At 67.8% G+C, this 230,686-nt stretch carries 204 protein-coding genes and 4 pseudogenes (2 of these 208 running past the window's edge); 120 read left to right on the forward strand and 88 right to left on the reverse strand.

The window, feature by feature from the left end:
* The 3 genes from CJ177_RS21970 to CJ177_RS21980 form a co-directional block, all read left to right on the forward strand.
* Window positions 1–404, forward strand: the 3' portion of a protein-coding gene (locus CJ177_RS21970; protein ID WP_061044775.1) for a DUF5990 family protein. The gene continues 46 nt to the left of window position 1, outside the view; only the last 404 of its 450 coding nucleotides appear in the window; the start codon falls outside the window, past its left edge; its stop codon occupies window positions 402–404.
* A 124-nt stretch (window positions 405–528) separates the two neighbouring features.
* Window positions 529–1,056, forward strand: a complete 528-nt coding sequence (locus CJ177_RS21975) for a DUF5994 family protein (protein WP_231914447.1) — start codon at window positions 529–531, stop codon at window positions 1,054–1,056.
* Window positions 1,053–1,511, forward strand: coding sequence for a DUF5994 family protein (locus CJ177_RS21980; protein ID WP_005249160.1), 459 nt, complete (start codon window positions 1,053–1,055; stop codon window positions 1,509–1,511). Before CJ177_RS21975 ends, CJ177_RS21980 begins: the two co-directional genes overlap by 4 nt.
* A 3-nt stretch (window positions 1,512–1,514) precedes the next feature.
* Here CJ177_RS21980 and CJ177_RS21985 read toward each other — a convergent pair whose 3' ends face one another.
* Together CJ177_RS21985 and CJ177_RS21990 are read right to left on the reverse strand one after the other, a co-directional pair.
* Complete coding sequence (locus tag CJ177_RS21985; RefSeq protein WP_005249162.1) at window positions 1,515–2,450, reverse strand: DMT family transporter; 936 nt, start codon at window positions 2,448–2,450, stop codon at window positions 1,515–1,517.
* A gap of 27 nt (window positions 2,451–2,477) precedes the next feature.
* Entirely contained in the window at window positions 2,478–3,107 is a 630-nt protein-coding gene (locus CJ177_RS21990; protein WP_005249163.1) for a TetR/AcrR family transcriptional regulator, read from the reverse strand.
* A 254-nt stretch (window positions 3,108–3,361) separates the two neighbouring features.
* Here CJ177_RS21990 and CJ177_RS21995 point away from each other — a divergent pair, with 254 nt between their 5' ends.
* The 7 genes from CJ177_RS21995 (at window position 3,362) to CJ177_RS22025 (ending at window position 11,380) form a co-directional block, all read left to right on the forward strand.
* Window positions 3,362–4,195, forward strand: coding sequence for an SDR family NAD(P)-dependent oxidoreductase (locus CJ177_RS21995; protein ID WP_005249164.1), 834 nt, complete (start codon window positions 3,362–3,364; stop codon window positions 4,193–4,195).
* Entirely contained in the window at window positions 4,192–6,264 is a 2,073-nt protein-coding gene (locus CJ177_RS22000; protein WP_095868573.1) for an acetate--CoA ligase family protein, read from the forward strand. Before CJ177_RS21995 ends, CJ177_RS22000 begins: the two co-directional genes overlap by 4 nt.
* A gap of 20 nt (window positions 6,265–6,284) precedes the next feature.
* On the forward strand, window positions 6,285–7,484 hold the full coding sequence (locus CJ177_RS22005; protein ID WP_005249166.1) for an acyl-CoA dehydrogenase family protein: 1,200 nt from the start codon (window positions 6,285–6,287) through the stop codon (window positions 7,482–7,484).
* Between the two features lie 4 nt (window positions 7,485–7,488).
* Window positions 7,489–8,217, forward strand: coding sequence for an enoyl-CoA hydratase/isomerase family protein (locus CJ177_RS22010; protein WP_095868574.1), 729 nt, complete (start codon window positions 7,489–7,491; stop codon window positions 8,215–8,217).
* A gap of 74 nt (window positions 8,218–8,291) precedes the next feature.
* The gene (locus CJ177_RS22015; RefSeq protein WP_095868575.1) at window positions 8,292–9,701 is read left to right on the forward strand and encodes an MFS transporter; all 1,410 of its coding nucleotides are present in this window, start codon (window positions 8,292–8,294) and stop codon (window positions 9,699–9,701) included.
* Window positions 9,702–9,843: 142 nt separating this feature from the next.
* A complete protein-coding gene (locus CJ177_RS22020; protein WP_061044771.1) occupies window positions 9,844–10,218 on the forward strand; it encodes a nuclear transport factor 2 family protein in 375 nt (124 codons plus the stop codon).
* Window positions 10,219–10,285: 67 nt separating this feature from the next.
* Window positions 10,286–11,380 carry a DUF6777 domain-containing protein gene (locus CJ177_RS22025; RefSeq protein ID WP_061044770.1) on the forward strand — a complete coding sequence of 365 codons (1,095 nt, stop codon included), beginning with the start codon at window positions 10,286–10,288 and terminating at the stop codon, window positions 11,378–11,380.
* 15 nt (window positions 11,381–11,395) lie between these two features.
* On the opposite strand, the gene CJ177_RS22030 is transcribed toward CJ177_RS22025, so the two are convergent.
* A complete protein-coding gene (locus tag CJ177_RS22030; protein WP_095868576.1) occupies window positions 11,396–12,205 on the reverse strand; it encodes a CPBP family intramembrane glutamic endopeptidase in 810 nt (269 codons plus the stop codon).
* Window positions 12,206–12,378: 173 nt separating this feature from the next.
* Here CJ177_RS22030 and CJ177_RS22035 point away from each other — a divergent pair, with 173 nt between their 5' ends.
* Together CJ177_RS22035 and CJ177_RS22040 are read left to right on the forward strand one after the other, a co-directional pair.
* Window positions 12,379–13,524, forward strand: a complete 1,146-nt coding sequence (locus tag CJ177_RS22035; protein WP_095868577.1) for a TIGR03364 family FAD-dependent oxidoreductase — start codon at window positions 12,379–12,381, stop codon at window positions 13,522–13,524.
* Between the two features lie 41 nt (window positions 13,525–13,565).
* Window positions 13,566–14,267 carry a phosphonatase-like hydrolase gene (locus CJ177_RS22040; RefSeq protein ID WP_061044767.1) on the forward strand — a complete coding sequence of 234 codons (702 nt, stop codon included), beginning with the start codon at window positions 13,566–13,568 and terminating at the stop codon, window positions 14,265–14,267.
* A gap of 13 nt (window positions 14,268–14,280) precedes the next feature.
* On the opposite strand, the gene CJ177_RS22045 is transcribed toward CJ177_RS22040, so the two are convergent.
* Window positions 14,281–15,036 carry a GntR family transcriptional regulator gene (locus CJ177_RS22045; protein ID WP_061044766.1) on the reverse strand — a complete coding sequence of 252 codons (756 nt, stop codon included), beginning with the start codon at window positions 15,034–15,036 and terminating at the stop codon, window positions 14,281–14,283.
* A gap of 122 nt (window positions 15,037–15,158) precedes the next feature.
* On the opposite strand from CJ177_RS22045, the gene CJ177_RS22050 reads away from it, so the two are divergent.
* On the forward strand, window positions 15,159–16,121 hold the full coding sequence (locus tag CJ177_RS22050; protein WP_095868578.1) for an alpha/beta fold hydrolase: 963 nt from the start codon (window positions 15,159–15,161) through the stop codon (window positions 16,119–16,121).
* Here the strand turns inward: CJ177_RS22050 and CJ177_RS22055 are convergent.
* The 3 genes from CJ177_RS22055 to CJ177_RS22065 are packed head-to-tail and all read right to left on the reverse strand — an operon-like array spanning window position 16,102 to window position 18,139.
* Window positions 16,102–16,434, reverse strand: a complete 333-nt coding sequence (locus tag CJ177_RS22055) for a hypothetical protein (RefSeq protein ID WP_095868579.1) — start codon at window positions 16,432–16,434, stop codon at window positions 16,102–16,104. The two genes, CJ177_RS22050 and CJ177_RS22055, sit on opposite strands and share 20 nt — an antisense overlap.
* Window positions 16,431–17,276 (reverse strand): DUF692 domain-containing protein, encoded by an 846-nt coding sequence (locus CJ177_RS22060; RefSeq protein WP_095868580.1) that lies wholly within the window; start codon window positions 17,274–17,276, stop codon window positions 16,431–16,433. Before CJ177_RS22060 ends, CJ177_RS22055 begins: the two co-directional genes overlap by 4 nt.
* Window positions 17,273–18,139, reverse strand: coding sequence for a TIGR04222 domain-containing membrane protein (locus CJ177_RS22065; protein ID WP_257014625.1), 867 nt, complete (start codon window positions 18,137–18,139; stop codon window positions 17,273–17,275). The genes CJ177_RS22060 and CJ177_RS22065 overlap by 4 nt, the downstream gene beginning before the upstream one ends.
* Window positions 18,140–18,296: 157 nt before the next feature.
* Between CJ177_RS22065 and CJ177_RS22070 the strand changes: the two genes are divergently transcribed.
* A complete protein-coding gene (locus CJ177_RS22070; RefSeq protein WP_095868582.1) occupies window positions 18,297–18,947 on the forward strand; it encodes a maleylpyruvate isomerase family mycothiol-dependent enzyme in 651 nt (216 codons plus the stop codon).
* A 3-nt stretch (window positions 18,948–18,950) separates the two neighbouring features.
* On the opposite strand, the gene CJ177_RS22075 is transcribed toward CJ177_RS22070, so the two are convergent.
* The 5 genes from CJ177_RS22075 to CJ177_RS22095 all read right to left on the reverse strand — a co-directional run bounded on the left by CJ177_RS22075 (window position 18,951) and on the right by CJ177_RS22095 (window position 21,841).
* The gene (locus CJ177_RS22075; RefSeq protein WP_005249180.1) at window positions 18,951–19,292 is read right to left on the reverse strand and encodes a hypothetical protein; all 342 of its coding nucleotides are present in this window, start codon (window positions 19,290–19,292) and stop codon (window positions 18,951–18,953) included.
* A gap of 153 nt (window positions 19,293–19,445) precedes the next feature.
* Complete coding sequence (locus CJ177_RS22080) at window positions 19,446–20,114, reverse strand: SDR family oxidoreductase (RefSeq protein WP_095868583.1); 669 nt, start codon at window positions 20,112–20,114, stop codon at window positions 19,446–19,448.
* Between the two features lie 56 nt (window positions 20,115–20,170).
* Window positions 20,171–20,581, reverse strand: a complete 411-nt coding sequence (locus CJ177_RS22085) for a TIGR03668 family PPOX class F420-dependent oxidoreductase (RefSeq protein ID WP_025433627.1) — start codon at window positions 20,579–20,581, stop codon at window positions 20,171–20,173.
* Window positions 20,581–21,162: a hypothetical protein gene (locus tag CJ177_RS22090; RefSeq protein ID WP_095868584.1), complete on the reverse strand. Its 582-nt coding sequence runs from the start codon at window positions 21,160–21,162 to the stop codon at window positions 20,581–20,583. Before CJ177_RS22090 ends, CJ177_RS22085 begins: the two co-directional genes overlap by 1 nt.
* Before the next feature lie 58 nt (window positions 21,163–21,220).
* The gene (locus CJ177_RS22095; protein ID WP_179443261.1) at window positions 21,221–21,841 is read right to left on the reverse strand and encodes a LysE/ArgO family amino acid transporter; all 621 of its coding nucleotides are present in this window, start codon (window positions 21,839–21,841) and stop codon (window positions 21,221–21,223) included.
* Between the two features lie 72 nt (window positions 21,842–21,913).
* Here CJ177_RS22095 and CJ177_RS22100 point away from each other — a divergent pair, with 72 nt between their 5' ends.
* Together CJ177_RS22100 and CJ177_RS22105 are read left to right on the forward strand one after the other, a co-directional pair.
* Window positions 21,914–22,789: a LysR family transcriptional regulator ArgP gene (locus tag CJ177_RS22100; RefSeq protein ID WP_095868586.1), complete on the forward strand. Its 876-nt coding sequence runs from the start codon at window positions 21,914–21,916 to the stop codon at window positions 22,787–22,789.
* A 45-nt stretch (window positions 22,790–22,834) separates the two neighbouring features.
* Window positions 22,835–23,833 carry a PHP domain-containing protein gene (locus CJ177_RS22105; RefSeq protein ID WP_095868816.1) on the forward strand — a complete coding sequence of 333 codons (999 nt, stop codon included), beginning with the start codon at window positions 22,835–22,837 and terminating at the stop codon, window positions 23,831–23,833.
* A 96-nt stretch (window positions 23,834–23,929) separates the two neighbouring features.
* Here CJ177_RS22105 and CJ177_RS22110 read toward each other — a convergent pair whose 3' ends face one another.
* The 3 genes from CJ177_RS22110 to CJ177_RS22120 form a co-directional block, all read right to left on the reverse strand.
* The gene (locus CJ177_RS22110) at window positions 23,930–25,357 is read right to left on the reverse strand and encodes an IS4 family transposase (RefSeq protein ID WP_218835123.1); all 1,428 of its coding nucleotides are present in this window, start codon (window positions 25,355–25,357) and stop codon (window positions 23,930–23,932) included.
* 70 nt (window positions 25,358–25,427) lie between these two features.
* Entirely contained in the window at window positions 25,428–26,237 is an 810-nt protein-coding gene (locus CJ177_RS22115) for an MBL fold metallo-hydrolase (protein ID WP_095868587.1), read from the reverse strand.
* A gap of 42 nt (window positions 26,238–26,279) precedes the next feature.
* A complete protein-coding gene (locus CJ177_RS22120) occupies window positions 26,280–27,047 on the reverse strand; it encodes a thiazole synthase (RefSeq protein ID WP_005249188.1) in 768 nt (255 codons plus the stop codon).
* Between the two features lie 212 nt (window positions 27,048–27,259).
* On the opposite strand from CJ177_RS22120, the gene CJ177_RS22125 reads away from it, so the two are divergent.
* Window positions 27,260–27,475: a hypothetical protein gene (locus CJ177_RS22125; protein ID WP_025433623.1), complete on the forward strand. Its 216-nt coding sequence runs from the start codon at window positions 27,260–27,262 to the stop codon at window positions 27,473–27,475.
* 14 nt (window positions 27,476–27,489) lie between these two features.
* Here the strand turns inward: CJ177_RS22125 and CJ177_RS22130 are convergent, their stop codons facing one another.
* The 4 genes from CJ177_RS22130 to CJ177_RS22145 all read right to left on the reverse strand — a co-directional run bounded on the left by CJ177_RS22130 (window position 27,490) and on the right by CJ177_RS22145 (window position 33,598).
* Window positions 27,490–29,658 (reverse strand): serine/threonine-protein kinase, encoded by a 2,169-nt coding sequence (locus CJ177_RS22130; protein WP_095868588.1) that lies wholly within the window; start codon window positions 29,656–29,658, stop codon window positions 27,490–27,492.
* Between the two features lie 38 nt (window positions 29,659–29,696).
* Window positions 29,697–30,707 (reverse strand): glutamate ABC transporter substrate-binding protein, encoded by a 1,011-nt coding sequence (locus CJ177_RS22135; protein ID WP_025433622.1) that lies wholly within the window; start codon window positions 30,705–30,707, stop codon window positions 29,697–29,699.
* Window positions 30,707–32,053 (reverse strand): hypothetical protein, encoded by a 1,347-nt coding sequence (locus CJ177_RS22140; RefSeq protein WP_005249192.1) that lies wholly within the window; start codon window positions 32,051–32,053, stop codon window positions 30,707–30,709. The genes CJ177_RS22135 and CJ177_RS22140 overlap by 1 nt, the downstream gene beginning before the upstream one ends.
* A gap of 141 nt (window positions 32,054–32,194) precedes the next feature.
* Window positions 32,195–33,598: an amino acid permease gene (locus CJ177_RS22145; protein ID WP_231914080.1), complete on the reverse strand. Its 1,404-nt coding sequence runs from the start codon at window positions 33,596–33,598 to the stop codon at window positions 32,195–32,197.
* Window positions 33,599–34,246: 648 nt separating this feature from the next.
* On the opposite strand from CJ177_RS22145, the gene CJ177_RS22150 reads away from it, so the two are divergent.
* Both CJ177_RS22150 and pdxS read left to right on the forward strand, forming a co-directional pair.
* On the forward strand, window positions 34,247–35,794 hold the full coding sequence (locus CJ177_RS22150) for an amino acid permease (RefSeq protein ID WP_005249194.1): 1,548 nt from the start codon (window positions 34,247–34,249) through the stop codon (window positions 35,792–35,794).
* On the forward strand, window positions 35,791–36,681 hold the full coding sequence (pdxS, locus tag CJ177_RS22155; protein WP_005249195.1) for a pyridoxal 5'-phosphate synthase lyase subunit PdxS: 891 nt from the start codon (window positions 35,791–35,793) through the stop codon (window positions 36,679–36,681). The genes CJ177_RS22150 and pdxS overlap by 4 nt, the downstream gene beginning before the upstream one ends.
* Before the next feature lie 78 nt (window positions 36,682–36,759).
* Here the strand turns inward: pdxS and CJ177_RS22160 are convergent, their stop codons facing one another.
* From CJ177_RS22160 to CJ177_RS22175, 4 genes are read right to left on the reverse strand one after another with little or no spacing between them, the layout of a single operon-like run.
* On the reverse strand, window positions 36,760–37,443 hold the full coding sequence (locus CJ177_RS22160) for a phosphonatase-like hydrolase (protein WP_005249196.1): 684 nt from the start codon (window positions 37,441–37,443) through the stop codon (window positions 36,760–36,762).
* 42 nt (window positions 37,444–37,485) lie between these two features.
* Window positions 37,486–39,192, reverse strand: coding sequence for a cobalt chelatase (locus CJ177_RS22165; protein WP_095868589.1), 1,707 nt, complete (start codon window positions 39,190–39,192; stop codon window positions 37,486–37,488).
* A 10-nt stretch (window positions 39,193–39,202) separates the two neighbouring features.
* On the reverse strand, window positions 39,203–40,171 hold the full coding sequence (locus CJ177_RS22170; protein ID WP_095868590.1) for an AAA family ATPase: 969 nt from the start codon (window positions 40,169–40,171) through the stop codon (window positions 39,203–39,205).
* A gap of 10 nt (window positions 40,172–40,181) precedes the next feature.
* Complete coding sequence (locus CJ177_RS22175) at window positions 40,182–41,015, reverse strand: IclR family transcriptional regulator (protein ID WP_005265605.1); 834 nt, start codon at window positions 41,013–41,015, stop codon at window positions 40,182–40,184.
* Between the two features lie 199 nt (window positions 41,016–41,214).
* Between CJ177_RS22175 and xsc the strand changes: the two genes are divergently transcribed.
* Both xsc and CJ177_RS22185 read left to right on the forward strand, forming a co-directional pair.
* Complete coding sequence (gene xsc / locus CJ177_RS22180) at window positions 41,215–43,023, forward strand: sulfoacetaldehyde acetyltransferase (RefSeq protein ID WP_005249200.1); 1,809 nt, start codon at window positions 41,215–41,217, stop codon at window positions 43,021–43,023.
* Window positions 43,024–43,173: 150 nt separating this feature from the next.
* Window positions 43,174–43,941: a sulfite exporter TauE/SafE family protein gene (locus CJ177_RS22185; protein ID WP_257014627.1), complete on the forward strand. Its 768-nt coding sequence runs from the start codon at window positions 43,174–43,176 to the stop codon at window positions 43,939–43,941.
* A gap of 51 nt (window positions 43,942–43,992) precedes the next feature.
* Here CJ177_RS22185 and CJ177_RS22190 read toward each other — a convergent pair whose 3' ends face one another.
* The 4 genes from CJ177_RS22190 to CJ177_RS22205 all read right to left on the reverse strand — a co-directional run bounded on the left by CJ177_RS22190 (window position 43,993) and on the right by CJ177_RS22205 (window position 48,876).
* On the reverse strand, window positions 43,993–45,360 hold the full coding sequence (locus tag CJ177_RS22190) for an MFS transporter (protein WP_095868592.1): 1,368 nt from the start codon (window positions 45,358–45,360) through the stop codon (window positions 43,993–43,995).
* Window positions 45,357–46,628 (reverse strand): hydroxyacid-oxoacid transhydrogenase, encoded by a 1,272-nt coding sequence (locus CJ177_RS22195; RefSeq protein WP_095868593.1) that lies wholly within the window; start codon window positions 46,626–46,628, stop codon window positions 45,357–45,359. Before CJ177_RS22195 ends, CJ177_RS22190 begins: the two co-directional genes overlap by 4 nt.
* 183 nt (window positions 46,629–46,811) lie before the next feature.
* On the reverse strand, window positions 46,812–47,594 hold the full coding sequence (locus tag CJ177_RS22200; protein ID WP_143548699.1) for an IclR family transcriptional regulator: 783 nt from the start codon (window positions 47,592–47,594) through the stop codon (window positions 46,812–46,814).
* Between the two features lie 100 nt (window positions 47,595–47,694).
* A complete protein-coding gene (locus CJ177_RS22205; RefSeq protein WP_005249205.1) occupies window positions 47,695–48,876 on the reverse strand; it encodes a CdaR family transcriptional regulator in 1,182 nt (393 codons plus the stop codon).
* 179 nt (window positions 48,877–49,055) lie between these two features.
* Here CJ177_RS22205 and CJ177_RS22210 point away from each other — a divergent pair, with 179 nt between their 5' ends.
* Genes CJ177_RS22210 through CJ177_RS22220 form a run of 3 tightly spaced genes read left to right on the forward strand, consistent with a single transcriptional unit; the run spans window position 49,056 to window position 52,413 of the window.
* A complete protein-coding gene (locus tag CJ177_RS22210; RefSeq protein WP_095868594.1) occupies window positions 49,056–49,313 on the forward strand; it encodes a DUF3311 domain-containing protein in 258 nt (85 codons plus the stop codon).
* Window positions 49,310–50,806, forward strand: coding sequence for a sodium:solute symporter (locus CJ177_RS22215; protein ID WP_005249208.1), 1,497 nt, complete (start codon window positions 49,310–49,312; stop codon window positions 50,804–50,806). Before CJ177_RS22210 ends, CJ177_RS22215 begins: the two co-directional genes overlap by 4 nt.
* A complete protein-coding gene (locus CJ177_RS22220; RefSeq protein ID WP_095868595.1) occupies window positions 50,806–52,413 on the forward strand; it encodes an amidohydrolase in 1,608 nt (535 codons plus the stop codon). The genes CJ177_RS22215 and CJ177_RS22220 overlap by 1 nt, the downstream gene beginning before the upstream one ends.
* A gap of 43 nt (window positions 52,414–52,456) precedes the next feature.
* On the opposite strand, the gene CJ177_RS22225 is transcribed toward CJ177_RS22220, so the two are convergent.
* The 5 genes from CJ177_RS22225 to ald form a co-directional block, all read right to left on the reverse strand.
* A complete protein-coding gene (locus tag CJ177_RS22225) occupies window positions 52,457–52,672 on the reverse strand; it encodes a hypothetical protein (RefSeq protein WP_005249210.1) in 216 nt (71 codons plus the stop codon).
* A 22-nt stretch (window positions 52,673–52,694) separates the two neighbouring features.
* Window positions 52,695–53,285 carry a dihydrofolate reductase family protein gene (locus tag CJ177_RS22230; RefSeq protein WP_061043645.1) on the reverse strand — a complete coding sequence of 197 codons (591 nt, stop codon included), beginning with the start codon at window positions 53,283–53,285 and terminating at the stop codon, window positions 52,695–52,697.
* A 104-nt stretch (window positions 53,286–53,389) separates the two neighbouring features.
* Window positions 53,390–54,493 (reverse strand): hypothetical protein, encoded by a 1,104-nt coding sequence (locus CJ177_RS22235; protein ID WP_231914399.1) that lies wholly within the window; start codon window positions 54,491–54,493, stop codon window positions 53,390–53,392.
* Window positions 54,494–54,645: 152 nt separating this feature from the next.
* Entirely contained in the window at window positions 54,646–56,115 is a 1,470-nt protein-coding gene (locus tag CJ177_RS22240; RefSeq protein ID WP_061043647.1) for a PLP-dependent aminotransferase family protein, read from the reverse strand.
* A 103-nt stretch (window positions 56,116–56,218) separates the two neighbouring features.
* Window positions 56,219–57,340 carry an alanine dehydrogenase gene (gene ald, locus CJ177_RS22245; protein ID WP_005249214.1) on the reverse strand — a complete coding sequence of 374 codons (1,122 nt, stop codon included), beginning with the start codon at window positions 57,338–57,340 and terminating at the stop codon, window positions 56,219–56,221.
* Window positions 57,341–57,565: 225 nt separating this feature from the next.
* Between ald and CJ177_RS22255 the strand changes: the two genes are divergently transcribed.
* The 3 genes from CJ177_RS22255 to CJ177_RS22265 all read left to right on the forward strand — a co-directional run bounded on the left by CJ177_RS22255 (window position 57,566) and on the right by CJ177_RS22265 (window position 60,835).
* The gene (locus CJ177_RS22255) at window positions 57,566–58,936 is read left to right on the forward strand and encodes an aspartate aminotransferase family protein (RefSeq protein WP_179443263.1); all 1,371 of its coding nucleotides are present in this window, start codon (window positions 57,566–57,568) and stop codon (window positions 58,934–58,936) included.
* Between the two features lie 89 nt (window positions 58,937–59,025).
* Window positions 59,026–60,054, forward strand: coding sequence for a phosphotransacetylase (locus tag CJ177_RS22260; protein ID WP_095868596.1), 1,029 nt, complete (start codon window positions 59,026–59,028; stop codon window positions 60,052–60,054).
* A 49-nt stretch (window positions 60,055–60,103) separates the two neighbouring features.
* On the forward strand, window positions 60,104–60,835 hold the full coding sequence (locus CJ177_RS22265) for a sulfite exporter TauE/SafE family protein (protein WP_095868597.1): 732 nt from the start codon (window positions 60,104–60,106) through the stop codon (window positions 60,833–60,835).
* Between the two features lie 7 nt (window positions 60,836–60,842).
* On the opposite strand, the gene CJ177_RS22270 is transcribed toward CJ177_RS22265, so the two are convergent.
* Window positions 60,843–61,748: a LysR family transcriptional regulator gene (locus CJ177_RS22270; RefSeq protein WP_095868598.1), complete on the reverse strand. Its 906-nt coding sequence runs from the start codon at window positions 61,746–61,748 to the stop codon at window positions 60,843–60,845.
* A gap of 101 nt (window positions 61,749–61,849) precedes the next feature.
* Here CJ177_RS22270 and CJ177_RS22275 point away from each other — a divergent pair, with 101 nt between their 5' ends.
* On the forward strand, window positions 61,850–62,902 hold the full coding sequence (locus CJ177_RS22275; protein ID WP_095868818.1) for a YeiH family protein: 1,053 nt from the start codon (window positions 61,850–61,852) through the stop codon (window positions 62,900–62,902).
* Between the two features lie 123 nt (window positions 62,903–63,025).
* Here the strand turns inward: CJ177_RS22275 and map are convergent, their stop codons facing one another.
* Entirely contained in the window at window positions 63,026–63,814 is a 789-nt protein-coding gene (map, locus tag CJ177_RS22280) for a type I methionyl aminopeptidase (RefSeq protein WP_095868599.1), read from the reverse strand.
* A 96-nt stretch (window positions 63,815–63,910) separates the two neighbouring features.
* Between map and CJ177_RS22285 the strand changes: the two genes are divergently transcribed.
* Together CJ177_RS22285 and CJ177_RS22290 are read left to right on the forward strand one after the other, a co-directional pair.
* On the forward strand, window positions 63,911–64,177 hold the full coding sequence (locus tag CJ177_RS22285) for a helix-turn-helix domain-containing protein (protein WP_005249222.1): 267 nt from the start codon (window positions 63,911–63,913) through the stop codon (window positions 64,175–64,177).
* Between the two features lie 111 nt (window positions 64,178–64,288).
* Entirely contained in the window at window positions 64,289–64,804 is a 516-nt protein-coding gene (locus tag CJ177_RS22290) for a putative immunity protein (RefSeq protein WP_005249223.1), read from the forward strand.
* A gap of 34 nt (window positions 64,805–64,838) precedes the next feature.
* Here the strand turns inward: CJ177_RS22290 and CJ177_RS22295 are convergent, their stop codons facing one another.
* Window positions 64,839–67,193 carry an arylsulfatase gene (locus CJ177_RS22295; protein ID WP_095868600.1) on the reverse strand — a complete coding sequence of 785 codons (2,355 nt, stop codon included), beginning with the start codon at window positions 67,191–67,193 and terminating at the stop codon, window positions 64,839–64,841.
* Window positions 67,194–67,408: 215 nt separating this feature from the next.
* Between CJ177_RS22295 and CJ177_RS22300 the strand changes: the two genes are divergently transcribed.
* The 6 genes from CJ177_RS22300 to CJ177_RS22320 all read left to right on the forward strand — a co-directional run bounded on the left by CJ177_RS22300 (window position 67,409) and on the right by CJ177_RS22320 (window position 71,704).
* Complete coding sequence (locus CJ177_RS22300) at window positions 67,409–68,065, forward strand: hypothetical protein (RefSeq protein ID WP_095868601.1); 657 nt, start codon at window positions 67,409–67,411, stop codon at window positions 68,063–68,065.
* A gap of 343 nt (window positions 68,066–68,408) precedes the next feature.
* Window positions 68,409–69,590 carry a DUF2254 family protein gene (locus tag CJ177_RS22305; RefSeq protein ID WP_095868602.1) on the forward strand — a complete coding sequence of 394 codons (1,182 nt, stop codon included), beginning with the start codon at window positions 68,409–68,411 and terminating at the stop codon, window positions 69,588–69,590.
* Between the two features lie 235 nt (window positions 69,591–69,825).
* Window positions 69,826–69,978 carry a hypothetical protein gene (locus CJ177_RS47435; RefSeq protein ID WP_179443264.1) on the forward strand — a complete coding sequence of 51 codons (153 nt, stop codon included), beginning with the start codon at window positions 69,826–69,828 and terminating at the stop codon, window positions 69,976–69,978.
* Window positions 69,979–70,092: 114 nt separating this feature from the next.
* The gene (locus CJ177_RS22310; RefSeq protein ID WP_061043684.1) at window positions 70,093–70,416 is read left to right on the forward strand and encodes a helix-turn-helix transcriptional regulator; all 324 of its coding nucleotides are present in this window, start codon (window positions 70,093–70,095) and stop codon (window positions 70,414–70,416) included.
* Between the two features lie 21 nt (window positions 70,417–70,437).
* Complete coding sequence (locus CJ177_RS22315) at window positions 70,438–70,923, forward strand: SRPBCC domain-containing protein (protein ID WP_005249225.1); 486 nt, start codon at window positions 70,438–70,440, stop codon at window positions 70,921–70,923.
* Window positions 70,924–71,128: 205 nt separating this feature from the next.
* A complete protein-coding gene (locus CJ177_RS22320; protein ID WP_095868819.1) occupies window positions 71,129–71,704 on the forward strand; it encodes a dihydrofolate reductase family protein in 576 nt (191 codons plus the stop codon).
* Window positions 71,705–71,746: 42 nt separating this feature from the next.
* Here CJ177_RS22320 and CJ177_RS22325 read toward each other — a convergent pair whose 3' ends face one another.
* Window positions 71,747–72,241, reverse strand: coding sequence for a pyridoxamine 5'-phosphate oxidase family protein (locus CJ177_RS22325; RefSeq protein WP_095868603.1), 495 nt, complete (start codon window positions 72,239–72,241; stop codon window positions 71,747–71,749).
* Between the two features lie 507 nt (window positions 72,242–72,748).
* Here CJ177_RS22325 and CJ177_RS22330 point away from each other — a divergent pair.
* Window positions 72,749–73,711 carry an MBL fold metallo-hydrolase gene (locus tag CJ177_RS22330; RefSeq protein WP_005249229.1) on the forward strand — a complete coding sequence of 321 codons (963 nt, stop codon included), beginning with the start codon at window positions 72,749–72,751 and terminating at the stop codon, window positions 73,709–73,711.
* Between the two features lie 36 nt (window positions 73,712–73,747).
* Window positions 73,748–75,403: an FAD-dependent monooxygenase gene (locus CJ177_RS22335; protein ID WP_095868604.1), complete on the forward strand. Its 1,656-nt coding sequence runs from the start codon at window positions 73,748–73,750 to the stop codon at window positions 75,401–75,403.
* Here CJ177_RS22335 and CJ177_RS22340 read toward each other — a convergent pair.
* Entirely contained in the window at window positions 75,397–75,978 is a 582-nt protein-coding gene (locus tag CJ177_RS22340) for a helix-turn-helix domain-containing protein (RefSeq protein ID WP_063819623.1), read from the reverse strand. The two genes, CJ177_RS22335 and CJ177_RS22340, sit on opposite strands and share 7 nt — an antisense overlap.
* Before the next feature lie 82 nt (window positions 75,979–76,060).
* On the opposite strand from CJ177_RS22340, the gene CJ177_RS22345 reads away from it, so the two are divergent.
* On the forward strand, window positions 76,061–77,437 hold the full coding sequence (locus CJ177_RS22345; RefSeq protein ID WP_095868605.1) for an FAD-binding oxidoreductase: 1,377 nt from the start codon (window positions 76,061–76,063) through the stop codon (window positions 77,435–77,437).
* Between the two features lie 77 nt (window positions 77,438–77,514).
* Window positions 77,515–78,999, forward strand: coding sequence for a peptide MFS transporter (locus CJ177_RS22350; RefSeq protein ID WP_095868606.1), 1,485 nt, complete (start codon window positions 77,515–77,517; stop codon window positions 78,997–78,999).
* A gap of 33 nt (window positions 79,000–79,032) precedes the next feature.
* On the opposite strand, the gene CJ177_RS22355 is transcribed toward CJ177_RS22350, so the two are convergent.
* From CJ177_RS22355 to CJ177_RS22375, 5 genes are read right to left on the reverse strand one after another with little or no spacing between them, the layout of a single operon-like run.
* Window positions 79,033–81,120 carry a heavy metal translocating P-type ATPase gene (locus CJ177_RS22355; protein WP_061043658.1) on the reverse strand — a complete coding sequence of 696 codons (2,088 nt, stop codon included), beginning with the start codon at window positions 81,118–81,120 and terminating at the stop codon, window positions 79,033–79,035.
* Between the two features lie 36 nt (window positions 81,121–81,156).
* On the reverse strand, window positions 81,157–81,477 hold the full coding sequence (locus CJ177_RS22360; protein ID WP_005249239.1) for a metal-sensitive transcriptional regulator: 321 nt from the start codon (window positions 81,475–81,477) through the stop codon (window positions 81,157–81,159).
* Window positions 81,474–83,744: a cation-translocating P-type ATPase gene (locus CJ177_RS22365; RefSeq protein ID WP_095868607.1), complete on the reverse strand. Its 2,271-nt coding sequence runs from the start codon at window positions 83,742–83,744 to the stop codon at window positions 81,474–81,476. Before CJ177_RS22365 ends, CJ177_RS22360 begins: the two co-directional genes overlap by 4 nt.
* Window positions 83,744–84,649: a hypothetical protein gene (locus tag CJ177_RS22370; protein WP_095868608.1), complete on the reverse strand. Its 906-nt coding sequence runs from the start codon at window positions 84,647–84,649 to the stop codon at window positions 83,744–83,746. The genes CJ177_RS22365 and CJ177_RS22370 overlap by 1 nt, the downstream gene beginning before the upstream one ends.
* A gap of 43 nt (window positions 84,650–84,692) precedes the next feature.
* Window positions 84,693–84,899 carry a heavy-metal-associated domain-containing protein gene (locus CJ177_RS22375; protein WP_061043661.1) on the reverse strand — a complete coding sequence of 69 codons (207 nt, stop codon included), beginning with the start codon at window positions 84,897–84,899 and terminating at the stop codon, window positions 84,693–84,695.
* Between the two features lie 167 nt (window positions 84,900–85,066).
* On the opposite strand from CJ177_RS22375, the gene CJ177_RS22380 reads away from it, so the two are divergent.
* The 3 genes from CJ177_RS22380 to CJ177_RS22390 are packed head-to-tail and all read left to right on the forward strand — an operon-like array spanning window position 85,067 to window position 88,698.
* Window positions 85,067–86,494 (forward strand): amino acid permease, encoded by a 1,428-nt coding sequence (locus CJ177_RS22380; RefSeq protein WP_095868609.1) that lies wholly within the window; start codon window positions 85,067–85,069, stop codon window positions 86,492–86,494.
* Complete coding sequence (locus CJ177_RS22385) at window positions 86,487–87,314, forward strand: class I SAM-dependent methyltransferase (protein ID WP_095868610.1); 828 nt, start codon at window positions 86,487–86,489, stop codon at window positions 87,312–87,314. Before CJ177_RS22380 ends, CJ177_RS22385 begins: the two co-directional genes overlap by 8 nt.
* A gap of 46 nt (window positions 87,315–87,360) precedes the next feature.
* Complete coding sequence (locus CJ177_RS22390) at window positions 87,361–88,698, forward strand: amylo-alpha-1,6-glucosidase (RefSeq protein ID WP_061043687.1); 1,338 nt, start codon at window positions 87,361–87,363, stop codon at window positions 88,696–88,698.
* 53 nt (window positions 88,699–88,751) lie between these two features.
* On the opposite strand, the gene CJ177_RS22395 is transcribed toward CJ177_RS22390, so the two are convergent.
* From CJ177_RS22395 to CJ177_RS22410, 4 genes are all read right to left on the reverse strand, one after another.
* Window positions 88,752–90,440 (reverse strand): NAD(P)/FAD-dependent oxidoreductase, encoded by a 1,689-nt coding sequence (locus tag CJ177_RS22395; protein WP_061043664.1) that lies wholly within the window; start codon window positions 90,438–90,440, stop codon window positions 88,752–88,754.
* Window positions 90,437–91,237 (reverse strand): carbon-nitrogen hydrolase family protein, encoded by an 801-nt coding sequence (locus tag CJ177_RS22400; protein WP_061043665.1) that lies wholly within the window; start codon window positions 91,235–91,237, stop codon window positions 90,437–90,439. The genes CJ177_RS22395 and CJ177_RS22400 overlap by 4 nt, the downstream gene beginning before the upstream one ends.
* Window positions 91,234–92,691, reverse strand: a complete 1,458-nt coding sequence (locus CJ177_RS22405) for an amino acid permease (RefSeq protein ID WP_025433611.1) — start codon at window positions 92,689–92,691, stop codon at window positions 91,234–91,236. The genes CJ177_RS22400 and CJ177_RS22405 overlap by 4 nt, the downstream gene beginning before the upstream one ends.
* 93 nt (window positions 92,692–92,784) lie before the next feature.
* The gene (locus CJ177_RS22410) at window positions 92,785–93,405 is read right to left on the reverse strand and encodes a helix-turn-helix domain-containing protein (protein ID WP_095868611.1); all 621 of its coding nucleotides are present in this window, start codon (window positions 93,403–93,405) and stop codon (window positions 92,785–92,787) included.
* Window positions 93,406–93,513: 108 nt separating this feature from the next.
* Here CJ177_RS22410 and speB point away from each other — a divergent pair, with 108 nt between their 5' ends.
* On the forward strand, window positions 93,514–94,524 hold the full coding sequence (speB, locus tag CJ177_RS22415; RefSeq protein WP_095868612.1) for an agmatinase: 1,011 nt from the start codon (window positions 93,514–93,516) through the stop codon (window positions 94,522–94,524).
* Window positions 94,525–94,571: 47 nt separating this feature from the next.
* Window positions 94,572–95,318 carry a glycoside hydrolase family 25 protein gene (locus CJ177_RS22420; RefSeq protein WP_005249254.1) on the forward strand — a complete coding sequence of 249 codons (747 nt, stop codon included), beginning with the start codon at window positions 94,572–94,574 and terminating at the stop codon, window positions 95,316–95,318.
* 15 nt (window positions 95,319–95,333) lie between these two features.
* On the opposite strand, the gene CJ177_RS22425 is transcribed toward CJ177_RS22420, so the two are convergent.
* Together CJ177_RS22425 and CJ177_RS22430 are read right to left on the reverse strand one after the other, a co-directional pair.
* Window positions 95,334–96,599: a hypothetical protein gene (locus CJ177_RS22425; RefSeq protein ID WP_095868613.1), complete on the reverse strand. Its 1,266-nt coding sequence runs from the start codon at window positions 96,597–96,599 to the stop codon at window positions 95,334–95,336.
* Window positions 96,600–96,706: 107 nt separating this feature from the next.
* Window positions 96,707–97,357, reverse strand: coding sequence for a DUF1345 domain-containing protein (locus CJ177_RS22430; RefSeq protein ID WP_005249256.1), 651 nt, complete (start codon window positions 97,355–97,357; stop codon window positions 96,707–96,709).
* A gap of 463 nt (window positions 97,358–97,820) precedes the next feature.
* Here CJ177_RS22430 and CJ177_RS22440 point away from each other — a divergent pair, with 463 nt between their 5' ends.
* On the forward strand, window positions 97,821–99,050 hold the full coding sequence (locus tag CJ177_RS22440) for a glycosyltransferase (protein ID WP_095868615.1): 1,230 nt from the start codon (window positions 97,821–97,823) through the stop codon (window positions 99,048–99,050).
* 4 nt (window positions 99,051–99,054) lie between these two features.
* Window positions 99,055–101,199 (forward strand): RNA polymerase recycling motor ATPase HelR, encoded by a 2,145-nt coding sequence (gene helR, locus CJ177_RS22445; protein ID WP_095868616.1) that lies wholly within the window; start codon window positions 99,055–99,057, stop codon window positions 101,197–101,199.
* Window positions 101,200–101,227: 28 nt separating this feature from the next.
* Here the strand turns inward: helR and pip are convergent.
* Window positions 101,228–102,183: pseudogene (gene pip / locus CJ177_RS22450) on the reverse strand (prolyl aminopeptidase).
* A 123-nt stretch (window positions 102,184–102,306) separates the two neighbouring features.
* Between pip and CJ177_RS22455 the strand changes: the two are divergent.
* Window positions 102,307–103,086, forward strand: coding sequence for a DUF899 domain-containing protein (locus CJ177_RS22455; protein WP_095868617.1), 780 nt, complete (start codon window positions 102,307–102,309; stop codon window positions 103,084–103,086).
* Between the two features lie 9 nt (window positions 103,087–103,095).
* On the opposite strand, the gene CJ177_RS22460 is transcribed toward CJ177_RS22455, so the two are convergent.
* The 6 genes from CJ177_RS22460 to CJ177_RS22485 form a co-directional block, all read right to left on the reverse strand.
* The gene (locus tag CJ177_RS22460) at window positions 103,096–103,518 is read right to left on the reverse strand and encodes a hypothetical protein (protein ID WP_005249262.1); all 423 of its coding nucleotides are present in this window, start codon (window positions 103,516–103,518) and stop codon (window positions 103,096–103,098) included.
* A gap of 93 nt (window positions 103,519–103,611) precedes the next feature.
* Complete coding sequence (gene gvpJ, locus CJ177_RS22465; RefSeq protein ID WP_005249263.1) at window positions 103,612–103,980, reverse strand: gas vesicle protein GvpJ; 369 nt, start codon at window positions 103,978–103,980, stop codon at window positions 103,612–103,614.
* Entirely contained in the window at window positions 103,977–104,597 is a 621-nt protein-coding gene (locus tag CJ177_RS22470; protein ID WP_005249264.1) for a hypothetical protein, read from the reverse strand. The genes gvpJ and CJ177_RS22470 overlap by 4 nt, the downstream gene beginning before the upstream one ends.
* Window positions 104,598–104,820: 223 nt before the next feature.
* Window positions 104,821–105,900 (reverse strand): MerR family transcriptional regulator, encoded by a 1,080-nt coding sequence (locus CJ177_RS22475; protein ID WP_095868618.1) that lies wholly within the window; start codon window positions 105,898–105,900, stop codon window positions 104,821–104,823.
* A 14-nt stretch (window positions 105,901–105,914) separates the two neighbouring features.
* Window positions 105,915–106,580, reverse strand: coding sequence for a HEAT repeat domain-containing protein (locus tag CJ177_RS22480; protein WP_095868619.1), 666 nt, complete (start codon window positions 106,578–106,580; stop codon window positions 105,915–105,917).
* A 77-nt stretch (window positions 106,581–106,657) separates the two neighbouring features.
* Window positions 106,658–107,143: a carboxymuconolactone decarboxylase family protein gene (locus tag CJ177_RS22485; protein ID WP_005249267.1), complete on the reverse strand. Its 486-nt coding sequence runs from the start codon at window positions 107,141–107,143 to the stop codon at window positions 106,658–106,660.
* Between the two features lie 206 nt (window positions 107,144–107,349).
* Here CJ177_RS22485 and CJ177_RS22490 point away from each other — a divergent pair, with 206 nt between their 5' ends.
* Window positions 107,350–108,285, forward strand: a complete 936-nt coding sequence (locus tag CJ177_RS22490; RefSeq protein WP_061043675.1) for an RNA polymerase sigma-70 factor — start codon at window positions 107,350–107,352, stop codon at window positions 108,283–108,285.
* A gap of 13 nt (window positions 108,286–108,298) precedes the next feature.
* On the opposite strand, the gene CJ177_RS22495 is transcribed toward CJ177_RS22490, so the two are convergent.
* Window positions 108,299–108,898 (reverse strand): DUF2867 domain-containing protein, encoded by a 600-nt coding sequence (locus CJ177_RS22495; RefSeq protein WP_095868620.1) that lies wholly within the window; start codon window positions 108,896–108,898, stop codon window positions 108,299–108,301.
* A 31-nt stretch (window positions 108,899–108,929) separates the two neighbouring features.
* On the opposite strand from CJ177_RS22495, the gene CJ177_RS22500 reads away from it, so the two are divergent.
* Window positions 108,930–109,556 carry a TetR/AcrR family transcriptional regulator gene (locus tag CJ177_RS22500; protein ID WP_005249270.1) on the forward strand — a complete coding sequence of 209 codons (627 nt, stop codon included), beginning with the start codon at window positions 108,930–108,932 and terminating at the stop codon, window positions 109,554–109,556.
* A gap of 18 nt (window positions 109,557–109,574) precedes the next feature.
* Here the strand turns inward: CJ177_RS22500 and CJ177_RS22505 are convergent, their stop codons facing one another.
* A complete protein-coding gene (locus tag CJ177_RS22505; RefSeq protein ID WP_095868621.1) occupies window positions 109,575–110,237 on the reverse strand; it encodes a class I SAM-dependent methyltransferase in 663 nt (220 codons plus the stop codon).
* Between the two features lie 34 nt (window positions 110,238–110,271).
* Here CJ177_RS22505 and CJ177_RS22510 point away from each other — a divergent pair, with 34 nt between their 5' ends.
* Window positions 110,272–110,928 carry a maleylpyruvate isomerase N-terminal domain-containing protein gene (locus CJ177_RS22510; protein WP_095868820.1) on the forward strand — a complete coding sequence of 219 codons (657 nt, stop codon included), beginning with the start codon at window positions 110,272–110,274 and terminating at the stop codon, window positions 110,926–110,928.
* Between the two features lie 135 nt (window positions 110,929–111,063).
* Complete coding sequence (locus CJ177_RS22515; protein ID WP_095868622.1) at window positions 111,064–114,318, forward strand: protein kinase; 3,255 nt, start codon at window positions 111,064–111,066, stop codon at window positions 114,316–114,318.
* A gap of 825 nt (window positions 114,319–115,143) precedes the next feature.
* Here the strand turns inward: CJ177_RS22515 and CJ177_RS22520 are convergent.
* Window positions 115,144–116,202 (reverse strand): annotated as a pseudogene (locus CJ177_RS22520) (IS110 family transposase); the annotation flags it as partial.
* 233 nt (window positions 116,203–116,435) lie between these two features.
* Window positions 116,436–116,720, reverse strand: a pseudogene (locus CJ177_RS22525) (hypothetical protein); the annotation flags it as partial.
* A 167-nt stretch (window positions 116,721–116,887) separates the two neighbouring features.
* Here CJ177_RS22525 and proS point away from each other — a divergent pair.
* Together proS and CJ177_RS22535 are read left to right on the forward strand one after the other, a co-directional pair.
* Window positions 116,888–118,327, forward strand: a complete 1,440-nt coding sequence (gene proS, locus CJ177_RS22530) for a proline--tRNA ligase (RefSeq protein WP_095868624.1) — start codon at window positions 116,888–116,890, stop codon at window positions 118,325–118,327.
* Window positions 118,328–118,464: 137 nt separating this feature from the next.
* The gene (locus CJ177_RS22535; protein WP_095868625.1) at window positions 118,465–119,310 is read left to right on the forward strand and encodes a hypothetical protein; all 846 of its coding nucleotides are present in this window, start codon (window positions 118,465–118,467) and stop codon (window positions 119,308–119,310) included.
* Between the two features lie 48 nt (window positions 119,311–119,358).
* Here CJ177_RS22535 and CJ177_RS22540 read toward each other — a convergent pair whose 3' ends face one another.
* Window positions 119,359–120,534 (reverse strand): MFS transporter, encoded by a 1,176-nt coding sequence (locus CJ177_RS22540; RefSeq protein ID WP_095868626.1) that lies wholly within the window; start codon window positions 120,532–120,534, stop codon window positions 119,359–119,361.
* A gap of 142 nt (window positions 120,535–120,676) precedes the next feature.
* On the opposite strand from CJ177_RS22540, the gene CJ177_RS22545 reads away from it, so the two are divergent.
* Window positions 120,677–122,038, forward strand: coding sequence for an amidase (locus tag CJ177_RS22545; protein ID WP_095868627.1), 1,362 nt, complete (start codon window positions 120,677–120,679; stop codon window positions 122,036–122,038).
* 23 nt (window positions 122,039–122,061) lie between these two features.
* Here the strand turns inward: CJ177_RS22545 and CJ177_RS22550 are convergent, their stop codons facing one another.
* Window positions 122,062–123,249: a CaiB/BaiF CoA-transferase family protein gene (locus tag CJ177_RS22550; protein ID WP_061045446.1), complete on the reverse strand. Its 1,188-nt coding sequence runs from the start codon at window positions 123,247–123,249 to the stop codon at window positions 122,062–122,064.
* 183 nt (window positions 123,250–123,432) lie between these two features.
* Here CJ177_RS22550 and CJ177_RS22555 point away from each other — a divergent pair, with 183 nt between their 5' ends.
* The 10 genes from CJ177_RS22555 to CJ177_RS22600 all read left to right on the forward strand — a co-directional run bounded on the left by CJ177_RS22555 (window position 123,433) and on the right by CJ177_RS22600 (window position 137,753).
* On the forward strand, window positions 123,433–124,536 hold the full coding sequence (locus CJ177_RS22555) for an XdhC family protein (protein WP_005249281.1): 1,104 nt from the start codon (window positions 123,433–123,435) through the stop codon (window positions 124,534–124,536).
* A gap of 91 nt (window positions 124,537–124,627) precedes the next feature.
* On the forward strand, window positions 124,628–126,328 hold the full coding sequence (locus CJ177_RS22560; RefSeq protein WP_095868628.1) for a PucR family transcriptional regulator: 1,701 nt from the start codon (window positions 124,628–124,630) through the stop codon (window positions 126,326–126,328).
* A gap of 164 nt (window positions 126,329–126,492) precedes the next feature.
* Window positions 126,493–127,920: a uracil-xanthine permease family protein gene (locus CJ177_RS22565; RefSeq protein WP_095868821.1), complete on the forward strand. Its 1,428-nt coding sequence runs from the start codon at window positions 126,493–126,495 to the stop codon at window positions 127,918–127,920.
* 76 nt (window positions 127,921–127,996) lie between these two features.
* Window positions 127,997–128,908, forward strand: coding sequence for a xanthine dehydrogenase family protein subunit M (locus CJ177_RS22570; RefSeq protein WP_095868629.1), 912 nt, complete (start codon window positions 127,997–127,999; stop codon window positions 128,906–128,908).
* 2 nt (window positions 128,909–128,910) lie between these two features.
* Window positions 128,911–129,555, forward strand: coding sequence for a (2Fe-2S)-binding protein (locus CJ177_RS22575; RefSeq protein ID WP_095868630.1), 645 nt, complete (start codon window positions 128,911–128,913; stop codon window positions 129,553–129,555).
* Window positions 129,552–132,053, forward strand: coding sequence for an aerobic carbon-monoxide dehydrogenase large subunit (gene cutA / locus CJ177_RS22580; RefSeq protein ID WP_095868631.1), 2,502 nt, complete (start codon window positions 129,552–129,554; stop codon window positions 132,051–132,053). The genes CJ177_RS22575 and cutA overlap by 4 nt, the downstream gene beginning before the upstream one ends.
* Entirely contained in the window at window positions 132,050–132,706 is a 657-nt protein-coding gene (locus CJ177_RS22585) for a carbon monoxide dehydrogenase subunit G (RefSeq protein ID WP_061045442.1), read from the forward strand. The genes cutA and CJ177_RS22585 overlap by 4 nt, the downstream gene beginning before the upstream one ends.
* A gap of 178 nt (window positions 132,707–132,884) precedes the next feature.
* Window positions 132,885–134,987, forward strand: coding sequence for a hydantoinase/oxoprolinase family protein (locus CJ177_RS22590; RefSeq protein WP_095868632.1), 2,103 nt, complete (start codon window positions 132,885–132,887; stop codon window positions 134,985–134,987).
* Entirely contained in the window at window positions 134,984–136,933 is a 1,950-nt protein-coding gene (locus CJ177_RS22595; protein WP_095868633.1) for a hydantoinase B/oxoprolinase family protein, read from the forward strand. The genes CJ177_RS22590 and CJ177_RS22595 overlap by 4 nt, the downstream gene beginning before the upstream one ends.
* 4 nt (window positions 136,934–136,937) lie before the next feature.
* Window positions 136,938–137,753: an NmrA family NAD(P)-binding protein gene (locus tag CJ177_RS22600; protein WP_095868634.1), complete on the forward strand. Its 816-nt coding sequence runs from the start codon at window positions 136,938–136,940 to the stop codon at window positions 137,751–137,753.
* 42 nt (window positions 137,754–137,795) lie between these two features.
* Here CJ177_RS22600 and CJ177_RS22605 read toward each other — a convergent pair whose 3' ends face one another.
* Entirely contained in the window at window positions 137,796–139,865 is a 2,070-nt protein-coding gene (locus CJ177_RS22605; protein WP_095868822.1) for a PhoX family phosphatase, read from the reverse strand.
* Between the two features lie 157 nt (window positions 139,866–140,022).
* Between CJ177_RS22605 and CJ177_RS22610 the strand changes: the two genes are divergently transcribed.
* Window positions 140,023–141,039 carry a PHP domain-containing protein gene (locus CJ177_RS22610; protein ID WP_005249292.1) on the forward strand — a complete coding sequence of 339 codons (1,017 nt, stop codon included), beginning with the start codon at window positions 140,023–140,025 and terminating at the stop codon, window positions 141,037–141,039.
* Window positions 141,036–141,857 carry an alpha/beta hydrolase gene (locus CJ177_RS22615; protein WP_095868635.1) on the forward strand — a complete coding sequence of 274 codons (822 nt, stop codon included), beginning with the start codon at window positions 141,036–141,038 and terminating at the stop codon, window positions 141,855–141,857. Before CJ177_RS22610 ends, CJ177_RS22615 begins: the two co-directional genes overlap by 4 nt.
* A 43-nt stretch (window positions 141,858–141,900) precedes the next feature.
* Here CJ177_RS22615 and CJ177_RS22620 read toward each other — a convergent pair whose 3' ends face one another.
* The 3 genes from CJ177_RS22620 to CJ177_RS22630 are packed head-to-tail and all read right to left on the reverse strand — an operon-like array spanning window position 141,901 to window position 144,742.
* Window positions 141,901–142,512 (reverse strand): lactate utilization protein C, encoded by a 612-nt coding sequence (locus CJ177_RS22620; RefSeq protein WP_061045437.1) that lies wholly within the window; start codon window positions 142,510–142,512, stop codon window positions 141,901–141,903.
* Entirely contained in the window at window positions 142,509–143,990 is a 1,482-nt protein-coding gene (locus tag CJ177_RS22625; RefSeq protein WP_095868636.1) for a LutB/LldF family L-lactate oxidation iron-sulfur protein, read from the reverse strand. Before CJ177_RS22625 ends, CJ177_RS22620 begins: the two co-directional genes overlap by 4 nt.
* Window positions 143,987–144,742, reverse strand: coding sequence for a (Fe-S)-binding protein (locus CJ177_RS22630; RefSeq protein ID WP_025433596.1), 756 nt, complete (start codon window positions 144,740–144,742; stop codon window positions 143,987–143,989). Before CJ177_RS22630 ends, CJ177_RS22625 begins: the two co-directional genes overlap by 4 nt.
* A 79-nt stretch (window positions 144,743–144,821) precedes the next feature.
* Between CJ177_RS22630 and CJ177_RS22635 the strand changes: the two genes are divergently transcribed.
* The 5 genes from CJ177_RS22635 to CJ177_RS22655 all read left to right on the forward strand — a co-directional run bounded on the left by CJ177_RS22635 (window position 144,822) and on the right by CJ177_RS22655 (window position 150,071).
* Window positions 144,822–145,529, forward strand: a complete 708-nt coding sequence (locus CJ177_RS22635; RefSeq protein ID WP_025433595.1) for a FadR/GntR family transcriptional regulator — start codon at window positions 144,822–144,824, stop codon at window positions 145,527–145,529.
* Window positions 145,530–145,701: 172 nt separating this feature from the next.
* Window positions 145,702–146,349 (forward strand): IclR family transcriptional regulator, encoded by a 648-nt coding sequence (locus tag CJ177_RS22640; protein WP_025433594.1) that lies wholly within the window; start codon window positions 145,702–145,704, stop codon window positions 146,347–146,349.
* Window positions 146,350–146,530: 181 nt separating this feature from the next.
* A complete protein-coding gene (locus CJ177_RS22645; protein ID WP_061045452.1) occupies window positions 146,531–147,751 on the forward strand; it encodes a CaiB/BaiF CoA-transferase family protein in 1,221 nt (406 codons plus the stop codon).
* An 81-nt stretch (window positions 147,752–147,832) separates the two neighbouring features.
* Window positions 147,833–149,158 (forward strand): SLC13 family permease, encoded by a 1,326-nt coding sequence (locus CJ177_RS22650; protein WP_061697773.1) that lies wholly within the window; start codon window positions 147,833–147,835, stop codon window positions 149,156–149,158.
* A gap of 28 nt (window positions 149,159–149,186) precedes the next feature.
* Window positions 149,187–150,071, forward strand: coding sequence for a hydroxymethylglutaryl-CoA lyase (locus CJ177_RS22655; RefSeq protein ID WP_095868637.1), 885 nt, complete (start codon window positions 149,187–149,189; stop codon window positions 150,069–150,071).
* A gap of 16 nt (window positions 150,072–150,087) precedes the next feature.
* Here the strand turns inward: CJ177_RS22655 and CJ177_RS22660 are convergent, their stop codons facing one another.
* A complete protein-coding gene (locus CJ177_RS22660; protein WP_005256056.1) occupies window positions 150,088–150,801 on the reverse strand; it encodes a GntR family transcriptional regulator in 714 nt (237 codons plus the stop codon).
* A gap of 169 nt (window positions 150,802–150,970) precedes the next feature.
* Here CJ177_RS22660 and CJ177_RS22665 point away from each other — a divergent pair, with 169 nt between their 5' ends.
* The 6 genes from CJ177_RS22665 to CJ177_RS22690 are packed head-to-tail and all read left to right on the forward strand — an operon-like array spanning window position 150,971 to window position 158,708.
* Entirely contained in the window at window positions 150,971–152,239 is a 1,269-nt protein-coding gene (locus CJ177_RS22665) for an MFS transporter (RefSeq protein WP_005249307.1), read from the forward strand.
* Window positions 152,232–153,020: a putative hydro-lyase gene (locus CJ177_RS22670; RefSeq protein ID WP_061045431.1), complete on the forward strand. Its 789-nt coding sequence runs from the start codon at window positions 152,232–152,234 to the stop codon at window positions 153,018–153,020. Before CJ177_RS22665 ends, CJ177_RS22670 begins: the two co-directional genes overlap by 8 nt.
* Window positions 153,010–153,765 carry a LamB/YcsF family protein gene (locus tag CJ177_RS22675; RefSeq protein WP_061045430.1) on the forward strand — a complete coding sequence of 252 codons (756 nt, stop codon included), beginning with the start codon at window positions 153,010–153,012 and terminating at the stop codon, window positions 153,763–153,765. Before CJ177_RS22670 ends, CJ177_RS22675 begins: the two co-directional genes overlap by 11 nt.
* Complete coding sequence (locus CJ177_RS22680; RefSeq protein ID WP_061045429.1) at window positions 153,762–154,412, forward strand: allophanate hydrolase subunit 1; 651 nt, start codon at window positions 153,762–153,764, stop codon at window positions 154,410–154,412. Before CJ177_RS22675 ends, CJ177_RS22680 begins: the two co-directional genes overlap by 4 nt.
* Window positions 154,409–155,272: a biotin-dependent carboxyltransferase family protein gene (locus CJ177_RS22685; RefSeq protein ID WP_095868638.1), complete on the forward strand. Its 864-nt coding sequence runs from the start codon at window positions 154,409–154,411 to the stop codon at window positions 155,270–155,272. The genes CJ177_RS22680 and CJ177_RS22685 overlap by 4 nt, the downstream gene beginning before the upstream one ends.
* Window positions 155,273–155,315: 43 nt before the next feature.
* The gene (locus tag CJ177_RS22690; protein WP_095868639.1) at window positions 155,316–158,708 is read left to right on the forward strand and encodes an NAD-glutamate dehydrogenase domain-containing protein; all 3,393 of its coding nucleotides are present in this window, start codon (window positions 155,316–155,318) and stop codon (window positions 158,706–158,708) included.
* Between the two features lie 68 nt (window positions 158,709–158,776).
* On the opposite strand, the gene CJ177_RS22695 is transcribed toward CJ177_RS22690, so the two are convergent.
* Both CJ177_RS22695 and CJ177_RS22700 read right to left on the reverse strand, forming a co-directional pair.
* Window positions 158,777–159,502 carry an amino acid ABC transporter ATP-binding protein gene (locus CJ177_RS22695; protein ID WP_005249317.1) on the reverse strand — a complete coding sequence of 242 codons (726 nt, stop codon included), beginning with the start codon at window positions 159,500–159,502 and terminating at the stop codon, window positions 158,777–158,779.
* A gap of 4 nt (window positions 159,503–159,506) precedes the next feature.
* Window positions 159,507–161,318: an ABC transporter substrate-binding protein/permease gene (locus CJ177_RS22700; RefSeq protein ID WP_095868640.1), complete on the reverse strand. Its 1,812-nt coding sequence runs from the start codon at window positions 161,316–161,318 to the stop codon at window positions 159,507–159,509.
* A gap of 134 nt (window positions 161,319–161,452) precedes the next feature.
* On the opposite strand from CJ177_RS22700, the gene CJ177_RS22705 reads away from it, so the two are divergent.
* The 3 genes from CJ177_RS22705 to CJ177_RS22715 are packed head-to-tail and all read left to right on the forward strand — an operon-like array spanning window position 161,453 to window position 165,327.
* Window positions 161,453–162,088, forward strand: coding sequence for a TetR/AcrR family transcriptional regulator C-terminal domain-containing protein (locus CJ177_RS22705; RefSeq protein ID WP_005249319.1), 636 nt, complete (start codon window positions 161,453–161,455; stop codon window positions 162,086–162,088).
* Window positions 162,089–162,111: 23 nt separating this feature from the next.
* On the forward strand, window positions 162,112–163,617 hold the full coding sequence (locus tag CJ177_RS22710; RefSeq protein WP_061045425.1) for a class I adenylate-forming enzyme family protein: 1,506 nt from the start codon (window positions 162,112–162,114) through the stop codon (window positions 163,615–163,617).
* Between the two features lie 18 nt (window positions 163,618–163,635).
* Window positions 163,636–165,327 (forward strand): acyl-CoA dehydrogenase family protein, encoded by a 1,692-nt coding sequence (locus tag CJ177_RS22715; protein WP_095868641.1) that lies wholly within the window; start codon window positions 163,636–163,638, stop codon window positions 165,325–165,327.
* A 43-nt stretch (window positions 165,328–165,370) separates the two neighbouring features.
* Here CJ177_RS22715 and CJ177_RS22720 read toward each other — a convergent pair whose 3' ends face one another.
* Window positions 165,371–166,303, reverse strand: coding sequence for a DMT family transporter (locus tag CJ177_RS22720; RefSeq protein ID WP_095868642.1), 933 nt, complete (start codon window positions 166,301–166,303; stop codon window positions 165,371–165,373).
* On the opposite strand from CJ177_RS22720, the gene CJ177_RS22725 reads away from it, so the two are divergent.
* The gene (locus CJ177_RS22725) at window positions 166,302–167,723 is read left to right on the forward strand and encodes a PLP-dependent aminotransferase family protein (RefSeq protein ID WP_061045422.1); all 1,422 of its coding nucleotides are present in this window, start codon (window positions 166,302–166,304) and stop codon (window positions 167,721–167,723) included. The genes CJ177_RS22720 and CJ177_RS22725 overlap by 2 nt on opposite strands.
* Window positions 167,724–167,764: 41 nt before the next feature.
* Here the strand turns inward: CJ177_RS22725 and CJ177_RS22730 are convergent, their stop codons facing one another.
* The 4 genes from CJ177_RS22730 to CJ177_RS22745 all read right to left on the reverse strand — a co-directional run bounded on the left by CJ177_RS22730 (window position 167,765) and on the right by CJ177_RS22745 (window position 173,861).
* Window positions 167,765–169,078, reverse strand: coding sequence for a PucR family transcriptional regulator (locus CJ177_RS22730; RefSeq protein WP_373560054.1), 1,314 nt, complete (start codon window positions 169,076–169,078; stop codon window positions 167,765–167,767).
* A complete protein-coding gene (locus CJ177_RS22735) occupies window positions 169,075–170,508 on the reverse strand; it encodes an NAD(P)/FAD-dependent oxidoreductase (protein ID WP_095868643.1) in 1,434 nt (477 codons plus the stop codon). Before CJ177_RS22735 ends, CJ177_RS22730 begins: the two co-directional genes overlap by 4 nt.
* Window positions 170,505–172,325 (reverse strand): DUF3556 domain-containing protein, encoded by a 1,821-nt coding sequence (locus CJ177_RS22740; protein ID WP_095868644.1) that lies wholly within the window; start codon window positions 172,323–172,325, stop codon window positions 170,505–170,507. Before CJ177_RS22740 ends, CJ177_RS22735 begins: the two co-directional genes overlap by 4 nt.
* Window positions 172,326–172,394: 69 nt before the next feature.
* Entirely contained in the window at window positions 172,395–173,861 is a 1,467-nt protein-coding gene (locus tag CJ177_RS22745; RefSeq protein ID WP_095868645.1) for a class I adenylate-forming enzyme family protein, read from the reverse strand.
* 255 nt (window positions 173,862–174,116) lie between these two features.
* On the opposite strand from CJ177_RS22745, the gene CJ177_RS22750 reads away from it, so the two are divergent.
* Window positions 174,117–175,331 carry an acetyl-CoA C-acetyltransferase gene (locus CJ177_RS22750; protein WP_095868646.1) on the forward strand — a complete coding sequence of 405 codons (1,215 nt, stop codon included), beginning with the start codon at window positions 174,117–174,119 and terminating at the stop codon, window positions 175,329–175,331.
* A gap of 68 nt (window positions 175,332–175,399) precedes the next feature.
* On the opposite strand, the gene CJ177_RS22755 is transcribed toward CJ177_RS22750, so the two are convergent.
* Window positions 175,400–176,194 carry an LLM class F420-dependent oxidoreductase gene (locus CJ177_RS22755; RefSeq protein WP_005264455.1) on the reverse strand — a complete coding sequence of 265 codons (795 nt, stop codon included), beginning with the start codon at window positions 176,192–176,194 and terminating at the stop codon, window positions 175,400–175,402.
* 687 nt (window positions 176,195–176,881) lie between these two features.
* Here CJ177_RS22755 and CJ177_RS22765 point away from each other — a divergent pair.
* From CJ177_RS22765 to CJ177_RS22795, 7 genes are all read left to right on the forward strand, one after another.
* The gene (locus CJ177_RS22765) at window positions 176,882–177,904 is read left to right on the forward strand and encodes a LacI family DNA-binding transcriptional regulator (protein ID WP_005249330.1); all 1,023 of its coding nucleotides are present in this window, start codon (window positions 176,882–176,884) and stop codon (window positions 177,902–177,904) included.
* A gap of 156 nt (window positions 177,905–178,060) precedes the next feature.
* Window positions 178,061–179,395 carry an MFS transporter gene (locus CJ177_RS22770; RefSeq protein WP_257014633.1) on the forward strand — a complete coding sequence of 445 codons (1,335 nt, stop codon included), beginning with the start codon at window positions 178,061–178,063 and terminating at the stop codon, window positions 179,393–179,395.
* Window positions 179,392–180,405, forward strand: a complete 1,014-nt coding sequence (locus CJ177_RS22775; RefSeq protein ID WP_005249332.1) for a ketopantoate reductase family protein — start codon at window positions 179,392–179,394, stop codon at window positions 180,403–180,405. Before CJ177_RS22770 ends, CJ177_RS22775 begins: the two co-directional genes overlap by 4 nt.
* A 42-nt stretch (window positions 180,406–180,447) precedes the next feature.
* Window positions 180,448–181,374, forward strand: a complete 927-nt coding sequence (locus CJ177_RS22780) for a 3-keto-5-aminohexanoate cleavage protein (RefSeq protein WP_005249333.1) — start codon at window positions 180,448–180,450, stop codon at window positions 181,372–181,374.
* 43 nt (window positions 181,375–181,417) lie between these two features.
* The gene (locus tag CJ177_RS22785; protein ID WP_257014634.1) at window positions 181,418–182,641 is read left to right on the forward strand and encodes a glycerate kinase; all 1,224 of its coding nucleotides are present in this window, start codon (window positions 181,418–181,420) and stop codon (window positions 182,639–182,641) included.
* Between the two features lie 21 nt (window positions 182,642–182,662).
* Window positions 182,663–183,481, forward strand: coding sequence for a pyruvate kinase (locus CJ177_RS22790; protein ID WP_257014635.1), 819 nt, complete (start codon window positions 182,663–182,665; stop codon window positions 183,479–183,481).
* Window positions 183,478–184,035: a gamma carbonic anhydrase family protein gene (locus CJ177_RS22795; RefSeq protein ID WP_373560055.1), complete on the forward strand. Its 558-nt coding sequence runs from the start codon at window positions 183,478–183,480 to the stop codon at window positions 184,033–184,035. Before CJ177_RS22790 ends, CJ177_RS22795 begins: the two co-directional genes overlap by 4 nt.
* Window positions 184,036–184,061: 26 nt before the next feature.
* Here CJ177_RS22795 and CJ177_RS48365 read toward each other — a convergent pair whose 3' ends face one another.
* Window positions 184,062–184,517 carry a LacI family DNA-binding transcriptional regulator gene (locus CJ177_RS48365; protein ID WP_257014636.1) on the reverse strand — a complete coding sequence of 152 codons (456 nt, stop codon included), beginning with the start codon at window positions 184,515–184,517 and terminating at the stop codon, window positions 184,062–184,064.
* A pseudogene (locus CJ177_RS48370) lies at window positions 184,495–185,124 on the reverse strand (LacI family DNA-binding transcriptional regulator); the annotation flags it as partial. The gene CJ177_RS48365 and the pseudogene CJ177_RS48370, both read right to left, overlap by 23 nt.
* A gap of 264 nt (window positions 185,125–185,388) precedes the next feature.
* On the opposite strand from CJ177_RS48370, the gene CJ177_RS22805 reads away from it, so the two are divergent.
* The 5 genes from CJ177_RS22805 to CJ177_RS22825 all read left to right on the forward strand — a co-directional run bounded on the left by CJ177_RS22805 (window position 185,389) and on the right by CJ177_RS22825 (window position 190,256).
* Complete coding sequence (locus CJ177_RS22805) at window positions 185,389–185,925, forward strand: 2,4'-dihydroxyacetophenone dioxygenase family protein (RefSeq protein WP_095868648.1); 537 nt, start codon at window positions 185,389–185,391, stop codon at window positions 185,923–185,925.
* A 133-nt stretch (window positions 185,926–186,058) separates the two neighbouring features.
* Entirely contained in the window at window positions 186,059–187,063 is a 1,005-nt protein-coding gene (locus tag CJ177_RS22810) for an alcohol dehydrogenase catalytic domain-containing protein (protein WP_095868649.1), read from the forward strand.
* Window positions 187,064–187,101: 38 nt separating this feature from the next.
* Complete coding sequence (locus CJ177_RS22815; RefSeq protein ID WP_095868650.1) at window positions 187,102–188,463, forward strand: MFS transporter; 1,362 nt, start codon at window positions 187,102–187,104, stop codon at window positions 188,461–188,463.
* 85 nt (window positions 188,464–188,548) lie between these two features.
* A complete protein-coding gene (locus CJ177_RS22820) occupies window positions 188,549–189,337 on the forward strand; it encodes an SDR family oxidoreductase (protein WP_095868651.1) in 789 nt (262 codons plus the stop codon).
* A gap of 439 nt (window positions 189,338–189,776) precedes the next feature.
* A complete protein-coding gene (locus CJ177_RS22825) occupies window positions 189,777–190,256 on the forward strand; it encodes a nitroreductase family deazaflavin-dependent oxidoreductase (RefSeq protein WP_005249601.1) in 480 nt (159 codons plus the stop codon).
* 6 nt (window positions 190,257–190,262) lie between these two features.
* On the opposite strand, the gene CJ177_RS22830 is transcribed toward CJ177_RS22825, so the two are convergent.
* The 3 genes from CJ177_RS22830 to CJ177_RS22840 all read right to left on the reverse strand — a co-directional run bounded on the left by CJ177_RS22830 (window position 190,263) and on the right by CJ177_RS22840 (window position 192,645).
* Window positions 190,263–190,787, reverse strand: a complete 525-nt coding sequence (locus tag CJ177_RS22830) for a TIGR04338 family metallohydrolase (protein ID WP_025433586.1) — start codon at window positions 190,785–190,787, stop codon at window positions 190,263–190,265.
* Complete coding sequence (locus tag CJ177_RS22835) at window positions 190,784–191,602, reverse strand: DUF2786 domain-containing protein (RefSeq protein WP_005249605.1); 819 nt, start codon at window positions 191,600–191,602, stop codon at window positions 190,784–190,786. Before CJ177_RS22835 ends, CJ177_RS22830 begins: the two co-directional genes overlap by 4 nt.
* 74 nt (window positions 191,603–191,676) lie before the next feature.
* Complete coding sequence (locus CJ177_RS22840) at window positions 191,677–192,645, reverse strand: ABC transporter substrate-binding protein (protein ID WP_095868652.1); 969 nt, start codon at window positions 192,643–192,645, stop codon at window positions 191,677–191,679.
* Between the two features lie 62 nt (window positions 192,646–192,707).
* Between CJ177_RS22840 and CJ177_RS22845 the strand changes: the two genes are divergently transcribed.
* From CJ177_RS22845 to CJ177_RS22935, 19 genes are all read left to right on the forward strand, one after another.
* Window positions 192,708–193,637 (forward strand): sucrase ferredoxin, encoded by a 930-nt coding sequence (locus tag CJ177_RS22845; RefSeq protein ID WP_025433585.1) that lies wholly within the window; start codon window positions 192,708–192,710, stop codon window positions 193,635–193,637.
* 123 nt (window positions 193,638–193,760) lie between these two features.
* Window positions 193,761–194,534 carry a GntR family transcriptional regulator gene (locus CJ177_RS22850; RefSeq protein WP_025433584.1) on the forward strand — a complete coding sequence of 258 codons (774 nt, stop codon included), beginning with the start codon at window positions 193,761–193,763 and terminating at the stop codon, window positions 194,532–194,534.
* Window positions 194,531–194,968 carry a phosphonate C-P lyase system protein PhnG gene (locus CJ177_RS22855; protein ID WP_005249616.1) on the forward strand — a complete coding sequence of 146 codons (438 nt, stop codon included), beginning with the start codon at window positions 194,531–194,533 and terminating at the stop codon, window positions 194,966–194,968. The genes CJ177_RS22850 and CJ177_RS22855 overlap by 4 nt, the downstream gene beginning before the upstream one ends.
* Before the next feature lie 2 nt (window positions 194,969–194,970).
* A complete protein-coding gene (phnH, locus tag CJ177_RS22860; RefSeq protein WP_005249617.1) occupies window positions 194,971–195,558 on the forward strand; it encodes a phosphonate C-P lyase system protein PhnH in 588 nt (195 codons plus the stop codon).
* Window position 195,559: 1 nt separating this feature from the next.
* Window positions 195,560–196,672, forward strand: a complete 1,113-nt coding sequence (locus tag CJ177_RS22865; protein WP_061700976.1) for a carbon-phosphorus lyase complex subunit PhnI — start codon at window positions 195,560–195,562, stop codon at window positions 196,670–196,672.
* Window positions 196,672–198,522, forward strand: coding sequence for an alpha-D-ribose 1-methylphosphonate 5-phosphate C-P-lyase PhnJ (locus CJ177_RS22870; protein ID WP_005249620.1), 1,851 nt, complete (start codon window positions 196,672–196,674; stop codon window positions 198,520–198,522). Before CJ177_RS22865 ends, CJ177_RS22870 begins: the two co-directional genes overlap by 1 nt.
* Window positions 198,523–198,553: 31 nt before the next feature.
* Window positions 198,554–199,291 carry a phosphonate C-P lyase system protein PhnL gene (locus CJ177_RS22875; RefSeq protein ID WP_005249622.1) on the forward strand — a complete coding sequence of 246 codons (738 nt, stop codon included), beginning with the start codon at window positions 198,554–198,556 and terminating at the stop codon, window positions 199,289–199,291.
* Entirely contained in the window at window positions 199,288–200,523 is a 1,236-nt protein-coding gene (locus tag CJ177_RS22880) for an alpha-D-ribose 1-methylphosphonate 5-triphosphate diphosphatase (RefSeq protein ID WP_005249625.1), read from the forward strand. Before CJ177_RS22875 ends, CJ177_RS22880 begins: the two co-directional genes overlap by 4 nt.
* Before the next feature lie 167 nt (window positions 200,524–200,690).
* A complete protein-coding gene (locus CJ177_RS22885; protein WP_179443265.1) occupies window positions 200,691–201,629 on the forward strand; it encodes a phosphate/phosphite/phosphonate ABC transporter substrate-binding protein in 939 nt (312 codons plus the stop codon).
* A 42-nt stretch (window positions 201,630–201,671) separates the two neighbouring features.
* Window positions 201,672–202,493, forward strand: coding sequence for a phosphonate ABC transporter ATP-binding protein (gene phnC, locus CJ177_RS22890; RefSeq protein ID WP_005249629.1), 822 nt, complete (start codon window positions 201,672–201,674; stop codon window positions 202,491–202,493).
* A 59-nt stretch (window positions 202,494–202,552) separates the two neighbouring features.
* Entirely contained in the window at window positions 202,553–204,229 is a 1,677-nt protein-coding gene (phnE, locus tag CJ177_RS22895) for a phosphonate ABC transporter, permease protein PhnE (protein WP_005249631.1), read from the forward strand.
* Window positions 204,230–204,260: 31 nt separating this feature from the next.
* A complete protein-coding gene (locus CJ177_RS22900) occupies window positions 204,261–205,061 on the forward strand; it encodes an inositol monophosphatase family protein (protein WP_095868653.1) in 801 nt (266 codons plus the stop codon).
* A 101-nt stretch (window positions 205,062–205,162) separates the two neighbouring features.
* On the forward strand, window positions 205,163–206,236 hold the full coding sequence (locus CJ177_RS22905) for an ABC transporter ATP-binding protein (RefSeq protein WP_095868654.1): 1,074 nt from the start codon (window positions 205,163–205,165) through the stop codon (window positions 206,234–206,236).
* Between the two features lie 159 nt (window positions 206,237–206,395).
* Window positions 206,396–207,670 (forward strand): ABC transporter substrate-binding protein, encoded by a 1,275-nt coding sequence (locus CJ177_RS22910; protein ID WP_005249637.1) that lies wholly within the window; start codon window positions 206,396–206,398, stop codon window positions 207,668–207,670.
* A gap of 15 nt (window positions 207,671–207,685) precedes the next feature.
* The gene (locus tag CJ177_RS22915) at window positions 207,686–208,735 is read left to right on the forward strand and encodes a carbohydrate ABC transporter permease (RefSeq protein WP_005249639.1); all 1,050 of its coding nucleotides are present in this window, start codon (window positions 207,686–207,688) and stop codon (window positions 208,733–208,735) included.
* Window positions 208,732–209,625: a carbohydrate ABC transporter permease gene (locus CJ177_RS22920; RefSeq protein WP_005249640.1), complete on the forward strand. Its 894-nt coding sequence runs from the start codon at window positions 208,732–208,734 to the stop codon at window positions 209,623–209,625. Before CJ177_RS22915 ends, CJ177_RS22920 begins: the two co-directional genes overlap by 4 nt.
* 61 nt (window positions 209,626–209,686) lie before the next feature.
* Window positions 209,687–209,878 carry a hypothetical protein gene (locus CJ177_RS22925; RefSeq protein ID WP_005249641.1) on the forward strand — a complete coding sequence of 64 codons (192 nt, stop codon included), beginning with the start codon at window positions 209,687–209,689 and terminating at the stop codon, window positions 209,876–209,878.
* Window positions 209,879–210,010: 132 nt separating this feature from the next.
* On the forward strand, window positions 210,011–212,233 hold the full coding sequence (locus CJ177_RS22930) for a transglycosylase domain-containing protein (protein ID WP_095868655.1): 2,223 nt from the start codon (window positions 210,011–210,013) through the stop codon (window positions 212,231–212,233).
* Window positions 212,234–212,303: 70 nt separating this feature from the next.
* The gene (locus CJ177_RS22935; RefSeq protein ID WP_218835123.1) at window positions 212,304–213,731 is read left to right on the forward strand and encodes an IS4 family transposase; all 1,428 of its coding nucleotides are present in this window, start codon (window positions 212,304–212,306) and stop codon (window positions 213,729–213,731) included.
* 108 nt (window positions 213,732–213,839) lie between these two features.
* Here the strand turns inward: CJ177_RS22935 and CJ177_RS22940 are convergent, their stop codons facing one another.
* From CJ177_RS22940 to CJ177_RS22970, 7 genes are all read right to left on the reverse strand, one after another.
* On the reverse strand, window positions 213,840–214,688 hold the full coding sequence (locus CJ177_RS22940) for a DUF4352 domain-containing protein (protein ID WP_257014638.1): 849 nt from the start codon (window positions 214,686–214,688) through the stop codon (window positions 213,840–213,842).
* Window positions 214,689–214,876: 188 nt separating this feature from the next.
* Window positions 214,877–216,172, reverse strand: coding sequence for a hypothetical protein (locus tag CJ177_RS22945; protein ID WP_095868657.1), 1,296 nt, complete (start codon window positions 216,170–216,172; stop codon window positions 214,877–214,879).
* 136 nt (window positions 216,173–216,308) lie between these two features.
* The gene (locus tag CJ177_RS22950) at window positions 216,309–217,391 is read right to left on the reverse strand and encodes an inositol-3-phosphate synthase (RefSeq protein WP_005249652.1); all 1,083 of its coding nucleotides are present in this window, start codon (window positions 217,389–217,391) and stop codon (window positions 216,309–216,311) included.
* Window positions 217,384–217,941 carry a PadR family transcriptional regulator gene (locus CJ177_RS22955; RefSeq protein WP_005264441.1) on the reverse strand — a complete coding sequence of 186 codons (558 nt, stop codon included), beginning with the start codon at window positions 217,939–217,941 and terminating at the stop codon, window positions 217,384–217,386. The genes CJ177_RS22950 and CJ177_RS22955 overlap by 8 nt, the downstream gene beginning before the upstream one ends.
* Before the next feature lie 248 nt (window positions 217,942–218,189).
* Window positions 218,190–218,981: a DUF1707 domain-containing protein gene (locus CJ177_RS22960; protein WP_095868658.1), complete on the reverse strand. Its 792-nt coding sequence runs from the start codon at window positions 218,979–218,981 to the stop codon at window positions 218,190–218,192.
* Window positions 218,982–218,988: 7 nt separating this feature from the next.
* Window positions 218,989–219,813 carry a DUF1707 domain-containing protein gene (locus tag CJ177_RS22965; RefSeq protein WP_095868659.1) on the reverse strand — a complete coding sequence of 275 codons (825 nt, stop codon included), beginning with the start codon at window positions 219,811–219,813 and terminating at the stop codon, window positions 218,989–218,991.
* 15 nt (window positions 219,814–219,828) lie between these two features.
* Complete coding sequence (locus CJ177_RS22970) at window positions 219,829–220,683, reverse strand: DUF1707 domain-containing protein (RefSeq protein WP_095868660.1); 855 nt, start codon at window positions 220,681–220,683, stop codon at window positions 219,829–219,831.
* Between the two features lie 88 nt (window positions 220,684–220,771).
* On the opposite strand from CJ177_RS22970, the gene CJ177_RS22975 reads away from it, so the two are divergent.
* From CJ177_RS22975 to CJ177_RS22985, 4 genes are all read left to right on the forward strand, one after another.
* The gene (locus tag CJ177_RS22975; protein ID WP_029539769.1) at window positions 220,772–221,203 is read left to right on the forward strand and encodes a DUF5318 domain-containing protein; all 432 of its coding nucleotides are present in this window, start codon (window positions 220,772–220,774) and stop codon (window positions 221,201–221,203) included.
* A gap of 145 nt (window positions 221,204–221,348) precedes the next feature.
* The gene (locus CJ177_RS48375) at window positions 221,349–221,711 is read left to right on the forward strand and encodes a hypothetical protein (RefSeq protein WP_257014639.1); all 363 of its coding nucleotides are present in this window, start codon (window positions 221,349–221,351) and stop codon (window positions 221,709–221,711) included.
* The gene (locus tag CJ177_RS22980) at window positions 221,708–223,867 is read left to right on the forward strand and encodes a transglycosylase domain-containing protein (protein ID WP_373560056.1); all 2,160 of its coding nucleotides are present in this window, start codon (window positions 221,708–221,710) and stop codon (window positions 223,865–223,867) included. Before CJ177_RS48375 ends, CJ177_RS22980 begins: the two co-directional genes overlap by 4 nt.
* A gap of 22 nt (window positions 223,868–223,889) precedes the next feature.
* Window positions 223,890–225,509, forward strand: a complete 1,620-nt coding sequence (locus CJ177_RS22985) for a glycosyltransferase family 87 protein (RefSeq protein WP_095868662.1) — start codon at window positions 223,890–223,892, stop codon at window positions 225,507–225,509.
* Here the strand turns inward: CJ177_RS22985 and CJ177_RS22990 are convergent.
* Both CJ177_RS22990 and CJ177_RS22995 read right to left on the reverse strand, forming a co-directional pair.
* On the reverse strand, window positions 225,506–225,793 hold the full coding sequence (locus tag CJ177_RS22990) for a CD225/dispanin family protein (RefSeq protein ID WP_095868663.1): 288 nt from the start codon (window positions 225,791–225,793) through the stop codon (window positions 225,506–225,508). The genes CJ177_RS22985 and CJ177_RS22990 overlap by 4 nt on opposite strands.
* A gap of 111 nt (window positions 225,794–225,904) precedes the next feature.
* Window positions 225,905–228,199: a LuxR C-terminal-related transcriptional regulator gene (locus CJ177_RS22995; RefSeq protein WP_095868664.1), complete on the reverse strand. Its 2,295-nt coding sequence runs from the start codon at window positions 228,197–228,199 to the stop codon at window positions 225,905–225,907.
* A 222-nt stretch (window positions 228,200–228,421) separates the two neighbouring features.
* Between CJ177_RS22995 and CJ177_RS23000 the strand changes: the two genes are divergently transcribed.
* Window positions 228,422–230,068, forward strand: coding sequence for an NAD(P)/FAD-dependent oxidoreductase (locus CJ177_RS23000; RefSeq protein WP_095868665.1), 1,647 nt, complete (start codon window positions 228,422–228,424; stop codon window positions 230,066–230,068).
* 28 nt (window positions 230,069–230,096) lie between these two features.
* Window positions 230,097–230,686, forward strand: the 5' portion of a protein-coding gene (locus CJ177_RS23005; RefSeq protein ID WP_095868666.1) for an alpha/beta hydrolase. It continues 355 nt past the right edge of the window; 590 of the gene's 945 nt are visible here — the first part of the coding sequence; its start codon is at window positions 230,097–230,099; the stop codon falls past the right edge of the window.

The following is a 230,686-nucleotide window of genomic DNA, read 5'->3' on the forward strand; positions in this document are numbered from 1 at the left end:
CGCCGGGAGCCAATTTCCCCGGCTACGACAACATCCACGTGGCGGTGCAACGCCGCGGTGCCCACGCCGGCCTGCTCGGTCTGCATCCGGGAGACGCGACCACCGCCCGCTGGGTTCTCGACTGCAAGGCCACCCCGAAGCCGACGGGTCTCGACATCACCGGACCGTACGTGCAGGGCCGGCCGGGCGCGCGGTTCGTCTACCTGTCGTGGGGAACGGTCGACGCCGACGGCGGATTCGACATGTTCCGCCGGGCGAAGTTGATGTGGGACGCGGTGGATCCGGCGACTGCGGAGGCCGCGTCGGCTGCCGGTCGCATCACGGCGCGGCTCGGGCTCACCGACGCCCGGGGAAATCCGCTGTGCGCTGCGGTCCGTCCGCCGTTGATCGAGTGGTCGGCGTAGCCGATCGCCGTATCCCCTGCGCGTAGGGTGAGGGTATCGGAGGCACTTCGCATGCGAACGCCCAAGATCGCGTCGCCGCCGACAGAGATATCGGCTGCCTTGCGGCCGAGGCGGGAGCGTCGTCATGACGCTACAACAGGATCGCAACTTTCCCGGTCGTCTTCACGGTGCCCATACTCGTGGCGGTCCGGCGCAGTCGCCGCGTCTGCGGTTGAAGCCCGAAGCGCCCAGTGCGGGCACCGTGGACGGCGCCTGGTGGCCCCGGTCCCGCGACCTCACCGTGGAGATTCCGGATCTGGTTGCGCTGGTGGCAATTCGAGTGGGTGTCGTCGATCGGATCGTGTACGACATCAAGGCCTGGCTTCCTGCTCCGCGCCGGATCATGGTGGCGGGGCGATCGGTGCATCTCGACGGCTACGAGTACCAGCCGCTCAACACCCTGTACGTGAGCGGTGTGAAGCGGACGAGGTTGACGCTTCTGGTGGTGCCCCCCGAGGCCGATGCCCGCTACGCCGACTCGACGATGCACACGGCGGCCAACCCCAACAGTGCCCTGACCGCCGACGAGCTGCTGATGTCGGGCATCAAGGGCATCAAGGGCATCAGGGACGGCTTCGACCGCACCTCGAGCGCGAAGGGACGTGAACGATGACGCACGACGACAACATCACGCACTCCGGGCGTGGGCTGGGACTCTCTCGGCCGACGGCCGACGGTGGGCAGCCTTTCGACGCACCCACCCGGACCCCGAGACTGCTGCTGCGCGCTCGCGGCGAGGTCTCGGAGGGTGTCGACGGGGCGTGGTGGCCCCGAACCACCAACCTGACCACCGAACTGCACGACCTGATCAGCGCACTGACGGATCGAGTGGGGACGACCGAACGCGTCGCCTTCGATTGGAACTCGCTGAGCATCTCGCAACGCGGCATCGACCGTCAGGACGGAATCGAGGTGTCCGGCCCGGATCCGGACCAGCCGCCCGACATCATGCACGTCTTCGGTACCGACGGACGTCGGCTCGACATCCTGATCGTCGGACCCAACACGGACGCCGACAACGCTTTCGAGGCGATGCAGAGGGCGGTGGGTCTCGCTCCGGACCGGTAGACGCTATCGGCTCTCGGCCCCGTGCAGGGCCGGCGGCCGATCGACGTGCCGGGGACGCTTCTCCCGCATCCACGGCAGCGCTGCGGACGCGATCAGGACGACGGCCATCCCCGCCCACTGCGGCGGCGACAGTTGCTCGCCCAGCAGAATCTGCGCGGCCAGTACCCCGACCACCGGTTCGAGCAGTCCGAGGAGGCTGACCGACGCCGATCCGAGCGCTCGCACGGCGATGAAGGAGCAGCCGATCCCGATGGGCATCAGCAGGAGCCCCTGGAACAGGATGGACCCCCACCCGCTGGGTGCGAACGTCCAGGACTGTCCGTCGACGACGGCGATGGTGCCGGTGGCGATTCCGGCGCCGAGTGACGCCAGTCCGCCGGCGGCGACGGGGCTGACCTGGTGTACCCATCGTTCCCCGACCACCAGATACAGGGCGTACCCGGCCGCGCTGAGGAGGGCGAGTATCGCCCCGTTCAGGGCGACGGTGGAGCTGCCCGCGCCTGCGACGAGTGCGATGCCGCCGGACATCGCGAGGGCCAGCACCAACTGACCGCGGTGGATCCTGTTCCGGGTGAGCACCCAGACCAGCGCCATCACGAACAGCGGGTAGACGTGGACGATCACGACCGCGATCTGGGCACCGGTAACCCGCACTGCCGCAAAGAAACACAGCAGCTGGATTCCGAACAGTGGGCCGCAGACGACGCACAGCCCGACAGCGGACTTCCAGGTCACGCCCGCCAGTCTTCCGGTGGACCAGGCCAGGAGTAGCAGGAGTGCGGCACCGACGAGGCTGCGGAGGCAGACGAGGACGGCCGGGGACACGCCCCCGGCGTAGCCGATCGCGGCGAACGTCGGGGTGAGTCCGTAGGCGACCGCCGAGGCCGCGCCACATCCCCAGGCGACGGCACTGCGCCCGCGGGTGGTGCTAGCGCCCATGGACTCGAACGCGTCGAGCGGTCCGCTTCACCATGTCCGCGGCGCGACGAGTTCGTCGTGAACGAACTGCACGAGAACCTCTTTCATGGCGGCGACGGTCATGTTCGGTGCGCCGGTGAGAACCTGGATGGCGGTCCCGTCGGTGAGCGCGGTCAACCGCTGCGCGATGGTTTCCGGGTCGACGTCGGTGCGGAAGATCTCCTGGCGTTGTCCGCGCCGGACGATCTTGACGACGGTTTCGTGCCAGCGCGCGTAGTACGTGTTGTGGAACGGGCGGAGTTCGGGTCGAAGCGTGGCCTCGGCCCAGAATTGCAGCCAGATGGACCACTCGTCGCGCAGCGGTCCGACGCGGGGCAACTGCATGTCGATCAGGCGGAGCAGTCGCTCGTGGGCGTTGTCGATTGCCTTGAGTTCGCGACTCTGCCGGTCGAACGCGTTGTCGATGGCGTGGCGGAGGGCCGCCGTCAGGACGTCGCTCTTGCCGGGGAAGTAGTAGTGCACCGCCCCGGTGCTGGTGCCGACGACCTGCGCGATGTCGGAGATGCGGACCGAGTGGTATCCGCGCTCGGCGATCAGCTGAGCCGCGGCATCGAGTATCGCCGTTCGGCGCGCGTCCTCGGTGAGTTGAGCGGTCACTGTCCCTCCTTCGATGGTCATCTGACTGATCCATCAAATCATACGCTTCAAACTGACGCATCAGTCAGACGATGCATCCTCTGAGTGAAAGGCGCCGAATCCGGGCATTCGCCGACATAACAGCAGTTCAATCTGCATGAACGAGCAGGGGAAGCATTCGGGCGGTGAGTCAGTTTCCGAAAAAACCTTGACATCTGTGGGCTGCATCACGGTATAACTGATGCATCAGTCAGACCCTGGTGGTCGGAACGGTAGCGACGAGAGGCGAACGCTCGATGGAATGTGAGAACCCAGGCGGAGGCGCCGGGCAGGTGCTGCGCCCCGATGTCCATCGCGGGCGGGTGGCACTGATCACCGGTGGAGGCACCGGGATCGGACGCGCGATCGCACTGGACATGGCGAGGTGTGGAGCCGACGTCGTCATCAGCGGTCGCCGGTCCGAGCCCCTCGAGAAGACCGCAGCCGAGATCGAGGCGCTGGGTGCCCGGGTGCTCGCAGTGCCCGCCGACATTCGCGAAGAACAGCAGGTGACCGATCTGGTCGACCGCGCCCTCGACACGTTCGGCCGGATCGACATCCTGGTCAACAATGCGGGTGGCCAGTTCGCGGCGCCGGCCGAGGACATCACGAGCAAGGGATGGCGCGCCGTTCACCGCCTCGCCGTCGACGCCACCTGGGCGGTCACCCGGGAGGTCGCCGTTCGCGCGATGATTCCGCAGCGGTCGGGATGCATCTTCTTCATGGCGTTCTCCCCGCGTCGCGGAATCGCATCGATGGTCCATGCCACCTCGGCCCGCGCCGCCCTCGAGAACCTGGCTTCCGGACTGTCGCTGGAGTGGAGCCGGTACGGAATCCGGTCGATCTGCATCGCCCCCGGCACCATCGCGACGGAGGGCATGGAGGGCAACTACACCGAAGAGGCCCGGGCGCAATGGACGTCCGCGGTGCCGCTCGGACGGCTGGGTACGGCCGAGGACGTTTCCGGAGTCGTCACGTTCCTTGCCTCCCCCGCAGGCAGTTACGTCACCGGGACCACTCTGGTGATCGACGGCGGCGCCGACGCCTGGGGTACTGGTCACCCCGCTCCGAAGGTCGAGGAGACGCGATGAGCGCGATCGTCGACCGCGACCTCACGGCGCTGTTCGATCCCCGGTCGGTCGCCGTCCTCGGTGCCAGCAACGACGAGACGAAGTACGGCAACTGGATCAGCGTCCAGGCTCTCCGCATGAAGGGCAGCCGGTCGGTCCACCTCGTCAACCGGCGCGGCGAGCGCATCCTGGGACACCCCTCGCTCCGGAGCCTGTCGGAACTCGACGAACGAGTCGATCTCGTCGTCATCACCGTCCCGGCGCAGGGTTTCGAGGAGGCCGTGGACGACGCCCTCGCGGCAGGCGCCACCGCGATCGTCGGCGTCACCGCCGGTTTCGCCGAACTCGGTGCTGCCGGAAAGGCTGTGCAGGATCGGGTCGTGGAGCGGGTGCGGGCCGCCGGGGCCGTCCTCCTCGGGCCGAACTGCCTGGGTGTGCTGGATTCGAGCACGGCGCTGACGCTGGCCTCGAACCCGCTTCCCGCCGGCCGGGTCGCGCTGCTCTCCCAGAGCGGCAACATGGCACTCGAACTCAGCCAGTTCCTCGAGGCCCGCGGACACGGGTTCTCCCGGTTCGCCTCGCTCGGGAACCAGGCAGACCTCGGCGCCGCCGACCTCATCCGCTCCTGCGTCGAGCACGACGACACCGATCTCATCGCCGTGTACTGCGAGGACTTCGGTGACGGGCGGGCGTTCGTCGACGCGGCCGCCCAGGCGTCCCGGGCGGGGAAGCCGGTCCTGTTGCTGACGGTGGATGGCAGCGAGGCATCCGTCCGCGGGGCGCAGTCGCACACGGGATCGCTGACGTCCGACAGCGCGGTCATCGACGCGGCCTGCCGGGCCGCCGGGGTGTACCGGGTGTCGAGTCCACGGCAGCTCGCGGACGTGGCGGCCACCCTCCTCGGTTACGGACCCGCGGAGGTGCGCCGGGTCGGCGTCGTCGCGGACGGCGGCGGGCACGCAGGTGTCGCGTCCGACGTCGTGGAGGCTGCCGGACTCACGGTGCCCGAGTTCACGGCCGACGTCAGCAGTGCACTGCGCGCCCTGTTGCCACCGTCCGCCGGGGTGACCAACCCGGTCGACCTCGCCGGCGCCGGGGAACAGGACATCACCTCGTTCGTCTCGGTCCTCGACACCATCCTGCAGAGTCCGGCCATCGACTCCGTCCTGCTCACCGGATATTTCGGCGGCTACGGGAGTTACGGTGAGAACCTCGCGCGAGCGGAGGTCGACACCGCCCGTGCGATGGCGGAGACGGCGCGAAACCACGGCAAGCCGGTCGTCGTGCACACGATGCATCCCGACAGCGCCGCGGCCCGGGTCCTGACCGACAGCGGAGTCCCGGTCTTCCGGGCGGTGGAGGATGCCTCCGGTGCGCTCGGAGTCATCGCCGAAACCGCTGCGCCGCAGCATCCTGCGGGCGGGGAGAGCGAGCCGGCCGAGCCGGTCGCCAGCGACGCCTACTGGGACGCCCGCGAACTCTTCCGCGGTGCGGGCGTCGAGTTCCCGGACGCGCAACTGGTGCGGACGTGCGCCGAAGCGGTGGCAGCGGCCGGCAGCGTGGGATACCCCGTGGTTCTGAAGGCGATGGGCCTGCTGCACAAGTCCGACTCCGGCGGGGTCGCACTGGGTTTGGAAACCGCGCAGCAACTCACCGACGCGTTCACGCGTATGGACGGCTCGCTCGCCGCGCCCGCCTACTGCGTGGAGAGCATGGCCGACCTGAGTGAGGGAGTCGAACTCATCGTGGGCGTCCAGACCGACCCGCGATTCGGACCCGTGGCGATGGTGGGTCTCGGCGGCATCTTCACCGAGGTCCTCGCCGACGTCGCCTTCGCACTGGCGCCCGTCGACGCGGAGACCGCCCGTGGTCTGCTCGACAACCTGCGGGCATCCGCTCTGCTCCGAGGGGTTCGCGGCAGGCCCCCGATCAACCTCGACGCGGCCGCGGACGCCATCGCCGCCGTCACGGCCGTGGCCACCGCGCACCCCGAGATCGCGGAACTCGAAATCAACCCGCTGTTCGTCACTCCGAAGCAAGCCCTCGGACTCGACGCACGCATCGTCCTCAACACATCGAACACCAACTGACACAAGGAAGTTCTGACACCATGGAATTCGCATACAGCCCCCGCCTCGCCGACCTCAAGGAGCGCGCACGCGCCCTGACCGACACGATCATGCAGTTCGAGGACGAGTGCGAAAGAAACAACGGAATTTCCGACGAATCCCACGCCACCATCAAAGCGGCCGTCCTCGCATCGGGACTCCAGGCGATCAACACCCCCGTCGAATACGGCGGTGCCGGACTGACGGTGCTCGAGCAGGCCGTCGTGCAGGACGAACTCGGCAAGCTCACCAACGCGCTGTGGGACACGGTGTGGCGGCCCGCGAACCCGCTGACCCACGCGACCCCCGAACAGCGGGAGCGCTACCTGATTCCCGGTGCCCGCGGCGACCGCCGCGACGCCGTCGCGATCTCCGAGGCCAACGCGGGCTCGGACTTCTCCGCGGCGAGCACCACCGCGACACCCGACGGCAACGGCGGGTACATCATTAACGGCGAGAAGTGGTTCGTCACGGTCGGTGACGTCGCCGACTACCTCATCGTGCTGGCCAACGTCGAACCCGAGCACGCCGCAACGATCTTCCTGATCGACGTCGACACCCCGGGTGTGAAGATCAAGCACATCCCCCGCTACACGCACACGTTCGTCTACGAGCACCCCGAGTTCACGTTCGAGAACGTGCGTGTCGGAGCGGACGCCGTGCTCGGTGGCATCGGACAGGGCCACGACCTCACCCGCGACTGGTTCACGGAGGAGCGGCTGATGATCGGTGCACGCACGATCGGTGCCGCCGAGCGGGCGCTGACCCTGGCCGTCGACTGGGCGCGGGAGCGGGTGCAGGGCGGCGAGCCGCTGATCAACCGTCAGCTGATCCAGGGCATGATCGCCGACTCCGTCGTGGACATCACCACCAACCGGGCGCTCACCCACCAGGTGGCGTGGGAGTTCGACCAGGCCGACCCCAACGATGCCGACTTGCGAAAGACGCTGCACGCCAAGGCTGCAACCGTGAAGCTGGCCGCCTCCGAGGCGTCGAACCGGGTGGTGGACCGGGCCGTCCAGATCTTCGGTGGGCGCGGTTACATCCGCGACTACCCCGTCGAGCGGCTGTGGCGCGAACTGCGCGTCGATCGTATCTGGGAGGGCACGTCCGAGATCCAGCGCCTGGTCATCGCGAACGAGGCCAACAAGCGGGGCCTCGACAATCTGCTGTCCTTCCGCTACGAGGCCGGGGAGAAGTAGCACGATGCCGACCGAGAACGCCGGGACCGTCGATGTGCGCCGCGACGGCGACGTCGCCGTCGTCACCCTGAAGCGGGAACAGAAGCGGAACGCGTTGTCCACGCACATGGAAGCCGAACTGCTCGGCGCACTGGGGTCACCCGAGGTGAAGTCCAGTCGTGCGGTGGTCCTCACCGGGGGCGACTCGGTGTTCTCGGCCGGCGCGGACGTCACCGAACTGCGGGAGATGACCCCGGAGGCGATCGCCGAGTACTACCGCACGTCCGGTTCGGTGTACGAGGTGCTCGCGGCTCTCCCGCAACCCACCGTGTCCGCGATCACCGGCTACTGCCTCGGAGGCGGGCTCGAACTGGCTCTCGCCACCGACATTCGCGTCGCCGATCCGGCCGCGGTGTTCGGATTCCCGGAGATCGGAATCGGGATCCTCCCCAGTTCCGGTGGCGTCACGCGCATCACCCGCATCGTCGGGGCCGGACGTGCCCGCGACCTCGTCCTGCGCGGGCGGCGCTTCGATCACTCGGACGCCGAACGCTGGGGCGTCGTCAGTGAGATCGCCCCTCCCGCGGAGCACGTGAAGCAGGCGCTGAGCATCGCGCACGAACTCGCGGCGTATTCGCCGCTGGCGCTGAGCATCACCAAGCAGGTGCTGGACGTCAGCGCCGACTCCCCGCACCATGCCTCGCTGTTGCTCGAGCAGCTCGCCTACTCGGCGCTGAACAAGACAACCCCTTAGCGGTACCGGCCGAGTGCGGCCGACTCGACCGCCACCCCCAGGGTGACGGCACCAATCTACGTAGTGGAGACGACATGAGTTCCTTCGACGTGATGGACAGACCCGCCAAACGCGGGTTCCACACCAAGCTCCTGATCGCGTGCTGTGGCGGACCATTCCTGGACGGGTACGTCATGAGCATCATCGGCGTGGCCCTGCTCGGGGTGACCGAGCAACTTCACCCGACGACAGCCGAGGCAGGGTTGATCGGCGCGGCCTCGCTGATCGGTATCTTCTTCGGCGCCACCGTGTTCGGCTTCCTCACCGACCGGATCGGCCGGGAGAAGATGTACGCCCTCGACCTGGTGGTGCTGGTCGTCGCGTGCGGGCTGTCGGTGTTCGTCCAATTGCCGTGGCAGCTCATCGTCCTGCGCTTCGTCATCGGCGCGGCCATCGGTGCCGACTACCCCATCGCCACCTCGCTGCTCACCGAGTTCACGCCCACCAAGAAGCGCGGCGCCATGGTCGGGATGTCGGCTGTCGCGTGGTCGGCGGGCGCGGTTGCCGCGTACGTGGTCGGCGCGCTCGTCGTCGGCATCTCCGGCGGCAACGACCACTGGCGACTGCTCCTCGCGTCCAGTGCCGTTCTGGGTCTGATCGTGATCCTGGTGCGTCGCGGAATCCCGGAGTCGCCGCGCTGGCTCCTGAAGAACGGCCGGGTGGCCGACGCCGAGGCCGTGGTCGAGAAGATCTACGGGGAGAAACTCGACCTGAGCAAGGTCACGGTCGAGGACACGGCGGACGAGCCGAAGGCCGACATCCGGATCTACTTTCGCGGCCAGTACCTTGCCCGGCTGATCATGTGCAGCGCTTTGTATCTGGCGGTCGTCACCCCGCTCTACGCACTGCTGACCTTCCTGCCCACGATCCTGTCGGGCTTCTCGATCTCCGGTGACGGTTCCGCGGGGCTCATCGTCGAAACCGTCATCATCGGGCTCATCGTCGCCGGATCCATTCCCGCGCTGTTCCTGGTCGAGAAGTGGGGCCGGCGTCCGATCGCCGTGGTCCCGCTGGCACTGATGGTGATTCCGCTGGCAGGGCTGTGGTTGTGGGCGGACGGGCCCCTCTGGTTCATCGTCGCCGCCTTCTGCGCGTACGCGTTCATCTCCGGCGGTCCGAGCATCCTGGTGTGGATCTACCCCAACGAGCTCTTCCCCACCGAGTTCAGGGCGACTGCGGTGGGAATCGCCACCGCGGTGAGCCGGTTCGGCGCCGCGACGGGCACGTACCTGCTGCCGCTGAGTATCTCGTCGCTGGGAACCGGCACCACGATGCTCTTCGGTGCAGTGCTGACGGCGGTCGCGTTCGTGATCTGCTTCTTCATGTCTCCGGAGACGAAGGGGAAGTCGCTGGAAGAAGTGTCCTCCGTAACGGCTGCTCCGGCCAGGGGGGCGAGCGCTCCCCGGCTCGAGAAATTGGAGGAGGCCTCCGCGCCGCGAACCTGACGACCATGTCCTCTCCGCCTCTGCCGACGTCGGCGGGGGCGGAGCCATGTCCCGCTGCCTGGGAGAAGGGGCTCCCCGGCCGGGACGTGCTGCGCTACTCTCCAAGCTAGAACACGTTCTATTCGACTGAGGAGTTCGCATCATGGCACCGTCCGCAGAAGACATCCGCAAGACCGTCGAAAGGTACATCGAGGCGGTGGCCACCGGGACCGTCGACGACGTCGTCGCGCTGTACGCCGAGGGCGCCACCGTGGAGGATCCCGTGGGCACGGAGCCGCGGACGTCGGTGGAATCGCTGCGCGAGTTCTACGGCGTGATCGAACCCCTGAAGCAGACCGGCGAGCTCCTGACCCTGAAGATCGCCGGCAACTCGGCCGCGTTCCACTTCTCCCTCGTCACCGATCTGGGTGAGCAGAAGCTCGAAATCGCCCCGATCGATGTCATGACCTTCGACGACGACGGGAAGATCACGTCGATGCGGGCGTTCTGGTCGCAGGAGGACATGATCACCAGCTGACCGATTGCCGGGCCGGCAACCACACCGCAATACGGCCCGGCTGATCAGCGACTGTGCTTACCATGGCGTGGTGGCCACCGACGTCGCCGGGCAGGCCGCACGGCGTGCCCGACGCACAGCAGTCGTTCGAGCCGGTACGCGCCCCGGGCGCGCACCGCGTAGCTGGCTGGCGGTCGCCGGGGCCCTGACCGCCGCGGTGCTCGTGGCGTGCTCCTCGGGTTCAGGGTCCAACCCCGACCCGGTCGACCTGGACCGGGCCACCGACAACGGGCAACTTCCGTGGACGGAAGTGCTGCTTCCGCCGCAGACGCCGACGACGGTTCCGTTCGGTCCGCCGGGCACCGACCTGCCGAGCGAACCCCGCGCCGCCGGGATCCGGGTGATCGGCGACCGTGCCGGCCTCTACGGCGGAAGCCCCGACCGAGTGCTCTGCGACCGGCAGCGTCTCGTCGACGACCTCGAGCAGGATCCGGCGAGGCTGCAGGCCTGGTCGAGTGTGTTCCAGGTCGACGACGTGCGGAATTACGTCCGTACCCTGACACCGGTGCTGCTCCGTGCAGATACCCGTGTCACCAACCACGGCTTCGACGACGGGCATGCGAGCGCGTTCCAGTCCGTCCTCGAGGCGGGGACCATCGTGCTGATCGACGACCACGGCGTTCCCCGCGTCCGATGTGTGCGCGGAAGCCCACTGCTCTCCCCGGTGGTGAACGAGAACGCGGACGTGCAGGGTGATCCGTGGCCGGGCTTCCAACAGGACAGGTTGTACGTCGTGCAGCCCTCCAACCTGGCGATGACCGAAGTGACCGTGGTGGATCTGATGACCGGTGGACTGTCGCCGGTGCCGATCGGTTCCGGCCCGCAGCAGCCGGCAGAGCGCCCGAATCCGGTGGCACCCGTGGAAGCCCAGGCGCCGGTGGTGGATTCACCACCGCCTGCGGTGGTGCAGCAGGCGGCTCCGCGGCCCGCGCCGGCACCCGAACCGGCAGCGCCGCCGCCCCCACCGCCCGCGCCGCCACCGCCACCGCCTCCCCCACCGCCCGCGCCAGAGCCGCCGGTGAACTATCCCCCGGCCCCCGCTCCGGCGCCGCCCGCACCGCCACAGCAGATTCAGGTGCAGATACCGGGCCTGCCGCCCATCGTCATCCCCATTCCCAACTGACGGTCGGGCTCCCGGCTAGAGGGCGAAAAGGGCCGCGTTGAGGACAATCGCCTGGGTGAAGAGCGTCCAGTCGTTGATGATGTGCGCGCCCGTCGAGACCCACAGGTTCTTGGTGCGGATGTAGGCGAGCGTGAGAACCAGTCGGGCCCCGCCGATCACGATGAATGCCTGAGCGAAGTTCCAGTCGTAGGTTTGCAGGTGGGCAGCGCCGAACCACACGGCACTGAGCAGCCAGGCCACGACGATCGCCGTCTTGCGAGACAGCTTGGCCTTGGCGAACAGGAAGTACATGACCGCGAGAAACGGGATCATGGTGAACACTTCTTCGCCGACCAATTGGATACCGGTGCCCACGTAGAACGCGACGGTGTCGAGCGCACTCGCCTTGCCCGCATCGTCGACGGCCTCGTTGGACGCTACGTCGAACAGGGATTGCACGATCAACGCCAGCCCGGCCGAGACGGCCAGGTTGAGCAGCGCGAAACCCATCATCGTGAGGACGTCGCGGCCGCTCACTCTGCGAAACAGCGCTTTCCAGTGCTCGCGCGTCACCCGCGCCAGCACTCCGAGCGGGATGGCGACGAACAGGATTCGCGGAATCAGCGCCACGAAGTTGTTCGGCTGAGGGATGAGGATCAGGGCGGCGAAGCCGACGGCGACGGACGCCCACACCAGCACCCACTGCCGCACCGACAGCGCCGCGGGAACCCCGTTGTAGAAGGGGAAGTCGACGCCGTCGCGGCGCTCGATCAAGTGGCCGAAACGATCGTTCGCCGACGGCGATTCGTGCACGGGCGCCGGACTCGGATCGGTAGCACCACTCATCGATTGGCCCTTCTGAGGTGGGTGGATACGGAATGTCATCGTCGCAGAGACGGCCGGCCCGTACCACTCGACCCACCCAACGCACGGTTAACGGAAGGAAACTTATATATACCTGCGGTGAATTCCACCAACTTGTATTGACATGTTGGAGTCCTCGGTTCACAGTGGGACCCATGACACATCAACGACGCTACGACGTGGTGGTTGTCGGTGCCGGAATCGTCGGCCTCGCTCACGCGTACCACGCGGCGAATCGGGGTCTGTCGGTGGCGGTGATCGATCATGCCGACCGGGTGGCGGGCGCGTCCGTCCAGAACTTCGGCCACGCCTGCATCACCGCCCAGTCGGGCGTCGCCCGCGACTACGCCCGAGCGGGCCGGGAGCACTGGCTCGACCTGGCACGTAAGGCCGGGTTCTGGTCTGCCGAGTCCGGAACATACTGCGTAGCACGGCATGACGACGAGCTGGCCGTCATGACCGAGTTCGCGGACGTACGCGGACCGGCCGAAGCGGAACTGCTGTCCCGCGACCGGATCCTCGGCGCGCTACCCATCGTCGGCGACCGCGTCGTCGGGGGCATGTACATGGCCGACGACCTCCAGGTGAACCCGCGGGAAGCGGCCCCCGCCATCGCGCAGTGGCTCGAAGCGTCGGGTGTCGACTTCTTCTGGCGAACCGCCGCAACCGGTTTCGAGACCGGAGCCGTCCGCACCTCGCGGGGCGATCTGCGCGCGGGGACGGTGTTCGTCACCGTCAATTACGACATCGACCGCCTGTTCCCGGAGCCGGCCGAGCGCGCGGGACTCCTGCGGTGCCGGCTCCACATGATGCGCGCGAGGATTCCGTTGTCCGCGCCGTTGCCCGCACCCCTGTTCACGGGCTGGTCGCTCGTGCGGTACAGCGGTTTCGAGAATCTTCCCGCGACGGCGGCGCTCGCGGCACGGCTCCGCGACGAGTACCCCGACTACGTCGACCTCGACCTCCACCAAATGTACACACCACAGCCCGATGGTTCGATCCTGATGGGCGACACTCACATCCGCGAGATCTCGGCCGAGCCGTTCCAGTCGGAGAAGGGGTTCGAGGTGCTGATCCGTGAAGCCGCCGCCCTCTTCGGCGTCTCGGACGTCACCGTCACCGAACGCTGGCAGGGCGTGTACAGCTCGGCTCCCGGTTCGGAATTCCTGATCGAGGAGCCGATCGACGGCGTGCACATCGTCACCGTGACCACCGGGATCGGCATGACCACCAGCACGGGACTGGCGAAGGACCGCATCGAGCACGTCTTCGGCCGCGAAACCCTGCCGGTAATGGCGTAGCAGCACAACCACACTCACCGAACTCCGAGAGGAACCAGACAATGGGAACACATCACCGGGACATCAGCCTCGTCGTCTTCGACATGGCAGGCACCACCGTCGAGGACAGCGGGCTGGTCCAGCAGTCCTTCCTCGCCGCGGACGCGCATGCCGGACTGTCGAAGACCGACGAGGAGCGCCGGCGGATGCTCGACTACGTCTCCGACACCATGGGCCAGTCCAAGATCGTCGTCTTCCGCCATCTCAGCGGCGGAAACGAGGAGCAGGCGCAGGCGGCGAACAAAGAATTCGAACGCTGCTACTCGCAACTCGTCGACGACGGCCGGTGCAGCGCCGTCCCCGGCGCCGAGGAACTCTTCGGCTCGCTGCGTGAGCAGGGCATCAAGACGGCGCTCACCACCGGGTTCGCGCGCGAAACGCAGATGTCGATCATCCGCGCGCTCGGCTGGCAGGACGTCGCCGACGTCGTGTTGTGCCCCGGAGACGGCGTCCGCGGCCGCCCCTTCCCGGACCTGGCGCTGACCGCGTTGATGCGCACCGGCGCCCCGTCCGTGCAGTCCATGGTGGTGCTCGGCGACACCACGTCGGACGTCACCACCGGCCTCCGCGCCGGAGCGCTCGCCTCCGTGGGCGTGCTCACCGGTGCCCACGACGCCACCCAGCTGGCCGAGGCCGGGGCCACCCACGTTCTCGACAGTGTCGCGGACCTGCCCGGTCTGCTCGCCGAACTGCGCAACGCCTGATGGCGGCGGCCGGCTAACTTCCGTTGCCGTCGTCCGACGGAAGTCGGGGGTCGATGGTGCGGGCGTTCACGATGCTGAAGGCGACGAGGTCGGGACGGTACCGATCGTCCGCGTACTCGAACGTGTCGCCGTGCTGATCCCGCGACGTCCGACGTTCCCGGAGCAACGGGCTGCCGGGGTCGATCCCGAGATTCTCGGCGTCGACCCCGGTCGCGGCGACGGCGTCGAGCACATGCTCCATCGATTCGAAGCGGACGCCGCGGGAGGTGAGGTAGTCGGTGATCGATCCGGTGTCGATGTCGAACTCGAACAGCAGGGAGCCGACCCGCTCGGTGAACGTGCTCCGCTCGATCATCGTCGGTTCGCCGTCCAGCAGCCGGACGCGGAGCACCTCGACGACGAAGTCGTCCGTGGTCAATCCCAATGCGCCGGCGGCAGGTTCGGACACCCGGCGACGTGAGATCTCGAGCGTGCGGCTCCCCGCGGCGCGGCCGGTGCGACGTGCCCACTGGGAGAACGGGGTGAACGTGTCCAGGGTCTGCGTGATGTCGTGGCTTCGCACCACGGCAGGCTTCCCCTGGGACAGCAGGATCAGCCCCTCGTTCTTCAACGTCGCCAGAGCCTGGCGCACGGGACCGCGAGACACCTCGAACTCCGCGCACAGCATGCTTTCGCTGGGGAGCGACTCACCCACCGCGTACTGCCGCTGCATGATGCGCTGCCGGAGTTGGAGTGCGACGAACTCATGGCGGGAGCGTGCCTCCACCATTGCGCATCACTCCACTTCCCCGGTCGGTCGACGATCGCCACTGTGAGCCAGGTGCATTCTAATGGCGTCGTCGCTACGCTACATTGCGAGAACACGTTCCAGCCGGTGGAGGGATGCGGAGCATGGCGTCGTCGACGGAGCGGATCGTCACGGTCGACGGATTCCGTTGGCAGATTACCGAACTGGGAGACGGCCCACCCGTCGTCCTGTGCCACGGATTCCCGGGCCTCGGCTACAGCTACCGACATCAGATGCGGGCCCTCGCGGCTTCCGGGTACCGCGCAATCGCCCCGGACATGCCCGGCTACGGCGGCACCGACGTGCCCCGCGACATCGACGACTACACGAACGAGCGAGTGGCGGACGCGCTGGTCGGTCTGCTCGACACGCTCGGTCACGAGCGTGCCGTGTTCGTCGGCCACGACTTCGGCGCGCCGGTCGCATGGACCGTCGCACTGCGTCACCGCGCACGCGTGTCCGGGCTGGTGCTACTGGCTGTCCCCTACGCACCCGACCGGTTCCCGCTGCGACCGTCGGAGCTCTATGCGTCGATGGCGCGCAAGCACTTCCTGCACATCCACTACTTCCAGGAACCGGGTGTCGCCGACCGCGAACTCGACGCCGATCCCCGCGGATTCCTGCAGCGGCTGTTCTACGCGTTGTCGGGCGCTTACCGCTATCTGGACATCTGGCAGCACCCCTCGGACGGCAACGGTTACCTGGACGTGTTGCCGGAAGCCCCACCCCTGCCGTGGTCGTGGCTGACGGAGGACGAGTTCGACCACTACGTGAAGGTCTTCACCCGGACGGGGTTCACCGGCGGACTGAACTGGTACCGGGCGTACGACGCCAACTGGGAACGCTCCGGGGGTCTCGCCGGAGCCGACATCGAGGTGCCGACGCTGTTCGTGGCCGGCGTGCACGATCCCGTCCTCGCGATGAGTGGTGCGCAGGCCCTCGACCGGATGCGCGACACCGTCCCCGACCTGCGCGGAATCCATCTCGTCGAGGGCGCCGGCCACTTCGTCCAGCAGGAACGACCCGGAGAGGTGAACGAGCTGCTGCTCAGGTTCGTCGCGGGCTGAACAGGCGACGGCGACGACGGCGACTCTGTTCGGGCAGTTCACCGATCGACTCGAGGTACGCGGTGAACGCCTCGGCGTCCGCGTGAGTGCTCACCTTCGGCCTGCCCTCGGCCCAGGCGGCGAACAGCGCGAAGAATCGGTCGCCGAGGGTTGCGCGGACGTGGGGAAGGTGATCGCCCACTTCCCCGGACCGCTTGCGGAGCAAGGCCTTCGATGCGGTGCCGATCGCGTCGCGGTCGAATCCCTCCGGCAGCTGCCCCGCTGCGACGAGAGCGCGGACCAATGCTGCCTGCCGCTCCGCCAGCCCGGTCACGACAGACTCGACACGGCGCCGCCGGTGACCCGGTCGAACCCGGCCGCATCCGCGATCGCATCCAACTCGTCGAACAACTCCCGGGCGGGCGGGTAGTTACCGTCGCGCTCGAGCATCATCGCGGGGGGACCTTCGGGTGCCCACTGCCGGACCAGGTCCAGCACCCCGTCGGGCACCGGATCGGTGTGGGTGTCGTGATACGCGCCGTCCCGTTCGGATCCCCCGGCGACGTGGCAGTACGCCACGCGTTCGAGGGGAAGCCGCCGGAGTTCCTCACCGGCGTCGCGGCCGCGGTTGCGGGCGTTCGCGTAGACGTTGGCGACGTCCAGCAACAGGTGAACGCCGGTGCGTTCGACGAGCTCGGCCAGGAACTCACCCTCGGAGTATTCGTCGTCCGGCCAGTCGAACAGGGCCGCGATGTTCTCCACTGCCAGGGGCACCGGCAGGCACTCCTGCGTGCGCCGGACGTTGCGCACCAGCACGTCCAGGGCTTCCGCCGAGCGCGGCACCGGCAGCAGGTGCCCGGCCTCGAGACCGCCCGCCCGCACGAACGCGACGTGCTCGCTGACGAGCGGCGCACCGAGCGCGTCGGCGCACCGCGCGAGACGGTCGATCCGGTGCTGCTCGACGCCGTCCGCGCCACCCAGCGACAGCGAGATGCCGTGCGGGACGACGGGAACCCCCAGCGACCGCAGTTCGTCCGGAACGCCGACTCCGCGCCGGCGGACGGGCAGCGATTCGGCGATCACCTCGCAGAACCGCAGCCCGTCGAGCCGGTCGATGATCCCGCAGATCTCCGGCCGCCAGCCGATGCCGACGCCGGGCTCGATCAGGGCGGTCATCCCCCGCACCCCCCACCGCCGCCGCAGCCTCCACCGCCGCCGCAGGAGCTGTCGCCGCCGCTGCTGGGGCCGTCACCGCTGCCGCTGTCGGAGATACCGGCTGCGCTCGCGAAACCGGGAGAGAACAGGCCGACGGCCCCCATCCCGAACAGTGCCGTCGACAGTGCGATCGGCGTCGGACCGTACGCGGTGAGCGACGGGCGCATCCGCGGCGCCAGGTAGGAATGTGTGCGGCGCAGCCGGGTGAGCTCCGCAGTGCCCTGGGGCGTCCTGCGGCCGGTCCGGCGAACGAGCTCCCGCGAGGCCGAGAGCAGAACCACCGCGACCAGCAGGAAGCCGATCGGCTTGCCGCCGGCGAACCCGGCGAGGAGGCGTGCGACGCCGATGGCCACGACGACGAGGATCGGGAGGGTCGCGCGCCGATTCCAGGCCTTCTGCTCGGGTCCGGTGAGCAGCCCCTGCGCGACCAGGGTGGCCCGCAGGTGGTCGAGCGGGGCCTGCAACCGGCCCGGGAGCCGCAGGTTGCCGAGGGCGCTGCGCCCGGAGGAGAGTTCGTCGTAGACGGCCCGCGTGAACGATCCGAGGGCGTTGTCCGCGACTCCCCACTCCCGCAGGATCGTCCCGTCGGCGGAGATGAGGTCAGCTCCCCGCAGCAGCGTCAGGGAGGCGGCGACGGCGCGATCGTCGCTGGTCAGCATCCCGGCCTGCACCGGATCGAGACGAATACCGGCGGTCGGGGCGGGCGCGGTGCCCCGGGACCGGAGGAACACCGCCAGCCCGACCGCGACCAGGGCGGCGGTGACGTAGATCACCAGAAAGGTCTCGCTCGATATCCCCCATGTAGCGGATTCGTTGTATATCACACACCACCTTTCAACCACCTTGTCCGACAGTCGATCTCAGTATCGGTACGATTGTCCGATTTGCACCCGCCGGGTACCGATCGTCACCGTTCCGTTATCGAGATCCTGGGATTCGTCGTGGGGTGGGCTGTGGGTGGCATCGCCTAGCATCGTCTGCATGACATCGCCGCGTGCCGCACTGTCGTATGCCGAACTGCTCGATGCGGTTGCCGAATCGCACAGGACGGTGGAGGCGACGCTGGCGGGGTTGACCGACGAGCAGGCGCGGGAGCCGTCGCTGCTGCCGGGGTGGAGCCGGGGGCACGTCGTCACACACCTCGCGAGGAACGCGGACGCGCTCAACCGGTTCGCCGTCGGGGTGATCACCGGCGAGGCCGCACCCGAGATGTACCCGGGAGGTCCGGCCGCGCGGGCCGCGGCGATCGAGGAGGGGGCCGGACGTCCGGCCGAACTGCTGGTGGCCGATTTCCGCTTCGCGGGACGGCGGGTGATCGAGTCGCTACGCCGGATCACCGAAGATCTGTACGAGACGCCGGTGAACTGGCGTCGGCAGGTGCCGGCGCGGCAGGTGCCGGTGCTGCGGTGGCGCGAGCTCGAAATCCACCACGTCGACCTGGGGCTCGACTACTCGGCGGCCGACTGGCCGGGGACCTTCGTGGAGCACACGCTGGAATCGGAGCTGCCCGCGCTGGCGGCCCGGCATCCGGACGTCGGGGTGCCGGAACTTCCGCGCACCGAACTGCTGGCGTGGGTTATCGGGCGCCCCACGCGGGAGGGGCTGCCGCCCGTGCCCGCGTGGCCGTTCTGATCGTCAGGCGTACTCGACGTTCTCGAACGTGTCGGCGTCGTCGAGCGCGTCCCAGATGATCGCGTACCGCTTGTGGGTCATCTCGTCGGCATCGACGAGCAGAGCGTCGAACAAGGTCTTCGGGTTGTCCTGCCACGTCTGAACCAGGCTCGCGACCGCCTGGGGCGTGAACAGACCCGACCGCGCTGCCGCCTCGATCCACTCGTCGAAGTCGCCGGCGTAAATCCGCTCGACTGCCTCGCGATCGACCTCGCCGTCACCGAGATCGAGAGTGAACATCGTCGCGAAGACGTCGCCGTCGACGGCGACGACGGTGTCGCTGTGCATACGCTGGTCGGTGTTCATCGTGGGGATACCTCCTGGGAGTCAGCTCGTTCATCCTGACTCACGTTTGCGGCCTCTGCTGATGAGAAGAACTGTAGGGCGACTAATTGTGAGCAGCTTAAAGCCTTTCTGTGAGATCAATCTGTGATCTATCTCACGCAGGTTTCTTCGCTGTCAGCGCACCCTCAGCACGACTTCTGTGGGGTGCGCGTCACTCGGTGTCTCCACCGCGTTGCGCACGGCTTTTGCGACCGTCGACGGCTGCAGATACTTCTCCGGCCGGTATTCGTCGCCCTCGCCGGCCACGATGGTGCGCTGCATATCGGTGTCGATCCGCCCGGGGTGAATTGACGTGACGCGCAGTAACGGTTCCTCGAGCCGCAGTGCGTCACCGAACGCCCGCAGGGCGAATTTGCTCGCCGCGTACGACGCCCAGCCGGCGTTCGCGCGGAGCCCGGCGCCCGAGTTGATCAGGACGACGTGCCCACCCGCGGCGCGGAGGGCGGGCAGCAGCAGTCGTGTCAGTTCGGCCACCGCGATGACGTTCGCCTCGAGCGTGTGCCGCCACTGTTCGACGGTCGACTCCCCCACGGTCGCGAGATCGGCGACGCCGGCGTTGTGGACGAGCACGTCGAGCCGTTCGATCGGGGTGCACGCGGCCGCCAGCGCGTCGTAATCGGTCACCTCGACCGGCCAGGGCGTGGCGTCCGGCAGTTCGTCGAGAATGCCGGTCAGCGATCCGGCAGACCGGGCGCCGAGCAGGAGGTCGTGGGTCGGTGCGAGTTCGCGGGCGATGGCGGCTCCGAGGCCACGGCTCGCGCCGGTGATCAGGGCTGTGGGCATGCTGTCGAGGCTAGCGCCCTGTGAGTACTTGTTAACCGCGGGCGGTTAACAAGTACTCACGGGCCGAAGGCACTCCAGTGGTGCCACGACAGGTCGTGGATCGCGATCACCGGTCCGTCCGGGCGGCGGTCGACGTACTGTGGATACTTCGCGGCGAGGACGTCGATCGCGGCGCCGCCCTCCGGGGAGTCGGCTGTGAGGACCTCGGCCCGACCGTCGACCCGCACCCACCACAGGTGGTCCCAGTTCTCGTCGTAGTGGTCCACGAGCAGGGTGACGGCGGGGTTGGCCGCGATGTTCGTCAGGCGCCGTAATGCCGTGGTGCGCTTCGGTTTGTGGTCGACGCAGGAATAGATCGTGTCGGAGTCGAGCGCGAAGACGAGCGGGACGAGGTGCGGCACCCCGTCGGCCCCGACCGTGGCGAGCCGCGCGATGCGGGCGGCCGCGAATCGCGCGACGGCGTCCATCACGGCTCCATCAGGTAGTCGCCGCTCACCGGTTCCGGGAGGGCGGGAATGCCCAACGGGCGCTTGAAGTATGCCCAGGGGAACCACAGCGTCCCGACCTTCTGCCAGCCGTCGGCCTCGAGTTTCTGACGGCTCGCCGGCGCCGACACGCGGGTGTGCTCCCACTGCTCCTCGGACTTGCGGACGGTGTGGAACAGGGTGCCGAACCCGACGGAGTGCCAGCCGTACGTGCCGGCGTGGTTGAGGATGCGCATCTCGTTGAACGCGGTGAGCGGGGTGAGCCGGCGGGTCCGGCCGTCCGGGTCCGCGTCGGGGGCGTCGCCGATCCGCTTGCCGAAGCGTTGTTGCGCCGCCTGCCGCGACATGCCGAGTGCGGCGCCGACCGTGTCCCAGCTGTGCCCGGCGGAGCGCGCGGCGGCGATCGCGGAGACCAGCAGTTCGTCGACCGACTCCCGTGCCTGCGAGGTGAGCCGGACGAGCGCCAGGTAGGCCGCGGGGTCGTGGTCCAGCCCTGGGTCGATCTCGGGGTCCGCCTTGGCGATCGCGTCCGACAGCAGTTGAGTGAGCGCGGCGTCCGGCATGTGTCAAGTATTGGTTGACACGAGTCGCATTGTCAACCAAATGTTGACTAGATGGTGACTAACTGGCGACGAGGGTGATGCCGAGGGTGAGCATCAATGCGGCGATCCCGGCGTCGAGCACGCGCCACGCGCCGGGGCGGGCGAACACGCGGTGCAGGAACTGGGCGCCGTAGCCGAGCGCGAGGAACCAGACGACGCTCGAGGTGACGGCACCGAGGCCGAACAGCCACCGGCCCGAATCGCCCTGGTTGTTGGCCACCGAGCCGAGCATCAGCACCGTGTCGAGGTACACGTGCGGGTTGAGCCACGTGAGTGCGAGGCAGGTGAGGATCGACGTCGCGAGGGTCGCCGATCCGATTTCCTGCGTGGCATCGAGCGTTCCGGGGCGAAGGGCGCGGCGAGCGGCGAGCACCGCGTAGGAGACGAGGAATGCCGCACCCGCCCACCGGATCACGGTGATGGCGGCGGGAGCGTGCGCGAGTACCGCGCCGATCCCGCTGATCCCGACGGCAATGAGCACGGCGTCCGATACCGCGCACAGCACGACCACCGGCAGGACGTGCCTGCGCGCGATCCCCTGTCGCAGGACGAACGCGTTCTGCGCGCCGATCGCGACGATCAGCGACAGGCCGGTACCGAAGCCGGCCGCCGCCGTGAGCAAGGCAGGGGTGAGGTGCATGAGAACCACGCTACGAAGCCCGAGGCCATCAATCCAGCTAATTATCCTTCATTGCCATTAGCATTGCTTCATATGGACCTGGACCTGGCTTCTCTCCGCACGTTCGCGGCCGTGATCGACGAAGGCACGTTCGACGCCGCGGCCCGGGTACTGCACATCACGCCGTCCGCGGTGAGCCAGCGGATCAAGGCACTCGAGCAGCAGGTGGGACGCGTCCTGGTGCAGCGGGCCAAGCCGGTCCGGGCAACCGAGTCCGGTCACGTCGTGCTCACGCTCGCCCGCCAGATGGCACACCTCGAGCGCGAGGCGATGTCGTCCCTCAATCCCGAGGAGGCGACGACGAGCACTTTGTCGCTGGTCGTCAACGCGGATTCGCTGTCCACGTGGATGATTCCGGCACTCGCCCGCTTGGCGCCGGAACATCGGGCGCTGTTCGATCTGCATCGGGAAGACGAATTCCACTCGACCACCCTGCTGAAGGAGGGCACGGTGATGGCCGCGGTGACGTCCGTCCCGGAGGCGGTGCAGGGCTGCACCGTGGAGAAGCTGGGGTCGATGCGGTACCGCGCGCTCTGCAGCCGCGACTACGCCGAACGCTGGCTCCCCGACGGCCCGGCACCGGACGCCCTCGCAGTGGCACCGATGCTCGACTTCGACCGCAAGGACGAACTGCAGGCCCGGTTCCTGCGCGGATTCGCACGGCGCCGACTGCAGCCGCCGCGGCATTTCGTTCCCGGGTCTTCGGCATTCTCCGACGCCGTCCGCCACGGACTGGGCTGGGGACTGCTGCCGGAGTTGCACACCGGCGACGACCACGGGCTCGTCGAACTCGACCCGTCCCGCCCGATCGACGTCCCGTTGTACTGGCAGCGGTGGAAGCTGGACTCGCCGATCCTCGCGGCGCTCACCACCGCGGTCCGGGACGGGGCGCGCGAAGCGTTGCGGTGACGTCCGGGTGGGCGCAACACTGGAGGCATGGACGCCGACAGCCCGATGGACCCGGTGCAGGCCTTGCGAGAGACAGCGTTCTGGCTCGAGCGGTCGCGTGCGGAGACGCATCGTGTGAAGGCGTACCGCCGCGCGGCCGCCGTGGTGGCCGAACTGTCCGAGGAGCAGCGGGACGTCCGACAGCGCACCGACAGCTGGAAGGATCTGCCCGGCATCGGACCCAAGACGGCGACCGTGATCCGGGAGGCGCTCGACGGCGTGCCCGTCTATCTCGCGGAACTACGGGAGAACGCGGAGCCCATCGGCGGCGGTGCGCTTCGGGAGGCGCTGAAAGGCGACCTGCACACGCACTCGGACTGGTCGGACGGCGGCAGCCCCATCGACGAGATGATGCGCAGCGCGGCCGCTCTGGGTCACGAATACTGCGCTCTGACAGACCATTCCCCGCGTCTGACGGTCGCGAACGGGCTGTCGGCGGAGCGGTTGCGTTCTCAGCTGGAGGTGATCGCCGAGCTGAACGAGGAACTGGCACCGTTCCGCATCCTCACCGGCATCGAGGTCGACATCCTCGACGACGGTTCACTCGACCAGGATCCGGATCTGCTCGACGAACTCGACATCGTCGTCGCCAGCGTGCACTCCAAGTTGCGGGCGGAGCGCGGGGCGATGACCCGCCGGATGGTCCGGGCGGTGGAGAATCCGCTGGTGGACGTGCTGGGGCATTGCACCGGCCGCCTCGTCGAAGGCGGGCGCGGAACCAGGCCGGAGTCGACGTTCGACGCGGAGCAGGTGTTCACCGCCTGCCGCGACAACGGCACCGCCGTCGAGATCAACAGCCGTCCCGAACGCCGCGACCCGCCGAGCCGTCTCATCGATCTGGCCATCGACGTGGGGTGCCTGTTCTCGATCGACACCGACGCGCACGCCCCCGGGCAACTCGCCTGGCAGGGGTACGGATGCGAGCGGGCGATGCGGTGCGGTGTCGAGGCCGACCGCGTCGTGAACACGTGGTCCGCCGACGATCTGCTGGAATGGGCCAAGTAACGCCCGTGCATGGCTGACTAGTGCAGGGACTCGTCAACCACGCACGGGCCGAAGGCCTAGCCCCAAAGCCGTGTAGTTAAGTCGTGGGTTGTGTTGTCAAGGGTCGATGTCGGTGAGGATGTTGATGGCGATGGTGGCCTTGAGACTTGGCCCTCGGGTGCGGCCGCGGGCAGTGCTGGCGACGAACTTGGAGATCGCTCGTTTGACCACGCGGGGGTTGGTTCGTGATCGTCGGGCGGGCATCAGGTGGTCGAGGACGCGTTCGCCGATGATGCCGACGAGGTCGACGACGGTGGTTTCGATGACACCCGCGGCGTGAATGAGTTGGTCGCGGGCCGCGTTGAGGGCGATGGTGAAGCTGGCACGGTCGGGATCGACGTCGGGGCACCCGAGGGTGGCGTCGGTGATCGCGACGCGCAACGCCTGGTAGGTGACGAGCAGCGCGTAGATCTCCTGCTCGACCCCGCGTGGGGTGCGGGCGCGCAGCACCCGGCCACCGAGGATCGTCGATTTCAGCTCCAGGAACGCGGTCTCGATCTCCCACCGATCGTGGTAGAGGCGGACGATTTCGGTTGCGGGACAGTCGGGATCGAGGAGGGTGGTCACCAGCTTGTAGGTCTCGCTGCGAGCTCCCGCGCTGGTTGTGATGGTGATCTCGCAGCACAGGACACGGACCTCGACCGGGCCCATCCGGGACAGGTAGGAGCCGTCGGGCAGGCGGGCGCAGACCGGGAGGTTGCGGCTGTTCTTGACCCGGACCAGCAGGTGCGCACCGGTGTCGCGGACCGCGGCGAGCAACGCCTGCGAGGCGAAGTTGCGGTCGGCCAGCACGATCATCCCGCGGCGCATCCCCCGGAGTAGGTCGAGGGTGTAGGTGGTCTCCCCGACGCTGCTGGCACCGAACGTCGCGTCGATCACGGTGCGGGTGCCGCACGCCACCAGAGCGAGAAGGCGCACCATCGGATACCCGGTGCCGCCGTGAAACCCGCCGCCCCGGTGGTAGACCTGCAAATTCGCCACGGTGTCCGGGCAGCACATCATGGTGCCGTCGATGGCCGTAACCAGTAGCCCCCGCCAGTACACGCCCTTCGTGGCCAGGCCGGCGGCCGGGCCGCGGAGCAGGTCGAACAGGGCACGCAACGGTGCCGGGCCGATCCGGCGTCGGGCCTGGGCCAGCGCTCCGGCGGACGGGGTGGCCACCGCGAGCCCGTCGAGTCCGGCGATCATCCGCTGCCACACCTGCCCGAACCCCACCTCGGCGAACAGCCCGGCGGCCAGCAGCAGGTAGACCACCACCCGCGAGGGCAAATCACGCACCCGGGCCTGGACCTTGCCGGTCTCGGCCAATGCGGCGTCGACCATGTCGAAGCCCACGATTCGGGTCAGCTCCCCGAGATGACCCGGGGCGAACCGGCCTCCCGCGACGGTGACGACACGGGTGATGACAGAATCAGTAGTCAGCGGAGCTCCTGGGTCGAGGATGTCTTGGAGGACGCCCTCTTCTACCGGAGCTCCGCTACCCATTCGCGCACGACACGCCCAAGACCCGCATTCTTGACCGCCAGCCGTCCCCGTTAACTACACGGCTTTGGGCCTAGCCCCGCTCTCCGGCCAGTTCCTCGAACAGTGTCGGGTCGTGGGCGGATAAGACGCGCACCCGCGGCGCCACCTGATTGTTCAGTTGCCGGAGCCGGCGATGATTGCCGCGGATCTTCGAACGATCCACCGCGATCAGCTCTTCCATCACCCGCAGGGCGCGACCCTCGGTTCCCGGCGACACCTGTCCGGGGGCGGCGACGGTGCTGCGGTGGTAGAACGCGTCGCCCGCGTGTAGCAGCCAGCCCTTCTCGCCGGTGTCGACGGCCACCGCCGCGTGACCGCGGGTGTGGCCGGGCATCGGGACGAGCACGATGCGGTCGCCGACACCGGCGATCGGGTAGGTGTCGGAGAACCCGAGCACGGATTCGCCCGGCCCCGAGTAGGTGTGCAGCGTGGGTTGGGGGGTGAGCTGGGCGGGACGGTACCGGACCTTCTCCCGGAACGACGAACGTCCTTCCGACGCCACCCGTTCCGCGGCGGTGGTGTGCAGGGTGGCGTTCGGGAAGTCGGCGACGCCACCGATGTGGTCGAAGTCGAGATGGGTCGCGACGATGTGGGTCACGTCCGCAGGATTCAGGCCCAGCTTCTCGAGCCGGCGGACCGCCGTCTCCGACTCCCGGAACCGGGCGCCCATCCGGTTCGCGTACCGGCCGACGCGTCCGGTGGGATCGGCGACGTCCGCCAACCCGAAGCCGGAGTCGACCAGCACGATGCCCGCGTCGGTTTCGCACGCCAGCACATGGCACACCAACCGCCCGATGAGCGCCGAGGAGAACGAGCCGCAATTGAGGTGGTGTACCCGCATGGGGGCTCACGCTAGCCGAGTCGGCGTTCGTGGGACGGCCGATTACACCGCGACCGGTGACGACGCCTGCGCCCAGAACCGTTTCGGTATTCGTCCGGCATTCCGGGCGCGGCGCCCGGCCGCGACTGCTCCGGCCATCGCCGCGGCCATCAGCGGAGGGTCCGACGCTCTCGTCACCGCCGTGGCGAGCAGTACGGCGTCGCAGCCGAGTTCCATCGCCAGTGCTGCGTCGCTCGCGGTGCCGATCCCGGCGTCGAGAATGACCGGGATGTCGGTGCGCGCGACGATCATCTCGATGTTGCGGGGGTTCGAGATGCCGAGCCCGGTGCCGATCGGCGACCCGAGTGGCATCACGGCGGCGCACCCGGCATCGACCAGGCGCTGCGCGAGGACAGGGTCGTCGTTGGTGTAGGGCAGCACGACGAATCCGTCGTCCACGAGTTGTTCGGCCGCCGCGACGAGCTCGATTCCGTCGGGCAGGAGCGTGCGCTCGTCGGCGATCACTTCGAGCTTGACCCAGTTGGTGCCCAGGGCCTCGCGGGCCAGGCGCGCGGTCAGCACGGCCTCCGTGGCACCTCGGCAGCCGGCTGTGTTCGGCAACAACGCGATACCCAGTCGATCCAGCAGTTCGAGCAGCCCGGTCCTCCCTGCGGCGTCCACTCGGCGCATCGCCACCGTCGTCAGTTCGGTGCCCGAGGCGACGAGTGCGTCTTCCAGCACCGAGAGGTTGGCCGCACCGCCTGTGCCCATGACGAGACGGGACGAGAAGTCCCGGCCCGCGATCGTGAGTGCGTCGGTGTCAAAGCTCATGGGTACCTCTCCGGTCGAGATTTCAGCGAGCACTCGAACCCTACGATCGAATCGCCTCCGACGTCAGAACCACTTGTGCGCTACGTCATAGGTCCAGATTGGACCCCTGTCTCACCGTCTTTCTGGATCTTCTGGACCCGTACCAGATGCCCCAGAGTTGTCAGTGCGATGAGCCCCGTGGACAACGCCACGGCGTCACGATCGGAGTAGAGATGAACACCATGGTCGCGAGCAGGAACCGCACCGCGAGGTCGAGGGAGGAGGAGCGCCTGGCAACGGAACTGGAAGACGCTCGGCGCCGCATCATCGAACTCATGGGCCAGCTGGCCGAAACGGTCCGCAGCCGTGACGCTTTGAGCGACCGTATGCAGGTGATGGCGTGGAATGCCCGGTGGGGCCGCGAGCACATCGGATTCGGGGTGCTGTGACTCGAGTTCGGGTGTCACAGCCACGTGGTCGGGCGGATCAGGTTTGCGAGATCCACCAGCGTGTACCGATGCCGGCGCTCGGGTGCCTTGCGGGCGAGGGCCCGGAGCGCCGACTCCGCCCCGGTGCGCAGACCGCGCTCGGTGAACGGCACGCTGAGGATCCTCGTCGTCTCGGGGATGCCGCCGGCGTGCAGCCAGTCCACGGCCACGCCGAGGACGAGCACCCGGGTCTGGAGTGCGCGACGCTCGTCGTGGGCGAGCAGTTCGACCCGCCGGGCCGCCTCCTGCAGATCCCGTTCACTCACCTCGGCGAGGGGCCGATCGTGGACGAGCATCAGCACACTCGTCAACCGGGCCTCGGCATAGTGCCGCGACGTCGGTGGCACCTCGTCGAGCGCCTGCACCGCAGCCGCCCGGTCGTCGCGGTGCTCGAGTTGCCGCGACAGTCCGAACGCCGCACTGACCGCGCCGTGATCCGTGCGCCACACTGTGCAGTAATACTTTTCGGCGGTCCGGCGCCACCGCCCGATGTCCTCGCCGGAGCGGTATTCGCACCACATCTCGGCCGTCGCGGCGAGGGCGAGCTTCGGAGCTTCCTCGCCCGGTAGCGCGGTCAGGACGGAATCGAATCGGGTGAACGCCGCCTCGAAGTCGCCGCCCACCAGCGCGCACAGTCCCGTGTGCCAGTCGACGCGCCACGTGTCCTCGCGTTGGTGGTCGAGGGATTCGAGAATGGTGGCGGCATCACGGGGCTGCCCGAGGTCGAGGTGTGCGCGCACTTCGGCGAGCGGGATCTCGATGCTCGTGGACGCCACGCCGTCGTCCGCCGCCTCCTTCGCCCTGTGCAATGAATCGAGGAGTTCCCTCGGTCGGCTGTGGACGACGGAGAGCAGCGGAGCGGCAGGGTCATCCGGGTCCACCAACGGAATCGGCAGCGCCCGAACGATACTCATCGCGCTGATCCGCTCGTCCCGGCGATGCCCGTCGACGTAGACGTCGGTGCGGCTGATCGTGAGGTCGGTCCCGAACGTCGTGCGCTGCGGGCTGAACCGGTGGGACAGTCCCGGCTGCGGGTGTCCGGTCTGCTGGGCCCGCACCTCGCGTAGAACACCCTCGAGTTGCGTCGACATCTCCTCGGCCGACGCGAAGCGCCGGGCCGGATCGGGGTGGATGGCCCGGAGCAGCAGCCGGTGGTAGAACTCGTACTCCGCCAGCAGCGGCGCCTCCTCGGGTGTCGGCAGGCCGTCGACGTAACAGCCCCCGGCGGTGGGCATGTCGAGGGTCAGCACGGCGAGTGTGCGCCCGACGGTGTAGATGTCGGAGGCGACGGTGGGACCGGTGGTGGCGATCTCGGGGGCTTGGTAACCCTGTGTGCCGTAGATGTATCCGTGGTCCCCGATCCTGGCGACCGCGCCCATGTCGATGAGCTTGAGCTGGTCGTAGTCGTCGCCGATCATGATGTTCTCGGGTTTGAGGTCGTTGTACACCAACCCCATCGAGTGCAGATATCCGAGCGCGGGCGTGACCTCGAGGAGGTAGCGGATGGCGTGCTCCACGGGCAGCATCGGCTTCGGGTCGTCGGGTCCGGCGTCCACCTTCAGTTCGGTGAGCACGTCGCGCAGGGTTCTGCCCCGGACGTACTCCATCACGATGTAGCCGATGGGATTGCCGTCCATCCCGGGGTGTTCGACGAAGTTGTAGATCTTGACGATGCTCGGATGCGTCACCTCGGCGAGGAACCGGCGCTCGGCGAGAGCCACCTCCTGGGCCACGGGATCGCCCGAGTGCAGCAGGCCTTTGAGCACCACCCAGCGGTCGCTGACGTTGTGGTCGAGCGCGAGGTAGATCCAGCCGACACCGCCGTGGGCGAGGCACCCCAGGACCTCGTACTGGCCCGCGACCAGTTCACCCGCCTCGAGTTGCGGGGCGAACGAGAAGACGGTGCCGCAGTGGGTGCACACCCCCTCCGTGTCGCCCGGCCGCGCGGCGGTGGATCGTCCGACGGGACGCTTGCATCGGTCGCAGTAACGTTTGTGCTCCGCCAGAACGGGATTGGTCAGGAGCATCGACAGGTCGGAGGTGTGGGCGGCGTCCGGCACCGTGCGTGACGAGGGGACGTCGTCGTCCTCGTCGTCCGCGAACGGATCGAACCGCACACCCCTGGTGGATTGCGGGTCGTCCATCGGTGTTCGCCTGGTTTCGTCGCTCACTCGGTGTCACCTCAGTCCCGGTACGTGGGGGCGGGTGGTCCGGCGGAAGGACCGAGAACCGTCAGCCAGTTGTCGTAGAGCCTCGTCCAGGTTCCGTCCGCCCGCATCCGATCCAGCGTGCCGTTCACGAAACGCACCAGATCGTCGTGGTTCTTGTTGATCCCGATGCCGTACGGCTCCGATTCGAGCGGCGGGCCGACGATCTCCAGGTTCGGGTCCTGCGCGGCGAGCCCGGCGAGGATGGAGTCGTCGGTGCTCGCGGCGTCGGCCTGCCGCTGCTGGAGGACCACGAGGCAGTCGTCCCAGTCGGGTACCGCCACGATCGTGGCCTCGGGCTGCACTCGGCGAACGGTGTCCAGCGAGGTGGTGTCGCCGGCGGTGCAGACGCGCTTGCCCGCCAGATCCTCCGGGCCGGAGATACCGGAGCCCTTCGGCACCAGCAGACGCTGATAGGCCTGGAAGTACACGGTGGAGAAGGCGACACGCTCGGACCGTTCACACGTGATCGACGTGCTCTTGACCACGAGATCCACGTCCTCGTTCTCGAGGGCGTCGAAACGGTCGCCGGACGTGAGCAGGCGGAATTCGACCCGGGAGGGGTCGCCGAACAGGTCCCGTGCCATCTCTCCCGCGACATCGACGTCGAATCCCATCAGCATGCCGGTGGTCGGATCCCGGAAACTGAAGAGGTTGGTGTTCTGATCGATTCCGACGATCAGCCGGCCGCGGGCGGTGATCTCGGCCAGCGAGCTTCCCGGCGCCCGGACGTCCGGGGTGGCGGCGGGGCGGAGACTCGCGAGCGCGCCGCAGGAGTCGGGTGCGGGTGGCTCCTCGGGCACGTCGCCGGTGGGCAGAAGGATCTCGGACCCACTCGTCAGCGGCACTTCCGAGTAGTCACCCTGGACGGTGGGAGTGAGGGGCTGCGGGGTTGCGCATCCGGCCGCGAGGACGGCGACCACGGCAGCGGAGAGAAGGAGGGCGCGCGGGCGCGTCCGCCGTCTCGGTCGACTCACCCGCGTCATCAGTGGTACTCGTTCAGTCTGGGCCAGATCCCCCCACCGACGGCGAACCCGCAGAGCACGCCGATCACCATGCTACCCACCGCGAGCAGCGACAACGAGCGATATGCGTCGGCCATCCCGTCGAGTTCCTCGCTGCGGAATCGGTCGATGCCGTCCTGCAACGACTCGTCGAGCGCCGCGAAGGTGGCGGGGGACGCCGAGTCCGCGGGGCCGATCGCGATGGCCTTCGCCCCCGGGTAGTCCCCCACGTCGAGCTTCTCCTGCAGCATGGTGTGTGCGCGCCGCCAGTCGGCGAGTGCGGTCACGGCGGCGTCGATCGGCGGTGTCGTCGCCGGACCGTGATCGCCGTCCTGCAGCCCCCCGAGGATGTCGGCGAGTTCGGCCGACCGCCGGGTGTAGTCGACCTCGGATTGTTCGTCGGAGCCGCGCTGCAGCAGCGCGAGGGTCTCGTCCGCCCGAGCCTGCTGTGCGAGGATCCGCGCCTGCGTGATCGTGCCGAGTGGTTGCGCCCCTTCGGTTCTCGCCCGGTCCGTGGCCGCGGTGGAGACCAGGGTGGCGGCGGCCAGCCAGATCAGGAGGGTGGCGGCGAGGAGCGACGCGAGGACGAGGCCGGGATTGACGCGTCGTTTGCTCTTGCGCGCCAGATACACCTGCGCGACGACGAGCGCGACGAGCAGGGCGACGGCGACGGCGAACGCGGCTCTCGGGAGCCGCCCGGTGAGGACCTGGGTGTCGGCGACGGACCTCGACTGCTCCGAGTAGAGACTCTCGGCCGCGGGCAGGATCGTGTCCTGCATCATCGCGGAGGCGTCGCTGAGATAGGCGACGCCGACCGGGTTGCCCGACCGATTGTTGGCGCGGGCCGTGGCGATCAGGCTGGTGTAGTCGGCGAGGTTCCGCGACACCTCGGACAGCAGCGCGAGGGCCGCGGCGTCTGTCGAGGCGACGCCGTTCGACGCGGTGACCAGCGCGTTCGACGCGTCCCCGATCGCCTGGTTGTACCGATTGCGGACGGCGATCGGCTCGACACCGCCCGAGATGAAGGATGTGGCGGCCGCGGCGTCGGCGATGGACAGGGAACTGTAGAGCCGTTCGGCTGCGTAGGTGAGGGGTTCGGTGTGCGTCCGCAGGGTCTCGATGCGCTGTTGCCGGGCACCGATCGCCGCCGACGTGATCGCCCCGGTCACGAGCGCAGCGGTCACGAGGGCGATCCCCAGCACGGATAGTCGTCCCGGGGTCGAGACGAGGAATTCCCGCCACGGCCGGCGCCGGGATTCGGGCTCGACGAGCAGGGACTCGTCCAGCGAGTGTTCTTCGGTGACGGCGTCGTCTCCGCGGTGGAACACGGTGTCCTCCTCCGCCGAGGTCTTCTGCAAGTGTGCCCCGATTCCCGGCGGGTCGTGCCGGAAAAGCCGATGTCGCATCGGACGCACAGAGAAGGACAGGGACCGCTGGTGCGGTCCCTGTCCTTCGGTACTGCGGGTGCGTCAGGGTTGCTCGTGGGTGACGACTCCGACGAGTTGCTCCGCGTCGGAACCGTCGGCAGGCGATTCCGCGGGCGGCGTGACGGTGTCGAGGCGTTCGGCGCTGGTGCGACTGCGCCGGCGGAACTCGTACCCGATCAGGATGAAGGCGAGAGTCACCACACTCAGCCAGAACTGCGAACGGGTGGTGGGGAGCACGGCCATGGCGGCGATCACGGCTCCCATCAGGGCGATGGTCGCGTAGCTGAGCCAGGGGAACAGCCACATCTTCAGGCTGAGGGCCTCGGGATCTCGAGCCTCCAGTTTCCTGCGGAGCGCGACCTGGGAGATCGCGATCATGAGGTAGACGAAGAGCGCTACGGCGCCGTACGAGTTGACCAGGAACGAGAACACGAGGTCCGGGGAGACGAACGCCGCGATCACCGACGCGTAGCCGATCACCGTTCCGGCGAGGATCGCGCGCCTCGGCACGCCACCGCCGGACAGGCGGGTGAACATGTGCGGGGCGTCGCCGTTGCGGGTGAGGGCGAAGAGCATCCGCGAGGAGGTGTACAGCGCCGAGTTCAGGCAGGACAGCACCGCGGTGAGGATGACGACGTTCATGATCGTGGCGACACCGGGAATGTGCAGGGCGGAGAGCGCTGCCGCGTAGGGGCTGACTCCGACGGCCTCCGTGCTCCACGGCACAACCGCGACGACGACGAAGATGGAACCGACGTAGAAGGTGATGATCCGGACCACGATGGAGCGCATCGCCCGGGCGACCGCTTTCTTGGGTTCTGCGGACTCGGCGGCCGCGATGGTCACGATCTCGGCACCGGTGAAGAAGGCCACGCAGGGGACGACCGCGGCGAGCACCGCGCCCCAGCCGAGCGGAGCGAATCCGCCGTGGCTGACGAGATTCGCCACTCCGGGGGTCGAGTCCGGCCACAGTCCGGTGATCCACAGTGCGCCCAACCCGAGGAAGAGGACGATCGCGATCACCTTGATCGACGAGAACCAGTACTCGAATTCGCCGAACGAACGCGCTGACACGAGATTGGTGCAGGTCAGGATCACGAGAAGGCCGAGGCTGAGGATCCACAGCGGCGCGGACGGGAGGTAGAGCTGGAGTATTCGGCCGCCGGCGATGGCTTCGACCGCGACGACGATGACGAAGAAGTACCAGTACATCCAGCCGACCGAGAAGCCGGCGCGATTGCCGAGCGCTTCCCTGGCGTACACGTAGAACGATCCGACCACCGGCCGGGCCACCGCCATTTCCGCCAGCATCCGCATGATCAGGAGTGTGATGACCCCCGCAATGAGAAACGACACGATCGCCGCCGGGCCTGCGCTCTCGATGACGACGCCGCTGCCGACGAACAATCCGGCACCGATCACGCCGCCAAGGGCGATGAGGTTCATGTGCCGTTTCTTCAGGCCCTTTCCGAGGCCGGAGTCCTGGGATTGGACCGGGGGTGGTGTTGAAGTCACGTTTTCCTCCACTGTGCGCTGACCGGAATCGTCAGGTCGCCATCGCGATCCGGGGTCGGATCGTCGGCGGTTGGAACGGAGAACAGTGCCGGCGGAGATACGGGAGACGATCCACCGCGAACTGAACTGTTGATGTGATGCACAACACTGTATGGAGGGTCCGGTGGGCAGCACAGTGCCAGTTCGACGGCACGTCTGGGGACCAGTTCGTTACCACTGGTCACAGGGTTGGGGTGTTCGTACGGCCTCGAGGGTGCGTGCCGGCGCCGGGGGATCCAGATGTGCCGCGAAACCGTCCCGCCGGGCCATGCGAACACGCTCCTCCCGGCGGCGATCGCTGTCCTCCCAGTTCAGAGGCTTTCTCGGTCGGCGGTTCCGCGGTCGAACTGGTCCCATCGCTTGCGAGGCAACTGGCTCTGGGCGAGTTCTGGCACCAGTCGTAGTGTGAGGTGAACACCGAAATAAGTGATGTGGATCACATATACGATTGGGTCGCTGAACCGGTGGGTGCCCGCATCGACGCACGACCGACGAGGTCGGGTCAGGTGAGGGCCACGGCAGCGCCTTCTGGAGGAAAATGTGGACAGTACCGTTCCCGGACACACCGACAGTTCAGGTCTCGGCAAGGGCCTGAAGCGCAGGCACATGAATCTCATCGCCCTGGGCGGGGTGATCGGCGCCGGCCTCTTCGTGGGCAGCGGTGTCGTCATCGGCGGTGCCGGTCCCGGCGCCATCATCTCCTTCCTCATCGCAGGCATCATCACGTTGCTGATCATGCGGATGCTGGCGGAGATGGCGGTGGCCCGGCCGGTGGTCGGATCGTTCTACGTCTACGCCCGCCAGGCCCTGGGGCGTCGCGCCGGGTTCGCGACGGGGTGGATGTACTGGTATTTCTTCGTCATCGTCGTCGCCGTCGAGGCCATCGCCGGCGGCCGGATCCTGCAGCTCTGGCTGCCGATGATCCCGCTGTGGCTCCTGAGCCTGGGGCTGATGCTCCTGCTGACGGCCACCAACATGGTGTCCGCCCGCTCCTACGGCGAGTTCGAATACTGGTTCTCGTCGATCAAGGTCGTGGCGATCGTTCTGTTTCTCGGGATGGGCGCCCTCTGGATCACCGGACTGTGGCCCGATTCGACGCCCGGGCTCGGCAACCTCGTGAACCACGGCGGCTTCACCCCGCTCGGCTGGGGTGCGGTGCTCGCCGCGGTCGTCCCCTGCGTCGCCTTCTACACGGGAGCCGAGATCGTGACGATCGCCGCGGCCGAGTCGGAGGAGCCGAAGCGTGCTGTCGCCCATGCCATGCGGTCGATCGTGGTACGGATCGTGACGTTCTACGTCGGTTCGATTCTCGTGGTCGTCACGATCCAACCGTGGAACACCGAGAGTGTCGGTGTGAGCCCGTACGCCGCGGTGCTCGAGGTCCTCGGAATTCCCGGTGTCGCGACGATCATGAACTTCATCGTCCTCACCGCGGTCCTCTCCTGCCTGAACTCGGCGCTGTACACCACGTCCCGAATGCTGTTCGCACTCACCCGCAACGGCGACGCCCCCAAGTTCTTCACGACGCTGTCCCGCAACGGCGTGCCGCGTCGTGCGATCCTGCTCGGCACCACAGTCGGATACGTGTCCGTCGCCTGCACCTACGTGTGGGGCGACGTCGTCTTCGGCTTCCTCGTCAACTCGTACGGCGCGGTCGCGCTGTTCGTGTACCTCCTGATCGCCATCTCCCAGGTGGTGCTCCGACGGCGACTCGAGCGCGAAGACCCAGCCGCACTGCAACTCCGGATGTGGCTGTTCCCGTGGCTGAGCTACGCCACCATCGCCCTGATGGCCACCGTCATTCTCGCGATGGCGTTCCTGCCGACCACCCGTTCCCAGTTCCTCATGAGCGGTCTGACGTTGATCGTCATCCTGATCAGCTACCAGGTACGGAAGTTGCTCGGCAAGGGCGGTCGCGACGACGAATCACTGTCCGCTGCTCCTCCGATCGGTTCCGCGGACGAGTCGGTCGCGGAGGCCGAGAAGCGCATCGAGTCCGTGGAGACGCTCGGCGGCTCGGACATCGAACTGCTGGCGGCCGCGCAACAGAAGCCGCACACCCATCGTCATCAGAGGAGACAGTCGTGAACAGTTCCGCAGTCGGTACGGCGCGCGTCAAGCGTGGCATGGCCGAGATGTTGAAGGGCGGGGTCATCATGGACGTCGTCACCCCCGATCAGGCGAAGATCGCCGAGGACGCCGGTGCGGTGGCGGTCATGGCGCTCGAACGGGTGCCGGCGGACATCCGGGCGCAGGGTGGGGTGTCCCGGATGAGTGATCCGGACATGATCGACGGCATCATCTCCGCGGTGTCGATTCCGGTGATGGCCAAGGCCCGGATCGGGCACTTCGTGGAGGCGCAGATCCTGCAGTCCCTCGGGGTCGATTACGTCGACGAGTCCGAGGTGCTGACCCCGGCGGACTACGCCAACCATATCGACAAGTGGCAGTTCACCGTCCCGTTCGTCTGTGGTGCCACCAATCTGGGTGAGGCGCTGCGGCGGATCACCGAGGGTGCGGCGATGATCCGGTCCAAGGGTGAGGCCGGGACCGGTGACGTGTCGAACGCGACCACGCACATGCGGACGATCGGTGGGGAGATCCGCCGGTTGACCTCGCTGAGTGAGGACGAGCTGTATGTGGCGGCGAAGGAGCTGCAGGCGCCGTACGACCTGGTCGTCGAGGTCGCCAAGGCCGGGAAGTTGCCGGTCACGATGTTCACTGCCGGTGGCATCGCCACCCCGGCGGATGCGGCGATGATGATGCAGCTCGGTGCGGAGGGTGTGTTCGTCGGGTCGGGCATCTTCAAGTCCGGTAACCCGGCCGAGCGGGCCGCGGCGATCGTGAAGGCGACCACGTTCTTCGACGACCCGGACGTGCTGGCGAAGGTCTCCCGCGGGCTGGGTGAGGCGATGGTCGGGATCAACGTCGACGACATCCCGGTCCCGCACCGGCTCGCCGAACGCGGCTGGTGACGTAGGTAATCCCGCTCTTCCGACACCACTGTGGGCCGGTTCTGCTGTCGTGCAGCGGAACCGGCCCACAGTCGTCGTTCAGCCCAGCAGTTCGGGAAGCTTCGCCGCGCTCTCCAGGATGTGCGTGTGGGGCTCCGGACGCAGCGTCGCCGCGTCGTGGGCGCCGGTCAGGACACCCACCACGTATCGCGCCCCGGCGTTCGTCCCCGCCCGGAGATCGTTCGGGGTGTCGCCACCCACCAGCACTTCGTCGACGCTCTGCACTCCGGCGAGTTCCATGGCGCGGAAGATGAGATAGGGCGACGGCCTGCTCATCCGCACCTGGTCGCTCGTGATCACACCGTCGATGTCCCGCCCGATCTCCCACCCGACCTGATCCAGCAGCGGTTCCGCGATCTGGCGTGAATAGCCGGTCTGGAGAACGATTTTGATGCCGCGCTGCCGCAACGCACCGAAGGCGTCGTGAACCCCGGGCAGTGCGGTGGGCGGCGTCTTCCGGTACGCAGCCAGAAGCATTGCGGTGAAATCGGATTCGACGGCGTCCAGAACATTCTTCTCGGCCGGCACGCCGCTCTCCCGCAGCAGTCCCTCGATGGCCTGCCGCTTGCCCGTGCCCTTCCACCGGTCGAACCGATCGTCCGGAATCGGCTCGCCGAGGTGCTTCTCGACGGTGTCGCGCAACGCGACGTACACGGCGCCGCCTTCGTCGACGCTCGTTCCGGCAATGTCCAAGGTGACCAGGGAAACCCCGTGTTCGGTCATGGATGTGACTCCTCACTGTTGAGCCACTGGCAGGTGATGCTGTCAGTGGGCGATCATCGACAGCACGTCGGCAATGACGTCGCTGTTGGTACCGCACGACAGATCGAGCGTCCGGCAGCGGTCGTAGTACGGGCTCAGATCCAGCCCGACTCCCAGTCCGTACACCTCGACGGCCCGCTCGTCCTCGTGTCGCTCGACCACGTCCTGCAGGTGGTGGTCCAGGTAGAATTCGTCGTTGGCCAGCGCGGTGGCGCCGTCCAGGGGGCTTCCGTCCGAGATCACGAACAGGAGCCTCCGGCCCTGGGTGCCCCGCATCCGGGAGCACGCCCAGTCGACGGCCTCACCGTCGACGCCCTCTTTGAACAGGTCGTTCTTCAGCAGTCCCGCGATCGCGGGACGGGCTCGGCGCCAGGTAGTCTCGGCGTCCTTGAACACCAGCTGCCGGACCTCGTTGAGGCGTCCCGGGTTGCGCGGACGGCCGGACCGGAGCCAGTCTCGGCGGGCTCGTCCCCCGTTCCAAGCGGCGGTCGTGAAACCCAGGATCTCGCACCGGGCGTCGGCCAGTTCGAGTGCCCGGGCGAACACGTCGACCAGGACCGCAACCGGTTCGCTGAACTCCTTCATCGAACCGGAGCAGTCGATGAGGAAGGTCACGGTCGTGTCGGTCTGCGGCTCGGTGCGTTCGGCCCGGAAGAGTCTGCGCTCGGTGGGCGAGGTGACGAGCTGGGCGAGCCGGCGACCGTCGAGGTATCCCTCTTCCCGGCCGCCTTCCCATCCGTCGGGGACCGGTTTCGAGAGCAGGGCCTTCAGCTGCCGTCCGAGTTTCCGGACGTTGAGGTGCTGCAGGTCGATGCCGAGATCGAGCCGTCGGCGGTACTCCTGGAGCAGCTCGGGCCGGACGAGGGACGCGATCTGTCGTGTCTCGTCGTAGGCGCGGGTGAACACGCGGTATCCGTCTCCGCCCTCCCCCAGCGCGCGACTGCGCCCCGACACCGCGGTCTGGAAGGCCTCGTCGTCGTCGGGTTCGAAGTCGAACAGGAGGGAGAACGCCGCCCGGCCGTCGCTCCGGTCGTCGGCCGAGACGTCCGTGTCGGTGGGTGACTCCAGGTGACGGCCGATCAGCTCCGCGACTGCCTGTGCGTGGACCCCGAAGTCGTTTTGCGAAAAACGGGTTCGACGCAGCCACGGGAGGTGGCCGCCGAGAACGGAGGCGAGAGCGAACCGGGTCGATTCGATCAGGTCCTCGGTGGCCTCGGGTATCGGCTCGGCGGTGATCCGGGCCCGGCACATCTGCGTCACCGTGAACAGCAGCATCCCGTGCACGGTCTCGGTCAGCCCGGACGCCACGTAGTCCTGTGACCACTGCGTGAAGCGGTGGGAGAGGTTGGCGCGCACGCCACCCCATGCGTCGGCGGCCAGCGACTCGACGCGGAACTGTTCCAGGATCTCGAAGATCAGCCGATCCGCGGTGCCGTCCGGGCACAGGCTGCGATGCAGGACGGGGTCGGTGTGGAGGAGGCGCGACGCCATGCCGTCCGCCGCGCCGCGGAAGGACGCGAAGTCGGCACCGTCTAACGACGGGTGCAGATGCGGGGCGGGCATCGGCACGCGCCGATGTCCGCGGTGGAGTTCCGGTCCGCGAAAGTGCAACTCGCTCTGCCCCGCGAGAGCACGGATCGTGCCGGCACAGAGTTCGTGAACCTCCTGCTGACGGCGGACCGACGCGGGGCGCACGGGCAGTTCTGTCATGACTGCCCGCTCAGGCCGTGCTCGTCGCGAGCATCGCCGACCGCTCCAGTTCCGAGTCGAAGCACCGCTGGAAGTACTCGGCGACGACGGGCCGCTCGGCCTCGTCGCACTTGTTGACGAACGACAGCCGGAATGCGAGTGCCGGGTCGTGGAAGATCTCGATGTTCTCGGCCCAGGTGATCACCGTGCGCGGCGACATCAGCGTCGACAGGTCGCCGACTCGAAACCCACTCCGGGTCAGGTCGGCCACGGCCACCATCGACCCGATCAGCTCCCGGCTCAGTGACGGCACCCGCGCGGACACGATCTCGATTTCCTGTTCCGCGGGGAGGTGATCGAGCGTCGCGACGATGTTCCAGCGATCGATCTGCGCGTGATTGAGCCGCTGCACGCCGTGATACAACCCGTTGAGATTGCCCAGGCCGACGGTGTTGGCCGTGGCGAACAACCGGAAGGCCGGATGCGGAGTCAGGACCCTGTTCTGGTCGAGCAGGGTGAGTTTCCCGTCACGTTCGAGGAGACGCTGGATCACGAACATGACATCGGGGCGGCCGGCGTCGTATTCGTCGAGGATGAGGGCGACGGGTCGCTGCAATGCCCAGGGCAGGATGCCTTCCTGGAATTCGGTGACCTGCTTGCCGTCTCGCAGGACCACCGCGTCCCGGCCTATCAGGTCCAGCCGGCTGAGATGTCCGTCGAGGTTGACCCGCACACACGGCCAGTTGAGCCGCGCCGCGACCTGCTCGATGTGCGTGGACTTGCCGGTGCCGTGCAGACCCTGCACCATCACCCGGCGGTTGCGGCCGAACCCGGCGAGCAGGGCCGTCGTCACCGCGTGATCGAACTGGTACGCGGGGTCGATGTCGGGGACGTGGTCGACGGGTTCGCGGAAGGCGCGCACCGTCAGGTCGGTGTCGATTCCGAACAGCTCGCGTGCGGACAGCACGTGGCTGGGTGCCGCAGTGGTCATTTCGGGCATACGCCCTCCTTCAGTTCAGGTCTGGCGAACCGTCGTCCGTGACCTCGTTCTCGATCTCACCGATGGCGTCGGCCGCCCGCCGCAACGCGGGCAGAAGCTTGAGCGCCTTGTCGGGGGTGAGTCGCATGACCGGGGCCTGGACTGCGATGCAGAGGTTGGAATTGCCTGTGGCGCAGGGGACGAGCACCGCAGCGCACACGAGGCCGGGAAGGAACTCTTCGTCGTCGATGGCGTAACCGTCACGGCGGACCTGTTTGAGTTCGGTCTCGATCAGCTCGACGTCGGTGACCGTCTTGGTGGTGTACCTCTCGAGCGGCATCCGCGCGAGAAGTCGCCGTCGCTGGGCAGGGCTCAGCTGCGACAGGATCATCTTGCCGCTGGCCGAGCAGTGCGCGGGCACCCGCGATCCCGCATGGAGTGTAAAGCGAAGGGGCTCGGAGGTTTCCACGCGGTCGAGATACACCACTTCGCTACCCGACAGGGTGGTCACGTTGCAGCTCTCGCCGAGTTCCGCGACGAGGTTTCGGAGGATGGCGTGTCGTGCGCCGTGGTGGGTGTCGTTGAGCAGCAGATTCTCGGCGAAGCGTCGCAGGCGCACGCCGGTGCCGTAATGCCTGCCGTTGTTCTGCCGGGTGAGGAGTCCGGCGCCCTCGAGTTGCTGGAGCATGCGGTGCAGGGTCGGCTTGGCCATGCCCGTCTCTTCGACGAGCCCCTGCAACGTGAACAGCTGGTCCTTGGACGCGATCATCTCGAGCAGTGCGAACAGGCGGAGCGTCGGTGTGTCTCCGGGTAGCTCCGTAGTCGGGTGTCCGTTCGACTCGTCGATCCGGTGAATCTCACCCACGGTTCCTCCTTGGCCGAAACGGCGACGCATTCGCATCGTGTATCGAAAAATCATACATCTCGTTCCAGTTTTAGGAACATTCATTGACGAAGTGTGTGACGTGGCCTACTGTCGTTGCAGATCACAAAATCACGAACGAAACGTTCCGATTTTTGACATTCTCTGCCGGTTCCGGCGCGCCCCTGAAGGAGGATCACACATGAGCAAGAAGAAGAACGGTGCCGATCGCACCGCTGTCTCCGGTGTACAGAAGATGACACCGTCGGAGGCGTTCGTCGAGACGATGGTCGCCAACGGCGTCACCGACATGTTCGGCATCATGGGATCCGCCTTCATGGATGCGATGGACATCTTCGCTCCCGCCGGGATTCGACTCGTCCCGGTCGTGCACGAGCAGGGCGCGGGGCACATGGCCGACGGGTATGCCCGGGTCAGCGGGCGGCACGGCATGGTGATCGGGCAGAACGGTCCGGGTATCAGCAACTGCGTCACCGCGATTGCCGCAGCGTTCTGGGCGCACAGCCCCGTCGTCATCGTCACTCCCGAGGCCGGCACCATGGGAACGGGCCTGGGCGGCTTCCAGGAAGCCAACCAGCTGCCGATGTTCCAGGAGTTCACCAAGTACCAGGGGCACGTCAACAACCCGAAGCGCATGGCCGAGTTCACCGGCCGCTGCTTCGACCGCGCGATGTCCGAGATGGGCCCGACACAGCTGAACATTCCGCGCGACTACTTCTACGGTGAGATCGAGACGGAGATCCCGCAGCCCACCCGCCTCGACCGCGGTCCCGGTGGCGAGACGAGCCTGAACGAGGCGGCGGAACTGCTGGCGCAGGCCGAGTTCCCGGTCATCGTGTCCGGCGGCGGCGTGGTGATGGCCGACGGTGTCGAGGAGTGCAAGGCACTCGCCGAGCGTCTCGGCGCCCCCGTCGTCAACAGCTACCTGCACAACGACTCGTTCCCCGCCAGCCACCCGCTGTGGACCGGACCGCTCGGCTACCAGGGTTCCAAGGCCGCGATGAAGCTGATCAGCCAGGCGGACGTGGTGCTCGCCCTCGGCACTCGCCTCGGCCCCTTCGGGACGCTCCCGCAGCACGGCATGGACTACTGGCCGAAGAATGCCAAGATCATCCAGATCGACGCCGACCACAAGATGCTCGGCCTGGTCAAGAAGATCTCCGTCGGAATCTGCGGTGACGCGAAGGCCGCTGCCGTCGCGCTCACCGAGCGGCTCGAGGGCAAGGCCCTCGTCTGCGATGGCAACCGCGCGGCACGCGGCGAGAAGATCGACGCCGAGAAGGCCGCGTGGGAGAAGGAACTCGACGAATGGACGCACGAGCGCGATGCGTTCAGCCTCGACATGATCGCCGAACAGGAAGGCGAGGACGGCAACTGGCTGCACCCGCGTCAGGTGCTGCGCGAGCTGGAGAAGGCGATGCCGGAAGACGTGATGGTGTCCACGGACATCGGCAACATCAACTCCGTCGCCAACAGCTACCTGCGCTTCGAGAAGCCGCGCAGCTTCCTTGCCCCGATGAGCTTCGGTAACTGCGGTTACGCCCTGCCGACCGTCATCGGCGCGAAGGCGGCGGCACCGGAACGGCCCGCCATCGCCTACGCAGGCGATGGCGCCTGGGGCATGAGCCTGGGCGAGATCATGACGGCTGTCCGGCACGACATCCCGGTCACCGCCGTCGTCTTCCACAACCGGCAGTGGGGTGCGGAGAAGAAGAACCAGGTCGACTTCTACAACCGCCGCTTCGTCGCCGGTGAGCTCGAGAGCGAGTCCTTCGCCGGTATCGCACAGGCGATGGGCGCCGAGGGCATCGTCGTGGACAAGCTCGAGGAGGTCGGTCCGGCACTGCAGCGCGCGGTCGCCGCACAGATGAACGAGGGCAAGACGACGGTCATCGAGATCATGTGCACCCGCGAACTCGGCGACCCCTTCCGCCGCGACGCGCTGTCGAAGCCGGTTCGCCTGCTCGACAAGTACAAGGACTACGTGTAGTCCGCTCCCTGCGAGCACGTGGCCCCCGGCGCAGACGCCGGGGGCCACGACCCGTGCGTTCCTGGTACCGACGATTCGACGTCGTCTGGACCTGTCGGTTCGCCGCCGCGACCCCCACACTTCTGACGGAGACAACGGCGAACGAAAGCGGTGCAACAGGGTATGGCGGCAACGGTGTGGGATCTGTCGTTGCCTGCCCTCCTCTTCGCGCTCGGCGTGGTGGTGGCCGGCGGTGTCGTCCGCGGTTTCGGTGGGTTCGGTGGCGCGATGGTGTGGGTCGCGGGACTCGTCGTCCTCCTCCCGCCGACGTCGGTGATCCCGACCGTGTTCGTTCTCGAGGTCGTCGCGAGCGCGGCGATGCTGCCCCAGGTGTGGCGGCAGGTGCACTGGAAGTCGTTGCGCTGGTTGTTCGCCGGCACCCTGATCGGTATGCCGCTGGGGATGTGGGCGCTCACGCAGCTGTCCGGTGACCTGGTGCGCGTGCTGCTGGGAGTCGCGATCATCGGCTCCGCCGTCGCCATGGCCGCCGTCCCCGACCGGCAGTCGCTACCCGGCCCCGGGGTGACCACCGTGACGGGAGTGGCATCCGGTCTCCTCAACGGCGGCTTCGCCCTCGGTGGCCCGCCTGCCGTCCTGATGTACTTCTCCGCGTCCACCCACGTGGCGACCGGGCGCGCCTCGCTCGTCGTGTTCTTCCTCGTCATCGACGCGTTCGGCGCCGCGGGGTCGGCTGCCGGAGGTCTCCTCACCGTGCCCGTCCTCGCACAGATCGCCCTGTTCACGCCGCTCTGCATGTTCGGCGCCGCCGCAGGGAAATGGCTGTTCGACCGCACCACCGCCCAGCAGGTCCGTCAGCGGGTGCTGTGGCTACTCGGCTTCCTCGGCGCCGCCGTCCTCGTGCAGGTGGCGTTGCGGTAGCCCGAGGCCCCGCTCTCGATAGACCGAGGCGGGGCCACAGCAGCTTTGGTGTCAGGTCGGGGATACTTGCGACATGGCGGCGTTGTCAGGGTATGAACTGCCGTCCTGGTCCTCCGTGTAGATGTCCCGGCCGCGGATTGCGAGCGTGCACAGCGTGCTGACCGCGCCCACCGCAACGATGTATCCCATGATCAGTGAGAGTCCTCCGCTCGCCGAGCCGAGGAGGGATGCGAGCACGAGCGGCGTCAGACCGGATGCGACGATTCCCGACAGCTGGTAGACGACGGAGATTCCGCTGTAGCGGACTCGGGTGGGGAAGAGTTCCGCGAACAGCGAGGACTCGGGGGCGTAGACGATCGGATAGAGGACGCCGAGGACCAACACGATCGTGATGACGATGACAGCGGTGTCTCCGGTGCCGATGAGCACGAAAGCGGGATAGGCTGCAGCCGTGAGAATCACGCTGCCCGCCGCGAACACGTGTCTGCGGTCGTGCCGGTCGGCGACCTTTCCGAAGACGGGAATGAAGACGATCATGGTCGCGGCCGCCGCCATCACTGCCAGAAGCAGGGTTTGACGGCTGAGGTGCAGCGTGCCGGTGCCGTAGGCGATCGCAAAAACCGCCCACGTATTGAAGGCCACACCCTCGGCCCATCGACTGCCCATTCCCAGCACCATGTTTCGCCGTGACTGCGGGCTCTTGATCAGTTCCAGGGCAGGCACGGTGGCCTTCTCCTCCACCGTCTCGAGCTTGCGGAAGGCCGGGGTCTCCATGACCTTGAGGCGGATGAACAGGCCGACCGCCACCAGGATCGCGCTGAGCATGAAGGCGATCCGCCAACCCCAGTCCAGGAAGGCGGCCTCGGACAGGGTCGAGTTGAGTGCCGCGAAGACACCCGTGCCCAACATCAGGCCGATTGCGAGACCGATCTGCGGCAGGCTTCCGTAGAACCCGCGCTTGCCGCGGGGTGCGTATTCGACGGCCATCAGGACTGCCCCACCCCATTCGCCGCCGATTGCGACTCCTTGTGCGAGCCGGAGCACCACCAGCAGAATCGGCGCGGCGATTCCGATCGTCGCGTACGTGGGGACCAGTCCGATCAGGCAGGTCGCCACACCCATGATCATCATGGTCGCGACCAGGGTCTTCTTCCGGCCGATGCGGTCGCCGATGTGACCGAAGATCAGACCGCCGAACGGCCGGGCCATGAATCCGATCGCGAACGTGGCGAACGCGAGCAATGTGCCGACGATCGGATCCGAACTCGGGAAGAACAGCTTGTCGAACACCAGGCCTGCGGCGATGCCGTAGAGGAAGAAGTCGTACCACTCCACAGTCGTTCCGACGATGCTCGAGGCTACGACGGTACGGATCTCGGACTTCGACGGTTCCTGGTCGGTGTCTCGCGGAGAAGTCACAACGACTCCCGGAATATGTGTGTGAGGGCGTTCCTCGTCACCGGTCGGGGCACGACCGCCAGCTGACGCGTCTGCTTCATCGTGCCATCCACCAGCGTCGCCAGGTGCTCTTCCCCGTAGCCGAAGCTTCGCAATCCCGAGGGCATTTCGATGTCGGCCATCAGCTCGCTCAGTACGTGCGCGAGCGCGTCCGCTCCATCGGTGGCCGTGAACGTCCGGCCGGAGAGGAGCTCGGCCGCCCGCAGGTGCCTGCCGGGGTCGCTCGGGTAGGTCCATCGGAAAACTGCCGCGGCAGTGGCGGATACGGCCTGCCCGTGCGGCACCATGGGCATTCGAGGATAGCCCTCGGCCTGGTAGTTCTCGACGGCGCCGGCGACCGGGTACGCATTGGCGTGGGGCAGGTGGGTGCCCGCGTTGCCGAACCCTGTTCCGGCGGAGGTCGAGGCCAGCGCCATCTGGTAACGAGCTTCCAGGTCCCGCCCGTTCATCACCGCGCGTCGCAGGTACTTCCCCACCAACGACAGGGCCTGCTCGCACCAGGTGTCACTGATGGGGTTGGAACCGCAGAAGGCGGGGCGCTTCATCGGGTCTTCGGGCGCAGGTTTGGCGTCGAACCGGACGCTGGTGTAGCTCTCGAGCGCGTGAGAGAGCACATCCATGCCGCTCGCAGCGGTGACCTGCGAGGGCAGCGTGACGGTGGTCAGGGGATCGACTACTGCGAGCGTCGGTCGCAACTTGGGATGACTGACCCCGGCCTTCAAGTGCAGGCCGAGGAAGTCGATGACGCAGATCGTCGTCGATTCCGATCCGGTGCCCGCGGTGGTCGGTATGGCAATCAGGGGTTTGAGGGGAAGCCACGGTGCCTTACCTCCGCCGATGGGCGGGGTCACGTAGTCGAGCAGTTCCCCGGGGTGAGTGGTGAGTAGGTTGACTGCCTTCGCGGTGTCGATCGCGGAACCTCCGCCGACTGCGAGGTAGGAGTCCCACTCCCGTTCACGGGCGAAAGAGACGGCCTCCTCGATGCTCTGATCTGTGGGTTCCACTGCGACGCCGTCGAATACGTCCGACTTGATTCCTGCGGCGATCAGCTGATCGCGGATGCGGTCGGGGATCCCGGTGTTTCGAACGCCTGGGTCGGTGATCACCAAACAGGATTCCGATCCCAGTGCGGACAGCTCGGCGCCGACCTCGTCCAAAGCGCCGATACCGAATTTCAATGGGGGTGCCGCCCAAGTGAAGACGCTCTCGTTCTCGTTCGATCGGTACATCGTTGAGACTCCTTCGCTGTCACAATGTAGGGATAGTCCCCACACTGTGAACCGACGATAGGCCAGCAACGTGGATATGTGAAGTCCCTCACAAGAAGAATTCGAGGGATCCAGCACATAGCGGATCGCGACGCTACGGAACGGCGGCCGCACCAAACGCCCGGGCCGTGGGAGGTCCTCGGGTCAGTGAGACATCGCCCGGTTGACCGGGACGAATTGGGATACTTCCTTCGCCGCCTGGACAATGCGGTCTCCGAGCGTCCGTACCCTCGACTTGGGCATTCGGACGGTGGGGACCTGAATCACCAGCGCTGCCTGCGCGTTCCCGTCCGCGTCCAGAATGGGTGCGCCTACGCAACGCACACCCTCGACGTTCTCCTGCTCGTCGATGCTGTACCCGCGGACCCGGATCTCCCGGAGTTGCTCCGAGAGTTCACGGGGAGTACTCAAGCTGTGCGGAGTGACCTTGGCCAGCGTGGCCGGAAGCGACTCGACGTACGTCTCGGCGTGTGGCGAGAACGCCAGGATCGCCTTGCCCGAAGCCGTCGTGTACAGGGGAAACCGGGCGCCCGTGTGCTGCTCGAACCGCAACGGGAGCGTCGACTGCACCCGCATCATCACCACCGATTCCGGCCCCTGACGGATGGAAAGGTTCACGGATTCCTGGGTCTCGGAATTGAGCTGCTCCAGGATGGGTAGCGCCTTGTCCATGCCGAACCCGCGCTGGGCGGCCTGGCCGAGCAGTACCGTTCCACTGCCGAGGTAGTAGCTGTCGGACATCGGATTCCGCGCTACGAGACCCTCGGCGATCAGGGCCCGGATGAGTCTGTTGGCCGTACCGGACGACAACTGGAGTTCTGCCGCGATAGCACTGCCGGTGAGTTCGTCGGGTGAAGATGCGAGCAACTTGAGCACGGCCAGCGCACGTCCGACGGATTGTGTGCCCGCAGGCAGTTCTTCGCTCACCACGCAATCCCATCTTCGTCCGACCTGCCGGCGAGTCGATGTTACCCGCTCGGCCGATGACCGAGGCGCAGATCTTGTCGCAGTTCGGGCCGGTAGACCGCTATTCCCCCGCGGTGTCGGAGGGCGTGTCGCCCGAATCACGCTGGAACAGACTCAGACTCGACACCGACCGCTGCAGGCCGTCGAGAGTCCGGGGATCCCAGCCGGTCAGCTGTTGCCAGCGGTCGAGCCGGTAGGTGATCGAGTTCGCATGCAGGTGGATGTCCCGCCCGGCCGCGCTGATGGAGAACTCGTTGCGGGCGAACGCCAATACCGCCTCGACGAGGTGCGGATGGTCCGCGGCGACGGCGACACCCGGCTCCAGCAGCGTGGCGAGCTCGTCGCGATGATCCGCCAGGGTGGCGGCAACCCATTCGTCGGCGAAGCGGACCACCTCACCGGTAGGCGAGGCCAGATGCAGAACCCGGCGCGCGTCCGTGATGCTCATCGCCGCGCCGGCCAGGCCGGGGCGGCCCAATCCGACTCCGACCGTGGTCCCCGGGTGACCGAGCCGGACCTCGCGGATGATGTCGTCGACCGGTGCGCGCTGGCTCAGGGCGATGATGACGGTGCCGTGCCCGCTGCATTGAGTGGTGCCCGGGATCGTGTCCAGGGTGCGTTGCAGCCGTTCGAGCTGCGCTTCCGACCACTCCTCCGCGGCGACGCACACCGCTTGGAACTCGTGCTGCGCGGTGAAACCCAGCGCCTCAGCCAGCTCGCGCACATCGCGGTGGTCGCCGTCGACCGACCGCGCGAGGGCCTCGAAGAACCGGTATCGCACCCCCGCGCGGATGGCCTGTTCGCTTCGGGTCGCATCGGTGTGTCCGACGGCGACCGCGCTGGTGGCGGTGTGGACGAGGTCCCACATCATGCCGCCTGCGCGCAGCAGGTCGGTTGTCGGCTCGGCGGCTGTGGCCACCATCGTGTTCCACAATTCGCGGGACGCGATGTGGTACGTCTCGATGACGTCGGACAGTGGCAATCCCTGCATTGCCCGGCGCCGCCCGAGCTGACGCGAACGCTCGAGGACGTCGTCGGCGAGAGGCTCGCTCTCCGCGAGGGCGCGCAACGTCGCCGCGAGCTGCCGACTGATGTATCCGCGCTGCTCGTCGATCGGTACGGCGGCGTACGACTGCAATTCGGCACGGATCTGACCCACCGCTCGGTCGGTTACCGATTCGATCTCCTCCGAGACCTGCCGGCACAGCCGTTGGATCGTGTCTTCACCCACGGACTCGGGCACCCTCTCCCTCGTTTTTCGCACTCCCGTGAAATTCACGAACCGCCTCGACGTTTTCCGGGATTCGCCCATGGCCCGAGAGGAGTGATTCAGACCACACTAGTGCCAGAGTGCACGTCGACCGGCACCGGACCCAACCCGCGACGCCGGTGGACGCAGTCGGAATAGGAGACAAAACAATCATGTCCAACGAGGCAAAAAGCGCCTTACTCGCGATAGGTGTCCCGTTCGCCGGAGTTCTGGGCGGCATCGTCGCCCTGTCCGGATCCACGGCCACGGTCTTCGGAGTCCCCATCCTGTTCGCGTGGTTGTTCCTGTGGATGCCGCTCACCTCGCTGTGCCTCCATCTCGCCTGGAAGCTCTTCGACCGCAAGGACTTCGAAGCTGCCGAGCGCGCCGAATCGGCCGCTACGAGCGCTCGGACGGGAGACCAGTCATGACCGCGGCCTTCTTCACCCTCGTGCTCGTCCTCGCCCTCGGGGCAGGCGTGCTGTCGCGGCGCGGCAGCAAGAAGGAGATCTCCGACTACCTGGTGGGTGGCCGGTCGTTCGGTCCGCTGCTGGTCTTCATCCTGGGGGCGGGCGAGGCGTACAGCATCGGCACCCTGATCGGGTTCCCCGGCGGCGTGTACGCGCACGGGGCGAGCTACGGCGTCTGGTTCATCGGGTACATCCTGCTGGCCTACCCGATCGGATACTTCTTCGCGCCCTACCTCTGGCGCGCGGGCAAGAGATACGGCGCCATGACCCTGCCCGATGTGGCCGGGCGCCACTTCCGGTCGCGTGGGCTGGAATTGACGATCGCCATCGCTTCGGTCGTATTCCTCATCCCGTGGGGCCAGCTTCAGCTCGCCGGACTGCAGATCGCACTGACCGGTCTGGGTATTTCCATCGACCCCACCGTCGCGGTCTTCGCAGGCGCAGCCCTCGCGCTGCTGTTCCTCATGCTGTCCGGGGTGCGCGCCCCCGCGTTCGTGTCGTACGTCAAGGACACCGCCCTGTTGCTCGGCGCCGTCCTGATCGGACTGGCGGCGGTGATCGAGACCGGTGGCACCGAGAAACTGTTCGCCGCGGCGGCAGCCAGTGGTGGCGGCTCGGCCTCACACTCTACGGTCACCGGGTCGTCACTGACGTTCGTCCTGACGACGATCGTGTTCCAATCGGTCGGGTTCTTCATCTTCCCGATCATCGTGCAGGCCGTGCTCGCGGCGAAGTCCGAGGCGACGATCAAGCGGGTCGCCAAGTTCAATCCCCTGTACATGCTCATGTACCCGTTCCTCGTCGCTGCCGCCTTCGGGGCGATCACGCTGCTGCCCACGAAGCTCGAGGGCACGGAATCCGACCAGGTGCTCCTGCAGCTGTCGCGACAACTGTTGCCCGACTGGCTGACCGGCGTCGTCGCAGGCGGCGCGGCCCTCTGCGCGATCGTGGTGCTGTGCGGGGCGGCCCTCGGAATCGGCGCGATCGTGTCGCGCAACATCATTCCCGGGATCCCGGAATCCCGCCAACGGGTCTGGGTGCGCGGCGTCGTCGTGGCGTACCTCGGGATCTCGCTCCTGCTCACCCTCGCGACACCTCAGCTCCTACTCACTCTGGTCAACACGGCGTACTACGGCGTCACCCAGGCCGCGGTGGTCTTCGCGACGATGGTCTTCGGATGGAAACTGCGCCCCGCTGCCCTCGCCATGGGCGTGGTGCTCGGCGACGTCGTGGTGCTGTGGCTGTATCTCGACAAGCACGGCCCCGTGTCCGTCTGGCTCGCCGAGCACGGTGTCAATCTCGGCGCGGCCGCCCTGGTCCTCAACATCCTCTTCGTGGTGTCGACGCGGGTGTTCTGGCCACCCACCGATCCCGTCCGCGGCCTTCGCGCCGACGGCCGAACGTCCGGCACCGCCGCGGGATCCGTGGCCGCACGCAGCGAAGTGGGTGCCTGATGTCCAGGACACTGCTCACCGCCGATTCGATCCACACCCAGGACCCGTCGTCGCCGACTGTCGAGGCGCTGGTCATCGACGGAGCCGACGTGATCGCCACCGGCACCACGAAGGACATGACGGATCGCGCCGGAGTCGGCGCCCGCCACCTCGACCTGCCCGGGGCCACGGTGATCCCGGGTCTCATCGAATCGCACATCCACCCCACCTATGCCGGCCTCACCGACGGCTGGGCGGACTGCCGGACACCCCCGTGCCGGTCGATCGCCGACATCCAGCAGGCGTTGCGTGCCTCGGCCGCCGGCAGCGGATGGATCAGGGGGTGGGGTTACGACGATACCCAGATCGCCGAGGGGCGGCATCCGACCCGGACGGATCTCGACGCCGTCAGCACCGACCGTCCGGTCATCGTCCTGCACATCTGCGGGCACTTCGCCGTCGCCAACACCGCCGCACTCGCGGCCGCAGGCATCGACGAATCCACGGTGCCGGTGGACGACCCGCTCTTCCCTCGCGGCGCCGACGGTCGACTGACCGGGATGGCGTGGGAAATCGATGCGGTGGCGAGGCTCACCGCGGCGGTTCCCGCGCTGACCGAGCAGGAGGTCAACGGCGCCTTGCTTCGCAGCCTGCTGTCGGCGCGGTCGCGGGGCATCACCACGATCCACGATCTCGGGGTGGGTCTCTCGGCCGGCGAGCAGGAGCTGACCGCCTACCGCTCGCTGGACGCGTCGGGTGAGCTGCCGGTGCACGTCGTCGGGTTCCTGCGCGGTGACATGGCGCTCGAGGCCCTCGACGACCGGGGAGTCACGTTCGAGCACGCACCGGCGGCCGGCGCACGCTTCCGGCTGGCCGGCGCGAAGTTCTGGGCCGACGGATCGATCCAGGGGCTGTCCGCCGCACTCCGCACGCCGTACGCATGCGACCCCAGCCATCACGGCGACCTGCTCTACCCGCAGGCGCAGCTCGACGAGATGATCCTGCGGGTGCATCGTGCGGGTGGCCAGGTCGCCGTGCACGCCAACGGCGACGCGGCGGTCGGTGCCGCGATCACCTCGCTGAGGAGGGCGCAAGCCACCGACGGCCGGATGGGACGGCACCGCATCGAACACTGCCAGGTGAGCGCACCGAGCGACCTGGCCGCGATCCGGGAAGCCGAACTCGGGGTGAGTTTCTTCGTCAACCACGTCTTCTACTGGGGCGACCGCCACCGCGACCGGTTCCTCGGTGCCGAGCGTGCCGCCGAGATGGATCCCCTCGCCTGCGCCGACGAGCTGGGGCTGCGATTCGGACTGCATTCGGACTGCCCGATCACCCCGATGGATCCGCTGGCGACCATCAGAACCGCGGTCACCAGGATGACGAGGGGCGGCACGGTGCTCGGCGGAAACCAGCGGATCGGAGTGGATCGCGCGATCCGGGCCATGACCATCGACAGCGCGTACCTGGTCCACGACGAGACCCGTGTCGGCACCTTGACGGCCGGCCGTCGTGCGGACCTGGTGGCGCTCGACGGCAGCCTCGGGGATCTCGCGGACGGCACCACCGAAATCCCCCGTCCCACAATGGTCATGATCGACGGAGAGTCGGCGGACATCGCGTCGTAACCACCGGCGATGGCAGCGCTCGAGCGCTGCCATCGCCGGCGGTTCAGGAGGTCGATATCGGTGACGTGGATTCTGATTGCGCTCGGATTGGCGCGGTGCTGGTTTTGTTCTCGAGGGTGAGTGCGGCGACGAGCGATATTGCTGCGGCTGTCGTGATGTAGGCGGCCGGGATGACGGTGTTTCCGGTGGTTTGGACGAGCGCTTGGAGGACCAGGGGGGTGGAGCCGCCCATGAGGGAGATGATGACGCTGATGCCCATGGATACGCCGTTCGCAGTCCGCTCAGATCGGTCGACGGCGAACCCGATAGCGCAGGTGAAGCACCCGGTTGCCCTGAATCACCTCGTCAGGATCCTCCAATAGGTGCTGCGCGTGGACCGACCCGAAGTAGCGCTTGCCGGACCCGAACACGACGGGTACGACGTCCATGCGCACCTCGTCGATCAGGCCCGCGGCAAGCACCTGGCCACCGACGTCGCCAGCGGCGACCTCGACGATGCGGTCACCCGCAAGTTCCTGCGCCTTGGCCACGGCTGCCTCGACGCCGTCGACGAAGTGAAACGGCGCCTCGGGGTCCCAGCCCTCGGGTTCCGGCCGGTGCGTCACGACGACCACGTGGTCGATCCCGCTCGGAGGCTTTCCGTCCCAGCCGTCCGTCATGTCGAAGACGTGGCGGCCGACGAGTGTCGCCCCGATCTGGTCCCAGTACGGCCGGGTGTAGTCGTAGGACGTCTGCGACACCTTCACCTCGCCGCTCTCGTCCAACGGGACGTCACCGCTGGTCAACCAGTCGAACAGCGGTCCGGGCTGGTCGTGCTCGTCCGCGATGAAGCCGTCCACCGACACCGAGCTGTACATGACCACCTTGCCCATGGGGCTCTCCTCTACGTAGGGGTGCCCCAAATTTAGCGTGTCGCGTGGGGATTCCCGCCGGCATCACGTTCGCGGATCCGCCTGCGGCTCAAGGACAGCAGTCCTCAGCGGTGAGTTTCGCCGACCCAGGAAGGATGTCTTCCATTGGTGTCGCACACCCAGGTCCGGGAATCGTCACTGTCGAGGTTGGCGGTGTCGGTGAGCCAGTAGGTGTCGTCGGGCGCCCATCCCGCGATGACACTCGCGCTGTCGGCGTCGACGGCGATCGCGGTGCCCGCCGCGGCGAGGTATCCCGCCACGGTGAGATGGACGCCCTCATACAGTTCGGAGAGCCGCGGCCAGTCGGGAATGACCCATCGTCCTGATCGTCCGGTGGTGCGGTACCAATCGTGTCGTTTCTGCGCGGTGACCTCGACGGGAAACTGTCTGCACAGTTCCGCCCACGCCTGCGCACCGTCGACCTCGTACACGCGAGCGCCGGCGGGGATGTTCATTCGTCGCGTGATGGCGCGCTCCCATCCCATGCTGTCCTCGACGAACCACAAACCGGCCGGGGTCCCGTCTAACAGCCGCCGGGACGAACACCGTGTGGGTGGAGTCGACCACCACCAGCCGGACCAGTTCGCCGACGGATCCGCCGGACGATCGCGTTCTGCTCGCACTTCCTCCGCGGCAGTCCGATCACGGTAGTCACGTAACAGTTCTGCGGTAGTGGAGTCAATGCGATCCGTACCGTCCTCGCTCCAGCCCACCGACCACTGATCGGTCGCAGCGGGCGTCGTCCACCACTTCGCATGCGGGGATCGTGCGATGTGCTCGGCGACCCGTCGAAGCTCACGGCGCACCGGTTCGGCGGCGACGAGGATGTCTTCACCGTCCGGGTCCTGCCAGTAGCGCGCCGCGTCCACCGCGTCGGCGAGAGCCGAACGGAGTGCAACCGCGGTCACCTCGGGAAGCGGCACCTGGGACAGGCGGTGCGCCGCATCGTCTGCGGTGAGGACGGTCCGCCGAGCCTCTTCGGCGCCGGGCCCGAACAGCACGCGTGCGCCTTCGCGACCGGACTCGAGGTGATACGACGCCAGAAATACGGCGTGATCGAACAAGTCACTGCGGAACTCGGAGTGCAGAGTTCGTTCGGCGTCTCTCGCGTAGGCGAGCAGCATCCGACGCCCACGTGGGCCGGCCAACAAGGCTTCTGCGGTAGTCATGTGCTGACCACCCTAGAGCCCCCGAGCCGACGCGCCTCCAAATATGTCGACCGCGGGCCGCGGGCCGTGGGCCACTGCGGCTGCGAGGAAGCCGGCCGAACAGGCCGCCGCCTGGGCGGCAGTATGCGCGCAGGCGCGGGTGTTGTCGGGGTCTACCTGCCAAAGCGGAAACTCGCCTGGCACGCCTGGCCGAGAAGTGCGATGCCTTCTTCGATGGACCGCAGGGGGATCGCGCCGTAGCCGATGCGGAAGTGGTTGCGGGGCGGGACCGGCTGCGTGAAGAAGATGTCGCCCCGTTCGATGAGCACACCGCGGGCTTCCGCCTCGCGCACGAGCACCCGGCAGTCGAGGTTCTCCGGTCCGGTCATCCACAAGCTGACGCCACCGGGCGGATAGGGTTCCTGCGGCCACGGGAGATACTTGTCGACGGCCGCACACAGACGCTCCCATTTGTGTTTCATCTGGGTGCGGTGATGGCGCAGCGCGCGGTGGTACTCCCCACTGTCGATGAGCATGGCCAGGGCCCGTTGCTGGTGACCCGGTGGATGACGGAGCACGTACCGTCGGGCCTTCCGCAGTTCGCGCACCAGGTCCGCAGGTCCGACGAGGTAGCCCAGACGCAGACCGGGGGCCAGGAATTTCGAGAACGTGCCGAGGTACACGGCGTCGCCGCTGGAATCGAGCGCTTTCAGCGCCGGGCTGGGGCTGCCGTGATAGCGGAACTCGCTGTCGTAGTCGTCCTCCACGATCACCGTGCCGGACTCCGCGGCGAGCTGCAGCAGACGCTGACGACGGTCGATGCCGAGCGTCGCGTTGGTCGGATGGTGATGGCTCGGTGTCAGATACATCAGGTCCGTGCCGCGCAGCGTCTCCGGCGGGCGCAGGCCGTGGTCGTCGACGTCGATGCCGTACACCTGGGCGCCGGTGCGCAGGAAGATGTGTCGCGCATCGAGATAGCCGGGATTCTCGATGGCAACCCGATGTTCGGGTCCGAGCAGCACCCGGCCGACGAGATCCAGGCCCTGCTGGGAACCGACGGTCACGAGAACCTCGTCCGCGCTCGCCTCGATGCCGCGGGAGGGCAGCAGATGCTGGCGGATCATGTCGATCAGCATCGGGTCGTCCGCACCGACGCTGTCCTGGAGGCTCGCGTAGGCGTGCGGTTGATACAGCGCGTCGCGGAGACAGCGCACCCACGCGCGGGCGGGGAAGCTGCGGATGTCGATCTGCCCGGCCAGGAACGGGTACGGATAGCTGTGCCAGTCGACGTTCTTCTCGATGTGCGGGACGTCGGCGTCGGGGTAGCGCCGGATGCGGGACGACCAGTCGATGCGCGGGATGGTCGCGCGGGCGTCCGTTGCGAGCGTCTCGATCATGTCGGGATTCACGAACATGCCCGAGCGCTGGTGGCTTTGAACGAGTCCCTCGGCGATCAGTTCCTGATACGCCAGGTTGATCGTGTTCCGGGAGATCGCGAGATCGACCGCGAGTTCACGCGAACTCGGAAGGCGGTGTCGTGGATCGAACAGCCCGTTGGCGATGCCGTGTTCGATCGCCCGTCGAACCTGTCGGTAGAGCGGTTCGGCGGAATTGCGGTCGACCTCGATCAGTGTTCTCGGCACGCATCGCCTCCTGTGGATCCAAGAGTGGCCAGAGGTAGGCCGACCCGGCACGCCGAGAAGTTCTCGAACGAGCACTTCTCAGTATGCCGGGCCGGCGGCGAAATCAAACCAGGTTGAGCGCGTCGTCGACGCTGACCGACTCGATCCCGAGTGCCTCACCGACGGCATCGTTCGTCAGGCGCCCGGCGACGGTGCTGACACCGGCGCGGAGTGCGGCATTCTCCCTGGCCGCGCGGGCGAGGCCCTTCTCGGCGATCTGCAGGGTGTACGGCAAGGTCACGTTGGTGAGTGCGTACGTCGACGTGTGGGGCACCGCTCCCGGCATGTTCGCCACGCAGTAGAACACCGAGTCGTGGACCTTGAACGTGGGCTCCGCGTGGGTGGTGGGACGCGAATCCTCGAAGCAACCGCCCTGGTCGATCGCGATGTCGACGAGGACGCTGCCCGGCTTCATCCGTGAGACCAGCGAGTTCGAGATGATCTTCGGTGCCTTGGCGCCCGGGACGAGCACGGCACCGATGACGAGGTCGGCCTGCATGACTTCCTGCTCGATCGAGTAGGCGTTCGCGGCGAGGGTGCGAATCCGGCCCTGGTACATCCGGTCGGCGGCGCGCAGCTTGTCGACGTTCTTGTCGAACAGGACGACGTCGGCCCAGGTGCCTGCGGCGACGGCGACGGCGTTCATACCCGATACGCCCGCACCGATCACGACGACGCGAGCCGGCAGCACACCGGACACGCCGCCGATCAGTACGCCTCGGCCACCTTCCGGTCGCATGAGTGCCTGCGCACCGACGAGCGGTGCGAGCCGGCCGGCGACCTCACTCATCGGGAACAGCAGGGGCAGCGAACCGTCGGGAAGCTGAACGGTCTCGTACGCAACGGAATTGGTTCCGGCGGCGAGCAATGCCCGGGTGCACTCTTCACCCGCAGCGAGGTGCAGGTAGGTGAACAACGTGAGGTCCGAACGCATCCGGTGGTATTCCTCGGCGATGGGCTCCTTGACCTTGAGCAGCAGTTCCGCGCTCTGCCACACCGCGTCGGCGGAGTCGAGGATCTTCGCGCCGGCGGCACCGTAGGCGTCGTCACCGATCGACGAGCCCTCCCCCGCACCGCGTTCCACGAACACGTCGTGCCCGTGGGCGACCATTTCGTGGACACCGGCGGGAGTGGCCGCCACCCGGTACTCGTGGTTCTTGACTTCCTTGGGGATACCGATCCTCATCTGAGACCTCCGTTAGCTGGGGCTGTTCGCCGCTCCGACCACATGTCGTGGTGCCCGAGCGATTCGATACCGAAGTCTGGATCACTCTGGCATGGGACCAGAAGGACCAGTTGAGCGCCGTCTACGGGGACCAGACTGGACCCATCGAATACCGCTCTTCTGGCCCTGACCTGCGGTCTGCCTCGTCGGTATGTTGTGGATCACAGCCATTCGACAACGAAGGAGATGGTCGTGGACGTCACCGAATTGCGAGCACGGGCCCGCCGGCACCTCGGACCTCATTTCACCCGTAAGGACACCTGGGAAAGCGACTTCCCGGTGTTCGTTCGTGGCGAGGGAAGCTATCTGATCGACACCGAGGGGGACCGTTTCCTCGACGGTCTGGCAGGCCTGTTCTGCGTGAACATCGGTCACGGCCGCGACGACATCGCCAAGGCGGCGAGCGAGCAGATCGGAACGCTGGCGTACGCCTCCAACTGGGGCAGCGCCCACATTCCCGCGATCGAGGCGTCCGCGCTCATCGCCGACCTGGCGCCCGGTGATCTCGGGACGACCTTCTTCGTCAACTCGGGTTCGGAGGCCGTGGAGACGGCCGTCAAGTTCGCCCGGCAGTACCACCGCAGCCAGGGCAACCCGCAGCGCACCAAGATCATCAGCCGCGAGATGGCGTATCACGGAACCACTCTCGGCGCCCTCTCGGTGACACAGCTGCCCAAGATCAAAGACCCGTTCGGACCGCTGCTGCCCGGGGTCCGCTCCGTACCCAACACCCTCGGTTACCTCGGCGATTGCGGCCCGGCGAACGAGCTCGACTGCATCGCCGCGATCGAAGCCGTCATCGAGGAAGAGGGCGCCGAGACCATCGCCGCCGTGTTCGCCGAGCCGGTCCAGAACGGGCGCGGCGCCCTCGTCCCGCCGGACGGATACTGGGCCGCGCTGCGCGCGCTGTGCGACAAGCACGGGATCCTGCTGGTCTCCGACGAGGTGATCTGCTCGTTCGGCCGCCTCGGACACTGGTTCGGGCACGGGCTGACCGGTGTGGTTCCCGACATGATCACGTTCGCGAAGGGCTCCACGTCCGGATACGCGCCGCTCGGCGGCCTGATCGTGCGTGAGCAGCTGGTTCGCGAGCTCTACGACTCCCCCAAGGGCGGCGTGTTCACGCACGGCGCGACGTGGGGCGGACACCCGGTGTCGACGGCGGTGGCGGTCGCGAACATCACCGCGATGCGCGACGAGAACGTGCTGGGCAACGTGTCCGCGCGCGGCCCGAAGTTGCGGTCGGCACTCGACTCGCTGATGAGCGCGCACCGCTGCGTCAAGGACGTGCGCGGCACCGGATTCTTCTACGCGATCGAATTGATGGCCGACAGCGACAGCGGCCGCGAGTTCACCGAGCAGGAGTCTCTGACGGTGTTGCGCAAGGTGCTTCCGGAGGCGTTCGCCCGCACGAAGGTGATCCTCCGCGGCGACGACCGCGGTGCCACGATGCTGATGATCTCGCCGCCACTCGTCGCCGACGACGAGGTGCTCTCGGAACTGCTCCACGGAATCGACAGCATGCTCACCGACATCGAAAAGGCAATCCAGCCGTAGGGAACGACAGTTCCCCGATTTTCCAGCGGGTGGCGGTCGTCGCGATCGACGACCGCCACCCCTCTTCGTAGTGATGGGAGAGCGAGGCCATGGCCCCGGGCGTCACCGCTGTACCACCCACCGACGCTGCACGACTGAATGATTCGTCGCTGATCGACCACTGGGTCGCGAGCCTGAGAGGGGAGAATCGCGTCGTCGGTCTCGCGGACGGAGAAGACGAACGCGCGATCCGTGCCGCCCACCATCTGCACCACAAATGTGTCGTCTCCCCGCGGCTGTTCGGGCGGCGGGACGTCATCCGGCGCATCGCCGAGGCCGCGGGTATCCCCCTGACCGAGGAACTCGTCGTCGACCTCGCCGAGGCGGCTGCCGACCCCGCGATCCGCGACGCCGTCGAATCGGGGTTCGCCAAATACCCCGACCGGGTCGAGTCGGCGCTGTCCGACCCGGTGTGCCTCGCCGCGGCGGCACTGCGCGCCGGAGTGGTCGACGCCTGCGTCGCGGGTGCGAGCAGGCCGACGTCCGACGTGCTACGGGCCGGGCTGCGCATCGTCGGCCTCGCGCCGGGTTCGAGCATCCTGTCGAGCTCGTTTCTGATGTTGCTGTCGGACGGCAGGCAGTTGACGTTCTCCGACTGCGCCGTCGTACCCGACCCCACGGTCGAGGAACTGGTCGACATCGCGCTGGCTGCCAGCGCCACCCACTTCCAGCTCACCGAGCAGACGCCGATCGCGGCGATGCTGTCGTTCAGCACCCAGGGCAGTGCCAGCCACCCGCGGGTGGAGAAGGTCCGCGAGGCCGCGGACCTGGTGCGCGTCCGGGACCCACAATTGCACGTGGACGGTGACCTGCAATTCGATGCCGCGCTGGTCGCCGAGATCGGCGCATCCAAGGCGCCCGGTTCGCGGGTCGCCGGCCGCGCCAATGTGCTGGTCTTCCCCAATCTCGACGCCGGCAACATCGGGTACAAAATTGCCCAGCGGCTCGGGGGTGCAATAGCCTTGGGTCCCATCCTGCAAGGCTTGGCCGCACCGTGGAACGACCTGTCCCGAGGATGCACCGGCAGTGACATCGAACTGATGGCTCTGGTGAGCGCAGTCCAATCCCTGGCCACCTGAACTTCACACCTGCACGGGAACGTGCCGCCCGATCGAGAAGGGAGTCGCGATGACGATGCTCCTCATCGGTGCCCTGTGCATCGGCATCGCGTCCGTCATCGGCGGCGCCACCGGGTTCGGGACGGCACTGATCGCGACACCGGTGATGTTGATGGTCGGATTCGCCGTTCCCGAAGTGGTATTCGTCAATCTGGTGGCAGGACTGATCACGCGGATCGGCGCGGCATATCAGTTGCGGGAACACATCAGCTGGGGGCGGGTGGCACTGCTCGGTGGCGGTAGCCTGCCCGGCGCCTGGCTGGGCGCGGTCACTCTCGGTCTGATGCCGGAGCAGTATCTGAAGCCGGCAGCGGGAGCCGTGGTGATGCTGTGCGGGCTCGCGATGGCACTGCCCACCCGCGGGGACGCCACGCGTGTGCCCTCCACGACCGCGCACGTCCTCACCGGATCGGTCGGTGGCTACCTCGGAACGACGACGTCGCTCAACGGACCGCCACCGGTTCTGTTGCTCATGCGAGCCCGGTTGCCACCGATGGCGTTCATTGCCGATCTCGCAGGCTATTTCATCGTCGCGAACGTCATGGCTCTCGCTGTCCTGTGGTTCCACGACGAGATCACGGAGTCGATGTTCTGGCCGCGCCTCCCGGTGTTCGTCATCGCCGCGCTGATCGGCAACGTCACCGGGCTCGCGATCGCCCGCCGACTGCCGCCGGGGGTGTTTCGTTCCGCGGTCATCGTGCTGGTGATCGCCGCCGGTGCGGCGACCTGCCTTCTCGGATGACAGCCGCTCAGGGCTCGGCACCGACCCGTCGGACCAGACGCACCAGTTCGCCCGCGGGACCGTCGAGCTGACGCGCGCCCCGCCACACGGCCCGCAGCACCCTGTCGAGCTCGAGGCCGTCGACGTCGATCACCTTCAGTTCTCCGGCGCCGACCTGCTCCGCCACCGCGAGGGTACTCATCACCGCGGGGCCGACTCCGGCCAGCACGCTGGTGCGAATCGCGGCGGCGCTGCCCAGCTCGAGAAGCGGTGCCGCCCGGTCGTATTCCTGTAATGCCACGTCGAGGGTGGTTCGCGTGCCGGATCCCGGCTCGCGGACCAGGAGCGGTGTCAGCGCCAACTCGGCGACGGACAGCGCCTTCCGTCGCCGCGCCCACGGGTGGGTGGGATGAACGACGACGACCAAGCGGTCACGCGCCACAGTGAGACTCTTCAACGGTCGCGGCACCGTCGGCGATTCGACGAACCCGACGTCGCAGATCCTGCTGTTGATCCGCTCGAACACCTGAGTCGAGTTGTGCACCTGCAGGTGAATGGTCACGTCGGAGTGCAAGCGGCGAAACTGCCCCAGCCATCCCGGCATCAGGTGTTCCGCGACCGTCATGCTCGCACCCACCGTCAACTCGGCGGCGCGTTCCGCGCGCAGTCCCTCGGCCACGTCGAGCAGCCGGCGCGTATCGGAGAGCACCCGGCGTGCCCAGTGCGCGATCACGGTTCCCTGCGGTGTCAGTATCGAGCCCGTCGGGCTGCGCTGCAGCAGTGTCATGCCGAACTGACGCTCGAGTTGCTTGATGGCGCGACTGGCATTCGGCTGCGCCATTCCGGCGAGTCTGGCGGCAGCGCTGAGGCTTCCGTGGTCGTCGACGCCGACGAGCAACTCGAGAACGGGGAACTCGGGCCATCTGCGGGGCATGCATCGAGTATATGACCCTGGCGCAAGACATATCACGTTGATATGTGTTCATGTCGAGATGACGGCTACCGGAGACGGCCGCGGTGACGGACCGTGAATCCATGAGTAGTCAACTGAGCGAGAAGTCCGAGGAACAGCGCGTCGAGAGCCCGGCAACGCTGCCGCGACTGCAGACCGCCACGGCCACTCTCCTGCCGGGTCTGGCGCTGTGCGCCGTCGCCACCGCCGTCGCCATGGGTTTCGGCCGGTTCCTTCCGACGGTGAGCCCGCTGCTCATCGCCATCGTGCTCGGCGCCGTGCTGTCGAACGTCGTGCACCTGCCCGAACGCCTGCGCCCGGGCCTGCAGTTCTCCGCCAAGAAGCTGTTGCGGGTGGGCATCGCCCTCCTCGGACTCCAGTTGATGCTGAGCGACATTCTCGGACTGGGCTGGGGCGTCATCGTCGTGGTGGTGTCGATCGTCTGTCTGGGCATCGTGGGAACGATGTTCGTGGGCAAGCTGCTCGGCCTCAGCTGGACCCAGCGACTGCTCATCGCCTGCGGATTCTCGATCTGCGGCGCGGCCGCGGTGGCAGCGGTGGACGGTGTCGTGGACGCCGACGAGGAAGAGGTGATCACCGCGGTCGCGCTCGTCGTCATCTTCGGCACGCTCATGATCCCGGCAATCCCACTGCTGTCGCGGGCGCTGGGACTCTCCGACACCGACGCCGGCCTGTGGGCGGGCGGATCCATCCACGAGGTCGCCCAGGTGGTCGCCGCGGGCGGCGCGATCGGCGGTGCCGCATTGGGCGTGGCCGCGGTGGTCAAACTCGCCCGCGTCCTCATGCTCGCCCCGGTCATGGCCGTCCTCAGCGTGCGCCAGCGCAGGCTCGCCGGCACCGACGCCGACGTGAAGCGGCCGCCGCTCGTCCCGCTCTTCGTCCTCGCCTTCCTCGCCTGCGTCGGCCTGCGGTCGTCCGGCCTGCTGCCCACGGGCCTGCTCGCCGAGGCCAAGATCGTGCAGACCGCCCTCCTCACCGCCGCGATGTTCGCCCTCGGCGCCGGCGTCCAGATCGCCACGATCAAGAAGGTCGGCGCACGACCCTTCGTGCTCGCAGGCATCTCCACCGTCTGGGTCGCGTCGATCGCCCTGGTCGGTGTCCTGCTCGCGGGGTGATACCGCTACCCACCCCCTTCGCCCCCGTCGCCTCCCCCGCCGCGACGAACGGGACGCTCGTTGCTTCGGATCGAACGAGCGTCCCGTTCGTTCGGCGGGGGCCGTCGTCCGGGGGCCTGGCAATCACAGTGCAGTTGCAGCGACCTGTTCCCGGCGCGTCAACACGAGCGGCGCGCCGTCGGTGATTGCGATGGTGTGCTCGCTGTGCGAGGTGCGCGATCCATCCGCGGAGCGGATGGTCCACCCGTCGGGGTCGTAGACGATCTTGTCCGTACCGGCGGCGAACCACGGTTCGAGGGCGAGGGTCAGCCCCGGGCGCATTGTGAGTCCTCGGCCCGCACGTCCTGTGTTCGATACGTGCGGATCTTCGTGCATGGTCCGCCCGAGCCCGTGACCACCGAATTCAGTGTTGACCGGGTACCCGTACTCGGCGGCGACCGCGCCGATCGCCGCAGACACATCGCCCAGCCGGTTGCCGGGTACCGCGGCGGCGATTCCGGCTGTCAGGGCCTTTTCGGTGGCTGCGATGAGGCGCTCGTCCTCGGGTCGTGGATTGCCGACGATGATGCTGCGGGCACAATCGGCGACCCACCCGTCGATGGAGACTGCGATGTCCATGGTCAGCAGGTCCCCGTCCTGCAGCACGTAGTCGTGCGGCAGGCCGTGGAGTACCGCGTCGTTGACCGACAGGCAGATGACGTTGCGGAACGGTCCGCGCCCGAATGACGGCGCATAGTCCCAGTAGCACGACGTGGCGCCGCGCTGGGCGATCAACTGCCGGGCTCGGTCTTCGAGCTCGAGCAGATTCACGCCCGGTTCGGCGCGGTGTTCGAGATCGTCGAGCAACTCGGCGATGAATGTGCCGGTGACGTCCATCGCGGCGACCTCGCGGGGTGTTTTCAGTTCCAGCACCAACTACTCCTCTTCGTACGCACAAATTCGGTATTAAAATACCACCCTAGACTGCGGGCTGGGATTTTCATACCGCTGCAGGGTTAGACTGCTCGCATGGTGCGTCTCCCTCTGACCCCGGAACAGCTGGCCGCAGGCAAGCGCCTCGGTCATCAGCTACGGCAGGCACGGGGTGATCGCACCCTCGCCGAGGTCGCGCAGGAGGCCGGGATCTCTCCGGAGACTCTTCGAAAGATCGAGACCGGGCGGATGGCGACACCCGCATTCACGACCGTCGCGGCCCTCGCCCGGGTTCTTCCCCTGTCGCTCGACGAGCTTGCCGATATCTGCCTTGCACACACCGACCTCCGGCAAACCGGGTAGCAATTCTCCAGCTCGAGCAGAGCTGCCCGCACACAGGATTCAGATCCGGGGCACGAGTCATGCGCAGCTTTCGGGTGCTGTGGCCGGATGCAAGTGATAGAAGTTCTAGCCATGATCCTCCCGAAGGTCCGAGACCCTCGCTTCGTCACGATCCGCCGCGGTGGGACCCTCACCGACTCGGATCATCAGCTTCTGGCCCTGTGGGCGGCATCGTGCGCGGAGCACGTCCTCAACCTGTTCGAGTCGGCTCGACCTGAGGACACACGACCGCGTGAGGCGATCGAGCATGCCCGCGCGTGGGTGCGTGGGGAGGTCGAGATGATGCAGGCCCGCGCAGCGGGAGGCCATGCGATGGGCGCGGCCAGAGACCTGCGCGGAGCGGCACGGCACGCTGCATACGCTGCGGGGCAGGCCGGAGCCGTCGCGCACGTTGCGGCGCACGAACTCGGTGCTGCCGCCTATGCGATCAAAGCCGCACGTGCTGCCGCGCCGGAGGATGAGGGCGAGGCAGCCGGACGACGTGAGTGCCGGTGGCAGCGTGACCAGCTCCCTGAGGCGATTCGCGAGCTCGTACTCGACGACCAGCGGTTGCGGAACGACATCTGCTGGTCGGTGTTCGACTGCTGAGGGCGCGTCGCGACGGCACCTGGTTTGTCCAGTGCTAGTCGATCATGAACCAGCCCCGGACCTGTGACTCGTGGTCGACGTATCGTTCGCCGGAGACGTCGACGACGACCTTGTCGATGGTGCCCCCGGTGAACGGGAACGGTGCGGTGTAGTCGGCGGTGACCGGGGAGGCGCTGTCGCGTCCCACACAGATACCGTCGCCGACGAGGCAGAACACGCCGGGCTGGGTGACGATCTCGCTGCTGGCCACCTGTTGGTCGTCGAGGTAGAGGTCGAGGGTGCCGGCGAATCCGGGCATGGTCGGGTCCTCGTTCTTGCCTTTCACGGTGAATTCGGCGGTGCACACGTGGGCGCCGGGGGTGAGGTCGCGGTCGGCGGCGACGTCCTCGATGCGGGTGCCGAGCCAGTTGAATGTGTAGCGGAGTCGGTGATCCTTGACGTAGAGGCTGTGTCCGCCGGCGACGCCGCCGTGCGCGTAGAGCACGCCCTCCGCGTCCGAGGTGTCCACGTGGACTCCGGCCGCGATGGTGTACGAGCGGCCGGTGATCGGTGCGCCCGCGCTTTCGGGGACGTCCGCGCAGTTCGGGTAGTAGACGTAGTGGTCGCGGGGCTTGGCGGGGTGTGGGCGGTCCGAGAGGACCTGTTCGAGGGCGTTGCGGTCATCGAGTGGGAGGCCGTTGAAGACGCCGGCGTAGTAGAACCAGAGTTCCTTCATCTCGGCGAGGCGTTGCGGTTCGGTGTCGGCGAGGTTGTGGGATTGGGCTCGGTCCTCGTCGAGATGGTAGAGCTCCCAGACGTCGTGGCCGAAGTTGCCCCAGCCGGAGATCGGCGGGTGCAGGGCACACGCGAGCCACCCGTCCTGGTACAGGGATCGCTGGCCGAGCATCGCGTAGAACTGCGTCTCCTTCCCCGGGGCGGTGGGGTCGGTCAGCGTCGCCGCGAAGCTCTCACCCTCGATCGGACTCTGCGTGTAGCCCTTGAGCACCGCGGGCGCGTCGATGTCGAGGAGTTCGTAGATGGTGGGCACGACGTCGACCGCGTGAATGTACTGGTGCAGCGGTTCGGGGCGGGGCGCCAGCTTCGCCGGCCAGGAGATCATGCACATGTCGGCGATGCCGCCCTCGTAGCCGGCCCACCGCTTCCAGTACGGTAACGGGGTGTCGAACGCCCAGGCCCATCCGGTGTTGTAGTGGTTGTACGAGGCGGGACCACCGAGTTCGTCGAGGTGCGGCAGTGTCACCTCGGTGGTGTCGGCGACTCCGTTGAAGAACCGCCATTCGTTGAACGACCCGTTCGGGCCGCCCTCGCCGCTTGCGCCGTTGTCGGAGATCACGACGAGCAGGGTGTTGTCGAGTTCGCCCGAGTCGGCGAGGAAGTCGATCACTCGGCCGAGCTGATCGTCGGCGTAGGAGATGAATCCGGCGAACACCTCGGCCATCCGGATGAACAGGCGCTGTTCGTCGGCGGTGAGTGAGTCCCACGGGCGGACGGTGTCGAGTATCGGCCAGAGCTGACCGTCCGGGCCGGTGGTGTTCGGCTCGCCGTGGGGATTGATCGGCGAGAGTTCGGTGTCCGCCGGCAACAAGCCCAGTTCCTTCTGGCGGGCCAGGATCTCGGCGCGGATGGCCTCGTAGCCCTGGTCGAACTTGCCCTTGTATTTGTCGGCCCATTCGGAGGGGACGTGGTGCGGGGCGTGCCCGGCCTGTGGGGCCAGGTACATGAAGAAGGGTTTGTCGGGGTCGACGGCCTTGGCGTCGCGGATGAACTCGATCGACTTGTCGGACAGGTCTTTTGAGAGGTGGTAGCCGTCCTCGGGGGTAGCGGGTGCCTCGATCGGGTGGTTGTCGTAGACGAGGTCGGGGTACCAGCTGTTGGACTCGCCGCCGAGGAAGCCGTAGAAGCGTTCGAAGCCGCGGCCGAGCGGCCACCGGCTCTTGACCGCCGACATGTTGCATTCCTCGCTCGGGGTCAGATGCCATTTGCCGACGCAGTAGGTGTTCCATCCGCGTTCGGCCAGTACCTCGGAGATGAATCCGTTCTCGAAGGGGATGTGGGTCGAGATGCCGGGGAACCCGGAGCTGAGTTCGGCGACCGTGGCCATCCCGTTGGAGGTGGCGTTGCGGCCGGTCAGCAGCGACGCACGGGTGGGCGAACACAGCGCCGTGGTGTGGAAATTCGAGTAGCGCACACCGGCGTCGGCGATGCGCCGCATTGTGGGGGTCTCGATGGGACCGCCGAAGACGTCCATGCTGCCGTAGCCCACGTCGTCCCACACAATGATCAACACGTTCGGGGCGCCCTCGGGGGCCGGGGTCGGCAGGTACGGCGACCAGTCCGCCACCGAGTCTCGAATGTCGACCGCGATCTTGCCCTTACGGTTCGTGGCCATGGTGGTGCTCCTCCGGTCGACGGCCCGCTGCGCACTTCTCGGCATGCGGGAACCCCACTTTTCAGCGTTCCCGGTGTGGTGTCGGGGCGTCTTCGCATCACAAGCACAAGCCGGGCGGGACTTATTCGCGCACGGTGCAGCAGAGCGCACCGCGGCCGCGGCGAGGTTCGGTGGCCCGCTGGCTTCCCGAACCCGAGTTCGGCCATGATGGACCCATGGCCGATACGCGCGGCGAGGCCCAATTCCGCCAGCTGCGGACGCCGCGGTCCGCGGCGGTCGCGGGCATCGTCTTCGGCGCGCTCTTCGCCACCAGCATCGTCCTGCTGGTCACGGCGATGCCGTCCACCGCTGCGACGCCCTGGGTGCGCGGTGGCTCGAAGATCACCACCGCCCTGTTCCTTGCCCCGATCGCGGGCATCGCGTTCTTGTGGTTCGTCGGTGTGCTCCGCGACCAGTTCGGCAACCTCGAGGACCGCTTCTTCTCGACCGTCTTCCTGGGTAGTGGGCTGCTGTTTCTCGCCATGACCTTTGTCTCGATGGCGCTCGCGGGCGCACTGCTCGCCGTTTCCCGGCACTCGTCGGATGTCGTCGAGACCGACATCGTCTTCTTCGGTCGGGAGGTGATGCTGCACATCAACAACGTCTACTCCGTGCGCATGGCCGCGGTGTTCATGATCTCCCTGGCCACGATGTGGTTGCGGACGAGGTTGATGCCGAAGCCGCTGGTGATCGGGACGTATCTGCTCGCTGTGGTGCTGCTGGTGGTTGTCAGCTTCAGCTTCTGGGTGGCGCTGGTCTTCCCGGCGTGGGTGCTGGTAGTCAGCGTGTACATCCTCGCCACCGAGCACCGACAACCTACTAGTCCGGGCTGAGACCTGCGGTGACAGCGCGGCGATTGGCCGACCTGGTTCACCGTCGTGCCGGCGGGCCGTACTTCGCGCCCCACTGCCGAGCGGCGCGATCGAAGCTCTCGGCTAGGTCATCGCGCTGTTTCTGATCCGCCGCGACCGACCGTGCGCACGCATCGAACCGCTCACACGCCGCCCCCGAAGACCGTCATTCGCCGACTCGGCGCAACGGGTTATCACCGCAGCTCTGGCCGACCTCGGGCTCGGAGTGCTTTGGTGGAACAAGGGAGAGACGAACCCGATCGATAGAGGAGCCGGTCATGGCCAAACCGTGCAGAGGCACCGGCCGGTTACGGCCGGGTACCTGATGACCAAAGCCCCCGCCGCTGATGCCTACCGTCATCGACGAATCCTGAACGCCGAACTCGCCCAGGTGCTGTACATCCTCGCCGGGCTGGGTCTGGGACTGACCGTGCCGAGAATTCGGCGTGGACCCGACCTGCCGGCCCAACAGGTGATCGGCATCCTGACCACGATCGGACTCGGCGTGCTCGGCCTGGTCGCCGTCATCTTTTCGCTAGGGATCCTGGTCGTACGGTGGGCGGCCTCGAACTACAGCCCACGCCTCACCGAATTCCGCGACACCCCGATCTTGCGGCAAACCTTTGCGTTCGCCCTCGGCGTGACCGTCTTCTGCATCTCGGCGGCCTTCACTATCGGCCCTCACCTCCGGGTCTCGATGGCCGTCCTGATCACCGCCATCGTTTTGCTGGTTCTGATGGCGGGCCTGCTTCGGACACTCCAAGTGACAGTGGCAACCTCCATTCAACTCTCGCCCGTCCTGAGTTCCATCGCCGCCCGCGGCCGCGACCTCCTCGACTCCGCGTACCCGGACGACGCCGGCACCACGGCGTCACCCGCGGCGCCCCTGCCCGTGCCTTGCACGACGGTTACCTGGGCGAATCCCACGACCGTGCTGCAAAGAATCCAGGTCGACCGCCTCGTCGGCGCCGCGCAGGCCGCGAATGCGGTCATCGTCCTGCGCGCAGCCCCTGGCATCACCCTGCAGTGCGGCGTGCCCGTGGCCGACATCCACGGACAGCTCCCCGCCTCGGTGGTCCTCGGCGGGCTGGTCGTCGGCAGCGAGCGGACGTTCGAACAAGACCCGCTGTTCGCGTTCCGGTTGCTGACCGACATCGCGCTACGCGCCCTGCGGCCCAATGACCCGGCAACCGCCGTCCAGGCCTTGGACTACCTCGAGGACCTGCTCGGCCGGGCCGCTGCAGCACCGACCGAACCCCGCCGCGTCACCGACGACGACAACGCTCTGCGCCTGGTGATCGCGCGACCGGGCTGGGACGAGTTCGTTCGGACCAGCCTCGACGACCTCATCACCTCGGCGGCGACCACGCCCAGTGTCCTGCTCCGCATCCAGAAACTGCTCGAACGCGTGCAGAGCCGGGCTCAGCCGGACCGCCACGAGGTGCTCACCCCGCGGCTGACCCGGGTGAACGCATACCTCGCCACACTCTTTCCCCCGCCCGCGTAAACGCCGTCGGGGCACAGTTCACCTCCGGGCGGGTTCCACTGCTTCCGGACTCCCGGCGGGGATATCGGCGAAGAACTGTGGGCTCGAATGGGTTTCGCCCCCAAGCGGGGGCTGCCGGAAGCTTCGCGCGAGCGACCATGAATCGGCGGCGGCCTGGAAGAACCCGAGGTGGGTAAGTCACGAGGCAAGGTGAGGACATCATGACTGCTCATCAGCTGAGGCCATAGGTCAGCTGATGACGGAGGCGCATCGGTTTCCGTGCGCCAGTTCATGGGACGGCAACGGCGAGATCGCCGCGGTGAACACCGTGTTCCTCGACGCCCGGTTGATCAAGACTGCGAGGGGTGTCGTTAGTGCATACCCGAGCGGCAAACATTTCGGCAACTGACGTCGATCGGGGCGCCGTCGGCTCGCGTTGTCGAAGGTGCCATCCGCCGCCGACTTGCATCCTGAGAGTCGAAGCAGCCTTGCACATACAACCAATTGGTTGTATGTTCTGAGTGTGTCAGAAACAGAAGAGGATCAGGCCGATGCCCTGTTCCACGCGCTGTCCGACAGAACGAGGCGCGACATCATGCGTCGCGTGCTGGCCGGCGAGCATTCCGTCTCGGCACTGGCAGCGAATTACGACATGAGTTTCGCTGCGGTACAGAAGCACGTCGCCGTCCTCCAGAAATCCGGCTTACTCGTCAAACGACGCAGCGGCCGTGAACAACTCGCCACGGGCGATGTGGAAGCAGTCCGCGCGGTGTCGTCCATGCTGGCCGAGCTGGAACAGGTCTGGCGTGGGCGTATCGCACGCATCGACGAACTGATCGCAACGTAACTCCAACGGAAGGAATGAACGATGCCTGTCACCAATGTCAGCCACGACATCGATGCACTGACTTTGACCATCACCGCCGAGTTCGCCGCCCCCCGAGCGCGGATCTGGCAGATCTATGCCGATCCTCGCCAGCTCGAAAAGATCTGGGGTCCACCGACGTACCCGGCGACAGTGGTCGACCATGAGTTCGCCCCCGGCGGTCGGGTCACCTACTACATGACCGGGCCCGAGGGCGACAAGCATGCGGGTTTTTGGAACATCATCTCCGTCGACGAGCCGACCGGCTTCACCTTCACCGACGGGTTCGCCGACGCGGATTTCACCCCGATCGAATCGATGCCCGTGTCCACCAACGAGTTCTCCTTCCAGGAAAGGGACGGCAGCACCATCGCCACCTACGTCAGCACCTACGCAACCGCCGAAGGTCTCCAGCAGGTGCTCGACATGGGCGTGGTCGAGGGTGCCTCGCAGGCGATCGGCCAGATTGACGACCTCATCAAGGGTTGAGCCTGCCGGTTCACCGCACAGGGCGATCTCGCCGCCTCGCCCTCCACGCGCGAGGCGGCGAGCCGGCACGAAGGGCGCGACACTCCTGTTGCGACCATGCGTCGTAGGCCTGCACGACGCTGTGGTCAGTCCGGCGGCGATGAGTTTCGCAGTGGTTGCCAGTCTGTACCTACACCGATCGACAACCGTACTCGAGGAGAACGACATGACCGCGACCTACACCTTCGACGTCTTTTCCAGCCTCGACGGCTACGGCGCCGCCAGTGCCGACTGGACCGGCTACTGGGGTAAGCAAGGCCCCGAGTTGCTCGACCATCGTCTTGACCTGTACGGCGCGGAGCAGCGGATGGTCTTCGGAGCCAACACGTATCGGGTATTCGCGCAGATGCTGGCCTCGAGCACCGAGGAATCCGACGTGCGCGATCCATGGGTCACTCGGATGAGGAGCCTGCCGGCAACGGTGGTGTCGACGACACTGGAAGGACCCCTCGACTGGCCGGACGCGACCGTCGTGAGCGGTGACGCCGTCGACGTCGTCGCCCGGCTCAAGGAGGAGTCCGAGGTACCGTTGCGCTCGCACGGCAGCCTGTCGATGAATCGGGCGCTGATGGCCGCCGGCCTGGTGGACCGCGTGCAGGTGACGCTCTTTCCTGTCATCACCGCTCGGACCGGGCTGGACCCGATCTTCCGGGGTGGGGCCGACTTCGACCTGGAGCTGCTCGAGAACCGGACGCTCGACGGTCACATCCAAGAGCTCATCTACCGGCCCACCCTCCATTGACCTGTACTCACCTGCACGGGGCCGGGTAACCGTGCCACACCGTCATCCCCCGGTTCGCTCGACCAGCTCCTGCAGGAATCGTGGAAGTCGGCCGGCGCCGAAGTCGTAGTAGCGCACCCAGTGCGGTGTGATCGCGATACGCGCCATCTGGTCGTACAGCTCGCGACAGTTCTGCTCGAACGGGGCCGCCGACTCGGCGTCCATCGCCTTCCTGGCGCTGGCCAGGTATTCCTCGGTCACCCCGTCGACGATCCGGATACTCGCCCGTCCGCGAATCGACAGGGCTCGGGCTTCGCCGGGCGTGTCGCCGCTGTCGATCGTCAGGGCAACGTCCGGGCGGGCTGACAGCGCCGCGACCTTGGGTGCGGTCGCGGCGGTGGAGACCACGACCTGGTCGCCAGTCCAGTAGAAGCCGATCGGGATCACCCGCGGGGTTGCGTCCGTTGCGAGGTACGCCAGGCGGGCCATCGAGCTGCACTCGAGCAGCTGCTGCGCGCCGGTGCCGGCGAGTTCGTCGTCGATCTCGTGCCGCTCCATGTGTATTCGCCTTCCGTCGTGGCGCGACCCTCATGGCCGCGCTCACGTCGGGGACGGCGCCGACCGCGGGTTCTCGACATCGAGCGGTGGAGGAATTCGCATCGCATTCGGGCCGCGCCGTTCAGCACCATCCCCTTCCCTCACCAAGGCACGCCGACGGCGGATCGGGTAAGCACGCCGTCTCGATCAGGTCGAGCGGGACGTCTTCGGTGACCGGCGGCAGGAACGGCGCGCCGCCACCGACGACGACCGGATTGCGGAATATGCGCAGCTCGTCGACGAGGCCGAGCTCGATAACTCGACCCTGATACCCACCCCCGTCTACCCACCCCCGTCGCGACGAACGGGACGCTCGTTGCGTCAGATCGAACGAGCGTCCCGTTCGTCCGGTCGGTCGGCCGCGGGTGCAGGGTGCCCAGGCAAATTTTGATCAAGGCTTTCATTATTTTGTGATCCGGGTTACTGTGGCCACCATCAATCAAACCTTTGATTAGTTAGGTGGATCGCATGAGCCCCACAAGTTTCGCTTCGTCGGCCGACCTCGGTGAGAAGGAGCAGACCCTCGAGGTCCTCGCCGACGGCGTGTACGCCCTCACCGCCGAGGGGGATCCCAACATCGGCGCCATCGAGGGCGAGGACTTCGTCGTCTGCTTCGAGGCGCTCGCCACCCCGGTGGCCGCCCAGGACTGGTTGCGCAAGCTGCGCGAGCACACCGACAAGCCGGTCCGGTACCTGGTGCTCTCGCACTACCACGCCGTCCGCGTGCTCGGTGCGTCCGCGTTCGACGCCGAGACCATCGTGTCGCACGAGACCACCCGCGCCCTCATCGAGGAGCGTGGAAAGGAAGACTGGGCAAGCGAATTCGGACGCATGCCGCGGCTGGCCAAGGCCGCCGACTCGGTGCCCGGACTGACGTGGCCCACCCTGACGTTCGCCGACAAACTCACCATCGACCTCGGCGGCGGACGCGGCGACCTCGTGCTCCAGCACTTCGGCCGCGGACACACCGAGGGCGACATCACCGCGTGGCTGCCGAAGCAGAAGATCCTCTTCGCCGGCGACCTCGTCGAGGCGCAGGCCGCGCTCTACACCGGCGACGCCTTCCACCGCGACTGGTCCACCGGCACCCTCGACCGGATCAAGGCGCTCGGCGCGGAGGTCCTGATCGGCGGACGCGGCGCCGTCTCCCACGGGCGGGAGGCCGTCGACGCCGCCATCGAGCAGACCCGCCACTTCATCGAGGTCATGTTGGCCGAGGTCGGGGCGGTGCAGCAGCGCGGCGGCACCCTGAAGGAAGCGTTCGAAGCCACCCACGCCGCACTGAACGAGCAGTACGGGCACTGGCCGATCTTCGAACACTGCCTCCCGTTCGACGTCTCCCGCGTGTGGGACGAGCTGTCGGGCATCGAACGGCCCGTCATCTGGACCGCCGAGCGTGACCGCGAGGTCTGGGACCAGTTGCAGGGCTGAAGTCCGTCACCGTTTCACACTGACAAGGCGAGGATCATGGGAAGACGACACACCCGCGGCGGCACGGTCACCGTCGTCGGCAACGGCCCGGTGGGGCAGACGACGGCGTTGCTGCTGGCACGCTGGGGCATCCCGGTCACGTTGCTCGACGCACGGGCCGAACGCGACCCGATCGGATCGAAGGCGATCTGCCAGCAGCGGGACGTCCTCGAGGTGTGGGACGCGATCGGCGTCGGCAGGCAGCTGGCCGACGAGGGCGTGACGTGGGGGTGCGCCCGCACGTTCCACCGCGACCACGAACTGTTCGCGCAGACGTTCGTCGACCGCGGCATCTCGTCGTTCCCGCCGTTCGTCAACATCTCCCAGGCGCGGACCGAGGAACTGCTCGACGAGCGGATCGCGGCCACGTCGTCGATCGATGTCCGGTGGGGATACGAGGCCACGTCGGTCGATCAGGACGAGACCGGCGTGACCATCACCTGCCGCACACGCTCCGGGGAGGAGGCCGTCACCTCGGACTACGCGGCGGTGGCCGTGGGGTCGCGGGGCAGTGCGATCCGGCGGCAGCTGGGCGTCACGTTCGACGGTCGCTCGTTCGACGACAAGTTCCTGATCTGCGACATCGCCGCCGACATTCCGGGCTGGGCCGACGAACGCCGCTTCTACTTCGACCCGGAGTGGAACCCGGGCAGGCAGGTGCTCATCCACCCGTGCCCGGACTCGACGTTCCGCATCGACTGGCAGGTGCCCGGCGAGTACGACCTCGAGGCCGAGGAGAAGTCGGGTGCACTGGACGCGCGGATCCGGAAGATCATCGGCGACACCGACTACCGGATCGTGTGGAAATCGGTGTACCGCTTCCACTCCCGGGTCGCGAATCGGATGCGCGTCGACCGGGTGCTACTGGCCGGCGACGCCGCGCACATCGTGTCACCGTTCGGGGCGCGCGGCCTGAATTCCGGTGTCGCCGACGCCGAGAACGCGGCGTGGAAGCTCGCATTCGTCCTGCGCGGCTGGGCCGACGAGTCGCTGCTCGAGACGTACCACACCGAGCGGCACGCGGCGGCCGTCGAGAACATCGCGGTCACCACGGCGACGATGGATTTCCTCGTGCCGCAGTCCGAGGGCCAGCACCGGCACCGGCGCGACGTGCTCACCGCGGCGGTCACCGACCCGCAGGCCCGGGTGAAGGTCGACAGCGGTCGCCTCGCCGAGCCGTTCTGGTACATCGAATCACCTTTGACCACAATCGATCCGGAACGGCCGTTCGCCGGGCGCCCCGAGCGTGGCTGCACCCCAGCCGCGGCGCCGGGAATCCTCGTGCCCGACACCCCGGTGACGCTGCGCGGTGGTGCCGGCACCCGGCTCCGCGACATCGCCCGGTGCGGAACCCTTCTCCTGCTCGGTGACGGTGTGGACGTCGACGAGATCCGCAGCGCGGCCCTCGGCGCGGTGCACACACCGATCCGCCTCGTCCGGCTGTCGGAGATCGACAGCACCGGCGTCCTCACCGCCGCGTTGGACGCGAAGCCCGGCGAGGTGTGGGTCATCCGCCCCGACGCCTACATCGCGGCGGTCACCCACACGGTCGACGGGCTGGTGTCCGCGCTGCACCGGATCACCGAACCCGTCTTCGCCGCAATGGAATCCCTCGTGAATCCAGATCGAGTCGTCGCAGCAGCTCCTCAGTAGCTCGGCGGCGACATCATCCAGAGCGCAACGGCGGGGTTGCCGTCGATCTCCCGGGCGCGGTGCGGGCGGGAGCTCGAGTACGCGACGCTGTCGAGTGCGTTGAGCACGTCGGTGTGCTCACCGATGGTGACCTCGATGCGGCCGGAGATGACGAGCAGAACTTCTTCGGAGTCGCCGTGTGCGTACAGCTCGTCGCCGGTGGTCCCGTACGGGTCGAACTCCCCGATGAACGATTCGAGCTGGCGATGGGTCGTCGGGGTGATGCGGACCTTGCGCGCGTTGGTGCCGAAGGCATTGAAATGGGCGGTGCGGTACCGGTGCACGGCGGTGGAGGATGCCTCGGTGAACAGCTCACCGACGTTCATCTGCAGGGTGGCGCAGATCCTCTGCAGGGTCGCGATGCTGGCCGTGTTGCGGTCCCGTTCGAGCTGGCTGAGAAACCCCTCACTGACCTCGGCTTTTGCAGCGACCTCGGCCAGCGTCAATCGCAGCGCGCGTCGTCGTGAGCGCAGCCGCGCACCCAGTGAGTGGGGATCGACCGCTGGGGAACCGTCGTCCGTCGATGCACTTGACATACCTCAGAAAGTACATCAGCCTTTGGTTGTGATCAAGATAACTTGATCTTAGGTAAAGAAAAATTGACCGGGGAGTCTCTCCATGCGAAACGGCCACCTTTCCCACTGGATGTCGCGAGATGATCTCGACACTCCGGCGACAGTCCCCTTGGACCGCGACCAAGAAGTCGATGTCGCGATCGTGGGCGGTGGACTCTCCGGTTTGTGGACCGCGTGGGCACTGACTCAGGCCGACCCCACACTGTCCGTCGCCGTGCTCGAAGCCGAGCGCCTCGGATTCGGAGCCTCCGGACGCAACGGCGGCTGGTTGTCGGCCAAACCCGTTGGAATCCGCGATGTTCTGGCACGTGAACACGGCGGTCGTGCCGGAGTCCTCGAGATCGAACAGCGACTGGAAGAATCCATACACGACGTCGTCGACGTGCTCGGCGCCCAGAACATCGACGCCCGCCACGGCGGCTGGATGCAGGTGGCCCGCTCGGCCAGCGAGCAGAACCGAATCGAAAGCTACCTTGCCAAGAGCCGTAGCTGGGGCATCGACGAAGGACACCTTCGCCTCCTCACCGCCGCAGAGGCGAGTGAGCGGGTGAATATCGCGGGTGTGACGGGCGCCCTGTACTCACCGGACAACTACTGCGTGGATCCCGTCAAGATGTTGCTCACTCTGGCGCGGACCGTTCAACGGGCCGGGGTGCGCATCTACACCTCGTCGCGCGTGGACACGATCGAGCCCGGCCGACTCTCCGTCGGCGCTCACACCGTGCGGGCACGTCGGCATGTCGTGGTCGCCACCGAAGGCTATTCCTCTCGCCAGCGGGGACAGCGCCGACGGATGCTCCCCCTCAACAGCGCGATGCTCGTGACCGATCAGCTCACCGACGATCAGTGGGAGCAGATCGGCTGGGCGCACGGTGACGGAGTGTCGGGTGCAGCCCACACGTACTTCTACGGCCAGCGAACGCCCGATGGGCGCATCGCGATCGGCGGCCGCGGCAAGCCGTACCGATTCGCCTCCGGCTTCGACCGTGACGGTGAAGTCGACCAGCACACCATCGCTGCACTGACCAACCTCCTGGCGAACCTGTTCCCGCACGTCCCCCTCGCTCCGGCCCACGCGTGGTGCGGCGTACTCGGGGTGTCCCGCGACTGGTCGCCGTTCATCGACAACGACCCCAGCAGCAAGATCCTGCGCGTGGGTGGCTACGCCGGCCAGGGGCTGACAGCCGCCCATCTCGCCGGCCGCATCGCTTCCGACCTGATCCTGCAGGGCGATACCAAGCTCTCCACACTGCCCTGGGTTCGCCAGATGCCCAGACGTTGGGAACCCGAACCGCTTCGGTGGATCGGCGCACACGGCCTTTATCGCGTCTACTCGATCGCCGACATTCTCGAGGCCCGGTCGGCCCGCCCTCGAACCTCCCGACTCGCGCTGCTGGCCGACAAGATCGCCGGGCGCTGATCTCTCGCCACCAGCACGCGCTCAGCGCCGAGGCGCCGGTGCGCACTTCACCCCCTTCCCCGAACACAGGGAGAGACATGACCGAGATCGACAAGAGCGTCGCAACCGAGGACCGCCCCACGGTGGAGCGGAAGAGGTCCGAGTCGCTCGGGCAACCCAAGGGTCTATGGAACCTGGCGTTCACCGAACTCTGGGAGCGTTTCAGCTTTTACGGCTTGCAGGGAGTTCTCAGCTTCTATCTGTTGTACTCACTCAGCGACGGCGGCCTCGAACTTGCGCCGGCGACCGCGGTCAGCATCGTCGGAGCCTACGGCGGCTCGGTGTACCTGTCTCAGATCCTCGGCGCATGGATCGCCGATCGGCTGATCGCGCCACGCAGAATGGTCCTCTACGGCGCCGTCATCATCACCGCCGGGCACCTGGCACTCGCGGTCCTCGACGGCCTCGGGGGTTTGGCTGTCGGGCTCGCGCTGATCGTTCTGGGCACGGGCGCTTTGAAGACGAACATCACGTCGATAGTGGGCATGCTCTATGCGAACAATCGCGCCGCACGCGACGCCGGTTTCTCGTACTTTTACATGGCCATCAACACCGGTTCCGCAGTCGGACCGCTGCTCACCGGATTCACTCAGAGCCGATGGGGATTCCACGCAGCCTTCGGCCTCGCCGCCATCGGGATGGTTGGCGCGCTCATCCAGTACTCGTGGAAGATGCGCGACCTTCCCGCCGAGGCCGGTGTCGTCAAGAATCCCATCGCTCGCACGCGCCTGCCCTACGCGTTCGCCGCCGTCGCTGCCGTGACTGCGTTCGTGGTCGCCCTCTGGCAGCTCGGGCTCGTAGACAACACCAACCTTTCGCAATTCGTCGGGGTCGTCATCCTCGTCGCCGCGATCATCTATTTCACCGTGATCCTGCGTTCGCGGAACGTGACACCGGCGGAGAAGCGTCGTATGAGGGGCTTCATCCCGCTGTGGATCGCAAGCCTGCTGTACTTCGGATTCCTGTTCCAGAAGTTCACCACCATCTCGGTGTTCATCAAGGATCGGGTTGATCTCGACGTCGGTGGCCGGCAGGTCCCCGCCCCCTGGCTGACCACCATCAGTCCGGTCTCCGCGGTCCTGCTCACCCCTCTCGTCGCCATGTTGTGGACGAAGCTCGGCACTCGCCAACCGACTACGTCCGCGAAGTTCGCCATCGGCCTGACCATGGTCGGCTGCGCCTACCTACTGCTGTTGCTCTCGCAATTCTTTCCTGACAAGACCGTGCCACCGCTGCTGGTTCTCGTCAGCATGGCCATTGCCGGTTCATCCGAAATCTTCGTCGGCCCGGTCGGACTCGCACTGGCAACGCGCATCGCACCCGATCGGTTCAAGGCGCAGAGCGTGGCACTGCTCTTCCTGACCCTCGCCGGTGGATCAACGCTCTCCGGCCTACTCGGCGGACTGTTCACCACAATCTCCCCGGGAACCTTCTTTCTCCTCGTCGGTTCCGGGGCCGTCCTACTGGGAGCAGTACTGCTCGCCGTCTCGCGCAACATCGAAGCACTGACCGACAGCAGATAGTGAGGGCACTGGCACGGTCGACGTAGACCGCGGTCAGTTCCGGCTCAGCCGTGCGGGATCCAGATCCAGTCTTCGCAGCAGCTGGGCGTTGAGGGCGACGACGATGGTGGAGACGGACATCAGGATCGCCGCCACGGCGGGTGAGATCGCGACCCCGGCGAACGCGAGGACCCCGGCGGCCAGAGGGACGGCAATGACGTTGTATCCGGTGGCCCACACCAGGTTCTGCCACATCTTGCGGTAGCTCGCCTGCGACAGGTCGATGATCGAGAGGACGGCGCGGGGGTCGTCGGCGGCGAGGACGACACCGGCCGATTCGATGGCGACGTCCGTGCCGGCGCCGATCGCGACGCCGACGTCCGCGCGGGCGAGTGCGGGCGCGTCGTTGACGCCGTCGCCGACCATCGCCACCCGGTGACCGCGCGCCTGGAGTGCGGCCACCTCGGCGTCCTTGTTCTCCGGGAGCACGTCGGCGAACGCTTCGTCGATCCCGAGATCGGTGGCGACGGCGTCGGCGACCTGGCGGGCGTCGCCGGTGATCATCGCGACCTTCACACCGCGCTCGTGCAGGGCGTCGATCGCCTGCCGCGACTCCTCTCGGACGGCGTCCTCGAGCGCCACCGCGCCGAGCACCCGCCCGTCGCGGACCAGGTGGAGGACGGAGGCGCCGCGCTCGACCCACCGTTTCGTCTGCGCCGCAACGTCACCGGGGACCGTCATGTTCAGTTCGGCGAGCATCGCCGGTCCGCCGACGGCCACTTCCATGCCGTCGACGTTCGCACGCACCCCGCGTCCGGGCAGTGACCGGAAGTCGGACGCGGTGCGCCGCTCGTCCGCGGGCACGTTCGCGGCCGCCTCGGCGACGATGGCCCGCGCGACCGGGTGCTCGCTGTCGGCCTCCACGGCGGCGGCGAGCGCGAGCAGTTCGGTCTCGGTGACGCCCGCGGTGGTGACCACCCCGGTGATGGCGTGCCTGCCCTGGGTCAGTGTGCCGGTCTTGTCGAACAGGACGACGTCGACGTTGCGCATGCGTTCGAGCGCCAGCCGGTCCTTCACGAGGACACCGGCCTTCGCGGCGCGTTCGGTGGAAATAGCGATCACGAGGGGTATCGCCAGGCCGAGCGCGTGCGGGCAGGCGATCACCAGAACGGTGACGGTCCGCACCACGGCCTCGTCCACGTTGCCGAGCAGCGACCACACCACGAACGTGAGAAGCCCTGCGATCGAGGCGAAGTAGAACAGGAACGCCGCGGCGCGGTCCGCGAGGGCCTGTGCCCGGGACGAGGAGGACTGCGCGTCGGCGACCAGTCGCTGGATGCCGGCGAGGGCGGTGTCCTCCCCCACCGCGCCCACCTGGATGCGCAGCGCGCTGTCGGTGGCGACGGTGCCGGCCACCACGGTGTCGCCGACCGACCGTGGGACAGGGTTGGACTCGCCGGTGATCATCGATTCGTCGACCTCCGCACGGCCGTCCTCGACGGTGCCGTCGGCGGGGATGCGGCCACCGGCCCGCACCAGCACCAGGTCGCCGGTGGCGAGTTCGGAGACGGGCACTTCGGTGACGCCGTCGTCGGTGACCCTGTCGGCGGTGTCCGGCAGCAGCGCGGCGAGCGCGTCGAGGGCACCGGACGCCGACCCCAGCGCCCGCATCTCGAGCCAGTGTCCGAGCAGCATGATGACGATGAGAAGCGCCAGCTCCCACCAGAAGTCGAGGTTGAATCCGCCGATCTGCAGGGTCGTCACCCACGACGCGAGGAACGCGACCGTGATCGCCATGCCGATCAGCAGCATCATGCCGGGCCGCCGCGACTTCAGTTCACTCCACGCGCCGGTGAGGAACGGCGCACCGCCGTAGAAGAAGATCGCGGTGCCGACCACCGGCGGAATCCACGACGCACCGGGGAAGTCGGGGACGGTGTAGCCGAGGAGGTCGGCGAACATGTGGCTGAACACCACCACCGGCACCGACAGCGCGAGGCTGATCCAGAATTTCTGCCGGAACACCTCACCGTGCGCCCCGTGACCGGCGTGCCGATCCGTGTGGTCACCGTGTGCGTCGTGCCCGGCGTGTCCGGTGTGCCGGACCTGTTCCACTTCCTGCTGCTGATGATCGTGAGACATGCCTGCTCCCTCGGAAGCTGCTCTCGTGGTCTGGTTTCAGGAACGCACCAGTCGTGCGATGGCGTCGGTGGCTTCCTTGATCTTCGCGTCGGCCTCGGTGCCGCCGGCGACGGCGGCGTCGACGACGCAGTGGCTGATGTGGTCTTCGAGCAGACCCAGCGCCACGGCCTGCAGCGCCTTGGTCATCGCGGAGACCTGGGTGAGGATGTCGATGCAGTACTTCTCGTCCTCGACCATCCGTTGCAGACCCCGCGCCTGGCCCTCGATGCGGCGCAGGCGCTTGAGGTAGTCGTCCTTGGCGCTGATGTACCCGTGGCCGTTCGTGTGGTCGTGGTCGGTGGTCGGTTGCTCGGTCATTGTGATTCCCCTCGGGTGGGAGTGGTCAGGGGCTGGAAGCGGCGCAGTCGCAGGCTGTTGCTCACGACGAACACCGATGAGAATGCCATGGCGGCACCGGCCAGCATGGGGTTGAGCAGGCCCGCCGCCGCCAGTGGCAACGCCGCGACGTTGTAGGCGAAGGCCCAGAACAGGTTGCCCTTGATCGTGCTCAACGTCTTGCGCGACAACCGGATCGCGTCGGCCGCGGCCCGGAGGTCGCCGCGTACCAGCGTGAGGTCGCTGGCCTCGATGGCCACGTCCGTGCCGGTTCCCATGGCGAGACCGAGGTCGGCCTGAGCGAGGGCGGCGGCGTCGTTGACCCCGTCGCCGACCATCGCGACCACCTTGCCCTCGGCCTGCAGACGCTTGATCACGTCGACCTTGTCCTGAGGCAGCACCTCGGCGACGACGTCGCCGATACCGACCTGGGCGGCGATCGCCCGGGCTGCGGAATTGTTGTCGCCGGTGAGCATGATCGGGGTGAGGCCCAGTTCGCGGAACTGCGACACTGCCTCGCGCGACGTCGGCTTCACGGTGTCGGCGACCACGAGCACGCCGCGCGCCTGGCCGTCCCAGCCGATACCGACGGCGGTCTTGCCCTCCGACTCCGCCGCGTCGACGGCGCGCTGGAGTTCCGTGGTGAGGTGCAGCGACCAGTCGCGGAGCAGTTTCGCGCGGCCGATGACCACCGCGTGTCCGTCGATCATGCCCTGGACGCCGAGTCCCGCGATGTTGGTGAACTGTTCGACGTCGGGCAGCGTCGTCAACCGGTCCCGTGCCGCGCGGGTGATCGCCCGTGCGATGGGATGCTCGGACGCGTCCTCGAGGGCGCCGGCGAACCGCAGAACCTGCTCCGCGTCCTGGCCGTCCGCGGCGACGACGTCGTGCAGCGACATGGTGCCGGTGGTGACGGTGCCGGTCTTGTCGACGACCACGGTGTCGACTCGCCGCGTCGATTCCAGAACTTCGGGTCCCTTGATCAGGATGCCCAGCTGGGCCCCGCGTCCCGTACCCACCATGAGTGCGGTCGGGGTGGCGAGTCCGAGCGCACACGGGCACGCGATGATCAGGACGGCGACCGCGGCGGTGAACGCGGCGGCGACCGAACCGCCGGTGCCGATCCAGAAACCGAGGGTCGCGACCGACAACGCGATCACGATGGGGACGAAGATGCCGGAGATCCGGTCGGCCAGGCGTTGCACCTCGGCCTTGCCTGTCTGCGCGTCCTCGACCATCCACGCCATCTGCGCGAGCTGCGTGTCGGCTCCGATCCGGCTGGCGCGAACCACGATTCGGCCGCCGACGTTGACCGTCGCACCCGCCACCTCGGCGTCCGGTGACACCTCGACCGGCACGGATTCACCGGTCAGCATCGACGCGTCCACCGCCGACGAACCTTCGACGACGACGCCGTCGGTGGCGATCTTCTCGCCCGGCCGGACCACGAAGAGGTCGCCGACCTCGAGCTGGTCGATGCCGATCAGCTGTTCGGTGCCGTCACGCAGCACCGAAACCTCTTTGGCGCCCAGTTCGAGCAGCGCCCGCAGTGCCGCTCCCGCCCGCCGTTTGGCGCGGGCCTCGAAGAAGCGGCCGGCGAGGATGAACGTGGTGACGCCGGCGGCGGCCTCCAGATAGATGTTGCCGGTGCCGTCGACCCGCGCGATCGTGAGCTCGAACGGGTGCGTCATCCCCGGCATGCCTGCGGTGCCCCAGAACAGGGCGTACAGCGACCAGCCGAACGCGGCCAGCGTGCCCATCGACACCAGGGTGTCCATGGTCGCGGTGCCGTGCCGCAGGTTTGTCCAGGCGGCCTTGTGGAACGGCCAAGCACCCCAGACCACGACCGGGGCCGCGAGGGTGAGCGAGAGCCACTGCCAGTTCGTGAATTGCAGCGCCGGGATCATCGCCATCGCGATGACGGGGACCGTCAGCACCGCCGACACGAGCAGCCGCTGTCGCAGTTCCGCCGCCGGGTCCTCTTCCTCCGGGGCCGGGGGCTTCACCTCGGGCAGTCGCGCCGTGTATCCGGCCTGCTCGACCGTGGCGACGAGGTCTTCGGGCGAGACGTCGGCGGCGTCGTAATGGACGCGGGCCTTCTCCGTCGCGTAGTTGACGGTCGCGGTGACGCCGTCCAGTTTGTTCAGCTTGCGCTCGATGCGGTTGGCGCACGACGCGCAGGTCATTCCGCCGATGGCCAGTTCGATCTGGGAATCGGGCGGTGCCGCGATGTCGGTCGAGGGGGTCATCACTTCTCCTCCGGTCCGGCGGTGGCGGTGAACTCCGCGGTGTGGACGGCACCGGCGTGCTGGAAGTCCAGGAACAGCCGGTAGTCGCCCGGACTGGGCGCGGTGACGGCGAAGTCGATCCCGGGGCCCGCCGCGGTGACGCCGTCGCCGGGATGTCCGTCCGGGTGCACGTGCAGGTATCCGAGGTCGGTGGTGCGCAGCGCCACCAGGTGACCGTATGCGCCGAGGTACGGCTGCAGATCGGTGACGGGCTGACCGTCGCGGCTCACCGAGAGCGTCACGTTCGACGTCTCCCCCGGCCGCAGCGCGCCGTCGAGCGTGACGGTGTACCCGTCCACGGTGGCGGTCGCTGCGGGGGCGGGCAGTTCCTGTGGGTCGTAGGTGCCCGCCACGCGCAGGTCCGTGCCCAGGGTGACGCCTTCCCCGCCTGCCGGGGTGAAGTCCGCGAACACGCGGTAGTCGCCGCCGCGGGTGAGGTCGAGGGGGACGCTCCACGTTCCGGTCGCGTCGAGCGTCGGGTGGACGTGCTGGAACCTGGCGAGATCCCGGCGCACGACGATCAGGTGCAGCAGTTTCTCGTGCTCCACGGTGTAGTCCGTCACGGGTACCCCCGAGTGGTTCGTGATCCGGAACTGCACCGGGACCGCGGCACCGGCGGTGACGTGGTCGGATGCCAGTTCGAGGGTGTAGCCGTCGGCAGTGGGCGTCAGTCCGCCCGGGGTCGCGTCGGCGACGGCGTCGTGGCTCGAGGTGTCATGGCCTGTCGCGCCGTGTCCGTCGTCCTCGGCCGTGTGCGCGGCGGGCTCGGCGACGTCCGGGCCGGCAACCGACCCGAGAGCGAGCGCGGCGCCGAAGATCACGACGAGGCCGACGGTGAATCCGGCGAACTTGCCGGTTGCGTTCATGGTGGGGCTCCTGTGGTGGAGTGGCTGCGCTGGAGATACCGGCTCAGCCGGCGACGGAATATCCGGCTTCTTCGACCGCACCCGCGACGGCACTCGGATCGAGGTCCGCGGTGCTGTCGATGACGACCTTGCCGGTGGCCAGGTCGACGTCCACGGAGGTGACGCCGGGGAGGGCGCTGATCTCCTCGGTAACCGAGGACACGCAGTGGTTGCAGGTCATGCCGGTCACGGTGACGCTCGAGGTGCTCACAGTTCTGCCTCTCTTCGGGATGTCGATGCTGTATTCGATAACTACCATACCCCCCTACCGTATTCCCGCAAGTGTGTGCCGAGTCCCGCGTTCCTCTCACACACACGCCCGGAAAAGTGATTGAGTGAGGTACCGCATCTCACCCCACTGGGAAACGGAGCCTGGCAATGTCGATGGACAAGTTGCGCAGCCAAATGCTGCGCCGCAAACCCCTCACCGAGGTCGAGGACGACACTCCGCCCGACGAACGGCTGACCAAATCGCTCGGCCTGTGGCAACTCACCGCGATCGGCGTCGGCGGCATCATCGGCGCCGGCGTCTTCTCACTCGCCGGTTCGGTCGCGCATTCCGTCACCGGTCCGGCCGTGCTGATCTCCTTCCTGATCGCCGGTGTCGCCAGCGCCGCGGCCGCACTGTGTTACGCCGAGTTCGCCGGAATGATCCCCAAGGCCGGATCGGCCTACACCTACGGTTACGTGGCGCTCGGCGAGATCGTGGGCTGGTTCATCGGCTGGGACCTGCTGCTCGAATACATCGCGGTGGCGGCCGTCGTCGCCATCGGCGTGTCCGGGTACTTCCGGTTTCTCCTCGAACAGATCGGCATCAGTCTGCCCGACTGGATGATGGGCGCGCTGGGCACCGGTGACGGGCACGTGTTCGACGTCTTCGCGGCCCTGTTCTGCCTCGGCACCGCCTGGGTGCTCTCGCGCGGAATCCGCAGTGTCGGTCGATTCGAGACGATCGCGGTGGCGATCAAGGTCGCGCTGGTCGTCCTCATCATCGCGCTGGGCGTCTTCCACATCGACAGCGCCAACTACACCCCCTACTTCCCGTTCGGCACCGCCGCCGTCTTCACCGGTGCGGCCACCGTGTTCTTCGCGGTGTTCGGATACGACGCGATGAGCACGGCCGCCGAGGAGTCGAAGGACGCCACCAAGCACCTGCCGAAGGCGATCCTGTATTCCCTCGGCATCGCGATGACGCTGTACGTCCTGGTCACCCTGGTGCTGACCGGAATGCAGAAGTACACCGAGATCAGCCCCGAGAGCGGTTTCTCGACCGCGTTCGAATCGGTGGGCATGCCCGGCGTCGCCAACATCATCGCGGTCGGGGCCATCGTCGGCATCATCACCGTCGTGCTCACCTTCATGCTCGGCGTGACCCGCGTGTGGTACGCGATGAGCCGGGACGGCCTGCTCCCGGAATGGTTCGCGAAGACGCACCCGGTCCGCAAGGTGCCGACCCGGGTCACCTGGATCGTGGGCGTCGGGTCGGCTCTGCTGGCCGGGTTCTTCCCCATCAACACCGTCGCGGAACTCACCAACATCGGGATCCTGTCGGCGTTCATCGTCGTCTGCATCGCGGTCGCGGTGCTCCGGCGCACCCGCCCCGACGTCCCCCGCTCCTTCACGCTTCCGTTCATGCCGGTGGTCCCGATCATCGGCGTCGTGTTCTCCGGCTGGCTCATCCTGTCGCTGCCGTGGGAGACCTGGCTGCGGTTCGGGATCTGGCTGATCCTCGGCCTGATCGTGTACTTCTTCTACTCCCGCAAGCACTCCAAGCTCGAAGTGGCAGAGCCGGTGCCGCGTGGCTGACGAAAACCGGAAACGGGTGGACGCGACCACCCTGACCGGTGTGTCCGCGACGATGATGTGGACCCTCCGCAACCGTGCCGTCGAGGCGTCGCGTCCCGACGGCACGTTGGTCGACCCGCTCGCCGTGACGCTCTACGAGACACTCGACTATCCGTACGAGAACTTCGGGAAGCCGAGCCAATCCCACGCTCTGCGCGCTCGGGCCTTCGACGACGAGATCCGGGCGTTCCTCGCCGATCACCCCGGCGGAACGGTCGTCGCGCTCGGCGAAGGGTTGCAGACCAGCTACTGGCGGATCGATGACCCCGACGTCCGGTGGGTGTCGATCGACCTGCCCGAGGTGGTCGCGCTACGCAGGCAACTGCTGCCAGGCGAACCGAACGTCACCACACTCGCCGTGTCCGCGCTGGACCGTTCGTGGATGGACCACGTCGACACCGGCCGGGCCGTGTTCGTCTCGGCGGAGGGCCTGCTGATGTATCTGCCCGCCGACGAGTCGCTGTCCCTGATCGGCGACTGCGCCCGGCGTTTCCCCGGCGGCCGGATGATGTTCGATTCGGTGCCGAAATGGGTCAGCCGCAAGACGCAGAAGGGAATGCGGATTCACGGCGACTACACCGTCCCGCCGATGCCGTTCCACCTCTCCGCCGGCGACGCGGCGGACCTGCCCGGTCAGGTGCCGGACCTCGCGTTCACCCGCGAGGTGATGCTGCCCCTCGGCCGGGGCCTGTGGGGGTCGACCCTGCTGCGCAGGCTGTCGGATCTGCGGCCGCTGCACGACTCGCGTCCGACGCTGACCCTCTGCGGATTTGCGGTCTGAACCCCTCCGACGAGCGATGTGGGCCGACCCGCAGCAGAATGGTGCAATGGCGGACCGCGGATTCACCCCGACACAGCTCGCGGCACGTGCCGCGTACCTGCTTCGCGGCAACGACCTCGGCACGATGACGAGTGCCGCGCCGCGCCTGTACCCGCACATGTGGAGTTGGGACGCGGCGTTCGTCGCGGTCGGCCTGGCGCCCCTGAGCGTGGAGCGGGCGGTCGTCGAACTCGACACCCTGCTGTCGGCGCAGTGGAAGAACGGGATGATCCCGCACATCGTGTTCGCGAACGGCGTCGACGGATACTTCCCCGGTCCCGGGCGCTGGGAGTGCGGGACCCTCGCTGCGCACGCGCCGAGCGGCACGCAGACGTCGGGGATCACCCAGCCGCCCGTGCACGCCATTGCGGTGCAGCGCATCCTCGACCACTCGCGCAGGCACGGTCGCAGCACCCGCGCCGTCGCGGAGGAGTTCCTCGACCGGCGCTGGCCCGACCTCGTGCGCTGGCACCGCTGGCTGGCCAACGCCCGCGACCTCGACGGCAACGGCCGGATCGCGCTGTACCACGGCTGGGAGTCCGGTATGGACAACTCGCCGCGCTGGGACCACTCGTACGCCAACGTCGTGGCCGGGGTGATTCCCACGTATCTGCGCGAGGATCTGTCCCACGTCGCCGACACCGGACAGCGGCCGTCCAACGGCGAGTACGACCGCTACCTGTGGCTGCTCGAGGAGATGAAGACGGTCCGCTACGACGACACGGAACTGGCCACCGCCATGAGCTTCGCGGTGGAGGACGTGTTCGTCAGCGCCGTGTTCTCGATGGCGTGCGAGGTGCTCGCGACCATCGGCGAGGAACACTCGATGCCGAACTCCGACGTCCGGGAACTGCACGGGTGGGCGGCCCGGTTCCGGCAGGGCGTCCTCACCACCACCGACCAACGGTCCGGGGCGGCACGCGATTTCGATCTGCGCAGCGGCCGGTGGATTTCCACCGAAACCCTCGCCATGTTCTCCCCCCTGCTGTGCGGCGGCCTGAGCCGGGACGCCGAACGCGCCCTGCTCCGCACGTTCGAGGGACCGAAATTCTGCGGCCACCCCGACCTCCGGTACGCCGTGCCGCCGTCGACGTCGCCGGTGTCGGGCGACTTCCGCCCGCGCGAGTACTGGCGCGGTCCGGTGTGGCCGGTGATGACGTGGCTGTTCTCCTGGGCGTTCGCCCGGCGCGGGTGGGCCGAGCGCGCCCACCTGCTGCGGTCCGAGGGGCTGCGGCAGGCGAGCGACGGCAGCTTCGCCGAATACTACGAACCGTTCACCGGTCAGCCCCTCGGCAGCATGCAGCAGTCGTGGACGGCCGCCGCGGTCCTGGACTGGTTGGGCTAGCGCCACCCGTGAGTACTTATTAACCGCGGGACGTTAATAAGTACTCACAGGCGCTAGTCGCACAGCCGGATCGGGCCGAGGTCTGCGTATCGGTCGCCGGGACCGGGGTTGTCGGCCGGGGTGGCGCCGCCCAGATGGTGCATCACGCCCCAGACGGCGTTGAGCGCGGTCTGCACGGCGCCCTCCGCCCAGCCCGCGGTCCACGAGATGTCGTCGCCGGCAAGGAAGATGCCGCGGTGCCGCGGGTCGAGTTCGTCCTGGACGAAATGACTGAACAGCCGCTCCTGGTAGCGGTAGTGGCCGGGGAGGTTCGCCTTGAACGCACCCATGAAGTCGCGTTCGGTCTCCCAGGACAGCGTGACCGGAGTCGAGATGATGTGACTGCGGAAGTCGACTCCCGGGTAGATCTCCTCGAGCGACTTGATCATGAGGTTCATCCGCTCCGTCGCGTCGAGCGGCAGCAGCTTGAGCGAATCGTCGGACCACGTGTAGGACAGGCAGATCAGGCCGGGCTTGTCGTCACCGTGGTCGAGCAGGTAGGTGCCGCGGCTCATCCGGTCCGTCAGGGTCATGCTGACGAGGTCGCGGCCGGTGACCGGATCCTTGTCCTTCCAGAACGGACGATCCACGAGGGCGAACACCTTCGTCGACCCCATGTAGTGGGTTCGCTCGATCGCGGTCCAGTGGTCGATCGGGAACAGGTCGTCGTCGCAGTGAATGTTGTTGAGCAGCATCCAGCTCTGCGCCGTGAAGACGGCGGCGGGGTACGTGCGGATTTCCCCGGACGAGTCGGTGACCGTCACCTGGTGCGGTGCGGTCCTCCGGACCTCGGTGACCCGGGGACGGGTGCTTCCGCCGTTCAGTGCGCGCACCGACGTGCCGTCCGGCCAGTGCGCCATGCCCGTCGGGGTGTCGGTCCACAGGCGCAGGGGCAGCTGCTGCGACCCGCCGACGATGCCGCGGTGGTGATCGTCGGCGGCGGTGATGACGACGCGCAGGATCTCGAGAATCGAGTTGGGGAAGTCGGTGTCCCAGCCGCCCGTTCCGAAACCGACCTGCCCGAACACTTCCCGATGCCGGAACGACGCGAAGTGCTTGGACGAGGCGAGGAAACCGTAGAACGTCTGATCGTCCAGCCGGACCACCAGGTCGTTCCAGATGCGCTTGAGTTCGGCGGTGTCGCGGTCGCGGATCGCTTGCTGGAGCGGAATCAGCTCGGCGTGATCCTCGAGCGTGCGCTGCCACGCATCCGACACCTCCCGGAACACGGGCGGCAGGTCGTCGAGGTGCTGCGCGTAGTAGCTTTCGCCCTTGAGGTCGATGACCGTGCTGGGGGTGCTGTCGGCGAGCGGGTTCGGGAACGCCTCGGTCCGCAGTCCCATGGCGTCGAGGTAGTGGAACAGGGTGGTCGACGACGGTGGGAACCGCATCGCGCCCATCTCGGCGACCACGTCCGGGTGCCCGTCGAACGGCTGCGACCGCATCCGGCCACCGATCTGATCGGCTTCGTAGACAATCGGTTTCAGGCCGAGCTTCATCAGCTCGTACGCCGTGACCATCCCCGACAGTCCGCCGCCGATGACTGCCACCTCGGTGCCGTGGCGGTCGGCGGGCACCGCGCCGAGACCCGAGCGGTGCGCGATGTAGTCGTCGTAGGCGAACGGGAAGTCGGGACCGAACATGGTGAGCGGCCGGGGATCGGTGTCCGCGGCGGTGCTGTCCGGGGTGACGGGGATCGTCATGAAGTCTTCTCCTGCATGAAGGGGTAGAGGTCGACGCGTCGGTCGTCGAGGTGGGTGTTCTCACGGCGGGATCGGTGGAGGACGTCGAGTTCGAGGTCGACGATCGCCAGCTCTTCGTGGCGGCCGGCGCGGGCGAGTTCGGTGCCGTCGGGCGCGATCGCACAACTGGATCCGCAGTAGTCGAGGTCGGCTTCGGTGCCGCACCGGTTGACGTACGTGACGAACAGCTGACTCTCGTACGCACGGGTCGGGACGACGCTCTCCGCGATGAATTCGTACGGGCTCATCAGGCCGGTGGGGACGACGAGCCACTGTGTTCCCCGGTCGGCATGTGCGCGAACGGCTTCCGGAAACTCGACGTCGTAGCAGATCAGGAGTCCGCACCGGATTCCGGCGTGGTCGAACTGGACCACCAGTTCGTCGCCCGCGGCGAAGTGCGACCGGTCGAGTTCGCCGAACAGGTGGGTCTTGCGGTAGTTCGCGAGCGACGTCCCGGACGGGTCGAACACCTGCACGCTGTTGTAGACGACGCCTGCGTCCGCCTCGGGGTATCCGTAGACGACGGCGATTCCGGACTCGCGTGCGATCTCCGAGATCCGCGCCGCGATCGGTCCGTCGGCGGGTTCGGCCCGCTCCGCGATCAGGGATCCGATGTTGTAGCCGGTGGCCGCCATCTCCGGGCAGACCAGGATGGACGCCCCGGACGCCGCCGCCGTCTGCGCGGCCGACGCGATAGCGGAGAGGTTCGCCGCGACGTCGAAGGAGAGTTCGGGACCTTGGAACAGTGCTGCCCTCATGGTGCCGGCACCCTTTCCGGGCTGTTGCGGAGTTCGGACTTGCGGACGCCGTACGCGAAGTAGATCGCGAGCCCGACTGCCATCCACAGCGCGAACGCCACCCACGTCGAGACGCCGAGACCGAACAGCAGCAGCGCGCAGAACACGACGCCGAGGACCGGCATCAGCGGGAACAGCGGGGTCCGGAAGCTGCGGTGCAGGTCGGGGTGGCGGCGGCGCAGGATGATCACGGCGATGTTGACGAGCATGAACGCGAACAGCGAGCCGATGCTCGTCGCGTCGGCCAGTTCGCCCAGCGGCACGAATCCGGCGAGCGCGGAGACGACGCCACCGACGACGACGATGTTGACGACCGGCACCCGGGTGCGCGGGTTGACGCGCGAGAAGACCCGTGGAACGAGACCGTCGAGCGACATCGCGTACAGGATCCGGGTCTGCCCGTACATCACGGCGAGGACGACGCTGGCGATGGCGATCACCGCGCCCGCCGACAGGAGGATGGCGGGCCAGGTGCTGGTGGTCGCGGCATTCAGGATGGTCGCGAGTGCGGCGCCCTCACCCGCGATGTCCTGCCAGGGCATCGCGCCGACGGCCGCGATCGCGACCAGGCAGTAGAGGATCGTGACGATCAGGAGCGAGAGGATGATGGCCCGGGGAAGGTCGCGTTTCGCGTTCTTCGCCTCGTCGCCTGCGGTCGAGGCGGCGTCGAACCCGATGTAGGCGAAGAACACCTGGGACGCCGCGGCCGTCACACCTGCCGCGCCGAGGGGGATGAACGGCGTGAAGTTTCCGGCGCGGAACGCGGTGAACGCGACAGCGCAGAAGAACACGAGGACGAGGATCTTCAGTGCGACCATGACCGTGTTCACCAGGGCGCTCTCGGACGCTCCCCGGGTCAGCAGTGCCACCGCGACGAGCACGATGATGATGGCGGGCACGTTGACGATGCCGCCCGCTCCCGGTGATTCGCTGATCGCGGCGGGTAGCGAGATACCGAACATGCCGTGGAGTAGTTCGTTGATGTACTCGCCCCAGCCGACGGCGACGGCCGCGACCGAGACACCGTACTCGAGCATCAGGCACCAGCCGCAGATCCACGCGAAGAGTTCGCCCATCGTCGCATAGGTGTACGAGTAGGAGCTGCCGGAGACGGGGATGCTGCCTGCGAGTTCCGCGTAGGAGAGGGCGGAGAAGAGGGCGGTGAACGCCGCGAGCACGAAGGCGAGGACCACGGCGGGGCCGGCCTTGGGTGTCGCCTCGCCGAGGATGACGAAGATGCCCGTCCCCAGCGACGCACCGATGCTCAGTGCGGTGAGGTGCACCAGGCCCATCGACCGCTTGAGGCCGTGACCGGGTTCCTGGTCGTTGCGCGCCACGATCGCCTCGACCGATTTGCGGGCGCGGAGTGCGCCGGCCAGTCCCGGCGGGCGCGGAGAAATCTTGGTGATGTCCAACGTTGAGCTCCTGAGCGGTGGAGTGATGTGGACAACAATGAACGGGCGAGCCGTGACTGTCAACACATGTTTCCTAAACCGCTTGACGGTTTCCTAGCGGGAGGTGGGTCGGACGTCGTCCGGTAGTGCGGGGGCCAGAATCCACAGAACGGTCGCGGTGTCGTCGCCGAGCGCGCGGAAGCTGTGTGGCAGCTGGGGCGAGAAGGTGAACGCGTCCCCGGACGCGAGCGACACGTCCTCCCCGGCCCCCGGACCGTTGAAGGAAATGCAGATCCGGCCCGAGACGACGTAGACGAAGGCGACGTCGACCGGCAGTTCGTACGTTTCCGAGCCGCTCCCGCCGCCGGGCTCGATCCGGCTCAGGAGCGACTGGATGCGGCGCTCACCGAACGGTGTCAGCAGGAACTCGGCCATGCGCTCCCCGCCGAAACTGATCGGCGGGTAGTTGTCGGCCCGTACCACCTCACCTGCGGCGGAGCTCTCGAACAGCGACCCGACCGGAATGTTCAAGGCGGCGCAGATCCGCACCAGCGTGGCGACGGAGGCGCTCGCGTGGTCCCGTTCGATCTTCGACAGGTAGCCCTTGGTGATGCCGCAGCTCGCGGCCAGGTCGTCGAGGGTGAGGCGCTGGGCCTGCCGGGCCGCCTTGAGCCGGGGGCCGATCCTGGGCGCGTCGACGCCCGACGCACCTTCGGTTGCGAGCTCGTTCGCCATGCATCGATCCTTCGTTGTGTCTCGTATAGGAAACAAGTGTTGACAAGAATGCGTTCCAAGGAAACGATACGACGACGCCACGTCTCCGGCACACACCGAAGGATTCCGATGAGTACAGATGACATAAAGGGCCCCGTCGACGCGACCCGCACGCCGCGCTACGCCGAACCCAGCACGTTCGCCCGCCTCCCCCGGCTCGACGAGGTGTCCCGCGCCGACGTCACGGTGATGGGCGTCCCGTTCGACTCCGGCGTGAGCTACCGTCCGGGCGCACGCTTCGGACCCGGCCACATCCGCGCCGCGTCGAAGCTCCTGCGTCCGTACAACCCCGCGCTCGACGTGCACCCCTTCGCGGCGCAACAGGTCGCCGACTTCGGCGACATCGGCGTCAACCCGTTCGACATCCAGGAGGCCCTGGCCACCGTCGACGGCGCCGTCACCGACCTGCGCAAGGACGGCTCGACCGTGCTGACGCTCGGCGGCGACCACACCATCGCCCTGCCGATCCTGCGGTCCCTCGCGCGCGACCACGGTCCCATTGCCGTCCTGCACTTCGACGCGCACCTCGACACGTGGGACACCTACTTCGGTGCCCCCTACACGCACGGCACCCCGTTCCGGCGGGCCAGCGAGGAGGGGCTCATCGACCTCGAGCGTTCGCAGCACATCGGCATCCGGGGCCCGCTGTACAGCAAGAAGGACCTCGAGGACGACGCTGTTCTCGGTTTCCAGGTCATCCGCTCCGACGACTACGAGGTGGACGGCGTCGCCAGCATCGTCGAACGGATGCGTCGACGGCTCGACGGCGGACCGGTCTACGTGTCCGTGGACATCGACGTCCTCGATCCCGCGCACGCGCCGGGCACCGGAACACCCGAGGCCGGCGGCATGACGTCCCGCGAGTTGCTGAACACACTGCGCGGACTCGTCGGCCTGAACGTGGTAGGCGCCGACATCGTGGAGGTCGCGCCCGCATACGACCACGCCGAGATCACCGGCATCGCGGCAGCGCACGTCGCGTACGAGTTGCTGTCGGTGCTCGCGATCAACGCGTCGTCGGCCCCGGGCCGCGCCGCGCGTGGCGAGACGCTCCGGCAGGCGGCGTACGTGACGAAGTGACGTCCGTTGCCACGTGCGGGCAGCGGGAAGACGTTACCCTCGGGCGCATGGCTATCGGGGTGAAGGTCCGAAGGTTCTCCAAGATCGCACCACTACTGCTCGCCGGTGCGCTCGCGGCCGCGGTGCCGGGGCATGCCGCCGCCGAACCTGTCAGAGGTCCGGACGTGGCCTCGTGGCAACACCCGGGCGGGTCGCCGATCGACTGGTTCGCCGTCCGCAACGCCGGCCACGACTTTTCGATGGTCAAGGCCACCGAGAGTCTCAATTACGTCAATCCGTTCTTCGTCCAGGACTGCCTCGCCATGCGCGTGGCCGGCGTTGCCCGCGGCGCGTACCACTACGCCGACCCCACCCAGTCGCCGGAAGCGCAGGCCGCGTTCTACTCGACGGTGGTGCTGGGAATCAACGGTCCGGGTGACATGCCTCCGGTCCTCGACCTCGAGCAATCCGGTGGGTTGCCGCCCGCGGCGTTGATCGACTGGACGCACCGCTACCTCAACACGGTCCAATCGCTCACCGGACGTCAGCCGATCATCTACACGTACCCGAACTTCTGGCGGACGGCGATGGCGAACACCAACGAGTTCGCCGGATACCCGCTGTGGATCGCCGACTACAACGGTCAGAACACGCCCGGCCCCCTCCCCGGCGGCTGGAGCAACTGGACGTTCTGGCAGTACACCAGCACCGGTCGTATCGCCGGCGTCAACGGCGACGTCGACCTCAACGTCTACAGCGGGGCGCAGGGCGACTTCGCGCGGTACTCCAACAGCGCATCCCCCTTCGGAAGCTGACGCCGACGGGCACGATCAATCCCGGCACACCGGATTTCCGGGGAACGCCGTGACGCCGACTCGGCAGCCGACGTCGGTCACGGCGTTCAGCCGCTCGACCGGCTCCCGAATCTCGAGCGCCGGCACGAGGCCGTCGGTCAGGAGTGCATTCTTGGTCGTCGGCGTCGTGGCACGCTCGTCCAGCGTTCCGCGCACCCGCGCGAAGTTGACCAGTTCGTCGTACACCATCGACAGGGCCGCCTCGGTGGTCCGGTCTTCCGGGTGCAGGCCGGCGAAATCCACGCCCGTCTCGTATTCGTGGCGGACGGCATGCGGACCCTGGTCGCAGGTGGGCTGGTTCAGATCGATCCGAAAGTCCGGCCCGGCCGGTCCCGGCGGCGTGATCGTGCCGGCGTCGGTGCAGACATGGTGCGAGATGCGATCGCCGAGTGCGTGAATGTAGATGCCGGTCCGCGCATTCCAGGAATTGTCGCCGATCCAGGAGTCGAACTGTGACGACAGGACCGTGTCGGAGATGACCTGCTGCCCGGTCATGTTGGTGAACGGGATGGCGGCCGGAGTCTCCAGGCTGTAGGTGCCGTTGATCTGCACGGGATTCGCATCGCCGTAACACGTTGCGCCCGTGGCATAGTCGCCGTTCTCCGAGGGGTTCGTGAAACCTCCCGTGCACAACGGTGCGCCACTTCCCGGCCCGGCCAGGGCCCAAGTCCGCAGGTGCGTGAGCATGACTTCGTGCCGGGGATCGTCGACATCCGGTTGCAGGCCGTTGGGCAGGGGATCCACCGGTCCGCGCAGCGTGGGCAGGAAGTGGAAGAGGAACCCGCCGGTGGCGAAGTGGGTGCGTACCAGTCCGCTGATGTCCTTGGTGGTCAGTGCGCCGGCGTCGGGGACGAGTCGGCCGAAGATGTCGCGTGGGGCGAACGTGCCGAGGTCGGTCGCTTCGTCGTACGCCGCGATCCAGTAGGCATCCTGCTCGGAGAAGCCGACGGTGCGGGCGATGATGTACGTCGAGTCCGAATGCACGAGACTCCGTCCGCCGAGCGGGCGGCGCAACGTGAACCCGTAGCGGAGGAACGCCTCGGCGCCGCAGATCGGCGAGTTGGGATCGTCGAGTAGGCATTCGGGTGGCAGCGGAGCGCAGTTGTGCGGTGGTGCACCGTCCTCGGTGTAGCAAATATCCTCGGCGAATCCGTACACCGGTGGCGGTGACACGACGAAGGCGGCGGCGGTAAGCGTCAGCGCCACGATGGTTCCACCGACTCTTCGAGTGAATCTTCTCATCGAGGTGCACCTTTCGGTGTGGCCGAGTAGATCAACATTAACACCGGGGAACAGGCAGGATGCTCGGTTCTCGCAGGCGCCGAAATCAGTACGAGAACCCCCAGTCTTCACCTGGTGAGGATCCCGGCGACCAGATTGATCGTCGTCGCGAGGATGACTGCACCGAAAACGTAGGACAACAGGCAGTGCCGGAGCGCGACCGCCCGAATCTCCGGGCTCGAGACGTCGGTATCGGATACCTGGTAGGTCATCCCGAGGTTGTAACTGAAGTAAAAGAAGTCGCGAAACGCGGGCGGGGCGGTGGAATTGAAATCTATACCACCCGTTGACTTTTCGGGACTAGATCCCTCGTAGTACAGAAAGGCGTATCGGGCCGCGTACATCAGATGCAGGGAAGCCCACGCCAGGAATACCCCGATCAGAGCCACGGCGGCGTGCGCGGTTCCCGCCGAGGATCCGCCCGCCACTTGAAGTGCGACGATTCCTCCGAGACCTCCCGAAGCCGCTGTCACCACGACCAATTCGTCGACTATCGGACGAAAATCCTCGCGTCCCACGTTGCGGCGAGTCGCCGCCGCATCCATCGGCCACAACACCGCCCAACCGGATACGACGAACACGGCGGCAGCGGCGGCGATGCCGACGAGAGCCCCCAACGCGGCTGTGATCACCAGGCCGCCGATGAAGCCCGCCGCGACACCGACCACCACCGCGGCGGCCACTCTCGGGATGGCGGAGGTCGGGAGAGGTACGTGCAATGCCTATGCCTCTTGCAGGAGGCGTCGAGGCCGGTGCGGCATCACCCGTGACGGGATCGGGTGAGCCGTCACCATCGGCGCTCCCCACGCCGGGTGGCGACGTTCAGGTCATCGCACGATTGCGGAGTCATGTGCGACCTCCTGAGTGTTGACACGGGGCGCCCGCGAGGGCAGACGGCAGGCCAGGGCGTACCAGCGACGTATTCCGAGCAGTCTATCCCGCCCACCGCTGTGATCGGACGGCGTTACCGTGATCGGTGAGCTCGATTGTGGGCGAACGTATTCGATCCACGACGGGCCGACGATGCCTTGGGGATTGCCCGAATCGGACGAGGAAGTGGAGAGGAGTACCAACCCCTTTCCACTTTCAATTTATAGCGCACCGGGGGGCTTGCGGCAAGGCCCGGGTGGTGCCGCACAATTACCGGCCGAAGCCAGAACCTGCGGAAATGGGGGTCGCGAATTGCGTGTGTTGTTGTCGACGTATGGGTCACGTGGGGATGTCGAACCGTTGGTGGGACTCGTGGTGCGGTTGCGGGAACTCGGCGCGGAGGTGCGGGTGTGCGCGCCGCCGGACGAGGACTTCGCGCAGCGGCTGGCCGGGGTCGGTGTGTCGATGGTGCCCGTCGGCCGGTCGGCGCGCGCGCTGACGACTGCGGCGCCGTCGGCGGCGGACCTGCCCCGGCGCGCGGCCGAGCTGATCGCCGGCCAGTTCGACGCAGTCACCGCGGCGGCCGAGGGATGCGACGCGTTGGTGGCGACCGGCGCGATGCCGGCCGCGGCCGGAGCACTGTCGGTCGCCGAGAAGCTGGGCATCCGTTCCGTGTCCGTGACGTTCCAGCAGCTCACCCTGCCGTCGCCGCATCGGCGGCCGCTGGCATATCCGGGCCGGGCGTTCCCGCCGGACGTGACGGACAACCGGGTGCTGTGGGACCTGGACGCTCAAAGCATCGATGCGCTGTTCGGTGAGGCGCTCGACACCAACCGGGCGTCGATCGGCCTGCCCCCGGTGGACAACGTTCGCGACTACGTCATCGGCGACCGGCCGTGGCTGGCGACGGACCCGACCCTGGACCCGTGGCAGGAGACGCCGGACCTCGACGTCGTGCAGACCGGCGCATGGATCCTGCCCGATGACCGCCCACTCCCGGCCGACGTGGTGGCGTTCCTGGACGCAGGCACACCACCGGTGTTCGTGGGCTTCGGCAGCATGCCCTTGCACGCGGCGACGGACGCCGCCCAGGTGGCCATCGAGGCGATCCGCGCGCAGGGCCGCCGCGCACTCGTCGGGCGCGGCTGGGCCGACCTGGCCCTGATCGACGACGTCGACGATTGCTTCGTCGTCGGCGAGGTCAACCAGCAGGCATTGTTCGGCCGGGTGGCCGCCGTCGTGCACCACGGCGGCGCGGGGACGACGACGACGGCCACCCGGGCCGGCGCACCTCAGGTGGTGGTGCCGCAGGCGGCGGACCAGCCGTACTGGGCCGGCCGGGTGGCCGACTTGGGCATCGGCGCGGCGCACGACGGTCCGGTTCCGACCGTCGAGTCCCTGTCGACCGCGCTCACGACGGCCCTGACCCCCGCGACCGGAGCACGAGCGGCTGCCGTGGCGGGCACGATCCGTACCGACGGGGCAGCGGTCGCCGCAACGTTGCTGCTCGACACGATCGCCCGAACCTCAGATCGGAGCTGATGACATGAAAAATCTGACTACCAGTGCGTTCGACCTTCCCGACCACCTCGCACCCAAGGCTGACCCGGCGCTGATCGCCGACGACGAGCTGCACTTCGCGGCCATCGCGGAAAGCCTCGAGCAGTCGATCGCCGACCTCGACCACCGCATCGACACCGAACGCAAGGCGCCCCGCCGGCTGGGCCAGGAGGCGATGGAGCGGGACATGATGGTCCACCGGCTGAACGCCGAGCTGCGTGCCCTGCGCCGCTACGGGTTGGACCTGTGCCTCGGGCACTTCGTCAGCGCGGACAACCCCGAGCCCGTGTACATCGGACGACTCGGCCTCATGGACCGGGCGGGCAATCAACTGCTCGTCGACTGGCGCTCCCCCGTGGCCGAGCCGTTCTTCGGTGCGACCCACGGCAATCCGATGGGCCTGGCCCGCCGCCGCAGGTATCGCTGGAACCGCGGCCGGATCAGCGACTACTGGGACGAGGTGTTCACCCCGGACGGGTTCGCGGGGAACGCCGCGCTCGACGACCAGTCCGCGTTCATCGCCAGCCTGGGCACCAACCGGTCGGCCCGGATGCGGGACGTGCTCGGCACCATCCAGGCCGACCAGGACGCCATCATCCGCGCGGGATCGCGTGGCGCCCTCGTCGTCGACGGCGGGCCGGGTACGGGCAAGACCGTCGTCGCGCTGCACCGCGCCGCGTATCTGCTCTACTCCGACCCCCGACTCCGTCACGGCGTGCTGTTCGTCGGTCCGCACGAGCCCTACCTGGCCTACGTCGCCGATGTCCTGCCCAGCCTCGGAGAAGAGGGTGTGCAGCTCTGCACCCTGAAGGACCTCGTCGCCGAGGGCGCCACCGCGAAGGTCGAAACCGACCCCGACGTGGCCCGCCTGAAGTCGTCCGCGGATCTGGTGAAGGCCATCGACGCGGCGGTCACGTTCTACGAGGAGCCGCCCACCGAGGGCATGACGGTCGCGACCGAGTGGTGCGACATCTGGCTGAGCGCCGACGACTGGACCGAGGCATTCGAAGCGCCGGAACCCGGTACCCCGCACAACGAGGCGCGCGAGCAGATCTGGGAGCTGCTGCTCACGATCCTGATCGACAAGCACGACGGTGACGTTCCGGTGGCCCAGCTCCGGAAGTCGTTGCAGCAGAACGACGAATTACGCACGATCCTCGACAACGCGTGGACCCTGATCGAGGCGGCCGACCTCGTTGCCGACCTGTGGTCGGTGCCCGCCTACCTGCGCAAGTGCGCTCCCTGGCTCAGCCCCGACGACGTTCGTAAGCTGCAACGCCCGGACGCCCAACGCTGGACGGTGTCCGACCTGCCGCTGCTGGACGCAGCACGGCAGCGGCTCGGCGACCCGGAGGAATCACGACGCCGGCGTCGCCACGACGCCGCCGTCGCCGCCGAACGCGAGCAGCGGTCCAAGGTCATCGACGACCTGATCGCAGCGGATGCCTACGACGACGGTGAAAGTTTGATGACACAGCTGCGGCAGAAGGACCTGCAGGAAATGCTGGTCGACGAAGCTGCGATGTCCAGCACCGACCCCGACCTGCTCGACCGCACGTTCGCGCACGTCGTCGTGGACGAAGCGCAGGAACTGACGGACGCCGAGTGGCAGATGTTGTTGCTGCGCTGCCCGTCTCGGAGCTTCACCATCGTCGGCGACCGGGCACAGGCCCGGCACGGGTTCACGGAGTCGTGGCAGGAACGGCTCGAGCGGATCGGGCTCGACCGGATCGAGCTGGCCTCGCTGACCGTCAACTACCGGACGCCGAAAGAGGTCATGGCAGAAGCCGAGCCGGTCATCCGAGCCGTCCTCCCGGACGCCAACGTGCCGACCTCCATCCGCAGCAACGACATCCCCGTCCTACACGGATCTGCTTCGGATCTGCACTCGATCCTCGACACCTGGCTCGAAACGAACTCCGACGGGATCGCCTGCGTCATCGGCGATCCGACGTTCCGGGCAACATCCCGCATCCGGTCGCTGACCCCGGAGCTGTCGAAGGGGCTCGAGTTCGACCTCGTCGTCCTCGTCGACCCGGACACCTTCGGCACGGGGATCGAAGGGGCCGTCGACCGCTACGTCGCCATGACCCGGGCGACCCAGCAACTCGTCATCCTCACGAGTACGTGACGTGGACCGACGCTCTCTGAGGCCGCGATCATGGCCGGCTGAAGGAGTCCAAGGCGGCCACCAGCGCGGAGCTGAACCCACCTCCACCGTGGCCGGCATCGTCAACCACGACGAGTCGACTCTCCGGCCAGGCCCGCGAGAGCTTCCAGGCCGTGTCCAACGGTCCCGAGACATCGAAGCGGCCGTGGACCAGAACTGCCGGGATACCTGCCAGACGGCTCATTCCGTCCAGTATCTGGTTCGGAACGAGGAAGCACTCGTGGCTCCAGTAGTGCGTCACCAATCTGGCGAAGATCATCCGGAACGTTGCGTCCTCGTATCGGGGGCTCGGAGCCCATCCCGGCATCAACGACACGTGGGTGTCCTCCCACGCACACCACCTCCTCGCCGCCTCCTCGCGCACTGCCGCGTCGGGGTCGGCGAGGAGGCGCGCATACGCGGCCGCCAGATCCCCGTGCCGTTCGCCGACCGGCACGGGAGCGATGAACTCCTCCCACTCCCTGGGGAAGATCCGACCCATGTCACGGGTGATCCAGTCGATCTCGGTTCGGGTTCCCGACGTGATCGCTCCGAGCGCCATCGCGAGAACACGCTCCGGATGTCGTTGGGCGTAGACCAAACCCAAGGTCACACCCCAGGACACCCCGGCCACTACCCAACACCTGATCCCCAGATGCGCACGCAGACGTTCGATGTCCTCCGTCAAATGTGTTGTGGTGTTGGTCGATAGGTCGGTGTCGGGACCGGTGGCCAGTGGGCGGCTCCGCCCGCATCCGCGTTGGTCGAACAACACCGCACGAAAAGCATTCGGTCGAAGAAGCGGCGTGCACCGGGCGTGCACCCAGATCCCGGCCCCCCGTGCAGATACAGCACCGGCGTCCCCTCGGGGTTTCCGACGGTCTCCCAGTACAGGGTATGGCCGTCGGAGACATCGAGAAACCCGGCTTCGTACGGTTCCACCGCCGGATAAAGTGCGCCACTCACACACTCAGCTTCGCATCCTGCACCGAAGGGCGGACCGCGAATCAGTTGTTCCCGGTCTTGGTGCTAGCCACCGCCAAGTGTCGCCTGAGACGATTGCAGGTGCCCTTCGAGAGGAGACGAACTATGACAGCGTCCGATCCACAGGTCACCACCCGCGAGCAGTGGCTCATCGCGCGGCGCGAGTTACTCGCACAGGAGAAGGAGCTGACCCGCCACCGCGATCGGGTGAACGCCGCCCGGCGCGCGCTACCGATGGTCGAAATCGCCAAGAATTACGTTTTCGACGGCCCCGACGGCAGGACCGGACTTGCAGATCTGTTCGACGGTCGCAGTCAACTCCTGATCTACCACTTCATGTTCGAACCCGACGCCGACGAAGGATGCCCCTCCTGCTCGTTCACGATGGACAACGTCGGCAACCTCGAGCACCTATACGCCCGGGACACCTCGTTCGCGGCCGTGTCACGCGCACCGCTGAACAAACTCGAGCAGTACCGCCGGCGCATGGGCTGGACCTTCCCCTGGTACTCCTCGCACGGCAGCGACTTCAACTACGACTTCCACGTCACCCTCGACGCGTCGGTCGCACCGGTCGAATACAACTACAAGGACGAAGCCGAGCTCGTACGGTTGGACCCCGCATGGAAGGGCTGGTGCGGCGAAGAGCACGGCGTCAGTGCTTTCCTCCGGCAGGGTGAGCGCATCTTCCACACCTACTCCGGTTACGCGCGCTCCACCGAGATTCTGCTCGGCACCTACCACTGGCTCGACCTCACCGCGCGCGGCCGCCAGGAAGACTGGGAACCAGAACCCCGCCGCGGCGACGACCCCTTCATGAGTTGGCTGCGCCGCCACGACGAATACGAACCAGACGTCATTTCAGGAGCGAAGATCCCCGACTGACCGCCTTGGTTACATCAGTTCGAGTCCCGTTGCCTGCAATTCGAGATAGTCGCGCACCAACAGGTGAGAACACGGCGCGGACACCGCGGTCCAGGGCGTGTGTTTGGGTAATTGCAGTGTCAACGATTCGGGCACCGCTTCGCGACACCTGATGACCGCCCGGAGTTGCGGCGTCAGGGAATTCCACCACGCGTCCAGCACATACCTGCACTGGGAGAGGTATTCGGAGAGCGGCCCCTGTAGAACAGCCATCTGCGGTACCGAATCAGCTCCACCACTGATCCCCGCGACGCAGGAGTGCCCACACACGGCCATCACCTGCCCGATGAACTGCGGCGGCATGATGCCTTCGGGGTTTCGCAGCAGAGCGAGGCGCGCGCCGGCGGAAAGGGCTCCATATGCCACTTCGGGGTCGATTGCCTCGTCACCCATGCCACGAACGTACCCGGCTGTGGTCGTCTCCTATCAGGAACAGCAATATGTAATCGGCCTGAGCGCCGGCGCGGCCACGTCAGTGTCGTCGGATCACTTTCGTCTCCGGCGCGGCTCGGGTTCGCGTTCGGCTTCCGATCCGCCGAGGAACTCACCGAGCGTTTCCCCCACGGCCTCGAGTGCACCCTTGGTCTTGGACTTCGTGCTGCCGCTGCCCTTCACATCGGAAACGAGGTCGGTCAGGCCCTTCGGTTCGCTGCCGATCTCCAGTCGGTTCACCGCCTCGGCGAAGCGCAGGTAGGTGTCGACACTGGCGACCACGACGCGGGCGTCGATGGTGAGCAGTTCGATACCGACCAGTGAGACCCGCACGTAGGCGTCGATGACCAGGCCCTTGTCCAAGATGGTGTCGATGACATCGGCCAGGCTGCTGGAACTCGGGCCGCCGCCTGCTGTGGTCATCGCTGTGCTCCTCGCTTTCGACTACCGGAGGTCTTCGCCGGGGTGCTTCGTTTGCGGGGAGGTCGCCGCGCCGGTCGTTCCTCGTCCTCCTCCTCGTCCTCGGCCTCCGCTGACGCCTCGTCGTCGACGTCGTCCGACGGCGGTGCCTTCTTCGGTCGTTTCCTGCGTCCCAGCGCGCCCACCATGCCCACGGTGTCGTCCGCGAGTTTGCGCACTGTGCCCACGGTGTCGTCGGCGGCTTCCTCCACGGTGTCCACGGTGTCGTCGGTGACGTCTCCGGCCATGCCCGCGGTGTCCTCGACCAGGTCTTCGGCGGTCTCCAGGACCGCATCGCTGCCGGAGAGCAGCCGATTGTTGAGTGCGTCGACTCGGGCGGTGACGGCGGTCATGGCCGCCACTTTCACGGCGTCGAGGAGTTGGCCACGCACCGATTCACTGAGCTCGGCGAATTCGGGCGAGGTCTGCAGCAGTTTTGCGGCCCGGTCCACCATCTCCTGGGGTCCGCCTGCGAGGCGACCGGCACCCACCGCCGCGAGCAGCAGTCCCAGTTTCTTCCGGTGCGCTCGGCCCAGCCAATAGCCCACGACCACCGCTGCCGCGACTTGCAATCGGGTCATCATCGTCGACTCCCTTCACCCGCATCGGCCATCATCGGTCGACGCCGAGCGTCCGGAACTGGCTGCCCGGCGTACCTCCAGATCGGCATGCCCGGTGCGAACCAACCCCGAATCCGACTACCCGCAACAGCCGGCCGTCAATCGGTCGAAGACCGCAATGGGCTGAAGAAAATTCGGTCTCGGCCACGGACCGTCGCCGACTCGGGGTCGACTACGAATGCTGTCATGCACCAGTAACTTTGGGTGACCGTGTGCCGTCCACCATCTCTCCCGTCCCGCTGCCCGATCGGCGGCGTCGGGTTCGTCCGCGGTCCAGCGTGTTCAGGATCGCCGCCGCGGTGGACGCGATCGTCCGGTCGCCGTCATGGGTCAGCCCGTCGAGTGCCCGCCGCGCCGCCGTGCCGGGAATCTCGGCAAGGGCCTGCGTGATCCGCAACCGCGTGGGCGCGTCGTCGGCGTCGTCGAGCGTGTCCTGCAGGGCCCGGACGATGTCGTCGGCCGAGGGTGAGACCGTCGTCAGAAGGCCCAGCACTTCGGCGGCCTCGACATCGCGCCGCCCCTCGACGACCAGCTCGATCAGGGCGGGTATCGAGTCGACGTTTCCGCGAGAGCCGAGAGCGAGGGCTGCGTACCCGCGGACCGTGGCGTCCGGATCATCGAGGGCTCGTCTCAGATGTGCCGTTGCCTCCGCGGTGTGGATTGCCGCTATCGCGGCAGTGGCGCGACGCCGGACGTCGGCCTCCTCAGCGTCGAGACCGTCGGCCAGATCCGCGAGTCCCGGGCCGGCGACCCGCGCCAACGACCATTGCAGTGCTCCGGCCACATTCGGGTCGTCCTCCGACAAAATGGCTTCGACCAGCACTTCGACGGGCAGCGACGCCGTCCCGTTCTGAGACAGGATCGCTTGTTGACGACGGGCCGCGGATTCCGACTCGAGCGCACGCAGCAGACTGACGATCCGCAGGACATCGTCCCACTCCGCCGGCGAGGCGGCGTCGACGCGTTCGAGTTTGCCGAGCAGTTCCTCCTCGGCAGCGATCCGCCGGCGCGTGTGGCGGATGAGGTCTCCGACCAGATCGGCCGGTGCGAAATCGGGCTCGTCCAGTGCCCGCTTGGCCTCGTTCAACGACAGCCCCAGGGTCCTGAGGCTCTCGACGTGGAAGAGCCGTCGGATGTCGTCGGCGGAGTACTCGCGGTAGCCGCCGGACGTTCGGCCCGTGGGCTTCACCAGACCCAACGTGTCGTAGTGGCGCAACATCCGCGTGCTGACACCACACCGCCGGGAGACCTCACCGATCAACATCCCATCTCCTCCTGCTACGTGTCCGGACCGGCGACCGCGACGCGCTTCGCCGTCTCGACCGCGAGGGTGAACCCACTGTCGGGGTCGTGGCAGAGCCGCCTCGTCGCATCCGCGTGCGCACGAATGTGCGGATCGGGACTGGTCCCGGCTGCGTCGAGGACCGGGAGGACCGCGTCCCCGAGTCCCACCAGCGCACGGCTCAGGCTGAGCTGCAGGTGCTGGTCGCCCCGTCCGAGTTCGGTCGCCAGATCGGCCGCGAGTGCAGCCTCGTCGCCGGGCGGCACGAGTGCCACGGCCGCCCGCCACGCACTGCGCGCGACCTCGTCGTGCTCGTCGTGCAGCAGTGCCGACACCGCGGGCCAGGCGAGCCGGTCCCCGATCTTGGACAGGGTGTGCAGCGACTGACTGCGGGCCTGCGCGGAGTCGGACGCGAGCTCTCGGACCAGTCGCGGCACCGTGAGTTCGGTCGGCAGGCGGCACAATGCCCAGGTCAGCATGTCGCGGACGAAGAAATCCGGTTCGACGGCACACCGATCGACGAGGGTATCCGTGAGACGGGGATCGGGGCGTGTGCCTGCAGAGAGCGCCGCCCGCAGCCGACCTGACGGGTCGGCTGCGGCCAGAGCGTCGACGAGGTGGGCATTCGGCCCACCGTGGTTGGTTGTGTTCACGACAACCACCTCCTTCGTCGACCATTCGAGTCCTTGTCACTGTGTCAGGGTCAAGTACTCGTTGTCAGGGGGCTGTCGTCTGCCGGTCAGCTCGTCATACTGGCGAACATGCCGGGCTCGTAGGAACCCGCCGGGTTGCGCACGATCACGTTGATCCGGTTGGCGGCATTGATCAGGGCGACCAGGGAGACCAGCGCGGCGATCTGGTCGTCGTCGTAGTGCTTGCGCACCTGGGCCCAGGTCTCGTCGGACACCCCGTGGTGGGCGTCGGCGAGCCGGGTGCCCTCCTCGCTGAGCGCCAGCGCGGCCCGCTCGGCCTCGGTGAACACGGTGGCCTCGCGCCAGGCTGCGACCAGGTTGAGCCGGACCTGGGTCTCCCCGGCGGCCGTGGCGTCCTTGGTGTGCATGTCGGTGCAGAAGCCGCAGCCGTTGATCTGGCTTGCCCGGATCTCGACCAGGTGCTGGGTGGCCTTCGGCAGCGGCGATTGGTCGATCACCAGGGCGGCATTGGCGAACCGCTTGCCGAACTTCATGGCGATCTCGTTGTCGAACAGGTTGAATCGGGCGTCCATGACTTCGTCCTCACTCGTGGTGTTGTGTTGCTCTGGACGAACATGAGATGCCGGCGACCCGATCCTTGTGACAATCGCGCACGCCGCGACTTCGAAGTCACGTAATTTGGCAGCGGGCACCACGGGTCGGCTGCCGTCTGGTGTCACATAACTGCGGGGCCCGGTGTCTGGTGTGTGACACAGTCGAGAGTGAGAAGGAGCCACCCATGGCCGGCACGTCGCAGACCACGCCCGACGATCGCGGCGGGAGCCAGGACGATCGTTCGGACCCCGCCACCGAGGCGTTCGTCGCCCACCGCAACCTGCTGTTCACCGTTGCCTACGAGATGCTCGGATCGGCCGCCGACGCGGAAGACATCCTCCAGGAGACCTGGCTGCGGTGGGCGGGCGTCGATCTCGACACGGTCCGCAATCAGCGTGCGTACCTCGTCCGGATCACCACTCGCCAGGCGCTCGTCCGGCTGCGGACACTCAGCAGGCGCAAGGAGTCCTATGTCGGTCCCTGGTTGCCCGAGCCGCTGCTGACCGCGCCGGATGTGGCCGAGGATGTCGAGTTGGCCGACAGCGTCTCGATGGCGATGTTGCTCGTGCTGGAGACGCTCGCGCCGACCGAGCGGGCCGTGTTCGTGCTGCGCGAGGTGTTCGCTCTGGAGTACGGCGAGATCGCGGACGCCGTCGGCAAGAGCCCGGACGCCGTCCGCCAGATCGCGCACCGGGCGCGGGCCCATGTCGCGGCGCGCCGGCCGCGCGGCGTCGTATCCCCGGCCGAGTCCCGAGACGCGCTCGAGGCGTTCCAGCGGGCGCTCGAGACGGGCGATCTGCAGAGCCTGCTCGACCTGCTCGCACCGGACGTCGTCCTCCTGGGTGACGGTGGCGGAGTCAAGCAGGCGGTGCTGCGGCCCATCGTGGGGGCCGACAAGGTGGGTCGCCTGCTGGCGGCCGGCCTGCCCCGGATCGACGGCACGGTGTCGGTCGAGCCGGTGCAGATGAATGGCTCCCCCGCGCTGATCGTCCGGCTCGACGGGGAAATCGACGACGTCGTGGCGGTGCGGATGGACGACGGCATGATCACCGGGCTCTACATCGTGCGCAACCCGGAGAAGCTGTCGCGCGTCGAGCGGGAAACCGCGGTGAGCCGCTGAGTCCGCAAGCCGCCTACCTCGCCTCCGCATGGTGGCGGTCGCGCCACGCTCGCTCCCATTGCCGGGTCAGGGCCGGGTACACGATGAGGTACCGGAAGGGCGCGATGGCGGTCATGTAGAGCCGCCCGAACCATCCGTTGGGCCTGACGAGAACGGCCATCTGCAGCTCGTAATCGCCGTTCGCTCCTGTCGTCCAGCCGAGATGCATCACGGTGTGCACGGTCTTGTTCGCCAGCTCGCGGGCGGCCTCCGTGTCGAACTCGTACACCGCTGTGAGGGGCATGCCGTCGTCGTCCGGGCCGCGCGGAGCGGCGCGGAGGTCGCTGGGCAGGCGGTCGCGGAGCGAGGCAACCCGTTCGCCGACACCGGTTGACGGATTGTCCCAGCCGAAGAGTGCCCCGAGCTTCCATCGAACGGCGAACAAGAACCGCACCAGCCGGGGCTGCTTCGCGGGTCCGCCCGCGGCTCGCATCGCGGCGAGCATCGTCGGGAAGTCATCGGGCCCGGCTCCGGGTGTGCGGAACGACCACACGTCCTCGACGTCGAAGTCTCTCGTGAATTCGTGGATGCGCCAGGGCTGCTCGATGTAGGTGGCCTCTGCTATTCGTGGCACTGTCGTCCCCGATCTATACGGCACCGTATATTTGATCTATACGGTACCGTACACATCGAACGCGATCAATGGAGGTGGCCCGATTCCCGCCGTCGCCCGCACGACACGAGCCCGCTGGATAGAGGCGGGCCTCGACGCCCTCGCACGAGGAGGACCCGACGCCGTCCGCGTCGAAACACTCGCCGCCGAGCTCGGCGTGACGAAGGGCGGGTTCTACGGCTACTTCGACGGCCGTCCCGCGTTGCTCACCGAGATGCTCGACGAGTGGGAACGTCGCTGCACCAAAGCCGTTATCGCCCAAGCCGATGCCGAAGGCGGCACCCCCGCCGACAGAATCCGGCGCGTGGGGCAACTGACCTACTCGGAGGACTTCCAACGGATCGATCTCGCGATCCGGGCCTGGGCCCACCACGACCGGGCCGTCGCGACGCGGCTGCAGCGCATCGACAACGAGCGGATGGACTTCCTGCGGAAGATGTTCGGCACCTTCGTCGCCGACCCCGACGAGATCGAGGCACGCAGCACCCTCATGTTCGGCCTTGCGATCGGCCGCCACTTCATCGTCGCGGACCACCCCGGGTACACCAAACGCGAAGCCATCCGACTTGCCGGAGAATTCCTCCTGCGCCCCGCCGGCACGAACGGTTCTGCCGGGTAAGGGTTTCTGCCGGTCGACTCAGCCGAGGTGAGCGGACAGCAGCCACGCCGGCAGCATGGACCGGCCCTTCTCGTCGTGCTCCCAGCTGGCGGCCTGTTCCGGGCCGAGCAGCGCGTGGATGAAGGCCGGGCGAATGTCGTCGATGGTCCAGAACTCGGCGACGGCCTCGCGCAGCTCGTCGTCGGTCACCGGGTTCGGTCCTTCGCCCTCGGGGAAGGACCCCTTCGCGAACACCAGGATGTAGTAGGACGCGCCGGGCGCGGCCGCCCGAGCGACCGCGTGCAGGTAGTCGCGCCGCCGGTCGACGGGAAGGGAATGGAACAGGGTGCTGTCGACGATCGTGGAAAACCGGCCGTCGAAACCCGTGAACGAACTGATGTCCGCCACCTGATACGTGGCCGTCGTCAGTCCACGATCGGCGGCGGCCGCCTGAGCCACCGCGATGGCCGTCGGCGACAGGTCCAGGCCCACCACCGTGTACCCCTGCGCCGCCAGGTGGAGGGACGTCTCGGCATGTCCGCAGCCCGCGTCCAGCACGTCGCTGCGGAACTTGCCCTCCGCGATCAGCCCGGCGATCTCGGGCTGCGGCTCACCGATGTTCCACGGCACCGGTCCCGTAAATACCTCCGCGTCGCCTCGGTAGATGTCGTCCCACGGCGCAACTTGGTTGTCCTCGGTCATGACACCGACGGTACGCCCGCACTACCGTGCCGATGTGGATCTTTTCTCGCGCTCGTGGTCGGCGCTGCGCACGGTGGTCGCCGAACTTCCGGATGAGAACTTCGCACAGCCGTCCGGCTGCACCGGCTGGCTCGTGCGGGATCTGGTGTGCCACCTGATCATCGACGCGCAGGACGTCCTGATCACCCTCGTGACCCCCGCCGACACGGAACCGACGCGCGACGCCGTGACCTACTGGGACCTCGCCGACACGCCCCCGACCGGCGACGACCCGCTCGACGCGCTGGTCGTCCGACTGGCCGCCGCGTACCAGGAGCCGCGGCTGCTCAAATACCACTTCGACGACGTCGGCTCCGCTGCCGGCCGCGCCGGCGAACTCGTCGACCCGGACCTGCGGGTCAGCACCCGCGACGAGGTCCTTACCGCAGGTGACTACCTCTCCGCGTACGTCTTGGAATCGACGCTGCACCACCTCGACCTGATCGCCCACCTCCGGGGCGCGGCGGAACCGCCCGCAGAGGGCCTCGCCCGGTCCCGCGACATGCTGGAGAAGATCGCCGGGACCGCCTTCCCCGCCTCGTTCTCCGACAAAGACGCGCTGCTGGTCGGCACCGGGCGGCGGGGCCCGACCGACGCGGAGAAGGCAGATCTCGGCGAGCCGGCGACGAAACTCCCGCTCATCCTCGAATGACTCGGATTACGTCTACCTTTGTGTTGAGCCAGCTGGATCACGCCGTCGGGGCGATATCCTGAGAACCTGTCATCGAGAGGCTGAACGTGCAGATTTCATCGAACATATCGCGGACCGGATGAATCGATCCGGACGATGTCCGATATCGATCCGTTCGAGACCCATCGCGATGTGACCCCGTCAGTCGCGTCGGAACTGGCGGCTGCCGGATTCGACGACGCCCGGGAGATCGGGCGTGGGGGCTTCGGTGTCGTGTACCGGTGCACGCAACCTGCACTCGACCGGACCGTCGCCGTGAAGGTGCTCACCAACGATCTCGCGGAGGAGAACCGGGAGCGCTTCTTTCGCGAACAGAGGGCGATGGGCCGCCTGACCGGCCACCCCAACATCGTCAACGTCCTCCAGGTCGGGGTCACCGACAGCGGACAACCATTCATCGTGATGCCGTACCACCGGCAGGGCTCCCTGGACGAACGTATCCGACGGCACGGCCCGTTAGGTGTGGACGACGTACTGCAGTTAGGGGTGAAACTGGCAGGCGCGTTGGAGGCCGCCCACGGCGAGGACATCGTCCACCGCGACATCAAGCCGGCGAACATTCTCCTCACCGACTATGGCGAGCCGGCGCTCACGGACTTCGGGATCGCGCATATATCCGGCGGGTTCGAGACCGCTGCCGGCATCGTCACCGGTTCACCCGCGTTCACGGCGCCCGAGGTCCTCGGCGGCGCCGCCCCGAGCCCCGCCTCGGATATATACGGACTCGGAGCTACCCTGTTCTGCGCAGTCACCGGCCACGCCGCATTCGAGCGCCGCAGTGGCGAACAGTTGGTCGCCCAATTCATCCGCATCACAAAGGAACCGGCACCGGATCTTCGGGATCACGGCATTGCCGACGATGTCGCTACCGTGATCGAGCAGGCGATGTCCGGCCGCCCCGAGGACCGGCAACCCTCAGCCCTGGCGCTGGGCGAGAATCTGCGCGAGATCCGACGTCGCCGCGGGATATCTGCAGACGACATGGCGCTCCACGTGCGACCCGCACCGGAAACGGAACCAGCACCACAGGAGCGGATTCACCTGAACCCTTCCCGCCACGAGAGGGGGAATCTCCCCCTGGAGCTGTCCAGCTTCGTCGGTCGCAGGCACGAACTCGCCGAAGCGAAGAATCTGCTTTCGTCGTCACGCCTGCTGACATTGGCCGGAATCGGCGGAGTCGGGAAAACACGTCTCGCACTTCGGCTTGCAGCGAGCATCCGCCGCGAGTTCGCCGACGGCGCATGGTTCGTCGAGCTCGACGAGGTCGATACTCCGTCCCGCTTGATCGACGTGGTGGCCGCAACCCTCGGTGTGCGGGATCAAACTGACCGGTCGCTACGCGAGATTCTGCTGGACTTCCTGTCGTCGCGAAAACTGTTGCTGATCTTGGACAACTGCGAGCAAGTGGTCGACGCGGTGGCCGACCTCGCGACGGTTCTGCTGCAGCAGAACCCGAATCTGCGCATCCTCGCGACAAGCCGCGAACCCCTTGCAATTGCCGGGGAGGCAACACTGCGCGTGCCCCCACTCACCGTCCCCGACGCCGATCGGGAGCCGTCGCTCCAGGGTCTTCCCCGCTACGATGCCGTGTCGCTGTTCACCGAGCGCGCCACCACCGCGGTCTCGACCTTCGCGTTGACCGATGCCAACAAGTCCGCTGTAGCGCGGATTTGTCACCGGTTGGACGGGTTGCCCCTGCCGATCGAACTGGCGGCGGCGCGGTTGCGTGCGATGTCGCCCGAACAGATCCTGCAACGGCTTTCCGACCGCTATGCGCTGTTGACTCGCGGGAGCCGAGGCGCACCCTCGCGCCAGCAGACGCTTCGGTTGTGCGTCGACTGGAGCTACGACCTGTGCACCCCGCTCGAACAACGGACGTGGGAACGACTTTCGGTATTCACCGGCAGCTTCGAACTGGATGCCGCAGAGCATGTGTGCGGGGAGAACATGTCGCCGGAGGCGTTACTGGACTCGGTGGCATCCCTCGTCGACAAGTCGATCCCGATCCGCGAAGAGCACGGCGTCACGGTCCGCGTCAGGCTGCTCGAGACCCTCCGTGCCTACGGACGAGAAAAGGCCCAGCAGAACGACGACTACCACGACCTGCGCCGGCGGCACCGGGATTGGTACCGCCAGCTGGCTCGCACCGCCGAGGACGAGTTCATCGGTCCCAGGCAGCTCCAGTGGATGGAGCGACTCAGCAGTGAGCAGCCCAATCTGCGGGACGCGATGGATTTCTGCCTCACCGAAAGCGATGCCGACGCCGGTTTACAGATTGCTACACCCTTGTTGCAGCTCTGGGGGTCGCGAGGCCAGCTCAGCGAGGCGAGGCGCTGGCTCGACCAATTCCTGTCACTCTGGAAAGAACGCCCGACCATCACCTACATCCGGGCGCTGTACGCCGACTGCCTGATGTCCGAACAGCAGCAGGACCACCAGCGAGGTGCTGCCCTTGTCGAGCGGGCGCGGATCCTCGCCGATCAGATGACCGACCCGATAGCGCACGCGATCGTCGACCACGCGGACGGCATCGTCGGATTGTTCACCGGCGATCTCACGCGCGCGGCGTCACGTCTGGAGCGGGCACAGCCCGTGTTGCGACAAGCCGAGAACGATCTCGCACTGCGGATCGAGTCACTGACGCTGCTGGGATTGTCGTATCAACTGGCCGACACCGAACCCCACCGGGCTGTCGAATGCTACGAGGAAGTTCTCGCGATCACGGAAGCTCACGGTGAATCCGTCTATCGGTCCTACGCACTGTGGGCCATGGCCGTCGCACAATGGCGACTGGGTGATCAGCGTCGCGCAACCGACCTACTCGAAGAAGGAGTGCGGCTCGCTCGACTCGTCGACGACCCGGTCGGTTGCGCAAATTGCGTCGAAGTACTCGCCTGGATCGCCGGAACCAGTGACCCTCGACGTGCCGGCACGCTGATGGGAGCCGCGGAAGCGCTCGGTCGTGTTGCCGGAAGCCCTTCCGTGTTCGTTCCCGACCTGCTCGTCTATCACGACGAATGCGAGCGGTCCGCCCGCCGGATGCTCACCGAACACGCCTTCGAGGAGGCCCGGCAGCACGGCAGGGCTATGGATCTCACTTCCGCTGCTTCCTACGCGCTCGAGGAGCACCCCCGAAAGCCGACGTCCCCGGGTCCCGCCACCTTGACGAAACGCGAACAGCAGGTCGCGGAACTGATCGCCGAGGGCCTCACCAACAAGGCGATCGCCGCCCGACTCGTCATCTCACAACGCACCGCTCAGGGACATGTCGAACACATACTCAGCAAACTCGGATTCACCTCGCGAGCACAGGTCGCGGCCTGGGTCGTCGAAGAGAGACAATCGTCGTAATTGCCGCTCGGGGGTCCGACGCTCCACGCTCCGCGTACGTCCTGCAGGTGACGCCGCAGCACCTCGACGTGATCGCCCAGCTACCGAGGACAGCGACACCGTCCGCAGAGGGGCTGGACCCACGAACGCCGTGCGAATGGCTGTCGGATACTGACACCGACTAGATCCCATTCTCGCCTCGGGCGACAGTTCTGTGTGACGCGGTTCGGCGGGGTGTCAGAGCGGGTTCCACCAACGGACGAAGTTGTTCCACTCGAGTATCAGTGGCCATACGCCCTCCTCGAGAGGATTCGCCGAGAACAGGTCCGGCAATAGTCCAATCATCACCAACTCCTCTAGAACTGATTCCACCAGGTCGCGAACGAGTTCCACCACGTCCACGGCCAGAACGTCACGTCCCCGATACCTGCCGGAAGGTCGAACACAACACCGATCATGACTGCACCTTTCGGGATAGCTCCCCGACCATCCTGTGTATCGGCGCAACGGCCCTCAGCGCTACCGGCGGCAGTCAGCCATGCACCGGTGACGAAGCTGAGATCAACTGCGCTCCAGTTACGGGCGAGGTTCGTGTGCGAAGGAATCATGCCCTGGCGGCAGTGCGAATGATATTGAAGGAAAACCAAAGTGAGCATGGGTGACGGCAATCCCGAACGCGCGGGCTCAGCACGTGCGGCACGCGACCAGCCCCGGTCGAGCAGAGTCGCGGAGCTATCGGGAGGCTGCCGCCACAGGTCGCCGCCTTCAAACGCCGAGCAACACGATCTCGGTCACCAGCAACGCAATGACCTTGCCGGTTTCCAGGCCGATATAGACGTGGTGCGCGTGAGAACGGGGGGTGGGGTCGTGGAGGGCGGCGAAGGCGGACAGGAACAGGGCGCGTTTGAGTTTCTTGTTGCCGGAGCGGGTGGGGTGCTCGCCACGGATGGAGGATCCCGATTTTCGGGTGACCGGTGCGATGCCGGCATAGGCCGCCAGGTGGGCGGCGGAGGGGAAGGCGGAGCCGTCGCCGACCTCGATCAAGATCCGAGCTGCCGTCCTGACGCCGATGCCGGGCATCGAGGTCAGGACTGGGGAAAGAGGGTGGTCATCGAGGGCCCTCTCCACGTCCGCGGCGACCGCTTTGCGTTGTAACAGGGTCTCTTTCAGTGAATCCGCGAGTTTGGGGAGAACGGTTTCGGCGGCCGCGGTGCCGGGCACCACCACGGCCTGCTCGTCGAGGGCGGCAAGGATGTCGGTGGCCAACCTGGCGCCCATTCGGGGTGCGTGCTTGACCGCGATCGCGGTGAGCTTGCGCTTGCCGGCCTGCCGGATTCCGGCCGGCCCGCCGCAGCGGGAGAGGATCTCGAGCACCGCCGGATGGGTGATGCGGGGGCCGAGGACCCGCTCAAGGGCAGGGTGGATGGAGGTGAGCAGGCCTCGGATGCGGTTGCTGACCCGGGTGGCCCCACCGGCAAGGTCGTCGTCGAATCCGACGAGGACCTCGAGTTCGGCGAGGGCCTCGTCGCCGGTATCGACCCGGCGCAGGGTGTGCGGCATGGTGCGGGCGGTATCGGCGATGATGAACGCGTCTCGGGCGTCTGTTTTCGCCTGTCCGGGGTACAGGTCGGCGATGCGGCGCATCGCCAGTCCGGGCAGGTAGCCGACCTCGTGGCCGCCTACGCGGGCCACGGTGACCGGCAGGGCGCCGATCGTATTGGGTTGGTCGACGACCACCAGCACCGATCCGTGGCTGGCCAGGCGGTCGAAGACCGCCCGCAGTTTCGCTTCGTCGTTCGGCAACGCCTTGTCGTAGATCTTCTTTCCGGCGGCGGTCAGTCCGACGGCGTGGTGTTCGCCTTTGCCGACGTCGATGCCGCAGTACACCGCATAGTTCGAGTCCATTCAGGGGTCGTCCCTTGTGTCTCGGTCGGCCGGTCGCCGATCCGGCATCGACGCCCGGCACCCACGTTACAAAGAGACCTACCCAATTTCGGTTGGCCGTGTCCCTATCAGCGGTCCGTCGACGCCACCACACCCGGCGACACCACCCCCCGGATCATGCGAGAGACAGGGGCAAGGAGTCATACCGGGTCTGGCGACCGTAGCCCTTCTGTGAAGGACCGTAAATAAGGTAACGGGGCGTCTTCACCGGCGAGGACGCGGTCGGATCGACGTGTCAGCAGGGGGCGAACACCGACGAGTTGGACCACGAGCGCCGCGACGGCCGTCGCTCCTGCCACCACCACTCGGGTAGGTCGCCCGTCGATGAGGAGCCCGGCAACGAGCAGTGCCGCCCAGACCACCTCGGTCACGTTCAGTGCACGGAACACGAGCCGGCCTATCCCCCATCCGAGGGGCACCGTCACCCCGGGTGCGCGGAACTTCAGCGGCGCCTCGAGGAACGAGATCGCGAGCACCATTCCCAGTCAGGTGAAGGTCACCGCGATCGAGACGGCATGCGCTGCGGTCATCTGGCCTCCCTTTTCTGTCCTCACCGGTGCGGCGAGGGCGATCTCGGACAGTCTGCACCCGAACTCGTCATTCGACAGCTGCGGACGGCTGATCCTCCCGAGTAGTCTGTGTGGGCATGGCACGGGATGAGCGTGGCGTGACAGCCCAGAGTGAGGACTTCGCCGCCTGGTATAACGAGGTGGTCTTCAAGGCGGGCCTCGTGGACCGAGGTCCGGCCAAGGGCACCATGGTGATCCGACCGTATGGGTACCGGCTGTGGGAGCTGTTGCAGTCCGAGCTCGACCGTCGCATCAAGGATGCCGGTCACGAGAATGCATACTTCCCGTTGCTGATTCCGGAAAGTTACCTAGGCCGGGAGGCCGAACACGTCGAAGGGTTTTCCCCGGAACTGGCGGTGGTCACCCACGCCGGCGGGAAGGAGCTCGAAGAACCGTTGGTGGTGCGGCCGACGTCGGAGACGATCATCGGCGAGATGATGGCCAAGTGGATCAGCTCGCACCGCGACCTGCCGCTGCTGTTGAACCAGTGGGCGAATGTGGTGCGGTGGGAGCTGCGTCCGCGAATGTTTCTGCGCACCACAGAATTTCTGTGGCAGGAGGGCCACACCGCGCACGTCGACGAGGCGGCGGCCCGCCGTGAGACGATGCTGGCGCTCGACATCTATCACGAGGTGGCGCGTGAGTTGGCCGCGATCCCCGTCGTTCCGGGTGAGAAGACGCCCGGTGAACGGTTCGCCGGTGCGGTGGCGACCTACACGATCGAGGGCATGATGCGTGACGGCCGTGCGCTGCAGTCCGGCACCTCGCATTACATGGGCACCAAGTTCGCGTCGGCGTTCGACATCCGCTTCACGAGCGAGGCGGGTCGAGAGGAACTGTGTCACACGACGTCCTGGGGAATGAGTACCCGGATGGTCGGCGGCATCGTGATGACTCACGGCGACGACAAGGGCCTGGTGTTGCCGCCGTGGTTGGCGCCGTATCAGGTGGTGATCGTGCCGATCACCCGCGGCGGCAACGTCGCGGTCGAGGAAGCGGCCGACGAGCTGGCCCGCCGCCTGCGGTCGGCAGGGGTGCGGACCCTTGTCGATGCCCGCCCCCAGCTCACCCCGGGGTTCAAATACAACGAGTGGGAGTTGCGCGGCGTCCCGGTCCGGCTCGAGTTCGGCCCGCGAGATCTGGAGGCCGGCACCGTGATGATGGTGAAACGACTCGGCGACGACGGCAAGCAGGCCGTGCCGATCGACTCCCTGCCCGAGACCATGCCGGGGGTCCTGGACGACTTTCAGGCCTTCCTGCTCGCTCGGGCCACCGCGTTCCGCGACGACCACACTCGAACCGTCGACAACTGGGAGGATTTCGCGGACGCGGTCTCGACCGGATGGGCACTGGCACTGCACTGCGGGATCGCCGCGTGCGAGGAGGAGATCAAGTCCCTCACCGCTGCCACCCCGCGATGCGTTCCGCTCGGCGGCGAACCGGAGACCGGTGTGTGCGTGCGATGTGGCGCGGCGTCGGCGTACGGCAAGCGGGTGATCTTCGGGCGCGCCTACTGACGGGGCGCATACGGTGCGTGCAGGGGTGGCTATCACCACCCCTCGGGGGACTATTCGCATGCCGGGCACTCGACGGACGCTGGGGATCTCGATAACCGACCACTCGGAGAGAAACCCCTCGACCGAAAGGAACCCCCATGCCCCGCATCCTCGGTGCCACCGTCCCCGACGTCCACGAACACGATCCGCCGGGCGCGGCCCTGCCCGCCGTCGAATCCGTCCACAAAGAGGTTCGTCACCACTGGGCCTTCGCGCGGATAGGCCTGTACCTGCTGCTCGCTTCACTACCGCTGCTCGCGATCTCGGCGCAGGTGTTCGGCGTCGTGCCGATGAATGCCACCGGTGCGCTGGTGATCATTCCGCTCGCCGCCACCCTCGCCGTGTTGTGCGTGTTCGCTCCGCACCCGATCGACCGTATCGTCGGCCACGGCCTCGGCTGGGGGATGTTCGCGTGTCTGGCCTACGACGTCTTCCGCCTCGACACCGTGTATCTGCTCGGGTTGTGGGGCGACTTCATTCCGAAAATGGGTACGTGGCTGCACTCGGGAACCGACACCCGGACCGGCGCGATCGTCGGCTACCTGTGGCGGTACCTCGGCGACGGCGGCGGCATCGGAATCGCCTTCTTCCTCATCGCCCTCGCGCTCGGCCTCCAGCATCGGTCACGCCGCGTCGTCCTCCTCGCGTTCGTCACCTTCGCGGTGTTCCCGGTGTGGGCCGGGCTCATCGGAACGGTCGCCCTGTCGCCACACGGACAGCACGACATGTTCCCGCTCACGCCGACGACGATCACGCTGTCGCTGAGCGGGCACCTGATCTTCGGGCTCGTGCTCGGTCTCGGCTTCCTGCGCGCACGGGGCCGCCTCGGGCAGCACTGGCCGTGGCCGCCGCTGCTTCCGGTGCGGTCGCCCGCCGGTGCGGCACGGCCGCGCAGTGAGGCGCTGGTGCCCGCGTGCGGTGAGTGCGGCGCGACCGAACGGTAGGACCCTCCCTAGGTGAGTGGCGAAGTGTGCCCGGGCACGCTTCGCCACTCACGTGTGGGTGAGGTGCCGGTCCTTCACCTTCCGGCCCACTGCCACGGACAGCAGCATCAGCAGTGCCGCCCCCACGAAGCAGGTGGCGTAACCGAGGTGCGGGGCGAGAAGTGACATGACGAACGGGACGGCGAAGCCGACGTAGATCAGGCAGTAGAACACCGCCACGGTCTGTGCGAGTTCGTCTGCCGGTGCCAGTTTTTCGACCGACGCGAGACCGGAACCGAGCAGGATGCCGTAGCAGGATCCGAGGAGGAAGGCCGCGACGACGATCGCGGCGACGGACAGCGCACCGTCCGTGTATGCGACCACGGTCGCGGCGCCGAAGCCCAGCACCCCGAGGATGATGCCGACCCGGATCCCGGCGGCGGCGTCTCCCCGCTGCGACCACCGTGTGGCCCACGGCTGGATCACCGCCCCGGTGATCAGGGTCAGCGCCGCCACGAGTCCGGTGAACGCCACCGACGTGGAGCGCAGTGACTCGGAGACGAGCGGTGGAAGGGTTGCGAACGACACGGTCGCCACACCGAACACCCATGGCGCCCAGGGTGCGATGCCCCACCGGAACTGAGGCGTCGCCAGCACCGACAGGGGTTTCGCGGTGAGGTCGGTCGCCCGGACCCGCACGTCGGGAACCGCCCACACCAGCGCCAGGGCACCGAGCATCAACGCGATGTGCACCAGGTACGGGAGCAGTTCGGGGGCGGGGAGCCACTGCGCGATCACGCCGGCGAACAGGGCCCCGCAGCCGAATCCCGCGGACAACGACACGGCGGCGCGGCGCGCACCCGCCCCGGACGGCGCGGTGGAGCTGAGTTCCTTCATCCAGGCGGTTCCGGCGCCGAACGCCATGCCGGAGGCGAGTCCGGCCAGCACCCGCCCCAGGTAGAGCAGGTCGGGGACGGCGGCGCCGGCGATCAGCACGAGGGAGGAGACGATGCCGACGGGGATCATGGGCAGGATCACCGCGCGCCGGCCGAACCGGTCGGACACGCGCCCGAAGTACAGCAGGGCGGGCACCAGCCCGACGACGTACGACGCGAGCATCGCGGTGAACGAGCCGTTTCCGAGACCGAGATGTTCGCGGTAGACGAGCTGCATCGGGGCGAACTGGTTGGCACCCCAGCTGACCGCGAACAGCGCGGCGGCGAGGCGAACCCAGGGCGAGAGCATCACCCGATCCTCCCAGAGCCCGTAGCGCGGCGAAGTATCAACTCTTCACAGCTCGGGCGACGGTTTCCTGTGCACACTGGCCGTGTGCGGCGGGTGTGGGGATGTCTAGCGTCGACCCCTGAGCACGAGCCGAGGAGGACATGTGTGGGGTAACGACGGCAGCTGGGTCGGTTCGGACGCGCAGACGATCGCCCGCGCGGTGACGAACCGGGAGGTGTCCGCGAGCCAGGTGCTCGACGACCACCTGGCGCACATCAAGGCCCGGAACCCGGAGCTGAACGCCGTCGTCACCGTCGCCGAGGATCAGGCGATCCGGGCCGCCGACGACCTCGACACCCGGATCGGCAGAGGGGAGGACGTCGGTCCGCTGGCCGGGGTCCCGTTCACGGTGAAGGACCTGATCGCGACCGCGGGTGTCCGGACGACGGCGGGATCGCGCGCGCTCGAGCACAACGTGCCTTCTGTCGACGCGCCCGCGGTGGCCGCGATGAGGGCGGCCGGCGCGATTCTCGTCGGGAAGACGAACACCCCGGAGTTCGGGGCCAGCGGGCTCACCCACAACGACCTGTTCGGGTACACCGTGAACCCGCTCCGGCCCGACGGTGTCGCCCGCTCCCCCGGCGGTTCGAGCGGCGGCGAGGCGGCGGCGGTCGCGTCCGGGATGAGTGTCGTCGGTCTCGGCACCGACTTCGGCGGCTCGGTCCGCTGGCCCGCGCACTGCACGGGACTGCGCTCCGTGCGCCCGACGATCGGCCGGGTGGACCCCGACGGACAGTATCCCGGCGTCCCGTCGGGCGATCACGTGCTGACCAATCCGGCGACCATGCACGGCACGCTGCAGACGATCGGTCCGATGGCGCGGACCCTGGACGACGCGGCGCTCGTGCTGCGGGTGCTCTCGTCCCGGCAGTATCACTGGACGGACCCGGCTTCGGTGGACCTCTCGCGTCTCGACGTGACGTGGGCGCCCGGCGACGGGACCGTCCCGGTGGACACGGAGATTGTCGCGGCCGTCGCCGGCGCCGCCGGCAGGCTCGGCGCCCGACCGTACCGGGGGGCGGCCCTGTCGGAGGGGAACGACCTCTTCGGGACGTTGCGCGCGGTCGAAACCCACACCGACATCATCGAACTCGGCACCGACTTCGGAACGAACATCGCCACGATGCTCGCCGCCGCGCGGGACGTGGACCGGCGCCTGGTCGAGCGGCTGTGGGCGCAGCGAGCGGAACTCGTGCACCGATTGCTCGGCGAGATGGGCGACGTCCTCGTCCTTCCCGTCGCCTCGATCCCGGCGCCGCCGCTCGGCGACGAACTGTTCGATGTCGGTGGGCAGTCGCTCACGTGGTCTCAGGCACTGGCGAGTTGCCGCGCGATCAGCGTGACGGGTCTGCCGTCCGTCGTCGTTCCGGTGGGAAGCACCCGGTCCGGGTTGCCGATCGGCGTGCAGGTCGTCGCGCGCCCGTGGTGCGAGCACGTGGCGTTGGCCGTGGCCGCCCGGTTGTGAGGCGACCGCGGCCGACACGGGTGTCAGATCACCCGGTCGCGCCGGAGGCCCTCGATGTCTTCGTCGCTCAGCCCGAATTCACCGAGCACCTCGGCCGTGTCCTGCCCCAGCACCATCGGCGGCGCATTCCGGATCGGCAGGGTCTCGGCGTCCACCCAGAACGGACCCCGGACCAGCGGCACTTCCCCGCCGTCCGGCGTGGTTACCGGCTGTACCATCTTCAGCGCTTGCACCTGGGGGTCGGCGAAGGCCTGGTCGATCGTGTGGACGGGACCGCACGGGATGCCCGCCGCGCGAATCGATGTCACCCATTCGGCGGCCGGCCGCACCGACAGCAGTTCGAGAAGTTCCTTGGTGAGCCGATCGCGGTGTGCGAGTCGTGATTGGCCGGTGCGGTATTCGGGCCGGTCGGCGAGTTCGGGATCCCCGAGAACCTGGCACAGCGACACCCAGTGCCGGTCCGAGCCGGTCGCGATGATGATGGGGAAATCGGCCGTGTCGAACGTCCCGTACGGGGTGATCGTGGGGTGTGTGTTTCCGTTCGGCTCCGCGACGCGTCCGGTGCTCAGGTAGTCCTGCGCCTGGAACGACATGATCGACAGGGCCGACTCGAGCAGGGACGTCTGCACGTGATGACCGACGCCATCGCGTCCGCGGGCCACGAGCGCGGCCGTGATGCCCAGTGCCGCATAGATACCGGACACGGTGTCGATGATCGGAATGCCGACGCGCATCGGGGTGTGGTCGCCGGCCCCGGTCACCGACATCAGTCCCGACATGCCCTGCGCCACCTGATCGAGTCCCGGCGAGAACTGCTCGGGTCCGGTCGGGCCGAAGCCGCTGACACTCATGACGATCACTCCGGGATTGTCCTGGGCGAGCGACTGCTGGTCGAGTCCCATTTCCGCGAGGACCCCGGGACGGAAGTTCTCCACGATGACGTCCACGTCGACGGCCATGCGGCGCAGCAGTTTCCGACCCTGCTCGCTACGCATGTCGAGTGCGACGGAGCGTTTGCCGCGGTTGACGGAGGCGAAGTACAGGCTGTCGCTGCCGTCGAACGGCGGCCACTGCCGGGAACTGTCGCCACCGGAACGGGTCTCGACCTTGATGATGTCGGCGCCGAAATCCGACAGCAGTGCCGTGCACAGCGGACCGGCGAGGGCCCGCGTGAGGTCGAGGACCCGGATCCCGCTGAGCAACTGATTCATGGTGGATCCTCGGTTCTCTGTGAAGGAAGGGGGACCGTCCGAGAATTGCGGAGTCGTCGATCGATAGCGATGGCGAGAATGCACAAGCGGCCGCTGGGGATTTCGGCGCATTGTGTGCGCCGACGGCCGGTCGCCGCCGGTTAGCGTGAGGTTCCCGACGAATCACCCGAGGAGTACGAGACGATGCGCGACATCCTGACGGGCTTGGAAGCGTGGTTCGATCGCGGCGAGAATTTCGTCCTCGCCACGGTGGTGCGCACCTGGAAGTCGTCTCCGCGGGCACCGGGCGCGGCGATGGCCGTGTCGGAATCCGGTGAGGTGCTCGGAAGTGTGTCCGGTGGGTGTGTCGAGAGCGCGCTGTACGAGACGGCGCGGGACGTGCTGGCCGACGGGCGCAGCCGGACGGAAGTGTTCTGCGTGGCGGACGACGACGCGATCGGTGTCGGTCTGACGTGCGGCGGCACCATCGAGGTGTTCGTTCAGCGCATCGGGAGCAGCGACTTCCCGGACTTCGCGGACGTGGCGCGAAGGATCTGTGGCGGTGAGTCGATCGCCGTCGTGACGGAGACCGGCGACGGATCACGGACCCGGCGCAGCGTGATCACCGGGGACGCACTCGCGGGCGACCTCGACCTGCCCGAGACCGATGTCGAGAATGTCCGCCGTCGCCTCGACGCCGGTGAGTCGGTCGTCTATCAGCTGCAGTCCGAGACGGTGTGCATGGTCGAGATCTTCGCGCCCCCACCGCGGATGTACATCTTCGGGGCCATCGACTTCGCCGCGGCCATGTGCTCGCTGGGCGCGTTCGCCGGCTACCACGTCACGGTGATCGACGCCCGCGCCGTGTTCGCGACGCGTGCGCGGTTCCCGGACGCCGACGACGTCGTCGTGATGTGGCCGCACCGGTTCCTCGAGACCGCGCCGGTCGACCACCGGACGGTCCTCGCGGTGCTCACCCACGACGAGAAATTCGATATCCCGCTGCTGGGGCTCGCCCTGCGATCGGACGCCGCGTACATCGGCGCGATGGGCAGCCGGGCCACGCACGATCGCCGGGTCACGCTGCTGCGGGAACAGGGGACGACCGCGGCGGAGCTGGCGCGGCTGCATTCCCCGATCGGCCTCGACCTGGGTGCCCGCACTCCCGAGGAGACCGCGGTGTCGATCCTCGCCGAGATGATGAAGACGACCCGGGGCACGTCGGGGCTCGAACTCCAGCAGCTGAGCGGTCCGATTCACCGTGATGCGCCGGCCGGGACCGGCCGGCCGCTCGAGTGCACCGCGTGACCACCGTTTGACGGGTATTCGGGTCGCGACTTAAGGTCACACTTTCGCGCCGTCCGGGGCGAGTGTCGTATCAGGTGAGCAGGGTGTTGCAGTGACGACGAGGGATGTCGGTAGTTCCGCTCCCGGGTTCCGCGCAGCCGCCGACACCGGCGACGGGCCTGGTCCGGGCGTTGCGCCGCAATCGTTCGCCGACGTGCTGGTGTCCGATCTCCTCGTCTCCCCGACCCTGGTCGCCGGCGCGACCGGCACCTCGCGTGAGGTGTCGAACGTCGCCGTGATGGCGGTGCCCGACATCGGACCGTGGCTCCGGACCGGACAGTTGCTGATCACCACGTCCGCGGTTCTCGGCCGGCTGGTCGAGCCGATCGACGCGTTTCTCGCCCGGCTCGACAGGCGAGGCGTCGCCGGGCTCGCCGTCCGACTCGACGACCCCAGCGCCACGCTGCCGGCCGAGATGTCCGATGCGGCCGACGAACTCGGGTTTCCCGTCGTCGTGGTCGCGGACCTGTACTCGCAGGCACACCCGCTGTCCGGTGCTCTCGCGGAGTCGTCGGCCCGGCAGGTCGACGCCCTGTTCGAGGCGGACCGGTTGCGCAGAGTGCTCGTCGACGTCGTGATGGCCGGCGGCGGGTTTGCCGAACTCTCCGTCGCCGTCGCCCGCGAATTGGGCGGGGCCGTGCTGATCACGACACCCGACGGACGTCAGTTGTGCCGGGCCGGGGACGAGTCCGAGCTGAACCGGCTGGCGTCGAGTGCGGCGCTCGACTCCACCGGGCGGGTCCGCACCGATTCCACAGAGGGCGGGCTCGGTCTGCACCGGCTGGGCGACGAGTCCATCGCGGTGTCGGCGATTTCGGCCAACGGCATCGATCACGGGCGGCTGGTGCAGTTCAGCACCGGACGTCGACTGCGCAGCGAGGATCTGTACCTCGTCGAGCAGGCGGCGGCGGTGTGCGCCCTGGTCGTCGCCCGCGAACTCGTCGTGTCCTCGGTCGAGGAGAAGCACCGCGCCAATTTCATCCGCGACCTGCTGCTCGGCCGCGGCGGCGAACACGAGCACGTCGTCGCGCACGCCAAGACGTTCGGCTGGGACCTGGACCGTCCCGTGGTCGTCGTGGTGATCGAACCCGATCCGGTCGGTGAGGACGAGCCGTCGATGCCCCGGATGCCGCTCGTCGAGCGACAGGCGCGGGCATTCACGAGTGCCGTCGCGGGCCGCGACACGGGTGCCGCCGTCACCGCGCTGGCGACGGAGACGGTGATCCTCATGGGTGTCGGCACCGACACGATGAACCTCGTCCACGAACTCGTCGCCACCGTGCGCGGCGCCGGCGGCGGTGGTCGCCGGGCGTTCGGGGTGGGCGTGTCCCGGCCGACGGACTCCGTGGACGGCATCCCCGCCCTCTACGGTCAGGCCCGGACCGCGCTGAAGGTGGGACGGCAGATCACCGGCGCCTGGGCGGTGACACATTTCGACGACCTCGGCGTCTACCGGCTGCTGAGCCTCGTCGAGGACGACCGCGAACTCGAGTCGTTCGCGCAGGAGACCCTGCGTGAGCTGACGGCGGACACATCCGAGGCGCAGGACATGCGGCGCACCCTGGAGGTGCTGCTCGCCACCAACATCAACATCGCCGAAACCGCACGTCAACTGCATTTTCACTACAACACCCTGCGATACCGGGTGGTGAAGCTGGAGAAGATGCTCGGGTCGTTCACCGATCACCCCGAACTGCGCCTCGATCTGTCTCTCGCCCTCAAGATCATGGCGATGCGCGGCATCAATTCCTAAAGTTGCCAATTTCGCCGGGCACGCGCTGGCAGATTCTTCTCACGCCGGGTGGCTGACGCTGTAATAACGTTTCCCTCCTATCGAGGTGCAACTGTGACATGCGGCACATCATCGAAGCTGGCCGCCGGCACTCCAGCACCGTCACCTGTCTGAAAGGTCCTCCTATGCCTATCTGGACACTGCACGGAGATGGCAAGACCATCGCGCCCGGGGAGGTCGTCGCCCCGGGCGAACGCCTGAGCTGGGGTCGCACGATCGGACTCGGCGGGCAGCACGTGGTCTCGATGTTCGGGGCCACGTTCGTCTTCCCGATCATCATGGGTCTCAATCCTCAACTGGCCGTGATGATGTCGGGGTTCTGCACCCTGTTCTTCCTCCTGGTCGTCAAGGGCCGGATTCCCAGCTACCTGGGGACGTCGGCCGCATTCGTCGGCGGCATCGCCGCCATCCGCGCCCAGGGCGGCACGTCGGCGCAGGTGACGGGGGCGATCCTGGTATCCGGCCTCGTGCTCGCCGGCATCGGCGTGCTGATCCACTTCCTCGGCGGCGGGGTGGTGTTCAAGATCCTCCCGCCGGTGGTCACCGGCGCCGTCGTCATGCTGATCGGGTTCAACCTGGCCCCGGTGGTGGCCGGAACGTACTGGCCCCAGGACCAGTGGGTCGCGTTGACGGTGATGGTCGTGCTGGTGGTGGCGAGCGTCGCGCTGCGCGGATTCCTCGGGCGGGTCGCGATCTTCCTGACGCTGCTCTTCGGATACGTGCTGTCGTGGGTGCTCGACCTGACGACCGGCATGATCACGTCGTACGACCCGGTCGCCGGCGCAGTCACCGAACACTTCCGCGTCAACTGGGACGGCGTCTCCTCGGCGTCGTGGATCGGGCTGCCGCCGTTCTCCGACGAGGCGAACGGCATCGTGGGCATCCACGCGCCGTCGTTCAGTCTCACATTCATCGTCCTGGTACTGCCCGGTGTGATCGCCCTGATCGCGGAGAACGCCGGACACGTCAAGGCCGTCGCCGAGATCACCAAGACCGACCTCGACCCGATGATGGGACGCGCCCTGATCGGCGACGGCCTGGCCACCACCCTCGCGACCAGCGTCGGAGGATCCCCCACGACGACGTACGCGGAGAACATCGGCGTCATGGCCGCGACCAAGGTGTACTCGACCGCCGCGTATGCCGCGGCCGGTGTGATCGCGATGCTGCTGGGCTTCTCCCCCAAGTTCGGTGCCGTCATCTCCGCGACCCCCGGCGGTGTGCTCGGCGGAATCACGGTGGTGCTCTACGGGATCATCGGCCTGCTCGGCGCGAAGATCTGGAAGGAGAACGGCGTCGACTTCGGCAATCCGCTCAACCTGATGCCCATCGCCGCCGGCCTGATCATCGCGATCGGTGACACGGAGCTGACGTTCACGGACACCTTCTCCCTGAGCGGCATCGCGCTCGGCACGATCGTGGTGATCGGGATGTACCACCTGTGCCGCGTCATCGCCCCCAAGGATGCCGACGACGCCGACACCGGCCGTCACCACCCGAAGCCGACCGCGGGCGACGGAACCGTGCCGGACCGGGTAGGCCAGCTCACGTGATCTGCCAGCGTCAGCACGTGAGTTTTGTCACTAGTTCACGAAACGTCGAGCGTACGATACGGGCAGGATCTGAGGAATGAAACCGTCGCCACTGACTTATCACCGACCTCGGTCGATCGACGAGGCCTGTCAGATCCTCGCGGACGTGGCTCACGAGGGAAAGGTGCTCGCGGGCGGGCAGTCGCTGATCCCGTTGCTGTCGATGCGACTCGCCGCACCGGCCCACCTCGTCGACATCGGCTCGATCCCCCGGCTGGACGCTGTGTCGTCGTCCCGCGATCTGGGTGTCACGTTCGACGCCCTGACCACCCATTCGGTGCTCGAAGCCGACCGCGGCGCCGCACAGGTGCAGCCGCTGATCGGTCGCGGCCTGCGTCTGGTCGCGCACCCGACCATCCGTAACCGCGGCACGACGGTCGGGTCCATCGTGCACGCCGACCCGTCCGCAGAGATGCCGGCGGTGCTCGCCCTGCTCGGTGGCTCGATCACCGTGCGTTCGGTTCGCGGGGTCCGGGAGATCCGGTCGAGCGACCTGTTCGCCGGGCCGCTCGAAAGCACGCTCGAGGCGGACGAGATCGCGACCAGTGTCACGGTCCCGGCGGCCGAGCCCGGTGTCGGGACGGCCATCGACGAGATCGCCCGCAGGCACGGCGACTACGCACTCGTCGGAGTCGCGGCGCAGGTCCGCGTCGAGGGCGGCGCGGTGGCGGAGGCACGGATGACCTACGTGTCGGCCGGCGAGCTCGGTGAGGTCGTCGACTACACGGACATTCTCCAGGGTGCGTCCGCGACCGACGATCGAGACCCGTTGTGGCGGAATCTGTCCGAGTTCGCGCGGGAACGGATCGACACCGAACCCGACATCCACGCCACGGCGCGGTACCGGTCGCAACTGGTCGCCGCCCTGACGGCACGGGTCGGGTTCGCGGCCGCGCAGGATGCAGTGCTCGACGGTGCCGCCGTGCACGTGTCGGCGGGAGGAAGGTAACCATGGGAAAGGCAACGCGCAGCATCGACGAGCAACTCGCCGAACTGCAGGACGATACCGGCGAGCAACACGTCGCGGTGACGTTCACGCTCAACGCGGTGACGCAGACGGTGCTGCTGCCGTCGCGGACCCTCGCGTCCGACGCGATCCGGCACCATCTGCGCCAGACCGGAACACACGTGGGCTGCGAGCACGGAGTCTGCGGCGCCTGCACCGTCCTGCTCGACGGCAAACCCGTGCGCTCCTGCCTCGTCCTCGCGGCGAGCCTCGAGGGCCGGGAGGTCACCACGGTCGAGGGACTCGTCGAACCCGACGGCACCCTGCATCCGGTGCAGCAGGCGTTCATCGACTGTCACGGCCTGCAGTGCGGCTTCTGCACTCCCGGTTTCGTCACCACCATCGCGGCGTTCCTCGAGGAGAACGACTCGCCCACCCGCGAGGAGGCCACCGACGCGATCGCCGGCAACCTCTGCCGATGCACCGGCTACCAGAACATCCGGGCGGCCGTGCTACGCGCCGCGGAGATCAAGCGCGAGCGTTCGGGCGAATTCCCGCTCGGCAAGGACGACGAGACAGCACGCGCCTCTCTCGATCCGAAGGTCCGGGGCACCACCAACCCCGTCGGCGGAAGGGCAGGGCGAGCATGAGCGTCACGAAACCCCGCACGAATCCGGCGCGCACGAAGGAAAGCGGTTCGGAGACCGTAGAATCCGAGAAGCTGTTCGGCAAGCCGATTCCCCGCACGGAGGATGCGCGACTCCTCTCCGGCAACGGCCGGTACCTCGACGACCTCGGGCACAACGCGCTCATCGCCGCCTTCGTCCGGTCGCCGCACGCGCACGCCCGCATCACCGGCATCGACGTCGATGCCGCGCTGGATATGCCCGGCGTGCACGCGATCTACACGTACGACGACCTCGCGGACGACTCCCCGGAGATGGCCGAGAATCTGCCCCTCCTCATCCCGCATCCGGCGATCACCGCCCCGCGCAACGGGTATCCGCTCGCCAAGGACGAGGTGAACCATGTCGGCGAGGCGATCGCGATGGTGGTCGCCGACAACCGGTACATCGCCGAGGACGCGTGCGCCAAGATCGACGTCACGTACGAGATGCTCCCACCGGTCGTGGGCATCGACGTGGCGCGGCAGGCGGACAACGCGGTGCACGCGGACGTCCCCGACAACGTCGCGGCGCACCTGCAGCACGGATTCGGCGACGTGGACGCGGAACTGGCGAACGCACCGCACCGGCTGACCCTGAACCTCGAGATCGAGCGGTCGGCGTCGATGCCGATGGAGGGCAAGGGCGTCTACGCGCGCTGGGACACCGACGAGCAGGCGCTCACGTTCTGGACCTCGACGCAGACGTCGACGTCGGCGCGCGCGGCCATCGCCGCGCGACTGAAGATGGCGCACAACAAGGTCCACTGCATCGCACCCGACGTCGGTGGCGGCTTCGGTGTCAAGATCGTCCACCCGTGGCCGGAAGAGGTCATGGTCACCTGGGCGGCGCGGCAACTCGGGACGGCGGGCATCTCGAGCGAGGTCAAATGGGTCGAGGACCGGCGCGAGCACTTCGTGTCCAGCGCGCACGAGCGCGGCCAGATCCAGGAGGTGACGGTCGGATTCGACGACGACGGCACCCTCCTCGCGTTCGACTTCACGTTCTGGCACGACAACGGCGCGTACCTGCCGTACGGCATCATCGTCATGCTCAACACGTCGACGCAGGTGCTCGGACCGTACAAGCCGAAATCGTTCCGGGTGGACGCGTACTCGCTGTATACGAACACGGTCATCGTCACGCCCTACCGCGGCGCCGGCCGCCCGCAGGCCGTGTTCGCGATGGAACGGGCGATGGACGCGATCGCCAAATATCTCGGCAAGGACGTCATCGAGGTCCGCGAACACAACTTCATCCGGCCCGAGGAGATGCCGTACGACTTCCACCTCACGTTCCAGGACGGCCGCCCGCTGATCTACGACACCGGCAACTACCAGGCGGGTATCGACAAACTGAAGAAGCTCATCGACTGGGACGGGTTCGCCGAGTACAAGAAGCAGGCGAAGGCGGAAGGCCGGGCCGTGGGCATCGGGATCGGCGCCTACGTGGAGGGCACCGGGCCGGGCCCGTACGAGGGCGCCCACGTCCTCGTCGAGACGTCCGGGAAGGTCAAGGCCGCAACGGGTCTGACCACCCAGGGGCAGGGCCACCAGACGGCGTTCGCGCAGATCGTCGCGGACGACCTCGGCGTGCCGGTCACCGACGTGGAGATCGTCACCGGCGACACCCGCCGATTCGGTTATGCCGTCGGCACGTTCGCGTCCCGCGGTGCCGTGATGTCCGGATCGGCGTTCCACGTAGCGGCGCAGATGGTGGCGGAGAAGGCCCGCACGATCGCCGGCGAGGCGCTGAACCTCGACCCCGCCGAACTGGAACTGCGCGGGGGGCACGTGTGCAAGATCGGCACGCTGCCCGGCGCCGAGGGCACGTCCATCTCGCTGGGGGTGGTCGCCGTGCTGTCGAACCCGCTGCGCTACGCGTTCGACGACGCGTCACGGCAGGCCACCGGATTCGCGAAAGCCGACGCGGACATGACGATTCCGCCGGTCCGGGAGGGTGAACAACCCGGGCTCGAGGCCACCGGGTACTACTCGCCGCCGACGTCGACGTTCGCGTCCGGTGTACACGCGGCGATCGTCGAAACCGATCCGCTGACGGCCGAGATCCACGTGCGCCGGTATGCCGTGATCCACGACTGCGGCAACGTCATCAACCCGCGGATCGTCGAAGGCCAGGTCATGGGTGCCGTCGCGCAGGGTGTCGGCGGCGCGCTGTACGAGAGGATCGTCTACGACGAGCACGGCCAGATGCTCAACGCGTCGTACATGGATTTCCTGATGCCGTTCGTCACCGAGATGCCCGACTCGCTCGAGATGGACCACACCGTCACCCCGTCCGGCCTCAATCCCCTCGGGATGAAGGGCGCCGGCGAAGCGGGCGTCATTCCGACGTCCGCCGTCATCGCGGCAGCGATCGAGGACGCGGAAGGCTTCCCGATCACGTCCATGCCGATATCCCCTTCCGAGTTGTTCGAGCTTCGCCTCGCGCACGCGTCGTCACAGAGCAAGGAGAACGAATGAGAATCGCCGGCACCGCCCTACTGACGGCCCCACCGGAGGCCGTGTACGACAATCTGCAGGACGGACGGGTCCTCGCGGCGACCATCCCCGGGGTGCAGTCCCTCGAACAGCTCAGCGACAACCATTACAAGTTGTCCATCACCGCGGGCGTCGCGTCCATCAAAGGCACCTATGACGGCGAAGTGATTCTGTCGCAGCAGAATCGGCCCCAGTCGTTCGTGATGACGGCGTCGGGGGCCGGCGCTCCCGGCACCGTGAAGGCCGACGTGACGGTGCGGCTGGAGGAACGCGACGGCGGCACCCTGCTCAGCTACGACGCGGACGCCGTCGTCGGCGGCATGGTCGGCGGCGTCGGGCAGCGGATGATCACCGGTGTCGCGAAGAAGATGGCCGGGGTGTTCTTCAAGGGCATCGACGGCGTGATCGCCAACGGCATCCCGGTGGCCGAGGTCGCGGCGGTGCCGGGCGAGGTTCCGGCGGTCGCCGGCGTCGCGGGGGCGGCCCCGGTTCCCGCGGCAGCCGCCGCGCGGGTGCGGGTGCCCGAGGGCACCTCCACGACAACCGTTCTCGCGTCGGCGGCACTCGGTGCGGGCATCGCGCTCGCCGGAGTTCTCGTCGGCGGCATCCTGGTGCGGAGCACCTGCCCGAAGTAACACGCGCACACCCGACACAGCACCCCGAACCGTCCGGTTCGGGGTGCTGTCGTCTGTCCGGGGCGCGAGGGTCGCGGGCACCGCCGAACGAGGACCGGTGAGTTCGGCGATATGTGACAAAGAAACCGGGCGGCGGACGCGGTGCAATTGCCTTACAGAGACGAGCCCAGGAGGAATCGTGGAATCCAGAAAGATTCGGGTCGGTATCGACACCGGCGGAACATTCACCGACGTCGTGGCTGTGGACGAGGAGTCCGGAGCCGTCGTCACCACCAAGACACCCTCGACGCCTGCCGACCCGGCGCAGGGATTCCTCACCGGAATCGAGAAGGTGCTCGCCAAGCTCGGCGAGACCGGCGACGCGATCGGCGCCGTCAGCCACGGCACCACCGTCGCCACCAACAAACTCCTCGAAGGCAAGGTCGAGAACCTCGGGTTCATCACCACCGAGGGGTACGAGCACGTCCTCGAGATCGCCCGGCAGTCCGTCCCCGACGGCTACGGCAACTCGTACTTCTGGGTCAAGCCCGACCGCATCGTTCCCGCCGACCGCGTCCGCACCATCGGCGGCCGGCTCGCGTTCGACGGCAGCGAGATCCGCCCCCTCGTCGAGGACGACGTCCGCAAGGCCGCCCGCTTCTTCGCCGACCGCGGCATCCGCACCATCGGTGTGTGCCTCATGCACTCGTACGCCGACCCCAGCCACGAGAACCGCGTCCGGGATCTTCTGCTCGAGGAATACCCCGAGGCCACGGTGAGTATCTCCAGCCAGGTGCTGCGCGAGTACCGCGAATACGAGCGGTCCATCACCACCCTGGTCGACGCGGCCGTGAAGCCGAACATCCGCAACTACGTCAACAACATCGCGAACCGGTTGCGCGAGTTCTCCTCCGACGAGGGCGAAGCCCGCGACATCCCGTTCTACGTGATGAAGTCGAACGGCGGCGTGCTCTCCGCCAAGGAGGTCGTGCACCAGCCGATCACGACGGTGCTGTCCGGCCCGGCGGCCGGGGCGCTCGGCGCGGCTCTCATCGCAAGCGTCGCGGGTGTCGAGCAGGTCCTCACCTGTGACGGCGGCGGAACGTCGACCGACGTCACCGTCGTGGTCCGCGGTGAGCCCGCGCTCACCACCGAAGGTCGCGTGGGGGCGTACCCGTCGAAGATCCCGATGATCGACGTCGTCACCGTCGGCGCCGGGGGCGGCTCCATCGCCTGGCAGACCCCCGAGGGCACGCTGCGCGTCGGACCGCAGTCGGCGGGCGCCGACCCCGGCCCCCTCTGCTACGGCAAGGGCGGCAGCGAACCGACGATCACCGACGCCCACGTGCTGCTCGGCCGCATCCCACCCCACCTGCTCGGCGGCGAGATCCCCCTCGACACCGAACTGGCCCGCAAGGGCGTCGAGCAGCTCGCCCACCAGCTGAAGCTCGACTTCGAGGCCTGCGCCACCGGCATCCTCGAGGTGTCGGCCTGGAACCAGGCCAACGCGCTGCGCCAGATCACGGTCAAGCGCGGTCTCGACGTCCGTGACTTCACCCTGGTGACGTTCGGTGGTTCGGGTTCGCTGCTCGCCTGCCGGCTCGTCGACATCCTCGGGCTCAAGGACGTCCTCGTCCCGCTGAACCCCGGCAACGTGTCCGCCTTCGGGCTGCTCACCGTCGACGTCCGCAACGACTACGTGCAGACCCACGTCTGCAGGCACGACCGGCTGGAGATCGGGGAACTGCAGTCGGGGCTGGACGCGCTCGCCGCCGAGGCGGAACGCGCACTCGCCGACGAAGGCTTCGGGGAGGCGGAGCGCAAGTACGCGCGCTCCGCCGACCTTCGCTACCTCGGCCAGGCCTTCGAGGTCCGGGTGGCGATCGGCGACGGTCCCGTCACGCAGGAGCTGATGGACGAGGCCGCGGAACGGTTCCACCAGGCGCACCAGGAGCTGTACGGCTACGACTTCCGCGGCGACCCGCACCAGCACGTGGAGTGGGTGAACCTGCGGGTCAGCGGCATCGGCCCCATCAAGCGCCCGACGCTCAACGAGATCGCGGCGGGAACCGGAGCCGAGTCCGCCGTGACCGGCACCCGTCCCGCGTACTTCGACGAGTGGGTCACCACCCGCGTCTACGACCGGGCCCGGCTCGGCGCGGGCGACGTGCTCGAGGGCCCCGCGGTGATCGAGGAATTCAGCTCCACCATCCCCGTGCACCCCGGTTTCCAGGCGCGGATCGACACCTTCGGAAACATCCGCATCACCAAGATCGCCGACTCGAACGGAGCGAACCGATGACCGTCACCACCGAACCCGTTGCAGTGCAGGCGGTCAAGCCCTACCGGCTGACACCGGTCGACGGAACGACACCCGACCCCGTGCTGGTGGAGATCGTCGCCGGCTACCTCGCCAGCGTCGAGATGGAGGTCGAGACGTCCATCTCGCGGACCTCCCGCTCGCCGATGATCCGCGACGCCCACGACTTCCGCGCCGGGATCCACGACCGAAACCTCCGGAAGCTCACGGGCCGTTCGTATTCGGCGCTCGTGCACCCGGTGGCCCGGGACTTCCCGCTCGACACGATGAAGCCCGGCGACGTCTACTTCCACAACGACGTCTACCTGTCCGAAGGCGGCATCGGCCACCTCCCCGACCTCTGTGTCACCGTCCCGGTGTTCGCGACCAGGCCGGGCGACACGGAACCGTCCGTCGTCGCGTTCGTGCAGGCGTTCGGCCACCACGACGACATCGGCGGCTGCTGCCCGGGATCGATGCCGTCGGGCGCGACCACCGTGTACGAGGAGGGCCTGATGGTCCCGCCGATCAAGCTGTGGGATCAGGGTGTGCCCAACGAGGCGGCTCTGCGCATCATGACCCGCAACTCGCGGATGCCCGACGCGCTGGCCGCCGACCTCGACGCCGAGTGCTCGGCGTGCCTGATGGGCGCCCGTCGCCTCACCGAACTGTTCGAGCGGTACGGCTGCGACACCGTCGAGGCGTGCTTCGACGCGATGATGGACGCGACCACCGAGACGTACCGGCGGGAGATCCTCAGCAAGATCCCCAAGGGCGAATACACGTGGGAGGACTACGCCGAACACGACGGCGTCGACGAGCCCATGCTGCACCGGCAGCGGATCACGCTCACCAAGACCGGCCCCGAGGACGAGGGCGGCGAACGCCTCATCCTCGACTTCAACGGCACCGGACCGCAGGCCAAGGGTCCCATCAACCACTGCGGTGACTACGCCGACGGCAACTTCCTCATCAAGTGGCTGGCGCCGATCCTGCGCAACCTCGCCGACAGTCCCGAGCGGATGGCGGAACTCGACGTCAACGAGGGTGTGGTGCCGTTGATCGAGATGAAGTTCCCGGAGAAGGGCACGCTGATCACCCCGATCTTCCCGGCGCCCACCAACGCCCGGACGTTCGTGATCCTGCGGCTGCTCGGCGTGCTCGCCGGCGTCGTCGCGAAGGCCGTCGACGGGAACATGCCCGCCGACCAGGAGACCATCCGCTACACGGGGGTGTACGGCGAGGACTTCGACGGGCATTCGTACCTGATGCGGGAGGTGCTCGGCGGCGGGTCCGGCGGAAGGCACTACGCGGACGGCGAAGACACCATCCATGTCGTCCCTGACTCGCGGAACCTGCCGACCGAATTCACCGAGAGCCGGTTCCCGTTCATCGTCGAGAAGCTCGGCCTGGCGAAGGACTCCGGCGGCGCCGGACGCTACCGCGGCGGCCTCGGCTACGAGAAGCACATCCGGATGCTCAAGGACGCGAACTTCATGTCCATCGCCGACCGCTCGATCCTCTCCTGCTGGGGAGTCAAGGGCGGCAAGGCCGGACGCCCCTTCTCCGTGGTCCTCGACCCGGACGGCCCGAACGAGCGCGAGTTCGATGCGCTGACCGACGCCGAACCGATCAAGGCCGGCGAGGTGGTGCGGATCCGTACGACCGGCGGCGGCGGCTGGGGCGACCCGCTCGACCGTCCGATCGAGGACGTCGTCCGGGACGTGCTGTGGGGCAAGGTGTCCACCGAGGGTGCACGCGTCGACTACGGTGTCGTGCTGGCAGTGTCGTCGGAGGAACCGGTCGCGGATGTCGACGCCACCGAGACCCTGCGCGAGCAGATGCGCGCCGAGCGGGGACTGGACGAGCCGTTCTTCGACCGCGGTCCCGGCTACGAACGCCTGTCCGGCGGTGCGAAGTTCGCCGAGTACGACTTCATCGACCGGTGACCCGATGACCGAGTCACTCTCCCGCGGCGCCGAGATCGCCGTCATCGGCGCCGCGGGAAAGACCGGAGCCGCCGTCGTGGCGGCGCTCGAGGGGCTCGCCGACGTACGCCGGGTGGTGCACACCGCCCGGCGTCCCGGCGACTTCGCCGTCGACCTCGAAACGGGTGCGGGACTGGAAGAGGCGCTGTCGGGTTGCCGGGGCGTGTACTGCATCGCCCCCAACGTGCACCCCGACGAGCCGGCGCTGCTGCGGAACGCGATGGGCGCCGCAGCGTCGGTGGGTGTCGAGCATCTCGTCTACCACTCCGTGGCCTGGCCGTACACCCCGCTCATGCCCCACCACGTCGACAAGGCCCGCTGCGAGGACGAGCTCCGGACGTTCGGCGGCGGACTGCGGTGGACCGTCCTGCAGCCGTGCGCGTACGCGGAGAACTTCGGGTCGGTGCTGGACGGCTCGGCGACAACCGTCGAACTGCCCTACAGTCCCGACGCGACGTTCTCGTTCGTCGCACTCGCGGACGTCGCGGAGATAGCGGCGCGAGTGCTGTCGGAGGGCCCCGACATCCACCACGGCGCCACCTACGAGCTGGGCGGTCCGGAAGCCCTCAGCGTCCGGGATCTGTGCGCCCGGGCCCATGGTCCGGTGTCGGTGAAGCAGGTGTCCGTCGACGAGTGGATGTCGCGGCACGGGCGGGACCTGACGGACGACGGTCGCGCCCGCCTCGCCGCGATGTTCGACTTCTACGACCGGTACGGGTTCCTCGCGGGCGGCGCGATGTTCGAGTCGCTGCTCGGGCGCCCGCCCACCCCCGCCAGGTGAGTGGCAAAGCGTGCCGGGGCACACTTTGCCACTCACATGGGGTCAGACGCCGATCCGGCCGCCCGACTTCCACACCGCCACGACGGCGGGACGCGGCTGCGCGTCGCCGCCGTCGGGCCAGTGCGACGCCGGGTTGTCGGCGCTCGCGTCGTCCAGTTCCCCCGGGTGCTGCACGCACACCGTGACCCGCTCGTCGCCGACGATCGGACCGCACGTCTCGGCGCCCTTGGGCACGGTGAGGAACTGCTTGGTCTCCCCGCGGTTCGGGCCCTCGAGGACGACGCTGAACAGGCCGTCGTTTGACTTCAGCGCGTTGCCGTCGGTGGAGATCCACAGGTTGCCGTGCGGATCGAACGCCAGGTTGTCGGGGCAGGAGATCGGGCTGACGCTCTCCTTGTCGAAGCCGCCGAAGTAGGTGTCGGCCTCCTTCGGGTCGCCGCAGACGAGCAGCAGGTTCCACGTGAACGCGGTGCCGGCGTGGTCGTCGGTGAGTTCGAGGACCTGGCCGTTCTTGTTGTTGTTCCGCGGGTTGGCCTCGTCGGCCGCCGCCGCGCCGTCGACGCCGCGCTTGGTGTTGTTGGTCAGCGCCACGTACACCTTGCCGGTCGTCGGGCTGGGTTCGAAGTCCTCGGGACGGTCCATCTTGGTGGCACCGACCTTGTCGCCGGCCTGACGGGTGAACACCGCCACCTCTTCGGCGCTCATGCCGTCGACGAGCGACTCACCCCGGCCGTCCTCACCGGTGCGCAGCAGCGGGATCCACTCGCCGGTGCCGTCGAACGTGCCACTCGCCGGCAGCGTGCCAGACCCGTCGATCTCGTCCGCCGAGTTGCCGCTGAACTTCGCGACGTACAGGGTGCCCGCGTCGAGCAGCGTCATGTTGTGGCGCAACGCGGCCTGACTCCTGCCGTCCATCACCTTGCGGCTGGAGACGAACTTGTACATGTAGTCGAAGCGCTCGTCGTCGCCGCTGTACGCGACGACGGTGCCGTCGTCGGTGACGTGGATGGTGGCGGCCTCGTGCTTGAACCGGCCCAGTGCCGTGTGCTTGACGGGTGCGGACGCCGCGTCCCACGGGTCGACCTCGACGACGTAGCCGAAGCGGTTGACCTCGTTCGGCTCCTGGAAGAGGTCGAAACGCTTGTCGAACCGTTCCCACTTGCGCTCGGACGCAGCACCTTCCACGCCGTACCGCTTCAACCGTGCGGCGACCGCGGGGTCGGTGACCAGTTCGGCGTTCGCGAAGTACTGGTTGAAGTTCTCCTCCCCCGACAGCACCGTGCCCCACGGAGTCACGCCACCCGAGCAGTTGTTCAGCGTGCCGAGCACCTTCGTGCCCGTCGGGTCCGCGGACGTCTTCAGGAAGTCGCTGCCCGCGGCGGGACCGGTGACGACGAATTCCGTCGTCGCCGTGATGCGCCGGTTGTACGGTCCGAACTCGGGAGTGAGCGTGCCCGAGGCGGATTCGCCCTTCACCTGCACCACGGACAGCCCGTGGGCGGCGAGCGCGGTCTGGAACTGCTCCGGTGACGGGTTTTCGGCGTCGTAGCCCGTGAACATGAACGGCTCGGTGGTGTACTCGTGGTTGACCACCAGCAGGTAGGTGTTCGGCTGCCCCTCGACAGGCAGAAGTCCGGCGAAGTCGTTGTTGAACCCGAACTGCTGCGCCTGCGCCTGCGCCGTCTGGTTGTCGAAGTCGAACGCGGGAGCCCCGGGTAGCACCGGGTCGCCCCAGCGGATCACGACGGCCTGCTCGTAGCCGTCGGGGACGACGACGGCGTCCTCGGTGTTGGGGGCGACGGCGTCGAAGTTCGTTCCCGCGGGTGCTGCTCCGTCCGAACCGCCCGTACCGGAGACGCTTCCGCTTCCGGAGTCGTCCGAGCAGGCCACCAGCGCAGTGCCCGCTCCGACGGCGAGGACGGCCATCCCCGTCCCGCGCAGCATCCCGCGCCGCGACAGGGCGGTACGGGCGATGTCACGGAAGTACTCGCCGTGCGAGGTGTTGGGCACGTCGTGGGAGCACGCGTTTCCGCACTTGTACTGGCAAGTGACGGATGCGCGCGAGGACACTCCGTCGTGATTGACGAACAGTGCGAGGGGTTTCAAACTCACCGTGGCTCCCGATTCGAATGTGGACAACTCCGGCACCGTAGAAGTCGTAAGCGAGACGAAGGGAACGTGTGTGTGAACGTGCGGACAACGAGGTGACCCTAAGTTCTGGCAGAAATTGCTCCTAGCCAGCAGCCCGACAGCCGTGCACCATTGAAAGATGGACCCCGTCGAAGCGCTGCGGGAAATTGCGTTCTGGCTCGAGCGCTCGCGTGACGAGGCACCGCGGGTCGCCGCATTCCGGCGGGCGGCCGACGTGCTGACGTACGCGGACGAGGACGCACTGGCCGACCTGGAGGAGCGCGGCTGGGTGTCGCCACCCGACATCGGGTCCGAGGCCGCCGCGATCATCCGTGAGTGCGCCGAGTCGGTGCCGCTGTACCTGACGTACCTGCGCAATGCGGCCGAGCCGATCGGCCTCGGCGGCACGGAGCTGCTCGACGCGCTCCGCGGCGACCTGCACACCCATTCCGACTGGTCGGACGGCCGGTGCCCGATCCGGGAGATGATGCGCCGCGCGGCCGCCCTGGGCCACGAATACTGCGCGATCACCGATCACTCGCCGCGACTGACGGTCGCGAACGGGATGTCGTCGGAGCAGCTGCTCTCCCAGCTGAGCGTCGTCGCCGAACTGAACGCGGAGCTCGCGCCGTTCCGCGTGCTGACCGGCATCGAGGTCGACATCCTCGTCGACGGCTCCCTCGACCAGGACGACGACCTGCTCGCCGACCTGGACATCGTGGTGGCCAGCGTGCACTCGCACCTGGACACCGACCGCGCGACGACGACCAAGCGGATGCTGCAGGCCGTGAAGTCCCCACACGTCGACGTCCTCGGGCACTGCACCGGCCGCCTCGTCGAGGGTGCCCGGGGGCCGCGGCCCGAATCGAAGTTCGACGCGGAACGGGTGTTCGAGGCGTGCCGCGAGTACGGCACCGCGGTCGAGATCAACTCCCGCCCCGAGCGCCGCGACCCGCCGGGACGCCTGATCGACCTCGCGCTGAACAGCGGGTGCAAGTTCTCCATCGACACCGACGCGCACACCACCGGTCAGCTCGCCTGGCAGGGCTACGCCTGCGAGCGCGCCGCCGAACGCGGAGTCGAGCCGTCGGACGTGATCAACACCCTGCCCGTCGCCGAGTTGCTGGAGTGGGCCGGAACACCGATTCGGCAATGATCCGCGTCGGGATCGTTGCGCTCGTCGTCGTGGCTCTGCTGGTCGCCGCCGTGTGGGTGTTGCAGCGACGCCTGATCTACTACCCCGACCCCTCCCCGGTGCCGCCCGCCGACCGGCTGATCGCCGGGGCCGAGGACGTCACGCTGACCACGTCGGACGGCCTCGAACTCGGCGCCTGGTACGTCCCACCCGCGGGCGGGGCCCCGCGCATGACTGTCCTCGTGGCCGCCGGGAACGCCGGCAACAGGGCCGACCGGGCGCTGCTGGCGTCGGACCTCGCCGCCGCCGGTTTCGCCACGCTGCTCTTCGACTACCGCGGGTACGGCGGCAACCCCGGGCACCCCAGCGAGGACGGGCTGGCACTCGACGTCCGGGCGGCCCGCCGGCACCTCGTCGACGAGCGTCGTGTGCCGCCGGAGCGGCTGCTCTACTTCGGGGAAAGCCTCGGCACCGGCGTCGTCACCGAACTCGCCACCGAGCATCCACCTGCGGGCCTGCTGCTCCGGTCGCCGTTCGTCGACCTCGCGTCCGTCGGGCGGCATCACTACCCGTTCCTGCCGGTCCGGTTGCTGCTGCGCGATCGATTCCCCGTCGCGGAGTACGTCGCACGCATCGACGTGCCCACCACCGTGGTCTACGGCACCGCCGACTTCGTCGTCCCGCCGGAGCAGAGTGCTCGCGTGGCCGATGCGGCGCTCGGCCCGGTGGAAACCGTCGTCCTGGCCGGGGCCGGGCACAACGACGACGTGATGTTCGGCGGCGCGGAGATCGTCCGCGCGACCGCCGATCTGGCCGCGAGGGCGCTCCGCGCCCCGTGAGTGGTTGACGAGTCCCTGGACTCGCCGGCCACGCACAGGCGCGTCAGCGCACTATGACGACGTCCAGCGTCCGCGGACCGTGGACGCCCTCGACACGGTTGAGTTCGATGTCGCTGGTGGCACTGGGACCGCTGATGAACGTCAGCGGCTTGGTCGCGTCGAGGGTCTGGAAGGCCTGCGGCACGGTGTCGACGATCTGATCGGTGCGCACGATGCAGATGTGGTGATCCGGGACCAGGGTCAGCGCCCGCCGCCCCTGACCGGCGCCGCCGTCGAGCACGATCGTCCCGGTGGCGGCGATCCCGAGGGTGCAGCCGGTGACGACCACGTCGAGCGCGTCGAGTTCGAGCGTCGACAGTTCGGCGGGCGCCCCGTCGACGACGACGTCACGTCGCGGCCGCCACGACAGCGGCAGGTCCGGCGGGACGACGGCGCGCGCCCCCTCCGCGATCAGCCCGGTGACGACCTCGGCGACCGTGCTCTCGTCTGCGCGATGGACCTGCGCGCGGTAGTCGTCGACGGTGTGGGCGAAGAATTCGACGTCCCCGGGGCCCGACGCGGGCTGCCGGTGGTAGTCGCGGGGAACGGGTTCGGGGGCGGGCGCTTCGGCGAGCGCCGACCGGATCCGGGTCAGGATCTCTTCGCGTGCGGTCATCGTGTCGTGTCCTCGTGAGTGCGGGCCCACCATTGTCGGAAGGTCTCCTTCGGTGGGGAGGGGAGGTCGCGGCTCGCGGTCCACTTCGATCCCGGGTACGGCAGCGACGTGATGCGTCCCTTCTTGCCGCCCAGCACCCGGCCGATCTTGGACGCCGTCTCGGCGGCGGCGAACCGCTTCTCCGACCCCATCACGAAGCCCGCGGCCTTCATCGCGAGGTCCTGGCCGCCGGGAAGTCCGTGGCGCTCGGAGTCGACCTGTTCCGCGCGCAGGTGCACCAGGATGCTGGGGATGTCGATGCGCACCGGGCAGGCATCGAAGCAGGCGCCGCACAGCGTCGAGGCGAACGGCAGCGAAGCGTTCGGGTCGTCGTGACCGGTGGTCCCGGTGAGTTGGGGGCTGAGGATCGCGCCGATCGGGCCGGGGTACACCGACCCGTACGCGTGACCGCCCGCCCGCTCGTAGACGGGGCACACGTTCAGGCAGGCGCTGCAGCGGATGCAGTGGAGCGCCGACCGCCCGACCTCGTCGGCGAGGACGTTGGTGCGACCGTTGTCGAGGAGGACGACGTGGAAGTTCTGCGGGCCGTCGCCGGGATGCACCCCGGTCCACATGGAGGTGTACGGGTTCATCCGCTCGGCGGTGGACGACCGCGGCAGCAGTTGCATGAACACCTCCAGGTCGGTGAACGTCGGGACCAGTTTCTCGATGCCCATGAGGGTGATGAGGGTGTCGGGGAGGGTGAGGCACATCCGCCCGTTGCCCTCCGACTCCACCACCGCGAGGGTCCCGGTTTCCGCGACCCCGAAGTTCGCGCCGCTGATCGCCACCTTCGCGGAGAGGAACTTTCGCCGAAGGTGTGCCCGCGCGGCCATCGCCAGCGCCCGCGGGTCGTCGGTGATGTCCTTGTCGATGCCGGGCATCGATTTCAGGAAGATCTCGCGGATCTCGGCGCGGTTGCGGTGAATGGCGGGAACGAGGATGTGGCTCGGCTTGTCCTCGCCGAGTTGGACGATGAGTTCGGCGAGGTCGGTCTCGATCGCCGCGATCCCGTTGTCCTCGAGGTGCTCGTTGAGGCCCGTCTCCTGGGTGGCCATCGACTTGACCTTCACGACCTCGTCGGAGCCGGTGGCCCGCACGAGGTCGGTGATGATCCGGTTCGCCTCCTCCGAGTCGCGCGCCCAGTGGACGGTGCCGCCGCGGGCGGTGACGTTCTCCTCGAATTGCACGAGCAGTTCGGGGAGCCGCGCCATCACGTCCGCCTTCAGGGCGCTGCCCGCCCGGCGCAGTTCCTCCCAGTCGTCGACCTCGGCGACCGCGGCGATGCGCTTGTTGCGGATGGTGGTGGTGGCCGCGCCGAGATTGGCGCGCAGCTGGGTGTCGGCGAGCGATTTCCGCGCCGCGTCGGGGAAAGATTCTGTGCCCCGGATGTTTCCGGTGCCCGCATGGAAGGTGGGCGAGCCGAGGAACGTGGTCATGCGTTGCTCCCGATCTTCTCGGTGCTCGCCAGGATCTCGGCGAGATGGACGGTGCGGACCCCGCTGCGCAGCCGGGACAGCCCGCCGCCGATGTGCATCAGACAGGACGAGTCGCCGGCGCTGCACACCTCGGCGCCCGTGCTCAGGACGTTGCCCATCTTGTCGGCGAGCATCGCGGTCGACGTCTCGGAGTTCTTCAGCGCGAACGTTCCGCCGAAACCGCAACAGGACTCGGCCGCGGGGAGCTCGATCAGCGTCATCCCCCGCACCGCCCGAAGCAGTTGCAGCGGCTTGTCGGCGACACGCAGCATCCGCAGCGAATGGCACGTCGGGTGGTACGTCACCCGGTGTGGGTAGTAGGCGCCGACGTCGGTGACGCCGAGGACGTCGACGAGCAGTTCCGACAGTTCGTACGTCCGGGACGCGACCTCCTCGGCGCGCGTCGCGAGCGATTCGTCGCCGTACCGGCGGGCGACCATCGCGTGCTGGTGCCGGACGGATCCGACGCAGGAACCGGACGGCGCCACCGCGACGTCCCAGGACGGTCCGCTCTCGAACGCCTCCACGTGGTGACGGACGAGCGGCAGCGCCTCGGCCTGGTAGCCGGTGTTGACGTGCATCTGCCCGCAGCACGTCTGCTTCGGCGGGAATACGACCTCGTGGCCGAGTCGCTCGAGGAGATGGACCGTCGACTTGGCGGATTCGGGGAACAGGGCATCCGCCAGGCACGTGGCGAACAGGGCGATTCTCATCGGGTACTCCAACCGGGCTGGGCTGTGGTCTGACCACAGTAGCGCACTGTGGTCAGACCACACCAGGTAAACTTTGATCGTGCGCACACACGAGGTCGTCCTGCACCGCATCGAGCAGGATCTGGCGGCCGGCAAACTCACCGTCGGCGGTCGCCTGCCCGCCGAACGCGCACTCGCGGAGGAACTCGGCGTCGGACGCTCGTCCGTCCGCGAGGCCATGCGCGTGCTCGAGGCGATGGGCATCGTCCGCACGGCCGTCGGGTCCGGACCGGACGCAGGCGCGATCGTGGCCGCCGACCCGGCCGCGTCCATCGGCGCGGCCCTGCGACTGCACATGGCGACGCGCACGCTGCCGATCCGCGACGTGGTCCAGACGCGCACGCTGCTCGAGTCGTGGGCGGTGCAGGAAGCCGCCGGGCAGGCCCGCGACCTCGACTTCTCGGCCATCGACACGCTGCTCGACGCAATGGACGACGAGGAACTCTCACCCGAGGCGTTCCACCGGCTCGACGCCGACCTGCACGTCGCGATGGCCGGACTCGCGGGCAACGTCCTCGTCGAGGCGATGATGGTCTCGCTCCGCGACTCCATTCACGGCTACGTCATGCAGGCCGTTCCTCTCCTCGACGACTGGCCTGCGGTCGCGACCCACCTCCGCTGTGAGCACCGCGGCATCGTCGCCGCCCTCCGCGACGGACGCGGTGCCCGGGCCGCCGGCCTGGTGCGGGAGCACATCGAGGGCTTCTACGGGCGCTTCGCGCCCGTGCGTGGGTCGGGTGACGTGTAGAGGCGGGCTGCGATCGGGCGAGTACGGCATCGGCACCGCCGCCGAGTGGGAGAGGTGACCAGACCAGTGATCCGTCGTGTCGCTGGTGCTCGAAGCTAGGATCGATCGACACAGGCAGCACACATCATGCAGCTCGCGGTCGCGGGCATGGTTTCGTCGAGAGAATCGGGCAATGGCGGACGAGCAGCGCAAGACGGTCGGTGTCTTGTCGCGCGCATTCGCCATCATCGACGCTGTCGAGTTGCGACCGATGATCACCAGCGAGCTTGCACGCACTGTCGGCTTGTCGAAGTCGACCACCCAACGTCTTGTGGCCGAGCTCGCGCACTATGGCTACCTGCGCCGAGATGCCACGGGCCGATACTGGCTCGGGTATCGCTTCACTGCGGCAGGGATGACCGATATCGCCATGCCGGTGCTTCGGGAGCTGAGCGACAGCACCGGTGAGTCCTCGCAGTTGTGGGTCCGGCGCGGTGACCTGCGCTTGTGCGCCGCCAGTGTCGAATCGTCGAACGAACTACGGGCCACCATGCCGGTCGGCACCACATTTCCGCTGGCAGAAGGGTCGAGCGGTCACGTGCTGGCCGGCGATTTCGACAACGACCCCGTCGCGCGACGCCGCGGCTGGTGGCAGACGCTCTCCGAGCGGGTTCCCGGCCTCGGCTCGGTCAGTGCACCGGTACGAGTACACGGCGAGATCGTCGCGTCGGTATGCGTGTCGGGCCCATTGCACCGGCTCGGTGACGATCCCGGCCCTCGCCTCGGTCCCTCGGCCGTCGACGCCGCTCATCGCATCGAAAAGTCACTTCTCGACTCCTGACCCCGCGCCGCCTCGCCGCGGCGGGTGCGTCTTTTCTTGTCGTCTCGACCTGTGCCGGCCGGCATGCATCGTTGCGCTCTGTGACCCGGAGCACTATGGTTGCCCCATTATTCGGGCCACAATGACCCAAATAATGGGTCATTACGAGGTTGATCGCATCGCCGACAGGAATCGGAGCGTCATGAACAACGCCACCACAGGTCCGCTCGACGGCATCACTGTCCTGGAACTGGGCAACTTCATCGCAGCGCCCTTCGCGACCCGGCTGCTGGCTGATTTCGGCGCCGAGGTCATCAAGATCGAACGTCCCGACGGTGGTGACGAGCTGCGCGGTTGGCGTCGCAGCAGGGGCACCACCTCGATGATGTATCGCACCATCGCGCGCAACAAACGATCGGTGACGCTCGATTTGAAGAGCGCCGAGGGGCAGCAGCTGGTGCTCGACCTGGCCACCAACGTCGATGTCGTGATCGAGAACTTTCGCCCCGGCACACTCGAACGCTGGAATATCGGACCGGAACAGTTACAGGCAGCGAACCCGGACATCGTCCTGGTCCGGATCTCCGGCTACGGCCAGAACGGCCCCTACGCGCAGCGCGCCGGCTTCGGTGGGGTCGCTGAGGCGTTCGGTGGATTGCGGTATGTGACCGGCTATCCCGACCGTGAGCCGGTGCGTCCGGCAGCACCGCTGGGCGACACCCTCGCCGGTCTCTACGGCGCGGTCAGCGCGTTGATGATGCTTCTGGCCAAAGCCCGTGGCGGCGACCACCCGCGACCCAAGGTCGCCGACGTCGCACTCTACGAATCGGTCTTCATGGCGATGGAGTCGCTGACCGCTGACTTCGACGCCTATGCCATGGTGCGCGAGCGCACCGCCGGCAATCTTCCCGGTGTGGTGCCCAGCGGCTCCTACCCGTGTGCCGACGGCTCGGTTCTAATCGCCGGGAACGCCAGCGGGGTCTTCGCCAGGCTGATGAACGCCGTCGGCCGCCCGGACCTGGCGAGTGATCCCGACCTGGTCGACGGCACCAAACGCTACCTGCGGGAAGACGATCTCGACGAGGCGATCGTGGCATGGACGACGACCAGATCCACGAGAGACGTGGTCACCGAACTGTCCGACGCCGGTGTCCCGGCCAGCGACGTCTACGACGCTGCTCGCATCGTCTCCGACGAGCACTATCTGGCCCGCGGGATGATCCAGCCGTTCAAGGTCGACGTCGAAGACGGCTCGTCCGAGGAGGTGCGCTTCCCCGGCGTGGTACCTCAGTTCGACGGCCAGGCAACGAAAGTCGGATGGTTGGGGCCTGATCTCGGTGCCGACACCGAGCCGGTACTGGGCCGGATGCTGGGCCTGACGCCCGACCGCCTGAACGCACTGCGCACAGCAGGCGTCATCTGACCCGCGGGCATCCGCCGCCCCTCTGCTCCCTGGTGCAGCCGCACCTTTCCCGTCTGCCCCGCACGGAAAGAACACGGTCCCATGGTCTATGCCATCTCCATCCTCGCCCTCGTACTGATCTTCACCATCGCCACCAAGGTGCCGATCAACATGGGCATCCTCGCCTTCGCCGGCGCCTTCCTCGTCGGCGGATGGGTGTCGGGGATCCCGATCGACGACATCGTCGACGCATTTCCCGGTGACATCTTCCTGATCGTCGCCGGCATCACCTTGCTATTCGCCATCGCCAAGGCCAACGGCACCATCAATATCATCGTCGAATCGGCCCTACGCCTGGTCCACGGACGGCGCTGGGCGCTGGTGTGGATGATGTTCCTGCTCTCCGGCGCGCTGATGGCCCTGGGATCACCGATGGCGGCAGGCATGCTCGCCCCCATCGCGATGCGGCTGGCCGGGAAAAAGAAGATCAACCCCCTGCTGATGGGCATGGCCATCAACCACGGCGCTCTGGGTTGCGCGTTCTCGCCCATCACGATCTACGGCGCCTTCGTCAACGGATTGATCAAATCCGCCGGGTACGAGGCGAACCCGCTGCTGCTGTTCATCGTTCCCTTTGCACTGAACACCCTGTTCCTCGCCGTACTGTTCGCCATCTACGGCCGCGACCTGCTCCACGAGCTGCCCGAAGACCGTGACGAGATCACCGGCGCCGGCGCCGGCGCACCGACCCGCCCCCATCCCAGCCCGGGATCTGGCACCGCCTCCGCGACCGCCGTCCTGCCCGACGTCGACGTCATCGGCCGCACCCCGTTCAACCGGGAACGGGTCGCGACGCTCATCGGAATCCTGCTCCTGGCAGTAGGTTCGGTGGCCTTCAACGTCGACGTCGGAGTCAGCTCGATCTGCATCAGCACGGTTCTGCTGCTGATGGCCCCGAAGAAGATGCCCCGGATCGAAGACAAGGTGGCGTGGCCGGCCGTCGTGCTGGTGTGCGGCATGCTCACCTACATGACGGTGCTCAAACAAAACGGCACCCTCGACTTCCTCGGCGACGCCGCCACCCACCTCGGCTCCCCTCTCGCCGCCGCGCTGATCCTGCTGTACGCCGCCGCGATCATCTCCGCGGTCGGCTCCTCGATCGGCACCCTGGGCATCGCGCTGCCGCTGGCCGCACCCATGCTCGCCGCCGGGGAACTCGGCGCGCTGGGATTCATCATCGCGCTGGCCTTCGCCTCCACCGTCGTCGACGTCAGCCCCTTCGCCACGAACGGATCCATCGTGGTGGCCGAGGCCGACGTCGAAGACCGTCAACGGTTCCAGCGCAGCGTCCTGGCCTACTGCGGCCTGGTCGTGCTCCTCGCCCCGCTGGTGGCCTGGGCCCTGATCGTCGTTCCCACCTCGCTCTGACCCCCGGCCCTCTCGAGAAGGTTCCCGCATGCCCGTGACCATCACCGACGTCGTCCTGCGCGACGGACTACAGGACGAGAACGTCCTCGTCGCCACCGACGACAAACTCACCATCGCCGACGCGCTGGTGGCAGCCGGAGTCCGGCAGATCGAAGCCGTGTCCTTCGTCTCGCCCACCCGCGTTCCTCAGATGGCAGACGCCGACGCACTCATCGCCCGGTTGCAGCCCTACCGTGCCACCACACAGGTCAGCGCGTTGGCACTGAACGCCACCGGGGTCCACCGTGCAGTGGCCGCCGGAGTCGACGTCGTGCACATCGCGGCATCGGCCAGTTCCGCACACAGCCGAGCGAACGCCGGCAAGTCCGCTGCGCAGGCCCTCGAGGACCTGTCCCAGGCGGTGGCCGGCTACCCGGAGCAACGGTTCCTCGGCGGGATATCCACCGCATTCGTCTGCCCGTTCGAGGGAACCGTCTCACCCACACGCCTGGTAGAAGTCGCCGAACAGTTCGCAGCCATGGGGATACGCGCCCTGGGGCTGGCCGACACCCTGGGCACCGCCACCACCGAGCACGTGCTCACCGCGGTGGGCGCCGTGCGCGAAGCACTGCCCGACATCACCATCGGACTGCATCTGCACAACGCCGACGGCCAAGCGCTCACCACCGCCCTGCAGGCGGCACGCCATCTGGGGATCGCACACTTCGACAGCGCGGTCGGCGGATACGGCGGGTGCCCCTTCACGCCGGGCGCGCACGGCAACCTCGCGACCGAGGAGCTGGTCGCGCATTTTCACAGTCATGATGTGGAAACCGGCGTCGATCAGGCGCAGGTGACCGCCGCAGCATCGTTGGTCAAGCGTGTCGTCGCTGCCTCACCGCAGCTCTCGCGCTTCGCGCCCGTGCGTGGTTGAGGAGTCTCTGGACTCGTCAACCGCTCACGGGGCGGTACGCCCCCAGGATCTGCGCCTCGGCGTCTTCGAGGTAGGTCTTGAGTAGCTGACCTGCGGCTTCGGTGTTGCCCGCCACCAGCGCGTCGTAGATCTCGTGATTGCGGGTGAGGTACGGGCCGTGGAATCGGTGGGCGTCGTCCATGACGTGGAAGACGAGCCGCGCCTCGTTCCACACGCTGCGCATCAGTTCGTCGATGCGATTGCTGTTGTTGAGGCTCGCGAGGGCGCTGTGGAAGTGGATGTCGGCGGTGCCGACTCCGGTCCAGTCCTCGACGGCGTACCGCTCGTCGGCCAGGTCCAGGGCCTCGGCCACGCGCGACAGGTCGCCGGTGGCGGGGTCGAATCCGTTGACGCCCGCGCATTCGACGACGCGCCGGCAGATGTACAGCTCGGTGATGTCCTCGGCCGTGGGCACGCGGACGAAGACGCCGCGGTTGAGTTCGTGTGCGACCAGTCGGTCTTCGATCAGGATCTGGAAGGCCTCGCGCACCGTGTTGCGGGAGACGTCGAGGGCGGCGCAGATGTCGGGTTCGGAGAGACGCGCCCCTGGTCGGAACGTTCCGTCGATGATCGCGTCCCGCAGAATGCCGGCCACCCGGGTGGTCCTGCTGGTGCGTTCGAGCAGGCCGCGGTGAGCGGCCAGGCGGGAATGCGCATCGCCGCGAAGGGCATTCGAGCTGGTCAAGTCCACTCCTCAGGTTTCGATCTCGACCGCAATCATAGTTGTGAGCTCGGTTCCGCGATGACTTCCATGTTAAACGATCCTCTCAGGGTATTGCAGGATCGTTGAACGATTTGTACCGTGATGGGAGTTACACCGTTTCTTCCGGCAGTTACATCCCTTCTTCAGGCGAGGTGCCATGACCACAGATACACAGACCGAGGTCGCGCAGGCGCGCCCCTTCGACTGGTTCCGCACCCTCGGGCCGAAGGGAAAGAGAGCCTTCATCGGCGCGTTCGGCGGGTACGGACTCGACTCCTACGACTTCCAGGTCCTCCCGCTCGGCCTCGCGGCCATCGCCGCCTACTTCGGCCTCACCACCGGTCAGGCTGGCCTGCTGACGACGGTGACGCTGGTCGTGTCTGCGCTCGGCGGTGCCCTCGCCGGCATCCTCGTCGACAAGATCGGCCGGGTCCGCACCCTGCAGGTCACGGTCGCGACGTACACGATCTTCACGGTGCTGTGTGGCTTTGCACAGAACTTCGAGACGCTGCTCGTCTTCCGCGCCTTCCAGGGCCTCGGCTTCGGCGGCGAGTGGGCGGCGGGTGCGATTCTCGTGGCCGAATACGCCCGGGCCGAGTACCGGGGCCGGGCCGTGGCGTTCGTCCAGAGCGCGTGGGCAGTGGGCTGGGCGCTGGCGGTGATCGTCTACACGGTCGTCTTCCAACTGTTCGATCCCGACGTCGCGTGGCGAGTGCTGTTCTTCACCGGTGTCCTGCCCGCGTTCCTCATCATCTGGGTTCGCCGGAATCTGAAGGATCCCGAGGTCGTCACGAAACGTCGTGAGTCCGCGGGCAAGGAGACCGGCTCGTTCGCCGCGATCTTCCGCGGCGGACTGCTCAAGACCACCGTGCTCGCGTCGCTGCTCGCCACCGGCGTGCAGGGCGGCTACTACACGCTGGCGTCCTGGCTGCCCACATTCCTGAAGACCTCGCGCGGACTCGACGTCGTCGGCACCGGCGGCTACCTCGCCATCCTGATCTCGGGTGCGTTCCTCGGCTACGTCAGCGGCGGCATCCTCACCGACAAGCTGGGACGCAAGCGGACCATGCAGCTGTTCGCGGCACTGTCGGCCGTCTTCATGGTCGGCTACACCCAGGTGCCCGAGGGCGCGAACACGTTGATCCTCATCCTGGGCTTCCCCCTCGGCTTCTGCACGTCGGCGATCTTCAGCGGCTTCGGATCGTTCCTGTCCGAGCTGTACCCGACGCAGTCCCGCGGCACGGGCCAGGGCTTCACGTACAACTTCGGCCGCGCGGTCGGCGCCGTGTTCCCGGCGGTCGTCGGTTTCCTGGCGGCCACCCAGCTGGGTATCGGCGGCGCGATGATCTTCGGTGCGCTCGGATACGCCATCGCCGTCTTCGCCCTGTTCTTCCTCCCCGAGACCCGCGGGATCCAACTTGACTGACTCACCGGCCGACCTCCGCTCCGCGTTCCGTTCGGGACATGTCACCCCGACCGCCGGTCTGGCGCCCGGATTCGCCCAGACGAATCTCATCGCCGTACCGGAGGACTGGGCCTACGACGTTCTGCTGTTCACGCAGCGGAACCCCAAGCCGTGCCCCGTCCTCGACGTCGGCGACGTCGGCTCCCGCACGACGATGCTCGCCCCCGGCGCCGACATCACCACGGACCTGCCGCTGTACCGGGTGTGGAAGGACGGCGAACTGGCCGACGAGACCGCGGACGTGTCGGGCCTGTGGCGGGACGACCTCGTGGCCTTCCACATCGGGTGCAGTTTCACGTTCGAGCACCCGGTTGCCGCTGCCGGGGTGCCGCTGCGTCACGTCGAGCAGGGCAGCAACGTCCCGATGTTCGTGACCAACCGTGAGTGCAGGCCCGCAGGCCGGATGAGCGGACCGATGGTGGTGTCGATGCGACCCGTTCCCGAACATCAGGTGGCCCTCGCCGCGGCGATCTCGGCGCGGATGCCTGCCGTCCACGGTGGGCCCGTGCACATCGGTGATCCCGCGGAACTCGGCATCGCCGATGTCGCGGCCCCCGACTTCGGCGATCCGGTGAACTTCGAGCCCGGCGACGTGCCGGTGTTCTGGGCCTGCGGGGTCACCCCGCAGGCGGCGGTGATGGCGTCCCGGTTGCCGTTCGCGATCACCCATGCACCCGGGTACATGCTGATCACCGACACCCCGGACAGCGAGTACGTCCTGGAGGTTCCCGATGCGCGTTGATCTGAACTGCGACCTCGGCGAGGGTTTCGGGCAGTGGACCCTGGCGGACGACGAGGCCCTCCTCGACATCGTCACGAGCGCGAACATCGCGTGCGGTTTTCACGCGGGGGATCCGATGATCATCCGCCGGGCCTGCGAGGGTGCGGCCGAGCGCAACGTCGCTATCGGTGCGCACGTGGGTTTCCGGGATCTCGCCGGATTCGGCCGTCGTGAACTCGCGGTGTCGCCGGCGGATCTGCGCGACGAGACGCTGTACCAGATCGGCGCGCTTGCCGGGTTCGCGCGTGCCGCCGGGTCCCGCGTGTCGTACGTCAAACCGCATGGTGCGCTCTATAATTCCGCCGCGCTCGACTACGAGCGGGCCGAGGCGATCGCGTCGGCCATCGACCGATTCACCGAACCGCTCGCGCTGATGGGCCCACCCGGCTCGCAGTTGCAGCGTGCGGCGCAAACCCATGGCATCGAATTCGTCGCCGAGGGTTTCGCCGATCGCCGCTACACCGCCGCGGGCACGTTGACCCCGCGCTCGGTGACCGGCGCCGTCATCGCCGATCCCGACGTCGCCGCCGCCCAGGCCGTGCGCATGGTGTCGAGCGGAACGGTGGAATCGATCGACGGCGCCGACGTCGCGGTGTCGGTGCACAGCATCTGCGTCCACGGCGATTCGCCGGGGTCCGTGCGCACGGCCCGCCAGGTCCGGCACGCCCTCGAGAGCGCCGACGTCACGCTCGGGTCCTTCGCATGACCACCCCGAGCGCCGGCATCCGGATCCTCCCGGCGGGCAACCGGGGCCTCCTCGTCGAACTGGAGTCGGAACCATTCGTGGTGTCGCTGACCGAACGCCTCCGCCGCACCCCGGTCCCGGGGGTGGAGGACGTGCTCCCCGCGGCGCGGACGGTGCTCGTGACCACGACTCCGCGCACCGACCTCGACGAGGTGCGCCGCGCGCTGCGGACGATGACCGTCGACCTCGAGGTGCACGAGGACAGCCGCGCAACCGAATCCGAGCCGGTCACCATCCCGGTCCGCTACGACGGCGCCGATCTCGCCGACGTCGCCGACCATCTGCGGATCACCCGCGAGGACGTGATCGCCGCCCACACGTCGGCCACCTGGCGTTGCGTCTTCATCGGATTCGCACCGGGTTTCGCCTACCTCAGCTGCGGCGACGACCGGCTCACCGTTCCCCGCCGCGCCCAGTCCCGCACCGTGGTGCCCGCCGGGTCCGTGGCCCTCGCCGGCGGCTACGGCGCGGTGTATCCCCGGTCCTCACCCGGCGGGTGGCAGATCATCGGAACCACGGACTCCCCGATGTGGAACCTCGACGCGAACCCTCCGGCGCTGCTGCAGCCGGGGCGTCGCGTCCGATTCGTCGACGAGGAAACACTGTGAGTGAACTCGAAGTACTCGAAACGGGTCCGCTCAGCCTGATCCAGGATCTCGGCCGGCCCGGCTACCTGAGTTCGGGTGTGGGCGTGTCCGGCGCCGCCGACCGCGGGTCCGCGAAGCTGGCCAATCGGCTGGTCGGGAACGACGAGAACAGCGCGTGCATCGAGGTGCTGATGGGCGGACTCGCCCTCCGGGCGCCGCAGGTGACCATCGTCGCCGTCACCGGTGCACCCGCCACGGCGCTGCTCGACGGAATCCCGATGGGGCACGCGAGCGTCATCGTGATGCAGCCGGGGCAGACGCTGCGCCTGCAGTACGCGCAGGTCGGCTTGCGCAGCTACGTCGGCGTCCGAGGTGGCGTCGCGGTGCCGAACGTGCTCGGCTCCCGCAGCACCGACACCCTCTCCGGAATCGGACCGGAAGCGTTGAAACCCGACGATGTTCTGCCCGTCGGGACCGCGGCGACGAACTTCCCGAACGTCGACGTCGCGCCCGTCCCCCCGATGGACGCGGGAACGCTGTCGGTGCGGGTCATCGCCGGCCCCCGCGACGACTGGTTCACCAACCCCGAAGCGTTGACCACGGGAGTGTGGGCCGTGTCCCCGGACACCGATCGCATCGGGACGCGCCTGAACCGGCACGGCGACTCGCCGGCACTGGTGCGGACGTCCGAGGCCGAACTCCCGACCGAAGGTGTCGCGCTCGGCTCCATCCAGGTTCCGCCGAGCGGGCAGCCCGTCGTCTTCCTCGCGGACCATCCCATCTCGGGCGGCTATCCCGTCATCGGCGTCGTCGCGGACGAGGACATCGACCGGATCGCCCAGGCTCGACCCGGTCAACTGATTCGCTTCACCACTGCGTGATCGGCTTCGGTCCGATCCCACTACAGGAGATCACCCCATCGTCATGAACAGCATCGGCACGGAACTCGACACCCCCTGGTCCCACGAGCTGTGGCGCAGCACGCTGCTCACGAAACCGCACCGTCTCGACACCGGCGTCGCGCGCCACTACGCGTCCGCGCTGCCGATCAGCTACGCCACCGAAACCGATCCGGCACAGGCGATCCGCGACGTCGCCGAGGTGGAGCGCCTCGACGTCGACAGTGTGGCGCTGACGTTCACCACCACCGAGGCGTCCGCGCCGTACGAGAACCTCAAGATCTACGCGGTCGGGAAACCCGCTCCGCTCAACGAGGTTCTGCCGATCCTGTCCAGCCTCGGTGTCAACGCGCTCGACGAACGGCCGGCCGCGCTGACCCGCCCGGACGGGCACCGTGCCTGGATCTACGACCTCACCGTCGATCTGGTCGCCGTGACGGACGGCCACGGGGTGACCCGGGACAGCCGGATCGCGGACGCGTTCCGGGCCGCGTGGACGGGTGAGACCGAGGTCGACGGGTTCAACGCGCTCGTTCTGCACGCCGGGCTCGGGTGGCGGCAGGTGACCGTCCTGCGCGCGTACGCCGCCTACCTGCGTCAGGCCGGGCTTCCGTACAGCCGCAGCAACGTCGAACGAGTCCTGCTGAGCAACAGTGCAATCACGCAACTCCTCGTCGAGTTCCACGCGCTCCGCCTCGACCCGGGCATCGAACGCGACGCCGCCGCGGAAGACGCGCTCGGGGGCCGCATCGTCGACGCGATCGACGCCGTCGCCGGGATCGACGCCGACCGGATCCTGCGGGCACTGCTCTCGCTGATCCGCGCCACCACCCGGACGACGTACTACGCCGGCGACCGTCGGCCCGCGCGCGCTCTCGCGTTCAAGTTCGATTCCTCGTCGATCGACGAACTGCCGCTGCCCCGGCCGAAATACGAGGCCTACGTGTACTCGCCCCGGATGGAGGGCGTGCACCTGCGATTCGACGACGTCGCCCGCGGCGGCATCCGGTGGTCGGACCGCCGCGACGACTTCCGCACCGAGATCCTCGGACTCGTCAAGGCGCAGGCGGTCAAGAACGCCGTCATCGTCCCCGCGGGAGCGAAGGGCGGCTTCGTCGTCAAGGACCCGCCCGTGCCCACCGGCGACGCCGCCGCCGACCGGGAGGCGATGCACTCGGCGGGCATCTCCTGCTACCGCGAATTCATCTCGAGCCTGCTCGACATGACGGACAACCTCGACATCAGGACCCGGCAGGTAATTGCGCCGGAGGGCATCGTCCGGCGCGACGGTGACGACACGTACCTCGTGGTCGCCGCGGACAAGGGGACAGCGGCATTCTCGGACGTCGCCAACGCGATCGCACTCGAGCGCGGGTACTGGCTCGGCGACGGATTCGCGTCCGGCGGTTCCGTCGGCTACGACCACAAGGCGATGGGCATCACCGCCCGCGGCGCGTGGGAAAGCGTCATGCAGCACTTCCGCGAGATGGGCGTCGACACCCGCACCGACGACTTCACCGTCGTCGGCATCGGCGACATGAGCGGCGACGTCTTCGGAAACGGGATGCTGCTCAGCCCCCACATCCGCCTGCTCGCGGCATTCGACCATCGGCACGTCTTCATCGACCCCGATCCCGTCCCGCAGCGGTCGTGGGACGAGCGGGCACGGCTCTTCGGGCTCGGCAGGTCGAGCTGGAAGGACTACGACAAGGCGGTCCTCAGCGACGGCGCCATGATCGTCGACCGGTCGGCGAAGTCCGTTCGGCTGACACCGCAGGCCCGGCGCGTTCTCGGGATCGACGACGATCGGGTCCTCACCACCGTCGAACTCGTGCGTGCCGTCCTCGGTGCGCCCGCGGACCTGCTGTGGAACGGCGGGGTCGGCACGTACGTCAAGGCGACGACGGAGAGCCACGCCGACGTCGGCGACAAGTCGAACGACGCGGTCCGGCTCGACGCGCCCCAACTGCGCGTCCGGGTGGTCGGCGAAGGCGGCAACCTCGGCCTGACCCAGCTCGGGCGGATCGAATACGCGCGCAACGGCGGTCGCGTCAACACCGACGCGCTCGACAACTCGGCCGGCGTCGACTGCTCGGACCACGAGGTCAACATCAAGATCGCCCTGGCAGGCGCGACCGCCGACAACACCCTCGCCGCGCAGGACCGGCGAGAGTTGCTGTCCGACATGACCGACGACGTCAGCAGGCTCGTCCTCGCCGACAACCGCAGCCAGAACGAGATGATGAGCCTGAACCGAGCGCAGGCCGGCACTCTCGTCAGCTTCCACTCCCGCATGGTCGACGACCTGGAACGGCGCGGCCACGTGGACCGCGCGATCGACGTGCTCCCGACGTCCGCGCAGTTCGGCGCACTCGAACGTGAGCAGAAGGGACTGACGAGCCCGGAGCTGGCGCAGCTCACCGCGCAGGTCAAGCGTTTCATCAAGAGCGAGGTGTCGGGCACGACGCTCCCCGACAACGGGGTCTACGCCGGCCGGCTGCACAACTACTTCCCGCCGCGCCTCGGCCGGGAGTTCGCGCACACGGTCGCCGCGCATCCGCTGCGCCGGGAGATCGTCACGACGTCGGTCGTCAACGACATGGTCGACCGGGCGGGGATGACGTACGCCTTCCGGCTGCGGGAGGAGACGGGCGCCGACTCCGCGGAGGCGGTGAACGCCTTCACCGCGGTCACCGAGATCTTCGACCTCGGGGCGACTTTCGAGCGGATCCGGGCGACGGCCGACACGACGCCGACGGCCGGGACGAATGCACTGACGGTGCAGACCCAGCGACTGATCGACCGCGCGTCGCGGTGGCTGACCACGCACCGGCCGCAGCCGCTGCCGCTCGAGGCCACCATCGCCCGCTACCGGCCGGTCGTCCGCGACCTCGGCCCGCGCGTGCGGGAATGGTTGCGCGGCGACGAGATCACGGCGGTGGAACGGCGCACCGAGGCCCTCACGTCGCGCGGCGCGGAGACGGGGCTCGCCGCGGACGTGGCGGACCTGCTGCACACGTACTGCCTCCTCGACATCGTGGACATCGCGGAGATCTCACAGCACCGCCCCGAGGACGTCGCCGAACTGTACTTCGCGCTGTCGGCGCACCTGCACATCAACACCGCACTGACAGCAGTCACGGCGCTCCCCCGGCTGGACCGGTGGCACGCCCTCGCACGCCTCGCCCTGCGCGACGATCTGTACAGCTCGCTGCGCGCCATCACCCTCGACGCGCTGTCCGTGAGCGAACCCGGCGAGGACGCGGCCGACAAGGTCGACCAGTGGGAACAGCACAACGCCGCCCGGCTCTCCCGCGCGCGTGCGCTGCTGACGGAGATCGAGTCGGAGGTCGCCACCGAACCCACGCTGGCGCTGATCTCCGTCGCGGCCAGGCGGATCCGGGCGATGACGCGATAGGCGCTTCGCGCCCGTGCGTGGTTAAGGAGTCTCAGGACTCGTCAACCACGCACAGGCCGCGGAGCGGCCTACAGTACCTGGGACAGGAACTGCTGCAGCCGTTCGGTTTCGGGCTTGTCGAACAGCTGGTCCGGCTTGCCGGTCTCGACGACGGCACCGTGGTCCATGAACAGCACGGTGTCGGACACCTCGCGGGCGAAGCCCATCTCGTGGGTGACGACGACCATCGTCATGCCACCCTTGGCGAGGTCGGCCATCAGCGCGAGGACACCCTTCACCAGTTCGGGGTCGAGTGCCGAGGTGGCCTCGTCGAAGAACATCACCTCGGGCTTCATCGCGAGGGCGCGGGCGATCGCGACGCGCTGCTGCTGCCCGCCCGACAGGTTGCCGGGCCGTGAGTCGGCCTTGTTGGCGAGCCCGACGAGTTCGAGCTGTTCGAGCGCCAGCGACCGCGCCTCGTCCTTGGACATCCCCTTGAGCTTGCGGGGCCCGAGGGCGATGTTGTCGACGACGGTCTTGTGCGGGAACAGGTTGAAGTGCTGGAACACCATGCCGATGCGCTGCCGCAGCTTGTCCGGGTTGTCCTTCAGCACCGACTTCCCGTCGAGCAGGACGTCGCCCTGATCGGGTTCGTGCAGCCGGTTGAGGACCCGCAGCAGGGTGGACTTTCCGGAGCCGGACGGTCCGATCACGGTGACGGTGTCGCCGGCGTCGACGTGGAGGTCGACGCCGCGGAGCACCTTGTTGGTGCCGAACGCGAGGTGCAGGTCGGTGCCAGTGAGAGAGACGGCCATCGCCTTATCCCCTTTCCACGACGATGGACTGTTCCACCGGGTCGAGCGTGCCGGACGTGTCGGCGCGGCCGGTGCGCAGGCGGTTGTCGATGTAGTTGACGAGGTGGGTCAGCGGAATCGTCATCGCCAGGTAGAACAGGCCGGCGGCGACGAGCGGCGACAGGTTGCCGGTCTGCGCGTTGAGGTCGCGGCCGACGGCGAACAGTTCCCGCTGGCTGACGAGCAGGCCGAGGAAGTAGATCAGCGACGAGTCCTTGATCAGGGAGATGAACTGGTTCATCAGCGCTGGCAGCACCCGTCGCACACCCTGCGGAACCACGACGAGCGTCATCGACTTCCGGTAGCTGAAACCGAGCGCCCGGGACGCCTCGAGTTGTCCGGGTTCGACGCTCTGGATGCCGGACCGGAAGATCTCACCGATGTACGCGGACGCGAGCAGCGACAGCGCGGCCGCACCGAGCCAGTACGGGTTGTTGCCGGTGAGTCCCTTGACGATGGGTCCGGCGCCGAGACCGACGATGAGGATGATGACGACGGCGGGCAGCCCGCGGAACACGTCCGTGTAGACGCGGGCGGGCCAGCGGAGCCAGCGAGTGCGGGAGATGCCGGCCATCGCGAGCAGCATGCCCAGGACGGTGCCGACGATGCCCGACGCCAACGCCAGGATCAACGTGTTCGGCAGACCGGTCTTGAGCAGATCCGGGAACGCCCGCGTGTAGAGGTCCCAGTTGAAGAACGTGTCCTTCAGCTGCTCGAGCGTCGACTTGGGCTCCGCGACCGGGGTTTCGGTCGTGTTCTGCGAGTTCTGGGCGGCGAGCGCGGCGAAGTCCGGCAGGTCGGGCGCCGGCGCCGCCTTGCTGCCAGGCTTCCAGCCCTCGGGCAGTTCGCGGGGCACCCAGTCGGAGTACAGCTGCGCCCAGGTGCCGTCGGCGATGACGGCGTCGAGCCCGGAGTTGAGGGCGTCGATGAGCGGCTGGTTCTCCTTGTTGACGGCCCAGCCCACGAAGTTGTTGACGCTGAAGGTGTTCTCGACGATCGACGTGGGATCGCCCGGCGCAATGGCACCCTCGGCCTGTTGCGACGGCGCCACCCAGGCGTCGATCTGCCCGGACTTCAGGTTGGCGTACGCGGTGGCGTAGTCGGGGAATTTCACCGGGTTCAGCTTCAGCGTGTTCACGACGTAGTCGTCCTGGACGGTGCCCTGGACGACACCGATGCGGGTCGTCGCGGTCAGGTCGTCGAAGCCCTGGATCGGTCCGCCGTTGGGGACGACGAGGGAGAAGTAGCCGAAGTCGTATCCGTTGGTGAACCCGACGGTGTTACGGCGCTCGTCGGTGGTGGTGATGGACGAGGATCCGACGTCGAAGCGTCTCCCGGCGACCTGGGCGAGCAGGCCGGCGAACTCGGTGCCGACGAAATCGACGCGCAGGCCCAGCTTGTCGGCGACGGCCCTCAGCAGTTCGTTGTCGTAGCCGGTGAACTGGTTCTCGGAGTTCACGCAGATGCTCGGCGGTGCGTCGGACAGCGTGCCGACGGTGAGCACGCCGGGGGTGATGAGGTTCAGCTTGGACGCGTCGATCTGGTCGAGGGGGGTGGTCGACGGCGTCGTGTAGCGGTCCTCGGCCGCGGCGCCGGAGGCGGCGAGGTTGGTCGGGGCGGCGGTGGCCGCGCCGACGCCGGGTGGCGAACACAGATCCTGCGACGCCGATCCCGACGTCTCCCCGTCACTCGAACACGACGACAGGGTCAGCGCCAGCAGGGCGGTGAGCAGTAGCGCCACCACCACACGGATCTTCGCTCCGACGGAAGAAAACATGGTGAGCAGCGTAACCCTGGCGGTCGGTATTTCCGGGGTCGGAGGATGTCCGGCGCGACGCCCGTCACTCTCCTTGTTTGTCATACAAACAAAGTTCAGTTATTGTTTGTCATACAAACAAGTGGGAGGCAGTCATGGTGTCGCAGACGGGCCGAGCAGCGCGGGCCACCCGGGAGTCCGGTCGCCAGACCCGCGACGCCCTGTTCACCGCCGCCACCGAACTCTTTCTCGAGCACGGCGAGGGTGTCCCGATCACGCAGATCTGCGCCGCCGCGGGGGCCCACCCCAACCAGGTGACCTATTACTACGGTTCCAAGGAGCGCCTCTTCGTCGAGGTCGCGTGCGCTGCCGTCCTGCGTGCCGGCAAACGGGCCGAGGGCGACGCGGCCACCGCGGAGACCGTCGGCGACTACACGGAGAAGCTCGTCGGCTCCCTGCTCGGGCCGGGCGCGCCCAGCGTCGAACTCTTCACCTCGGCGATGCTGATGACGGGACGCCGCGGCGAACTGCGCGACCTCATCACCGACACCCTCCGCACCCTGCACTCCTCGGGCGAGGACGCGCTGATCCGCACCCTGATGCGCACCGGCTGGAAACTGCGCGCCGGCATCGACGTCGAATCGAAGGCGTTCTGGTCGGCGATCTTCGGCCTCGTGATCCAGAAGACCGCCACCGGTGAGAGCTTCGGCTACTCGCTCGAGGAGGCCGTCGCCGTCATCTTCGCGAACCTGCAGATCCCCGAGACCGTCCGCAACACCTCCATCGACTGAACTTCTCTTCTCCAAGGAGCGCGATGAACATCGTTCGCGTATTCGACAGCAACGTCCGGAAGACGCCCGACAAGGCTTTTCTCCATTTTCAGGGTCGCGACCATACGTATGGTTCCGTGCAGGACGGCAGCCGCCACGCCGCCGCCCTGCTGCGGAAACTGGGGGTCGGGCACGGCGACCGCGTCGCTCTGATGTGTTTCAACACCCCCGGCTTCGTCTACGCGATGCTCGGCGCCTGGCGCATCGGCGCGGTGGTGGTGCCGGTCAACCACAAGATGCAGGCACCCGAGGTCGACTACATCCTGCGGCACGCGCAGGTGAAGGTATGCGTCTTCGACGGCGACCTCGCACCCGTCATCGAGCGACTCGAGACGCCGGTGCAGCTGCTGTCCACCGACACCGCAGTGGAGGGACACACCTTCTTCGACGACGCGATCGCGGACCTCGACGGCATCGACGGCATCGAGCCGGACGAGAACGACCCCGCGGAAATCCTCTACACGTCCGGCACCACCGGCGCACCCAAGGGTTGCGTGCACAGTCATCGCAACGTCGTGCTCGTGGCGACCACGGCGGCCCTCGGTCTGTCGATCACCCGCGACGAGCGACTGCTGATGGCCGTCCCGATCTGGCACGCGTCACCGCTCAACAACTGGCTCATGGCGACGCTGTACATGGGCGGCACCGTCGTGCTCGTCCGCGAGTACCATCCCGTCCACTTCCTGGAAGCGGTACAGCAGCAACGCATCACGCTGTGCTTCGGGCCGCCGGTCATCTACACCACGGCGCTGAATGCGGTACCGGACTTCGCCGAAAACGACCTGTCCAGCGTCCGGGCCTGGCTCTACGGCGGCGGACCGATCGGCGCCGATGTGGCGCGCCGGCTCGTCGAGTCGTACCGCACCACCCGCTTCTACCAGGTGTACGGGATGACGGAGACCGGTCCCGTGGGGGCCGTCCTCTACCCGGAGGAACAGCTCGCGAAGGCCGGCTCGATCGGCCGGGCGGCGCTCGCCGGCGTCGACATGCGCCTGGCCGGCCCCGACGGCATCGACGTGCCCGCCGGGGAGATCGGCGAGATCTGGCTGCGCACCGAGACCGTGATGCAGGGTTACCTCGACGATCCCGACGCCACCGCAGCCGTGTTTGCCGACGGCGGCTGGTACCGCACAGGCGATCTCGCGCGCCGGGACGACGACGGCTACCTCTTCATCGTCGACCGGGCGAAAGACATGATCATCACCGGCGGCGAGAACGTCTATTCCAAGGAAGTGGAGGACGCCATCTCCGGCCATCCCGACGTCGTGGACGTCGCGGTGGTGGGCCGGCCGCACCCCGAATGGGGCGAGACCGTCGTCGCGCACGTCGTGTGGCGTGAACCGGACGTCGTGGGTGCCGACGACATCCGCGACTACCTGTCGGACAAGCTGGCGCGCTACAAGATTCCGCGCGACTACGTGTTCGCCACCGTGTTGCCCCGCACACCCACCGGCAAGATCCAGAAGCACCTGATCCGCTCCGCGAGCTGACTCACGAAAGACAGTGCCATGACTACTTTTTCCGAAACGAACGTCACCCATCCCGCACCCCACCGGACTCACACCGTGCTCAACCAGTCGGTGCCCCGCGCCGACGTCAACGAGTTCACCCTCGACACGGTGCTGGCCGAGGGCGTGCGCCGCCACGACGCAGACTGGGCCACCGGCGAACTCACCGACATCGGCGCACTCGTCGGCAGCGCCACGTTCCAGCACGACGCCGAACTCGCCAACACGATCATCCCCGAACTGAAGACGTTCGACCGCTGGGGCAATCGGATCGACGAGGTCGAATACCACCCGTCGTATCACCGGATCATCTCCGCGGCCGTCGCGCACGGGGCGCACACGTCGGCGTGGGCCGACCCGAAGCCCGGCGCGAACGTCGCTCGCGCAGCGGCATTCATGATGTTCGCGCAGATCGAACCCGGACACTCCTGCCCGATCTCGATGACCAACGCCGTCATCCCCTCCCTCGGCCTGCAACCCGACGTCGCCGCGATCTGGAAGCCGCGCGCGCTGTCCCGCAGCTACACCCCCGAACTCGACGCACCCCGCAAGGCGTCCGCGATCTTCGGCATGTCCATGACGGAGAAGCAGGGCGGCTCCGACGTCCGGGCCAACACCACCGTCGCGACACCCGCCGGACGCGGCGGTCCCGGCGCCGACTACCTGCTGACCGGGCACAAGTGGTTCTGCTCCGCGCCGATGTCCGACGCGTTCCTCGTGCTCGCACAGGCGGAAGGTGCGGGCGGCGACGGCCTCTCGTGCTTCCTGCTTCCCCGCATCCTCCCGGACGGCACCCGCAACGTCTTCCGCATCCAGCGACTGAAGAACAAGCTGGGCAACAAGTCCAACGCGTCGTCCGAAATCGAACTCGACGGCACCGTCGGCGTCATGGTCGGTGAACCGGGACGCGGCGTCCGCACCATCATCGAGATGGTCGCGCGCACCCGCCTCGACTGCGTGCTCGGCAGCACCGCGGGCATGCGGCAGTCCGTCGCCGAGGCGGTGTGGCACGCCCGCCACCGCTCGGCGTTCGGGAAGGTCCTGGCCGATCAGCCGGCCATGACGTCGGTGCTGGCCGACCTGGCGCTGGAGTCGGAGGCGGCCACCGTCACCGCACTGCGCCTCGCCCGGGCGCACGACGAGGACGCGAGCGAGCAGGAACGCAGCTTCCGCCGGCTCGCGACCGCGGTCGCGAAGTACTGGATCTGCAAGCGCGGCCCGCACCACGCCTACGAGGCGCTGGAATGCCTGGGCGGCAACGGTTACACCGAGGACTTCCCGCTCGCCCGCCGCTACCGCGAGCAGCCCGTCATGGCCGTGTGGGAGGGGTCGGGCAACGTCATCGCCCTCGACGTCCTGCGCGCGATGACCCGCGAACCCGACAGCGTCGCCGCATTCGACGCCGAGGTGAACCTGGCCCGCGGCAGCAACGCGGTGCTCGACGAGCACCTCGACCGGGTCCGTCGTCAGCTCGGCGAACTCGCCGGACTCGCCCCTGCGGCCGCCCAGTTGCGCGCCCGCACCGTCGTCGAATCGATGGCCCTCGCACTGCAGGCGTCGCTGCTGACCCGGTTCTCGCCCGCCGCCGTCGCCGATGCCTTCGTCGACGCCCGCCTCGGCCCCGACCGCACGCACGAGTACGGCACGCTCTCCCCCTCCGCCGATCTCGGGTCCATCCTCAGTCGGGCGTAGGCGGCTCCGCCGCCCGTGCGTGGTTGACGAGTCTCTGGACTCTTTAACCGCGCACGGGTGCGAAGCGCCCTCGGGCTCGGACAGCGGTCCCTGCGCAGACGACCACGGCCACGCCGCCGAGGACGGTGGCCCAGGTGAGCTGTTCACGCAGGAGCAGGGCCGCCCAGGAGATGGTCAACACGGGTTGGACCAGTTGGACCTGGCTGACCTGCGCCATCGGCCCGATCGCGAGCCCGCCGTACCAGGCGAAGAAGCCGAGGAACATGCTCACCACGCCCAGGTACGCGAACGCAGCCCACTCGATCGGTGAGCCGGTCGGCGGCTGCCGGATCGCCGAAACGACCGCCAGGGCGATCATCAGCGGTGCGGCGACCATCAGCGCCCAGGACACCGTCTGCCATGCGCCGAGCTCGCGGGCGAGAAGGCCGCCCTCGGCGTATCCGACCGCGGCGGCCGCGACGGCACCGAACAGCAGCAGGTCCGACCAGTGCAACCGACCGATCCCGCCGCCCTGCATGGATGCGAACACGACAGATGCCAGGGCGCCCACCCCCGCCATGATCCAGAACGACAGCGGCGGATGCTCTTTTCCTCGGACAGCAGTCGTGACCGCCGTCGCCGCCGGCAACAGTGCGATGACGACGGCACCGTGACCGGCAGACACGGTCGTCAGGGCGAAGGACGTGAGAAGCGGGAAGCCGACGACGACTCCACCCGCCACCACGGCGAGCCGCGCCCACTGCGCACCCCGCGGCACGCGCTGCCGGGTCAGCGTCAGAGCGAGCGCCGCGAGCACCGCGGCGACGACCGCTCGGCCCGAGCCGATGAACAGCGGTGACAACCCGCCCACCGCCACCCGAGTGAACGGCACCGTGAACGAGAACGCCGCCACCCCGAGCAGGCCCCACCAGAGACCGGCACGAGAAGGTGATAACACTGTCGCGCGAATTTGAGTAGCGCTACTATCTACCGTCATGGTCAACGATAGCAGTACACGCATCGTCGCTGCACTGGGTGAATGGATCGCCCAGGCGCCACCCGGGGCGCGGCTGCCATCGACCCGGTCGCTGGTCGCGGAGTACGCGGCAAGTCCGGTGACCGTGCAGAAGGCCCTGCGTACCCTCACCGCGCAGGGGCTGATCGAGAGCAGGCCCGGCGTCGGCACGTTCGTTCGCGCCGTTCGGACCGCGCGGCCGCTCGACTACGGATGGCAGACCGCGGCTCTGCGATCCCCGCCGAGCCGCCTGCCTTCGCTGTCGACTCCGATGCGCCGCGCCTCCAACGATGCGATCGCGCTGCACGCGGGCTATCCGGATCGGGAACTCCTACCGGAGCGCCTGATTCGATCCGCGCTGACCCGAGCAGCACGCAGCGACGCCGCGCTGTCGCCCTCTCCCACAGCGGGTCTGCCGGAGCTGCAGTCGTGGTTCGCCCACGAGCTCGGCAGCGCGACACCGGTCGGCGTCACGCCGCCCACAGCGAGCGACGTCATCGTATTGCCCGGAAGTCAGAGCGGGCTCAGCTCCGTCTTCCGGGCCCTGGTCTCTTTCGGGCAACCGTTGCTGATGGAGTCGCCCACGTATTGGGGGGCGATCCTGGCCGCGGCCCAGGCCGGAGTGCACGTCGTCCCCGTCCCCAGCGGACCTGACGGCCCTGACCCGGACGAGCTGGCCCGCGCCTTCGAGGAGACCGGCGCGCGTGTGTTCTACGCGCAACCGAACTACGCCAACCCCACTGGCGCACAATGGTCGAACACGGTGGCCGAAAGCATATTAGAGGTAGTCCGGGCGAACGGGGCCTTCCTCGTCGAAGACGACTGGGCCCACGATTTCGGAATCGACACCAACTCCAACCCCGTCGCCGCGCACGACGACGCCGGCCATGTGGTCTACCTCCGCTCGCTGACCAAGAGCGTGTCACCGTCCATACGCATCGCCGCAGTCATCGCCCGCGGTCCTGCCCGGGAACGCATCCTCGCCGACCGCGGAGCCTCCTCGATGTACGTCAGCGGACTACTCCAGGCCGCAGCACTCGACGTCGTCACCCAGCCCGGATGGCAGACCCACCTGCGCAATCTCCGGCAACAACTCCGGGCACGCCGCGACCTGCTCGTCACCGGCCTGCGCGAGCACGTCCCCCGAGCCCACCTCACCAACGTGCCCAAAGGCGGACTCAACCTCTGGGTACGCCTGCCCGACGCAACCAACCTCACGCAACTCGTCCGCGACTGCGAAGCCGCAGGAGTGCTCATCGCCCCCGGCGCCGAATGGTTCCCCGCCGAACCCGCGGGTCCCTTCATCCGACTCAACTACTCCGGTACCAACCCCGGCGCCTTCCCGGAAGGCCTACGCGTGATCGGCGACAAACTCGCGGCTCCGCCGCCCGTGCGTGGTTAAGGAGTCCAGAGACTCGTCAACCACGCACAGGCGCGAAGCGCCTACTTCAGCACCGTCGGACCCAGGAACTCGCACACCTGCAGGGCGAGAGCGAGATCCAGCTTGCTGTGGGTGCCGGTGGCGGGGTCGCCGAGAGCCTTGGTGATGCGGTATTTGACGGTGTTGCGGTGCAGGTTCATCTGCTGGGCGGTGTGGAGGTGGCTTTCGCCGGTCGCGAAGTAGGTGCTGAGCGTGGTCCGCAGTGTCGCGGCCTGGTCGGTGTTCTCCGCGAGCGGGCCGAGGACCTCCCACACCCATGCCCGGGTGGAGTCCAGGTTCTCGGCGAGGAGCGAGACGACGGCGACGCCGCGGTCGCCGAAGCCGACGATCGGCCGGGCCTGGGTGTTGGGCACGGTGGCGACGGAGTAGGCGGCGCGGGCCTGTTCGTGTGACCGCCGGAATCCCGCGACCCCGGTCGCGGGTAGGCCGATCGCGGTCCGGATTCCCGGGTTCGCGGGCAGGGCCGCGGCGAGTTCGGTGGTGTCGAGGACGGGCTTCCGGCGGCCGAAAGGGAGCCAGGCCCACAGGGTTCGGCGGTCGATGGCGGTGACGATGGGTGCGGAGTCGGTGGCGAGGTGGCGGGCGAGGTCCCGCACGTAGTGGTCGAGGGTGTTGAGGCTCGCCTCTGTGTCGGGACCGGTGGACCACAGGATCATCGCGACGTGCGTCTGCTCGAGCCGGTAGTGCGTTTCGGTCTCGAACGCGGACCCGTCGTCGCCGGTTCCGGTGAGGAGGGTGTGGATGGTCGACGAGTGGACGTTGCCGCGGGCACCCAGCCAGCGCCGTCGTTCCTGCTCGTAGGCGTCGAACACGTACAGCGTGATCCAGTCGATGTAGCTGTACACGACCTCCGAAATGTGTTTGAGCACAGCGAGCGTCAGCGGTCCGGACAATTGGAGGGAGCTGACCTCGTCGTAGCAGATCTTGATCAGGTCGTCCTGGCCCATGTGGTACGCGCGGACAAGCGAGTTCGACGACACGTCACGTTGCGCCAGCCGCAGCGCGTACTCCACGGCGGCGGTGGTGGGCTGCAGGTGATCGACGGGAATGTCGTTGGCGAGGACGTGCACGATCGTCGAGACGTTGCCGTTCACGCTCGCCTCGAGCAGTTCGACGAGTTGCGGGTCTTCGTCGAGTTGGTCGATCTCGTGCGCGAGCAGCGCACTCATCGAGCGGGTGATCTCCGCCTGCCGCGCATCGAGTTTCCGGGCGATGCCGGCGACGATGTCGAGGACCTCGGCCTCCGCCATCGCGGGCACCCGCGCCATGCGGCGCCTGGCACCGGCGCCGCGGTCGCCGGGGGCGGGACTGCTCACAGCACGTCCCCTCCGCCCTTTCGCAGATAGCGCAGGGCGGATTGCGCCGCGTTGTACCCACACATGCCGTGTGCCCCGGCGCCGGGCGGCGTCGATGCCGAACACAGGTAGGTGCCGGGGATCCCGGTGCTGTACGGGTCGAGGGCGATGCGCGGCCGCAGCACGACCTGGGTTTCGGTGTTGGCGCCGCCGATGATGTCACCGCCGATGTAATTGGGATTCGACGCGGCCAGTCGCGCCGGTCCGCTACTCACCGTGGCGACGATGCGGTCCCGGAAGCCGGGGGCGAATCGCTCGATCTGCGCGGTGATCGCCTCGGTCGCGTCGCCCGTGTAGCCGTGCGGGACATGGGCGTACGCATACAGCGGATGCAGATCGCCGTTCGAACGACTGGGATCGGCGAGGTATTGCTGACCGAGGAGGACGAACGGCCGCTCCGGCATGCGGCCCGCAGCGACGTCGCGTTCGGCGGCCGCGATCTCGGCGAAGCTGCCACCCAAGTGGACGGTCCCGGCGCGTCCACATTCGGGATCGGTCCACGGCACCCCGCCCTGGATAGCGAAGTCGACCTTGAAGGCGGCGGGCGCGTGCTTGAACCGCCGGTATGCACGGGCCACCCGATCGGGCAGGCGAGCGCCCAGGATGCCGAGCGCGGCGGACGGCGCGACGTCCAGCAGGACGACGTCGGCGGTCGGGAGTTCGGTCCGATCGCGGACATGGACACCGGTGGTGATCTTCCCGCCCCGGTCGGTCAGCAAGGCTGCGAGTGCGCCGGTGATCGATTGCGATCCGCCCTCGGCGACCGGCCACCCGTAGCGATGCCCGGCGGCGACGATCATCATCCCGACCGCGGACGTCGCGGGCCGGTCGAGGCGGTAGTAGGCGTGCGCGGCGGCGCCGCCGAACAGTGCGCGGGCCTTGTCGGTGCGCCACCAGCGGGCCGTCACCGTGGCCGGGAGTAACGCCCGGGGCCCGAAGCCGGCGAGCCGCAGCGGATGCCGGGGCACGTTCGCGATCGGACGCATCAGGTCGGCGGCCAGGTCGTCGAAGCCGTCGGCGAGTCCGCCGAACATGCGCTGCCAGCGGGCGCCGTCCTCGCCGAGTCCGGCGGCGGTGGCCGCGATCGACCGGTGCAGCAACCCTGCCTCACCGGAGTCGAGGGGGTGGGCGCAGTCGATCTCCGGCCACTTCCACGTCAACCCGTACCGGCCGAGGTCGAGGGTCTGCAAATACGGCGACCCGGCACCCATCGGGTGGAACGCCGAGCACTCGTCGTGCAGCAGTCCGGGGACGGTGAGTTCGCCGGAGCGGGTGCCGCCGCCGATGGTGTCGGCGGCCTCGAGGACCTGGACGTCGACGCCGTGCCGGGCGAGGTGGACCGCGGCGGCGAGCCCGTTGGGCCCGCTGCCGACGACGACTGCGGTGGTCACGGCCGCACCACCAGATCTGTCTCCTGCATCTTCGCCTCCCGCGTCCGCACGTTCGAGCCGTCTCCGTCCAGTGTCCACTCCACATCGAACGGAATGGGACCGTTCGGCAGCCACGGCTGCTCGTTGATCGCGTCGGACACCTTGTACGTTCCCCGCTCGATGACACCGAGGGCGGCGTCGATCACCTTGTACTGCTGAGTGCCCCTGTGGATGGGCTGCGATTCGATCCACGCGACGACGAATTCGCCAGGAGCGAAGTTGCAGCGCCGCTGGAGTGCCGCGATCAGGAACTCGTTGTGCAGGTGGCCGTCACCGAAGTTGAATGCCACCAGCGAGTTGCAGCTGAACTCGGCCTCGCGCAGCGAGTAGGCGTCGATGTCGTCGCCGAGGTGGCGCATCATCAGCGAGAACAACGCCCGTCCCTGGCTGTGCATCGACCGCCAGCCGAGCAGCTGGTGCATCACCACGTCCGCGACCTCGGGCGGATAGGTGGCGAGCAGCTGGGTGCGCGTGTTCTTGCTGGGACGGATGATGTGCTCGTCGAGCTTCTCCTCGGCGCCCGGTGCGAAGGCCCAGGTGGCGGACGCCCAGTTGCCGGCGTACTGACGCATCGACGGCAGGAACGAGACGAGGTCGGGGCGCAGGTTGCCGAGGATCGGGAAGAACACCAGGGCGGCGACGATCACCGCGGTCAACCACACCGAGGACATGTCGGCGACGCCGTACCCGTCCCAGGCGGGGAATCCGAGGAACAGGAAGATCGACGCGTAGGCGAACAGCAGGTTCCACTCGAGCGGCACCGCCAGCGGGAACGTGGACAGGATGAACAGGTGGAACGCGACCATCAGCGCGACCGCGAGCAGCGTCAGCGTGCGGTTGGTGGAGAACAGCAGCACCAGCGGGGTCACCACCTCCACGACCGTCCCGAGAACATGGGCGACACCACCGGCGACGATCGACGGCCGCAGGTCCTCGGGGAAGTTGCGGTAGTGCGCGCGCTTGATCTTCTTGAACGGCATCCACGGGGTGTTGCTCAGCATCGGCGGCACCACCATCGAGAAGTGGTGTCCGAGCTTGGAGACGCCCGCCCCGACCCACACCGAGACGATCAGCAGCTTCAGCGCGATGATCATGTCGACGAACGGCAGGACCCCGAAGAAGACGATCGCGGGCAGGTACTGCTCGCTGCGGGCCGCGATGAAGATGACCTTGTCGCGCAGGCCGATCAGCACCAGCAGCGCGATCAGGGGAAACAGCACGGCGGGGCGGACGAGTCCGGAGTTGTCGGTGATGGCCGCGTCGATCGACGACGTGTGCACGCCCGGAAGTATCAGCGCCACAATGATGTTGAGCAGTAGCGCCGCGTAGATCAGGACGTCGCCGACGGTGCGGGTGTCACCCGAGGTGAACGGCACCTTGCCCGGCCACGGTGGGAGCCGGATGGTCCCGGGGCGCAGCCAGTACAGGATGCCGCCGGTCATCGGCTTGAAGTGCCCGGCGAGCGGACCCCACGAACCGGCGAGACCCACCGATTCGAGCAGCACCGTCCACAGGATCAGTTTCTGGTAGACGATCGGCTGGTTCCACCAGGCGCCGGCGTCGAGGACGTTCAGGCCGGACGTGAACGTCGCGAGCGACAGTCCGATGCCGAGGTAGAGGACGAGCAGTTTCAGAATGTAGATGGTGTGCACCATCTTCGGGGTTCCGAAGCCGTAGTCGACCCAATGGGTGGACATGGCGCGCAGGCGGTCGCGGAACGGGAGGTCGAGGAAGGCGGCGGGGTCGACTTCGGGGAAGTTCCCGGTCTTGAATCCCATGGGAGGCTCCTGAGGGTAGGGGGCATCGCCTCGGGTGCGTCCCGAGGTGTGGAGTGGGTGAAAGTGGTGTCAGCTCACCGATTGCGGTCGGTGCCGGCTCCGCAGTCCCGGCTTGTCGATCTTGCCGACGGGGTTGCGCGGCAGCGCGTCGACGATGTGGATCGCCACCGGCAGTTTGACTTTCGTGAGCCGGCTGCTCAGGTGCTCGGCCAGGACGTCGTGGGTGACGGCAGTGTCCGGGTACGTGACCACGTATGCGACGGGCACCTCGCCGTACACCTCGTTTGGCGCTCCCACCACGGCCGCCTCGAGGACGCCGTCGTGAGTGGCGAGTGCGTTTTCGATCTCCTTGGGGTAGATGTTCTCGCCGCCCCGGATGATCATGTCCTTGACGCGGTCGACGAGGGTGAGGTAGCCGTCTTCGTCGAGTCGGCCGACGTCGCCCGTGTGGAGCCATCCGTCGACGACGGTGCGTTCCGTTTCCTCGGGGCGGCCGAGGTAGCCGCGCATCACGTTCGCGCCCCGGATCACCACCTCGCCGACCGTCCCCGCCGGCACCGGTGCCCCGGACTCGTCGACGATCGCGATGGTCTGCCCCGGCAGGGCGGGGCCGACGGTGCCCAGCTTGCGAACGCCGGCAGGCGGATTGCACGCGGACGCGCACGTGCCCTCCGTCAGCCCGTAACCCTCCACGATGACGAGCCCGAAACGCTGCTCGGCGTGGTCGAGGAGTTCCTTGGAGATCGGGGCGGCCCCGCAGACCGCGAACCGCAGCGAGGAGGTGTCGCCGACGGTGTCCTGGGAGACCAGAAGGGCGTAGATGGTCGGAACCGCGGAGAAGTACGTCGGCCGCAGGCGGGCGACGTCGTCGAAGAACCGAGCTGGTGAGAAGCGCCCGGTGACGCTCAGCTGACCGCCGGCGAGCATCGGGGTCAGGAAGCTGACGCAGATCGCGTTGACGTGGAACAGCGGCAGGATCAGGAGGCAGTGGTCGTCGGCGGTCAACGAGAAATGCTGCACCATCGACGAGCTCATGAACTGCAGGTTGTCATGGGTGAGCATGACGCCTTTGGGATGTCCGGTCGACCCGGACGTGTAGATCAGCAGGGCGAGGTCGTCTCCGCCGGCGGTGGTGCCCGGTGCCCAGGCAGGGTCGGGGATCGTCGCCATGTCGTCGACGGCGATCGCCGGACGGCCGCCGGTCGGTGCGTCGGGTCCCTCGTTGACCACGAGAATCGCTGTGGCGTCGTCGATCTGGTACTCGGCCTCGCTTGCGGTGAACGTGGGATTGACCGGGGTCGCGGCCGCGCCGATCCGCCAGGAGGCCATCAGGGCGATGAGCAGTTCCGCCCGGTTCGGCAGCATGATCGCGACGACGTCGCCACGTCCGACGCCGTTCTCGGACAATTGTGCGGCGAAGGCGTCGACCCGCTCCGCGAACTGCCGGTACGTCAGTTCGAGTCGGTCGTCGCGCAGGCACGGCGCGTCACCACGCTGTGCGGCGAGGTCCCAAGCGAAATAGCCGATGTGCGACACGATTTCGTCCGCCCTTTCGTTGTGGTGTGATCCACAACACTATCGACGGGATTTCGTGCGAGAAACGGCCTCGGGGGCTCGAGTTCGGGCGGTTCGTTGTCGGTTGAGCACAATCGCGACCGTCCGGGGGTTGACACCGCGCCGCGGGCGTGGTCAATATATGCAAACGCTTAGAAAATAAGCACATGCTTAGAACTGAGGGGCTGCAGGTCCGCACCGACTGCCGTCCACCACGTCAATCGGTAGGAGTTACTCATGCCCGAGGCCGTCATCGTCTCCATCGCCCGTTCCCCGATCGGTCGCGCCATGAAGGGATCGCTCAAGGGCATGCGCCCCGACGACCTCGCCGCGCAGATGGTCCAGGCGGCACTCGACAAGGTGCCCGCGCTCGACCCCACCGACATCAACGACCTCATCCTCGGCTGCGGCCTGCCCGGCGGGGAGCAGGGGTTCAACATGGGCCGCAACGTCGCGGTCCAGCTCGGCTACGACTTCATCCCCGGTACCACCATCACCCGGTACTGTTCGTCGTCGCTGCAGACCACCCGCATGGCACTGCACGCGATCAAGGCCGGTGAGGGCGACGTCTTCATCTCCGCCGGTGTCGAGACCGTCTCCCGGTTCGTCAAGGGCAACTCCGACTCGCTGCCCGACACCCAGAACCCGCTGTACGCCGACGCGCAGACCCGCACCGAGAAGCTCGCCCAGGGCGGCCAGCAGTGGGTCGACCCGCGTGAGGAGGGCCTGGTCCCCGACACCTACATCGCGATGGGCCAGACCGCCGAGAACGTCGCGCAGATCACCGGCATCACCCGCGAGGAGCAGGACCGGTGGGCGGTGCGCTCGCAGAACCGCGCCGAGGCGGCAATCAACGAGGGCTTCTTCGCACGGGAGATCACCCCGGTGACCCTGCCCGACGGCACCGTCGTGTCCACCGACGACGGCCCCCGCGCCGGCACCACCTACGAGGCCGTCAGCCAGCTCAAGCCGGTGTTCCGCCCGGACGGCACCGTCACCGCCGGCAACGCGTGCCCCCTCAACGACGGCGCCGCCGCCCTGGTGATCATGTCCGACACCAAGGCCAAGGAGCTGGGGCTGACCCCGCTGGCCCGGATCGTGTCCACCGGGGTGTCCGGGCTGTCGCCGGAGATCATGGGTCTCGGCCCGATCGAGGCGTCCAAGCGTGCCCTCGCGATCGCGGGACTGGGCATCTCCGACATCGACCTCGTCGAGATCAACGAGGCGTTCGCCGTGCAGGTGATCGGGTCGGCGCGGGAGCTGAACATCGACGAGGACAAGCTGAACGTGTCCGGCGGCGCGATCGCCCTCGGCCACCCCTTCGGCATGACCGGTGCCCGCATCACTGCGACCCTGCTCAACAACCTGCAGACCCACGACAAGCAGTTCGGTCTCGAAACCATGTGCGTCGGAGGCGGACAGGGCATGGCCATGGTGCTCGAGCGGCTGTAGGCGGCTCCGCCGCCCGTGCGTGGTTGACGAGTGCAGAGACTCGTTAACCACTCACGGGCGCGAAGCGCCTACGCCAGGCCCGACAGCGGCGGCGGGGTGTTCTCGTCGCGCCAGGCGATGGCCTCCTTCAGAGTGCCGAGGTCGTAGTCGGGACCACCCACGCCCACGGTGAACAGGGTGACGCCGGCGTCGACGTGGGCTGCCGCGTCGTCGACACCCGGCCACGACGTGGAGTGCTGGATGCTGTCGGGGCTGCGTCCGGCATCGCGTGCGTACCCGGCGAGGATCCCCGACTTACGTTTGTACGTGTCCATGTCGCTGAAGCTGTGCCAGATGTCGCCGTACTGCCCGACCAGCGGCAGCGTCTTCTTCTCGCCGCCGCCGCCGATGAGGATCGGAATGTGCCGGGTGGGTGCGGGTTCCAGCTTGCCGAACCGGGCGGTGATCCGCGGAAGGTACTCGGCGAGCAGGTTCAGCCGTGACCCCGCGGTGCCGAATTCGTAGCCGTACTCGTCGTAGTCGCGCTCGAACCAGCCCGAGCCGATGCCCAGGATCAGCCGCCCGCCGCTGATGTGGTCGACGGTCCGGGCCATGTCGGCGAGCAGATCCGGGTTCCGGTAGCCGGCACACGTGACGAGCGCACCGATCTCCACCCGCTCCGTCTGCTCGGCGAACGCCCCGAGCATCGTCCAGCACTCGAAGTGGGCGCCGGCCGGATCGCCGTACAGCGGATAGAAGTGGTCCCAGTTGAAGACGATGTCGACGCCGGCGTCCTCGGCCCGCAGCACCGCGTCGCGGATCAGCCCGTAATCGGGCGCGTGCTGCGGCTGAAGTTGGACACCGATGCGAACTGGACGAGTCATTCGTGGCTCCTCGGATGAGTGCGGAGACCCTGCGTGCAGGGCCGGTGCGTGCAAGTCCCTCCCTGAACCATATTGCTCGCCCGTGCCGAGTGCGGCTACTACGGCAAGTGACCCATCTGTGTCGATTGGGTAGCACCGGATCTGTGGTGGGTCACCGTCGGCAGCCGTCGACACTGGCAATGAATTGGGCTTTTGCATAGAGCGTTCTGCCCGGGCGACGAGCGCGTGCGCCATCTAGGGTGAGTGCCATGGAGCCGACCTTCTGTCCGACTTTCCAGGCCCGGATGTGTGTTCCCCCTGCCGTGGAGCGGAAGATTCTGCCGCCCGCGCCGTAGATCCGATAAAGACGTTGCTTGCTCGACAACCCACCCCCTTTTCGTGGGCGTAGTGATGTGAGGTGCGGACAGTGGATGCCGTGCGGTGTGGGGAAGAACCCTGGAAGCGTCGGAGAAGTTCAGCAACGTTAAGTTGTGACGTGCGTCATTCATGCGGTGGACGTCCGTGACCGTCGCCTCGTGGCCCCTATCGGGTACTGTCGCCGCTCGTGTTTCCGCGCTGGAGATGAGTCCGACAACTTAACGTTGCTTAATGATTTGGGTCACACTTAACGTCGATGTATCCGATCGGCGAGGAGGTGTACCAGTGAGAACAGCAAGTCCACGCAGCAGCAGGCAGCATCCCCCTCGGGTGTCTGCGGCCGATGTTGCGCGTGCGGTCGGTGTCTCGCCGGCCACCGTCTCCTACGTGATGAACGGGCGATCCGGGGTGTCGGAGGAGACTCGGGCACGGGTCCTCGAGGTCGCGGAGGAGCTCGGGCACACTTCGAGTGCCCGAGCGAACCGTCTCCGCTCACATCAGTCCCGGGTTATCGGCCTCGTTCTGACCGATATCGCCAATCCGTTCTACACCGAGATCGCGGCGGGCACGATCGACGCCGCCCGTGCCCGGGGATACGAGGTATTCCTCGCCCACACGCAGGAAGATCCCGACACGCTGCGGTCCGTCGTCGACGCGATGATCGCCCGGCAGGTCGACGGTGTCGTGGTCACCGTCCTGCACCCCGACGACGGTGACGTCGTCCGCTCTCTGCGCAGCGCCCGCATCCCGCTGATCCAGCTGTCCCGGCGCATCGAACGGGTCGACGCAGACTTCGTCGGAATCGACGACCGTGCCGCGGCGTCGGAGATGATGGAACACGTTCTCTGGCATGGCTATCAGGACATCGTCACGATTGTCGGGCCGCGCACCTCTAGTGCGTCTGCCGCCAGGGAGGAAGGGTTTACCCGTACTGCCGAAGCCCACGGCATTCGCAGTATCGCCTCGCACCGCATCAGCACGTACCTCAGTGAGCAGGGCGGTTATGCGGCGGTCGAAGAACTCCTCGCGCACAAGGCTCTCCCGCGGGTGATCGTCTGCGGCAGCGATGCACTCGCGCTCGGCGCGATCAGTGCCCTGCGCGCGCACTCGATCACCGTCCCCGGTGATGTCGCGGTCACCGGTTTCGACGGCCTCTTTCCCGGCGCGTCTCCGCTGGTCGAACTGACCACCGTCAATCAACCACGGCGAGAGATGGCCGAACAAGCACTCGACCTTCTTACCCGCCGCATCGACGGCGCCGGCGGCTCGTATCAGGCAGTTCTCCGCGCTCACCAACTCCGCATCGGTACCACCTGCGGATGCCCACGAAAGGAACCCACCGCCGCCCCCTAGCGGCCCGGCGCTCTTCCGCCACCACGCTACGCACCTCATTTTCATCACGACGGGCCTCTGCCCTCCGACGATCCCGCCCCTCCGGGCTTCGTCCTGACATTCTCCGGAGCGTTCCGCCCACGGAGGCCACCTCTCGACCCCTGAGAAGGCATTGTCATGTCTGAAAACCGCACTCCGGCGGCCTCGACGCCGCCCGGTGAAGATCTGAACAGGCTCATCTTCCGCAAACTCATGCCGCTGCTGATCGCCGCGTACATCATCGCGTTCATCGACCGCACGAATATCGGTCTGGCCAAACATCATCTCGAAGCCGATCTGGGAATCTCCGCCGCCGCATACGGTTTGGGTGCGGGACTGTTCTTCCTCGCGTATTCGCTGTGCGAGGTGCCCAGCAACCTCATCATGTACCGAGTCGGCGCGCGGCTGTGGATCACCCGCATCATGGTCACCTGGGGCCTCCTCTCAGCGGCGATGGCATTCGTCGAAGGACCCATCTCCTTCTACATCCTGCGAGTGCTGCTCGGTGCGGCAGAGGCCGGGCTGTTCCCCGGCGTAATGCTCTACCTCACCTACTGGTTCGGCCGCGAACAACGTGCCCGCGCGAACGGGTCATTCCTTGTCGCGGTCTGCCTCGCAAACATCATCGGTGCCCCCATCGGTGGCGCACTGCTCGGATTGGACGGCCTGCTCGGCTGGCAGGGCTGGCAATGGATGTTCGTCCTCGAGGGAATTCCGGCGGTGATCCTTGCCGTCGTGGTGTTCAAATACCTGCCCAACGGCCCTCTCGACGCGAAGTGGCTCGACCCGAAGCAAGCCCGCGACCTCACCGCCCGGCTGGCCAAGGAACAACAGGAGGGCGCCGACGCGTCCGGCACCCATTCGTTTGCCGGCGTCTTCAAGGACAAGCAAATCCTGCTGGTCATCGCGGTGTACTTCACGCATCAGATCGCGGTCTACAGCCTCACCTACTTCCTGCCCAGCATCATCGGCGAGTGGGGGGAGATGTCGGACCTGACCATCGGTTTGCTCACCGCGCTCCCCTGGGTGGCGGCGGCGATCGGCACCCTGGTCCTGCCTCGTTACGCCACCGACGGTCGACGCTCCCGCAAGATCCTCTTCGGCGGAATGACGTCCATGGTAGTCGGATTCACGATCGGTGCCGTCTCGAGTCCGGCACTGGCTCTGGTCGGATTCTGTATCGCGGCCGCCACTTTCTTCGTCGTCCAGTCGATTCTCTTCGCCATTCCCGCGTCCCGCCTCGCCGGTGCCGCGTTGGCGGGCGGATTGGCGCTGGTCAACACCCTCGGCATTCTCGGCGGCTTCGTGGGCCCCTTCGCGATGGGACTCATCGAAACGGCGACCGGCAACCCGTCGGCAGGACTCTGGTTCGTCATCGCGCTCGTCGCCGTCGGGGCAGCGGTCAGCCTCACCCTCAAAATCCAGGACCCACAGATGAACGGCAACAAGAAGGAAAGCCAGGTAAAGGCATGAATGAGCGCATCCTCATCGTCGGCGCGGGGGCCATCGGCGGAGTCACCGCTGCCCATCTCGCCCGCGCCGGCCACGACGTCGTGGTACTCGACGCCAACACCGAACACGTCCGGCTGATGAACTCACCCGGACTCCGGTTCGACGAACTCGGCGCCACCTCGCACATCACGATCACTGCCGTCGATACCGCCGACGACCTCGAGGGGCGCTTCGACTACGCGCTCGTCACCCTCAAAGCACCCTATCTGGATGTGGCACTGACTCCCCTCGTCCGTGGAGACCTGGTCGACACCTACGCTTCCCTCGGGAACGGACTGGTGCAGAACATCGTTCAGAGTCTGGTCGGCGCAGACCGGTTGGTCATCGGCATCACCGAGTGGGGCGCGACCAACCTCGGCCCCGGCCACCTCGCCCAGACCACCGTCGCACCGTTCGTCGTCGGCGAGGTGGACGGCAGCCGGACCCCACGCATCGAGAACCTGGCCCGCATCCTCGCCGCGGCCGCCGAAGTGACCATCTCCGACCGCATCGTCGGGCAGATCTGGTCGAAGCTGCTCCTCAACAGCACGTTCTCCGGACTCGGTGCGGTCACCGGACTGCTGTACCGCGACATCGCCTCCGATCCGCTCGGGCGAGAAGTCGCCTACCGGCTCTGGACCGAGGCATACGACGTCGCGACCGCGATCGGCATCCAACTCGACGAGATCGTGGGCGTCCGTCCCGATCAGCTCGTGGTCCGATCCTGCGACGACCTCAGTCGCGCCGACGCCGCACTGGCCATCCTGATGAACCGACTCGGGGCGACCAAGGCATCGATGCTCCAAGATCTCGAACGCGGCGCGATCACCGAGGTCGACGTCATCAACGGCGGTGTCGCCTCGACCGCCGCATCCGCCGGAATTCCCAGCCCGCTGAACACCCGCATCGTCGACCTCGTGCACGACTGCGAACGCGGCCTCCGCACGCCGGGCCGCGACACCCTGACGGCGCTGGCCACCGTTCCCGCCTGACAACACCGCCAAGTTTTGATCCCGATCAAGGAGCCGAACACCATGAACGACACAGTCATCATCACCTGCGCGCTGACCGGCGGCATGACCGTCCCCGCCCAGAGCAAGGCCATTCCGATCACCGTCGACCAGATCGTCGAGGAGGGTGTCAAGGCCGCCGAGGCCGGCGCCTCCGTCCTGCACGTACACGTGCGCGAAGAAACGACCGGACGCCCCGTCGCCGACCTCGACTTGTTCGAACGCGCCCTGTCCGAGCTGCGCAAGCACACCGACGCCGTCCTTCAGCCCACCACCGGTGGTGGCCGTGGGATGACCGTCGAAGAGCGTGCCTCGGTCCTGAAGTTCCGCCCCGAGATGGCCACCTTCAATGCCGGCAGCTTCAACTTCGGCCTGTTTCCCGTCGCCGCCCGTGATTTGCCCTTCGCCGACTGGGAGCGCGAATACCTGGAGGGCACCACCGATTACATCTTCAGGAACACTTTTGCCGACATGACCTACATGGCCGAGCAGATGCGCCAGTCCGACACCCGCCCGGAGATCGAGGTCTACGACGTCGGCCAGATCTACAACCTCGAGCAGTTGGTCAAGGACGGGGTGCTCGAGGCGCCGTTCAACCTGCAGTTCGTGCTCGGCGTCCTCGGCGCGAATGCCGCCGAACCCGACCAGCTCATCCACATGCTGCGCACTGCCGAGCGTGTTCTCGGCAAGGATTCGTTCACCTGGTCGGCCGCCGGAGTGGGCTACCGCGGTGAGTTCAACCTTGCTGCACTGTCCTTGATGCTCGGCGGCAACGTTCGAGTCGGTCTCGAGGACAACCTCCGCGTGAGCAAGCGCGAGCCGGCCACCTCCAATGCGCAACTGGTGACGAAGGTAGCGGACCTGGCCGCGATGTTCGACCGCACCCCCGCGACACCGGATGAGGCACGTGCGCATCTGGGTCTCAAGGGCTCGTCCGCAGTGGCGTTCTGATTCCTCGATGTCGCAGGCCTTCTCGAGCACCGAAGGGGAACGGGTGAGTACTCCGTCCGCACCAAGGGCCACCGGCCATGTGGTGGTGGCGCCCGACAAGTTCAAGGGCTCCGCTACGGCAGCGGGCGCCGCAGCCGCCGTCGCGCGTGGGATGCGGTCCGCCGCACCGAACTTGACGGTGGTCGAGTTCCCGATCGCCGACGGTGGCGAGGGCACGGTCGAGATGATGATCCGGCAGGGCTACGCAGCCGTCACGTGCCCGGCCACCGGTCCGCTGCAGCAAACGCTCACCGCAACCTATGCGCTGCGGGGTAGAACCGCGGTGATCGAGATGGCCTCAGCGGCGGGCCTGGCCCACCTCGGCACCCATGGGCCGACCCCCACCACCGCACGGACGGCGTCCACCCGCGGTGTCGGGCAGCTGATGGTGGATGCACTCAACCGCGGGGCGCAGCGGATCGTCCTCGGCGTCGGCGGCAGTGCGTCCACCGACGGCGGCGCCGGCGCGCTGAATGCGCTCGGGGCGCGCATCCTCGATGCCGACGGGGACCCGCTCTACCCGTGTGGCCAGGACCTCGCCGCCGCGGATGTCCTCGACGTCGATTCGCTCGATCCGCGGCTGCGGAACGTCGAGGTGATCGTCGCCTGCGATGTGGACAATCCACTCACCGGACGACACGGTGCGGCGGCGGTCTACGGGCCGCAAAAAGGTGCCGACGCGTCCACCGTGACCCGACTCGATCACGCCCTGGGCCGCTGGGCCGACGTGGTCGCGCAGGCCGTCGGCCGGGACCTTCGGGACGTTCCAGGGGCCGGGGCGGCCGGTGGTATGGCGTTCGCCATGGCCGCGGTCCTCGGAGCGCGGCTGACGTCGGGTATCGACCTACTGTTGGAACTGACCTCGTTCTCCGAGGTGGTGCGGGGGGCGGCGTGCGTCGTGGTGGGTGAGGGATCTCTCGACGCGCAGAGCCTGCGTGGCAAGGGTCCCGTTGGCGTCGCCCGGGCCGCCCGGCAGGTTGGGGTACCAGCGGTAGCTGTGGCGGGTCGTTGCGTCGTCGCAGCCGACGACGCCCGCGCCGCTGGCTTCGATGCGGTGTACACCCTCACCGATCTCGAAGCCGACGAACGCCGCTGCATGGCCAATGCGGAAAGCCTTCTGGAGCAGGCCGGCGCGGGTATCGCCCGCGACCGGTGGTTTTCCCGGCCGGCCCGCGGACTCGGCACGATCGGCGCCGATGCCGCACCCGCCCCTTTCGCCACGCCCTAGCCGCGACTTCCAAGGAGACCAATGGACATCACGCTTGACTCGGCAGTTGTGGAACGCCGCATAATCCCTGACCTCGACGCCACCGCCCAACGATCATTGCGGCGCGCGAAGATCGTCTGCACGCTCGGGCCCGCCACCGCCACCGACGAGCGCACCCGCAGTCTCGTCGAAACCGGGATGGACATCGCCCGACTGAATTTCAGCCACGGCGACCACACCGACCACGAAGCCAACTACCGGCGCGTCCGCGCCGCCGCCGACAGCACCGGCCGGGCCGTCGGAATCCTCGCGGACCTGCAGGGACCGAAGATCCGCCTCGGCCGCTTCACCGACGGCGCGACCGTATGGGCGGCCGTCGAACACCAGTCCACCACCGTCCCCGCCCTGACCCACACTCCCCGCACCCACGGCGGCGTGATCTCGTTCGCCGCCCGCGACATCGGCGAACGCCTGGGCGCCACCGCGCTGGTCGCGTTCACCCAGTCCGGGGACACCGTGCGTCGACTCGCCCGGCTCCACACCCCGCTGCCCCTGCTGGCATTCACCCCGGTACCCCAGGTGCGCAACGAACTCGCCCTCACCTGGGGCACCGAAACGTTCCTCGTCGACCCGGTCGAATCGACCGACGAGATGATCCGGCAGGTCGACACCGCCCTCCTACGGCTGGGCCGCTACCTGCGCGGCGACCTCGTCGTCATCGTCGCCGGCTCACCCCCGCACACCGTCGGATCCACCAACCTCATCCACGTCCACCGGGTCGGCGAGGACGACTTCACATCCGCCCAGCCCTATCCCGGCACGAATCGTCGGCGGCTCGACACAGAGGAACTGCAGCGGTGAGGATTTCTCTGAGCCCAGGCGATCAGGACATTGCAGAGGATGTGTGGATCGCGCCGAACGCCACGATCGTCGGAATCGTGCAGATCGGGTCGGGAGTTGGCATCTGGTATGGCGCAGTGGCCCGCGGCGATGCGGAGAGGATTGAGATCGGCGAGCGGACGAACATCCAAGACGGCTGCGTCCTTCACGCAGATCCCGGTTTTCCACTCGTCATCGGAAGAGGGGTGTCTGTGGGGCACAACGTAATCCTGCACGGCTGTACGATCGGCGACGATATTCTGGTCGGAATGGGTGCGACAGTGATGAACGGCGCCCGCGTCGGGGCGGGCACTCTGATCGCAGCCAACGCACTGATCCCCGAGGGAATGGAGATTCCACCCGGAACGCTCGTCGCCGGCATGCCAGGAAAGGTCCGGCGCGCCCTGACAACGCAGGAACTGGCTGCTGTACGCACGAATGCGGACACCTACGCGCAGGCTCGCCTACGACACGCGGCAGCAACCGAGACAGGATCACTCACCTCTGCCCGGCACCAAGCAGAGCCTCGAATCTGAGCGATGAGTCCGCCGCGGACGGGCGTCTAACCGCGCCGGGCGGTGGTGTCTCGCACCTGGATTCCGTAGGGCAATCGCTCGTTGCGTGGGGGGCTCTCGTCGCCGGCGATGCGCTGCAGGAGCATTCGTGCGGCGCGACGGCCCATCAGATCTCGCGGGACGGTCACTGTGCTCAACTGCAGGGGCCCGGCGCTGGAAAAACTCATGTCGTCGAATCCCGTCAAGGCCACATCCTCCGGGACTCGTTTGCCGATTTCTCGGCAGACATCGAGAACGCCAAGGGCGATCAGGTCGTTGCCGCAGACGACCGCGGTGGTCTCGGGGTGTTCGGCGAACAGTGCTCGCGCGCGCAGTGCCCCAGACGTGCGGGTCAGCTCCCCCCCACAGGTCGGGTTCGTTGATCGCGCGCAGGCCTGCTTTGTCGAGGGCGTCGCGGTATCCGGCCATGCGGTTGACGGACACGCTGGAGGTGTCGGGGCCACCGAGAACGGCGACCTTGCGTCGACCGGTCGCGACGAGGTGCGAGGCCATTTCGAACGACGCGGAGTAGTCGTCGATTCCGACCCAGTCGGACGGTTCGTCCTCGAGTTTGCGGTAGAGCTGCACGACGGGGATGTTTTCGTTACGGAGCTTGTCGAGGAGCGGCTTGTCGGTGGCGACGAGCGAGGTGAAGATCAGGCCGCTGCAGTTTCGATCGACCTGCGCAAACGCGACGTCCGATTGCCGGGAACCATCCACGCCGACGTGGGAGACGAAGACTTCGTAGCCGTCTTCCGCGGCCGCGGCGACCACACCCCCCGCGACCTCCGTGTAGAAGGGGTTCGCGATGTCCGCAAGGAGCAGCCCGATGGCTTTCGTGGTGCCGGAGCGCAGTTCTCGGGCGATCCTACTCGGACGAAATCCCATCTCGTCGGCAATCGCGAGGATCCGCTGGCGGCGCTCGTCGCTGACCCCGGGAGCCCCGCTGAGTGCGTAGGAGACTGCTGCCGACGACACCCCAGCCTGGCGGGCGACGTCGCTCATCGTCACGCGGCGGGGACGGCCACCGCCTCGGCGGGCGCCGCTCAAAGGCGGAGGAGCATCGGTCATAACCGAAAGCTTAGTCGGTTAAGTGCCTCGATCAGGCCGGGCTCCCATGTCCCTGGCTGCACGAAGTGGATGACACAAAAGGGATGCTGATTCGTTTAAGTTCATATTTGAGGCGCATATTTCGACATGTGGGACGTGTGGCGGTTTGAGTCCTGAGCTATAACTGCAGTTCAATTGCTTTCATAGGCCGACGGACTCAGTGACTTGTGCGCTGGAACACAACGATGTAGCGTCACTTATGCGATTAAGCGAAAGGAGAGCATCGTGAGTTCCACCGTTGACATGAAGAACGAAGAGGCTGTGCCCTACACGGGTCCGAAGCCGTACGGCATGAGTGACGATCTGATCGTTCCGAGTGCACTGGACCTGGACTGTGACGAGCGGCTGTGGGTTCCGCAATCGCAGGATGTCGAGTTCCGCCCGCTGGTGTTGTCGGCGAGCCAGGGCTACTTCGTGAACATTCTGCGGGTGCGCCGTTCGGGGATCCTGTCCCGGCACCGGCATGCCGGTGCGGTGCACGCGTTCACCCTGCGGGGCCGCTGGCATTACCTCGAGTACGACTGGTGGGCCGAAGAGGGCACCTACGCGTTCGAGCCGCCCGGCGACATCCACACCCTCGAGGTCCCTGAAGACGTGACCGAGATGGCGACCCTCTTCCACGTGAGCGGCGCGTACATCTACGTCGACGTCGACGGCAACACCGTCGGCATCGAAGACGTCTTCAGCAAGATCGACAAGGCCCGCGCGCACTACGAGAAGATCGGGCTCGGCGCCGACTACGTCGACCGCTTCATCCGCTGAGACGCCCCGGCGGACACCTCCCGACATGGCGTAATAACACCGAGTCCCCTTCGCGCTCGGGGGCGGTGTCCGCCGGCGTCTCACCCTCTATTTCCACGAGCCCGATCGCGGGCGAAAGTAGCAGGTTCCCCACATGCGAGCTCTCACCAAGAGAAGTGCCACCCCCCGCGACGTCCTGGTGCAGGATCTGCCCAAGCCCGAACCGGGCCCGGGGCAGGTGCGGGTACGCACCGAGGCCTGCGGGTTGTGCGGCAGCGACGTGCACGCCTGGAATCACGACACCGGTTACGAATGGATCCGCCCCCCGGTCGTGCTCGGACACGAGGCGGTCGGATACGTCGAAGCCCTCGGCGAGGGCGTCGACCCGGCCTGGCTCGGCAAACGCGTTGTCCCCGTTGCGATCGACGGCTGCGGCGTGTGCGATCTGTGCGAGCGCGGTTTCCGGCAGATCTGTCCCCGGCGCACCGTCCTCGGATTGTCCTTCGACGGCGCGGCCGCCGAATCGTTCGTCGTCCCCGAGGCCCGCCTGGTCGAGGTCGACCGGCATATGCCGGCGTCGACGCTGGCGCTGACCGAACCGCTGTCGGTCGCGTGCCGTGCGGTCGCGCACATCGAGAACGCCGCCGTGGGCCCCACCCGGGTGGTGGTGTCCGGTCCCGGACCGATCGGCACGATGGCCGCCCTCGTCCTCGCCCAACGCGGCCACGACGTCGTGCTCTCCGGGGTCGGCAACGATGAGAACGTGCGATTGCCACTGGCCCGCGCGCTCGGTCTGCGCACCGTGATCGCCGGCCGGGACGAGCTGCCTTTCAATCCCACCGCATGGGTCGACGCCTCCGGTTCGACCGCCGCCCTCGATGCCGCCATCGCCGCGGTCCTGCCCGGCAGCCCCATCTCCGTCGTCGGACTGTTCGCCCGCACCGGACCGGTCGACTTCAACGCCGTCACCCGCAAGGAGATTCGTCTGCAGGGCAGTTACGGATCAACGAAGGTCGACTACCGGGCCGCTGCCGACGCGATGGCCGCCGACCCGGCACCGTGGCCGCAGCTGGTGACCGAAATTTCCCTCACTGATGCGGCTTCGGCGCTCGAACGCGCCGCGGCCGGTCACGACATGAAGGTCGTGCTCGTCCCATGACCACACCGGACCCCACCCCTGTCCCGAAAGGACACGCCATGTCCACACCCGACATCGCGGCCGAACCCGCTACCCACGCGGCCGGGCGCACCTCGATCGTCAAGGTCGCCTTCGCCAGCATGATCGGCACAGCCGTCGAATGGTATGACTTCTTCCTCTACGGCTCGGCCGCCGCGCTCGTCTTCGGGCCGCTGTTCTTCCCCGACAGCGAGCCTTCCACGGCCACCCTGCTCGCCTTCGCCACCTTCGCGGTCGGATTCTTCGCCCGCCCGCTCGGCGGCATCGTCTTCGGCCACTACGGCGACAAACTCGGTCGCAAGAAGATGCTGGTCGTCAGCCTGCTCATGATGGGCGCCGCGACCTTCGCCATCGGCCTGCTGCCGACCTTCGCGAGCATCGGCATGGCCGCACCACTGCTGTTGATCGGCTGCCGACTGCTACAGGGCTTCGCCGTCGGCGGCGAATGGGGTGGAGCGGTCCTGATGGCCGCCGAACACGGTGACAACGACCGCCGCGGATTCTGGACGTCGTGGACCCAGGCCGGGGTGCCCCTCGGAAACCTGCTCTCCGCGGTGGTGCTGTGGGTGCTGGCCCTGTTCCAGAGCGACGAAGCCTTCGATTCCTGGGGCTGGCGAATTCCCTTCCTGCTCAGCGCCGTTCTCGTCCTCATCGGGTTGTGGATCCGGCTGAGCATCGAGGAATCCCCGGTCTTCGCCGAAAACAAGAAAGCCCTCGAGAATCACAAGGCCGAGCACGCACCGATCATCGAGGTCTTGCGCAAATACCCCCGTGAGGTCCTCATCGCGATGGGGCTGCGGTTGGTGGAGAACACCTCGTACTACATCTTCACGGTCGTGGTGATGACCTACATGGTCACCTACCTGGATATGCCCAAGAGCGCCGCCATCGCGGGTGTGCTGATCGCCTCGGTCGCACAGTTCTTCCTCACCCCGGTCATCGGTGCCCTGTCCGACCGGGTCGGCAGGCGGCCGCTGTACTTCACCGGCGCACTCGGTGCCGGCATCTGGGGCTTTGTGTTCTTCCCCCTCATCGACACCGGCAACCAGACCGTCATCGCGGCGGCGATCTTCATCGGGCTGATCTTCACCACCCTGATGTACGCGCCGCAGGCGGCGATGTTCTCCGAACTGTTCGGCACCAGCGTCCGCTACAGCGGCGCCTCCCTCGGCTACCAGCTCGCCTCGGTGTTCGCCGGCGGCCTGGCCCCCGTCATCGCGGTCGCGCTGCTCGGCACCGTCGAGGAGAAGAACACCATCGCGGTGAGCATCTACCTCGCTGTCCTGGCCGTGATCACCATCATCGCCGTGATCGCCGCGAAGGAAACCGCCCGCACCTCCCTCGTCCACGACCGGGTCCTCGACGAGGCCACCGGGAACTGACACCACCGGGCTGGTGTGCGGTGCTCACCCCGCATACCGGCCCGGCCACCAGTCGTCTCCCGATTCGAGTAGAAGGAGCTCTCCCATGAACGCACCTGTCCACACCCCGGTCCTGGACCTGTTCCGCCTGGACGGCAACGCGGCCATCGTGACCGGGGCATCGCGCGGCCTGGGCCGCGCACTGGCCATCGCTCTCGCGGAAGCAGGAGCCGACATCGTCGCCGTCGACATCGGAGAACTCGATCAGGTCGCCAAGGAAGTGCGTGCCCGGGGAGTCCGGTGCGCGACCCGCACCGCCGACCTCAGTCACCTGACGCCGGAAACCTCGGCCGAGCTGATGTCCTGGGCGGGGACCGAGTTCCCGCATCCGACGATCCTCGTCAACAACGCCGGCATCATCCGCCGTGGCCCGGCGACCGACACCACGCCCGCGGACTGGTCGGCGGTGCTCGACCTCAATCTCACCACCCCCTTCCTGCTCAGCCAGGCCTTCGCGCAGGCCGCTTTCGACGACAACGCCGCCGCCAGCATCATCAACATCGCCTCGATCAACTCCTTCCAAGGCGGGATGGAGGTACCGTCCTACGCCGCCTCCAAGCACGGAATCCTCGGACTGACCCGAGCTCTCGCGAACGAGTGGGCCGCACACCGCATCCGAGTCAACGCGATCGCCCCCGGCTACATGGAGACCGAGTTCACCGCCGCGCATCGCGAGGACCCCGCCCGGGCGGAGAACATGCTGCGTCGCATCCCCGCCGGCGTCTGGGGGCGACCGGAGGATCTTGCCGGCGCGGCCGTCTTCCTCGCCTCGGCCGCATCCTCTTACGTCACCGGCACCGCCCTGTCCGTCGACGGTGGATGGCTCTCCCGGTAGCCGAACCCTGACTGGCGTTCCGTCTCCCGCAACGGAGCTGCTCGGTAGCCGGATTCACAGAGCGTCACGAGCATTGCAGGAAGGGCAGCCCCACGTCGTTCGCCGAGGGCTATCGCGAGTGCGGCGCGGAGACGGCGGGTGGCGGGTTGCGGCCGTCCGCTGCCGCGCTCGCGGTGATCGTCAGGTTCGGTGGACCCGATACTCATGCAACGCATTCGGCCGGTGTTCGCCGTGGTGGGCAGCCTCGGCGCGCTCGTGTACCGCACTCAGCTCGATCGACGCGGATCGTCCCGACGACTTGGCCGTCGGGGCACGCGATAGCCTCGCCGGGGCCGCGAATTCGACGGCGTGTACTTCCGGCACCTTCTGCCCGTCGTCTCCGAAACAGACGAGGACGCATCACAGCCCGACCACACGGCGGACGTGGAAGACTGGGTGTGTGAAGGTCACGCAGAGGCCTGACCCGCCCACCGGCATCCGGCGGGCGTTCTTTCGCGCGCCGATCTACCTCTACCGCGTCCACCTCGGGTTTCTCCTCGGTGGCCGATTCCTGCTCCTCGAACACGTCGGGCGCAAGACCGGCGCCCGGCGGCAGGTCGTGCTCGAGGTGGTCAACCACGACGCCGTCGGCGATGGGTACGTGCTGGCCGCCGGGTTCGGTCCCAAGTCCGATTGGTACCGGAACCTGCGTGCACAACCGAACGCGAAGATTCAGGTGGGCCGCCGGCGGCTCTCGGTGACAGCCGAATTCCTCGATCCCGAGACCGGTGCGGACTTCATGGCGCACTACGCGGCGGAGCATCCGAAACTCGGACTGCGGATCGCCAAAGGCATGGGCTTCGACGTCGACGGCAGCGCGGCCGACTTCCGGGCGGCCGGCCGTGAAATCCGTTTCGTCCGGCTGCGCCCCCGCGGCTGAGGGTGCTCAGTTCAGCCGCACACCGCCCGCGAGGAGCATGGTGCGCAGGACGAAAGCCGCCTCGGGGCCGATGATCTCCCCGACCAGGGTGAGGTAGCGGTCCACGTATTCCGGTCCGTGCGGCGCGACCGTCGGGTACTCGGGGTCGGACGGATCGAGGTGATGGGCGACCTCGTGAAGCACCACCAGTTCGCGGAACGCCCAGGCGTTGCCGTTCCGATGCTCGGGTACCGCGATTGTCGCGCAATCGCTTTCGTAGTGGGCCGCCTTGTTGCCCGACCGCGCGCGGACGTGAACCGGGGTGGCCGCCCGCGTCCAGGTGGATCGCACCCAGTTCAGGGCGAGCACCCGGTCGACGTAGTCCTGCACCGAGTCGATCGACGCGAATTTGCGTTCCACCGGCAGCGTCACCTGCGACCCCAGAACGTCGACGACGCGCAGCCCGCGCTCGTCGGCGCGGTCGAACATGGTGCGCACGAGGGCCTCGGCGTCGTACACGGCGGTCCGCTGAGTGTCGCGGGGCCGCTTCACGACGGGATCTGCTTGCGGGCGGTCGACAGTTCGGGTGAGTTGCTCAGGCGGGCGGTCCGGGCGGCGCGGTCGCCGGCCCGGCGGGCGCTCGACGAATGTCCGGCGGACGCCCGTCCTCCTCGCCACGTGCCGCGGGCCTGCGAGTTCTCCGAGTAGTAGTCCTTCAGCTCGAGCTGCTTGTCGCGCAGGACCAGTGCCGTCTCCGCCGACGACTCCGGCACGGACACCGCCTGCTCCTCGGCCTCCTTCTTGGCGTCGGCCAGGCGCTGCCCGATCCGCGCGGCGTAGGCGAGCTGGAAGTTCAACCGGGCGGTGACACCGGCGACGGGCCGTCGCACCCGTGTCGCGACCCGGCGGCGCCCGCGCTTCTCGACCTGCGTCCGCACCGTCGTCTCGCCGCGGTACTCACCCGACTTGATGTAGCCGTCGGACGCCCGGACCATCTGGATCAGCAGGCTCGCGTACAGGGCCTCGCAGACGTCGATGTCGCCGGCGAACCCGTACGCGTAGATGACGGCGGACGTCTGGGCGATGTCGCACTGGACGTCGTTGGCGGCGGCGATCACCAGGAACAGTTGCGCGTACGTGCGCAGACCCTTCTTGCCCGGTTCACCGATCGTGATCAGGCGCTGGGTGGGGGTGGCCCGCTTCTCCCGGCCCGCCGCGTGTGCGCGCGCCACCGCGAGGTCGATCGAGGAGGCGGTGGCGAGCCGCTGGGCGGCGGCCATGAAGGCCTCGCCCTCGTGCGGGTTGTCGGTGGATTCCGCCTGCCGGAGGAGCCCACCGATGCGGGTCAGCATCTTGTCGGAACTCACCCAGGCAGGCTAGCCCCCCGTGCGTGGTTAACGAGTCCTGACACTCCTTAACCGCGCACGGGCGGCGGAGCCGCCTACAGCCGCTCGAGGTCGTCGAGGATCAGGTTTGCGCCGGTGAGGCCGATGCCGGTGATCCACACGCGGTAGTCGGTCTGACGGACGCCGTCGCGTCGTGACGGCCCCATCTGCCCGATGAGTACGGGGTCGATCCCCAGTTCCCTCGGTGCGGACGTGTTGGCGACGAACGCGATGTCGGAGTCGATCTGGGCGACGTTCTCGAGCGAGATCTCGGACATGTCGTTCTTCGCGTCCCACGGCTGCCCGGTGATGGTGTAGCCGGCCGCGGTCAGCACGGAACCGGAGAACGTGCCGGGTCCGTGCAGGCGCAGGCCGTCGTCCATCACGCGGATGACGTGCGCGGTGCGACCCCGGTTGGTTTCGGTCAACGCGGCGGCGCGGGCGTGGAACGCCGACAGCTTCTGCTCGGCTGCGTCCGTCTCACCCATGGCCTCGGCGAACAGCCGGAGCGTCCCCTGCCAGTCGACCGCCGGCGACACGGAGAACACGGTGGGCGCGATCGCGGACAGCGCGTCGTACAGGTCGCCGTGCCGCTGTTTGCTGCTGAGGATGAGGTCGGGCTGCAACGCGGCGATCGCCTCGAGGTTCGGTTCGGCGATCGACCCGACGACGGTGGTGCTGTCCAGTCCGCCGCCCAGGTAGGCGGGCAGCGCGTCGGCGGAACCGGCCTGAGCAGCGCCGACCGGTGTCTTCCCGAGCGTGACGACGGTGTCGATGGGCAGGCTGTCGAGGGCGACGATGCGACTGGGCCGGTTGTTCACCGTCGTCGTGCCCATGGCGTGGGTGACGGTGCGCTGGGCGCCGCTGTCGCTGCCCGTTGCCGCGTCGGGTCGCGCGCAGGCGGCGGTGAGCGCGGCCAGTGCGGCTGCTCCCAGCCCGGCTCCGAATTCTCGTCGTGTCAGGGCGTCGACGATCTCCTGCCATTGGACGTCGGTGACATTCGGGGAGCACGTAGCAGAACGCATCCTGGACCTCGATCTCGAAGGGGGTAGAAGATAGGCGAACCTAACCTTATACAGTCTGTTGCGTGAGCGTGCAGACGACGACGTCGCCCGAGGGGTGGACGCCACCGGCCTGCGCGGCGCTCTCCCGGTCACTCCTGGAGCCGTTGTGCGGCACCGCGCCCCGGGTGCGCGGCTGGCTGCTGATCGAGCAACCCGGACCGTGGGGACGCGACCGGCTCCGGCAGAGCCGCCTCGACCCGGTCCTCGGCGACGCGCTCGCAGGCCGGTGCGCCGACGCGGGGGTGCGTCCGGTGCTGATCCGCACCCGGCAGCGCCGCGACCTCGCCGCCGGACGTCACGTCTACCTCGTGCGTCCCGGACGAGCCGACGGCTGGGCGGAGCGACTGCTGGTGCGTGAGGACCGGGAGCTGATCGACCTCGACCTCGACCTGTCACCCGGAGTGGGGGAACGTCTCGACCCCGCCGAATCTCTGTTCCTCGTCTGCACCCACGGCAAGAAGGACGCGTGCTGCGCGTCGTTCGGACGCCCCGTCGTCACCGGCCTCGGCCACCGCGACGGACGGGTCTGGGAATCGACGCACGTCGGCGGCGACCGATTCGCCGCGACCATGGTGTGCCTGCCGTCGGGCATCTACTACGGCCGGGTCACCGCGGAGGCGGCGGAACACATTGTCGCCGAACACGATCACGGACGCGTGGTGCTCGAACACTACCGCGGCCGGTGCACCGACGACCCGGTGCTGCAGTTCGCCGAGCACACCGTCCGGGCCGAGCGGTCGCTGCTCGGACTCGACGATGTGATCCCGCTGTCGGCGACCCCGCGGACGGACGGCGACACCGACGTCCTGGTCCGGCACCCGGCCGGGACCGACCTCGTCCGGGTTCGCACGACCCGTGCCGAACCCCGCCTGACCGCCTGCAGCGCGGGTGTCGTCGACAGCCCGGACCGGTTCGAGGCGGCTCCGCCACCCGTGCGCCGTTCTGGTAGCTAGGACAACCAAAAAGGCGCACGGGTGCGAAGCGCCTGACAACTTGCCCACACGTTCAGCGGCGTTTCCTTCCCGGTTACCTGCAGGGCGGTTGTCCGTACAACTCGGCCCGTGACAGTGGTCGCCATGACGGAGCATCGGTACCGCACGATCGCGGACCAACTGGAGTGCGAGATCGAGAGCCTGGCGCCGGGCACCAAACTCGACAGCGAACACGAGCTGATGAAGCGCTTCGGGGTGGGCCGGGCGGCGGCGCGGGGTGCGGTGCAGGAGCTGGAGCGGCGACTGCGGGTGCGGCGCGTCCAGGGTGCGGGCACGTTCGTCGCCGAGCGGATCGACTACGTCATCTCCCGCGACCGCCGGCCGTCGTGGCACCGCACCGTCCGGGAGGCCGGGGCGGTACCGCGGTCGGTGATCCTCGAACGGTCGCTTGCACCGCTGCCCGCCGACTGCGCCGACCGGCTGGAGGTGCCGCACGGCACCCCGGCGCACCACATGGTCCGGCTCAGCTACATCAACGACGTCGTCGCCGGTCTCGGATTCGAATGGATCTCCCACGACGCCGTCCCCGACCTCGCCGAGGGCATGCGGGTGGAGGAATCCCTCGACGAGGTGCTCCGCCAGATGGGACATGTCCGTTCGGTCCGGTCCTGGTGCCGCACCGCATCGGACATTCCGCCGGCCGACGTGCAGGAGAAGCTGCAGCTCGTGTCCGCGGTCCCGGTGTGGGTGGTGGAGAGCGTCAACCGCGACGCCGACACCGGCACACCCCTCACCTACAGCAAGGCGTGGATGCGCGGCGACGCCGTCCGCGTCGTCATGGAGATCGGCTCTCCGGACGAACCCCGACCACTCACCACCGACATCGAGAACGACACGAAAGAGGTTTCGGCCCCATGATTTCCCACGTCTACAGTCGCGAACGCGTCGCCGAGTTGCTCGCCGCCGCGTCGGCGGGCGACCTCGTCGAGCTCGCCGACGCCTGCCTGTCCGACGGCGCCGAACTCGCGGTCCTCACCGCGCCGGAGGTCGGTTCCGTCGCGGCGCAGGTGCGTGAACCCATTGCGTACGAGCACTTCTTCCTCGGCGACGTCCTCGGCTGCCGCGCCGAGGTGAGTCTCGCCGGAGTGCGTGGCTGGGCCATGCGGCTGGGCGACGACCGGGCCGCCACCCTCGCCGCCGCGATCTGCGACGCCGAGGTCCAGGCCGGGCGCCCGCACGCCGACCGTGTTCACGAACTGTGCGCCCGCGTCGAGCACGAACGCCGGCTCGCCGACCTCGACGAATGGGCGCAGCTGGCCCCCACCATCGTCCAATTCGAGGAGCTGACGTAGAGATGAGCGACACGATCGTGATCGGTTCGGCGCTCGGCGCCGGCCTGCACCCCGACCGGGCGCAGCGCGTGTACCGGGCGGTCCTGGAGGCGTTCGCGCGACCGGGAACCGTCCAGGCGTTGCCCCGCACCGACTTTCCCCCTGCCCTGCTGCCCGCGCTCGCGCTGGCCGACCTGGAGACCGGCACGCACGTCCTCGAGGAACAGCAGGACTGGACGTCCGTGCTCGCCGTTGCCACCGGCGCACCCGCCGCCCCGCTGGGGACGGCGAAGTACGTCACCGCGCTTCGCCCGCCGACGGTGACCGAATTCGGTTCGGTGTCAACCGGTACGGCACTGAGCCCGGAGTCGGCAGCGACTGTCGTCTGCGCGGTCGACGCGGTCGACGACGGCATCCCCGTTCGCCTCGCCGGGCCGGGAATCGAGTCCGCGATCGCCTTCGCGCCGGCCGGATTCGACCCCGCCCTGTGGCAGGTCCGGCGCCACCTGGTCGCGGAGTTCCCGTCCGGCGTCGACCTGCTGTTCGTCGGGCCGGACGGATCAGTCGTCGGGATCCCCCGCACCACCGTGGTCTTCGGAAAGGACAACTGACATGGGATATTCGGGAGCACGGGGTGGCCTGGACGCCATCCTCGCCGCCGAGTCGCTGGTCCGCGGCGCCCGCAACGCCGACCCCGCACCGTGGCTGACGACGGAACAGATCACCGGCCGCATGCGGTTGGCCGTCGACCGGGTGATGGGCGAGGGCAGCCTGTACGACGAGGACACGGCCGCCGACGCGCTGCGGCAGGCCGAGGGTGACGTCATCGAGGCGACCCACCTGGTGCGAGCCCACCAGTCGACGTTGCCGCGACTGGCCGTGAGCGAGCCGATCGACCCCGACGAGATGGTGGTGCTGCGGCGCATCGTCCCCGCGCACCGCACACCCGACGGCCCTCAGCTGCTCGGCCGCACCAGCGACTACACCGGCCGGATGCTGGATCGCGACGCACGGCCGGAACCGGTGATCGTTCAGGAGAGCGTGCCCGCGGAAACCGAACGGGCGGAGGACCAGCGGCATCCGCGGCGGTTTTCCGACATGCTCCGCGAGATGGATCTGCTGGTGGACAACCGGCCCGCCGACGGCGCACCGAAGGCCGCACCGTTCGATATCTCGCGGCATCCCGCACGACCGCCTGCCCCGCGCTCGGCGATCCTCGCGAGCATGGCCCGCGCCGAGACCGGCTCACTGATCGGCACCTGGTACCGCTCGATCCGCGGCACCGAGGGCAACATCCACGAGGTGACGCTCGGCGAGGTGCGGCACGGCCGGCTCCCGCTGCGGGTCGCGCACCCGCACACCGGAAAGCCGGTGCTGCTCGGGTACATCCGTGCGTCGGAGTGCGAGGCGATCGAGGACCTCGACGGCCCGGACGAGGACCGCAGCCGATTCGACGTCGGCTACGGACTGTGCTTCGGGCACAACGAACGCAAGGCCATCGCGATGGCGAACCTCGACATCGCCTGCCGGCGGTTCGGTGACGCGGACGGTCTCGAGCAGGTGCTGCTGCTCACCACCGACGGCCTCGACTCGTGCGGATTCCTCGAACACCTCAAGTTGCCGCACTACGTCACGTTCCGCTCGATGATCGACCGCAAGCGCGCCGTGCGCGGTGTGGAGTCGGTGGCCGAGCGCACCGCCGAACCGATCGGAAGGACCTGCTGATGACCGTCACCGACACCGTCACCGAAACACCCACCACCGCCGGTGTTCTCGCGGCGCTCGACGCCGAATCCTTCCCCCGCGGAATCCTCGACGAAGGGTCCAAGCGGGAGATCCGCCGCGCCACCCTCACCGCGGTCTGCGTGCCCGGTTACCAGGTGCCGTTCGGGTCCCGCGAGATGCCGGTGGCCCGCGGCTGGGGTTCCGGCGGACTGCAGCTCACGCTGGGCCTGCTCGGCGGCCACGACACCGTGAAGGTCATCGACCAGGGCGACGACGACGGCGTCAACGCCACCAACCTGCGTCGCCTCATCGTCGACAGCGAGCACTGCGCGCAGACCCAGGACACCCGGGATTGCAGCGTCGTCCAGAGTCGGCACCGCATCCCGGAGGAGCCGCTGATCGACGATCAGGTTCTGGTGCTTCAGGTTCCGGTCGCGGAGCCGTTGCGGGGCGTGCAGAAGTCGGTGAGCGAGTGCGCGCGGATGCACGCCGAGGCCGACTACTCGATGATCTGGGTCAGCCTGTACGAGGACCTGGTGCGCAACGGAGTGATCACGAAGACCACCGGCTACCCGGTGCTCGTGAACGGCCGCTACGTCATGGTCACCACCCCGATCCCCCGCTGGGACGTGCCGCGCCTGAACAACGCCGCGAGCCTGACGCTGTTCGGCGCCGGCCGGGAGAAGCGCATCTTCGCGGTCCCGCCGTACACGCGGGTCGAGCCGCTGACGTTCGACGACGTCCCGTTCGAGGTCGAGGGCGACACCGCCCAGCGCTGCGCGCGCTGCGGTTCGTCCGACACCTTCCTGGTGGAGGCACCCGGCGGGCGGACGGCCTGCAGCGACATCGAATGGTGCACCAGGACACTCGACGGTGACGTCGATGCGCGCAACCATGCGGAACGGTCGCCGTTGCGCTTCCTGCCCGACCCGGCACGTCGGGTGCGGGCGGCCACAGCCGTGAAGCGTCGTGGTCCCGCGGAGCTGGAGGCGCGGCCGGTCCCGGCCCACGCCGACGGCTGGACGCTCGCCGTCCGCGGCGTCGGCAAGGTCCACGGACCGGGCGGCGCCGACGCGGTACCCGGAACCGGACCCGGCACCGGAACCGCGATCAGCCCCCGCACCGGCGCGGTCGTCGCCGCCTGGGACGTCGGCTTCGACGTCGCGCCCGGTGAGGCGCTCGGCCTCATCGGTGAGTCGGGCTCGGGCAAGTCGACCGTGCTGCGCTGCCTCGTCGGCGAGGAAACGGCCACGGCCGGTTCGATGTTCCTCACCACTGTCGGCGGCGGCGACACCGACGTGTTCGGACTCGACGCGGCCGAGCGCCGGGCGCTGCGCGTCGACACCGTCGGTCTCGTGCACCAGAACCCGGCGGACGGCCTGACCATGAAGGTGTCCGCCGGCGGCAACATCGCCGAGCGGCTCACCGCGGCGGGCTGGCGGAACTATCACGAGATCCGGGACCGCGCCGCGTATCTGCTGGAGAAGGTGGAGGTGCCGCTCGAGCGGATGGACGACCCCGTCCACACGTTCTCCGGCGGCATGCGTCAGCGGGTGCAGATCGCGAAGGCCCTCGCCACCGACCCCCGGGTGCTGCTGCTCGACGAGCCCACCACCGGGCTCGACGCGTCCGTCGCGGCGGGTGTGCTGGACCTGCTCCGCAAACTCCTCGCCGAGCGGGACACCGCCGCCGTGGTCGTCAGCCACGACTTCGCCGTCATCGAGGCCCTCACCGACCGCTGCCTCGTGATGAACGTCGGCCGTGTCGTCGAGTCCGGGCTCACCGACCAGCTGTTCCAAGACCCGCACCACCCCTACACGCAGCGGCTCGTCGCGGCCGCACGTCGGTGAATCCGACCATCGAAGGCTGAGGTAACCCACCATGATTTCTCCGATACTGTCGGTCCGCGCACTGCGGAAGACGTTCACACTGCACACCATCGACGGCCGCACGGTGACGTCGCTGCACGGCGTCGACCTCGACGTCGCTGAGGGCGAGCACGTCGCCCTCGCCGGGCCCAGCGGTGCCGGCAAGTCCAGTCTGCTGCGCTGCGTGCACCGCAGCTACCTGCCCGACGGCGGCACCGTCACCCTGCGCACCGACGACGGCCCGGTCGAGTTGACGTCGCTGCCGGACCGCGAGATGGCCCGGCTGCGCGGACGCGAACTGGGGTACGTCTCCCAGTTCCTGTCGGCGCCGCCGCGCACCGGCCCGATGGATGTGGTCGCGGCCGCGGGGCGCCGGCGTGGAATGAGCAGGTCCGACGCCCGCGACGCCGCCGCCGACTCGCTGCGGCGCCTGGCCCTCGACGAGGCGCTGTGGGACGTGGATTGCAGCGTCCTGTCCGGTGGCGAACGCCAGCGCGTGAACATCGCTGCGGGAACGGTCAATCCGCCGCGACTGCTACTGCTCGACGAACCGGTGTCGGCGCTCGACCCGGCCAACCGGGAACGCGCGCTGGAGCTGATCGCGTCGCTGTCCGCGCAGGGGGTGGCGGTGCTCGCCGTCTTCCACGACCTCGACGCGATGCGCAGACTGGCGTCGCGGGTGATCCGGTTCAGTGAGGGCCGGATCGCGCAGCAGGGCAGTGCGTTCGACGTGCTGGGAGCGGCGGCATGAGCGAAACTGCGCAGACCCTCGAGCAACCCACCGCCTGGTCGTTGCAGCAGTCGCCCCGCGACTACGTGCTCGGGCACGTGCGTGCCGTGCTCCCCGCCGGCATCCTCGACGACGCCCGGATCGTCGTGCGCGACGGCCGCATCGTGGAGGTCGGTGAACCCACACCCGGCACCCGGATCGACGTCGACGGCGGCGGACTGTTCTGCCTTCCCGGTCTCGTCGACGTCCACTCGGACGGCCTCGAGCGGGAACGCCTCCCGCGGCCGGGGGCGGAACTGCCGTGGATGTTCTCGATGATGTCGTTCGAGGGGAAGCTGCGGGCGGCCGGTGTGACCACCGTGTTCCACGGGGCGTCGTTCTCCGACCGGGAGGCGGCCAAGAACCAGCGCAGCGTGCACGCGGCGATGGAGATGTGCGAGGCGATCGCCGGGTGGAACGAACGCGAGACCGACGGCCGGCTCGTCGACCACCGGGTGCTGCACCGGCTCGACGTCCGATCCGCCGCCGGTCTGGCGGCGCTCCGCAACCACTTCGACCACCTGGTCGCCACCGGACAGGTCGGTGCGGATCTGCCCGCCGTGATCTCGCACGAGGACCACACCCCGGGCATCGGGCAGTACGCCGACCGCACGTTCTACGAGCGGTACATGGCCGGGATCCGCGGCATCTCCATGGAGGAGGCCCGGCTCCGGGTCGACGAGGTGGTGCGGGAACGGGAGAGCAACATCGCGGTGCGTGAGGACGCGATGGAGTGGCTCGCCGGCCGCGGCGCGACGGGATCGGTCCGGATCTTCGGGCACGACCCCGAATCCGCCGTCGAGATCGCCGACCTGGCGCGCCGCGGCGGCAACGTCGCCGAATTCCCGACGACGGAGGAGGCGGCCCGGGAGGCCCGCGACCGCGGCATGTCCGTGGTGATGGGCGGACCGAACGTCCTGCGCGGCGGCTCGCACTCCGGCAACGTGTCGGCGGTGGAACTGGCCCGGCTGGGTCTGGTGACCGCGCTCGCATCGGACTACCTGCCGTCTTCGCTGCTCGGGGCCGCGTTCACGCTCGCCGCCGACGACACGATGCCGCTGCACGCCGCGGTGTCGCTGATCACCAGCGGTGCGGCCACGGCCGTCGGGCTCTCCGACCGCGGGGCGCTGGAACCCGGGCAGCGCGCCGACCTGGTGCTCGTCGGTCTCGAGCACCGGTGCCCGGTGGTCCGGTCCGTGCTGCGGGCGCAGTAGACGTGCCCGCAGCGACAACCCGCTGGTCTCGCCCATCGCAGTTTCTCGGGGGTTCACCCGGGGTTGCCACTGCGGTCACCGTGGAAGACGAACCTTGACCCGAACGCGCAGGATCTCGATGCGCGCCTGCCACGCCCGACTCAGGGCACCCGAAGGAGACAACTTTCATGGGTAGCTTCATGCGCCGATCGTTCGCCGCTGCCGCGGTGGGCGCGGCCGCCGTCCTCGCCCTGTCCGCGTGCGGATCCAGCGCCGCCGACAGTGCGGGCGACCCGGAGACGCTCGTGCTGGCGTCCATCCCGTCGGAGGATTCCGAGAGCCTGCAGCAGCAGTACAAGCTGGTGGGTGACGTGATCGAGAAGGAGACCGGCATCCCGGTCGAATTCCAGAACGCGACCGACTACGCCGCCGTCATCGAGGGACAGCGGGCCGGCAAGGTGCAGATCGCCGGTTACGGGCCGTTCTCCTATGTCACCGCGAAGGACGCGGGTGTCGCGACCACACCGATCGCGGTGCCCGTCGACGCGGCCGACGCCGAGCCGGGCTACAAGTCGTACGCCATCACGAAGGCAGGTTCGAACATCAAGAGCCTCGCCGACTTCCGCGGCAAGACGGTGTGCTTCGTCGATCCCTCCTCCACGTCCGGGTACCTGTACCCGTCGGCCGGACTCCTCGAGGCCGGGATCGACCCGCAGAAGGACGTCACCCCCGTCTTCGCCGGCGGGCACGACGCCTCGGTGCTCGCCGTCGTCAGCGGCCAGTGCGACGCCGGCTTCGCCTACGACACCATCGTCGACAAGGTCCTCGTCGAGAAGGGGCAGATCAAACCGGGTGACGTCGACGTGCTGTGGAAGTCGGAGACCATCGCCGCCAGCCCCATCGCGATCAGCACCGACTTGTCCCCCGAACTCCAGGGCAAGCTCACCGACATCTTCCGCACCAAGCTCAACCGGCCTGCCCTCGTCGCTGCCGGATACTGCACCGACGAGAGCGGATGCGCGCTGCCGGAGGGGGTCGAGTACGGCTACGTCGCCGTCGACGACGCCTTCTACGACGGTGTCCGCAAGGTCTGCGACATCACGAAGGCCGCGGCGTGCCAGGGCTGACCGTCCGGCCGCAACTGAACCCGACACAGTAGGGAGACCCTCATGTCCGACCCCGATCACTCCGCGCTCGGCGCGTCGATCGACCGCATCCTGACACCGACCATCACCCTCGACCGGGTCACGAAGGACTTCGGTCCCCAGATCCGGGCGCTCGACGACGTGTCGCTGCAGGTGTATCCCGGTGAGGTCGTCGCGCTGCTCGGGCTGTCGGGGTCGGGCAAGTCGACACTGCTGCGTCTGCTGGACGGGCTGCACCTGCCCAGCACGGGGTCGGTGACGGTGCTCGGCACGGACGTGGGGGCCGCCCGGGGGCGTGAACTCCGCGAACTGCGACGCCACGTCGGCTTCGTGTTCCAGCAGTTCCACCTCGTGGGCAGCATGTCCGTGCTCGAGAACGTCTGCACCGGCGCCCTCGGCGCGCTGCGCGGTCCCCGGTTCGGGCTGTTCAGCTACCCGAGGTCGGTGCGCCGCGCCGCAATGGAACAACTCGACCGAGTGGGGTTGGCGGACAGGCCGTTCCAGCGTGCCGACACGCTGTCCGGCGGGCAGCAGCAGCGGGTCGCGGTGGCGCGGGCCCTGGTGCAGCGTCCCCGCATCCTGCTCGCCGACGAGCCGGTCGCGTCCCTCGACCCCGAGTCGTCCGCCCAGGTGATGGCGCTGATCTCCCGCATCGCCGCGGAGGACGACCTCACCGTGCTGTGCAGCCTGCATCAGGTGGAGCTCGCGCTGTCGTGGGGTCACCGCCTGGTCGGGCTGCGCGGCGGCCGGGTGGTACTCGACAAGCCCGTGTCCGCCATCGACCGGAACGAAACGATGTCCATCTACTCGAGCGTCGCGTCGCCGACGTCGCCGCAACTCGTCTGACCGCTGTGACCGTCCTCCTGCCCCCGCGCCCGAAGGAACGAGAACCCGAGGCGCGCACCGTGCCCCGGCCGTCGCTCACGTCGATCGGCGTCACCGTCGTGCTCGCCGCATGGCTGCTCGCCTCGCTGTGGTCGGTGGCCTCGCTGAAGATCAACGTCGCCACGTTCGCCGACAGCCTCGGCAACGCAGCCGATTTCGTGTCCCGCATCTTCCCCCTCGACTTCCCGCCGCTCGGCGAGATCGTCACCATGACGGGGCAGACCCTCGCCATCGTCACGTGTGCCACCGCCCTGAGCGTGGTCGTCAGCGCGCTGGTGTCACTCGCCGCGGCACGGAACACCACCCCCGGTACCCCCTTGCGCTGGGCGGCCCGCGCCACCATCGTCGTCACCCGGGCGATCCCCGAGATCGTGCTCGCCATCCTGTTCCTGCGACTGTTCGGCCTCGGCGCGGTCGCCGGCATCCTCGCGCTCGGCATCCACTCCGTCGGCATGGTCGGCAAGATGTACGCCGACGCCATCGAGGACACCGACGCCGGGCCGCGCGACGCCCTCCGCGCCGCCGGGGCGACCTGGTGGCAGCAGGTGGTCGGCGGCGTCTTCCCCCAGGCCCTCCCGGCCTTCGTCGCCACCGCCCTGCACCGCTTCGACATCAACCTGCGCGCGTCCGTGATCCTCGGCTACGTCGGGGTGAGCGGCATCGGCATGGAACTGTCGCTGGCGATGAAGACGATGAACTACCCACGTGGAATGGCCCTGGCCCTGTTCGTCGTCGCGCTGTGTGTCGTGATCGAACTGATCTCCGGCGCCGTCCGTCGTTCCCTGCTCGGGGACCGGGCGCCCAGGCGTCGCGGACTGCGTGAGCGGGTGCTGTCGGCCCGCGGCGGCTGGGCGGAGAACGGTTCCGCGGCGAGGGTCGACGGCCCCGTCGCCCTGCGCACCCCCGGTGGCGACTACCGGATCAGCCCACCGTGGACGGGCGAGCGGATCAGGCGCACCCTCTATCTCGGCGCGACGATCCTGGCGCTCGCCGCCGCCACGTGGGGCTCCGACATCGACCTGTCGCGGATGGCCGAGGGAATCACGTCCCTGCCCCGCACACTCGACCTGTTCTTCCCGCCCGGCACCGGCGGAATCTGGGACGAACTGCTCGCGCAGCTTCTCGTCACGGTGCAGATCGCACTCGCGGCAACGCTTCTGGGTCTGCTCCTGGCCGTGCCGATCGGAATTCTGGCGGCCCGCAACGTGGCTCCCACCCCGGGCGTCGCGAAGTTCTTCCGCATCGTCATCGTGGTAGTGCGCGGCATCCCCGACCTGATCTTCGCGATCATCTTCATCGTCGTCACCGGGCTCGGTGCCACGGCGGGCGCGCTCGCGCTGTCCGTCGGGGCGGTCGGGTTGCTCGGCAAGCTGATCGCCGACTCCCTCGAGGAAACGGATGTCTCCGTGCAGCAGGCGGTGTCGGCCGGCGGCGCCAGCCGCTCCCAGGTGTTCACCGCCGCGACGCTCCGGCAGTCGGCGCCCGCCCTCGTCGCGCATCTGTTCTACCAACTCGATGTGAACATCCGTGCCGCAACACTGCTCGGCGTCGTCGGTGCGGGCGGCATCGGCTTTTACCTGATGAACGCCGCCCGGGTCCTGCAGTTCGACGTCGTCACCACCATCGTGCTCATGGTCTTCGCCGTCGTGATGGCCGTCGAGGGCGTCGCGATGTGGATGCGCCGGGCGATGTCCTAGCTTCATCCCCAACCTGTGGAGGAACCTGTTGATGAACCCGACCAATACGATTCGGACCGAAGCAAATTCAGGACTGATGGCGGCGGCGGACGCCGCGACGAACGCCTACCGGAAGGCCGTCGCCACCTACCCGCGGGAGAAGCTGAAGTCGATCGCGATGCAGGGGGCGGACGGCACCCCGACCATGTTCGTGGACGTGATCGTCGAGGACGCCATCATCGATGCCGCCACCGCGGCCGGGGTCAACGTGCTGTCCGAGGAGCGGGGCTGGGTCGACGTCGGCTCGGCCGTCACCCTGGTGGTCGATCCCGTCGACGGCTCTGCCAACGCCGCCGCCGGTGTGCCGCTGGCCTGCTTCAGCGCCGCCGTCGCGATAGACGGCGAATTCACCGAGGCGATGACCACGTGGTTACATACGGATGAACGCTGGTGGGCGTCACGAGAGTTGTCGCCGTACACCACCAGCGGGTGCCGCACGGTCGCCGACGCCGCCGTGTCGATGCTGCGCCCGCACCAGCGGAACTGGGACGCCTGGACCCGTGTCGCGCAGAAGGCGACCCGAATCCGGATCCTCAGCTGCAGCACCCTCGACGCCGTCCTGGTGGCCACGGGAGCCGTCGACGCGTTCGTCGACGCCGGCAGCGACACCCACCGGCTCATGGACATCGCCGCGGCCGTCCTCCTCGTCGGCGCGTCCGGTGGCGTCGTGCTGGACGCCTTCGGCCGGCCCGTCCAGTTCGACACCGACCTCACCCGCCGCTGGAGCGGGATCGTCGCGGCCACCCCCGAACTCGGAGAGGAGCTTCGAGCCCTCATCGCCGAGGCGCCGTAGCCGCCCGTGCGCCTTTCTGGTAGCGGCGGCTACCGAAAAGGCGCACGGGGTAGATTCTTCGCACCTGTGCGCGGCGCCGGGTAGAAGGGACTTCGACGTTCATGGCCACAGTGACCTATGACGGTGCCACCTGCCTGTTCCCCGGCTCGGACAAACCGGCCGTCGATATGCTCGACCTGAAGATCGAGGACGGTGAGTTCCTGGTCCTCGTCGGCCCGTCCGGCTGCGGCAAGTCGACGTCGCTGCGGATGCTGGCCGGGCTGGAGGACGTCCACAGCGGCCGGATCCTCATCGGTGACCGCGACGTCACCACCCAGGAACCCAAGGAACGCGACATCGCGATGGTGTTCCAGAACTATGCGCTGTACCCGCACATGTCGGTGGCCGAGAACATGGGTTTCGCGCTCAAGCTCGCCGGCGCCGCGAAGGACGACATCCGCAAGCGCGTCGAGGAGACGGCGAAACTCCTCGACCTCGAGCCGTACCTGGACCGCAAGCCGAAGGCGTTGTCCGGCGGTCAGCGGCAGCGCGTCGCGATGGGACGGGCCATCGTCCGGCAGCCGCAGGTGTTCCTGATGGACGAGCCGCTGTCCAACCTCGACGCCAAGCTCCGCGTGCAGACGCGCACCCAGATCGCGCAGCTGCAGCGCCGCCTCGAGACGACCATGGTGTACGTGACACACGACCAGGTCGAGGCCATGACCATGGGCGACCGGGTGGCAGTGCTGAAGGACGGGGTGCTGCAGCAGTGCGCGTCGCCCCGCGACCTCTACAACAGGCCCGCCAACGTGTTCGTCGCCGGCTTCATGGGGTCGCCGTCGATGAACCTGTTCACGCTGCCGATCACCCCCGACGGGGTCGTGCTCGGCGACGCGACCATTCCGCTGCCCCGGCAGCTGCGCGCCGACACCGACGAACGTGAGGTCGTCGTCGGGATCCGCCCCGAACACCTGGAACTGTCGACCACCGGCATCCCGATGGAGGTCGCGGTGGTGGAGGAACTCGGATCCGACGCCTACATCTACGGCCGCAGCACCGTCAACGGGGAGACCCAACAGTTGGTGGCCCGCGCCGACTGGCGGAACCCGCCCCGCAAGGGTGACCTGGTGAAACTGCACGTCGACCCGTCCCAGGTGCACCTGTTCTCGGCGTCCGAGGGCTACCGGCTGAGCTGAACCGGCGGTGAACAGAACGGCTCGTGACCGATTCAGGTCGGGGGTAATGCCGGACTTCTGCGGTGTTCCATGCCACAGTATGTTCCGACACCGCGCCGGTGCCGCGAGTTCTGTCGTGCCGGTAACGGGTTCATCCACATCTACCTACGGGGAGACTCCATGGTTCAGATTTCGAGAGCGGTCCGGCGCGCCGCGGTGTTTGCCACCGCTGCCTCGCTGGTCACGCTCACCGCTTGCTCGAGCGACAGCGGCAGCGACTCCACGTCGGAGAACCTCGACGGTCGCGGACCCATCACGTACGTCGAGGGCAAGGACACCACCGAGACCGGTGTCGTCCGCCAGATCATCGACGCGTGGAACGCCGAGCACCCGGACGAGCAGGTGACGTTCAAGGAGCAGTCGAACGACGCCGATCAGGCGCACGACGACCTGGTCCAGCACCTGCAGGCCAAGCAGTCCGACTACGACGTCGTCGCACTCGACGTCCCCTGGACCGCGGAGTTCGCGGCCAAGGGCTGGCTGCAGCCGCTGACCGGCGAGTTCGCGGTGGACAACACCGGAATCCTCCCCGCCACGGTCGACAGCGCCACCTACAACGGCACCCAGTACGCGGCGCCGAAGAACACCAACGGCGGCCTGCTGTACTACCGCAGCGACCTGCTGCCCGCCGCACCGAAGACGTGGGCCGAGCTGGCCGCCGCGTGTGAGGTCGCGAAGACCAACAACATCGACTGCTACGCCGGTCAGTTCGCACCGTACGAGGGCCTGACGGTGAATACCGCAGAGGTCATCAACGCGTACGGCGGCTCGTTCGTCGGCGAGGACGGCAAGACGCCGACCATCGACAGCCCCGAGGCCCGCGCTGGCCTGCAGGTTCTGGTCGACAACTTCAAGAACGGCGACATCCCGGCCCAGGACACCACGTTCAAGGAGCCCGAGAGCCAGAAGGCGTTCGAGGACGGGAAGGCGCTGTTCCTGCGCAACTGGCCCTATGTGTACGGCACCGCCGACAAGGATTCGTCCGCGGTCAAGGGTAAGTTCGCGGTCGCTCCGCTGCCCGGCAAGGACGGCATCGGCGCCTCGACCCTCGGTGGCTACAACGCCGCCATCAGCGCGTACTCCGAGAACAAGGCCACGGCCCGCGACTTCCTCACCTTCCTGCAGGGTGAGCAGGCGCAGCGGATCATTGCCATGGGCTCGCTGCCGCCGGTCCGCGCCGCACTGTACGACGACCCGGAGATCATCGCGGCCTACCCGTTCATGCCGACGCTGAAGGTGTCGATCGAGAACGCCGTCCCCCGTCCGGTCACGCCGTTCTACCCCGCTGTGTCGAAGGCCGTGCAGGACAACGCCTACGCTGCCATCAAGGGTGAGAAGTCGGTGGATCAGGCGATCACGGACATGCAGTCCGGCATCCAGTCCGCAGGCTCGTAGAGCACAGGAGTGAACATGGCCGTTCCGACTGGGACCACCAGTGGGGCGCCGGCCCGTCCCGCGGCCGGGGATGACGACCCCGGCCGCGGTTCGCGTGAGAAGAGCGAGAACAGGCGACGCTTTGGGCTGAGCAGTCGCCGCGCGTGGCTGTTCGTCGTGCCGACGCTGGCTGTGCTGGCCGTCGTCATCGGCTACCCGGTGATCCGGGCAGTGGTGATGTCGTTCCAGAAGGACGCGGGTCTCGATCCGTCGACCGGCATGTTCGTCGAGGGCGGCTGGGCCGGATTCACCAACTACACGCACTGGATTCTGCAGCAGTGCACCTCCCCGAGCGGGGTGGCCGTGGCGTGCCCGCCCGGCACGCTCGGCTCCCAGTTCTGGTCGGCCGTCGGGAACACCGCGTTCTTCACGGTCGTCACGGTGGGCCTCGAGGTCGCGATCGGCCTGTGGATGGCGATCATCATGGGCAAGACGTTCAAGGGCCGCGCCCTGCTGCGTGCGGCGGTCCTGATCCCGTGGGCCATCCCGACCGCGGTCACCGCCAAGCTCTGGTACTTCATCTTCGCCTACGACGGCATCGCCAACCGCCTCCTCGGCACCGAGATCCTGTGGACGTCGGACGCGTGGCCCGCGCGATTCGCGGTGATCATCTCGGACGTCTGGAAGACCACCCCCTTCATGGCCCTGCTGATCCTCGCCGGACTGCAGATGATCCCGCAGGACGTGTACGAGGCGGCGCGGGTCGACGGCGCCTCCGCGTGGCAGCGGTTCCGGCAGATCACGCTCCCGCTGGTGAAGCCGGCGCTGATGGTCGCGATCCTGTTCCGCACGATGGACGCCCTGCGCATGTACGACCTGCCCGCCATCCTGACCGGCGGCAACCCGGCCACCACGACGGTGTCGATCCTCGTGGTCGACCAGGTGCGGCAAGGGTTCAACAGCGCGTCCGCACTCTCCACCATCACGTTCCTCCTGATCTTCGCGGTGGCGTTCGTCCTCGTGAAATTCCTCGGCGCCAACGCCGTCGAGACTCAGGAAGCCCAGCGAAAGGGGCCGAAGTCGTGACCCATCGCGCCCCGGAGCTCGAACTCCCGAGCAGGCCCGTCCGCCGCAACCGTCCGAAGCGGTTCGCGTTCAAGAATTCCCGCATCTATATCGGTGTCGCGATCATCCTGGTCTGGGGGCTCGCGCCGTTCTACTGGATGATGGTGACGGCGTTCCGCGACCCCGACTACACGTTCGACACCACACCCTGGCCCACGCACGTCACGCTCGAGAACTTCCAGAACGCGCTGTCGACGAGCAGCGGCAACAACTTCACCCGGGCCGTCGTCAACAGCATGATCATCGGCGGTATCACCACCGTCGTCGCCCTCGCCGTCGGCATCTTCACCGCCTACGCGCTGGCCCGCATCGAGTTCCGGTTCAAGTACGTGGTGGTCGGCATCGTGCTCGGCGCGTCGATGTTCCCCGTCGTCGCCCTCGTCACCCCGCTGTTCCAGCTGTTCACGAACATCGGCTGGATCGGCACCTACCAGGCGATGATCATCCCGAACATCTCGTTCGTCCTGCCGCTCACCATCTACACGCTGACGTCGTTCTTCAAGGAACTTCCCTGGGAGCTGGAGGAGGCGGCCCGGATCGACGGCGCCAGCCGCGGTCAGGCGTTCCGGCTGGTGATGTTGCCGCTGGCGGCGCCCGCCCTGTTCACCACCGCCATCCTCGCGTTCATCGCGACCGTCAACGAATACCTGCTCGCCAGCCAGCTCTCCAGCGACGCCACCGAACCGGTCACGGTCGCGATCGCCCGGTTCTCCGGCAACGACCCGCACGTCGTGCCGTACGCGGCGATCATGGCGGCGGGCACGATCGTCACCATTCCGCTGGTGATCATGGTGCTGCTGTTCCAGCGTCGCATCGTGTCGGGCCTGACGGCCGGCGGCGTGAAGAGTTGACGGTCGAGCGGAGCGAGGGGAAAGGTGTCGGTCGAGCGGAGCGAGGGGAAAGGTGTCGGCCGTGCATCCGGTGGCGAAGCGGCAGCGGCTCGAGGTTCTGATCGGCATCCTCGGGTTCTTCACGGTGATGGCGTTCATCGCCGCGGTCGTCGAGGTCGTTCGCGGCGACCCCGGCGTCACTCCTGCGCTGGTCTTGCTCGGATGCCTGGTGCTGTCGGGGTTGGCGATCGTCGCCCGGAATCGAGTGCGCTGAAACAGTACGGTCGGTATGGATATTTGCTGGGCGTTAGCGCGGCGCGCGTCACACTCGAGGCCATTCACATAACATACGTACGGGTGGGTGCGATGATCCTCCGTGACCGGATAACTGACCGGGAGTGTGGAAGTGAGTTCTGGCAACGACGCGACGGGCAACCATGCCTCCGATCCGGGGGGCACACCGCCCGTAGACGACGGTTCGGCTGACACGACCACTCCACCACCGGACGGGAAGACGAAGCGCAACCGGTGGCGCACGGTCCGCCGGGTCAGCCTGGTCGTGATCGCGTTGCTGCTGGTCATCCCGCTTGTCGGGTTCCTGGTCAGTTACGTCCGCGCCGAGGTCCCGCGCCCGTCGGACATGAAGACCAATCAGGTGGCCACCGTCTTCGCCGCCGACGGCACCACCGAGCTGACCAAGGTGATCCCCCCGGAGGGCAACCGCACCGAGATCGCCCTCGACGCCATTCCCCAGCACGTCCGCGACGCCGTCCTGTCGGCGGAGGACCGCAACTTCTACTCCAACCCCGGCTTCTCCGTCACCGGGTTCATGCGTGCCGCCCGCGACAACGTCCTCGGCAAGGAAAGCGCGGGCGGTGGGTCGACGATCACGCAGCAGTACGTCAAGAACGTGCTGGTCGGCGCGGACCGCAACGTGTACCGCAAGATGCGGGAACTCGTGATCTCCACCAAGATGGCCCGCGAGTGGTCCAAGGACGAAATTCTCGCCGCCTACCTGAACACCATCTACTTCGGGCGCGGCGCGTACGGCATCGAGGCGGCGTCGCGCGCCTACTTCGACAAGCCGGTCGGCGACCTGTCGGTGGCCGAGGGCGCGGTGCTCGCCTCCGTGATCCAGAGCCCGTCCTACCTCGACCCCGAGGCCAACCTCGACCAGCTGCAGGCGCGCTGGAACTACGTGCTCGACGGCATGGTCGCGATGGGTGTGCTCAGTCAGCAGGACCGCAGTGCGGCCGAATTCCCAGTCACCGCCCCGTCCAACCGGCCCACCGACGCCAACTCCGCGCCCGGCCCCGACGGCCTGATCCGCAACCAGGTGCTGCGCGAATTGTCGGATGCGGGAATCTCCGAGCAGACCCTCAACACCGAGGGTCTGCAGATCACCACCACGATCGACCCGAGGGCGCAGCAGTCCGCGATCGACGCCGTCCACGACAACCTCGAAGGGGAGGATCCGGGACTGCGGACCGCGGTCGTGTCCATCGATCCCCGCACCGGCGGTGTGCGCGCCTACTACGGCGGCGAGGACGGCGCCGGCTTCGACTACGCCCAGGCGCCGCTGCAGACCGGGTCGTCGTTCAAGGTGTTCGGCCTGGCCGCGGCGCTGGAGCAGGGCATCCCCCTCTCCGCCCGCTTCAGCAGTGCACCGCTGACCGTCGGCAGCGTCCAGATCGGCAACGTCGAGGGCGAGTCCTGCGGCACGTGCACCATCGCCGAGGCGACGAAGCGGTCGCTGAACACGAGCTTCTACCGGTTGATGATGTCGCTGGACAACGGTCCGCAGGCCATCGCCGACGCCGCCCACAAGGCGGGGATCCCGGAGTTCATTCCCGGGGTGCAGGGTAAGACGCTCAGCGAGAACGGCGGCGAACCCGAGGGCGGCATCGTCCTCGGCCAGTACCTGTCGCGGCCGATCGACATGGCGTCCGCGTACGCGACGCTCGCGGCGTCGGGCATCTACCACCAGCCGTACTTCGTGCAGCGGGTGGTGACCGCCGACGGCGTCGTGCTCCTGGACCGTGCGCCCAGCCCGGGTGAGCGCCGGCTCGATGCCGCGGTGGCCGACAACATCAGTCAGGCACTGATGCCGATCGCCTCGTACTCGCGGGGCCATGCGCTGGCGGGGGGACGCCCGTCCGCGGCGAAGACCGGCACGGCGCAGCTCGGGGACACCGGTGAGAACAAGGACGCCTGGATGGTCGGTTACACGCCGTCGCTGGCGACGGCGGTGTGGATCGGCAAGGCCGACGCCACCGCCATCAACAACAGCTGGGGCGGCCTGATCTACGGTTCGGGTCTGCCGTCCGACATCTGGAAAGACACGATGGACGGCGCCCTCGAAGACACCGATTGGGAAGACTTCCCGTGGCCCGACCCGATCGGCGGCCAAGCCGGTGTGCCCACGTGGACCGGTCAAACCAGCGGCGACGGAACGGGACCCGGCACCAGCGGGGTTGTCCCGCCGCCCGGTGCCCCCACTCCGGCACCCGTCGAGGTTCCGCCCCCGGCGGCCGTCCCGGTCCCGCCCGTCCCGCCGGTGCCCGCACCCGTCCCGGCGCCGACCCAGATCGAAATCCTCCCGGGCGTCATCATCCCGCTGCCGGGTTAGCCGCAAAGCCGTGTAGTTAACGGGGACGGCTGGCGGTCAAGAATGCGGGTCTTGGGCGTGTCGTGCGCGAATGGGTAGCGGAGCTCCGGTAGAAGAGGGCGTCCTCCAAGACATCCTCGACCCAGGAGCTCCGCTGACTACTGATTCTGTCATCACCCGTGTCGTCACCGTCGCGGGAGGCCGGTTCGCCCCGGGTCATCTCGGGGAGCTGACCCGAATCGTGGGCTTCGACATGGTCGACGCCGCATTGGCCGAGACCGGCAAGGTCCAGGCCCGGGTGCGTGATTTGCCCTCGCGGGTGGTGGTCTACCTGCTGCTGGCCGCCGGGCTGTTCGCCGAGGTGGGGTTCGGGCAGGTGTGGCAGCGGATGATCGCCGGACTCGACGGGCTCGCGGTGGCCACCCCGTCCGCCGGAGCGCTGGCCCAGGCCCGACGCCGGATCGGCCCGGCACCGTTGCGTGCCCTGTTCGACCTGCTCCGCGGCCCGGCCGCCGGCCTGGCCACGAAGGGCGTGTACTGGCGGGGGCTACTGGTTACGGCCATCGACGGCACCATGATGTGCTGCCCGGACACCGTGGCGAATTTGCAGGTCTACCACCGGGGCGGCGGGTTTCACGGCGGCACCGGGTATCCGATGGTGCGCCTTCTCGCTCTGGTGGCGTGCGGCACCCGCACCGTGATCGACGCGACGTTCGGTGCCAGCAGCGTCGGGGAGACCACCTACACCCTCGACCTACTCCGGGGGATGCGCCGCGGGATGATCGTGCTGGCCGACCGCAACTTCGCCTCGCAGGCGTTGCTCGCCGCGGTCCGCGACACCGGTGCGCACCTGCTGGTCCGGGTCAAGAACAGCCGCAACCTCCCGGTCTGCGCCCGCCTGCCCGACGGCTCCTACCTGTCCCGGATGGGCCCGGTCGAGGTCCGTGTCCTGTGCTGCGAGATCACCATCACAACCAGCGCGGGAGCTCGCAGCGAGACCTACAAGCTGGTGACCACCCTCCTCGATCCCGACTGTCCCGCAACCGAAATCGTCCGCCTCTACCACGATCGGTGGGAGATCGAGACCGCGTTCCTGGAGCTGAAATCGACGATCCTCGGTGGCCGGGTGCTGCGCGCCCGCACCCCACGCGGGGTCGAGCAGGAGATCTACGCGCTGCTCGTCACCTACCAGGCGTTGCGCGTCGCGATCACCGACGCCACCCTCGGGTGCCCCGACGTCGATCCCGACCGTGCCAGCTTCACCATCGCCCTCAACGCGGCCCGCGACCAACTCATTCACGCCGCGGGTGTCATCGAAACCACCGTCGTCGACCTCGTCGGCATCATCGGCGAACGCGTCCTCGACCACCTGATGCCCGCCCGACGATCACGAACCAACCCCCGCGTGGTCAAACGAGCGATCTCCAAGTTCGTCGCCAGCACTGCCCGCGGCCGCACCCGAGGGCCAAGTCTCAAGGCCACCATCGCCATCAACATCCTCACCGACATCGACCCTTGACAACACAACCCACGACTTAACTACACGGCTTTGGGGTTAGCCGAGGTCCTGACCTACAGCGCCGTGCCCCCACCTTGAACAGGTGGGGGCACAGTCGGGTCGAGCGGATTACTGCGTCAGCGAGATGGTCGCACCGCCGGAGAACATTGAGTCGTGAACTTCGATCTCCTTCGGGGTGGCGTCGACCGGGATGTCGAAGACGATGGTCGCGGACTTGGTGATTCCCGGATTGATATCCCCGCCGATCGCATTTTCGGCGTCGACGTTGATGGCTGCCATCGTGTTGTTCGTGAACTCGCGGCCCAACGTATCGACGAGCGTCTGATTCGATCCGAAGTAGCTCTGCGGCTTGTCGGAGATGTTGGTGATGTCGACGTGAACCAGGATGAACTGGCCGTCCGCATCCTCCTTGAGATATGGGTTGTCGCCGATCGAAGACAGGCCGGTCTCGACACCTGTCACGACGAACCCGAACTTTCCGTCACGAACCTCGGTGCCGATTCCGGCAGTGGGGGCTTCTACTGCCGGGACGACGGCGGGTGCCGCCGCAGCCCCTGCTTCTGCTTCAGCGATCGGTGCGATCGCCTGCGTTGTCGAACTTGCGGAAGGGGTTTCCTCCTTATCGCCGCCGTTCGCGAGGCTCGAGATCACGATGATCGCGACTATGATGCCGACGACCCAGGGCCACTTCTTCTTTTTCTTCGGTCCTTGTGGAGGGGTAGCCGGCGGCTGGTATCCCGGAGGCGGCCCGTAGGGCGGTGGTGGGGTCTGACCATAGGGTTGCTGCGGAGCCTGACCATAGGCGGGTTGTTGCGCCTGCGGGAACTGCTGCTGCGGTTGCGCCTGGTTCGGGTCGTAGGGCGGCTGAGGCGGGTACGTCATGTGTTTCCTTAGATTAGGCGTAGTTCGCCCGCCTGTTGCTCGAACCGACCGAAGGGGTTGTTGAAGGCGTGGCACAGTACTTGTATCAGACAAACCGGGCGTAACAGATATCCTGTCGGTTGACTGAATGACACTCGTGGAGAGGGTATTTGGTCCCTAATCGGGCGGGTCATTCTCTGTTCTGCTGTGGTCTGTTGTGGCGATCTGCCAAATCAACTGGCCAGTTGCGCGTGCCAATTGGAATCTGCCGCCGACGGGCGAATTCAGTCAGCGAATCCGTCGAAAAGCTTCGGCTCTGAGGGGAGTTCGAACAATCCGCTCTGGCGCTCTCGCTTGTTTCCGCTACGGTTCGGCAGCACCACAACCCGCAGCGCGGCGCGGAGGCTTTCCTTCGTCTTGGCCCAGGCGCTCGCCTCGTCCTCGCACATGTCGGCCTCTTCGGGCTCTTCCTCGCGGGCGAGTTCCGCGTTGTGGCGCCACTCGAACTCCTGCTCGGTGCAGAGCCGGAGGAACTCGAGGATGGTGTCGCGGTCGCGTCCGCAGATCTCCGCGACGTCGTCCGGGTCGAGCCCGCTCTCCGAGTCGAGGTGGATCAGGGTCACGAGGGCGGCGGGGAACTCGTCCTCGCATTCGTGGTCGGCGTACGAGGACGTGGCGCCGGGTGTGGAATTGAGTTTGCCACCGAGCTTTTCGGCGAACGCGTCGTCGACGGTGTCCACGAAATGCTCGAACATCCGGAACACCGATACCAGGTGATCCGCGACGAACGGTGACCCGTCGACGCGCATGACGGCGACCACGTTGTCGACGATGAGCAGGAACTTGATGTCGGGCCACTGGCGGTTGAGGTCGGCGAGCGCCTCCGCGGTGCGCGTGCGATCGCTGATCTTGTGGACCACGCGGGCGAACACCTCGACGCGGGCGTCCTCCTCGATCACCCGCACATACGTGGGAAGGTCGCCGACCCAGACGAGGATGTCGCCGTCCGCATCCTTGCCCGGTGCCTGTTCGAGCATGGATTCGACCGCGGCATCGACACGGTCGCGCAGCCCGGCGCCGTCACGTAGCTGGGCCGGGACATCAGCAGTACCGAACTCCGGGGTCTCGCCCCGGCCACCGGTGATCGCCTTCAGGAACGAGGGATGCAGAAGGTCCCAGATCTCCCGGAACACCGTGACCGTCATCGACGCCAGCAGCTGGGCGTCCTCCCGGTCGGCGTCGAGGTAGTACGACGCGGAACCGTTGCCCTCGTCGACGTGCTCGCACAGGTCGGGGCGGTTCCAGCCGAGCTCGATCAGCCGATCGTGCTCCTCCTCGGTGAGTGCCCGCGCCGGGTGCAGGAAGCGGTTGGACGGCACCTCGCACCGCACCTTGTCGCCGGCCCACGCGAAGAACCGCACGCACGCGGCGGTCTCGACGAGGCCGTCGTCGACGCTGTCGTACTGCGACTGCAGCACCAGTTCGTCGTCGTCCTCCATAGCGTGCACGTACCCGGTCAGACGGTCCTGGAGTTCGGTCCAGGCGTCGTCGATCTCTCGATCGAAAGTGTTGTCGGACATCACGCCTCCCTCGATGAATCCTGGGTGTCACCGTAGAGGGATGGTCTGACAAGAAATCGAACACAAAGGCGAATGCACCTTTCGTCGCCGTGAAGACGACGAAAGGTGCATTCGCCGGGAGCTGCTGCGCGGTGGGTTACGCGTCGATGATGAACGCCTCGAGCTCGGTGCGAGCCTTGTCGTCCGCCATCTGGACCGGGGGGGACTTCATCAGGTACGCGGACGCCGGGTAGACGGGTCCGCCGATGCCGCGGTCCTTGGCGATCTTGGCTGCGCGGACGGCGTCGATGATGATGCCGGCCGAGTTCGGGGAGTCCCAGACCTCGAGCTTGTACTCCAGGTTCAGCGGAACGTCACCGAAGGCGCGACCCTCGAGGCGGACGTACGCCCACTTGCGGTCGTCGAGCCAGCCGACGTGATCCGACGGGCCGATGTGCACGTTGCCCGGACCGAGGTCACGGGTCAGGTTCGACGTCACGGCCTGCGTCTTGGAGATCTTCTTCGACTCCAGGCGGTCGCGCTCGAGCATGTTCTTGAAGTCCATGTTGCCGCCGACGTTCAGCTGCATGGTGCGGTCGAGCTGCACGCCGCGGTCTTCGAAGAGCTTCGCCATCACGCGGTGGGTGATGGTGGCGCCGACCTGCGACTTGATGTCGTCACCGACGATCGGGACGCCGGCGTCCTTGAACTTCGCAGCCCACTCGGGGTCGGAAGCGATGAACACGGGCAGGGCGTTGACGAACGCGACACCGGCGTCGATGGCGCACTGGGCGTAGAACTTGTCGGCGTCCTCGGAACCCACGGGCAGGTACGAGACCAGCACGTCGACCTCGGCGTCCTTCAGGGCCTTGACGACGTCGACGGGCTCGGCCTCGGAGATCTCGATGGTCTCGGCGTAGTACTTGCCGATGCCGTCGAGGGTGGGGCCGCGCAGCACCGGAACGTCGGCCGGCGGGACGTCGGCGATCTTGATGGTGTTGTTCTCGCTGGCGAAGATGGCTTCGGACAGGTCGAATCCGACCTTCTTGGCGTCGACGTCGAACGCGGCGACGAACTGGACGTCGCGCACGTGGTACTTGCCGAACTTGACGTGCATGAGGCCGGGAACGGTCGCCGTCTCGTCGGCGTCCTTGTAGTACTGCACGCCCTGAACCAAGGACGAGGCACAGTTCCCCACGCCCACAATGGCCACGCGCACCGCGGTGCTGTTCTCACCCATGGTCGGGTTCTCCTTTTTTCTTAGGTGTTGCTGTCGATTGCTCGGCGGCGATCAGCTCGTTGAGCCAGCGCACTTCACGCTCACTGGATTCGAGACCGAGCTGGTGGAGCTGCTTGGTGTAGCGATCCAGCGTGCCGCTCGCTTTTCCGATCGCGTCGCGAAGCGCCTCACGGCGCTCCTCGACCTGGCGTCGTCTGCCTTCGAGAATCCGCATCCGCGCCTCTGCGGGAGTGCGGCTGAAGAAGGCGAGATGAACGCCGAATCCGTCATCGGTGTAGTTCTGCGGACCCGTGTCGGCGACCAGTTCCTTGAACCGCTCCTTGCCGATCGGCGTGAGCTGGTAGACGCGGCGGGCGCGACGCTTGACGGTCCCCGGAGGGCCTGCGTCCTCGGCGATCAAACCGTCTGCCTGCATGCGTCGAAGCGTCGGGTAGAGGGAACCGTACGAAAAGGCGCGAAATGCACCCAGCAGTCCCGTCAACCGTTTGCGCAGCTCGTATCCGTGCATGGGTGACTCGTGGAGCAGCCCGAGAATTGCCAATTCGAGCACGTCCACCCCCTGAGTCGCCCGACCTAACCGCGTGATGCGATTCAAAACTATATCGCACCGATATATAGGAGGATACGCGCGCTCGATACATGGGACAAGCCGTCACAGGTTGTTAACACAGGTCCGGGTGTCCGGCGGCGCCGCCGAATGTCACACCGGTGCCCTCTGACTGAACGAATGTCACATCGGGCGACCACCCGGCGGCCGACGGCACCCGACGGCGGCTGGTGGGCAACGACCCCGGACGCTCAGTCCTCGTAGGGGTAGATGTCGAACGGTTCGCCGTCGAATCCGACGACCATGTGTCCGGTGTGGCCGGCGGCGTTCTTCACGTGGATGGAGATGGTCGGCGGTCCGTCGTCGGACCCGGGTTCGTACCGGAAGGAGACGATCTCCACCGCACCGTCGGGGACGCGCAGTGTTTCGGGTGCCCCGGCGAGCAGTCCTGCGATCGCGACCTGGTCGACGGTGCCGAGGTCGAAGGACTTCTCGTCGTCGGATCGGGTGGACGAGCTGCCCCAGTCGTCGAATTCGCCGTCGTAGAGATAGGAGTCGGATTGCCGGGCGTTGCCGGAGGACGGCCGGTCGAAGACGGCGTGGGCCGGGTAGAGGCCGAGTTCGTCGGCGACGGTGTCGCCGTATTCGGCGCGGTACTCGTCGAGGAAGAAGTGCAGCCCGGCGCCGGTCGTGAGGTTCGGCACCGATTTCGACGGGCCGATGTCGCTGTTCGCGACGGCTCCGGCGATGCCGCCCGCGGCAGCTGCGGCGGCCACGAGGACCGCGGCGTACACCCACCGTCGCGACGATCGGCGGCGCCGCGGGGACACGACGGGGCTGGCCGCGAGCCGGCTGGGGATCTGGAGGTCCCCGATGAGGCGGTCGAGTTCGTCGAACGTTTTCGCTCGCATCGCCGTGGAGGTGCGGGAGGCGTGTTGCTCCGCGGACAGTTGCCCGTCGGCGAGTGCTGCGTCGAGCATCCCGCAGGCGTCGGCGCGGTCGGAGTCGCGGGCGCGGATTCCCGCGAGTGTGGTCCTGGGCATCTGCGTCCTATCGGCCGAAGGGGTAGACGCTCAGTGGTGCACCGGACGGGTCGAGTTCCATGTGTCCGCTCTCGCTGAACTCGTTGGTCACGTAGATCGACACGGTGGGGCCGTCGTCGTCGGCCTCGAACGAGATGTGGCTGACTTCTCCGTCGGGGACGTTGAGGCTCACCGGGGCGCCCACGACGGTTCCGCCGATCGTGTCGAGGTTCAGCGTCGACAGGTCGAACACGGGGGTGTCGACCTTCCGGGTGGTCGGCGTTCCCGACGGCGTGAACCCGCCGCGGTAGTCGTAGCTCACCATCCGGTTCGGTTCGAAGGGAAGCGCGCGTTCGAGGCTGGCGTGTCCGCCCTCGTAGAGGGTGAGGTCGTCGACGATCAGATCGCCGAACTTGGCGCGGTACCGGTCGAGGAACAGCTTCATGCCCTCAGGCGTGACGGGATTCGGCGTCGCGACGACCAGCGGTTCGACGGAATCGAAATCGACCTGCTGCGCGACGGGCGTCACGGTGGCCTGTGCGTCGTCGCTGTCGACGAGCGTGAAGGCGCCGACGGCCGCCACGATTGCGACGACGGCGACGGCTGCCGGGAACCAGTGCTCGGCGGTGTCGCGCGGGGGACGAACGTCCGGTGGTGCGTCGACGGGTCGCTGCAGATCACCGACCAGGACCTCGAGGTCGGCGAGCGTCCGCGCCTCCGCGGCGAGGTCGGACATCGCGCGGTGTTCCGCCTCGTTGATCTGGCCGTCGCCGAACGCGGCGTCGAGCAGTGCGGACGTGTTGGCTCGATCGACGTCGCGTGCCCGCGTGTTCGGTGGGTATCGGCTGGCCACGGGTGGATCTTAGAGCTAGTTCGCGGGGTTCACCTGCCATACGTCTCCGCCGAGCGTCGCCCGCAGATAGCCTCCGCCGGTCTGGTCCCTGTCGTAGACGTACACGTTGATCGTCGGTCCCTTGCCGGCGTCGGCGAGGAGAACGTGCCCGATGGTGCCGTCCGGGACTCCGACCAGCCGGGGTGCGTCGGCGATCAGCGCGACGAGTGCCGGCACATTTACCTGCGCGAGGTCGACCTCACCGGTTCCGGGGAGGCGCTGCGTGCGGATGCCCGACGGCTTGAAACCGCCGCGGAAGTCGTACCGGTCGACCTTGTCGGGCGCGTCCGGGGCCGTCCGCGACAGGATCGCGTATTTGTCGTACAACCCCAGTTCGTGGACGGTGAGGTCGCCGAACTTCTGCCGGTACTGCTCGAAGAGGGCGTGGATCCCGTCCTGGGTGAGGGGCTGCGCCTGGCCCACGATGATCGGTTCCACCGCGGGCACCTCGACCTCCGGCCGGGTCAGCGGCTTCTCGACCTGCGCCGGGACGGGTGTGGTGACGGGGTCCGGGCCGTCCTGCTCGGTGAGCGCGAGACCGATCGCGCCGACCGCGATCACCGCCCCGCACGCGGCCGCGATCCGCAGCGCCCGGCGGGGTGATCCCGGTGTCCGGACAGGTGCCTGTGCGGTGATCACCGACGGCAGTTGCAGGTCGCTGATCAGCAGGTTCAGCTCGGCGAGGGTCTTCGCCGACATGGCCTGGGCGGTGCGGTCGTGGTACTCGCCGGCGCCGAGCTGTCCGTCGGCGTAGGCGGCGTCGAGCCGGCTGCACGCGTTGACCCGATCGAGGTCGCGTGCGCGAGTCTGCGAGGACGGTCCTGAGGCCACACCGGCATCGTAGTGCGGCAACCGTGTTTGACCAGCGTCACTCGACCGACCCCTTCTCTCCGGACGCGACGCACGTACTCTGGTCTCCGTGCGGATACAGCGGCAGGTGGTGGACTATGCGCTTCAGCGCCGGTCACTCCTGGCCGAGGTCTACTCGGGCAGGACGGGTGTCACGGAGGTGTGTGACGCCAGCCCCTACCTGCTTCGTGCCGCAAAGTTCCACGGCAAGGGCAGTGATGTGGTGTGCCCGATCTGCCGTAAGGAGCAGTTGACTCTGGTCTCCTGGGTCTTCGGTGACAAGTTGGGCCCGGTGTCGGGTTCGGCTCGTACGGCCGAGGAGCTGGTGCGTCTCGCGTCCACTCAGGAGGAGTTCTCGGTTCACGTGGTCGAGGTGTGCCGGACATGCAGCTGGAACCATTTGGTCCAGTCCTATGTTCTCGGTACCGTGCCCGAACCGAAACGGCCCAGGCGTTCGTCGCCACGGCCGCGGCCTCCGAGCCGTCGAACCGCGAGCGAGTAGACACGCCCGAACACGGACGCGGGCAGAAGAGTGCCCACAGACGTAACGCAGGACTGAAGCCGGTCCACAACCACTGGAGATTTGTACGTGAGTTCCCCCCGCAGCAACGCCCCGGGTGATCGACCGAACGGACCGAGACGACCGAGTGGCCCCCCGCCACAGGGACGCCCCGGAGGTCCACCACCTCGCGGCGGACAGCCTGCGGGTGGACAGCCTGGTGGGCCGCCGCCGCGTCGGATGCCGCCTCCGCCCCCGCAGGGTGGTGGCCGTCCCCCCGGCCCGCCGCCTCGTCGTCCCGGTCCGCCGCCGCAGGGTGGTGGCCGTCCGCCGGGTCCCCCGCCGCGTCGTCCGGGCCCGCCGCCCGGACGTCCGGCAGGCGCTCCCCCGGTGGCGCGTAACCAGTCGGGCCCCGGCGGGCGCCCGCCGGGACCTCCGCCGTCGAACGGTCGCAAGACCGGCGGCGGCCGCGGTGGTGAACCGCCGAAGGGTGGAAAGAAGACGGCTGTGAAGAAGTCGCGGTGGAAGATCGTTCGCCGGACGGCGTACGCGTGCGTCGCGATGGGTCTGATCATCCCGATCCTGCTGTTCATGGCGGCGTACGTCGTCCAGGACGTCCCGCGACCCGGCGACCTCAAGACCAACCAGGTGGCCACGATCTACGCGTCCGACGGAACGTCGGTGCTCAGCAAGGTCGTGCCGCCGGAGGGCAACCGCACCGAGGTGACGCTGGACCAGATCCCGAAGCACACCCGTGACGCGGTGCTCGCTGCCGAGGACCGGGACTTCTATTCGAACCCCGGCTTCTCGATCGGTGGTTTCGCGCGTGCCGCCCGCGACAACGTCCTGGGCAAGGACAGTGCCGGCGGTGGCTCGACCATCACGCAGCAGTACGTGAAGAAGACGATGGTCGGTTCCGAGCGTTCGCTGACGCGAAAGATGAAGGAACTCGTCATCTCGTCGAAGATGGCCCGCGAGTGGTCCAAGGACGACATCCTCGCCGCGTACCTGAACACCATCTACTTCGGGCGTGGTGCGTACGGCATCGCGGCCGCGTCGAAGGCGTATTTCAACAAGCCCGTCGACCAGTTGACGGTCGAGGAGAGCGCGGTGCTGGCGTCGTCGATCCAGCTGCCGTCGCTGCTCGATCCGGAGACCAACCCGGAGGGTGCGCAGGCGCGCTGGAATTACGTGCTCGATGGCATGGTGTCGGCGGGAACGCTCGAGCAGTCCGCCCGGTCCGTGATGCAGTACCCGCCGTACGTGCCGATCGCGCAGGTCGACAACGGCAACCAGGACTCCGGACCGGAGGGCCTGATCAAGAACCAGGTTCTGCGTGAGCTGGGTGAGGCGGGGATCAGCGAACAGCTGCTCAACACCGAGGGCCTCGAGATCACCACGACGATCGACCCGGTCGCCCAGGCGGCGGCGGTGGATTCGGCGCGCTCCAACATGGAGGGTGAACCGGAGAACCTGCGTACCGGTGTCGTGTCGGTCGACCCGAAGACCGGCGCGGTGCGCGCGTACTACGGCGGCGAGGACGGCGGTGGTTACGACTTCGCGAACGCCGGACTGCAGACCGGTTCGTCGTTCAAGGTGTTCGGTCTCGCCGCGGCCCTGGATCAGGGCATCCCGCTGTCGCAGATGTACGACAGCTCGGAGCTGACGGTCAACGGCATCACCATCAGCAACGTCGAGGGCGAGGGATGTGGCACCTGCACCATCGCCGAGGCGCTGAAGCGGTCGCTGAACACCAGCTTCTACCGTCAGGAACTCGAACTCGACGGTGGACCCCAGGCGATCGCCGACATGGCCCACAAGGCGGGCATCCCGAAGGAGATCCCCGGCGTCGGGCCTTCGCTGACCGAGCCGGACGGCAATGGTCCCAACAACGGCATCGTGCTCGGCCAGTACCAGTCGCGGGTTCTCGACATGGCGTCGTCGTACGCCACGCTGGCCGCCTCGGGTACGTACCACGCCCCGCACTTCGTGCAGAAGGTCGTGAGCGCGGACGGAACGGTGCTGCTCGACCGCGGCGGCGACACCGGTGAGGACCGCATCGACAAGGACGTCGCCGACAACGTGACGTCGGCGATGGAACCCATCGCCGGGTACTCGCGCAACCACAACCTGGCAGGCGGACGCCCGTCGGCAGCCAAGACGGGTACCGCGCAGCTCGGTGACACCGGACAGAACAAGGACGCCTGGATGGTCGGGTACACCCCGTCGCTGTCCACGGCGGTCTGGGTGGGCACCACCGACGGTCAGGCGCTGGAGAACAGCAGCGGCGCCATGATCTACGGTTCCGGTCTGCCTTCCGACATCTGGAAGGACACGATGGACGGCGCCCTCGAGGGCACCGACGTCGAGAAGTTCCCGAAGCCGGGTGCGATCGGTGGCCAGTCGGGTATCCCGGCCTATTCGGCGCCGGCACCGACCAAGACGTCGGCGCCGCCGACGAGCACGTTCCAGCTGCCGACGGAGCTCGTGCCGCCGGTGGTCGTGACACCGTCGCCGGTGGAGATCCTGCCCGGGATCACCATTCCGATTCCGGGTCTGGCACCGAGGCCGACCACCGCGGCCCCGGCCGTTCCGGCGGAACCGGAGACGACGACGCCGCCGAACGCCGGTAACGGCAACGGCCAGCAGCAGGTTCCGGCCCGTTAACGGCGACCGGTAACCTCGCGGAGTGGCCGACAACCCTGACGCGCACGCCGTCCGCGACGCGGGCGAGACGGGATTCGTCTCGCCCGCGCCGCTGGCCAAGGATCGGCGTTCCGCGGATTGGCGGGACCTTCCCGGGCGCACCGACCCGCTGACCGCCGACCTCTCCGGGGTGATCGGCGGTCCGGTCGGACGGCATGCGGTCGTCGGGCGCAGCCGGTTCTTCACGCCGATGCGCGCCATTCTGTTGCTGGCGATCGTGTTTCTCGCGCTCGGCTGGTTCGCGAAGGCGCCGTGCATCCAGCAGGCGCCGGTCGGCGAGAACGGCGCGCTCGGGCTCGACTGGAGTGGCAGCCGGCAGTACGTCGCCATGTGCTATTCGGACACGGTGCCCCTGTACGGGGCGGAACGGTTGAACGAGGGCGCCTTCCCCTACAAGAAGTGGTGGGAGGAAGACGCCGGCAACGGCCAGACCCAGCGCCGCTACATGGAGTACCCGGTGATCTCCGGGCTCTACCAGTACGGCGCGATGACGATCGCGAAGTCGTGGGATGCGGTGCACTGGCTGCCCGGCGCGCTGCAGGTCGCGATCTACTTCAACGTCGTCGCGCTCGGTCTGGCGCTGGCGTGGCTGGTCACCATCTGGGCGAGTGCGCTGCTGGCCGGACGCCGCATCTGGGACGCCGCACTGATCGCCGGGTCTCCGCTGGTGATCGTGCACGCGTTCACGAATTTCGATCCCCTCGCAACGGCTTTCGCTGCGGGTGGGCTGCTTGCGTGGTCGCGGAAACGGCCGGTGCTCGCCGGGATCCTGCTCGGGCTCGGTGGTGCCGCCAAGCTGTATCCCCTGCTGCTCCTCGGACCTCTGCTGGTGCTGTGTCTGCGCACGGGCAAGGTCCGCGAGTGGTCGGTGACGGCACTGACCGGTGTCGGCGCGTGGCTGGCGGTCAATCTGCCGATCGCCCTGCTGTTCCCACGCGGCTGGGCCGAATTCTTCCGGCTCAACTCCGAACGCGGCGCCGACCCGGACTCCGTCTACAACGTCATCTCGTCGTTCACCGGCTGGACCGGATTCGACGGCATCCTGTCGGCCGGTCAGGCGCCCACCGTGCTCAACGCCGTGTCGTTCCTACTGTTCGCCCTCGTGTGCGTCGGGATCGGGTACATCGCGCTGACGGCGCCGAGACGGCCGCGGCTGACCCAACTGTGTTTCCTGCTGGTCGCGGGTTTCCTCCTCACCAACAAGGTGTGGAGCCCGCAGTATTCGCTGTGGCTGGTTCCGCTGGCCGTGCTCGCGTTCCCGCACCGGCGGATCCTGCTGGCCTGGATGACGATCGACGCGCTGGTGTGGGTGCCGCGGATGCTCTACTACCTCGGCGTGTCCAACAAGGGACTCCCCGAGCAGTGGTTCACCGCCGCGGTGGTGGTCCGCGACGTCGCGGTCGTGGTCATCTGCGCGCTCATCATCCGCCAGATCTACCGGCCCGACGAGGACCTCGTGCGGTACGGCTTCATCGACGATCCGGCGGGCGGCGTGCTCGACCAGGCGCCCGATGCGCAGCCGCGGTGGCTGCCCGCCTGGCTACGGCCGCGGAAGCCGGTAGAAGCGGCTCCCGCTCACAGCGTTTCGCCGGCAACCGGTTAGGGCTTCGACAGCACCAGCGCCGCCCCGACCGCGAACACCGCGATCGACAGGCCGAGGGCGATCGCGCGGATCGACCACTGGCGGGCGTCGGCGGCGGCGCGCACCGAAAGGTCGTACTCGCCCCGCTCCCACAGTCGGTGGACGGTGAGCGAGCGCAGCAGTGCGACGATGCCGAACGGCACGAACGCGACGATCGCAAGAATGGCGAGCGGCAGACTGCTGGCGGGCGGCGGTGCCAGCGGCCCGCTGTGGTCCGCCGAGGTGTCCTGCTGCTGCGACGTCATGCGTTGCCTCCCCGTGGTGGAGCCCACGACCGTGGGCGACGAGGTGGAGTATAGACCGTCGAGATTCCCGACTGTGCAGTGCCTTTCGCGCTGTCGGCGGTTACGCTCCGGCTATCGGCCGGTCTCCACGACGGGTGGATGCGCCCGGGCCGCGACCCACGCGGCCACCTGCGTGCGGGAGCTGACGGCCAGCTTGTCGAAGATGTGCTCGACGTGTCCGTCGACGGTGCGCCGCGAGATCACCAACGACTCGGCTATCTGCCGATTGCTGAGGCCCTGGGCGAGCAGGCCGGCGATCTCCTGTTCCCGTTTGGTGAGCGGCGACGCCTCGGCGCGGGGTGGCGCCCGGTGCTCGGTGGGTGTTCCCAGTGCGAGGTCGACGGCCTCCTCGATGGTGAGCCGGACCGCAGGTGTTGCGAGCTGGGCGAACTCGTCGGGCCCGACGATGCGGGCGGCGTCGCGCTCCGACGACAGCGAGTCGTCGGTGATGTGCGGGCCGAACGCCGCGACGGACGTGCCGAGCCGATGCCACACACCTTTCGCGGCGCCGCACAGTCTTGCCGCCGCGTTCGCGTCGCCGCTCGACGTGGCCACCCACGACAGCACCTCGATCGACAGGGCCGTGCAGATCTTGTCCTTGAAGTCGCGTTGGATCCGCAGTGCTTGCTGGGCGGCATCGACGGCGTCGTCGCCCCGGCCCAGGTGAAAGTACGCGACGCTCGAAACCCACAGGGCGTAGGCCTTGTTCCACTTCTCACCGTGCGCGTCCGCCACCGCGATCACGTCGCGGCACGTCTCGAGGGCGTCGTCGAGCCGGCCGTCGTAGGTCTGCGCCATGCCCATCTCGAACGACGCGGTCAGCACCGAGGCGGTGTCGCCGACGGCGCGGTGGACGGCGATGGCGTCACGGAACAGCCGGATGGCGTCGTCGGGGTGGCCGGAGAAGACGGCGTGGATCCCCGCCCAGTGGTCGGCGTGCGCGCGCAGTCGTTCGTCACCGAGCGCGGTCGCGATCGCCGTGCATTCGTCGAGGTGTTCGCGCGCGGCGTCGCGGTCGCCCTGGATGAGCGCGGTCCACGCGGTCACCCACAGGACGTCGCCCCGCTCCCGCGTGGGTTCGGTGAGCCGTAGCAGTATCCGCTCGAGCCGAATCCGCCCGTCGGACAGGTTGCCGCCTGCGATCCAGTGGTACCGCAGGGCGACGGCCAGTTCCGCGGCCGCCGCCCGCTGTGTGTCGTCGTGCAGGGCCCAGTCCAGGGCAGCCACGAGGTTGGGGTGGTCGATCCGCAGTCCCGCGAGGATCTCGGATTGTCCTGGCCCGCACCAGTCGAGCGACGATCGACGGGCGCGTTCCGAATAGTGCTCGAGATGTCGCCGGTACAGCTCGTCGTGCTCCCCGCTCAGCTCGAGGAGCTCGTGCCCGTACTCCCGCACCGTCATCAGCTGCGAGTAGCGGAGACTCTCGGTCGAACGATCCACGGTGACAAGACATTTTCCGACCAGCCGATCGAGGACGTCGATGACCGGCGTGTCCGTCAGCGCACCGAACCCGCTGATCGCTTCCGCGGCTTCGAGGTCGAAGCTTCCGGGGAACACGGCGAGCCGGGACCACAGCAGCCGCTCGGTGTCCGAGCACAGTTCGTAACTCCAGTCGATGAGGGCGCGCAGCGTCTGCTGGCGGGGCATCGCCGCCCGGTCGCCACCGGTGAGGAGCGCGAAACGCTGGTCGAGGCGTTCGACGAGCTGCGACGCCGACAGCGACCGCAGCCGGGCGGCGGCCAGTTCGATGGCGAGCGGGATCCCGTCGAGCTGATTGCACAACTGCGCGATGGCAGGGGCGTTCGCGTCGGTGAGGCGGAAGTCGGCGACGACGCCCTGCGCGCGCTCCACCAGCAACGACACCGATTCGAACGGGGCGATGTCCGCGGCACGGCAGTCCTCGATGTCACCCGGAGTGCTCAGCGGCGGAAGGACGTACGTGAATTCGCCGGCGATCCCGAGCGGTTCGCGACTCGTGGTGAGGATCCGGACCTCCGGCGCAGCGGCGAGGACGGTACCGACGAATTCGCTTGCCGCGGACAGTAGGTGCTCGCAGTTGTCGAGGACGATCAGCAGGTGCCGGGACTGCAGCTGGTCGATCACCTTGTCCATCACCGCACGGCTCGACTGGTCGGTGACGCCGAGGGCGGCCGCGGCCGCGGAGGGCAGCGCGTCGGGATCGCGGACGGGCGCGAGGTCGATCCACCGGACGGAGTCGCGGAAGGCGCGCGCGGAACGGACCGCGAGTTCCTCGGCCAGCCGCGTCTTGCCCACGCCGCCGGCACCGAGCAGCGACACGAGCCGGGACTGTTGCAGTCGTGCGCGGGCTTCCTCGATCTCGCGGCGCCGGCCGACGAAGCTGGTCATCGACCTCGTGAGTTCTCTCGAGCGAGTCAGTGGATCTCCCCCGTTTCCGGTTGGCCAGGTGTGGCACGAACCTACCCCCACCCGATGTGACGGACAACACAGGTAACCGAGGGGGTGTTTTACCCGGTGTGGGGGTGATGTGACGTGGGCCATTGTCGTTGGCATACCCCGGTTGCCCGCTCGACTCCAGCCGGAACCCATCGTCCCGAGGAGCTCAACACCATGTCAAAGACCATTTCTTCCGCCGACGTCGATGTCGTCGTCGTGGGTGCCGGGTTCGCCGGCCTCTACGCGCTGCGCAAGTTGCGCGACACGATGAACCTGTCGACGCGGGTGTTCGAGGCCGGCTCGGACGTGGGCGGCACCTGGTTCTGGAACCGCTATCCGGGAGCCCGCTGCGACATCGAGAGCGTCCACTATTCGTACTCGTTCGACGAGGATCTGCAGCAGGAATGGCAGTGGAGTGAGAGGTTCGCCGGACAGCCGGAGATCCTCCGCTACCTCGAACACGTCGCCGACCGCTTCGACCTGCGTAAGGACATCACGTTCGACACCCGCGTGGTCGGCGTGCATTGGGACGACGAGAACTCGGTGTGGACGGTCCGCACCGACGACGGCGCCGTCGTGCGCAGCCGGTATTTCATCTCGGGGGCGGGCAATCTGTCCGTGCCGAAGACGCCGGAGTTCGGCGGCATCGACAACTTCCGCGGGGAGGTGCTGCTCACCGGCAACTGGCCGCGTGAGGGCGCCGACTTCACCGGCAAGCGGGTGGCCGTGATCGGGACCGGAGCCAGCGGCATCCAGGCCATCCCGTTCATCGCCGAGGACGCCGCCGAACTGGTGGTCTTCCAGCGCACCCCCAACTTCGCGACCCCCCTCGGCAACGGTCCGATCGACCCGAACGAGGTGGCGGACATCAAGAGCAACTACGCGGACGTGCGGACCGCGGCCCGCAACCACTTCCTCGGCGTGCCGTTCACTCAGGTGCAGCCGTCCGCGCTCGCCGTCGACGCCGAGGAGCGCCGCCGCACGTTCGACGAGCGCTGGAACGCCGGCGGGTTCCGGTTGTTCATCGACTCCTACCAGGACATCCTGTTCGACAAGAAGGCCAACGACACGATCGCCGACTACATCCGGGATCGGATCCACGAGCGTGTGCAGGATCCGGAGAAGGCCGCGACGCTGGCGCCGACGGGCTACGCGTACGGCACCAAGCGTCCCCCGCTCGAGACCAACTACTACGAGGCCTTCAACCGCGACTCGGTGAGCGTCGTCGACGTGAAGACCACGCCGATCGACGAGATCACCCAGAGCGGAGTTCGGGTCGGCGACCGCGTCTACGAGGTCGACACCATCGTCCTCGCAACCGGATTCGACGCGATGACCGGTCCGCTGATGGCCATGGACATCCGCGGTCGGAGCGGTCTGCCGCTGGCTCAGAAGTGGGAACACGGTCCCAAGACCTACCTCGGCATCATGGTCAACGAGTTCCCGAACCTGTTCCTCATCACCGGACCGCAGTCGCCGTCGGTGCTCTACAACATGCCCCTCGCCATCGAGGACCACGTCGATTTCGCGACCGACGCGATCGACTACCTGGACCGCCGCGAACTCGACGTCATCGAGCCCACCGCGCAGGCCGAAAGCGATTGGGGTGCCTTGACCAACGACATCGCCAACCAGACCCTGCTCCCGGAGACGAACTCGTGGTACATGGGCGCGAACATTCCCGGCAAGCCTCGCGCCTGCATGGTCTACCTCGGCGGAGCCCCCACCTATCGGGCGACGTGCGACGAGGTGGTGGCCGGCGGCTACTCCGGTTTCGCGCTCACCCGGGCGGGGGCCCGCGTGGCCTCCACCGTGTCCTGACCCCGAACCCCCGACCAAGGAGACCGACATGGCACTCGACGCACACGCAGCAGAACTGATCGCCGGATTACAAGCGCAGGGGCTGAAGGCTTTCGAGCACAGCACTGTGGAGGAGGTGCGGGCCGTCGTGGCGACGTTCGCCGGACTGCAGGCGCCGCCCGAACCCGTCGCCCGGGTGGAGGACGCGCACTACGAGAGCGGCGGAGCGCAGATCGCGCTGCGGGTCTACGTGCCGGAGGGCGAGGCGCCGCACCCGGTGGTCCTGTACTTCCACGGCGGTGGATTCGTCGCCGGCAACCTCGACGTCATCGACGAACCGGCGCGCGCGGTCGCGAACGGCGCCGGCGCGATCGTCGTCGCCGCGACGTACCGCCGCGCACCGGAACATCGGTTCCCGGCCGCCGCCGACGACGCGTCCGCTGCCCTGCAGTGGGTGGCCGACCACGTCGGAAACTACGACGGTGATCCCGGCAACGTCGTCGTCATGGGTGACAGTGCCGGCGGCAACCTGGCCGCCGTCACCGCGCTGCGGGCCCGGGACGAGGACGGACCGCGGCTGCGGGGGCAGGTGCTGATCTACCCGGTGATCGACCCGAACGCCGACCTCCCGTCCCGGCA

It is taken from the genome of Rhodococcus sp. ACPA1 (genome assembly GCF_002300195.1).
Classification (GTDB): domain Bacteria; phylum Actinomycetota; class Actinomycetes; order Mycobacteriales; family Mycobacteriaceae; genus Rhodococcus_F; species Rhodococcus_F opacus.

Excerpts from the sequence above, each read along its gene's own strand:
- CJ177_RS22780 (WP_005249333.1), top strand. The coding sequence starts at position 180,448 with ATGAACGACACAGTCATCATCACCTGCGCGCTGACCGGCGGCATGACC.
- CJ177_RS22075 (WP_005249180.1), bottom strand. The coding sequence starts at position 19,292 with ATGAACACCGACCAGCGTATGCACAGCGACACCGTCGTCGCCGTCGAC.
- CJ177_RS22725 (WP_061045422.1), top strand. The coding sequence starts at position 166,302 with ATGGTCAACGATAGCAGTACACGCATCGTCGCTGCACTGGGTGAATGG.
- CJ177_RS22665 (WP_005249307.1), top strand. The coding sequence starts at position 150,971 with ATGACCACAGATACACAGACCGAGGTCGCGCAGGCGCGCCCCTTCGAC.
- CJ177_RS22420 (WP_005249254.1), top strand. The coding sequence starts at position 94,572 with ATGGCTATCGGGGTGAAGGTCCGAAGGTTCTCCAAGATCGCACCACTA.
- CJ177_RS22165 (WP_095868589.1), bottom strand. The coding sequence starts at position 39,192 with ATGACAGAACTGCCCGTGCGCCCCGCGTCGGTCCGCCGTCAGCAGGAG.
- CJ177_RS22045 (WP_061044766.1), bottom strand. The coding sequence starts at position 15,036 with ATGGTGGAGGCACGCTCCCGCCATGAGTTCGTCGCACTCCAACTCCGG.
- CJ177_RS22340 (WP_063819623.1), bottom strand. The coding sequence starts at position 75,978 with ATGTCAAGTGCATCGACGGACGACGGTTCCCCAGCGGTCGATCCCCAC.
- CJ177_RS22550 (WP_061045446.1), bottom strand. The coding sequence starts at position 123,249 with ATGAATCAGTTGCTCAGCGGGATCCGGGTCCTCGACCTCACGCGGGCC.
- CJ177_RS23000 (WP_095868665.1), top strand. The coding sequence starts at position 228,422 with ATGTCAAAGACCATTTCTTCCGCCGACGTCGATGTCGTCGTCGTGGGT.
- CJ177_RS22775 (WP_005249332.1), top strand. The coding sequence starts at position 179,392 with ATGAATGAGCGCATCCTCATCGTCGGCGCGGGGGCCATCGGCGGAGTC.
- CJ177_RS22130 (WP_095868588.1), bottom strand. The coding sequence starts at position 29,658 with ATGGACGACCCGCAATCCACCAGGGGTGTGCGGTTCGATCCGTTCGCG.
- CJ177_RS22015 (WP_095868575.1), top strand. The coding sequence starts at position 8,292 with ATGAGTTCCTTCGACGTGATGGACAGACCCGCCAAACGCGGGTTCCAC.
- CJ177_RS22585 (WP_061045442.1), top strand. The coding sequence starts at position 132,050 with ATGAGAATCGCCGGCACCGCCCTACTGACGGCCCCACCGGAGGCCGTG.
- CJ177_RS22260 (WP_095868596.1), top strand. The coding sequence starts at position 59,026 with ATGGCCCCGGGCGTCACCGCTGTACCACCCACCGACGCTGCACGACTG.
- CJ177_RS22215 (WP_005249208.1), top strand. The coding sequence starts at position 49,310 with ATGACCGCGGCCTTCTTCACCCTCGTGCTCGTCCTCGCCCTCGGGGCA.
- CJ177_RS22460 (WP_005249262.1), bottom strand. The coding sequence starts at position 103,518 with ATGGGTGACGAGGCAATCGACCCCGAAGTGGCATATGGAGCCCTTTCC.
- CJ177_RS22395 (WP_061043664.1), bottom strand. The coding sequence starts at position 90,440 with ATGACGATCCCCGTCACCCCGGACAGCACCGCCGCGGACACCGATCCC.
- CJ177_RS22655 (WP_095868637.1), top strand. The coding sequence starts at position 149,187 with ATGCCCGTGACCATCACCGACGTCGTCCTGCGCGACGGACTACAGGAC.
- CJ177_RS22470 (WP_005249264.1), bottom strand. The coding sequence starts at position 104,597 with ATGACCCGATTGCAAGTCGCGGCAGCGGTGGTCGTGGGCTATTGGCTG.
- CJ177_RS22070 (WP_095868582.1), top strand. The coding sequence starts at position 18,297 with ATGACATCGCCGCGTGCCGCACTGTCGTATGCCGAACTGCTCGATGCG.
- CJ177_RS22005 (WP_005249166.1), top strand. The coding sequence starts at position 6,285 with ATGGAATTCGCATACAGCCCCCGCCTCGCCGACCTCAAGGAGCGCGCA.
- CJ177_RS22125 (WP_025433623.1), top strand. The coding sequence starts at position 27,260 with ATGAACACCATGGTCGCGAGCAGGAACCGCACCGCGAGGTCGAGGGAG.
- CJ177_RS22750 (WP_095868646.1), top strand. The coding sequence starts at position 174,117 with ATGCCCGAGGCCGTCATCGTCTCCATCGCCCGTTCCCCGATCGGTCGC.
- CJ177_RS22790 (WP_257014635.1), top strand. The coding sequence starts at position 182,663 with ATGGACATCACGCTTGACTCGGCAGTTGTGGAACGCCGCATAATCCCT.
- CJ177_RS22950 (WP_005249652.1), bottom strand. The coding sequence starts at position 217,391 with ATGGGTGAGAACAGCACCGCGGTGCGCGTGGCCATTGTGGGCGTGGGG.
- CJ177_RS22080 (WP_095868583.1), bottom strand. The coding sequence starts at position 20,114 with ATGCCCACAGCCCTGATCACCGGCGCGAGCCGTGGCCTCGGAGCCGCC.
- CJ177_RS22640 (WP_025433594.1), top strand. The coding sequence starts at position 145,702 with ATGGCGGACGAGCAGCGCAAGACGGTCGGTGTCTTGTCGCGCGCATTC.
- CJ177_RS22145 (WP_231914080.1), bottom strand. The coding sequence starts at position 33,598 with ATGAACCTCATCGCCCTTGGCGGCGTGATCGGTGCCGGATTGTTCGTC.
- CJ177_RS22810 (WP_095868649.1), top strand. The coding sequence starts at position 186,059 with ATGCGAGCTCTCACCAAGAGAAGTGCCACCCCCCGCGACGTCCTGGTG.
- CJ177_RS22050 (WP_095868578.1), top strand. The coding sequence starts at position 15,159 with ATGGCGTCGTCGACGGAGCGGATCGTCACGGTCGACGGATTCCGTTGG.
- CJ177_RS22540 (WP_095868626.1), bottom strand. The coding sequence starts at position 120,534 with ATGCTCTCGCCCTGGGTTCGCCTCGCCGCCGCGCTGTTCGCGGTCAGC.
- CJ177_RS22870 (WP_005249620.1), top strand. The coding sequence starts at position 196,672 with ATGACCGTCACCGACACCGTCACCGAAACACCCACCACCGCCGGTGTT.
- CJ177_RS22515 (WP_095868622.1), top strand. The coding sequence starts at position 111,064 with ATGTCCGATATCGATCCGTTCGAGACCCATCGCGATGTGACCCCGTCA.
- CJ177_RS22160 (WP_005249196.1), bottom strand. The coding sequence starts at position 37,443 with ATGACCGAACACGGGGTTTCCCTGGTCACCTTGGACATTGCCGGAACG.
- CJ177_RS22255 (WP_179443263.1), top strand. The coding sequence starts at position 57,566 with ATGGTCGTGGACGTCACCGAATTGCGAGCACGGGCCCGCCGGCACCTC.
- CJ177_RS22705 (WP_005249319.1), top strand. The coding sequence starts at position 161,453 with ATGGTGTCGCAGACGGGCCGAGCAGCGCGGGCCACCCGGGAGTCCGGT.
- CJ177_RS22270 (WP_095868598.1), bottom strand. The coding sequence starts at position 61,748 with ATGCCCCGCAGATGGCCCGAGTTCCCCGTTCTCGAGTTGCTCGTCGGC.
- CJ177_RS22625 (WP_095868636.1), bottom strand. The coding sequence starts at position 143,990 with ATGACCACGTTCCTCGGCTCGCCCACCTTCCATGCGGGCACCGGAAAC.
- CJ177_RS22485 (WP_005249267.1), bottom strand. The coding sequence starts at position 107,143 with ATGGACGCCCGATTCAACCTGTTCGACAACGAGATCGCCATGAAGTTC.
- CJ177_RS22265 (WP_095868597.1), top strand. The coding sequence starts at position 60,104 with ATGACGATGCTCCTCATCGGTGCCCTGTGCATCGGCATCGCGTCCGTC.
- CJ177_RS22320 (WP_095868819.1), top strand. The coding sequence starts at position 71,129 with ATGACCGCGACCTACACCTTCGACGTCTTTTCCAGCCTCGACGGCTAC.
- CJ177_RS22040 (WP_061044767.1), top strand. The coding sequence starts at position 13,566 with ATGGGAACACATCACCGGGACATCAGCCTCGTCGTCTTCGACATGGCA.
- CJ177_RS22370 (WP_095868608.1), bottom strand. The coding sequence starts at position 84,649 with ATGAACGCAACCGGCAAGTTCGCCGGATTCACCGTCGGCCTCGTCGTG.
- CJ177_RS22105 (WP_095868816.1), top strand. The coding sequence starts at position 22,835 with ATGGACCCGGTGCAGGCCTTGCGAGAGACAGCGTTCTGGCTCGAGCGG.
- CJ177_RS22905 (WP_095868654.1), top strand. The coding sequence starts at position 205,163 with ATGGCCACAGTGACCTATGACGGTGCCACCTGCCTGTTCCCCGGCTCG.
- CJ177_RS22700 (WP_095868640.1), bottom strand. The coding sequence starts at position 161,318 with ATGTTTTCTTCCGTCGGAGCGAAGATCCGTGTGGTGGTGGCGCTACTG.
- CJ177_RS22360 (WP_005249239.1), bottom strand. The coding sequence starts at position 81,477 with ATGACCGAGCAACCGACCACCGACCACGACCACACGAACGGCCACGGG.
- CJ177_RS22085 (WP_025433627.1), bottom strand. The coding sequence starts at position 20,581 with ATGGACGCCGTCGCGCGATTCGCGGCCGCCCGCATCGCGCGGCTCGCC.
- CJ177_RS22900 (WP_095868653.1), top strand. The coding sequence starts at position 204,261 with ATGAACCCGACCAATACGATTCGGACCGAAGCAAATTCAGGACTGATG.
- cutA (WP_095868631.1), top strand. The coding sequence starts at position 129,552 with ATGAGCGTCACGAAACCCCGCACGAATCCGGCGCGCACGAAGGAAAGC.
- CJ177_RS22615 (WP_095868635.1), top strand. The coding sequence starts at position 141,036 with ATGATCCGCGTCGGGATCGTTGCGCTCGTCGTCGTGGCTCTGCTGGTC.
- CJ177_RS22645 (WP_061045452.1), top strand. The coding sequence starts at position 146,531 with ATGAACAACGCCACCACAGGTCCGCTCGACGGCATCACTGTCCTGGAA.
- CJ177_RS22225 (WP_005249210.1), bottom strand. The coding sequence starts at position 52,672 with ATGGGCATCAGCGTCATCATCTCCCTCATGGGCGGCTCCACCCCCCTG.
- CJ177_RS22475 (WP_095868618.1), bottom strand. The coding sequence starts at position 105,900 with ATGTTGATCGGTGAGGTCTCCCGGCGGTGTGGTGTCAGCACGCGGATG.
- CJ177_RS22720 (WP_095868642.1), bottom strand. The coding sequence starts at position 166,303 with ATGACGGTAGATAGTAGCGCTACTCAAATTCGCGCGACAGTGTTATCA.
- CJ177_RS22220 (WP_095868595.1), top strand. The coding sequence starts at position 50,806 with ATGTCCAGGACACTGCTCACCGCCGATTCGATCCACACCCAGGACCCG.
- CJ177_RS22345 (WP_095868605.1), top strand. The coding sequence starts at position 76,061 with ATGCGAAACGGCCACCTTTCCCACTGGATGTCGCGAGATGATCTCGAC.
- CJ177_RS22330 (WP_005249229.1), top strand. The coding sequence starts at position 72,749 with ATGAGCCCCACAAGTTTCGCTTCGTCGGCCGACCTCGGTGAGAAGGAG.
- CJ177_RS22300 (WP_095868601.1), top strand. The coding sequence starts at position 67,409 with ATGGCCGATACGCGCGGCGAGGCCCAATTCCGCCAGCTGCGGACGCCG.
- CJ177_RS22315 (WP_005249225.1), top strand. The coding sequence starts at position 70,438 with ATGCCTGTCACCAATGTCAGCCACGACATCGATGCACTGACTTTGACC.
- CJ177_RS22400 (WP_061043665.1), bottom strand. The coding sequence starts at position 91,237 with ATGAGGGCAGCACTGTTCCAAGGTCCCGAACTCTCCTTCGACGTCGCG.
- CJ177_RS22095 (WP_179443261.1), bottom strand. The coding sequence starts at position 21,841 with ATGCACCTCACCCCTGCCTTGCTCACGGCGGCGGCCGGCTTCGGTACC.
- CJ177_RS22740 (WP_095868644.1), bottom strand. The coding sequence starts at position 172,325 with ATGGGATTCAAGACCGGGAACTTCCCCGAAGTCGACCCCGCCGCCTTC.
- CJ177_RS22880 (WP_005249625.1), top strand. The coding sequence starts at position 199,288 with ATGAGCGAAACTGCGCAGACCCTCGAGCAACCCACCGCCTGGTCGTTG.
- CJ177_RS22120 (WP_005249188.1), bottom strand. The coding sequence starts at position 27,047 with ATGAGCTTTGACACCGACGCACTCACGATCGCGGGCCGGGACTTCTCG.
- CJ177_RS22090 (WP_095868584.1), bottom strand. The coding sequence starts at position 21,162 with ATGCCGGACGCCGCGCTCACTCAACTGCTGTCGGACGCGATCGCCAAG.
- CJ177_RS22505 (WP_095868621.1), bottom strand. The coding sequence starts at position 110,237 with ATGACCGAGGACAACCAAGTTGCGCCGTGGGACGACATCTACCGAGGC.
- CJ177_RS22850 (WP_025433584.1), top strand. The coding sequence starts at position 193,761 with ATGACGGAGCATCGGTACCGCACGATCGCGGACCAACTGGAGTGCGAG.
- CJ177_RS21995 (WP_005249164.1), top strand. The coding sequence starts at position 3,362 with ATGGAATGTGAGAACCCAGGCGGAGGCGCCGGGCAGGTGCTGCGCCCC.
- CJ177_RS22875 (WP_005249622.1), top strand. The coding sequence starts at position 198,554 with ATGATTTCTCCGATACTGTCGGTCCGCGCACTGCGGAAGACGTTCACA.
- CJ177_RS21985 (WP_005249162.1), bottom strand. The coding sequence starts at position 2,450 with ATGGGCGCTAGCACCACCCGCGGGCGCAGTGCCGTCGCCTGGGGATGT.
- CJ177_RS22650 (WP_061697773.1), top strand. The coding sequence starts at position 147,833 with ATGGTCTATGCCATCTCCATCCTCGCCCTCGTACTGATCTTCACCATC.
- CJ177_RS22690 (WP_095868639.1), top strand. The coding sequence starts at position 155,316 with ATGAACAGCATCGGCACGGAACTCGACACCCCCTGGTCCCACGAGCTG.
- CJ177_RS22410 (WP_095868611.1), bottom strand. The coding sequence starts at position 93,405 with ATGGCGAACGAGCTCGCAACCGAAGGTGCGTCGGGCGTCGACGCGCCC.
- CJ177_RS21975 (WP_231914447.1), top strand. The coding sequence starts at position 529 with ATGACGCTACAACAGGATCGCAACTTTCCCGGTCGTCTTCACGGTGCC.
- CJ177_RS22115 (WP_095868587.1), bottom strand. The coding sequence starts at position 26,237 with ATGCGGGTACACCACCTCAATTGCGGCTCGTTCTCCTCGGCGCTCATC.
- ald (WP_005249214.1), bottom strand. The coding sequence starts at position 57,340 with ATGAGGATCGGTATCCCCAAGGAAGTCAAGAACCACGAGTACCGGGTG.
- CJ177_RS22195 (WP_095868593.1), bottom strand. The coding sequence starts at position 46,628 with ATGTACCGATCGAACGAGAACGAGAGCGTCTTCACTTGGGCGGCACCC.
- CJ177_RS22675 (WP_061045430.1), top strand. The coding sequence starts at position 153,010 with ATGCGCGTTGATCTGAACTGCGACCTCGGCGAGGGTTTCGGGCAGTGG.
- CJ177_RS22855 (WP_005249616.1), top strand. The coding sequence starts at position 194,531 with ATGATTTCCCACGTCTACAGTCGCGAACGCGTCGCCGAGTTGCTCGCC.
- CJ177_RS22990 (WP_095868663.1), bottom strand. The coding sequence starts at position 225,793 with ATGACGTCGCAGCAGCAGGACACCTCGGCGGACCACAGCGGGCCGCTG.
- CJ177_RS22535 (WP_095868625.1), top strand. The coding sequence starts at position 118,465 with ATGCCCCGCATCCTCGGTGCCACCGTCCCCGACGTCCACGAACACGAT.
- CJ177_RS22575 (WP_095868630.1), top strand. The coding sequence starts at position 128,911 with ATGGGAAAGGCAACGCGCAGCATCGACGAGCAACTCGCCGAACTGCAG.
- CJ177_RS22010 (WP_095868574.1), top strand. The coding sequence starts at position 7,489 with ATGCCGACCGAGAACGCCGGGACCGTCGATGTGCGCCGCGACGGCGAC.
- CJ177_RS22355 (WP_061043658.1), bottom strand. The coding sequence starts at position 81,120 with ATGTCTCACGATCATCAGCAGCAGGAAGTGGAACAGGTCCGGCACACC.
- CJ177_RS22390 (WP_061043687.1), top strand. The coding sequence starts at position 87,361 with ATGGCGGACCGCGGATTCACCCCGACACAGCTCGCGGCACGTGCCGCG.
- CJ177_RS22275 (WP_095868818.1), top strand. The coding sequence starts at position 61,850 with ATGAGTAGTCAACTGAGCGAGAAGTCCGAGGAACAGCGCGTCGAGAGC.
- CJ177_RS22960 (WP_095868658.1), bottom strand. The coding sequence starts at position 218,981 with ATGCCCAGGACCACACTCGCGGGAATCCGCGCCCGCGACTCCGACCGC.
- CJ177_RS22755 (WP_005264455.1), bottom strand. The coding sequence starts at position 176,194 with ATGACTCGTCCAGTTCGCATCGGTGTCCAACTTCAGCCGCAGCACGCG.
- CJ177_RS22455 (WP_095868617.1), top strand. The coding sequence starts at position 102,307 with ATGACAGCGTCCGATCCACAGGTCACCACCCGCGAGCAGTGGCTCATC.
- CJ177_RS22710 (WP_061045425.1), top strand. The coding sequence starts at position 162,112 with ATGAACATCGTTCGCGTATTCGACAGCAACGTCCGGAAGACGCCCGAC.
- CJ177_RS22595 (WP_095868633.1), top strand. The coding sequence starts at position 134,984 with ATGACCGTCACCACCGAACCCGTTGCAGTGCAGGCGGTCAAGCCCTAC.
- CJ177_RS22910 (WP_005249637.1), top strand. The coding sequence starts at position 206,396 with ATGGTTCAGATTTCGAGAGCGGTCCGGCGCGCCGCGGTGTTTGCCACC.
- CJ177_RS21990 (WP_005249163.1), bottom strand. The coding sequence starts at position 3,107 with ATGACCATCGAAGGAGGGACAGTGACCGCTCAACTCACCGAGGACGCG.
- CJ177_RS22380 (WP_095868609.1), top strand. The coding sequence starts at position 85,067 with ATGTCGATGGACAAGTTGCGCAGCCAAATGCTGCGCCGCAAACCCCTC.
- CJ177_RS22135 (WP_025433622.1), bottom strand. The coding sequence starts at position 30,707 with ATGACGCGGGTGAGTCGACCGAGACGGCGGACGCGCCCGCGCGCCCTC.
- CJ177_RS22620 (WP_061045437.1), bottom strand. The coding sequence starts at position 142,512 with ATGACCGCACGCGAAGAGATCCTGACCCGGATCCGGTCGGCGCTCGCC.
- CJ177_RS22000 (WP_095868573.1), top strand. The coding sequence starts at position 4,192 with ATGAGCGCGATCGTCGACCGCGACCTCACGGCGCTGTTCGATCCCCGG.
- CJ177_RS22290 (WP_005249223.1), top strand. The coding sequence starts at position 64,289 with ATGATCCTCCCGAAGGTCCGAGACCCTCGCTTCGTCACGATCCGCCGC.
- CJ177_RS22945 (WP_095868657.1), bottom strand. The coding sequence starts at position 216,172 with ATGTCCGACAACACTTTCGATCGAGAGATCGACGACGCCTGGACCGAA.
- phnC (WP_005249629.1), top strand. The coding sequence starts at position 201,672 with ATGTCCGACCCCGATCACTCCGCGCTCGGCGCGTCGATCGACCGCATC.
- CJ177_RS22715 (WP_095868641.1), top strand. The coding sequence starts at position 163,636 with ATGACTACTTTTTCCGAAACGAACGTCACCCATCCCGCACCCCACCGG.
- CJ177_RS22995 (WP_095868664.1), bottom strand. The coding sequence starts at position 228,199 with ATGACCAGCTTCGTCGGCCGGCGCCGCGAGATCGAGGAAGCCCGCGCA.
- CJ177_RS22630 (WP_025433596.1), bottom strand. The coding sequence starts at position 144,742 with ATGAGAATCGCCCTGTTCGCCACGTGCCTGGCGGATGCCCTGTTCCCC.
- CJ177_RS22305 (WP_095868602.1), top strand. The coding sequence starts at position 68,409 with ATGACCAAAGCCCCCGCCGCTGATGCCTACCGTCATCGACGAATCCTG.
- CJ177_RS22230 (WP_061043645.1), bottom strand. The coding sequence starts at position 53,285 with ATGGGCAAGGTGGTCATGTACAGCTCGGTGTCGGTGGACGGCTTCATC.
- CJ177_RS22555 (WP_005249281.1), top strand. The coding sequence starts at position 123,433 with ATGCGCGACATCCTGACGGGCTTGGAAGCGTGGTTCGATCGCGGCGAG.
- CJ177_RS22425 (WP_095868613.1), bottom strand. The coding sequence starts at position 96,599 with ATGAGAAGATTCACTCGAAGAGTCGGTGGAACCATCGTGGCGCTGACG.
- CJ177_RS22565 (WP_095868821.1), top strand. The coding sequence starts at position 126,493 with ATGCCTATCTGGACACTGCACGGAGATGGCAAGACCATCGCGCCCGGG.
- CJ177_RS22600 (WP_095868634.1), top strand. The coding sequence starts at position 136,938 with ATGACCGAGTCACTCTCCCGCGGCGCCGAGATCGCCGTCATCGGCGCC.
- CJ177_RS22815 (WP_095868650.1), top strand. The coding sequence starts at position 187,102 with ATGTCCACACCCGACATCGCGGCCGAACCCGCTACCCACGCGGCCGGG.
- CJ177_RS22610 (WP_005249292.1), top strand. The coding sequence starts at position 140,023 with ATGGACCCCGTCGAAGCGCTGCGGGAAATTGCGTTCTGGCTCGAGCGC.
- CJ177_RS22865 (WP_061700976.1), top strand. The coding sequence starts at position 195,560 with ATGGGATATTCGGGAGCACGGGGTGGCCTGGACGCCATCCTCGCCGCC.
- CJ177_RS22915 (WP_005249639.1), top strand. The coding sequence starts at position 207,686 with ATGGCCGTTCCGACTGGGACCACCAGTGGGGCGCCGGCCCGTCCCGCG.
- CJ177_RS22935 (WP_218835123.1), top strand. The coding sequence starts at position 212,304 with ATGGGTAGCGGAGCTCCGGTAGAAGAGGGCGTCCTCCAAGACATCCTC.
- CJ177_RS22210 (WP_095868594.1), top strand. The coding sequence starts at position 49,056 with ATGTCCAACGAGGCAAAAAGCGCCTTACTCGCGATAGGTGTCCCGTTC.
- CJ177_RS22680 (WP_061045429.1), top strand. The coding sequence starts at position 153,762 with ATGACCACCCCGAGCGCCGGCATCCGGATCCTCCCGGCGGGCAACCGG.
- CJ177_RS22695 (WP_005249317.1), bottom strand. The coding sequence starts at position 159,502 with ATGGCCGTCTCTCTCACTGGCACCGACCTGCACCTCGCGTTCGGCACC.
- CJ177_RS22100 (WP_095868586.1), top strand. The coding sequence starts at position 21,914 with ATGGACCTGGACCTGGCTTCTCTCCGCACGTTCGCGGCCGTGATCGAC.
- CJ177_RS22335 (WP_095868604.1), top strand. The coding sequence starts at position 73,748 with ATGGGAAGACGACACACCCGCGGCGGCACGGTCACCGTCGTCGGCAAC.
- CJ177_RS22325 (WP_095868603.1), bottom strand. The coding sequence starts at position 72,241 with ATGGAGCGGCACGAGATCGACGACGAACTCGCCGGCACCGGCGCGCAG.
- CJ177_RS22295 (WP_095868600.1), bottom strand. The coding sequence starts at position 67,193 with ATGGCCACGAACCGTAAGGGCAAGATCGCGGTCGACATTCGAGACTCG.
- CJ177_RS22020 (WP_061044771.1), top strand. The coding sequence starts at position 9,844 with ATGGCACCGTCCGCAGAAGACATCCGCAAGACCGTCGAAAGGTACATC.
- CJ177_RS22820 (WP_095868651.1), top strand. The coding sequence starts at position 188,549 with ATGAACGCACCTGTCCACACCCCGGTCCTGGACCTGTTCCGCCTGGAC.
- CJ177_RS22770 (WP_257014633.1), top strand. The coding sequence starts at position 178,061 with ATGTCTGAAAACCGCACTCCGGCGGCCTCGACGCCGCCCGGTGAAGAT.
- speB (WP_095868612.1), top strand. The coding sequence starts at position 93,514 with ATGAGTACAGATGACATAAAGGGCCCCGTCGACGCGACCCGCACGCCG.
- CJ177_RS22060 (WP_095868580.1), bottom strand. The coding sequence starts at position 17,276 with ATGACCGCCCTGATCGAGCCCGGCGTCGGCATCGGCTGGCGGCCGGAG.
- CJ177_RS22570 (WP_095868629.1), top strand. The coding sequence starts at position 127,997 with ATGAAACCGTCGCCACTGACTTATCACCGACCTCGGTCGATCGACGAG.
- CJ177_RS22350 (WP_095868606.1), top strand. The coding sequence starts at position 77,515 with ATGACCGAGATCGACAAGAGCGTCGCAACCGAGGACCGCCCCACGGTG.
- proS (WP_095868624.1), top strand. The coding sequence starts at position 116,888 with ATGGCACGGGATGAGCGTGGCGTGACAGCCCAGAGTGAGGACTTCGCC.
- helR (WP_095868616.1), top strand. The coding sequence starts at position 99,055 with ATGAAAAATCTGACTACCAGTGCGTTCGACCTTCCCGACCACCTCGCA.
- CJ177_RS22840 (WP_095868652.1), bottom strand. The coding sequence starts at position 192,645 with ATGCGTTCTGCTACGTGCTCCCCGAATGTCACCGACGTCCAATGGCAG.
- CJ177_RS22110 (WP_218835123.1), bottom strand. The coding sequence starts at position 25,357 with ATGGGTAGCGGAGCTCCGGTAGAAGAGGGCGTCCTCCAAGACATCCTC.
- CJ177_RS47435 (WP_179443264.1), top strand. The coding sequence starts at position 69,826 with ATGACGGAGGCGCATCGGTTTCCGTGCGCCAGTTCATGGGACGGCAAC.
- phnH (WP_005249617.1), top strand. The coding sequence starts at position 194,971 with ATGAGCGACACGATCGTGATCGGTTCGGCGCTCGGCGCCGGCCTGCAC.
- CJ177_RS22490 (WP_061043675.1), top strand. The coding sequence starts at position 107,350 with ATGGCCGGCACGTCGCAGACCACGCCCGACGATCGCGGCGGGAGCCAG.
- CJ177_RS22170 (WP_095868590.1), bottom strand. The coding sequence starts at position 40,171 with ATGCCCGAAATGACCACTGCGGCACCCAGCCACGTGCTGTCCGCACGC.
- CJ177_RS22030 (WP_095868576.1), bottom strand. The coding sequence starts at position 12,205 with ATGAGTGGTGCTACCGATCCGAGTCCGGCGCCCGTGCACGAATCGCCG.
- CJ177_RS22235 (WP_231914399.1), bottom strand. The coding sequence starts at position 54,493 with ATGACTACCGCAGAAGCCTTGTTGGCCGGCCCACGTGGGCGTCGGATG.
- CJ177_RS22285 (WP_005249222.1), top strand. The coding sequence starts at position 63,911 with ATGGTGCGTCTCCCTCTGACCCCGGAACAGCTGGCCGCAGGCAAGCGC.
- CJ177_RS22035 (WP_095868577.1), top strand. The coding sequence starts at position 12,379 with ATGACACATCAACGACGCTACGACGTGGTGGTTGTCGGTGCCGGAATC.
- CJ177_RS22885 (WP_179443265.1), top strand. The coding sequence starts at position 200,691 with ATGGGTAGCTTCATGCGCCGATCGTTCGCCGCTGCCGCGGTGGGCGCG.
- xsc (WP_005249200.1), top strand. The coding sequence starts at position 41,215 with ATGAGCAAGAAGAAGAACGGTGCCGATCGCACCGCTGTCTCCGGTGTA.
- gvpJ (WP_005249263.1), bottom strand. The coding sequence starts at position 103,980 with ATGACCACAGCAGGCGGCGGCCCGAGTTCCAGCAGCCTGGCCGATGTC.
- CJ177_RS21980 (WP_005249160.1), top strand. The coding sequence starts at position 1,053 with ATGACGCACGACGACAACATCACGCACTCCGGGCGTGGGCTGGGACTC.
- CJ177_RS22365 (WP_095868607.1), bottom strand. The coding sequence starts at position 83,744 with ATGACCCCCTCGACCGACATCGCGGCACCGCCCGATTCCCAGATCGAA.